Origin of the sequence: Shewanella sp. Scap07 (genome assembly GCF_013394145.1) — a bacterium.
Classification (GTDB): Bacteria; Pseudomonadota; Gammaproteobacteria; order Enterobacterales; family Shewanellaceae; genus Shewanella; species Shewanella waksmanii.
In genome coordinates this window covers 2,779,451-3,010,136 of record NZ_CP041329.1, presented here as the reverse complement: position 1 = coordinate 3,010,136, position 230,686 = coordinate 2,779,451, and the positions used below count along the sequence as shown (strand labels likewise).

At 45.4% G+C, this 230,686-nt stretch carries 196 protein-coding genes, 1 tRNA gene and 2 other annotated features (2 of these 199 cut by a window edge); of the genes, 108 read left to right on the top strand and 89 right to left on the bottom strand.

Going from position 1 to position 230,686, the window contains the following annotated elements; all coding sequences use genetic code 11:
• The 6 genes from FLM48_RS13140 to FLM48_RS13115 all read right to left on the bottom strand — a co-directional run.
• Window positions 1–77: the start of a YciI family protein gene (locus FLM48_RS13140; protein WP_179024935.1), read on the bottom strand. Its footprint begins 223 nt before the window's first position; only the first 77 of its 300 coding nucleotides appear in the window; the start codon lies at window positions 75–77; its stop codon lies off the left edge, out of view.
• Window positions 78–145: 68 nt separating this feature from the next.
• Complete coding sequence (locus tag FLM48_RS13135) at window positions 146–697, bottom strand: septation protein A (RefSeq protein ID WP_028773034.1); 552 nt, start codon at window positions 695–697, stop codon at window positions 146–148.
• 150 nt (window positions 698–847) lie between these two features.
• Entirely contained in the window at window positions 848–1,351 is a 504-nt protein-coding gene (locus FLM48_RS13130; RefSeq protein ID WP_179024934.1) for a CIA30 family protein, read from the bottom strand.
• A gap of 25 nt (window positions 1,352–1,376) precedes the next feature.
• Window positions 1,377–1,976, bottom strand: coding sequence for an HAD family hydrolase (locus FLM48_RS13125; protein ID WP_256870937.1), 600 nt, complete (start codon window positions 1,974–1,976; stop codon window positions 1,377–1,379).
• Window positions 1,977–2,047: 71 nt separating this feature from the next.
• On the bottom strand, window positions 2,048–2,296 hold the full coding sequence (locus FLM48_RS13120) for a DUF3081 family protein (RefSeq protein WP_179024932.1): 249 nt from the start codon (window positions 2,294–2,296) through the stop codon (window positions 2,048–2,050).
• 38 nt (window positions 2,297–2,334) lie between these two features.
• Window positions 2,335–2,628, bottom strand: a complete 294-nt coding sequence (locus tag FLM48_RS13115; RefSeq protein WP_028773032.1) for a DUF6482 family protein — start codon at window positions 2,626–2,628, stop codon at window positions 2,335–2,337.
• 273 nt (window positions 2,629–2,901) lie between these two features.
• On the opposite strand from FLM48_RS13115, the gene FLM48_RS13110 reads away from it, so the two are divergent.
• Window positions 2,902–4,968: a S9 family peptidase gene (locus FLM48_RS13110; protein WP_179024931.1), complete on the top strand. Its 2,067-nt coding sequence runs from the start codon at window positions 2,902–2,904 to the stop codon at window positions 4,966–4,968.
• A gap of 64 nt (window positions 4,969–5,032) precedes the next feature.
• Here FLM48_RS13110 and hypF read toward each other — a convergent pair whose 3' ends face one another.
• The 7 genes from hypF to FLM48_RS13075 form a co-directional block, all read right to left on the bottom strand.
• Entirely contained in the window at window positions 5,033–7,360 is a 2,328-nt protein-coding gene (gene hypF, locus FLM48_RS13105; RefSeq protein ID WP_179024930.1) for a carbamoyltransferase HypF, read from the bottom strand.
• Between the two features lie 211 nt (window positions 7,361–7,571).
• Window positions 7,572–8,375 (bottom strand): tryptophan synthase subunit alpha, encoded by an 804-nt coding sequence (gene trpA, locus FLM48_RS13100; protein ID WP_179024929.1) that lies wholly within the window; start codon window positions 8,373–8,375, stop codon window positions 7,572–7,574.
• Window positions 8,368–9,570, bottom strand: coding sequence for a tryptophan synthase subunit beta (gene trpB, locus FLM48_RS13095; protein WP_179024928.1), 1,203 nt, complete (start codon window positions 9,568–9,570; stop codon window positions 8,368–8,370). Before trpB ends, trpA begins: the two co-directional genes overlap by 8 nt.
• A gap of 75 nt (window positions 9,571–9,645) precedes the next feature.
• Window positions 9,646–11,103 carry a bifunctional indole-3-glycerol-phosphate synthase TrpC/phosphoribosylanthranilate isomerase TrpF gene (gene trpCF / locus FLM48_RS13090; protein ID WP_179024927.1) on the bottom strand — a complete coding sequence of 486 codons (1,458 nt, stop codon included), beginning with the start codon at window positions 11,101–11,103 and terminating at the stop codon, window positions 9,646–9,648.
• Complete coding sequence (gene trpD / locus FLM48_RS13085; protein ID WP_179024926.1) at window positions 11,103–12,134, bottom strand: anthranilate phosphoribosyltransferase; 1,032 nt, start codon at window positions 12,132–12,134, stop codon at window positions 11,103–11,105. Before trpD ends, trpCF begins: the two co-directional genes overlap by 1 nt.
• A complete protein-coding gene (locus FLM48_RS13080; RefSeq protein ID WP_179024925.1) occupies window positions 12,131–12,733 on the bottom strand; it encodes an aminodeoxychorismate/anthranilate synthase component II in 603 nt (200 codons plus the stop codon). The genes trpD and FLM48_RS13080 overlap by 4 nt, the downstream gene beginning before the upstream one ends.
• Window positions 12,730–14,286 carry an anthranilate synthase component 1 gene (locus FLM48_RS13075; RefSeq protein WP_179024924.1) on the bottom strand — a complete coding sequence of 519 codons (1,557 nt, stop codon included), beginning with the start codon at window positions 14,284–14,286 and terminating at the stop codon, window positions 12,730–12,732. The genes FLM48_RS13080 and FLM48_RS13075 overlap by 4 nt, the downstream gene beginning before the upstream one ends.
• Window positions 14,287–14,350: 64 nt before the next feature.
• Window positions 14,351–14,459, bottom strand: a sequence feature (Trp leader region).
• Window positions 14,460–14,689: 230 nt separating this feature from the next.
• Between FLM48_RS13075 and FLM48_RS13070 the strand changes: the two genes are divergently transcribed.
• The 7 genes from FLM48_RS13070 to FLM48_RS13040 all read left to right on the top strand — a co-directional run bounded on the left by FLM48_RS13070 (window position 14,690) and on the right by FLM48_RS13040 (window position 23,033).
• Window positions 14,690–15,583 (top strand): PHP domain-containing protein, encoded by an 894-nt coding sequence (locus FLM48_RS13070; RefSeq protein ID WP_179024923.1) that lies wholly within the window; start codon window positions 14,690–14,692, stop codon window positions 15,581–15,583.
• 23 nt (window positions 15,584–15,606) lie between these two features.
• A complete protein-coding gene (locus FLM48_RS13065; RefSeq protein ID WP_179024922.1) occupies window positions 15,607–16,227 on the top strand; it encodes an L-threonylcarbamoyladenylate synthase in 621 nt (206 codons plus the stop codon).
• A gap of 104 nt (window positions 16,228–16,331) precedes the next feature.
• Window positions 16,332–17,120, top strand: coding sequence for a ScpA family protein (locus FLM48_RS13060; protein ID WP_028773021.1), 789 nt, complete (start codon window positions 16,332–16,334; stop codon window positions 17,118–17,120).
• 72 nt (window positions 17,121–17,192) lie between these two features.
• A complete protein-coding gene (scpB, locus tag FLM48_RS13055) occupies window positions 17,193–17,765 on the top strand; it encodes an SMC-Scp complex subunit ScpB (RefSeq protein WP_372847483.1) in 573 nt (190 codons plus the stop codon).
• A complete protein-coding gene (rluB, locus tag FLM48_RS13050) occupies window positions 17,758–18,621 on the top strand; it encodes a 23S rRNA pseudouridine(2605) synthase RluB (RefSeq protein WP_028773020.1) in 864 nt (287 codons plus the stop codon). The genes scpB and rluB overlap by 8 nt, the downstream gene beginning before the upstream one ends.
• A gap of 166 nt (window positions 18,622–18,787) precedes the next feature.
• A complete protein-coding gene (locus FLM48_RS13045) occupies window positions 18,788–19,720 on the top strand; it encodes an exo-alpha-sialidase (protein ID WP_179024920.1) in 933 nt (310 codons plus the stop codon).
• Between the two features lie 688 nt (window positions 19,721–20,408).
• Window positions 20,409–23,033: a TonB-dependent siderophore receptor gene (locus FLM48_RS13040; RefSeq protein ID WP_028773018.1), complete on the top strand. Its 2,625-nt coding sequence runs from the start codon at window positions 20,409–20,411 to the stop codon at window positions 23,031–23,033.
• Window positions 23,034–23,331: 298 nt separating this feature from the next.
• Here FLM48_RS13040 and FLM48_RS13035 read toward each other — a convergent pair whose 3' ends face one another.
• Complete coding sequence (locus tag FLM48_RS13035; RefSeq protein WP_179024919.1) at window positions 23,332–23,685, bottom strand: TraR/DksA C4-type zinc finger protein; 354 nt, start codon at window positions 23,683–23,685, stop codon at window positions 23,332–23,334.
• Between the two features lie 159 nt (window positions 23,686–23,844).
• Complete coding sequence (gene dusC, locus FLM48_RS13030; RefSeq protein ID WP_179024918.1) at window positions 23,845–24,774, bottom strand: tRNA dihydrouridine(16) synthase DusC; 930 nt, start codon at window positions 24,772–24,774, stop codon at window positions 23,845–23,847.
• A gap of 316 nt (window positions 24,775–25,090) precedes the next feature.
• Here dusC and FLM48_RS13025 point away from each other — a divergent pair, with 316 nt between their 5' ends.
• The 13 genes from FLM48_RS13025 to FLM48_RS12965 all read left to right on the top strand — a co-directional run bounded on the left by FLM48_RS13025 (window position 25,091) and on the right by FLM48_RS12965 (window position 39,429).
• A complete protein-coding gene (locus FLM48_RS13025; RefSeq protein ID WP_028773015.1) occupies window positions 25,091–25,507 on the top strand; it encodes a hypothetical protein in 417 nt (138 codons plus the stop codon).
• A gap of 95 nt (window positions 25,508–25,602) precedes the next feature.
• The gene (locus FLM48_RS13020) at window positions 25,603–26,439 is read left to right on the top strand and encodes a DUF692 domain-containing protein (RefSeq protein ID WP_179024917.1); all 837 of its coding nucleotides are present in this window, start codon (window positions 25,603–25,605) and stop codon (window positions 26,437–26,439) included.
• The gene (locus FLM48_RS13015) at window positions 26,439–27,194 is read left to right on the top strand and encodes a DUF2063 domain-containing protein (RefSeq protein ID WP_179024916.1); all 756 of its coding nucleotides are present in this window, start codon (window positions 26,439–26,441) and stop codon (window positions 27,192–27,194) included. The genes FLM48_RS13020 and FLM48_RS13015 overlap by 1 nt, the downstream gene beginning before the upstream one ends.
• A gap of 327 nt (window positions 27,195–27,521) precedes the next feature.
• Complete coding sequence (locus tag FLM48_RS13010) at window positions 27,522–27,893, top strand: YbaN family protein (protein WP_179024915.1); 372 nt, start codon at window positions 27,522–27,524, stop codon at window positions 27,891–27,893.
• A 205-nt stretch (window positions 27,894–28,098) separates the two neighbouring features.
• On the top strand, window positions 28,099–28,650 hold the full coding sequence (apt, locus tag FLM48_RS13005; RefSeq protein ID WP_157577519.1) for an adenine phosphoribosyltransferase: 552 nt from the start codon (window positions 28,099–28,101) through the stop codon (window positions 28,648–28,650).
• Between the two features lie 213 nt (window positions 28,651–28,863).
• A complete protein-coding gene (gene dnaX / locus FLM48_RS13000; protein ID WP_179024914.1) occupies window positions 28,864–31,713 on the top strand; it encodes a DNA polymerase III subunit gamma/tau in 2,850 nt (949 codons plus the stop codon).
• Between the two features lie 109 nt (window positions 31,714–31,822).
• Window positions 31,823–32,152: a YbaB/EbfC family nucleoid-associated protein gene (locus tag FLM48_RS12995; protein WP_028773009.1), complete on the top strand. Its 330-nt coding sequence runs from the start codon at window positions 31,823–31,825 to the stop codon at window positions 32,150–32,152.
• Window positions 32,153–32,156: 4 nt separating this feature from the next.
• Complete coding sequence (gene recR / locus FLM48_RS12990; protein WP_179024913.1) at window positions 32,157–32,756, top strand: recombination mediator RecR; 600 nt, start codon at window positions 32,157–32,159, stop codon at window positions 32,754–32,756.
• Window positions 32,757–32,936: 180 nt separating this feature from the next.
• A complete protein-coding gene (htpG, locus tag FLM48_RS12985) occupies window positions 32,937–34,856 on the top strand; it encodes a molecular chaperone HtpG (protein ID WP_179024912.1) in 1,920 nt (639 codons plus the stop codon).
• Window positions 34,857–34,926: 70 nt separating this feature from the next.
• Window positions 34,927–35,769: a tetratricopeptide repeat protein gene (locus tag FLM48_RS12980; protein WP_179024911.1), complete on the top strand. Its 843-nt coding sequence runs from the start codon at window positions 34,927–34,929 to the stop codon at window positions 35,767–35,769.
• Between the two features lie 180 nt (window positions 35,770–35,949).
• Window positions 35,950–36,594, top strand: coding sequence for an adenylate kinase (gene adk, locus FLM48_RS12975; RefSeq protein ID WP_028773005.1), 645 nt, complete (start codon window positions 35,950–35,952; stop codon window positions 36,592–36,594).
• 372 nt (window positions 36,595–36,966) lie between these two features.
• Window positions 36,967–37,974, top strand: coding sequence for a ferrochelatase (gene hemH / locus FLM48_RS12970; protein WP_179024910.1), 1,008 nt, complete (start codon window positions 36,967–36,969; stop codon window positions 37,972–37,974).
• Between the two features lie 150 nt (window positions 37,975–38,124).
• On the top strand, window positions 38,125–39,429 hold the full coding sequence (locus FLM48_RS12965; protein ID WP_028773003.1) for an inosine/guanosine kinase: 1,305 nt from the start codon (window positions 38,125–38,127) through the stop codon (window positions 39,427–39,429).
• Between the two features lie 78 nt (window positions 39,430–39,507).
• On the opposite strand, the gene FLM48_RS12960 is transcribed toward FLM48_RS12965, so the two are convergent.
• Window positions 39,508–40,827 carry a dicarboxylate/amino acid:cation symporter gene (locus FLM48_RS12960; RefSeq protein WP_028773002.1) on the bottom strand — a complete coding sequence of 440 codons (1,320 nt, stop codon included), beginning with the start codon at window positions 40,825–40,827 and terminating at the stop codon, window positions 39,508–39,510.
• A 217-nt stretch (window positions 40,828–41,044) separates the two neighbouring features.
• Here FLM48_RS12960 and FLM48_RS12955 point away from each other — a divergent pair, with 217 nt between their 5' ends.
• Window positions 41,045–43,513, top strand: coding sequence for an Ig-like domain-containing protein (locus FLM48_RS12955; protein WP_179024909.1), 2,469 nt, complete (start codon window positions 41,045–41,047; stop codon window positions 43,511–43,513).
• A 178-nt stretch (window positions 43,514–43,691) separates the two neighbouring features.
• Here FLM48_RS12955 and astB read toward each other — a convergent pair whose 3' ends face one another.
• Window positions 43,692–45,029, bottom strand: coding sequence for an N-succinylarginine dihydrolase (astB, locus tag FLM48_RS12950; RefSeq protein WP_179024908.1), 1,338 nt, complete (start codon window positions 45,027–45,029; stop codon window positions 43,692–43,694).
• A gap of 349 nt (window positions 45,030–45,378) precedes the next feature.
• On the opposite strand from astB, the gene topA reads away from it, so the two are divergent.
• Entirely contained in the window at window positions 45,379–48,051 is a 2,673-nt protein-coding gene (topA, locus tag FLM48_RS12945; RefSeq protein WP_179024907.1) for a type I DNA topoisomerase, read from the top strand.
• 399 nt (window positions 48,052–48,450) lie between these two features.
• On the opposite strand, the gene FLM48_RS12940 is transcribed toward topA, so the two are convergent.
• Window positions 48,451–49,230 (bottom strand): hypothetical protein, encoded by a 780-nt coding sequence (locus FLM48_RS12940; RefSeq protein WP_028772458.1) that lies wholly within the window; start codon window positions 49,228–49,230, stop codon window positions 48,451–48,453.
• Window positions 49,231–49,467: 237 nt separating this feature from the next.
• Between FLM48_RS12940 and cysB the strand changes: the two genes are divergently transcribed.
• Window positions 49,468–50,442, top strand: coding sequence for an HTH-type transcriptional regulator CysB (cysB, locus tag FLM48_RS12935; protein WP_028772457.1), 975 nt, complete (start codon window positions 49,468–49,470; stop codon window positions 50,440–50,442).
• Between the two features lie 192 nt (window positions 50,443–50,634).
• On the opposite strand, the gene FLM48_RS12930 is transcribed toward cysB, so the two are convergent.
• A complete protein-coding gene (locus FLM48_RS12930) occupies window positions 50,635–52,011 on the bottom strand; it encodes an L-serine ammonia-lyase (protein WP_028772456.1) in 1,377 nt (458 codons plus the stop codon).
• A gap of 341 nt (window positions 52,012–52,352) precedes the next feature.
• On the opposite strand from FLM48_RS12930, the gene nagZ reads away from it, so the two are divergent.
• The 3 genes from nagZ (at window position 52,353) to FLM48_RS12915 (ending at window position 54,692) form a co-directional block, all read left to right on the top strand.
• Window positions 52,353–53,372, top strand: coding sequence for a beta-N-acetylhexosaminidase (gene nagZ / locus FLM48_RS12925; protein ID WP_179024906.1), 1,020 nt, complete (start codon window positions 52,353–52,355; stop codon window positions 53,370–53,372).
• A gap of 69 nt (window positions 53,373–53,441) precedes the next feature.
• Complete coding sequence (gene ycfP / locus FLM48_RS12920) at window positions 53,442–53,981, top strand: alpha/beta hydrolase YcfP (protein ID WP_179024905.1); 540 nt, start codon at window positions 53,442–53,444, stop codon at window positions 53,979–53,981.
• Between the two features lie 441 nt (window positions 53,982–54,422).
• Window positions 54,423–54,692 carry an acylphosphatase gene (locus FLM48_RS12915; RefSeq protein WP_179024904.1) on the top strand — a complete coding sequence of 90 codons (270 nt, stop codon included), beginning with the start codon at window positions 54,423–54,425 and terminating at the stop codon, window positions 54,690–54,692.
• On the opposite strand, the gene FLM48_RS12910 is transcribed toward FLM48_RS12915, so the two are convergent.
• The 3 genes from FLM48_RS12910 to FLM48_RS12900 all read right to left on the bottom strand — a co-directional run bounded on the left by FLM48_RS12910 (window position 54,685) and on the right by FLM48_RS12900 (window position 59,851).
• Complete coding sequence (locus tag FLM48_RS12910; RefSeq protein ID WP_245608399.1) at window positions 54,685–55,659, bottom strand: peptidoglycan binding protein CsiV; 975 nt, start codon at window positions 55,657–55,659, stop codon at window positions 54,685–54,687. The two genes, FLM48_RS12915 and FLM48_RS12910, sit on opposite strands and share 8 nt — an antisense overlap.
• A gap of 1 nt (window position 55,660) precedes the next feature.
• Window positions 55,661–59,134, bottom strand: coding sequence for a transcription-repair coupling factor (gene mfd / locus FLM48_RS12905; RefSeq protein ID WP_179024903.1), 3,474 nt, complete (start codon window positions 59,132–59,134; stop codon window positions 55,661–55,663).
• 147 nt (window positions 59,135–59,281) lie between these two features.
• A complete protein-coding gene (locus FLM48_RS12900; RefSeq protein WP_179024902.1) occupies window positions 59,282–59,851 on the bottom strand; it encodes a hypothetical protein in 570 nt (189 codons plus the stop codon).
• Window positions 59,852–59,950: 99 nt separating this feature from the next.
• Between FLM48_RS12900 and FLM48_RS12895 the strand changes: the two genes are divergently transcribed.
• From FLM48_RS12895 to lolE, 3 genes are read left to right on the top strand one after another with little or no spacing between them, the layout of a single operon-like run.
• Window positions 59,951–61,168 (top strand): lipoprotein-releasing ABC transporter permease subunit, encoded by a 1,218-nt coding sequence (locus tag FLM48_RS12895; RefSeq protein ID WP_179024901.1) that lies wholly within the window; start codon window positions 59,951–59,953, stop codon window positions 61,166–61,168.
• Window positions 61,168–61,875 (top strand): lipoprotein-releasing ABC transporter ATP-binding protein LolD, encoded by a 708-nt coding sequence (gene lolD, locus FLM48_RS12890; protein ID WP_028772449.1) that lies wholly within the window; start codon window positions 61,168–61,170, stop codon window positions 61,873–61,875. Before FLM48_RS12895 ends, lolD begins: the two co-directional genes overlap by 1 nt.
• Window positions 61,872–63,119 (top strand): lipoprotein-releasing ABC transporter permease subunit LolE, encoded by a 1,248-nt coding sequence (gene lolE, locus FLM48_RS12885; protein ID WP_179024900.1) that lies wholly within the window; start codon window positions 61,872–61,874, stop codon window positions 63,117–63,119. The genes lolD and lolE overlap by 4 nt, the downstream gene beginning before the upstream one ends.
• A 3-nt stretch (window positions 63,120–63,122) precedes the next feature.
• On the opposite strand, the gene FLM48_RS12880 is transcribed toward lolE, so the two are convergent.
• Complete coding sequence (locus tag FLM48_RS12880; RefSeq protein ID WP_179024899.1) at window positions 63,123–65,003, bottom strand: tetratricopeptide repeat-containing diguanylate cyclase; 1,881 nt, start codon at window positions 65,001–65,003, stop codon at window positions 63,123–63,125.
• Between the two features lie 247 nt (window positions 65,004–65,250).
• Window positions 65,251–65,754 (bottom strand): DUF2062 domain-containing protein, encoded by a 504-nt coding sequence (locus FLM48_RS12875; protein WP_179024898.1) that lies wholly within the window; start codon window positions 65,752–65,754, stop codon window positions 65,251–65,253.
• Here FLM48_RS12875 and FLM48_RS12870 point away from each other — a divergent pair.
• From FLM48_RS12870 to FLM48_RS12850, 5 genes are all read left to right on the top strand, one after another.
• Window positions 65,684–68,212: a DNA internalization-related competence protein ComEC/Rec2 gene (locus FLM48_RS12870; RefSeq protein ID WP_306294384.1), complete on the top strand. Its 2,529-nt coding sequence runs from the start codon at window positions 65,684–65,686 to the stop codon at window positions 68,210–68,212. The two genes, FLM48_RS12875 and FLM48_RS12870, sit on opposite strands and share 71 nt — an antisense overlap.
• 34 nt (window positions 68,213–68,246) lie before the next feature.
• Entirely contained in the window at window positions 68,247–70,064 is a 1,818-nt protein-coding gene (msbA, locus tag FLM48_RS12865) for a lipid A export permease/ATP-binding protein MsbA (protein WP_179024896.1), read from the top strand.
• Window positions 70,065–71,087 carry a tetraacyldisaccharide 4'-kinase gene (gene lpxK, locus FLM48_RS12860; RefSeq protein ID WP_179024895.1) on the top strand — a complete coding sequence of 341 codons (1,023 nt, stop codon included), beginning with the start codon at window positions 70,065–70,067 and terminating at the stop codon, window positions 71,085–71,087.
• Window positions 71,077–71,256, top strand: coding sequence for a Trm112 family protein (locus FLM48_RS12855; protein ID WP_179024894.1), 180 nt, complete (start codon window positions 71,077–71,079; stop codon window positions 71,254–71,256). The genes lpxK and FLM48_RS12855 overlap by 11 nt, the downstream gene beginning before the upstream one ends.
• 193 nt (window positions 71,257–71,449) lie before the next feature.
• Window positions 71,450–72,163 (top strand): serine/threonine protein phosphatase, encoded by a 714-nt coding sequence (locus FLM48_RS12850; protein WP_028772441.1) that lies wholly within the window; start codon window positions 71,450–71,452, stop codon window positions 72,161–72,163.
• 23 nt (window positions 72,164–72,186) lie between these two features.
• Here the strand turns inward: FLM48_RS12850 and FLM48_RS12845 are convergent, their stop codons facing one another.
• The 5 genes from FLM48_RS12845 to FLM48_RS12825 form a co-directional block, all read right to left on the bottom strand.
• A complete protein-coding gene (locus tag FLM48_RS12845) occupies window positions 72,187–73,065 on the bottom strand; it encodes an MBL fold metallo-hydrolase (protein WP_179024893.1) in 879 nt (292 codons plus the stop codon).
• 149 nt (window positions 73,066–73,214) lie between these two features.
• Window positions 73,215–76,280, bottom strand: coding sequence for an efflux RND transporter permease subunit (locus FLM48_RS12840; RefSeq protein ID WP_179024892.1), 3,066 nt, complete (start codon window positions 76,278–76,280; stop codon window positions 73,215–73,217).
• Window positions 76,277–79,531, bottom strand: a complete 3,255-nt coding sequence (locus FLM48_RS12835) for an efflux RND transporter permease subunit (RefSeq protein ID WP_179024891.1) — start codon at window positions 79,529–79,531, stop codon at window positions 76,277–76,279. Before FLM48_RS12835 ends, FLM48_RS12840 begins: the two co-directional genes overlap by 4 nt.
• Before the next feature lie 13 nt (window positions 79,532–79,544).
• Window positions 79,545–80,609, bottom strand: coding sequence for an efflux RND transporter periplasmic adaptor subunit (locus FLM48_RS12830; protein ID WP_179024890.1), 1,065 nt, complete (start codon window positions 80,607–80,609; stop codon window positions 79,545–79,547).
• A gap of 1,006 nt (window positions 80,610–81,615) precedes the next feature.
• Window positions 81,616–82,902, bottom strand: coding sequence for a citrate synthase (locus FLM48_RS12825; protein ID WP_028772436.1), 1,287 nt, complete (start codon window positions 82,900–82,902; stop codon window positions 81,616–81,618).
• A 412-nt stretch (window positions 82,903–83,314) separates the two neighbouring features.
• On the opposite strand from FLM48_RS12825, the gene sdhC reads away from it, so the two are divergent.
• The 8 genes from sdhC to sucD all read left to right on the top strand — a co-directional run bounded on the left by sdhC (window position 83,315) and on the right by sucD (window position 92,964).
• Window positions 83,315–83,710, top strand: a complete 396-nt coding sequence (gene sdhC / locus FLM48_RS12820) for a succinate dehydrogenase cytochrome b556 subunit (protein WP_028772435.1) — start codon at window positions 83,315–83,317, stop codon at window positions 83,708–83,710.
• On the top strand, window positions 83,704–84,051 hold the full coding sequence (gene sdhD / locus FLM48_RS12815; RefSeq protein ID WP_179024889.1) for a succinate dehydrogenase, hydrophobic membrane anchor protein: 348 nt from the start codon (window positions 83,704–83,706) through the stop codon (window positions 84,049–84,051). Before sdhC ends, sdhD begins: the two co-directional genes overlap by 7 nt.
• Window positions 84,052–85,818 carry a succinate dehydrogenase flavoprotein subunit gene (gene sdhA / locus FLM48_RS12810; RefSeq protein ID WP_028772433.1) on the top strand — a complete coding sequence of 589 codons (1,767 nt, stop codon included), beginning with the start codon at window positions 84,052–84,054 and terminating at the stop codon, window positions 85,816–85,818.
• Window positions 85,819–85,828: 10 nt separating this feature from the next.
• Window positions 85,829–86,536: a succinate dehydrogenase iron-sulfur subunit gene (locus FLM48_RS12805; RefSeq protein ID WP_028772432.1), complete on the top strand. Its 708-nt coding sequence runs from the start codon at window positions 85,829–85,831 to the stop codon at window positions 86,534–86,536.
• A 245-nt stretch (window positions 86,537–86,781) separates the two neighbouring features.
• Window positions 86,782–89,601, top strand: coding sequence for a 2-oxoglutarate dehydrogenase E1 component (gene sucA, locus FLM48_RS12800; RefSeq protein WP_028772431.1), 2,820 nt, complete (start codon window positions 86,782–86,784; stop codon window positions 89,599–89,601).
• Between the two features lie 32 nt (window positions 89,602–89,633).
• The gene (odhB, locus tag FLM48_RS12795) at window positions 89,634–90,824 is read left to right on the top strand and encodes a 2-oxoglutarate dehydrogenase complex dihydrolipoyllysine-residue succinyltransferase (RefSeq protein WP_179024888.1); all 1,191 of its coding nucleotides are present in this window, start codon (window positions 89,634–89,636) and stop codon (window positions 90,822–90,824) included.
• Between the two features lie 101 nt (window positions 90,825–90,925).
• Window positions 90,926–92,092 carry an ADP-forming succinate--CoA ligase subunit beta gene (gene sucC / locus FLM48_RS12790; protein WP_028772429.1) on the top strand — a complete coding sequence of 389 codons (1,167 nt, stop codon included), beginning with the start codon at window positions 90,926–90,928 and terminating at the stop codon, window positions 92,090–92,092.
• Window positions 92,092–92,964 (top strand): succinate--CoA ligase subunit alpha, encoded by an 873-nt coding sequence (gene sucD, locus FLM48_RS12785; RefSeq protein WP_028772428.1) that lies wholly within the window; start codon window positions 92,092–92,094, stop codon window positions 92,962–92,964. Before sucC ends, sucD begins: the two co-directional genes overlap by 1 nt.
• A gap of 58 nt (window positions 92,965–93,022) precedes the next feature.
• On the opposite strand, the gene FLM48_RS12780 is transcribed toward sucD, so the two are convergent.
• Entirely contained in the window at window positions 93,023–94,669 is a 1,647-nt protein-coding gene (locus tag FLM48_RS12780; RefSeq protein ID WP_179024887.1) for an FMN-binding glutamate synthase family protein, read from the bottom strand.
• A gap of 194 nt (window positions 94,670–94,863) precedes the next feature.
• Here FLM48_RS12780 and FLM48_RS12775 point away from each other — a divergent pair, with 194 nt between their 5' ends.
• Window positions 94,864–95,367 (top strand): GNAT family N-acetyltransferase, encoded by a 504-nt coding sequence (locus FLM48_RS12775; protein ID WP_028772426.1) that lies wholly within the window; start codon window positions 94,864–94,866, stop codon window positions 95,365–95,367.
• Between the two features lie 66 nt (window positions 95,368–95,433).
• Here FLM48_RS12775 and fur read toward each other — a convergent pair whose 3' ends face one another.
• Complete coding sequence (fur, locus tag FLM48_RS12770) at window positions 95,434–95,865, bottom strand: ferric iron uptake transcriptional regulator (RefSeq protein ID WP_028772425.1); 432 nt, start codon at window positions 95,863–95,865, stop codon at window positions 95,434–95,436.
• Between the two features lie 288 nt (window positions 95,866–96,153).
• Here fur and cobB point away from each other — a divergent pair, with 288 nt between their 5' ends.
• The 12 genes from cobB to FLM48_RS12710 all read left to right on the top strand — a co-directional run bounded on the left by cobB (window position 96,154) and on the right by FLM48_RS12710 (window position 108,599).
• Window positions 96,154–96,897, top strand: coding sequence for a Sir2 family NAD+-dependent deacetylase (cobB, locus tag FLM48_RS12765; protein ID WP_028772424.1), 744 nt, complete (start codon window positions 96,154–96,156; stop codon window positions 96,895–96,897).
• Window positions 96,898–97,383 (top strand): ATP-binding protein, encoded by a 486-nt coding sequence (locus FLM48_RS12760; RefSeq protein ID WP_179024886.1) that lies wholly within the window; start codon window positions 96,898–96,900, stop codon window positions 97,381–97,383. It begins immediately after the preceding gene.
• Between the two features lie 131 nt (window positions 97,384–97,514).
• Entirely contained in the window at window positions 97,515–98,186 is a 672-nt protein-coding gene (locus FLM48_RS12755) for a Type 1 glutamine amidotransferase-like domain-containing protein (RefSeq protein WP_179024885.1), read from the top strand.
• A 293-nt stretch (window positions 98,187–98,479) separates the two neighbouring features.
• Window positions 98,480–99,670 carry an acetyl-CoA C-acyltransferase gene (locus FLM48_RS12750; protein ID WP_179024884.1) on the top strand — a complete coding sequence of 397 codons (1,191 nt, stop codon included), beginning with the start codon at window positions 98,480–98,482 and terminating at the stop codon, window positions 99,668–99,670.
• A 149-nt stretch (window positions 99,671–99,819) separates the two neighbouring features.
• On the top strand, window positions 99,820–101,325 hold the full coding sequence (locus tag FLM48_RS12745; RefSeq protein ID WP_028772421.1) for a CoA-acylating methylmalonate-semialdehyde dehydrogenase: 1,506 nt from the start codon (window positions 99,820–99,822) through the stop codon (window positions 101,323–101,325).
• 118 nt (window positions 101,326–101,443) lie between these two features.
• Window positions 101,444–102,601 (top strand): acyl-CoA dehydrogenase family protein, encoded by a 1,158-nt coding sequence (locus FLM48_RS12740; RefSeq protein WP_179024883.1) that lies wholly within the window; start codon window positions 101,444–101,446, stop codon window positions 102,599–102,601.
• Between the two features lie 14 nt (window positions 102,602–102,615).
• On the top strand, window positions 102,616–103,389 hold the full coding sequence (locus FLM48_RS12735) for an enoyl-CoA hydratase (protein WP_028772419.1): 774 nt from the start codon (window positions 102,616–102,618) through the stop codon (window positions 103,387–103,389).
• Entirely contained in the window at window positions 103,374–104,513 is a 1,140-nt protein-coding gene (locus FLM48_RS12730) for an enoyl-CoA hydratase/isomerase family protein (protein ID WP_256870933.1), read from the top strand. The genes FLM48_RS12735 and FLM48_RS12730 overlap by 16 nt, the downstream gene beginning before the upstream one ends.
• Window positions 104,514–104,546: 33 nt before the next feature.
• Complete coding sequence (gene mmsB / locus FLM48_RS12725) at window positions 104,547–105,446, top strand: 3-hydroxyisobutyrate dehydrogenase (RefSeq protein WP_179024881.1); 900 nt, start codon at window positions 104,547–104,549, stop codon at window positions 105,444–105,446.
• 4 nt (window positions 105,447–105,450) lie between these two features.
• A complete protein-coding gene (locus FLM48_RS12720) occupies window positions 105,451–106,209 on the top strand; it encodes an SDR family oxidoreductase (protein ID WP_179024880.1) in 759 nt (252 codons plus the stop codon).
• A gap of 141 nt (window positions 106,210–106,350) precedes the next feature.
• Window positions 106,351–106,575 carry a hypothetical protein gene (locus tag FLM48_RS22775; protein ID WP_179024879.1) on the top strand — a complete coding sequence of 75 codons (225 nt, stop codon included), beginning with the start codon at window positions 106,351–106,353 and terminating at the stop codon, window positions 106,573–106,575.
• 5 nt (window positions 106,576–106,580) lie between these two features.
• On the top strand, window positions 106,581–108,599 hold the full coding sequence (locus FLM48_RS12710) for a prolyl oligopeptidase family serine peptidase (RefSeq protein WP_179024878.1): 2,019 nt from the start codon (window positions 106,581–106,583) through the stop codon (window positions 108,597–108,599).
• Between the two features lie 16 nt (window positions 108,600–108,615).
• Here the strand turns inward: FLM48_RS12710 and cueR are convergent, their stop codons facing one another.
• A complete protein-coding gene (cueR, locus tag FLM48_RS12705) occupies window positions 108,616–109,014 on the bottom strand; it encodes a Cu(I)-responsive transcriptional regulator (protein ID WP_028772413.1) in 399 nt (132 codons plus the stop codon).
• Window positions 109,015–109,124: 110 nt separating this feature from the next.
• Between cueR and FLM48_RS12700 the strand changes: the two genes are divergently transcribed.
• Together FLM48_RS12700 and FLM48_RS12695 are read left to right on the top strand one after the other, a co-directional pair.
• Window positions 109,125–111,356: a heavy metal translocating P-type ATPase gene (locus FLM48_RS12700; RefSeq protein ID WP_179024877.1), complete on the top strand. Its 2,232-nt coding sequence runs from the start codon at window positions 109,125–109,127 to the stop codon at window positions 111,354–111,356.
• A gap of 284 nt (window positions 111,357–111,640) precedes the next feature.
• Window positions 111,641–113,236, top strand: a complete 1,596-nt coding sequence (locus FLM48_RS12695; protein ID WP_084632477.1) for an ABC-F family ATPase — start codon at window positions 111,641–111,643, stop codon at window positions 113,234–113,236.
• 83 nt (window positions 113,237–113,319) lie between these two features.
• Here the strand turns inward: FLM48_RS12695 and FLM48_RS12690 are convergent, their stop codons facing one another.
• Window positions 113,320–113,910, bottom strand: a complete 591-nt coding sequence (locus FLM48_RS12690; protein ID WP_179024876.1) for a carboxymuconolactone decarboxylase family protein — start codon at window positions 113,908–113,910, stop codon at window positions 113,320–113,322.
• Window positions 113,911–114,020: 110 nt separating this feature from the next.
• Here FLM48_RS12690 and FLM48_RS12685 point away from each other — a divergent pair, with 110 nt between their 5' ends.
• Window positions 114,021–114,620, top strand: a complete 600-nt coding sequence (locus FLM48_RS12685; RefSeq protein WP_028772409.1) for a MarR family transcriptional regulator — start codon at window positions 114,021–114,023, stop codon at window positions 114,618–114,620.
• A 7-nt stretch (window positions 114,621–114,627) separates the two neighbouring features.
• On the opposite strand, the gene FLM48_RS12680 is transcribed toward FLM48_RS12685, so the two are convergent.
• Together FLM48_RS12680 and FLM48_RS12675 are read right to left on the bottom strand one after the other, a co-directional pair.
• A complete protein-coding gene (locus FLM48_RS12680; RefSeq protein WP_179024875.1) occupies window positions 114,628–115,257 on the bottom strand; it encodes a YceI family protein in 630 nt (209 codons plus the stop codon).
• A 61-nt stretch (window positions 115,258–115,318) separates the two neighbouring features.
• A complete protein-coding gene (locus tag FLM48_RS12675; protein ID WP_256870929.1) occupies window positions 115,319–116,545 on the bottom strand; it encodes a DUF418 domain-containing protein in 1,227 nt (408 codons plus the stop codon).
• Window positions 116,546–117,339: 794 nt separating this feature from the next.
• On the opposite strand from FLM48_RS12675, the gene FLM48_RS12670 reads away from it, so the two are divergent.
• The 3 genes from FLM48_RS12670 to FLM48_RS12660 all read left to right on the top strand — a co-directional run bounded on the left by FLM48_RS12670 (window position 117,340) and on the right by FLM48_RS12660 (window position 120,974).
• Entirely contained in the window at window positions 117,340–118,494 is a 1,155-nt protein-coding gene (locus FLM48_RS12670; RefSeq protein ID WP_372846858.1) for a DUF1624 domain-containing protein, read from the top strand.
• 401 nt (window positions 118,495–118,895) lie between these two features.
• Complete coding sequence (locus tag FLM48_RS12665; protein WP_179024874.1) at window positions 118,896–119,459, top strand: SCO family protein; 564 nt, start codon at window positions 118,896–118,898, stop codon at window positions 119,457–119,459.
• Window positions 119,460–119,468: 9 nt separating this feature from the next.
• Window positions 119,469–120,974 carry a methyl-accepting chemotaxis protein gene (locus FLM48_RS12660; RefSeq protein ID WP_256870928.1) on the top strand — a complete coding sequence of 502 codons (1,506 nt, stop codon included), beginning with the start codon at window positions 119,469–119,471 and terminating at the stop codon, window positions 120,972–120,974.
• Window positions 120,975–121,149: 175 nt separating this feature from the next.
• On the opposite strand, the gene FLM48_RS12655 is transcribed toward FLM48_RS12660, so the two are convergent.
• The 3 genes from FLM48_RS12655 to FLM48_RS12645 all read right to left on the bottom strand — a co-directional run bounded on the left by FLM48_RS12655 (window position 121,150) and on the right by FLM48_RS12645 (window position 123,527).
• Window positions 121,150–121,226, bottom strand: a tRNA-Pro gene (locus FLM48_RS12655).
• A 203-nt stretch (window positions 121,227–121,429) separates the two neighbouring features.
• On the bottom strand, window positions 121,430–123,208 hold the full coding sequence (locus FLM48_RS12650; RefSeq protein ID WP_179024873.1) for a DUF3413 domain-containing protein: 1,779 nt from the start codon (window positions 123,206–123,208) through the stop codon (window positions 121,430–121,432).
• Between the two features lie 103 nt (window positions 123,209–123,311).
• Complete coding sequence (locus FLM48_RS12645) at window positions 123,312–123,527, bottom strand: YejL family protein (protein ID WP_028772403.1); 216 nt, start codon at window positions 123,525–123,527, stop codon at window positions 123,312–123,314.
• A 254-nt stretch (window positions 123,528–123,781) separates the two neighbouring features.
• Between FLM48_RS12645 and yejK the strand changes: the two genes are divergently transcribed.
• The 3 genes from yejK to FLM48_RS12630 all read left to right on the top strand — a co-directional run bounded on the left by yejK (window position 123,782) and on the right by FLM48_RS12630 (window position 127,032).
• Window positions 123,782–124,813: a nucleoid-associated protein YejK gene (gene yejK / locus FLM48_RS12640; protein ID WP_028772402.1), complete on the top strand. Its 1,032-nt coding sequence runs from the start codon at window positions 123,782–123,784 to the stop codon at window positions 124,811–124,813.
• Between the two features lie 342 nt (window positions 124,814–125,155).
• Window positions 125,156–126,037 carry a 6-carboxytetrahydropterin synthase gene (locus FLM48_RS12635; RefSeq protein WP_179024872.1) on the top strand — a complete coding sequence of 294 codons (882 nt, stop codon included), beginning with the start codon at window positions 125,156–125,158 and terminating at the stop codon, window positions 126,035–126,037.
• A gap of 179 nt (window positions 126,038–126,216) precedes the next feature.
• Entirely contained in the window at window positions 126,217–127,032 is an 816-nt protein-coding gene (locus FLM48_RS12630) for a M23 family metallopeptidase (RefSeq protein ID WP_179026368.1), read from the top strand.
• A 130-nt stretch (window positions 127,033–127,162) separates the two neighbouring features.
• On the opposite strand, the gene FLM48_RS12625 is transcribed toward FLM48_RS12630, so the two are convergent.
• Together FLM48_RS12625 and FLM48_RS12620 are read right to left on the bottom strand one after the other, a co-directional pair.
• Window positions 127,163–128,539, bottom strand: a complete 1,377-nt coding sequence (locus FLM48_RS12625; RefSeq protein ID WP_372846854.1) for a M17 family metallopeptidase — start codon at window positions 128,537–128,539, stop codon at window positions 127,163–127,165.
• Between the two features lie 77 nt (window positions 128,540–128,616).
• Window positions 128,617–129,048: a hypothetical protein gene (locus tag FLM48_RS12620; protein ID WP_028772398.1), complete on the bottom strand. Its 432-nt coding sequence runs from the start codon at window positions 129,046–129,048 to the stop codon at window positions 128,617–128,619.
• A 263-nt stretch (window positions 129,049–129,311) separates the two neighbouring features.
• Here FLM48_RS12620 and FLM48_RS12615 point away from each other — a divergent pair, with 263 nt between their 5' ends.
• The 6 genes from FLM48_RS12615 (at window position 129,312) to FLM48_RS12590 (ending at window position 137,039) form a co-directional block, all read left to right on the top strand.
• Window positions 129,312–129,968 carry a GntR family transcriptional regulator gene (locus FLM48_RS12615; RefSeq protein ID WP_028772397.1) on the top strand — a complete coding sequence of 219 codons (657 nt, stop codon included), beginning with the start codon at window positions 129,312–129,314 and terminating at the stop codon, window positions 129,966–129,968.
• Window positions 129,969–129,998: 30 nt separating this feature from the next.
• Window positions 129,999–130,877 carry a methylisocitrate lyase gene (prpB, locus tag FLM48_RS12610; protein ID WP_028772396.1) on the top strand — a complete coding sequence of 293 codons (879 nt, stop codon included), beginning with the start codon at window positions 129,999–130,001 and terminating at the stop codon, window positions 130,875–130,877.
• A gap of 155 nt (window positions 130,878–131,032) precedes the next feature.
• Window positions 131,033–132,157 (top strand): 2-methylcitrate synthase, encoded by a 1,125-nt coding sequence (gene prpC / locus FLM48_RS12605; protein ID WP_179024871.1) that lies wholly within the window; start codon window positions 131,033–131,035, stop codon window positions 132,155–132,157.
• A 68-nt stretch (window positions 132,158–132,225) separates the two neighbouring features.
• Window positions 132,226–134,826: a Fe/S-dependent 2-methylisocitrate dehydratase AcnD gene (gene acnD, locus FLM48_RS12600; RefSeq protein ID WP_179024870.1), complete on the top strand. Its 2,601-nt coding sequence runs from the start codon at window positions 132,226–132,228 to the stop codon at window positions 134,824–134,826.
• Window positions 134,826–136,064 (top strand): 2-methylaconitate cis-trans isomerase PrpF, encoded by a 1,239-nt coding sequence (gene prpF, locus FLM48_RS12595; RefSeq protein WP_179024869.1) that lies wholly within the window; start codon window positions 134,826–134,828, stop codon window positions 136,062–136,064. Before acnD ends, prpF begins: the two co-directional genes overlap by 1 nt.
• 207 nt (window positions 136,065–136,271) lie before the next feature.
• On the top strand, window positions 136,272–137,039 hold the full coding sequence (locus tag FLM48_RS12590; protein ID WP_179024868.1) for an ABC transporter substrate-binding protein: 768 nt from the start codon (window positions 136,272–136,274) through the stop codon (window positions 137,037–137,039).
• Window positions 137,040–137,143: 104 nt separating this feature from the next.
• On the opposite strand, the gene FLM48_RS12585 is transcribed toward FLM48_RS12590, so the two are convergent.
• From FLM48_RS12585 to FLM48_RS12560, 6 genes are all read right to left on the bottom strand, one after another.
• Window positions 137,144–137,539 carry a phosphate ABC transporter substrate-binding protein gene (locus tag FLM48_RS12585; RefSeq protein ID WP_028772392.1) on the bottom strand — a complete coding sequence of 132 codons (396 nt, stop codon included), beginning with the start codon at window positions 137,537–137,539 and terminating at the stop codon, window positions 137,144–137,146.
• An 11-nt stretch (window positions 137,540–137,550) separates the two neighbouring features.
• The gene (locus FLM48_RS12580) at window positions 137,551–138,789 is read right to left on the bottom strand and encodes an outer membrane protein (protein ID WP_051484467.1); all 1,239 of its coding nucleotides are present in this window, start codon (window positions 138,787–138,789) and stop codon (window positions 137,551–137,553) included.
• 35 nt (window positions 138,790–138,824) lie between these two features.
• Window positions 138,825–140,441, bottom strand: coding sequence for a methyl-accepting chemotaxis protein (locus tag FLM48_RS12575; protein ID WP_028772390.1), 1,617 nt, complete (start codon window positions 140,439–140,441; stop codon window positions 138,825–138,827).
• A gap of 1,434 nt (window positions 140,442–141,875) precedes the next feature.
• Window positions 141,876–142,628, bottom strand: a complete 753-nt coding sequence (locus FLM48_RS12570; protein WP_179024867.1) for a viroplasmin family protein — start codon at window positions 142,626–142,628, stop codon at window positions 141,876–141,878.
• Window positions 142,629–142,680: 52 nt separating this feature from the next.
• The gene (locus FLM48_RS12565) at window positions 142,681–143,238 is read right to left on the bottom strand and encodes a DUF1415 domain-containing protein (RefSeq protein ID WP_179024866.1); all 558 of its coding nucleotides are present in this window, start codon (window positions 143,236–143,238) and stop codon (window positions 142,681–142,683) included.
• A 20-nt stretch (window positions 143,239–143,258) separates the two neighbouring features.
• Complete coding sequence (locus FLM48_RS12560) at window positions 143,259–143,855, bottom strand: LysE family translocator (RefSeq protein ID WP_179026366.1); 597 nt, start codon at window positions 143,853–143,855, stop codon at window positions 143,259–143,261.
• Between the two features lie 383 nt (window positions 143,856–144,238).
• Here FLM48_RS12560 and FLM48_RS12555 point away from each other — a divergent pair, with 383 nt between their 5' ends.
• Complete coding sequence (locus FLM48_RS12555) at window positions 144,239–147,214, top strand: M9 family metallopeptidase (RefSeq protein ID WP_179024865.1); 2,976 nt, start codon at window positions 144,239–144,241, stop codon at window positions 147,212–147,214.
• Window positions 147,215–147,370: 156 nt separating this feature from the next.
• Window positions 147,371–147,934 (top strand): DUF4136 domain-containing protein, encoded by a 564-nt coding sequence (locus tag FLM48_RS12550; RefSeq protein WP_179024864.1) that lies wholly within the window; start codon window positions 147,371–147,373, stop codon window positions 147,932–147,934.
• An 82-nt stretch (window positions 147,935–148,016) separates the two neighbouring features.
• On the opposite strand, the gene FLM48_RS12545 is transcribed toward FLM48_RS12550, so the two are convergent.
• Together FLM48_RS12545 and FLM48_RS12540 are read right to left on the bottom strand one after the other, a co-directional pair.
• The gene (locus FLM48_RS12545) at window positions 148,017–149,081 is read right to left on the bottom strand and encodes a 3-deoxy-7-phosphoheptulonate synthase (protein WP_179024863.1); all 1,065 of its coding nucleotides are present in this window, start codon (window positions 149,079–149,081) and stop codon (window positions 148,017–148,019) included.
• Window positions 149,082–149,248: 167 nt separating this feature from the next.
• Window positions 149,249–150,061: a pyruvate, water dikinase regulatory protein gene (locus tag FLM48_RS12540; protein WP_028772383.1), complete on the bottom strand. Its 813-nt coding sequence runs from the start codon at window positions 150,059–150,061 to the stop codon at window positions 149,249–149,251.
• Window positions 150,062–150,187: 126 nt separating this feature from the next.
• Between FLM48_RS12540 and ppsA the strand changes: the two genes are divergently transcribed.
• The 5 genes from ppsA (at window position 150,188) to FLM48_RS12515 (ending at window position 157,492) form a co-directional block, all read left to right on the top strand.
• Window positions 150,188–152,557, top strand: coding sequence for a phosphoenolpyruvate synthase (gene ppsA, locus FLM48_RS12535; RefSeq protein WP_028772382.1), 2,370 nt, complete (start codon window positions 150,188–150,190; stop codon window positions 152,555–152,557).
• 104 nt (window positions 152,558–152,661) lie between these two features.
• The gene (locus FLM48_RS12530; RefSeq protein ID WP_179024862.1) at window positions 152,662–155,715 is read left to right on the top strand and encodes an FAD-binding and (Fe-S)-binding domain-containing protein; all 3,054 of its coding nucleotides are present in this window, start codon (window positions 152,662–152,664) and stop codon (window positions 155,713–155,715) included.
• The gene (locus FLM48_RS12525; RefSeq protein ID WP_179024861.1) at window positions 155,705–156,166 is read left to right on the top strand and encodes a DUF1285 domain-containing protein; all 462 of its coding nucleotides are present in this window, start codon (window positions 155,705–155,707) and stop codon (window positions 156,164–156,166) included. The genes FLM48_RS12530 and FLM48_RS12525 overlap by 11 nt, the downstream gene beginning before the upstream one ends.
• A 106-nt stretch (window positions 156,167–156,272) precedes the next feature.
• Window positions 156,273–156,701, top strand: a complete 429-nt coding sequence (locus tag FLM48_RS12520) for a MarR family winged helix-turn-helix transcriptional regulator (protein ID WP_028772379.1) — start codon at window positions 156,273–156,275, stop codon at window positions 156,699–156,701.
• A gap of 386 nt (window positions 156,702–157,087) precedes the next feature.
• Entirely contained in the window at window positions 157,088–157,492 is a 405-nt protein-coding gene (locus FLM48_RS12515; RefSeq protein ID WP_037470622.1) for a PliI family lysozyme inhibitor of I-type lysozyme, read from the top strand.
• Between the two features lie 25 nt (window positions 157,493–157,517).
• Here the strand turns inward: FLM48_RS12515 and FLM48_RS12510 are convergent, their stop codons facing one another.
• Both FLM48_RS12510 and FLM48_RS12505 read right to left on the bottom strand, forming a co-directional pair.
• A complete protein-coding gene (locus FLM48_RS12510; RefSeq protein ID WP_028772377.1) occupies window positions 157,518–157,862 on the bottom strand; it encodes a hypothetical protein in 345 nt (114 codons plus the stop codon).
• Window positions 157,863–158,049: 187 nt separating this feature from the next.
• Window positions 158,050–159,081 carry a Glu/Leu/Phe/Val dehydrogenase gene (locus FLM48_RS12505; protein WP_028772376.1) on the bottom strand — a complete coding sequence of 344 codons (1,032 nt, stop codon included), beginning with the start codon at window positions 159,079–159,081 and terminating at the stop codon, window positions 158,050–158,052.
• A gap of 256 nt (window positions 159,082–159,337) precedes the next feature.
• Between FLM48_RS12505 and FLM48_RS12500 the strand changes: the two genes are divergently transcribed.
• Window positions 159,338–159,778, top strand: a complete 441-nt coding sequence (locus FLM48_RS12500; RefSeq protein ID WP_179024860.1) for a DUF4826 family protein — start codon at window positions 159,338–159,340, stop codon at window positions 159,776–159,778.
• 100 nt (window positions 159,779–159,878) lie between these two features.
• Here FLM48_RS12500 and FLM48_RS12495 read toward each other — a convergent pair whose 3' ends face one another.
• The 6 genes from FLM48_RS12495 to rluE form a co-directional block, all read right to left on the bottom strand.
• Window positions 159,879–161,009 carry a cupin domain-containing protein gene (locus tag FLM48_RS12495; protein ID WP_179024859.1) on the bottom strand — a complete coding sequence of 377 codons (1,131 nt, stop codon included), beginning with the start codon at window positions 161,007–161,009 and terminating at the stop codon, window positions 159,879–159,881.
• Window positions 161,010–161,082: 73 nt separating this feature from the next.
• Complete coding sequence (gene purB / locus FLM48_RS12490; RefSeq protein WP_028772373.1) at window positions 161,083–162,453, bottom strand: adenylosuccinate lyase; 1,371 nt, start codon at window positions 162,451–162,453, stop codon at window positions 161,083–161,085.
• A gap of 27 nt (window positions 162,454–162,480) precedes the next feature.
• Window positions 162,481–163,098, bottom strand: a complete 618-nt coding sequence (gene hflD / locus FLM48_RS12485) for a high frequency lysogenization protein HflD (RefSeq protein ID WP_028772372.1) — start codon at window positions 163,096–163,098, stop codon at window positions 162,481–162,483.
• Window positions 163,099–163,101: 3 nt separating this feature from the next.
• A complete protein-coding gene (gene mnmA / locus FLM48_RS12480) occupies window positions 163,102–164,217 on the bottom strand; it encodes a tRNA 2-thiouridine(34) synthase MnmA (protein WP_179024858.1) in 1,116 nt (371 codons plus the stop codon).
• A 135-nt stretch (window positions 164,218–164,352) separates the two neighbouring features.
• Window positions 164,353–164,805: an NUDIX hydrolase gene (locus tag FLM48_RS12475; protein ID WP_179024857.1), complete on the bottom strand. Its 453-nt coding sequence runs from the start codon at window positions 164,803–164,805 to the stop codon at window positions 164,353–164,355.
• A gap of 12 nt (window positions 164,806–164,817) precedes the next feature.
• Window positions 164,818–165,513 (bottom strand): 23S rRNA pseudouridine(2457) synthase RluE, encoded by a 696-nt coding sequence (gene rluE, locus FLM48_RS12470; protein WP_372847482.1) that lies wholly within the window; start codon window positions 165,511–165,513, stop codon window positions 164,818–164,820.
• Between the two features lie 300 nt (window positions 165,514–165,813).
• On the opposite strand from rluE, the gene FLM48_RS12465 reads away from it, so the two are divergent.
• Window positions 165,814–168,033: an NADP-dependent isocitrate dehydrogenase gene (locus FLM48_RS12465; protein ID WP_179024855.1), complete on the top strand. Its 2,220-nt coding sequence runs from the start codon at window positions 165,814–165,816 to the stop codon at window positions 168,031–168,033.
• Window positions 168,034–168,309: 276 nt separating this feature from the next.
• Here FLM48_RS12465 and cspD read toward each other — a convergent pair whose 3' ends face one another.
• Complete coding sequence (cspD, locus tag FLM48_RS12460; RefSeq protein WP_028772367.1) at window positions 168,310–168,516, bottom strand: cold shock domain-containing protein CspD; 207 nt, start codon at window positions 168,514–168,516, stop codon at window positions 168,310–168,312.
• A 247-nt stretch (window positions 168,517–168,763) separates the two neighbouring features.
• On the opposite strand from cspD, the gene clpS reads away from it, so the two are divergent.
• Window positions 168,764–169,072: an ATP-dependent Clp protease adapter ClpS gene (gene clpS, locus FLM48_RS12455; RefSeq protein ID WP_028772366.1), complete on the top strand. Its 309-nt coding sequence runs from the start codon at window positions 168,764–168,766 to the stop codon at window positions 169,070–169,072.
• Window positions 169,073–169,107: 35 nt separating this feature from the next.
• Window positions 169,108–171,366: an ATP-dependent Clp protease ATP-binding subunit ClpA gene (gene clpA, locus FLM48_RS12450; RefSeq protein WP_179024854.1), complete on the top strand. Its 2,259-nt coding sequence runs from the start codon at window positions 169,108–169,110 to the stop codon at window positions 171,364–171,366.
• A 387-nt stretch (window positions 171,367–171,753) separates the two neighbouring features.
• On the opposite strand, the gene infA is transcribed toward clpA, so the two are convergent.
• The 3 genes from infA to aat all read right to left on the bottom strand — a co-directional run bounded on the left by infA (window position 171,754) and on the right by aat (window position 173,832).
• A complete protein-coding gene (infA, locus tag FLM48_RS12445) occupies window positions 171,754–171,972 on the bottom strand; it encodes a translation initiation factor IF-1 (protein ID WP_011865366.1) in 219 nt (72 codons plus the stop codon).
• Between the two features lie 446 nt (window positions 171,973–172,418).
• Window positions 172,419–173,132, bottom strand: a complete 714-nt coding sequence (locus FLM48_RS12440) for an arginyltransferase (RefSeq protein ID WP_028772364.1) — start codon at window positions 173,130–173,132, stop codon at window positions 172,419–172,421.
• Window positions 173,122–173,832: a leucyl/phenylalanyl-tRNA--protein transferase gene (aat, locus tag FLM48_RS12435; protein ID WP_028772363.1), complete on the bottom strand. Its 711-nt coding sequence runs from the start codon at window positions 173,830–173,832 to the stop codon at window positions 173,122–173,124. The genes FLM48_RS12440 and aat overlap by 11 nt, the downstream gene beginning before the upstream one ends.
• Before the next feature lie 53 nt (window positions 173,833–173,885).
• Between aat and FLM48_RS12430 the strand changes: the two genes are divergently transcribed.
• On the top strand, window positions 173,886–174,359 hold the full coding sequence (locus tag FLM48_RS12430) for a glycine zipper 2TM domain-containing protein (RefSeq protein ID WP_028772362.1): 474 nt from the start codon (window positions 173,886–173,888) through the stop codon (window positions 174,357–174,359).
• Between the two features lie 67 nt (window positions 174,360–174,426).
• Here FLM48_RS12430 and pdxY read toward each other — a convergent pair whose 3' ends face one another.
• Window positions 174,427–175,314, bottom strand: a complete 888-nt coding sequence (gene pdxY / locus FLM48_RS12425; RefSeq protein WP_256870923.1) for a pyridoxal kinase PdxY — start codon at window positions 175,312–175,314, stop codon at window positions 174,427–174,429.
• Window positions 175,315–175,600: 286 nt separating this feature from the next.
• Complete coding sequence (locus tag FLM48_RS12420) at window positions 175,601–175,954, bottom strand: hypothetical protein (protein WP_179024853.1); 354 nt, start codon at window positions 175,952–175,954, stop codon at window positions 175,601–175,603.
• Between the two features lie 352 nt (window positions 175,955–176,306).
• On the opposite strand from FLM48_RS12420, the gene FLM48_RS12415 reads away from it, so the two are divergent.
• A complete protein-coding gene (locus FLM48_RS12415) occupies window positions 176,307–177,059 on the top strand; it encodes a Nif3-like dinuclear metal center hexameric protein (RefSeq protein ID WP_179024852.1) in 753 nt (250 codons plus the stop codon).
• A gap of 71 nt (window positions 177,060–177,130) precedes the next feature.
• Here the strand turns inward: FLM48_RS12415 and metG are convergent, their stop codons facing one another.
• A complete protein-coding gene (gene metG / locus FLM48_RS12410) occupies window positions 177,131–179,152 on the bottom strand; it encodes a methionine--tRNA ligase (protein WP_028774097.1) in 2,022 nt (673 codons plus the stop codon).
• A 160-nt stretch (window positions 179,153–179,312) separates the two neighbouring features.
• On the opposite strand from metG, the gene apbC reads away from it, so the two are divergent.
• The 8 genes from apbC to FLM48_RS12370 are packed head-to-tail and all read left to right on the top strand — an operon-like array spanning window position 179,313 to window position 185,683.
• Complete coding sequence (gene apbC / locus FLM48_RS12405; RefSeq protein ID WP_028774098.1) at window positions 179,313–180,428, top strand: iron-sulfur cluster carrier protein ApbC; 1,116 nt, start codon at window positions 179,313–179,315, stop codon at window positions 180,426–180,428.
• Between the two features lie 9 nt (window positions 180,429–180,437).
• Complete coding sequence (udk, locus tag FLM48_RS12400; protein WP_028774099.1) at window positions 180,438–181,076, top strand: uridine kinase; 639 nt, start codon at window positions 180,438–180,440, stop codon at window positions 181,074–181,076.
• A 48-nt stretch (window positions 181,077–181,124) separates the two neighbouring features.
• Window positions 181,125–181,949 carry an aminodeoxychorismate lyase gene (gene pabC, locus FLM48_RS12395; protein WP_256870922.1) on the top strand — a complete coding sequence of 275 codons (825 nt, stop codon included), beginning with the start codon at window positions 181,125–181,127 and terminating at the stop codon, window positions 181,947–181,949.
• Window positions 181,946–182,956, top strand: coding sequence for an endolytic transglycosylase MltG (gene mltG, locus FLM48_RS12390; RefSeq protein WP_179024851.1), 1,011 nt, complete (start codon window positions 181,946–181,948; stop codon window positions 182,954–182,956). The genes pabC and mltG overlap by 4 nt, the downstream gene beginning before the upstream one ends.
• Window positions 182,953–183,585 (top strand): dTMP kinase, encoded by a 633-nt coding sequence (tmk, locus tag FLM48_RS12385; protein WP_179024850.1) that lies wholly within the window; start codon window positions 182,953–182,955, stop codon window positions 183,583–183,585. Before mltG ends, tmk begins: the two co-directional genes overlap by 4 nt.
• Before the next feature lie 3 nt (window positions 183,586–183,588).
• Window positions 183,589–184,506, top strand: coding sequence for a DNA polymerase III subunit delta' (holB, locus tag FLM48_RS12380; RefSeq protein WP_179024849.1), 918 nt, complete (start codon window positions 183,589–183,591; stop codon window positions 184,504–184,506).
• 8 nt (window positions 184,507–184,514) lie between these two features.
• Window positions 184,515–184,841, top strand: coding sequence for a PilZ domain-containing protein (locus tag FLM48_RS12375; RefSeq protein ID WP_028774104.1), 327 nt, complete (start codon window positions 184,515–184,517; stop codon window positions 184,839–184,841).
• Between the two features lie 53 nt (window positions 184,842–184,894).
• Window positions 184,895–185,683 (top strand): TatD family hydrolase, encoded by a 789-nt coding sequence (locus FLM48_RS12370; protein WP_179024848.1) that lies wholly within the window; start codon window positions 184,895–184,897, stop codon window positions 185,681–185,683.
• A 283-nt stretch (window positions 185,684–185,966) separates the two neighbouring features.
• Here the strand turns inward: FLM48_RS12370 and rsmF are convergent, their stop codons facing one another.
• Window positions 185,967–187,382 (bottom strand): 16S rRNA (cytosine(1407)-C(5))-methyltransferase RsmF, encoded by a 1,416-nt coding sequence (rsmF, locus tag FLM48_RS12365; RefSeq protein ID WP_179024847.1) that lies wholly within the window; start codon window positions 187,380–187,382, stop codon window positions 185,967–185,969.
• A 92-nt stretch (window positions 187,383–187,474) separates the two neighbouring features.
• Between rsmF and FLM48_RS12360 the strand changes: the two genes are divergently transcribed.
• Window positions 187,475–188,701 (top strand): nucleoside recognition domain-containing protein, encoded by a 1,227-nt coding sequence (locus FLM48_RS12360; protein ID WP_179024846.1) that lies wholly within the window; start codon window positions 187,475–187,477, stop codon window positions 188,699–188,701.
• 95 nt (window positions 188,702–188,796) lie between these two features.
• On the opposite strand, the gene FLM48_RS12355 is transcribed toward FLM48_RS12360, so the two are convergent.
• Complete coding sequence (locus FLM48_RS12355; protein ID WP_256870921.1) at window positions 188,797–189,699, bottom strand: DUF481 domain-containing protein; 903 nt, start codon at window positions 189,697–189,699, stop codon at window positions 188,797–188,799.
• Between the two features lie 228 nt (window positions 189,700–189,927).
• Window positions 189,928–190,302: a diacylglycerol kinase gene (locus tag FLM48_RS12350; RefSeq protein ID WP_028774109.1), complete on the bottom strand. Its 375-nt coding sequence runs from the start codon at window positions 190,300–190,302 to the stop codon at window positions 189,928–189,930.
• Between the two features lie 128 nt (window positions 190,303–190,430).
• Here FLM48_RS12350 and FLM48_RS12345 point away from each other — a divergent pair, with 128 nt between their 5' ends.
• Window positions 190,431–191,330, top strand: a complete 900-nt coding sequence (locus FLM48_RS12345) for a DNA ligase (RefSeq protein ID WP_179024845.1) — start codon at window positions 190,431–190,433, stop codon at window positions 191,328–191,330.
• Between the two features lie 93 nt (window positions 191,331–191,423).
• Here FLM48_RS12345 and FLM48_RS12340 read toward each other — a convergent pair whose 3' ends face one another.
• The 7 genes from FLM48_RS12340 to FLM48_RS12310 form a co-directional block, all read right to left on the bottom strand.
• Complete coding sequence (locus FLM48_RS12340; RefSeq protein WP_179024844.1) at window positions 191,424–191,819, bottom strand: hypothetical protein; 396 nt, start codon at window positions 191,817–191,819, stop codon at window positions 191,424–191,426.
• 244 nt (window positions 191,820–192,063) lie between these two features.
• Window positions 192,064–194,127, bottom strand: coding sequence for a S9 family peptidase (locus tag FLM48_RS12335; RefSeq protein WP_179026362.1), 2,064 nt, complete (start codon window positions 194,125–194,127; stop codon window positions 192,064–192,066).
• 245 nt (window positions 194,128–194,372) lie between these two features.
• Entirely contained in the window at window positions 194,373–195,713 is a 1,341-nt protein-coding gene (locus FLM48_RS12330; RefSeq protein ID WP_179024843.1) for a PAS domain-containing sensor histidine kinase, read from the bottom strand.
• Between the two features lies 1 nt (window position 195,714).
• Window positions 195,715–197,085, bottom strand: a complete 1,371-nt coding sequence (locus FLM48_RS12325) for a sigma-54 dependent transcriptional regulator (RefSeq protein ID WP_179024842.1) — start codon at window positions 197,083–197,085, stop codon at window positions 195,715–195,717.
• A gap of 129 nt (window positions 197,086–197,214) precedes the next feature.
• Window positions 197,215–199,704: an ABC transporter permease gene (locus FLM48_RS12320; protein ID WP_179024841.1), complete on the bottom strand. Its 2,490-nt coding sequence runs from the start codon at window positions 199,702–199,704 to the stop codon at window positions 197,215–197,217.
• A 28-nt stretch (window positions 199,705–199,732) separates the two neighbouring features.
• Window positions 199,733–200,470, bottom strand: a complete 738-nt coding sequence (locus FLM48_RS12315; RefSeq protein WP_179024840.1) for an ABC transporter ATP-binding protein — start codon at window positions 200,468–200,470, stop codon at window positions 199,733–199,735.
• 9 nt (window positions 200,471–200,479) lie between these two features.
• Window positions 200,480–201,736, bottom strand: a complete 1,257-nt coding sequence (locus FLM48_RS12310; protein ID WP_179024839.1) for an efflux RND transporter periplasmic adaptor subunit — start codon at window positions 201,734–201,736, stop codon at window positions 200,480–200,482.
• A 428-nt stretch (window positions 201,737–202,164) separates the two neighbouring features.
• On the opposite strand from FLM48_RS12310, the gene FLM48_RS12305 reads away from it, so the two are divergent.
• Entirely contained in the window at window positions 202,165–202,626 is a 462-nt protein-coding gene (locus FLM48_RS12305) for a low molecular weight protein-tyrosine-phosphatase (RefSeq protein ID WP_179024838.1), read from the top strand.
• 26 nt (window positions 202,627–202,652) lie between these two features.
• Window positions 202,653–203,144 carry an HAD family hydrolase gene (locus tag FLM48_RS12300; protein ID WP_179024837.1) on the top strand — a complete coding sequence of 164 codons (492 nt, stop codon included), beginning with the start codon at window positions 202,653–202,655 and terminating at the stop codon, window positions 203,142–203,144.
• A gap of 48 nt (window positions 203,145–203,192) precedes the next feature.
• Here FLM48_RS12300 and ylqF read toward each other — a convergent pair whose 3' ends face one another.
• The 9 genes from ylqF to hisG all read right to left on the bottom strand — a co-directional run bounded on the left by ylqF (window position 203,193) and on the right by hisG (window position 211,418).
• On the bottom strand, window positions 203,193–204,131 hold the full coding sequence (gene ylqF, locus FLM48_RS12295; RefSeq protein WP_179024836.1) for a ribosome biogenesis GTPase YlqF: 939 nt from the start codon (window positions 204,129–204,131) through the stop codon (window positions 203,193–203,195).
• Window positions 204,132–204,262: 131 nt separating this feature from the next.
• Entirely contained in the window at window positions 204,263–204,880 is a 618-nt protein-coding gene (gene hisIE / locus FLM48_RS12290) for a bifunctional phosphoribosyl-AMP cyclohydrolase/phosphoribosyl-ATP diphosphatase HisIE (protein ID WP_179026361.1), read from the bottom strand.
• Between the two features lie 28 nt (window positions 204,881–204,908).
• Window positions 204,909–205,682: an imidazole glycerol phosphate synthase subunit HisF gene (gene hisF / locus FLM48_RS12285; RefSeq protein ID WP_179024835.1), complete on the bottom strand. Its 774-nt coding sequence runs from the start codon at window positions 205,680–205,682 to the stop codon at window positions 204,909–204,911.
• Window positions 205,664–206,401 carry a 1-(5-phosphoribosyl)-5-[(5-phosphoribosylamino)methylideneamino]imidazole-4-carboxamide isomerase gene (hisA, locus tag FLM48_RS12280; RefSeq protein WP_179024834.1) on the bottom strand — a complete coding sequence of 246 codons (738 nt, stop codon included), beginning with the start codon at window positions 206,399–206,401 and terminating at the stop codon, window positions 205,664–205,666. Before hisA ends, hisF begins: the two co-directional genes overlap by 19 nt.
• A complete protein-coding gene (gene hisH, locus FLM48_RS12275; RefSeq protein ID WP_179024833.1) occupies window positions 206,398–207,045 on the bottom strand; it encodes an imidazole glycerol phosphate synthase subunit HisH in 648 nt (215 codons plus the stop codon). The genes hisA and hisH overlap by 4 nt, the downstream gene beginning before the upstream one ends.
• The gene (gene hisB, locus FLM48_RS12270; protein WP_179024832.1) at window positions 207,042–208,109 is read right to left on the bottom strand and encodes a bifunctional histidinol-phosphatase/imidazoleglycerol-phosphate dehydratase HisB; all 1,068 of its coding nucleotides are present in this window, start codon (window positions 208,107–208,109) and stop codon (window positions 207,042–207,044) included. Before hisB ends, hisH begins: the two co-directional genes overlap by 4 nt.
• A gap of 46 nt (window positions 208,110–208,155) precedes the next feature.
• Entirely contained in the window at window positions 208,156–209,196 is a 1,041-nt protein-coding gene (gene hisC / locus FLM48_RS12265) for a histidinol-phosphate transaminase (protein WP_179024831.1), read from the bottom strand.
• 1 nt (window position 209,197) lies between these two features.
• Window positions 209,198–210,499, bottom strand: a complete 1,302-nt coding sequence (gene hisD / locus FLM48_RS12260; RefSeq protein ID WP_179026360.1) for a histidinol dehydrogenase — start codon at window positions 210,497–210,499, stop codon at window positions 209,198–209,200.
• A 19-nt stretch (window positions 210,500–210,518) separates the two neighbouring features.
• Window positions 210,519–211,418, bottom strand: coding sequence for an ATP phosphoribosyltransferase (gene hisG, locus FLM48_RS12255; RefSeq protein WP_028774128.1), 900 nt, complete (start codon window positions 211,416–211,418; stop codon window positions 210,519–210,521).
• 68 nt (window positions 211,419–211,486) lie between these two features.
• Window positions 211,487–211,606 (bottom strand) — a sequence feature (His leader region).
• A gap of 306 nt (window positions 211,607–211,912) precedes the next feature.
• On the opposite strand from hisG, the gene FLM48_RS12250 reads away from it, so the two are divergent.
• A complete protein-coding gene (locus FLM48_RS12250) occupies window positions 211,913–213,838 on the top strand; it encodes an ATP-dependent DNA helicase (protein ID WP_179024830.1) in 1,926 nt (641 codons plus the stop codon).
• 366 nt (window positions 213,839–214,204) lie between these two features.
• Here FLM48_RS12250 and FLM48_RS12245 read toward each other — a convergent pair whose 3' ends face one another.
• Window positions 214,205–215,548 (bottom strand): NAD(P)/FAD-dependent oxidoreductase, encoded by a 1,344-nt coding sequence (locus tag FLM48_RS12245; RefSeq protein WP_179024829.1) that lies wholly within the window; start codon window positions 215,546–215,548, stop codon window positions 214,205–214,207.
• A 371-nt stretch (window positions 215,549–215,919) separates the two neighbouring features.
• Between FLM48_RS12245 and tsaB the strand changes: the two genes are divergently transcribed.
• From tsaB to rnd, 7 genes are all read left to right on the top strand, one after another.
• Entirely contained in the window at window positions 215,920–216,639 is a 720-nt protein-coding gene (gene tsaB / locus FLM48_RS12240; RefSeq protein ID WP_179024828.1) for a tRNA (adenosine(37)-N6)-threonylcarbamoyltransferase complex dimerization subunit type 1 TsaB, read from the top strand.
• Window positions 216,640–216,822: 183 nt separating this feature from the next.
• Entirely contained in the window at window positions 216,823–217,170 is a 348-nt protein-coding gene (locus tag FLM48_RS12235) for a hypothetical protein (protein WP_037471363.1), read from the top strand.
• The gene (locus FLM48_RS12230) at window positions 217,163–217,885 is read left to right on the top strand and encodes a M50 family metallopeptidase (RefSeq protein ID WP_179024827.1); all 723 of its coding nucleotides are present in this window, start codon (window positions 217,163–217,165) and stop codon (window positions 217,883–217,885) included. Before FLM48_RS12235 ends, FLM48_RS12230 begins: the two co-directional genes overlap by 8 nt.
• A gap of 78 nt (window positions 217,886–217,963) precedes the next feature.
• The gene (locus tag FLM48_RS12225) at window positions 217,964–218,767 is read left to right on the top strand and encodes a class I SAM-dependent methyltransferase (RefSeq protein ID WP_179024826.1); all 804 of its coding nucleotides are present in this window, start codon (window positions 217,964–217,966) and stop codon (window positions 218,765–218,767) included.
• A gap of 28 nt (window positions 218,768–218,795) precedes the next feature.
• Window positions 218,796–219,665 (top strand): alpha/beta fold hydrolase, encoded by an 870-nt coding sequence (locus FLM48_RS12220; protein ID WP_179024825.1) that lies wholly within the window; start codon window positions 218,796–218,798, stop codon window positions 219,663–219,665.
• A gap of 193 nt (window positions 219,666–219,858) precedes the next feature.
• Entirely contained in the window at window positions 219,859–221,532 is a 1,674-nt protein-coding gene (gene fadD, locus FLM48_RS12215; RefSeq protein WP_179024824.1) for a long-chain-fatty-acid--CoA ligase FadD, read from the top strand.
• A gap of 92 nt (window positions 221,533–221,624) precedes the next feature.
• On the top strand, window positions 221,625–222,737 hold the full coding sequence (gene rnd, locus FLM48_RS12210) for a ribonuclease D (RefSeq protein WP_179024823.1): 1,113 nt from the start codon (window positions 221,625–221,627) through the stop codon (window positions 222,735–222,737).
• 63 nt (window positions 222,738–222,800) lie between these two features.
• On the opposite strand, the gene minE is transcribed toward rnd, so the two are convergent.
• The 3 genes from minE to minC are packed head-to-tail and all read right to left on the bottom strand — an operon-like array spanning window position 222,801 to window position 224,568.
• On the bottom strand, window positions 222,801–223,061 hold the full coding sequence (gene minE / locus FLM48_RS12205; protein WP_028774242.1) for a cell division topological specificity factor MinE: 261 nt from the start codon (window positions 223,059–223,061) through the stop codon (window positions 222,801–222,803).
• A gap of 2 nt (window positions 223,062–223,063) precedes the next feature.
• Window positions 223,064–223,873 (bottom strand): septum site-determining protein MinD, encoded by an 810-nt coding sequence (gene minD, locus FLM48_RS12200; RefSeq protein ID WP_028774241.1) that lies wholly within the window; start codon window positions 223,871–223,873, stop codon window positions 223,064–223,066.
• 29 nt (window positions 223,874–223,902) lie between these two features.
• On the bottom strand, window positions 223,903–224,568 hold the full coding sequence (gene minC / locus FLM48_RS12195; RefSeq protein ID WP_028774240.1) for a septum site-determining protein MinC: 666 nt from the start codon (window positions 224,566–224,568) through the stop codon (window positions 223,903–223,905).
• A gap of 136 nt (window positions 224,569–224,704) precedes the next feature.
• Between minC and FLM48_RS12190 the strand changes: the two genes are divergently transcribed.
• The 3 genes from FLM48_RS12190 to FLM48_RS12180 all read left to right on the top strand — a co-directional run bounded on the left by FLM48_RS12190 (window position 224,705) and on the right by FLM48_RS12180 (window position 226,500).
• The gene (locus FLM48_RS12190; protein ID WP_028774239.1) at window positions 224,705–224,986 is read left to right on the top strand and encodes a YcgL domain-containing protein; all 282 of its coding nucleotides are present in this window, start codon (window positions 224,705–224,707) and stop codon (window positions 224,984–224,986) included.
• A gap of 20 nt (window positions 224,987–225,006) precedes the next feature.
• Window positions 225,007–225,993: a lytic murein transglycosylase gene (locus FLM48_RS12185; RefSeq protein ID WP_028774238.1), complete on the top strand. Its 987-nt coding sequence runs from the start codon at window positions 225,007–225,009 to the stop codon at window positions 225,991–225,993.
• Between the two features lie 66 nt (window positions 225,994–226,059).
• Window positions 226,060–226,500, top strand: coding sequence for a YcgN family cysteine cluster protein (locus FLM48_RS12180; RefSeq protein ID WP_179024822.1), 441 nt, complete (start codon window positions 226,060–226,062; stop codon window positions 226,498–226,500).
• A 39-nt stretch (window positions 226,501–226,539) separates the two neighbouring features.
• Here the strand turns inward: FLM48_RS12180 and dsbB are convergent, their stop codons facing one another.
• Both dsbB and nhaB read right to left on the bottom strand, forming a co-directional pair.
• Window positions 226,540–227,052 (bottom strand): disulfide bond formation protein DsbB, encoded by a 513-nt coding sequence (dsbB, locus tag FLM48_RS12175; RefSeq protein WP_179024821.1) that lies wholly within the window; start codon window positions 227,050–227,052, stop codon window positions 226,540–226,542.
• Between the two features lie 103 nt (window positions 227,053–227,155).
• Window positions 227,156–228,748, bottom strand: a complete 1,593-nt coding sequence (gene nhaB / locus FLM48_RS12170; protein ID WP_179024820.1) for a sodium/proton antiporter NhaB — start codon at window positions 228,746–228,748, stop codon at window positions 227,156–227,158.
• Window positions 228,749–229,049: 301 nt separating this feature from the next.
• Between nhaB and fadR the strand changes: the two genes are divergently transcribed.
• Complete coding sequence (fadR, locus tag FLM48_RS12165) at window positions 229,050–229,796, top strand: fatty acid metabolism transcriptional regulator FadR (protein WP_051484661.1); 747 nt, start codon at window positions 229,050–229,052, stop codon at window positions 229,794–229,796.
• Window positions 229,797–229,888: 92 nt separating this feature from the next.
• Here fadR and FLM48_RS12160 read toward each other — a convergent pair whose 3' ends face one another.
• A protein-coding gene (locus tag FLM48_RS12160; protein WP_179024819.1) for a translocation/assembly module TamB domain-containing protein crosses the window boundary here: on the bottom strand, window positions 229,889–230,686 show its final stretch. It continues 3,231 nt past the right edge of the window; 798 of the gene's 4,029 nt are visible here — the last part of the coding sequence; its start codon lies beyond the right edge, outside the window; its stop codon occupies window positions 229,889–229,891.

Sequence of the window (230,686 nt, the reverse complement as noted above, 5' to 3'; positions counted from 1 at the left end):
GCAAGGTGAGCGGGGCGGGCGCTAAGGCGTTTTTCTAAACTGTTTTCAACATCCTGCGAAGCAATCATGTACCACATAATATGAGTTCCTTTTATGGGTAAAGGTAGAGGAGTAGCGGCGACAGGCTGGGTCGCCGCGAAACGATTTATTTGTTATTAAGTTCTTGCTTGTGTTCGTCGCTCATATTTTTAAATAGATAAACCACGGTGATCACGGTATTGATGAGCGTCAGCGCCGTTAAGCCGAATACTTTGAAGTTTACCCAGGTTTCCTGCGACAGGCTAAAGGCAACGTAGATATTAATTAAGCCACAGGCGACAAAGAACATTACCCAGTACCAAGTGACATGAGCCCAGATTTTGTCGGCGACGATAAGCTCTTTACCTAACATGCTTTTTAATATGGGTTTATTAATGAGCTGACTAACGGCAAGTGCGATAGCGAACAGTGCATAGACCACGGTCACCTTCCATTTTATGAAGGCATCATCGTGAAAGATCAAGGTCAACGTACCGAAGAATGTGACCATCACAAAGGTGATGATATGCATCTTTTCTATGGTTTTATAAAGGGCATAACAGATGATAAGTTGTAGCGCTGTTGCTACGATTAGCGCCCCACTAGCCACGTAAATATCAAAGAACTTGTAGACGGCAAAAAAGATAACTAAAGGTAAAAAATCGAGCAATTGTTTCATATAACTATCATGGATTATGCGAAGAAAAAGTGCCGTCGAGTGTAACACGCAGTGGGCATAGCACAAAGCCTTGCCAAGTGCTTATCCATTAACAAGCGTTAATTAAAGCTTGTCTTAAATGAGGCTTAATTTTTAGTGGTGATTTCGGGTTTAATCGGTGCCATCAAATCGGTTGTAGTTAAACTCAATATCACTGACGATAAGTTGAAAATCTTGAGCGCATTGGTTGGCGATAAGAAGCCCAATGTGGCTAATTTCAGTTAGGTCGGGCGCTGGTCTGTTTGGGTAGTCCTGACCGCGATAACTTTCAATAAAATCTTCAGCAACAAAATGCAGGGTTTGCCATTGGTTTACTGTGGTGGTGAAGTACGCTTTATAACTTTTGGGTTGATCCAATAATGAGGCGCAGGTTTGCAACCTGAATTGATACCTAAGGCCGTCACCGCGAACGCGCATGGTGATGGTTAGAGCGGCGTGGCTTGGATGCTCACTCAGAGTGACCGGGGCTTTAATCGATGCAAACCCACCATTGTTATCAATACTGACTGCGCCGCTAAATTGCAGCTGATGTTGGCTTTGTTCGACCTGACTGTTAGAGCATCCGCCCATTACAGTATCGTTAATGCGTTGCCATATACCGATATTTACCATCATTTTCCTTAACGTGGTTTAAAAAGCGTTATTGTGATTCTCGTTGACTGAGCGCAAATGTTGCGTGAAGGTGGCGCAGATTATCAAATTGAAAGTCGGCTTGAGCTTGGTAAGGCTTGTCAGTACCGAAAGTGAGCAAAATGGATTGCATGCCCGCATTATTGGCCGCCTGTACATCATAGAGATAGTCGCCAACATAAGCGATGTGATGCGGATTAATGTTCCAATCACGGCTGATAGACAGCAAGCTTTGCGGGTTGGGTTTGGGTAACCCATCTTCGCGAGTCACAATTTGACTTATGGGCAAGCGGCATTGATTGACTTTAACCGCAGCAGCTTGGCGACAATTTCGAGTGACTATTGCTGTTGGTATCTGCAGCTGCTGCAGAAATTGCAGTAATTTATGGGCGCCATGCAGTGCGGTCGCGGACTGCGCATCATGCATCTCATGGGCTAAAATGGTGTCATTGGCCGCCTGACGTTGACTGGCTGAAAGCGATGCCACATAGGTCAAAATATCTTGTTCGGCTGGGCAGCCTATCGCCTGCTTAATGATGGTGAAATTAAGCGATGAGCTTACTAAGGTGCCGTCTAAATCAAATATTATCGCTTTTATCGGGATTTTCACTGTGATCAATTATCCAAAGTTAACATGTAAAAGTCAGTGGTACGATTTAACTGTGTCCTTGTCCCAAGCCTTCAACCTAGCTGGCCTTTGACGCTGAGCTTATCAATCAGGCTCATAAAATCATTCAGTTGCTGCGGCTGCTGGTAGTCTATGTGGTATTTGCCATGAAATAACAGCGACAGGGTGACCCCACAGGCCTTTAGGTAGCATGTATAACCGTCAAAATCATGCCAAGCTTCAATATGCTGATAGCGATAGATGCCGTCGTTTTTCGTCCCCAGTTTAACCACTTGATTAAAGGCGTTGAGTGCTGACGTCATGTTTAGCTCGTTTTTCATCGCGACCTCGGCCATGTCGATTACAGTTTTAACCGCATCTTTGACTGACAGTGCTCTGTGGGGACGCCAATCATTTCATCGTAAGCGGTTTGCAAGGTAAACTCGGCTTCTTCAGCCCCTAAACTTTTTAGGAACTGTTTGGCCTGTTCAAACGACAAACATGTTTTATGCTGGTGTTGCGGCGCACTTAGCTGATAGAAATTACCCTGCTTATCTTCGCCGCCCACCAAATAATGAGTTGCATCTGCAGTATTAATAATAGCAGGGTATAAGTGGTTATCTTCAAACGCTTTAGCGAGTTGCTGTGGTTGCATAACTTGACCTGTTATTGATTGAAACTAATTAAACATACGCAGTGCCGAGCGCGGGGGATCACTTTGATTTAGTGGAGGGAATGCAATTTTTCAGCGAACAATACCCACAGCAAGTCGCAAATAACATTTCTATAACAAAGGTTTGCAAAAAGTAACCGTAGAGATGCCCAGGGTTAGGAAGTTGTTTACGTTTTAGTGAACTTGATTCTATAATGCGGCGTCAGATCAAGATAACAATAACAAAACACATACGGATTGGAGTCTACTTACATTATGAAGAGACAGTTTAACGCGGTTAAACAGGCCGTTGCGCTATCTATTGGTTTATTGAGCGTGTCAGCGGTTGCTAGCGAGCCTTTAACAGTAGAAGAAGTCATTGGTTTACAACAAGTTGCTCAAGCACAGGTGAGTCCTTCTGGCGATAATGTGGCTTTTACACGTTATGTGCCAAGAGCGCTATACAAAGAAGAAAATGGCCTACATTGGTCTGAATTACATATTGTTGATGATGCTGGCGTTGAACGTCCCTACATTACCGGTCAGGTTAATGTGAGCAACATTCAGTGGTCTGCAGACGGCTCTCTGGTCTATTTCTTAGCCAAAATGGGCGAAGATAAGCATACCGCACTGTATCAGATCCCTTTTAACGGTGGTCAGGCAAGCAAAACACTATCGCTAAAAGAGACCAGCGTTGCAGATTATGCATTGAGCAAAGATGGCAAGCAGATTGCCTTGATTGCAAAACCGGCTAAAGATAGCAGTGTTAAAGAGTTAAAAGAACTCGGTTTTATGGCTGAAGTTTATGAAGAAGGCCTAACTAACAAGCAATTGTTTGTTGTTGACCTTGCTGCAAGTGATAAGCCGCTAACACCGATCGCGTGGAACATTGCAGACTTTGTCTCTGACGTGCAATGGTCGGCCGACGGTGAGCAGTTATTGGTTAAGACGCAGCCAACAGCGCTGATTGATGATCAATACATGAAATCACAGTGGCATATCGTGAATGTGGCCAAGCAGCAAGTGACCACTTCGTTTGCAACTGAAGGCAAGTTAGGTGCGGCTGAGTTTTCTCATGACGGCAAATATGTAGCGATTTTAGGTGCTGAAGACAAACATGATCCTGCTACAGGGCGTTTGTATTTAGCTGAAACACAATCGGGGAAGATTGCTGAGTGGATCCCAAATCATATGGGTCATATCAGTGATATTGAGTGGAAAAACAACAAGAACGAGTTGTATTTTATCACCAATATCAACACTGATTCAGTGGTAGGCCTAATCAAGCCAGGTAGCGAAAAATACAAAGTTGTGGTTAAGCCGGGCAAATTTATCGCCTCGCAGTTGAGCATTTCTAACTCAGATAAAACTCTCGCTATTCGTGCTAACACAGATAAGCACCCCAACGAAGTGTACATGTTGCGTGGCAGCAAGCATAAAGCTTCACGCCTGAGTGACTCTAACCCATTCTTAGCGGACAAGCAATTTGCTAAGCAAGAGTCTATCTCGTTTAAAGCCAGTGACGGTGTTGAGATTGGTGGGGTGTTGATCTATCCATTGGATTACCAAAAAGGTCAGCGCTACCCATTAATCATGTCAGTGCACGGCGGACCTGAAAGTCATGATAAAGATGGCTGGTTAACCAACTATTCTCGTCCTGGGCAACTGGCTGCGGCACAAGGTTACGCGGTGTTCTATCCAAACTATCGCGGTAGCACAGGTAAAGGCGTTGATTACTCTAAGCTGGGTCAAAATGATTATGCCGGTAAAGAGTTTGATGATTTAGTTGAGTTTAAAGATCACCTGGTTGAAATGGGATTAGTTGATAGCGCTAAAGTCGGTATTACCGGTGGTTCTTACGGTGGTTACGCTTCAGCTTGGGCGGCAACTAAGCTCACTAAGCACTTTGCTGCGAGTGTCATGTTTGTCGGTGTGACCAATCAGCTGTCTAAATTTGGTACGACTGATATCTCTAACGAAATGCATTTAGTCCATGCTCGCTCTTACCCATGGGATAAGTGGCAGTGGTATTTAGAGCGCAGTCCAATTTACTGGGCGGGTCAGTCTGAAACGCCACTGCTTATCATGCATGGTAAAGACGATCCACGTGTTCACCCAGCGCAATCAATGGAGCTATATCGCTACATGAAAGTGCAGGGCAAAGAAGTGCGCTTAGTTTATTACCCAGGTGAAGGCCATGGTAACCGCAAAGCGCCAGCGCAATACGATTATCACCTACGTCTAATGCGTTGGATGGACAACTACCTGAAAAATGACGCTAAAACGATGCCTGATCATAAAATTGATCACAAGGCCAAGTTAGAAGCGGCTAAAGAAGCTTAATTATAACGGCTTGGTAAAGCTTGTTATTACCCCTAAAAACGCCTGAGCTTGCTCAGGCGTTTTTTTATCTATGATGAATGCCATACCAAATTTGTCCTAACGCGATACCGGCATCGTTAACTGGGATGAGTCCATTGCTGAGTAGCGTCAAATCCGCTTGCTGCAGTTTGGTTTGGGTATATTCAGTTAAATACCGGTTTTGAAATACTCCACCACATAGCACTACCGGCAATTGTGGATACTTCTTTGCTGTCGCCAGCACGGCATTACCAATTGCCTGCATAAAACCGGCGGCAATATTGTTGATAAGGCTCGCGGTGACAGCTTGCTGCTCAAGTTTGATTATAATTTGATGAAATAACTCATCAGCAAGCCACTGACCTTGCTGCTCAAGTAGCACAAAATCTACCGGTTTGTCAGCGTTATTGGCAGCGGCTTCTAGCAGCATGCCGGCTTGGCCTTCAAATTGGGTCACTGTGATTAACCCCAGTGCGCAAGCAACCGCATCAAACAGCCGCCCCATTGAACTAGTTTGTGGACAGGCACCGCCATTGCCCTGCGAAGATTGGTGCACTTTAGCTAAATTACCGATGAAGTTTGCCGAGTACTGCGATAAACAGCTGAGCTTATGACAGCGCGCAAGCACTTTTTCGCACTGGTGTTCTTCACTGTTACTGAGCATTAAGGCTAATACGATTCGACGCGGGTCTTTGATTGCTTGCTCGCCGCCAATGAGCCTAAAGGGCTTGAGGTGGCCGAGTCGCTGATAGTCATTGATATCGGTCAGTAACACTTCTGCGCCCCACAGTTGACCGTCATCCCCAAGACCGGTGCCATCAAAACTAAAGCCAAGAACTGGGCCGGTCAGTTGATGCATGGCCATCACGCTCAACACATGGGCAAAGTGATGCTGTACTGTGAGGCGCTGAATATCAGGCTGGCGTTGTTGCAGTGCTTTACTCCAGCGAGTGGGGGCATAATCAGGGTGTTTATCATGCACGATACAGCGCGGCTTAAGTTGGTACAGCCGCTTGAAAGTGGCGATGGTGTTATCAAAATAGGCTTCAGCTTCTAGGCTAAACAGATCGCCAATATGCGGGCTGACAAAAATATTATGATCGAAGGCAAACGCTAAAGTATTTTTTTGCTGTGCGCCGACGGCCAATAAAGTGTGTTCAACCGGTTTGTCGATAGCTAAAGACAACGGCGCATAGCCTCTAGCCAAGCGAATGACCTGGATTTGCCCGGCAATCACTTGCACCACACTGTCATCACAGGCGTTAATAATAGCTCTGTCGTGGTCGAGGATATAATCGATTACATGCCCGAGCTTGTCGACAATCTCTTTGCTGTCGATGATGACAGGCTCGCCACTAATATTGGCACTACTGGCGACGATAGGGCAATTTAGCGCGTCTATCAGTAGGTGATGTAATGGGGTATAAGGTAAGAATATGCCGAGCTTATCGATATCGGGCGCGACAGATCCACTAATGTGCAGCGATGCTTGTGGCTGCTTGCTCATTAATACTATCGGCCGCTCAAGGCTTTGCAAGCACTGCCATTCTTGTTCGTTGCCGCTGACTAAATCAGCAGCTGCTTGTTGATTAGCAACCATCACAGCGAGTGGTTTCGCCGGCCTATTTTTGCGTTGTCTTAACTGTTTTACGGCGCTGTCATTGCTGGCATCGCACACTAAATGAAAACCTCCTAAGCCTTTAATTGCGACTATTTTGCCTTGCTTTATCTGCCTAATACATTGACTGAGGGCATCTTGCTTTTCGGCTAAGGGTTGCCCTTGTGGATCGAGCAAACGCAATTGTGGCCCGCAAGCTGGGCAGCTTACAGGTTGAGCATGGTAGCGACGATCTAGCGGGTCGTTATAGCTACGCTGGCACTCAGGGCACAGTGAAAAATTGGCCATGGAGGTATGCGGCCTATCGTAGGGCAGTTTTTTGATAAGCGTGTATCTTGGGCCGCAGTTGGTGCAATTGGTAAACGGGTATTGAAAGTGACGGTTATTGAGCTCGGCCATTTCAGTTAGGCAATCATCACAACAGCTTTTATCAGTGGGCACCACTACCACGGCATCGGTTTGTGAGCGGGTGGTTGTTATCTCAAATTGCTGACAACCTTCAATTATGGCTAGTTCGATTTGTTCGAAACGGTCGATACGGGAAAGCGGTGGAGGAGAGTGTTGAAGCTTGGCAATAAAGCCTTCAACATCTGCTAGTTGGCCCTGTATTTCTATACTCACCCCTTGGCTGTGATTGAGCACAAACCCGCTAAGCTGGTGGTCTTGTGCATAGCGGTAGACAAGTGGTCGAAAACCGACTCCTTGTACTATGCCTGCAATCTTGAGTCGTCGGCGGATCGGTGACTGATTGTTCATCTCAAATGGCCTAATTTCCCTGTACATTGCCAAGTCATTATGCCAGTAAATCAATGTCCTCATAGTCGGTTAGATCAATAGAGAGTACGATCAATTGCGGTTGGGCACTAAGCAGCTATAGCGCTCATCGCTATGCACAGTAAAGCGCCAGCCATAAAAAATGCCTGAATAAATCAGGCATTTTAATGGGGCGGTAAATCCTAAGCTGTGGCTAGGTCGCCGCTTTCATGTTGCGAGTAAACTCTGCCAACGCTTCGAGCAAAGCAGGTTCATCTTTTTGATTAGCTTCAATAATCTTGACTACCGCAGAGCCTGAAATCGCCCCAGCTGCGCCGGCACTAATCGCCGTTTTGACTTGCTCAGGTTCAGCAATACCAAAACCAAGCAGCGGTGGTGGAGCATCAAATGTTTTGAGGCGCGCTAAAATATCACCAATAGGCATACCAGCTTTAGATTCCGTACCAGTGACTCCGGCCCGAGATAACAGGTAGGTGTAACCCTGTCCTTGCTCACTGACCTGTTTTAAGGTGTCACTGTCAGCATTGGGCGGTGCAATGAAGATAGGGTCTATATCGTGGGCTTTGGCCGCATCAATAAATGGCTGTGCTTCTTCAACGGGGACATCTGCAATCAGTACTGAGTCGACACCGGCCGCTTGCGCTTTGGCATAAAAGGCTTCAATGCCGTTGGCATAAACCAAGTTAGCGTATAGCAGCAAACCGATAGGTAGCTGCGGATATTTTTCTCTTACAGCGGCGAGCATTTCAAAGCACTGACTTGGGGTTGTGCCAGAAGCCAACGCACGCAGGTTAGCCCCTTGGATCACCGGACCATCTGCCAGTGGGTCTGAAAATGGAAATCCTAGCTCTAGCGCGTCGGCGCCATTAGCAACTAAGGTATCAATAATCTGTAATGATAGGCCTGGGTTTGGGTCGCCTAAGGTGACAAATGGCACAAATGCACCTCGATTTTGCTGCTTTAGCGCGGCAAAGGCAGCTTGGTAACGGTTACTCATTGCCACTCTCCTGTTGAGCTTTTTGCTCTAAAATATCTGAGACGGTAAAAATATCTTTATCGCCACGGCCCGATAAATTCACCACAAAAATGGTCTCTTCGGTTGCGGCTTCGGCCAATTTAAGTGCATAAGCAATGGCGTGGGAAGACTCAAGCGCGGGTATGATGCCTTCACTGCGAGCTAAAATTTGGAAAGCCTCAAGTGCTTCATCGTCGGTGGCTGACTCGTAGCTAGCACGGCCTGTCGCGGCCAAATGTGCATGTTGCGGCCCAACCGATGGGAAATCTAACCCGGCAGAGACTGAGTAAGACTCTTCAATTTGGCCTTCAGCATCTTGCATCAATGGCGCTTTCATACCGAAAAAGATCCCTGTTTTACCATGCTTTAATGGCGCGCCATGCATTGGCGTGTCTATGCCTAAACCGGCAGGTTCTACCCCAATGAGCTTGACATCGGCTTCGTCGATAAAGTCTGCAAACATACCAATTGCATTAGAGCCACCGCCAACACAGGCGATCACGGCATCGGGTAGACGGCCTTCAGCGGCGAGGATCTGGCGTTTAGTTTCTTCACCTATCATGCGCTGAAATTCACGTACTATGGTGGGGAATGGATGCGGCCCCGCGGCGGTACCAAGCAGGTAATGCGCTTTATCATAGCTGGCTGACCAGTCACGCATCGCTTCATTACACGCATCTTTTAGGGTTGATGAACCAGAGGTGACAGGAATGACTTCTGCCCCCATTAATTTCATACGAAATACGTTAGGTGATTGGCGCTCAACGTCTTTGGCTCCCATATACACTTTGCATTTTAAATCTAACAAGGCGCATGCGAGAGCCGTTGCTACGCCATGTTGTCCGGCACCGGTTTCCGCAATGATCTCTTTTTTACCCATACGCTTAGCAAGTAACGCTTGCCCCAATACTTGGTTAGTTTTGTGGGCGCCACCATGGAGCAGGTCTTCACGCTTAAGGTAGATTTTTACCAAAGGGTTAGGGCTAAGATTACGGGTAAGCGTCAACGCCGTGGGTCTACCGGCGTAATTGTTGAGCAAATCGGCAAATTCCGCTTTAAAGTCGGCATCGTTTTGGGCATCAACAAAAGCAGCTTCGAGCTGCTTAAGTGCAGGCATTAATATTTGCGGGACATACATACCGCCATATTCGCCAAAGTAGGGGTCAAGTTTGGTCATCTATTCGTTTCCTAATTTGAGCCGGTTGGATGGAGCAATTTGTCCTACCCAACTCATGCGCTCTGGTAATTTAAATCAATATTGTCGTAGTGCAGCAAATGCCGCTTTAATCTTGTCGCTATCTTTTATTCCCGGCTTTACTTCGAGGCCCGAGTTAAAATCGAGGCCAAAAAAGCCTTGTTTGCTAGCTTGTAGAGCATTATCTGCATTAAGGCCACCGGCTAGCATGGACAGCGCTTTATTAGGCAGTGACGCTTGCCAATCAAAACGGCTACCAGTGCCGCCAAATTGAACCTGGCCGCCTTGGCTTGTTTGGCTGTCATATAACAAGCGATCGACATTGTCTGGTACGGTTAACGTTGCGGTAGCACTGGCGTCAACCTCTACAGCGATGGCTTTCCAGATCTGGCATTGACTGCCTTGCTGAGCAAGTAGCTGTTTAAGTTGGCCGATGCTGTAGTCGCTTTCATTACCGTGTAATTGCACAGCGAATAGCTTGAGCGCTTTTGCAACTTGGGCAATTTTCTCCGGCGCTTCGTTAACAAATACACCCACAAAATGAAGTACTGCAGAGCCGCTGCGATGGCCATTAACTAATGCTAGTGCTTGTTCTTGGCTGATATAGCGTGGAGACTTTTTGGCAAAAATGAGTCCACCGTAAATCGCGCCAGCTTTTGCGGCCTGCTGTGCATCTTCTAGGCGGGTGAGGCCACACACTTTGTTATGACCCAAAGTCAGTGCGCGACAGGCTAAATCTAAGTCATCTTCAGCCATCAATGAACTGCCAACCAAAAAACCGTCTACCAGTGGGCTGAGCCGTTTTACCTGTGCTTGGTTATAAATACCGGATTCGCTGATCACCACCGTGTCGCTAGGGATAAGCGGTGCAAGTCGTTCAGTCGTGGCCAAGTCGGTACTCAAGTCACGAAGATTTCGGTTGTTGATGCCGATAATTTTTGCATCTAAAGCAATGGCTCGATGAAGTTCCTCTTCGTTACTGACTTCGGTCAAAATATCGAGTTGGTACTTAGCCGCTTTTTGTGCCAGTAATTGATATTGTTGGTCATCAAGTACAGAAAGCATAAGTAAGATGGCATCAGCTCCTTGGTGAGCGGCCAACCGCACTTGGTAGCAGTCGACAAAAAAATCTTTGCACAATATTGGCTGAGTCACACGCTGACGCACTTGAGGAATGTAGTCCATGTCGCCTTGGAAAAACTGCTCGTCGGTGAGCACAGAGATGCCCGCGGCATAGTTGACATAGACATCAGCGATAGCGGTCACATCAAAATCTGCTCGAATAAGCCCTTTGGATGGACTTGCTTTCTTGCATTCAAATATAAAGCCGGCATTGGGTGCCTTTAGCGCATCATACAGGCTTCTGTCTGACTGTTTAGGTTGTAAACTTGCTTCGCTAAAGCGCTGTTTCAATGCGGCAATATGCGCCGCTTTAGTATCAACAATTTTTGTGAGCACATTGGCTTCTTTAGTTGCACTGGTTTCTCTAACACAATTATCCACGTGATGCTCCATTATTGCTGACTAGCGCTAGCCAGTTGTTGTAATCGATTGAAACCTTCGCCATTGGCAATGGTCTGTAGTGCAAGTGCTGTGCCTGCTGCTGGAGAGTCTGCTACGCCGGCAATATACAGGGCACAACCGGCATTGACTGCCACTGCATTTTGGTGAGCAGCTTGACCTTTGCCTTGTAAAATATCGCGCGTAAACTGTGCGTTTTGCTCTGGGGTGCCGCCAGTTAAATCTTCCAGTGCCGCTCTGTCAACACCAAGCTGTTCTGGCGTAAGACTGTAATGAGTCAACTGACCATCTTTAAGTTCACACACACGCGTTTCACCGTGCACTGCCACTTCATCTAAGCCACTGCCATGGACCACCATCGCACGCTTTACATCCAAGGCTTTAAGCACATTTGCGATAGGTTCAACTAACGCTTCGCTATATACGCCAAGGACCATAAAGTCAGGGTGAGAGGGGTTAATTAACGGACCTAGGACATTAAATAAGGTTCGGGTTTTAAGCGCTTGGCGAACAGGAACCGCGTGACGAACACCACCGTGATAGTGAGGCGCGAACAAGAAACATAAACCAAACTTATCTAGACAGTCTCTTGCTAATTCCGGTGCCATGGTCAAATCGATGCCAAATTGCGCGAGCAGATCTGACGAGCCCGATTTGCTTGATACGCTGCGGTTGCCATGTTTAGCGACTCTTGCGCCACTGGCTGCTGCAACGAAGGCCGCAGTGGTTGAGATATTAATGGTGTTATGGCCGTCGCCGCCCGTGCCAACAATATCAACAATGCCTTGGGCTTGGGTATCGGCGTTGGGTGTAGGGAAGGGTTTAGCGGCTTCACGCAGTGCATCAGCTGCGCCTGATATTTCATCAATGGTTTCACCACGCATTTTCATAGCGATAAGCATGCCGGCCATCGTCACTTCACTCATCTCACCTTGCACAATCGTGGTGAATAGCTGTTTAGCTTGTTCTCGGCTTACGCTGTTACCGGCAAAGAGTTGTTCTAAAATTGCTTGTTGTTGGCTCATGAAAGGGGCTCCTTGCGTGTGTCATCAGTAAGATAAGCTAAGCTCTGGGTTAAAAGTTGGCTGCCTAGGGTGGTTAAAATTGATTCTGGATGGAACTGGAATCCAATCACTTTGTACTCACGGTGAGAGACGGCCATAGGCATAGATTCGGTTGTCGCGATGACCTCTAGGCACTGAGGCACTTGCGTTGCGACTAAACTGTGGTATCGAGCTACTGGCAGCGGCGAAGCTAATCCGGCAAACACGCCTTGACCATTATGGTGAGTGGCGCTGGCTTTACCATGTACCACGGTTTGGGCGCGCTCCACTTTGCCACCAAAATGTTCAACAATAGCTTGGTGACCGAGGCAAATCCCTAAGATAGGTGCCTTACCGGCAACCAATTTAAGCAGCGGCATAAGTGAGCCAGCTTCATGGGGAGCACCAGGCCCTGGGGAGAGTACCAGCGCAGCTGGCTCAACTTCATTGAGTAATTTGTCAGCAATAAACGCAGCATCAACGTCATTGCGGTAGATAACAACTTGATATCCAAGGCTGCGAAACTGATCGACTAAGTTGTAGGTAAATGAGTCGAAGTTATCGAGTAAATAGAGTTTCATAGCCCGCCTCCTAGTTTGATGGCCGAGATAACGGCTTGCGCTTTTTGGCGTGTTTCATCGGCTTCTGACTGCGGATCAGAGTCGTATACGACACCAGCACCCGCTTGAATATGGGCAATGCCTTGTTTGACAAATGCAGAGCGAATCACAATACAGGTGTCCATATCGCCTAGGCCGTTAAGATAACCGGCCGCGCCGCCATAACTGCCGCGTCTTGTTTGCTCGACGCCCCGGATAAGTTGTGCGGCGCTGACTTTCGGTGCCCCTGTTAATGTGCCCATGTTCATACAGGCTTGATATGCGTGTAAGGCGTCTAAATCGTCTCGTAACTGACCTGTAACGCGGCTCACCAAGTGCATGACATGTGAGTAGCGGTCAACTTTTAAAAGCTCAGGAATCTTACGGGTACCACTTTGACTAATACGCGCAACATCGTTACGCGCTAGGTCGACTAGCATTAGGTGCTCAGATAACTCTTTCTTGTCTAATCGTAGTTCTAATTCTATGCGACTATCTAGATCGGCATCGATTTGACCTTGGGCATTCTTACCGCGTTTGCGCGTGCCAGCAATGGGGTAAATTTCAACTTGATTAGTGTTGGTCTCATACTTAAGTGCGCTTTCCGGTGATGCACCGAACACGGTAAAGTCATCACCGCGGAAATAGAACATATAAGGGCTAGGGTTAGTTAACCTCAGCGCCCTGTATGCGCCTAAGGTGTTGGGGCAGGGTAAGCTAAAACTTCTAGACGGCACCACCTGAAATATATCGCCGGCACAAACATGCTCTTTCAAGGCATTAACATGCTGGCAGAAGGTTTCATCAGTCATGTTGACCTTGACTTCGGCCTCTACCGGTTGCAGTGCTAGCGGTGGAACCAGCTCAGTAATTTGGCGCTTGATGGTGACAACCCGCGAGGCCAGTTCATCCGCGTAAGCATCATTGCTATCTTGTGGCTGCGAAAAGCGGTGGGTGATGACTTTAGCCGTTTCGGCTTGACGGTCGACGGTAATTAAGGTTTCAGCAAGATAAAATAGGTAGTCTGGGCAGGTATTATCGCTTTGCGGCACAGGTGGTAACGGCTCGACGGTATCAATGAGATCGTAAGCCAGCACACCGCCCAAAAATAGATCTTCAAATTGTGGCTGTTCGCCGCAATCTATGTGCTTTATCAGTGCGCGGAGCCCATCAAGTGGGGACACCGATTTTAATCTGGCATCTTCATCGAGTTGCTCGGTCGATTTGTGTAGTCCGACATGCAGCACATTATCTTGTTGCTCTACGGTGGCATCATTGAAAAATTTGCCAATGGGTGACAACAAGGTTTGTCCGTTGCGGGTTAGCGCGGTGAAAGTCAGTTGGTAGCCACTGCAACGAATAGATAATGCGGCATCTGTTAAGATCAAACTGCGTATATTGTCTTTGCTTTCGATTTCAGCTGACTCTAACAGCATACTGTGGGCTTTATCTTGGGTCACCAATTGATAAAGGCTCAGCGGGTCGCTGGGGTAGTCAATCCGTTCTTTAACCGTTGTGACTTGAGCTAATGTCATCTATTTGTCTCGCTTCCAATGTTGGTATCGCAATCACGGGCAAAATGTAGGGTAAAATTCAGTTAACAAAAAGCCCGCATCAAGTGCGGGCTTATTGTTGAATCTTGTCTCTTTTACATGAGCACAGTTATTCACACCACCCGCTAAGTTGGGAAGTGCCACCACCAATTGATGTTGTTGAACTGTTTAGCCATTAATCTGTCGCTCGAATTAAAAGATAAAAGATAAAATCTGTTTGATGGCTATATAAAACATCAGCACAGAGGTGATGTCAATTGAATATTATTCTATTTAGGAACTAAATGGCCTAAAAGCAATTTTAGTGGTGAATTTGTAGCACATTATTAAGCCTTATGTAGTGCGAGCTAGTGTTTAAATTAACAAACTCAAGTAGAATAAGCCCATGATAGATGAATCGATAGTCGTGGACTTGCATAGTCACACGTCGGCCTCTGATGGCCAACTTTCTCCTGCTGATTTGGTCGCGCGTGCGCTGCATAAAGGTGTTGGCGTGTTAGCGATAACCGATCACGACACGACTGCTGGTCTTGCCGAGGCTCACCAATTTAATCAACAGCAGTCAAACCCGCTACAATTAATCGATGGTGTCGAGATTTCAACGCGCTGGCATAATTTCGATATTCATATTGTGGCGCTAAATGTCGCCCTTGATGATCAGCCTTTGCAGGATTTTCTCAGCAATCAACGCCAGCTTAGGCAAACTCGAGCCGAAGAAATTGGCGCTCGATTAGCCAAAGCCGGTATTGAAGGTGCTTATGAGGGGGCCAGCGCATTGGCTGATGGGGCAGCGTTAAGCCGTGGTCACTATGCGCGTTGGCTTGCCGACAACGGATACGCGGTTAATCCAGCATCGGTGTTTAAAAAATACTTAGCACGGGGCAAGACCGGCTATGTGCCCAACAATTGGTCTGATATGGCCACTGCTATCTCGTTTATCCATCAAGCAGGTGGTGTTGCAGTATTGGCACATCCAAGCGGGTACAAATTGTCAGCTAAATGGCTTAAGCGCTTAGTGCGTGAATTTGCCCAGTGCGGCGGTGATGCTATTGAAGTGATACTTGGGCAGCAAAGTATTGAAGATCGCAATAATCTGATTGCGTTAAGTAAGTTAAACGGCTTAACGGCTTCACTGGGCAGTGACTTTCATTTTCCCGGTAGTTGGATAGAGCTTGGTAAAAATATGTTTCGCCCCAAAGATGTACAGTGGGTGTGGCAAAGTGATGCTTGGCGAGCTCACGGTGCCGATATGGATAGCAATTTGGCATTGAGCCAATAATATAGTGTGGATGAGAACAAATAATGAGTCAGTTTTTTTACGTACATGAAGAAAATCCACAAACACGACTGATTGGACAAGCCGTGAATGTGCTTAAGCAAGGTGGCGTGATCGTGTACCCGACCGATTCGGGTTATGCCCTAGGTTGTAGGATAGGTGACAAAGATGCCATGTCGCGCATCACGCGTATTCGTCAAATAGACAATGATCATAACTTTTCGCTTATGTGTCGCGACCAGTCTGAGTTAGCCAATTATGCTCGGGTAGACAATCAAGCTTATCGGGCACTAAAGCATAATACGCCAGGGCCTTATACCTTTATTTTTAAAGCGACTAAAGAAGTCCCGAAGCGACTGCAAAATCCGAAGAAAAAAACCATTGGTATTCGTGTGCCTGATAATGTCATTGCATTGGCTTTGTTAGAAGCGCTCGATGAGCCATTAATGTCGACCAGTTTAATCTTACCGGGCGAAGAGTTCACCGAATCAGATCCAGAGCATATTCGCGATGTGTTAGAGCATCAAGTCGATGTGATTATTCATGGTGGTTATCTTGGTGAAAAGCCCACTACTGTCATCGATATGTCTGATGGTGATATCGAAGTAGTACGTGAAGGTGCGGGCGATATCACACCGTTTGTATAGTACTGTCTATTATTTTGCTAAACGGGTATAATCGCGCGTTTGGCGAAATCAAGCTAAGGTTTACCTTAGTATTAGGCCGGTGGTAATTCGATTAAGGTGGATACATGCAAGGGACTCAGCAACGTTTACCCTTGGCGGTAGTTAGAGGTGAGGCGGTAAAACAATTACCGGCTGATCTGTTTATTCCACCTGAAGCGCTTGAAGTGTTTCTTGAGTCATTTGAAGGGCCGCTAGATTTATTACTGTATTTGATCCGTAAGCAAAAGTTAGATGTTGTCGAGCTGGCAATCGCTCCTGTTACTGAGCAATATTTGGAATATATTGACTTACTGCATGGCGCTCGGGTTGAGCTTGCGGCGGACTATTTAGTCATGGCCGCAACATTAGCTGAGATTAAATCGCGGCTGTTACTGCCAAAGCAAGTTAATGATGAAGAAGATGAAGAAGACCCTCGGGCGCAGTTGATTAAGCAATTAAAAGCTTACGAAGTGATTAAACATGCGCAGCAGTCGCTTGATGAACTGCCAAGAATGGAGCGGGATTACTTTCAAGCTAAAGCTATGCCTGCGGCTGATATCAAGCCGACTGTGTTGCCACCCTCAGTGTCTTTAAGCGATATTGCGCTAGCCTTTTCGGCAGTGTTAAAGCGAGTGGAAGCCAACGAGCATCATCATGTACAGCGAGAAACCTTGTCGACGCGAGAGCGTATGGCGAAAATACTTGCTCTGCTAGAAGGTGAAGCGTTTTTGCCGTTTGAAAAGCTGTTTGATGTCTCAGAAGGCAAAGCGGGTGTTGTGGTGAGTTTTCTGGCATTGATGGAGTTGGTGAAAGAAACGCTGGTGGAGCTAGTGCAAAATGAGCCTTTTGCAACGATACATGTAAGAGCGTACTAATTGGCAAAGAATAAAGCATTACAGATTAATCCAGATCAGCTTAAACAGCTGATTGAGGCCAGCTTATTTGTCATGGCTAAAACAGTTTCGATTAAGCATTTAATGGAATCGGTTTTGGTACCCTTTGCGGTTTCACGGGTCAAAGTGAAACATGCGTTGGAGGAGCTGCAACATGACTATCAAGGCCGTGGTGTACAGTTAGTGAAAGTGGCGGGCGGTTATCGTTTTCAAACCGCGGCAGAGCTTAGTCCATATTTGCAGACGCTATGGCAAGAGAAGGCGCCAAAGTATTCACGGGCCACGTTAGAAACATTGGCAGTGATTGCCTATAGGCAGCCGGTAACCCGTGGCGATATTGAGTTTATACGTGGTGTGGCGGTAAGTAGCCATACTATTAAAAGCCTGGCAGACAGGCAGTGGGTTAAAATAGTAGGGCATAAAGATGTACCGGGACGCCCGGCACTGTATGCCACTACTAATGAATTTTTAGCCTATTTCGGCTTAGAGGCGTTAGCGGACTTACCACCGTTAACTGAACCTGAGTCATTAGAGGCATTGTTTTCGAAAACTGTTGTGGCGGAGTCGCCGCAGCACGATGAAGACGTGCCAAACCCTTTAGAAAAAGAGTCTATTACTAATGAGTGAAAAATTGCAGAAAGTCTTGGCCCGTGCAGGCCATGGCTCCCGTCGTGAGATGGAGGCATGGATTGCTGCAGGCCGAGTTAGTATTGACGGTGAAATTGCCAAGTTAGGTGATCGCGTCGAAGCCGATGCAAAAATTCGACTTGATGGCCGTGCAGTGTCAATTAAGTCTGAAGAAGACGTAGTGTGCCGAGTGATTGCCTACCACAAGCCTGAAGGCGAGATCTGTAGTCGCAAAGACCCAGAAGGTCGTCCGACGGTGTTTGACCGACTCCCTCGTACCCGCGATTCTCGTTGGGTTGCTGTTGGTCGTTTAGATATCAACACTTCCGGTTTATTACTATTTACCTCTGATGGTGAGTTGGCAAACCGATTGATGCACCCATCCCATGAAGTTGAACGTGAGTACGCTGTGCGTACATTTGGTGAGGTGACTGATGGTATTATTCAGCGTTTACGCACTGGCGTGACTTTGGAAGATGGCCCAGCCAGCTTTGATAAAGTTAAAGCTGCTGGTGGCGAAGGCATGAACAAGTGGTGGCATGTCGCGCTAGCTGAAGGCCGTAACCGTGAAGTTCGTCGTCTGTGGGAGTCGCAAGAGGTACAGGTCAGCCGTTTGATCCGTATTCGTTACGGTATGATTGAGTTACCTAAGTCTCTGCCTCGTGGCGGCTGGGTCGAATTACCCATAGAGCAAGTCAATTACCTTCGTAATTTGGCAGGATTGCCGGATGAAAATCGCACTTTGTTGGGAACCGATAAACACAGTGTGGCACGCTCGAAAGTGAAAAGTGCCAAAATCCGCCGCGCTGTTCGTAAGCATAAGACATCTTCTGCTAAACCTAGGCAGCGTAGTTAACTTGCTACCACAAGTTAGGTTACTAGTTAGAATCAATTCAAAGGCCGCATAAACAGCGGCCTTTTTCATGCTTGTAAATTGAATTCAAGCGGTGTTTCAGTTTCTAAGTCAGTGCCATTTAGGTTAGGCTAATAGTTAACTAGACGATATAAATATTAGGTGTGTCATGCAGTTGATAAGTGTCAGTAAAATTTGGGATGCCGCTGAGCACAATGCTTTTACCGATTTGGTTCGTTTTAACGGTGATTTGTACACCATATTTAGGGAAGGAGAAGCTCACGTTTGTGCCAATGGTTCATTACGTTTGTTACGTTCTGTTGATGAGGGGGACTCTTGGCAATCGGTTCATCAGTTTAGTGTCGATGAGCGCGATCTTCGTGATGGTAAGTTACTTGAATTTCAAGGACAGCTTCTCGCATTTGGTGCCGGCCCAATTCGCGAGCCTGAACCTCAACCTTTAAAGTCTTTTGTCTGGCACAGTGATGACGGTGAAACGTGGAGCGCGGCAAAACATATCGCCGCTGAAGGTGAATGGCTGTGGCGTGTTAGTCAATACCAACAAAGTCTATATGGTGTCGCTTATCATCCTCATCCTGATACCGTTTATGTAGCGTTATATCAAAGTGATAACGGCATGGATTACCACAAAGTTATTAGTCACCTTAATCAGCAAGGCTATGTCAACGAGTCGGGGTTATCATTTGTCCAAGGGGTAGATTCACCGGCTACTGCGTATTGTTTATTACGTCGAGATCCTGTTTGGTCCAACGAGCAAGATGCATTGTTAGGCGTATCGACAGCACCATTTACCGATTGGCAGTGGCAAACGTTAGATAAGCGAATTGGTGGCCCAGTCAGTTTTGTCCATGATGCTAAACTTTATGCTGTTGTACGCTTGTATGACGGCGAAGTACGCACCTCGGTGGTTCATATTGATACGCAAGCGCATCAAATAAATGAACTGCTAACACTGCCTTCTGGCGGTGATACAAGCTACGCTGGCGTCGTACTACAAGGCAGCGAACTTCTCATCAGTTACTACTCTTCACACGAAGGTCAGTCGGCGATCTATTTTGCCAGAGTAGCCCTAGCTAACTAAAGCTGCTTGTAGTGATTGGGTAAAAGAAGTTCACATTTACCCTTTCTTTATACTTGCTCTAGCGCTTCCTCTACAGTTTCATACCAGTTGTCACTATTCCCAATTTCTCCCAGAAAATGAATCTTTCGGTTGTGGTGCTTTACCCCCTTTGTTAAAAGCGAAACCATTACCGACCCTTCTAAATAATGAAAACCTCCTAGGTGAAATATATAGCTCTTAGTGATTTGAATGAAAAATAGCCGATTATGTTACCGGTATGCACAAAATTGTAGTTATTAAAATTTTAAATTAAGTGCGCAGTTATAAGTTGTGTTTGTTTTTTGTTTTTATAATGTTTATGTTTTATTAATCTGTGCATTTTTATTAACTTTTAATTATCATGTGTATTATTATGTATCTCATGTTTTCTTAGTGGGCCTCTTGTTTGTTCATGCTGTCTTTGTGTTTACTATTATGTTGTTTTTTAATGTTTTTTATTGATTTTTAACTGTGAATTGCAAGCGGTTTAAATATGTATATGTATCAATTGTTTTCAATTAAGTTGTTTGGTTGTGAATCCAATTGACTTATTTTTGTTATTTTTGCAGTATTTTTAACGAAGTGATTAACTTCTAACAACATAATAAGATAACAAATATCATCTGCTCGATAATTATTAATATTTACTCGAGTGGAGAAGGGAGAAAATATGAACTCTTTGACCTTAACGGCGAAGGCTGTACGCGTAGGATTACTTGCCGCAGCAACAACAAGCGTTGCCTTTAGCGGAGTTGCGTTTGCTGAAGAGCAGGAAGAAGGTGCTACCGTTGAACGAATTCAGGTAACTGGTTCACGCATTAAAAGAACTGATTTAGAAGGCTCTTCACCAGTAACGACAATTACATCTGCAGACATTGAAAAAACTGGCGAAATGTCAGTTGCTGACGTATTACGCCGTAGTAACTTGAACACATTTGGTTCATTTGCAGAGTCATCAGGTAGTACTTGGCAGAGTCAGGCCAACATTTCATTGCGTGGTGCTGGTGCTGACCGCACATTGGTTTTGTTGAACGGTAAACGTATGCCAGGTTCACCTACTATGGGTGGTACTGCGGTAAACTTGAATACTATTCCTACAGCTGCAATTGAACGTATTGAAGTACTGACTGATGGTGCCTCAGCCGTATACGGTTCTGATGCTGTTGCGGGTGTTGTTAACATCATTACTAAAAAGAACTATGAAGGTTTAGAGGTTTCAGCAACAGGTACTAACCCTGAGCAAGCAGGCGGTGAAGAGTGGAAAGCTCACGTCGTTGGCGGAACTTCAAGTGATAAAGGCAGCATGACTTTCTCATTTGAGCATCAGAATCGTGAGATTATTTATCAACGTGACCGTTGGTTCTCAAGCTCTACGAATGTTCTAGCAGATAAGTACTCAGATACAACAGGTGTTTCTGCTTACGCTCGTAACTTCTTAGATATGAGCACCTTCCAATTCAAGCCAATGGATGCGTGTAACAACGACAAAATGGTTGGTGGTGGTCATGTTTATGATTACGGCGACGGTGACTTTATTTGTGGTTATGACTACACCTCTGAAGCAGCGGATCACGCAGCGCGTAGCTACACTGCTGGTTACGTGAATGCTGACTATGAGCTTTCTGATGAAATTCGTTTTGAAGGGCAAGGCCTATTTAGTCGTAACGAAACATTTGGTCGTTATGCTCCTGCAGCCGGTTGGTTTAATGTTGATGCTGGACAGATTGATGTCCAAAACTACGATGAAAATGGTAACTACATTGATACCACTAAAAATGCCAATGCCGGCCGTGTTTACTATCGTTTTACTGACGTAGGTACACGTGACTCTACCACTATCGATTACAGCACTGATATTCAGGTTGGCTTAGTTGGTGACCATGAAAACTTCGGCTGGGACGCGACTTATCACTATAACCTAGCAGAAAACAGCAACTATGGTACTGGCTACGTTCACAGACCTACTGTTGAAAATTTAGTTAAAAGCGGTGACTTTAACTTTGGCCCAGAAGGGAATAGTGATGCAGTGGTTGCTGCTATTTCTCATGATACTCTTGCTCAAGATATCATGGAGTTCCAAACAGTTAACGCAGGTATTAACTTTGAAGCACTAGACCTTCCAGGTGGCCTAGCTGGTTGGTATTTTGGTGCTGAATACATGGACTACAAGTACACTTCAAAAGTAGACGCAGAATCGGCTGCTGGTGAAGTGATAGGTTCTTCGGGTAATGGCTCTGGTGGTGACCGTCAAGTTGCAGCAGTATTTGGTGAAGCGATTCTACCGATTACTGATAAGCTAGAATTAAACTTGGCATTACGTTTCGATGATTACTCAGATTTTGGTAACGCAACAACACCTAAGGTCGCGGCGCGCTATCAGCTTCTTGAAGATTTAGTACTTCGTGGTTCTTGGGGACAAGGCTTCCGTGCTCCAGCATTGTCTGATTTATATGCTGCAGACTCTTTCAGTGCTGACTTTGCAACCGATTATCACTATTGTGACTTACAAGGTACTGCGCCTGCTGATTGTAGCTCTGCACAGTATGACGTAACTCGTACTGCTAACGAGAACTTAGAAGCTGAAACTTCAGATTTCTATAACTTTGGTGCAATTTGGAATATTACCGATGGGTTGAGTACGAAAGTAGAGTACTACAACTTATCAATTCAAGATGTGATCACATTCGTTTCGCTAGATTCGCTGCTAAGAGAAGAAGCTGAAGTTGGCTACGGTAACTTGAGCCGCGGTGAGATTATTCGTGCAGGCGATAGCCCAGACGGTAAGATCTTGGAAGCGACCACACCACTAGTAAATGGTAATGGTTTCGATACATCTGGTATTGATTTCAACATCACTTACACCGGTCTGGAAACAGCAATTGGTGACTTCGGTACAACGTTTGATTTGACCTATGTACTGACTTATGAAGATGAAGAGTACTTCGATGGTCCTGTTAACAACATGGTTGGCCGCAACGGTTTACCTGACTATCGTTTCACTTGGGTGCTAGATTGGAACTATGGTGATCACAGCGCATCACTATTGACTCAGCACATTGCTGGTCAAGCTGAAACTATCGACCCAACAACATACGAAGAAGTAGGTAGCCTACCATCGCAAACAACTTTCGATGTTAGCTACAACTACAACACTTCATGGAATGGTAAGATTTCAGTCGGTGTACGTAACTTAACTAACGAAGATCCAGTATTGGATTCTAACTTAGCTTACGATGATTCGCTGTATAACCTTTACGGTCGTACTTACACTGCATCTTATACACAAAAATTCTAAACTCGTTTAGATACTAAAAAACCTCCCATTGGGAGGTTTTTTTATGCCAGTAAATTAAACTTGTTACAATATGACCTGCGGCAGAACATGTTCATTTGTAGCCGTTTAATAACACTCTAGCGAGCACTACTTTATTTTGAGCGGCCACAAATCCAATGACCTATGTTTGGCAAGTAGCGTACCCAAAAATGAATCTGTTTTGATTTACGGTAGACTATGAGCCGTTTTGAAGCGAATGTAGCGTTAATTTTGGTGAAGCAATGAAGTGACCAAATTAAAGCTGTCAGTCGCATGAGGGCTAGTGAGTTAAACGCAGCTCTTGGCGATGTTGATGATAAAACTCCGCGCTACAGGCCGCACAACGTTGCTCAAGAGGGTCTTGTTGCAACCGATGTGATTCTATCTCGGATTCGCAATCGGCACATAGCCCATACATGCCGATATCTAGCTGGCAATAGGCGGCGTCCAGTTTAGTCAACTGGATAAATAATGAGTCATCACAGCGTTTTAACTGAGTGAGCATTTCGATGAGTTCACTGATAGTAGCGCTAGATGCGAGGCTGCCGAGTTGACTAATTTGCTGTCTCTCCAAGTCAGCTCTCAGATCAGCTTCTACTTCCGACAATACCTGTCTGACTGAGTTATTATTCACGTGTCTTTGCCTAATTACTGATAGTGGTTATCCAGTGTAAACAGGTGATGAATATCAGCTATGATTGAGATCAAATCTGTGTGACATTTTGTCTTGTTAGATCAAATAGTCACAGAGATCTGACCTGTATGGCGGAATTAATGCGTATTGTTAATGCTCTTATGCTTGGTTAAGCAGCGACAAAATGTCTTTGGTTTGCTTGAGTACTCTTAGTTCAACAAACAACTGTTCACCTTCTGGATAGTGGCGGGCGATGAACTTTAGCCATTGCTTGATTCGGGCGGGATAATACTTCTCTTTATCACTGACAATTTCAAACTCTGAATATTGTAGTAGTAATTGTTTGACTTGCTGCCAAGCTAAAGGCACTTGCTGCGCCTTAACAACGTGGGCTAGGTTAGGGACGGTCAAGGCACCGCGGCCTAACATCACATCATCGCAGCCACTTATGGCTTGGCAATTCAGATAGTCTTCACGACTCCATATTTCGCCATTAGCGATGACCGGGATAGTAATCGCGTCTTTAATCTGCTTGATATATTGCCAGTGAGCAGGCGGCCGATAGCCTTCCTCTTTGGTTCGCGCATGAACGGTCAGTTCTGTCGCGCCCGCAGCTTCAATGGCCTGAGCAATTTCAACACAACGACTTTTATCATCCCAGCCTAGGCGGATTTTTGCTGACACAGGTTTACTGCTATCCACAGCTTTGCGTACCGCATTGACGACTTGGTAGATGGTATCAGGTTGTTTGAGCAGGGCGGCGCCGCCATTACTTTTATTGACCATTGGCGCCGGACAGCCGAAGTTGATGTCAACGCCTCGCGAACCGAGTTCAACTGCTCTTACTGCATTTTCTGCCATCCACTGTGGGTGCTGGCCGAGCAATTGCAGCCTGACCGGTGTTCCAGCAGAAGTTCGACACTGATTTTTAAGTTCACTACATAGGCGGTAAAACACCTTTTCCGGCAGCAATTGGTCAACAATACGGATAAATTCACTGATCACCAGATCGTAACCACCTACCTGAGTAAGTAGAGAACGCATTGGGGCATCAGCGACCCCCTCCATTGGAGCAAGAATGACACGCATGGTGATTATTATCCAAAGTACGCCTAAGCTCGTCCGCGAGTATTTGCGAGTTTCGCCGGCAGGTTAAATTAAGGCGCGCTATTTTACTTGAACTGACCGTGATAAACAAAGCGCCAATTTTACCTTGTTCAACAATCGCTTCCTAACAGCTTTTATTGAGTAATAATTTGCAAGATCTCACAATTTGAGCCATAAATGTGAACGATGAGTAATTTTTTTGAAATAAAGTTGTTTGCTCTCAGGTCTTATTATCCGAGCCAGCAAAAAATTGGTGTTGGCAAACATATACATGTAGAAATTATTGAAGGAATATATTATGAAATTAGTTAAAAATACTGCTGTAGCTGTTGCCTTGGGTACTGTTGTTGCTGGTTCGGCTTATGCAGGTCAAGCACAGGCAAATCCATTTGGATATAGTGAATTACAAGCTGGCTACCAAATCGTTGATGGTGAAGGTAAATGCGGCGAAGGCAAATGCGGCGGCGAGAAAAAAGGTAAAGAAGGTAAGTGCGGCGAAGGTAAGTGTGGTGGCGATAAGAAAGCCAAAGAAGGTAAATGCGGCGAAGGTAAGTGTGGCGGCGACATGAAAGCCAAAGAAGGTAAGTGTGGTGAAGGCAAGTGTGGCGGCGACAAAAAAGCTAAAGAAGGTAAGTGCGGCGAAGGTAAATGCGGTGGCGATAAGAAAGCCAAAGAAGGTAAATGTGGTGAAGGTAAATGTGGTGGTAGCCACTAATCGTCGACACGATTATATAAGTTAGTCTACCCTCGTTGTAGGGACTTAATAGGCCAGATTTCTGGCCTATTTCATTATTCTCTAGGGGAGTTGTGATGAACCAACAAGCTTCAGTCGGACTCGGTTTACGCCGAGAAATGTTAGATGAGTTTTGTCAGTCCGTTCCGCAGCAAATTGATTTTCTCGAAGTGGCACCAGAAAACTGGATGACCTTTGGTGGCAAATTTGGACGTCAGTTTAGGCAGTTGACCGAGCAACATCAGTTCTTTTGTCATGGCTTATCATTATCTATAGGTGCCAGCGCACCGCTGGATATCGCTTTTGTAAAACAAATTAAAGGCTTTTTAGACACTCACGGTATTGAGATCTACTCTGAGCACTTAAGTTATTGCTCCGGTGAGGGGCACCTGTATGATTTGATGCCCATTCCGTTTACGGGTGAAGCGGTAAAACATGTGGCAAGTCGAGTAAAGCAGGTTGAAGATATTCTAGAGCGGCCACTGATTCTAGAGAACGTGTCCTTTTATGCACAGCCAGGTAGCGAAATGAGTGAATGTGAGTTTGTGAATGCCGTTTTAGCTGAAGCAGACTGCCAACTATTACTCGATGTCAATAACATCTATGTTAATTCAATTAATCAACAGTATGACCCACTCGCATTTCTAAAAGCGATGCCGACTGAGCGTATCCGTTACTTACATATTGCTGGGCATTACCAAGAGGATGTCGATCTAATGGTCGACACCCATGGCGCAGATATTATTGACCCGGTGTGGTCGCTGCTACAGCAATGCTATGAAATTCACGGTGTATTTCCAACTCTGTTAGAGCGTGATTTCAATATCCCTGAAACGGCAGTTTTGCTAGAAGAGATAAATAAGATCCATCAGTATCAGCAGCACGTTTTACCGAGTGTACCAAGGAGCGCATAGTGGCATTTTCTGAAATACAGCGCTCATTTATAGACTATATTCGCGACCCAAGTCGCCCCTTGCCTGAAGGGACCGACGAGCGCCGAATGTCGGTGTATCGAGAGTTATTCTTTAATAACGTTAATGGCTTTGTTAGCAATGCATTCCCGGTGCTGTGCTCTTTATACAGTGAGCAAGCATGGCGGAAGATAGTGCAGCAATTTTTTGTGAGCCATGACTGTCAAACCCCTTTGTTCATCGAGATTGCCCAAGAGTTCCTGCTATTTTTACAGCATGAATACCAAGCTGATGATAATGATCCAGACTTTATGCTGGAGTTGGCCCACTATGAATGGTTAGAGCTCAATGTCGCTACCGAACGAGATAATCCACTACATGTGATGATAACTGACCAAGCGATTGATTGCGGGCAATTGGTGTTGTCTGACAGTGCCCAAATTGCGCAGTATCATTATGAAGTCCATCGAATAAGCCCAGAATACCAACCTTGCTCACCACAGGCCCAGCCGAGCTTTTTTTGTGTTTATCGAGATACGGAAGAAGAGGTGTGCTTTTTACAGCTAAATCCGCTCAGTGCACAAGTGCTCGCATACTTAGCTGAACATCAAGGTGTGAGCTATCAGCAGTTAGTGGAGTGGTTAACAGCAACCTTTGTTGAGATGGATCCGCAAATATTGGCCCAAGGCAGTATGCAGATGTTGCAGGACATGGCAGGTAAAGGGATCGTTAGAATGACTAAATTCAGTCAAGGTTAATACTTAAGGGCTAAAATTTGTTTGCTTAAGAGGCTATCTATCTGTGACGTTCATCACTATAATGGCGCCAAAAATTGATCTAGATCAATAAAACAACGCCAACAAACAGTGAGGAAAGCATGAGCCAGCCGTTTAAAGACCCATTTAATGCCGTTTATTTTATTGGATTTTTATTAGTCTTATTGCTACCAACATTACCCGCAAGCCTGTCGTGGTTGAAGCATGCAGGTGTGCTTTAGTCACAGTAATGATAAGCATTCCTGTTTTAGCGGATGCAATTAGGTATACTAACCACTCTTTTATGAGTGGTTTTTTATTGGAAAATAGATGGTATTAAAACGCGGTTTTTTTCTGATTGTCGGACTATGCGCCTTAGTATTGGGGCTCATCGGTATTGTCGTGCCACTATTACCCACCGTTCCGTTTATTTTGCTTGCTGCCTATAGCTTTGCTCGTTCAAGCCAACGATTACACAATTGGTTGATGACCCATCCTTGGTTTGCTGAAGCACTGAGAGATTGGGATAGCAAACGAGCCATTCGCAAAGGATTAAAACGTAAAGCATATATTGCAAGCACCATCAGCTTTGCCATCAGTATTGCCATCGTTCCTTTGCTATGGGTTAAAGTAATGTTGGTGTGCTTTTGTACCGCGCTACTGCTTTATTTGCGGCAAATTCCAGAATTGGAAGATGAATAATACTGCTGCTCAGCCGCGTTAAAATGTGCCACACAGCCTAAGCTTATTGAATTGCAAAAATGTGATCTGCCATAGCAATCTATGTTGTGGATCTCGGCATCGATTGTTGCAACTGCATCTAAAGCGGCTTAAGCTTAGCCGAAAATTCTAATCTAGTGGCCTGTTTTTGGCCTGCCCGATTTTATTCGGGATGACTCAAAAGATGATAGCAATGAACACAGATAAACTTGCGTTGATTAAGCAAAGCATTAAAACCATTCCAGATTATCCAAAGCCAGGCATCTTGTTTAGAGATGTTACCAGCTTAATGGAACAACCTGAGGCCTATCAGGCAACGATTGCTTTATTAGTTGAACACTATAAAGATTTTGGTTTTACCAAAGTGGTGGGCACTGAGGCGCGTGGATTTTTGTTTGGTGCGCCATTAGCGTTGGAGTTAGGTCTTGGTTTTGTGCCCGTACGTAAACCTGGCAAGTTACCACGCAACACGATCAGCGAAAGCTATGAGTTAGAGTATGGCCATGACATGCTTGAAATTCATACCGATGCAATAACCGCTGAAGATAAAGTACTTGTGGTTGATGATCTGTTGGCAACAGGTGGCACAATCGAAGCAACTGTGAAGTTGATTCGTCAATTAGGTGGTGAAGTGAGTCATGCGGCGTTCGTTATTTCGCTGCCCGACCTTGGCGGTGAAACAAAGTTAGCAGCGATGGGACTTGAGCTGGTTAAACTGGTTGAGTTTGAAGGCGAATAAGCCGCTTTTTACTTGCCATAAAGCTAACTGAACGCCAATGATACTGTTTGTTATCGTTGGCGTTTTTGTTTTCAACGCCTTGCAAAGCTACTTTTCAGTCAGTTAGCTCGATGAAGTCTGTGCTTGCTAGCGACTTTAGCATTAGCATGGTATTGTGCTTCAGTTAGGGAGTGTATCCCGCTATCTCATTTTCATGACACGTTGGGGAGTTCCATGTCATATCAGGTGTTAGCCAGAAAATGGCGCCCTGCCACTTTTGAACAAATGGTCGGTCAATCACATGTTTTACATGCGCTAACCAATGCGTTGACCCAAAACCGCTTGCATCATGCTTATCTATTTTCAGGCACACGCGGCGTGGGCAAGACCAGTTTAGCTCGGCTATTTGCGAAAGGACTCAATTGCGAACAAGGTGTCACAGCAACCCCGTGCGGTACCTGTTCCAGCTGTATCGAGATTGCCGAAGGTCGCTTTGTTGATTTGATTGAAGTGGATGCAGCTTCTCGCACTAAAGTTGACGATACGCGTGAACTACTTGATAACGTACAGTATCGACCCAGCCGTGGTCGTTTCAAGGTTTATTTGATTGACGAAGTGCATATGCTATCGCGTAGCAGTTTTAATGCATTACTGAAAACCTTGGAAGAACCGCCTGAGCATGTCAAATTTCTGTTAGCGACGACAGATCCCCAGCGCCTGCCCGTCACGGTATTATCACGCTGTTTGCAGTTTAATTTAAAAAGCCTGACTCAAGAACAGATCAGCCAACAATTGACCCATATCCTTGAGCAAGAGCAAGTGGATCATGAAGAAGCGGCGATTAATTTGCTGGCAAAAGCTGCCAACGGCAGTATGCGTGATGCCTTGAGTTTAACCGACCAATCGATAGCTTTTGGTGCCGGCCATATTAAACTTGCCTTAGTGCAAACTATGCTAGGGACAATCGATGAAGGCTATGTTATTGCATTGCTTGATGGGTTAACTCAGGGCGATATTGGCCAATTGATGACCTTAGTTAATCAGGTACTAACAATGGGCGCCCAGCCAGAAGAGGTGCTACGAGGTTTACTTGAGTTATTGCATCAAATTACTTTGACCCAATTTGCACCTGCTGCGGCCCAGTCGTCTGCTTACGCGCAGCAGATCAGCCATTTCTCAGAGCAACTTAATCCTGAGCAAGTACAGTTATATTACCAGCTACTTTTAAATGGCCGTCGTGACTTACCCCATGCAGCAGATCCTAAATCTGGTTTGGAAATGGCACTATTAAGGGCGGTAGCATTTGTACCTGAAAAACCCGTCAAGCGCTGGCTCGCTGAGCCCCATGATCTAAAGCCGCTACCTAGTGTGGTTGATGATAGTAAACCAGCCCTAAGTGAGCAGAAAGTTGTTAACGCGAAACCAGCAAATAGCCAAGAGCAAACATCGAGCCATACGAGCAAAGATGGTCCAGGGGAAGCTGCAAGTCCAGTAGCCAAAGCCGAGCAGATTATAGAAGCTGAGCCAGCAGGTGGTGTCGAAAGCGATGATGCCGAAAACGCGGCATTATTGAGCGAGCAAGCACTGATATTGAGCCAAGCGCAAAGCCAAATGCATAGCGGCCAAGTACAAGAGAGCGAAACAACATCAGCGCAGCGTGAAGACGTGAGTTTGGCGTCTGGTGCAACAGCAATACCCTCGTCAACGCCCACGTCTGCCTCTAAATCAAGCTCAACACCGACTGAACAGGTTTCTGCTAGCAACAATCGAGATGTTACAGGTTCAGAGCTAAAACCCGCGGTTACTCCAGAACCCGTCGCTGATCAGAGTTTTAGCGGCGATGAGCAAATACCGCTAGAACAGTACGCGATGCAATCAGGCGCGATGGATGATGATTCTCAAGACGGTTATTTTGTCGATGAGCCATCGCAACCTTTGTTTGATGCTCCGACGGCGACGAATAACAGCCTTGAGCCAGTTAACAGCCTTGAGCCGGGTAGCAGCCCTGAGCCAATTAACAGCCCTGAGTCTAAAAACAGCTCTGAGCAAAGTCCTGCGCCAGCTGAACCATTTGATGATCCGCTTGATGCCGTGCTTGCTGCGCGTCAATCCTTGCTCACTGACCTAGATGCAGAGCCTGCTAAGGAGAGTGACACAAAAAAGCCTTTAAGTGATAAAAAGGCCTTTGTGCCACCCACACGAAAACCCGCTGAAAGTCCTCAGTCAGCGAGTGAAGATGAAAGTAGCGATAAGCGCTTTGGCGCAGATAGTGCTCGCTCGGATAAGCCACAGGCAGAAGCCGCTGATGAAGATGAGGGCGTGTCGGCTACGCACGCCACTTCAAGTGAGGATAGGCCACCTTGGGAGCCAAACCCGCAAGCAGGTAACCTTGATATTCAAGCACAAGCTGCCGCTTTATCTGCGCCACCGACAAGCGAAGCAGGCACTGCGAATAGCGAGCCATCAACGCAGCAAGTTCAAGCGCAAGACCGACCCAGCCAGGGGATAGCGCTTGATAACAGCCTTGAGCCAGCGAACAGCCACGATCTCATTGAAAGCCATCAACGCAGCGAAAGCGCTGTGCCCGCGGTGTTACCACCGTTAGGAGAAAATCAGGTAACTGGACATGACACTGATTTAAAATGGTATCGATTGATGTCTGTCTTGGATGTTGGCGGCCGGGTGAGGCAGTTGGCGGTCAATTCAGTATGTCCACAGTTTAGCTCGCCGCTGGCTTTGCTGCTTAAGCCAAATCAAAAACATTTAGCCGCGCCGATAGCTATAGAGCAACTGCAACAAGCGCTGGCTAATGCGTTGGGTGAGCAATATGAGATTCAGATTGATGTGGGTGTAGATTCAAATCGTGAAACACCTTTGGAAATCAGGCAACGATTCCATAAAGAACTGCTCGCGCAGGCAGATTATAGTCTGCAAAGTGATGAGCATATTCAATGGTTGCATCAGTTTATGCAAATAGAGCTTGAACCCGATAGCATCAGCTATGCTCCTGAGTTGATGACTAGTAAGGGCGAGAGTATTGAGTTGATCAGTAGTTCGAACTTTTCTCGGTTGCCAGAGTCATAGCTAATTCACAGTACTAGCAAATTATTTGAGTTTATCAACCAGCTTTAATTGCTTATTAATGCTAATTGAGTAAGATTAGCCAGATTTTATTATTGATAGAGAGATCGATATGTTTGGAAAAGGCGGTATGGGCAACCTGATGAAGCAGGCCCAGATGATGCAAGACAAGATGGCCCAAGTGCAAGAAGAGATTGCACGTATGGAAGTCACCGGTGAAGCAGGTGCAGGTCTTGTTAAAGTGACCATGACAGGCTCTCACAGTGTACGCAAAGTCGATATCGACGAAAGCCTACTTGAAGATGACAAAGAGATGCTAGAAGACTTGATAGCAGCAGCATGTAATGATGCGGCACGTCGTGTTGAAGAGAATCAAAAAGAGAAAATGGCTGAAGTGACCGGTGGCATGCAATTACCACCTGGTATGAAGATGCCTTTCTAACGCCATGAAATTTAGCCCGCTTGTTGATGAGCTGATTCAATCGTTGCGTTGCCTACCGGGTGTGGGTCCTAAATCTGCACAGCGGATGGCTTTTCAGCTTTTAGAACGTGATAGAAAGCCTGGCAAACAGCTTGCTGAAGCATTGTCGAGTGCGATGAGCGAAGTGGGTCATTGCGATGACTGCCGCACATTTACCGAAGAAGATCTTTGTCCTATCTGTGCCAATCATAAGCGCACAGAGTCAGGTGTGATTTGTGTGGTAGAAACCCCTGCCGATGTATTAGCCATCGAAGCAGGAGGGCATTTTTCAGGCAGATACTTTGTATTACTCGGCCATCTATCACCATTAGATGGTGTCGGACCTGATGAGTTAGGTCTGGCGTTATTGGCCAAGCAGATTGCGTCAGGCAAAGTCACTGAGTTGATCTTAGCAACCAATCCAACGGTAGAAGGTGATGCAACGGCACATTATATTGCAGATATGGCAAAAAGCGCTGAGATTAGCGTTAGTCGTATCGCACACGGTGTTCCCGTTGGCGGTGAGCTCGAGTATGTCGACAGCACCACATTAGCATTATCATTTAATGGTCGGTTACCGTTGTAACTAGATCTGCCACGACAAAGTTGGTTAAAAAGCCCAGATAATCGCTTATCTGGGCTTTTTTTGTGCAAAAACACCAAAGGTGCACTTTTTTCCTTGAAAAGCAAAAAACCAACCCCATCTCTAGTGCCATAGAGATGCTAATTGCATCGACGTGTTTAGTGAAATTAGAAGGAATAATCGATGTCACAACAAGAAACTCATGGCTTTCAAACCGAGGTCAAACAATTACTGAATTTGATGATCCACTCTTTGTATTCAAACAAAGAGATTTTCTTGCGTGAATTGGTATCAAATGCCGCTGATGCGGCAGACAAACTTCGTTATGAAGCGCTGACAAATGATGCTTTGTATGAGGGCGATGGTGAGCTACGCGTTCGCATCAGTGCCGACAAAGAGCAAGGCACTGTCACTATCGAAGACAACGGCATTGGTATGACTCGTGATGGTGTGATTGAACACTTAGGTACGATTGCTAAGTCTGGTACTGCCGAATTTTTCAAAAACCTTTCAGGTGATGAGTCTAAAGATTCACAACTGATTGGTCAGTTTGGTGTGGGTTTTTATTCTGCATTCATCGTTGCTGATCAAGTCACGGTAGAAACACGTGCTGCTGGCCATGGAGCCGATGAAGCGGTGAAGTGGGAGTCAGCAGGCGAAGGTGACTTCACCGTTGATACCATCAGTAAAGCAAGCCGTGGAACCAAGATCACTTTGCACCTACGCGAAGATGAAAAAGAGTTTGCTGATGATTTCCGTCTACGTTCAATTATTACTAAGTACTCTGATCATATTTCAGTCCCTGTAGAGATGTGGCAAGAGGGCACGCCTGCACAAGAGGCGACTGAAGAAGGTGGCGAAGCGATTGCGGCGACTGAAGGTCAGTGGCAAGCAATGAACAAGGCAACAGCGCTTTGGACACGTAACAAAAGCGATGTGACCAAAGAAGAGTATCAAGAGTTTTATAAGCACATCTCTCATGACTTTACTGACCCACTGCTTTGGAGCCATAACCGCGTAGAAGGTAAACAGGAATACACTAGCTTGCTCTATATCCCAGCGAAAGCACCTTGGGATATGTGGAACCGCGACCGTAAACATGGTTTGAAATTATTCGTACAACGTGTGTTTGTTATGGATGATGCTGAGCAGTTTATGCCGAGCTATTTACGTTTTGTTCAAGGTCTTATTGATTCAAACGATTTACCACTTAACGTGTCACGTGAAATCTTACAAGATAACAAGGTGACCACAGCACTGCGCACCGCAGTTACCAAGCGTGTGCTAGGTATGTTAGAGAAGCTTGCTAAGAACGATGCAGAGAAATATCAGACGTTTTGGGCTGAGTTTGGTCAAGTACTGAAAGAAGGCCCTGCTGAAGATTTCGCTAACAAAGAGCGTGTTGCTGGATTACTGCGCTTTGCCTCTACAGAAGGCAATGGTGCAGAGCCAACGGTAAGTTTAGCTGACTATGTGTCGCGCATGAAAGAAGGTCAGACTAAGATTTACTTCATTGTTGCTGATAGCCACGAAGCGGCAGCAAACAGTCCTCATCTTGAATTACTGCGCAAGAAAGGCATTGAAGTATTATTGATGTCTGAGCGCATCGATGAGTGGTTGATTAATCACCTTACTGAATTTGACGGCAAGCAATTGCACTCAGTAACTCGCGGTGATTTGCAACTAGGCGACCTTGAAGATGCGGCAGATAAAGAAGCACAAGAGAAGTTGCAAACAGAATCAGAAGGATTAATCACTCGAGTGAAAGATGTTCTCGGTGATAAAGTGGCCGATGTTAAGGTGACTTCACGACTAACCGATACCCCAGCGTGTGTTGTGGCCGGTGAGGGCGAGATGTCTAGCCAAATGATTAAGCTGATGCAAGCGGCTGGTCAAGAAGTACCGGAAACAAAACCAACATTTGAAATTAACCCTGAGCACCCATTGGTAGCGCGTCTAGACAACGAGCAAGATGAGCAACTATTCGGTCAGTGGGCTGAGTTGTTGTTACAGCAAGCTCAGTTATCAGAAAAAGGCAGCTTATCTGACCCATCAGCGTTCATTAAGTTGATGAATCAGATGTTGATGGCGAACTTGAAGTAATCAACAATCGTTAATTAACAAAGGCAGTGTAAACTGCCTTTGCTTTTTTTGATTAAATGCAAGGATGGTTATGCAACCTGTACTCGATCTCACTAAAGAGAATATTCAGCAAGTCGTCGATGCGTCAATGCAACAGATCATTGTGTTGAACTTCTGGAGTGAGCAAAGTCCTGAAAGCGTCACATTGCTCAATACGCTCACAGCGATGGCTCAACAATCAGGCCGTTTCGTATTGGCGAAGGTCAATTGCGATACGGAGATGGAAATCGCCAACTATTTCCAGATCCAAAGTTTACCCACCACTATGGTGCTAAGTGAAGGCAAGCCTATTGATGGTTTTGCCGGATTACAGGAAGCGCCACAGATAGAACAACTACTTGAAAAACACCTACCTGCACAATGGCAATTGGATCTGCAGCAAGCTAAGCAACTGCTAGCAGAGCAGCAGTTTGACCAAGCTTTGCCTTTGTTAAAGCAAGCATACAGTGAATCCACTGCTGCTGAAGTGGCGTTACCCTATGTTGATGCGTTGCTCAGTAAAGGCGATCTCGTGTTAGCGCAAAGTCTACTAGACGGCATCGGCTTAGCAGACCAAGATAGCTACTTCCAAAGTTTGAAGGCGAAATTAAGCCTAGCCCTTGATGCGGCAGACACGCCAGAAATTAGGAATTTGCAACAGCAACTAGCTACTGACTCAAGCAATATGGAGTTGGTACTTAAGCTTGCTACTGCGTTGCACCAAGCCAATCGCAATGACGAAGCACTTGAAAGCTTGTTTGCAGTATTGCAAAAAGATATGAGTGCGTTAGACGGCAACATTAAGCAGTTATTCCTCGATATTTTAACTGCCATGGGCCAAGGCGATTCGCTAGCGAATCAATACCGTAGAAAGTTATATACGTTATTGTATTAACCGCTGCCTTCAGCAATTGTTTTTTGATGAGGTTAGTGAACTGCCTCTCTAACAATTGTCGAGTAGAAATACAAGCAAAGGGGCAAAGTTAAACTCATTAACGCCCCTTCAAAATAGCGGCTATTTATGCGAAAATCGCCGCCCAATGATAAAAACTATGCGAAATAAGAGGACTCTCAGATGCGCATTATGCTATTAGGTGCCCCAGGTGCCGGTAAAGGTACCCAGGCACAGTTCATCATGGAAAAATATGGTGTTCCACAAATCTCTACAGGTGATATGTTACGTGCTGCTGTTAAAGCCGGAACGCCACTTGGCTTAGAAGCCAAAAAAGTGATGGATGCAGGTCAGTTAGTTTCTGATGAGCTTATTATCGGCCTAGTAAAAGAGCGTATTGCCCAAGATGATTGTGCAAAAGGTTTCTTATTAGACGGTTTCCCGCGTACGATCCCGCAAGCCGATGCGATGGCAAATAGCGGTATTGATATTGACCACGTGGTGGAAATCGATGTACCAGATGAAGAAATCGTTAAGCGCATGAGTGGTCGCCGTGTTCACCCTGGCTCAGGACGTGTTTATCATATTGTTTTCAACCAACCAAAAGTTGAAGGCAAAGATGATGTTACCGGTGAAGATCTTGCAATCCGTCCAGATGATGAAGAAGAAACTGTGCGTAAACGCCTTGGCATTTACCACGAGCAAACTAAGCCATTGGTTGAATATTATGGCAACCTAGCGTCGCAAGATAAGCTGGTTTATAGCAAATTTGATGGCACTAAAAGTGTTGCCGATGTGAGTGCTGAAATCGTAACAGCTTTAAGCTAATCACGCTTATTAGTTTCTCTATATGAGCTAGCTCTCATATTTCAAAAAAGCCCACATTTGTGGGCTTTTTTATTGCCTAACTCGATGGTAGCCTTACATTTTCCTTACATATAACTCAAAAAATACAAACAGGTGTACATCGCGCCACTGGCCGGTGAATATCCGAGGTGATCACATAGGTTTTGTAAACTATCAGTGCAATTAGTAAAGGTTGGGAAAACCACTGAATTAGCACTGAGGCGAGAGCAAGCAAAAGGAGTTGGTAAGGCGCGGGTAAATTGATTTCTATCCGCAGTGCGAGGGATAAATTTGCAAAGCGTATGTTGATGGCCATTAACATCTTTTGAGTATCGCCTTATTAAGAGAGCTAACTTGAGCATACAGTCTGAGAAAATTGGGGTTCTACTCGTTAATCTGGGAACACCAGATAGTCCAACCACTGCCGATGTCAGGCGCTTTTTACAGCAGTTTTTGAGTGACCCTCGTGTTGTAGACGTTAATCCGTTGATTTGGAAACCGATCCTCAACGGTATTATTCTTAATACTCGCCCCAAAAAGGTCGCTAAACTCTACGAGAGTATTTGGTGGGAGCAGGGATCGCCGCTGATGGTCGTCAGTGAGCGACAACAGCAAAAGTTACAAAGCATGTTGCAAGCCGCTGGGCTGAATATGCCGGTAGAATTAGGCATGAGTTACGGGAATCCGTCTTTACAATCTGGGTTGGCGCAGCTTAAAGCACGCGGTGCAGAAAAGATAATCGTCCTGCCACTTTATCCACAGTACTCCTGCTCAACGGTTGCCCCCGTGTTTGATGCAATTACTCGTCAGTATCAGCAACAACGCGACTACCCAGAAACTCGCTTTAATAAACAGTATTTTGATCATCCAACCTACATTGAGGCATTGGCTCAGTCGGTGCAAAGTCATTGGCAGCAATATGGCCAAGCTGATTGCTTGCTTATGTCATTCCATGGCGTGCCTAAGCGTTATGTGACAGAGGGCGATCCTTACCAACAACAATGTCAGTCTACTGCAGAATTATTAGCACAACGTCTTGGCTTAACAAATCAGCAATGGCGCATCTGCTTCCAGTCGCAATTTGGTAAAGAAGAATGGTTAACACCATACACCGATGAGATGTTAGCTGATTTGCCTAAACAAGGTATCAAGTCGGTGGACATTATGTGCCCAGCATTTGCTGCTGATTGTTTAGAAACCTTAGAAGAAATCGCCACTGAAGGTAAACAGGAGTTTATCGAAGCCGGTGGTGAAAACTATCGTTTTATCGACTGCTTGAATGACAATGATGCTCATATTCAAATGATGGCTGAATTAGTCAAGCAACAAGCCGCGGGTTGGCTAAGTGAACAAACACTATAAATCGCTGTTCATTGCACTAAACTATGCTAGGATCTGCCGCCATTTTGTTTAATGATGGCGGCATTGCCTGAAGTGCCATGCATACTAGCGCGGGGAATATAGTATGCTACTTTTAGAAGATCGCAAGGATGCCAATATTGAGAATCTGTTATGAAGTTTCCTGGACAGCGAAAGTCTAAACACTATTTTCCAGTCAAAAACAAAGATCCGCTGCTGGCACAATTGACCCAGCAGCCGCAGCACGTCTCGACCCATATTAGTGGTATCGATCAAACATTGGTTGATATTGAAGCCAAAGTTGGCGATGAGCTATTACAACGTTATGGCTTACCTAAAGGTAACTCAACCTTAATTGATGACGACAAGGCGCACCAGTTATATAACGAGCTGAAAGATAACCGCTTAGTCAGTGATGAGTTCGCTGGTGGGACTATCGGTAACACCGTTCATAACTATTCTATTTTGGCCGATGATCGCTCGGTATTGTTTGGGGTCATGAGTAATAATATTGCTGTGGGGAGTTATGCCTACCGATACCTTTGCAATACATCCTCTAAAGTCGATCTTAACTTCTTGCAGCCGGTAGATGGCCCAATTGGGCGTTGCTTTACGCTGATTTCTGAATGTGGCGAGCGTACTTTTGCAATCAGCAAAGGTTCAATGGATAAGCTGACGCCAGCCTATATCGACGAAAAGATAGTTAAAACCTCTTCAGCTTTAGTATTGACCGCTTATTTAATGCGAGCTAGTGGAGGCGATCAGATCACAGCGGCGGCACTAAAAGCCATAGAATATGCTAAAGCGGCCGATGTGCCAGTGGTGTTGACACTGGGTACTCGCTTCTTAATTGAGGAAGATCCGCAGTGGTGGCGTGACTTCATTAAGGACAATGTTTCGATATTAGCGATGAATGAAGATGAAGGTGAAGCGCTAACAGGCTTTAAGGACCCACTGAGCGCCAGTGAGGCGGCTTTAGAGTGGTGTGACATGGTGTTGACTACCGCAGGGCCTCTTGGCTTGTATACGGCTGGTTACACCGATGACAGCGAAAAGCGCGAAACAAGTCATGCATTACTGCCTGGTGCTATTCCTGAATTTAACCGCTATGAGTTTTCACGTCCTAAGCGTCGCCGTGATTGTGATGAACCTATAAAGGTATATGCGCATATTTCACCTTATATGGGCGGGCCGGAAAAAATTCGTAATACCAATGGAGCCGGTGATGGTGCTTTATCTGCGCTACTGCATGATTTGGCATCCAACGATTATCATCGCTCTAATGTGCCTGGTTCAAGTAAACATAAGAACGATGGCTTGTGTTACAGCTCGTTTTCACAAATCTGTAAATATGCAAACCGCGTAGCATTTGAAGTATTGGCTCAACATAGTCCACGATTATCTCGGGGTTTACCTGAGCGTGAAGATAGTCTAGAAGAGTCCTATTGGGAGCGCTAAACTAGAGTTTGCTCTACATAATAAAAAAGGCGCCCTTAGGCGCCTTTTTTGATCTGCTAAATACTCACTTATGGGTTATTAGCTTTTTAGCTCAGCGTTAACTTGTTCAGTAAAGCTGCCCGCAGTTTTCCCTGCTTGAGTATCATTGAAGGTTGTGTCATCAAACGCACCTTCAGATTTAGCTATCACAACAGTAGCAACAGAGTCTCCGGTAACGTTAACCGCAGTACGTACCATATCAAGTAGGCGGTCAACACCCATAATCAGTGCAATACCTTCTACAGGCAGTCCTACTTGGTTCAGTACCATAGCTAACATGATAAGTCCGACACCTGGAACACCGGCTGTACCAATTGAGGCAAGCGTAGCGGTAACGACAACCATGGCATAATCGGTGATGGTCAAATCAATGCCAAATACCTGAGCAATGAATACTGTCGCCACACCTTGCATAATCGCCGTACCATCCATGTTGATGGTGGCACCTAAAGGCAAAGTGAATGACGCCACTTTGTTGTCCACGCCTAAACGGTGCTCAGCGGTTTCAATGGTAACGGGTAAGGTTGCGTTTGAGCTTGCGGTACTAAATGCAAATAGTTGCACATCACGCATCTTACGAATGAAGATAAATGGATTAAGCCCAGAAAATAGCTTCAATAGTGATGGGTAAACCACAAACGCATGTATCAGCAACACGCCCAGAACCACTAAGAAGTACTTCAGTACGCTACCGAATGTTTCAACACCTAGAGTCAGTGCGAGCTTCGCCATTAGTGCGAAAATACCATAAGGCGCCAGTGACATAACTAAGGTGACAACACGCATAATCACTTCGTTTAAGTCGCTAAATAGCGCTGCAACACGCTTACCTCTTTCACCAATGTGGGAAATGGCAAAACCAAAGATCACTGCAAAGATAATAATTTGCAGCATGTTACCTTCGGTCATCGCTTGAATTGGGTTGCGAGGAACTAAATTAATGAGTACTTCGGCTAAACCAGGCGCTTCCTTGGCGCTAAATTCAATGTGCTCTGAGGCCAGTGATGCATTACCGGGATGAATCAACAGTGCAACAAGAATTGCCATCGATAGTGCGATAGCGGTGGTGAATAAGTAAAACGCTATCGTTTTACCCCCTAAGCGCCCTAATTTTGATGGGTCGCTTAACGAGCAGGTTCCGCACACCAAAGAGATAAATACCAAGGGGACAACCAACATCTGCAAACTAGAGATAAAGATCGAGCCGATGACATTAAACAACCCTTCGGTTATGTACTCTTCAACGAACGTGCTACCTGGCAGCAGGTTTCTCAGCAACAGGCCAAATATAATACCGGTAGCCATACCGATAAGTATTTTACCCGTGAGGCCGAGTTTTTTAGATTGAGTTAAAGCCATTTTGCTTCCTGTATAATTATTATGCTTTCAATTTGCGCATTAAAGCCTAGCAAGAAAAGTTAGCAGAAGAAACGGGCAAATAGTTAAAGTTTTTGGTGATTTTGCCGAATTAAATGCAATGAGTTATGGAAAAGTTATAGGAAAATTGTGTAATGTTGACCTATAAGTAATAAACAGATGTTATAAATTTATAATCTGAGTAACAGGGAGTCTGACAATGCAGTCAGCGTTTAAAGTTTTTGTCTCATTTTTACTGTCCTTTTTTATAGTTGCGTGTAGTGGAGGGGGGGATATATCAGATTCGGGCGGTGGCACAGATCCTGCTCCAGAAGTTACCATTTCAGTTAATTTGTCTATCGATAATTCCCAAATATCAGTTGCCGAGCCTGGCGTGATAACCGCAACCGTTGTCGATTCCAATGGTGACCCGGTTGATACTCTCGTATCGTTTTCACTAAATAATGCCGACTACGGTACGTTCGATCCCATTACTGGCGATGTTCCTACTAACTCTGATGGAGTAGCAACCATTAAGGTGAACACCGCAGAAATCAATACGGGTGCAACGGTTACGGCAACCACGAGTACCGGTGAGAGCAGCTCAGTCAATCTGATTATGGTTGGCGATGGCGGCGAGGCTGGAGGTGGTGCACAAGTTTCTGTGGTGTTGACGGACCCAAGTGGCAACCCTATTCAAAGTATCAGTACGTTATCGCCAGGAAAGCTCACCGCTACGGTGACGGGCATTAGTAGTGCGGTGATTGTCACCTTTGACAGTGAAATTGGTGATCTACCGATTAAAACTGCGGTCACCGATAGCGAAGGTAAAGCCACAGTAGATATTTACGCTGGTAGTTCATTAGGCGCAGGTGAGGTCACTGCCTCGCTGACAACCAATGAAGTTGGCAAAACTATCGTGGTCGTTGGCGCGACCAATGTGGTGATGGGTAGTGGTGACCCACTACAAGAAGGCGTGGCTGAAGTCAGCACGGATGTGTTATCCGCTGGTGGTACTGCAACTATTTCAGTGTTGATTCAAGACGATCAAGGCAATGCCTTTACAGAGCCTGTTGACGTGAACTTCTCATCGACTTGTGCTACCAAAAGTCCTGCTCAAGCAGAAATTAGCTCTCCGATTTCTTCAAGTAATGGGGTTGCGACTTCAACTTATCTTGCCCAAGGCTGTGTTGGTGAAGATCAAATAAATGTCACCGCTAATGCGGGTGGTATTGCGTTATCGGCAGTGGGTATCATTAATGTATTGCAAGCTGATGTGGGCAGTATTGTATTTGTATCCGCAGAGCCTGAGAATATTGGCATACTAGGCACCGGCGGTATCGAAGCATCAACAATTAAATTTAGAGTGTTGGACAAAAACAGTAACCCGGTGAGTAATCAAAATGTACTGTTCTCGCTTAATACAGATGTAGGTGGGGTTGATTTTAGTCCTAAATCTGCGACGACTAATAGTGATGGTATTGTACAGACCGTGGTGACTACCGGTACCGTTGCGACTTCCTTAAGAGTTACAGCGACTGTAGATGATGGCTCGGTACCAGCGATAGCCAGTCAGTCGAAACAGCTTATTGTGTCAACCGGTATTCCAGATCAAGACAGTTTCTCCTTATCTGCTGCAGTATTAAATGCAGAAGGCTGGGATATTGATGGTACTGAGGTAGTGGTGACCGCGCGTATGGCGGATGCATTTAATAACCCTGTACCAGACGGAACAACAGTATCTTTTACTACTGAAGGCGGTTCTATTGAAGATGCTTGCCAGACGGTGAAAGGGGCTTGTTCGGTTAAATGGACATCACAATTACCACGACCAGAAGGGAATACTTTGCTATCCGGTGATGGGTCGCAGACTCGTAATCCAGAATCAGGGTTAACTTATGATGCAACACTTGGTGTTTACGGCAACTTTTACGACCAGAAGTACGGTGGCCGGGCAACGATAACCGCTACGGCGATCGGCGAGGAAAGCTTTCCAGACCTTAATGGTAATGGTCGCTTTGATGCTGATGAAATGAATGAATTTATTAACGGTACCGATGTTACAGGTCAAGCTTTTGATCTAGATGATGCTTTTAATGACTATAACGAAGATACTGTGTTTAATCCTCAACCTGCTAACCAATTACCTGGGCAAATAGGTGGTGAACTTGAAGAGTTAATTGACTTTAATTTTAATCAAATATTCGATCAAAAAGACGGTCTGTACAATGGTGTGCTATGTTCAGACCCTGTGCACGCAGGTTGTGCTGATGGGGTAAGTAATTCTAAGTCAATTTATGTACGCCGTAGTCTTGTCATGGTGATGTCTGGAAGTGCCGCTTTCGCCACTGATTTAGCCGACATTGTAATTGATGATGCTCGCGGTGAAGGTAATCATCAGAGTATTCAGATTGTCGGCAAAGGTGCAGCTACGGCTTGGTTTACAATATCTGATTTACATAATCAGCAGATGCCAGCAGGTTCGATTGTTCGCTTTACCGCCAGTGCTGGCTCTGTAGTAAGTTCAAGTGAAATAGTTTGGCCTAGTACTAACTATAACGGTGGGCGAGATTTTGCCGTAACAGTTAAGGGTGAGGATGAACCTAATTCAGGCGTCTTACTTGTTGAAGTTGAAACACCAAGCGGGGTGAAAACCCAAGTAGTATCGATAGGTATTACTATCTTGTAGTTTGGATGATATTTAGAAAACTTAAAAAAGGTGCTGAGGCACCTTTTTTTATAACTAGCGTCGAGTTTGCTGATGACTTATTGGTTATGTACCATTTTATGGTCATTAAAAAAGCCACCTCAATTGAGGTGGCTTTTTAGTCGGTATTTAGTTAAAACAAACTGCTTTCAACGCGCGATTACTTCTGGAACTGATACACACTTCCAAGTTTCATAATTTGCGTGAGTTCATCAAGTGCAGTCCGAGACTCGATAATAAGCTGAGGATCGGCTAGGTCTGCAACAGCGAGTTCATCACGATAATGCTTGTCGACCCAAGTATTTAGTTTGCTGAACAACTCATCATTCATCAGCGTATGAGGGTTTACCGCAGCCACCTCAGCTTCATTCATTGCCACTCTTAAGCGCAAACAGGCAGGGCCACCGCCATTTTGCATGCTTTGTTTTACATCAAAGTAGTGGACATGCTTAATTGGCGTACCTAATGTCACTACTTCATTGAGATAGGCAAACACTGCTGGGTTTTCTTGGCAATCTGTAGGCGCAATAATCGCCATTTCACCGTTTGGCAGGGTAACAACCTGGGTATTGAATAGGTAACTTCGCACCGCATCATCAATCGATACCTTAGCGGTTGGGACTTCAATAAAGTGCAGGTCACTGCCATTGAACTTTTGACGGATTTCATCAAGCTTCTGTTGGGTATGTAAAAATGCTTGTTCATGATAGAACAATACATTTTGGTTACCGACAGCAATCACATCGTTGTGGAACACGCCTTGATCAATCACATCGGGATTTTGCTGCATGAATACACAGCTTTCATCATCGAGTTGGTGCAATCTTGCGACCGCTTGAGAGGCTTCTAATGTTTGCCTTGCTGGGAACTTGGTCGGCTTAGGTGCGTTTGGATCGGTAACACTTTGACCGTAGACAAACAACTCAACACCTGATTGGCCATACTGTGGGCAAAGGCGAGTATGGTTGGCCGCCCCTTCATCACCAAAGCTTGGGTGTTCTGGCAAATGAGCGTGGTGATTAAAGTAGCGATTGTTGTCAAATGTCGCCGCTAAAATGTTGCCCGTGGTTATAGGTTCTATACTACGGTGTAGTTTGTCGACTAAATTTGCTGGGGTGAAATGGATTTTACCGTCTTGGGTATCAGCGCTAGGAGAGACAGTTGCCGCATTTGCGGTCCACATGCTTGATGCGCTGCAGCACGCTCTAAGTAAAGCAGGGGCTTGCTCAGCCGCTTTTTGTAAAACTTGTGCATCTGTACCGGAAAATCCAATTCGACGCAGTGTATGTAAGTCTGGGCGCTCTTGAGGGGCAAGTACACCCTGAACTAAACCAAGATCGGCTAGCGCTTTAGCCTTTTTGAGTCCTTGTTTGGCGGCTGACTTCGGGCTCGATGTCGCCGCAGCATTGTTTAACGAGGCAACATTACCAAATGACAAGCCGGCATAATTGTGGGTAGGACCAACGAGTCCGTCAAAATTCGCTTCAAAATGCTTCATGAAAGTTCCTTTCAGTAGGGGCGCAAACCAGATTTTTTAATGCTTTGTGTGTTTTTGTTTGCGATATTTGCGCTCAGTATACTTGAGCGCGCGGGGTTAACAAGGTAGGGGAAAAAGTGTGTTTTTGTGATTTTTGCATCGAAATGCATAACTATTACTTGCTAGATAGCGAATAATGAAATATTAGTTTTTAATTACGCAATATTATTTTTCACATTTTTTTCAAAAATGGTTAAAAAGTGGCTCACCAACGCAAATAATATAGGGATTAGCTTGAAAGTATCGAGACAACCCTCTATATATGGAGCCAATTTACAGATTTTTGAGACTTTTTGGCGCAGAACACTATATGGGTAAATCGCTAGTTATTGTCGAATCACCGGCCAAAGCCAAGACTATTAATAAATATCTCGGCAAAGATTACATTGTTAAATCAAGTGTAGGACACATACGTGACCTGCCAACATCATCGAGCAGCGATTCAAAAGTGGCGACTAAAACGCCCGCTGAAGTGCGCAAGATGTCGCCTGAAGAAAAAGCCGTCTATAAAAGTGCTAAGGCTAAACAAGCGCTTGTGGCTCGGATGGGTGTCGACCCCGAAAAAGGATGGAAAGCGAAATACCAAACTTTGCCTGGCAAAGAGAAAGTGGTTAAAGAACTCCAAACACTTGCAGCGTCAGCCGACCATATCTTTCTCGCAACCGATTTGGATAGAGAGGGAGAGGCGATTGCATGGCACTTGCAAGAAGTGATTGGAGGAGATGCTTCACGTTATCAGCGTGTGGTGTTCAACGAAATTACTAAGTCTGCAATTCAAGATGCCTTTAGTCACCCAGCAACCTTAGATACCAATATGGTTAATGCTCAGCAAGCGCGTCGTTTTCTCGACCGTGTTGTGGGCTTTATGGTATCGCCATTGTTGTGGAAAAAAGTGGCTCGAGGATTATCAGCTGGCCGGGTTCAATCGGTAGCGACACGTCTAGTGGTTGAGCGCGAAGGTGAAATTAAGGCTTTTGTACCAGAAGAGTTTTGGGACATCCATGCTGATCTGAACACCTTAAGCAATGCCGCTATTAAGATGGAAGTGACTAAGTTTAAGGGCGATGCCTTTAAGCCGGTTAACGAAACACAGGCGCTTGCTGCCGTTGAGCAACTAAAGCAATCAAGCTACGTTGTTGCCGCGCGTGAAGACAGAGCGACGTCAAGTAAACCATCAGCGCCTTATATCACCTCAACACTGCAGCAAGCGGCAAGTACCCGCTTAGGCTACGGTGTTAAAAAGACCATGATGATGGCGCAACGTCTCTATGAGGCGGGTCATATTACCTATATGCGTACCGATTCGACCAATCTAAGCCAAGAGGCATTAGATAGCGTTCGCGATATGATTGGCAATGAGTTTGGTGATAAGTATTTACCTGAGAAGCCTAATCGCTATGGTAGCAAAGAGGGCGCTCAAGAGGCGCACGAAGCCATTCGACCTTCAGATGTAAAAGTACAAGCTGCTAGCCTAAAAGATATGGAGCGTGACGCACAGCGCCTATATGAATTGATTTGGCGTCAGTTTGTTGCTTGTCAGATGATGCCGGCAAAATACGATGCAACGCGTTTAACGGTGACTGCGGGTGACTATGAGCTTAAAGCAACCGGCCGCACGTTAAAATTTGATGGTTGGACACGTGTCCAAACCGCGATTAAAAAGAAAAATGACGAAGAAAGCACCCTACCTTATGTCGCGCAGGGTGATGCACTTGAGCTGGAAACGTTAACACCTAAGCAGCACTTTACTAAGCCGCCTGCACGTTTCAGTGAAGCTTCGCTGGTTAAAGAGCTTGAAAAGCGTGGGATTGGTCGACCATCAACTTACGCGACTATTATTTCAACCATTCAAGATCGGGGTTATGTAAAAGTGGAAAATCGCCGCTTTTATGCCGAAAAGATGGGTGAGATTGTCAGTGAAAGTTTAGTCGGTAGCTTTGAAGAGTTGATGAGTTACGATTTTACTGCAGATATGGAGCAGACATTAGATGATGTTGCTCAAGGTAAATTGCAGTGGAAAAAAGTACTAGACGGCTTCTACGGTGATTTGACTCAGCAGCTTGAAAAAGCAGAGTTACCACCGGAAGAGGGGGGAATGCGTCCTAACGAGATGATTCTCACCGATATTAAATGCCCAACTTGTGAACGGCCAATGGGTATCCGTACCGGCACGACAGGGGTATTCCTAGGTTGTTCCGGTTATGCTTTACCGCCAAAAGAGCGCTGTAAAACCACCATGAATCTGACACCTGGTGAAGAGGCGATCAGTGAAAATAGTGAAGATGCTGAAACCGATGCATTGCGGGCTAAACACCGCTGTGGCATTTGCGGTACGGCGATGGACAGCTATTTAATTGACGAAGCGCGTAAACTCCATGTTTGTGGTAATAATCCGGTGTGTCCTGGTTATGAAGTCGAAGCGGGTCAGTTCAAAATTAAGGGCTATGAAGGGCCGATTTTAGAATGTGATCGTTGCGGCAACGATATGGAGCTGAAAAACGGCCGCTTTGGTAAGTATTTCGGCTGTACCAATAGCGAGTGTAAGAACACCCGTAAGTTGCTCAAAAACGGTGAAGCTGCGCCACCAAAAGAAGATCCTATCCACCTACCAGAGCTTAAGTGTACTAAGTCTGATGGTTACTTCGTGTTACGTGATGGCGCTGCCGGTATCTTTATGGCGGCAAGTACATTCCCTAAATCACGAGAAACACGCGCGCCATTGGTAGAGGAGCTGGTGAAGTATCGCGAGCTGTTATGGCCTAAGTATCAGTATTTAGCTGATGCACCTGTTACTGATGAAGAAGGTAATAAGGCCTCTGTGCGCTTTAGCCGTAAGACGAAGGAGCAATACGTTGCTACTGATGTCGATGGTAAAGCAACCGGTTGGACATCTAAGTTTATCGATGGCAAGTGGGTCAGCGAAGCCAAAGCTAAGGCTAAGCCTAAAGCGAAAGCCAAACCAAAGGCGAAAGCGAAAAAGTAGCCTAGTTCTATAGTAAAAGTAATACTTAAAAGCCCTGATGATATATCAGGGCTTTTTTATGTTTAGCTTAAAATAGTGCACAACTGAGATTATGGCATTGTGTAGATGAGCATAGAATATTGATGGAGTAGGCTCTGATGGCTGCTATATCAAAAGACTTTTTGCAAGGTTGAATAGCCTTGCTAGCGGCAGTTGCGACTGGTAACGCAAAGATTCAAGCCTAACCTAGCATCAGGCAGTGTTGTACGATTCAAGTAGCAAGCCATATTTGTACAGCGTTAACACTGCAGCTGCTATGTGCCTAGGTTTAACATCGAGTGCTTAAATGGTGCAGGAAAGTGAGAGGTCGACTAGCGACCTCGACTAGCGTGAGACTTTAATAGTCAGAATTTGAAAAGGTTACCACTTCTTCTTTGGCTGGAACAATACATCGATATCATCTTCATCGCCCTGCTTAACTTTGGGCGCATTAGGCGCATTTTGTTTTTGAGCGCCCATGATTTCGTCGAGCATATTTTTCGCTTCATCGACTTTTTTAGCGATAAAAGGATCGTTGGGGGTTTGCGCCTTAATAGCATGTAAAGTGGCCAGCGCTTTGGTGACCATCTGTTTAGAAGAGCCGTATTGCTTCATAAAGCAAGCTGTGCGGGCACGGGACAACATTGAATCAACATTGATACGCAATTGCAGGCTGTCAATGCGGTTCTCTTCTTGGGCAAAAATGGCGGGCTCCACTTTTCCTTTATTATGCTCAGCACGCAAAATGGCTTTAAGTTTCTTTAAAACCTGCACCAACACTAAGATCTGTTTGTCATTGTCCGGCAGTCTAAAGCTTTCGATGGGAGGGGCAGATTTTGCGTTTTGCTGTAAGTTGTCAATTTGGCCCTGCAAATCAACCAAACGGCGCTCATAATCACCCGCTTGATTGGGTGATAATGAGCCGGCAATTTTTAATGCCTCTTGTACACGGCGATATAACACCAATATGGTTTGGGGCGAACAGGGGAACATACCAGTATTTGATAAGACATTTTCAGTCTCATCAATAATGGCCCGTTGTCGGGCTAACTCTGTTCTGCGCTCAGCTTCTGCACGCTCTTTTTGCTGCTGAATAACATTAATACCAATGACCAGCAAAAGTAACGCACCGATAAGGATAAGAACCAAGGTGAATATCATAGGTCTACCATTTTTTATGCAATTCTGTTAATGCTACTATAAATCAACACTCTAGCATAGTTATCTTAGACTAGCTTTGTGGCTTGTGTCGTGTGAAATCTCAATCGTCTGTGCTATATTCCAGTTTGATTTAATTCTTTGGTTGTACTATAACTAATAATTATACTTAATTGAGCGCTTTGGGTGGCTAAATTAGCTCCGTCCAAGGCCAATTTCGGTGAGGCGAAAGGATCGAAAATGAAACTGCAGCAACTTAGATATATTGCCGAGGTGGTGAACCATAACCTTAATGTTTCTGCCACCGCAGAAAACCTTTATACCTCGCAACCTGGGATCAGTAAACAGGTTAGAATGCTAGAAGATGAGCTTGGGATTCAAATTTTTGGTCGCAGCGGTAAACACTTAACCCATGTTACCCCAGCGGGTCAGCAAGTGATTAGTATCGCCAACGATATTCTCGGTAAAGTTGAGAGTATTAAGAAAGTCGCTGAAGAGTATACCAAGCCGGATCAAGGTGAACTCAATATTGCTACCACCGATACTCAAGCACGTTATGCATTGCCGAATATTATTCGTAGCTTTATTGACCGTTATCCAAAAGTTAACTTGCATATGCATCAAGGCACGCCTTCTCAAATCAGTGAGCTTGCTGCGCGAGGCGACGCCGATTTTGCGATAGCAACGGAGGGCATGCACCTTTATTCCGACTTGATAATGTTGCCATGCTATCACTGGAATCGCTCAATTGTGGTGACTAAAGATCATCCTTTGGCGGGTCGCAGTAATATTAGCATTGAAGATCTTGGCCGATTCCCCTTAGTGACCTATGTTTTTGGTTTCGATAGAGAGTCAGAAATTGAAAAGTCTTTTAAAGCCGCTGGTATTGACCCAAGAGTGGTATTTACCGCAACCAGTGCCGATGTACTCAAAACCTATGTGCGTCTTGGCTTAGGTGTGGGCGTGATTGCTTCTATGGCTATTGACCCGGTGATTGACCGTGATTTAGTTGCGATTGATGCAAGTCACCTGTTTGGCTATAGCACCACCAAAATTGGCTTTAGAAAAGGCAATTTCCTACGCACCTATATGTACGACTTTATCGAGCATTTTGCTCCGCATTTAACCAAAGACGTGGTTGAGAAAGCCGTAGCTCTGCGCGATGCACAACTGATTGAGAATATGTTTAAAGATATCAAGCTGCCGGTAAGATAATCGGTTAGCGTTATCGTCACCCAAGACTTTTTCACTCAAGGCTTTTTTCACCCAAGACTTTTTTCACTCAGCGCTATCGTCGCTCAATGACTAAAGCTTACAAAAAAAACCAACAAGTTTGACTTGTTGGTTTTTTATTTGTCTAGCCTACCAATCTTGGACGCGACTTCCCCCGATGGCAGGGTGGGGTCATTAGCACTCTACAATATTTACCGCCAAACCGCCTTTAGCGGTTTCCTTGTATTTACTGCGCATATCTTTACCGGTATCCATCATGGTTTTTATCACTTTATCAAGTGAAACCTTATGGTTACCATCCCCTCTAAGGGCCATACGTGAAGCATTGATGGCCTTTACTGCCCCCATGGCGTTACGCTCAATACAAGGGACTTGCACTAAGCCACCCACTGGGTCGCAAGTCAGGCCAAGATTATGCTCCATACCAATTTCAGCAGCATTCTCAACATGCTCAACCGTGCCACCCATTATCTCTGTTAATGCCGCGGCGGCCATTGAACAAGCCACACCGACTTCGCCTTGGCAGCCAACCTCTGCACCTGAAATAGAGGCATTCTTTTTATATAAGATACCAATAGCGGCAGCTGTCAGCAGATAGCGGCAGCAAATATCGATATCGACCTTTTGAACAAACATGTCGTAGTAGCATAATACCGCGGGAATAATTCCCGCAGCACCATTGGTTGGTGCGGTTACTACTCGGTCACCAGCGGCGTTTTGCTCATTAACTGATAAGGCAAATAAATCGACCCAGTCCATCGCCATAAGTGGATCGACACTATGCTTGCCTTCCGCTTTTAAGCGGCGATACATTGCGGGTGCACGGCGACGTAATTTGAGTCCACCTGGTAAAATACCTTCTTTTTGATAGCCACGTTCGACACAGTTCTTCATTGTTTGCCAAATGTGCCATAACTGTTGTTTAACATCGTCTTCTGAGGCAATGCTAAGCTCATTTTCCATCATTAATGAAGAGATACTTAATCCATTTTCTGTGCAGCAATCTAGCAATTCTTTGGCGCTATTAAAATCATGGGGCGCTGAGATGATAGGAGCCGCAGGCGAGGCATCTTGTGCGGTGATCTCATCTTCATCGAGAATAAATCCGCCACCTACTGAGTAATAGGTACGTTGGTATATACATTCGCCTTTGCTGTATGCGTACAACGTCATTGCGTTAGCGTGAGCAGGTAGACTTTTACGGCGGTGGTAGGTAATGCCATTCTCTTTTGTAAACAACACGGTTTTACCGCAAGCCATAGTTAACGTTTGTTGTTGTTCTACTTGAGTAAGGATTTGGTCAATATTATCTGTGTTAACGGTTTCGGGCGCTTCACCCATTAGGCCCAAAATCACCGCTTTACCGGTGCCGTGGCCTTTACCTGTTTGACCCAGTGAGCCAAAAAGTTCCGAACGCAATTCATCTGTGGCGTCAATATGACCATGTTCAGATAGGTCGTTGATAAAAATATTGCCAGCTTTCATTGGCCCAACGGTATGGGAGCTCGATGGCCCGATACCGATCTTGAACATGTCAAATACACTAATCATGATAAAACCCTGCTTGTTTCTTTTGTTATATTTGTTTCTGCTGCTTCAATTCTAGGCCAATACGTGAATTTATGTGCGTCATACACCGTATTCTCGGGCTGTTATGTTAGTCTTGTCATAGTCGAATTGCAGCTAGCATTCAGTATCCCATAGTTTGTCGCAATTGATGGCATTAGATTTTTTCAATGACGTTTATCAGATTAGAAATATTAATACTTTGTTATCATGTTTATTATGAATGAGTGATAAGTTAATCTTTATTAATTAATGTCTTATAGTTTTAGTTTTGTACTATAACTTTGTTTTCAGTTTTTCAATGGTTAGCTTTGTTTGGGGGTTGTGTGAGTTATTTAATGATGGATTTGCTGGGGACTGAAGCCTCAGAGCTGGAGCTTAGTCAATTACAGCACCCTATGGTGGGTGGATTAATCCTGTTTAGCCGAAATTATCAAGATAGGCAGCAACTGTGTAAGCTCATAGATTCAGTCAGGGAGGTTGCGCCAAATATTCTGATAGCTGTTGACCATGAAGGTGGCCGCGTACAGCGATTTCGGCAGGATTTCACCGCCATTCCTGCTATGGGAGACATACTGCCCGCAGCACAGGGGAACATTGCATTAGCCAGTGAATGGTGTGTCGAACTCGGTTATCTTATGGCGATAGAGCTGTTAAGTTGCGATATTGATTTAAGCTTTGCCCCGGTGCTAGATGTCAATGGGATAAGTGAAGTGATTGGGCGCAGAGCGTTTAGTCAAGATCCCGCAGAAGTGACCAAACTGGCCGATCGTTTTATAGAAGGAATGAACCAAGCCGGAATGGCAGCTGTCGGTAAACATTTTCCCGGTCATGGCAGTGTTCAAGCAGACTCCCATGTGGCTAAGCCCGTTGACTCGCGTACCAAAGCGGAGATTGAGGCACTTGATATGCAGCCATTTAAAACGTTAATGGCGCAGTCGCGATTGCAAGGTGTTATGCCTGCGCATGTTATTTATGATCAAGTTGATCCTAACCCGGCAGGATTTTCCGAATATTGGTTACAAACGGTATTACGTCAGCAATTAGCTTTTGATGGGGTGATTTTTTCAGATGATCTGGGCATGAAGGGTGCAGGGGTTGTAGGTGGCTATCAACAGCGAGCACAAGCTGCGCTGAATGCGGGTTGCAATATGATTTTATTGTGTAATGACAGTCAAGGTATTTGCGAGCTGCTCAATGAGTTTACATGGCCTGAACCCGTACCTGAGAATATGGCCGCGAGGTTGTGCAGCGATAAAGCCCAAACCGCCACCGCACTTGCCAATGAGCAACGATGGTTAGATGCAAAAAAACTTGCAGAAACAATCCAAGCGCTTAAAGTGTGATCTATTAGGCTATGACTTTAGAGAAAGCTTAGCTACCGTTATTGATACTTTGGTAAAGCAGGTATAACAATGATTCTGTATTTACACGGCTTTGATGCCACCAGTCCTGGCAACCACGATAAGATGCGCCAATTGCAGTTTGTCGATGATGACGTAAGATTGGTGAGTTACAGTACCTTACATCCTCGGCACGATATGCAATATCTACTGAATGAGGTTAGTAAGCAGCTTAAGTTAACAGATGATGACAAACCCTTGATTGTCGGTGTGGGCTTAGGTGCCTATTGGGCTGAACGAATAGGTTTCTTAAATCAGTTGCCTACCGTAATGATTAATCCTAATTTAAATCCTGAAGATAATATGCAGGGTAAGATTGACCGGCCTGAAGAATATGCAGACATTGCCAATAAATGTGTTAGTCAGTTTAGGCAAAAAAATCGTGACAACGTGCTATGTATTCTCGCCAGAAACGATCAGGTTAATGACAATCAACTTGTAGCCAATTTGTTGGACCCTTATTACCAAATTATTTGGGATGAAGAGCAGGACCATAAGTTTGCTTCTCTAGCGCAACATTTACCGCAAATCAAATCTTTTAAGAACTGCTAGTTTTTCTACAAATATGAGCATTTAAGTTGTTGTATTAAATGCTCTATCTGTACATCTCTCTTAAACACCTCTATAGATTATTCCCCTATCAAGTCGCACTTTAGTAGTGATCAGGATCACGTAAGAAGATAAAATCAGGGTTTATGTCTAAATGCTATTTAAATGTTGCGATATCCAGTGTAAAGTAGCGCCGTAAATTAGTCGTGATACATCATGATACATTTATCCAGATTATCCGTTTTCTTACCAGTTTGCGTATGTCGCCCGATGCAGCTAACACGTTTTGGTTAGCTGTTTTTTTTTGAGTGATATAACCCGTCAAAATCTACTGATGACCCAAGTTAATGCCATGATTAAGTTGCTGCTTTCCTGATAAGGCTGCTACTTTTTATAGGGTTAGGCTGTGTGATTTCAATTTTGGGTTAGAAAAGGGAAGCGTTGATGCAAAGATTACGGGTGACTGTTACAGGTAAAGTACAGGGCGTATTTTTTAGACGTTACACCTTAGACAAAGCCAATGAACTCGGCTTAACCGGTTATGTGAGCAATCTAACCAGTGGCGAGGTTGAGGTGTTGATGCAAGGTGGTGAAATTGCGGCTCAAGCATTGCTTGATTGGCTAGCACAAGGCTCGCCGATGGCTAGGGTTGATTCTGTCTATGTGGAGCAAGACGAGGCAGAGGAAATCTACCTCGATTTTAGTATTATTTAGCTAACGGTATAATTCGCTCACCATCCACTTCTTCTAGCTCATCTGGCTGGACCATTTTACGGATCTGTAATACTAGCCCCATATTAGGATGGTCAAAATAATGAATCTGTTCACTACGTAAGCGTCGATTTTGCGTTAAAGGCAATGCAAACAGGAAAGGAGTGGCTTGTAGGCTTTCCTCTTGTTCGATATTCGACTCAGCCAATGTTGCGGCCTCCAGTGTGGGAAGCGCTTTTTTCATGCCTTCCTGGCGCAACGCCAACTGAGTTTCCACATACAGGTAGTGGTCTAAATAAATATTCATCAGACCATCGAGTTGCCATACTGGCGTGATCTCCGGTTCATCAAACTGTGAGATGAGGAAATCAAAACTGGGAATATCAAATGTCGTGGTGGGCACAATTGGATAGCCATTTGCCTCATACGCTTCAGAAAAGTCCTTACCGGCATAGAGCCTAATGGGCTTGGTTTGGTGGCGAGGCAGCATGGATTGCTGCCAAGTCATATGCAGTAAGCTCTGGTTACCAGGCTCACGGGACAGTTTACTGACTATCTCTGCAAATTGATTTTGTTGTTCTGACAATAAAACCGTGGTGCCGCCACTTGTCGCATATTGTAGCGCGTGACTTGCGACTAAGGGACCGACGTGAGTTGGGTGGGTGAGAGTGGTGGTGGTTAATTGATTATTACACTCATCGGGGGTATTCAACCAATCCTGCGCCGAGCAGCCTGACAAACCAGCGCTCGCAGCGGAGATATCGGTATAGATTTCTGGTGTGATCATATCAATCGCATTGTTGGTTGAAACCAACGCGACCTCTTCGGGTGCCTGTTCAATACTTTGACTTTGGCGCTCAAATAGATAAATTTCAACTTCAAACCAACGCTCTTCTTGGGCACTGACCTGCAAACTAGCCAGTATGGATAGGCTCAAGCCTAGCTTGATGAACCAACAAGGTTTAAACACATTACTCTCCAATGCGGTGTTGTGATAGTTGCGACAACAACAGTTTGATCAATTCTAATCTATCTTTCGCTGTTTCGGCTGGCATGATAAATCTTAACTTACTTGGTCCATCCATACGATAGTTTTGTGGTTGGCTTTGTAATAAGTTGATGATAAACACCGGATCTACTTTGTGGTTATCGTTAAACTCAATACTGCCACCCTTAGCATGCATCTCAATTTTACTTACCCCTAGCGCCGTAGCCTGATGTTTAAACAGCGACAATGCTAATAAGTGCTTGGTGGCATCCGGTAGCAGGCCAAAACGATCGATCAATTCGACTTTTAACTCATCAAGGGCGTTTTCGGTATCACAATTAGCAATGCGTTTATACAGGGATAAACGCATATTAACGTCGCTGACGTAGTCTTCGGGCAGCAGCGCGGGTATGCGTAATTCAATCTCACATTGGCCTTTTAGCATGTGGTCAAGTGATGGCTCTTTGCCTTCTTTGAGTGATTTAACCGCGTCTTCAAGCATTTCCATATAAAGCGTAAAGCCGACTTTTGAAATGTGGCCACTTTGCTCGTCACCAAGTAATTCTCCGGCGCCACGAATTTCAAGATCTTGTGTCGCCAACATAAAGCCGGCGCCTAGATCTTCCAGCGCACCAATAGCTTCTAAGCGTTTGCGTGCATCTTTGGTCATACGTTTAGGGTGAGGTGTCATCAAGTAGGCATAGGCTTGGTGGTGTGAGCGCCCGACACGACCACGCAATTGGTGTAACTGCGCTAGACCAAAATTATCAGCACGTTCGATAACAATGGTATTTGCGGTGGGAACATCAATACCCGTTTCAATGATTGTGGTACACACTAGTACATTGTATTTTTGATGGTAAAAGTCAGACATGACTTTTTCCAAGTCGCGCTCGCGCATCTGGCCGTGGGCGGTTATCACTCTGGCCTCTGGCAGCAAGGCTTCAATTTCTCGTGCTCGGCGCTCTATCGACTCTACGGAATTATGCAAGAAGTACACTTGGCCACCGCGTAAAATCTCTCGCAGTAATGCCTCTCTGACTGTGGCGTCGTCATATTCACGAACAAAAGTTTTCACTGCTAAACGTTTTGCCGGCGGGGTAGCGATAATCGATAAATCGCGCATGCCCGACATGGCCATATTCAAGGTGCGAGGTATCGGTGTGGCCGTTAAGGTTAAAATATCGACATTGGCCCGTAATGCCTTAATTTTCTCTTTTTGGCGTACGCCAAAGCGGTGCTCTTCATCAATGATGAGTAGACCTAAATTTTCAAATTTAGCATCGGACTGCAGAAGCTTGTGAGTACCCACCACAATATCAACTTTACCTTCTTCAAGCTGCTTCATGACTGCCGTTTGCTCTTTGGCAGTTTTAAACCGCGACATGACCTCAATTTTTATCGGCCAATCTGCAAATCGGTCATTAAAGTTTTCATAGTGTTGTTGAGCCAGCAAAGTTGTTGGTACTAAGATTGCGACTTGCTTGCCATCGTTAACTGCGACAAACGCGGCACGCATGGCAACTTCTGTTTTACCAAAGCCAACATCGCCACACACGAGTCTATCCATCGCAATGGGAGAGCACATATCGGTGAGCACGGCATCAATGGCGGTTTCTTGATCTACGGTTTCTTCAAATGGGAAGCTATTGGCAAACTGAGCGTATTCTTGCTGTTCCATACGGCAAGCATCGCCTGGTCTTGCTTGTCTTCTGGCGTACACATCAAGTAGCTCAGCGGCAACATCGCGAATTTTCTCCACTGCCTTGCGTTTCGCTTTAGCCCATGTTTCATTGCCAAGCTTGTTGAGTTTGGCTTCTTCGTCGGGGCCGACACTGTAACGACTGATTAAGTGCAGTGAGGCGACGGGTACATAGAGTTTGTCGCCCCCGGCGTATTCGAGCTTTAAATATTCAGCAACAATGCCACCGGTATCCAGGGTTTCTAAACCTTGATAGCAAGCCACACCATGATCTAAATGCACAATAGGCTGACCGACCTTGAGTTCTGCTAAATCTTTGACAAGTGCATCACTGCTGATTTGACGCTGCTTTTCTCTGCGGCGAGTCTGCGAAATTCGTTGGCCGAATAGTTCGGTTTCGCAAATGAGAGAGATATCACGCTTAGCACTGAGTGTTAATATGGCCCCTTGTGCCAATGGTGACACAATTAAACCGTATTGATCTTTTGCGGCGATGTAATCGTCAAAATGATCATGTAACGTCGGTTTAATATCGATTTTAGCCAGTAATTCTAATAAGGCTTCACGGCGCCCTTCAGATTCGGCGCTAAATAAAATAGCGGTATTACTATTGGCGTAATCTTGCAGTGCGGTTAACGGTTGCTTTAATTTGTGATTAGAGCTGACATCAGGCAGGGCGCGGACATTTGCTGCATGGGCCGTGCCGGTATAGCTATCGCCTTTAAACAACATGCGCGGTAGGGTTTTAAACTGTTCAAAAACTTGCTCGGTCAACAAATACAGCATCTGTGGTGCCAGCAAAGGGCGCAGAGGGTCGACTCGGCGGTTCTCAAAGCGCTGTTGCACCTCTTTTAAGTGGTGTTTACTTGCCTGCTCAATATCGCCGATAGTGATTAGCTGAGTCACGCTAGGCAAGTAATCAAATAAGGTGGCTGTATCGTCAAAAAACAGTGGCAGGTAATTCTCAATCCCTGCGGGTAAAATATGCCGACTGACCATTTGGTAGACAGATTCAGGCTCTTTAACTACGACATCAAACTGTCGACGGTATCGTTGTCTAAAGCCTTCTATCGCAGCATCGTCGGTAGGAAACTCTTTTGCTGGCAATAGGCGAATACTATTGATGGCCCCTTGTGAGCGCTGGGTTTCCGGATCAAAATGGCGAATTGATTCGACCTCATCATCAAACAACTCGATTCGATAGGGTTTATTTGAGCCCATTGGGAAAATATCAATGATTGAGCCACGGACAGCAAACTCGCCATGCTCATAAACTTGCTCAACCTTATGATAGCCAGTATCTACCAGTTGCTGGCGAACTTGCTCTAATTGGTAAGTGTCACCTTGTTTCAGCAGCAACACATTACCTGTTAAAAAGGACTGTGGTGGCAGTCGCACCATCAATGTGGCAATGGGGACAATTAATACGCTGTGACTCTCCAGCGGTATTTTAGACAGTGTCTCTAGTCGTTGAGACACCAAATCCTGATGGGGAGAAAAGTTGTCATAGGGCAGTGTTTCTCTATCAGGGAACAGCAGAACGGCCACATCGCTGCCTTTTAATAGGTAGCTCAATTCGATTTCGAGTTGTAGCGCGCTGGGCGTGTCGTGGGTAACGACTAAGGTGACCCCTTGGTATTTCTTGGCAATATTGGCCAAGGATATCGCTTGAGAAGCACCCTGAAGCTGACTTAACGTTGTCGCTGTTTTAGCACTTTTTACTGCTGGAGGAGTCAGTACTGAGAACGGTTTCATGTAGACGGACACACTGCCTAAAGACGAATAATGTGCCCGATATTGTAGTGACTTGTGCACGCTAGTGCCAGTTTATCTCTGTGTTAATCAAGATTTTGCTGACAAAACCGCCAACCCAACCTAGCGCCTCGGCGATGAGGTGTTAGTTTAAGACTGGTGGTTGCGTTGTTTTCGCTGCCGCAGTTGTTTTTGCTGCACGCTTAAGCTGGCTTTTACCAATTGCTCAACGTCGGCTTCAATGATTTGGCTAAAGGATAGGTCAATGCGGTAGAGGCCATCATCTTGCTCGGTAATGGTATCAACGTGGGCGATGCATAAAATGGACACCAGTTCTTCGCGAATGTGCAACGTGACTTTATAGTGTTGTTTGTCGATAACCGTGGGGCTAACTAATCGCAATCCACTGCCACCGAAACTGACACCTTTATAGCATTCACCTTGTTGCTGCTGTTGCTCAATAACGTGCTGTAATACCAAATCAATTTTCTTTGATTGCAGCTTTAAGTAGTCAACAACAGACTTAGCTTCATCATCCAGATGGCGCAGCTGCACCAAGCAACTTGCTTCAAGAGCTTTTACTTGGCTAATGAGCTGCAGCCCAACGGGTAGCATTGCCATCAATTCACTTTCTGTTGCCAAGGGGAGGTCTGTAGGCCAAGGCTCGAGATAGGCATTAAAGGTATGATCAACATTAAAATAGGCGTTAGTGTCGCTCAAAAAGGATTGCCTCTTGTATTTTTATAGCTATTACCCCTATTATCGTGCGCATCTTAATGATTTATCAAGGCTCGATTACGAAAGAGTCGACGGCAATACATGAATTTATCCCTTTCAGCTCATATAGGCTTTCGATATTGGCGGGCACGCAAAGCTAATGCGTTCGCGTCATTTATTACGTTTTTCTCCGTATCAGGCATTTTACTCGGGGTCGCAGCGCTGATTATTGTTAGTTCTGTGATGAATGGCTTAGAAGGGCAGTTAAAGCAACGTATTTTGGGTGCTGTGCCACAATTAACGGTTACCAGTGAACAGGCGCTTGTCGATTGGCAGGCTGCCAGTCAACCGTCTTTGCAAATGAGCGATGTGGTTAACATTACTCCCAGTATTGGCACCCAAGCGATGTTGCAAGCGCCTAAAAGCTTGAGCGCAGCACAAATTTATGGCATTTACCCCGAATTTGAGCCACAAAACACCAATACGAGAAATGATTTTTCAGCGCTAGAGGCGGGCAAATACCGCATTATTCTGGGCTATGAACTGGCGCGCAGACTCGATTTAACCGTTGGCGAAAAAGTACGTGTGCTCAGTGGTGACGGTGTGGTTTATTCGCCGTTGGGTCCAGTGCCTAGCCAACGAAAGTTTACCGTGGCGGGTGTATTTGAAACCGGCTCGCAAGTTGATGCGGGACTGGCTTATGTACACTTTGAAGACGCACAACGATTGATGCGCCAATCCAGTGGCAATATTCACCAACTGCGTTACTACTTGTCAGACCCCTTTAAAGCTGCATCACTTAAATCGGCTATTGAGCAAAGCTATCAGCATCAAGGACTGCAGGTGAGCATTACCGACTGGCGTGATAGTTACGGCCACTTGTTTGCGGCGGTTAAAATGGAAAAGAACATGATGTCGCTGATGCTTAGCCTGATCATTGCAGTAGCGGCATTTAATATCGTCTCTGCTCTGGTTATGATGGTGACAGACAAGACGACCGATGTGGCGGTACTCAAGACGCAAGGGCTGACAACCGGCACCGTGATGGGTATTTTTATGATCCAAGGTTCACTTAATGCGATTCTGGGCTTAATTGCCGGTTTGATCATCGGTATTTTTGTCACATTAAACTTGAATGGCATTTTAAGTGTGTTGGGCGTATCGGTGCTGGGCGCCGGTACCAGTTTGCCGGTCGAGATCGGTATCAATCAAATTTCCGGTATTATTGTTGGCACGTTAGTGATCACCTTTTTAGCCACGGTATACCCAGCGCTGCGAGCAGCAAATGTTCAACCCGCTACAGCATTGAGATATGAATAGTGAATAATCAACAAACGCCCGCCGTATTACTTGAAGTGAACCAAGTTAGTAAGCACTTTAAAGAGGGCAATATCGACACCCAGGTGTTGCATGACGTTAACCTTGAAATTGTTGCCGGAGAACTGGTGGCAATTATTGGCTCTTCGGGTTCAGGTAAGAGTACGTTGCTGCATATTATGGGCACACTAGATAAACCTAGCAGCGGCCAAGTAAAAATGCTGGGCCAAGACCTTTATCAGTTAACGACCGCGAAACAGGCGAGCGTGCGCAATCAAGACTTAGGGTTTATCTATCAATTTCACCATCTGTTGCCTGAATTTACCGCGCTAGAAAATGTGGCTATGCCAGGGTTAATCGAAGGTCGCAACCGCACTGAGGTTGAACAACAGGCGACCGAATTACTGACCCGAGTGGGTCTAAGCCATCGTTTACAGCATACACCTGCAGAGATGTCTGGCGGTGAGCGCCAGCGTACCGCGATAGCACGGGCGTTGATCAATCAACCTAAGCTCGTACTTGCGGATGAGCCTACGGGTAATCTAGATGCGGCTAGTGGTGATGCGGTGTATGACTTAATTCGTGAGTTGGGTGAACAATTGGGAACCGCCTTTGTTATCGTGACTCATGACCCCCAACTTGCCAATAGAATGGATCGACAGCTGACCATGAAAGATGGTGTACTCAATGCACTTGAGGCGCCAGCATGAAGCCATTGTTATCGCTTTGGGTGGGCTGGCGTTTTTATCGTGCCCGGCAATCTAATCGGTTTATTAGCTTTATCTCGTTTGCTTCAACCGCGGGTATTGCACTCGGTGTAGCAGTGCTTATCGTGGTGTTATCGGCTATGAATGGCTTTGAAGATGAGCTTGAACATCGTTTGTTAGGCGTGGTTTCTCACGGTGAGCTAACCGGAGTGAATGAGCCATTGCAAAACTGGCCAGCGGTTGCCAGTGATGCCAATAAAATTGTCGGCATTACAGCAAGTGCACCATTTGTTCGCATTCAAGGTTTGATCCAAAAGCCGGGTGGTTTTCAAGGGTTGTCGGTGGTGGGAGTACTACCGGAATATGAAGCGCAAGTATCTAATATTGCAGATTTTATGTCTGACAGTGCTTGGCAAAGCTTAGCCACTAATAGTAATAATATTGTGCTAGGTAAAGGACTTGCGGATTCCTTATCACTGCAAGTGGGCGATACGTTAAGTTTATATATGCCGGAAATGGGCGCCAAGACCAGTCGTTTAGGGGCGGCCAAGAGCCATCGTTTTACCGTTGCCGGTGTATTCCAAATAGGCGGTGAGCTGGATATGGCCACGGCGTATATACCCATGCAGTATGGCGCGCAAGTGTTAGGGTTAGGCGACGGGGTGTCGGGTTTACGGATTAAAGTTGCTGATCTTTTTCAAGCGCCGCAATTAATTAGAGACTTAGGCTACAGTCAGCATCAATATGTCTATCTTAGTGACTGGACTCGTACTCAAGGGCATTTATATCAAGATATTCAATTGGTGCGCACGATAATGTATCTGGTGCTAGCGCTGGTGATTGCTGTAGCTTGTTTCAATATCGTATCAACACTGGTGATGGCGGTCAGAGATAAGCAGTCTGAAATTGCCATATTACTGACGATGGGCATGGGCCGAGTCGCAGTGATGGGGATATTCATTGTGCAAGGGGCATTAAATGGCGTACTAGGCTGTCTATTAGGTGCGGGGTTGGGTGTGCTGGTGGCAAGTAATTTGAGTCAAATCGCGTTGTTTATCGAGCAATTATTTGCGGTTAAATTTCTGTCTACCGATGTGTATTTTATTGATTTTCTTCCCTCGAAACTAATGATGCAAGATGTGGGACTTGTGGTGAGTTTGGCATTTGCCATGAGTTTAATTGCCACGCTCTATCCAGCCTGGAAAGCCAGTCAAACCCCGCCAGCACGTGCATTGGCAGGGCGCTAACCGCTACAAGGGGGTGTCAGTGTCGGCGACAATGACACAATTACGGCCTTTGTGCTTGGCTTTATACAGGGCGCTGTCAGCCTGATTGATTAACAGAGGTAGGCTATTGCTTGCCTCGGTTAATGTACTCACACCAATACTGACGGTGAATGTAATCGCTTGTTGTTTTAATTGCACCGGTTGGTCTGCAATGGCATGTAGAAGTGATTGCGCCAGTGTCCTTGCCTGTTGTTGGTCAACATTGGGCAGTATAACCAAAAACTCTTCACCACCTATCCTACCCACAGTGCTGTATTTTTGCGTGTTGCACACTTGCTTGGCTCGAGTTGCGGCCGCTTTAATCACTTTATCACCCACATCGTGGCCGTAGGTATCATTAATGCGTTTGAAATGGTCGATATCGAAAATCAGTAAGGACAAGGGTCGCTGTCGTTTAATCGATCGCATCAGTGCTTTCTCGCCCGCTTCCATAGTAAACCGGCGATTAGCAATGCCGGTTAAGTAGTCCGTTTGGGCACTGTGCTTAAAAAAGCGCCGAGATTGGAATAAGAACACGGTGAGAGCCACCAACACTAAACTCATTAAGCCAAATAATGCCGTAGTCAGTTGCGAGATATGCTGTTTATCTTTTTCAGTATTCAATCGTAGTTGATTGATTGATAATTTATTTTCCAACAGCAAATTTTCGAATTCGGCAAGCTGCGCTGCGTGATCTAATGCGCTATAGACCACTTGGTTATCAATTTTGGCTGAGAATAGACGTTTTTCTAAATCGTATAGCTCATAGAGGGAGATCACCGCGGTTTGCGGGTCGTTATTATTTAACGCAATGATGCTATTAGCGATGAGTTTGTGTTGCTCCGTCTGGCCACTAAACTCGGGATGAGTTAAATAATGCTGCGCCATTTGCGCAGCTTTGCCGGTTTGCTTAGCTCTTACGTAGGCAATACCGAGTGTGATATAGCTTGCTGCAATAAAGTATCGCTCTTGGGTAAGCGCTTGCTTAGCGATGGCTTGTTCAAGGTACTCAATGGCTAATTGAAAGTCGCCTTGGGCTAGCGCGTTGCGGCCTGCGTTGTAAAGGGCAAAAAATTCAAAATCGGCAAATTGGGGAGACTGCTCCGCCATGGTAAACATTTGCTCTACATGTTGATTGGTCTTACTCCACTGGCCTAATTCGATGGCTTCACCTGTTAGCGAGTGCAGCATATTAAACATATCTTGGCGGTCGTCGACTTCTTGCCACAAGTCATAGGCTTTGTGTAAATTATCGTAGGCACGACTATGTAAACCGTTGCGGCGATAGAGTAAGCCTGTGGCATTAAATATCATTGCTTGTCGATTTGGGGTTAACTGACTTGCCTGCGCCAGTTTCATGGCTTTTTCTAGTCTCTGAATCCCTAAAGAAAAGTTACCCATACGATCAAAGCAAAATGCTGTTTGGGTTAAGGTTTGTGCGAGCAAATCAGCATTGTCTAGTTGCTGGGCATAACTCAAAGCTTGCTCGCGATCTGGACAGAACTGTTGAGGATCATTGGTGAGTTGATAAGTTGCATAAGAGCGTCCAGAGTGACTTTTAACTAATTCTTCAGTCGGTGGCAACAGACCTAAAATATCAATAGCTTTATTATAATAATCAATGGCTTTTTGCATCTGATTGCTCTGGTCATATTCAAACGCCAACCAGAAAAAGTATCGACCTTGATCTGCTTGTGGCCAGGCTGTCATCTTGTCACTTGCTTGGTGTAATAGAGTAATTTTTTCATCACTGCTGAGCGTACTTAATTGCTGCTCTAGTTCGTTAATATCGCCTTGAAAACCGGCCACAGAACAAGCAAAAAAGGGCAGTAAAAATAGACTAATTATACTGAGGCGTTTAAGCAAGATGACTCCAGAATTCAATGTTATCGTGAGCATTCACATGCGCTAGCAATGCCGAGTAAAGCGAGCAACACCTGTAATCATTATGTTGCAAAGCTTATCACATGTTAGCCAGCCTCGCCGCTAATAGGACGGAGGATTAACCATTGAATTTTGCGGACAGAAAGTGGATTTGTTTGATGAGTTTCATAAAGCCAGCGATTTATGCTTAATGCCGTGTGAGCCACCGCGATGACTTATTGAATTGTGGCTAATTGCGTGCGCGCCATTTAAACAGTATCGAGTACTTCCACAGGTTATGGATAGTGAAGTAGCCGATCACCGCAAAAATAACACCAAGTACTAAGCAGCCGACGATAAATGGTGGGCCAATGGTAGAGATAGAGGCCTCTATCCATTGCCAACTGGCCTCAAATGCAAACGCTTGTGGTGGATGATTGAGTATTTTCGCCCCCAGCATATAAGCGGCGTAAAACATAAACGGCATAGTGATTGGGTTTGTGATCCAAACGAGGGCCACAGCGACGGGTAAATTGCAGTTGAACATTATTGCCAATGCCGCGGCAAGCACCATTTGAAAAGGCATCGGGATCCAAGCAACAAATAGTCCAACAGCAAATGCTTTGGGAGCAGAACGGCGATTCAACGACCAGAGGTTAGGCTTATGTAACAGCTTGCCAAACATGCGCAGATGTTTATGGTTCTGCAATGTTTCTGGTTTTGGCATGAATCTTTCGATGAATTTTTTTGGCATAGCGTCGGATTACAGTCTTAACTTATCTGTTATGAATCGATTTATGTTCGGCTACGTGATAGCCAGTATTTCTTCACTTTTATGGCCAAATCTATTATCTAACTTATGGGCAATGCTTACCTTGTTGATGGCCGTGGTGGTCATCAAAAGGGCACCCATACTTTCTGGTTGTCTGTTTTCCTTGGGCTGGCTAAGTCTATTTTTTACTCAAATGTTAACTCTACCGTCAACCTCTACTAATGGTGAGATTGTCGTGAGGGCGGAAATCATATCACTAGTTAATCAAAACAGCGACTGGATTAGTATGGATATTCGCCTGTTAGATGCAAAAATTTTGCAACATCCTTCACAAAAAATGCGGGTTTCATGGCAAAAGCCCGACAAGATACAAGTCGGTGAGCAATGGCAGTTTACTCTCAAACCTAAATCAATTACTTCGGTATTGAATCAAGGCGGGTTTAATAGTCAGCGCTACTTTCTCAATCGTCATATTGTTGCTAAAGGTCGAATCATCGCCGCGCACAAACTCGGTGAATCTAGCTCGTTACGCCAAGAGTTGCTTGCCTTTGCCCAACCTATATTGAGGACGTTGTCACAAGGCGATTTAATTCAGGCACTGCAATTTGGCGATAAATCCGCTATAGGTAGCGAGCGTTGGCAAGCGCTGCGTTTATCGGGCACCGGCCACTTGGTATCAATTTCAGGTTTGCATTTGACCGTGGTGGCCATGTGGAGCTTTGGCTTGTGCTTTTTGATACTCAAATACCTAAGTATAAGCCATGGCATGAGAAATTGGTTTATCGCCACTGTTGTCATGGTACTGGCTTGCATCGGATATGCTGCGTTGTCGGGCTTTGCTCTGCCTACGACTCGGGCGCTGATTATGTTACTGGTGCTCACGATACTTGGCATCATCAAGCGTTATAGTCAGCCCTATGAGCGCTTACTTTGGGCACTGTTTCTGGTGTTACTGGTGGATCCCGCCAGTCTGCTCGGTGCTGGATTTTGGTTATCTTTTGCAGCGATTAGCATAATATTTTCGATGTACTACTTATTACCAGCAAGCCGTGATGCTGGCCAATTAACCTCATTAAATCCCAGTGATAAAAAACCGCACCATTGGCGTGCAAGGCTCACCGACGCAGCAAAACGTTTATGGGCGATTCAGTGGCGCTTAACTGTCTTAATGAGCGTGCTACAAGGCATTTTATTTGGTGGTGTCGCGCCCTATAGCTTGCTGGTTAATTTACTCTTAGTGCCTTATTTTAGTTTAGTTATCATTCCGGCTTGTTTCGCTCTATTAGCCATGACTTTAGTCGTTTTTAGCGGGTCTAACTTTATAAGCGGTTTGGCTAATGGTGAGCAGGGTTTTGCAATGCCCGATTTGGCAAGTCCAGTTGAAGTATCCTTTAGCGCCACTGAGAATGCAGTTTATTGGCCGGCCAGAGTTATTGATGTGCTTCTCGTGCCAGTTGATTATCTTTATCAACAATTATTAGCGTTACCCGGTGCGTGGTGGAGCATATCTGAAGTGCAAAGTGCGGCGCTCATTTTTTGTTTAGTTGGCGTCATTGTCCTTTTTGTTGTCAAAACTTGGCGCTGGCGAACCTTAGCACTGGCGCTACAGCTCCCTTTAGCAGTAAGCCTATTGATGCCCGTAGTGCCCACTGATAAAAGCGATTGGCAACTGCACATGCTTGATGTGGGCCAAGGGCTAAGCTTAGTGGTGCAATCAGGAAACCGGGCGATTGTGTATGACACTGGCGCGGCTTTCGGGCAGTTCAGCTATGCTGAGCGCAGCCTGTTGCCTTTTTTGGCGGCTCGCGGCATAAGTGAGGTTGATTATCTCATTGTCAGCCATGATGATAATGATCATGCCGGTGGAGTAGAGCAGGTTTATGCGCGCTATCCAGATTTACATTTGATTAGCGACAGTCATGCTAACCGTGACGGTAAAGCAAATCATTGTCGACCCAGTAAGCTGAGCTGGCAACAACTCTCATTGCAGTTTTTGCTGCCAATTGAAAACCGTGCAGGCAATAATGGTTCATGTGTGTTGCTGCTTTCTGATGGCCAGTACACGGTATTGTTTACCGGCGATATTGAGGCCAGTAGTGAGCGGCAATTAATGAAACGCTATCCACATTTAACAGCAGATGTGTTGATTGTTCCTCACCACGGTAGCTTAACCTCATCAACCCCTGAATTTGTTAACCAGATCTCACCACTACTTGCTTTGGTACCAGCGGGTTATCAAAATCGCTATGGTTTGCCAAAAACTGCCGTCATGGAACGCTATCATGACGTCGATTCGTTGAGCTATGTTGCCGGAGAACAAGGGCAGGTTAGCGTAAAATTTACTCACTTAGGTATGCAAGTGAAGGCATATCGCTCAGATTTTGCGCCATTTTGGTATAACAGCCTGTTTGAGTTTGGTGAGAATAAGATTAGCGAGTAGAATGTTACCTTTGTTCTTAAGTATAGATTATTAAATGACGACATCTTCTCAAAGTGAAGTTCGCGTAGTATTTCTGCGACTGTTAACTTATTTTGTGCCATTAAAAGGGGTGCTATGTTTGTCGGTATTCGGCTTGATTCTTTATGGACTTGTCGATGCAACATTTATTTATTCAATTAAGCCTTTTATCGATCAAGGTTTCGCCAGCAATATTCCTGATTCAGCGACTGGTGCAGTCAGTGCAGTAGATCTAGGAATGGGCGCGGGCTTTGATTCCGACAACGATGTGTTGCGCATGGCACCATTTGTGGTGGTAGGCTTGTTTACGCTGCGTGGCCTCGCTAACTTCCTGTCTACCTACGGTATTTCCTATATCAGTGCCAGAATGATCATGGATATGCGTCAGCAAGTGTTTGAGCATTATCTACGTTTACCGGTTAGCTACATCGATTCAGAAAGCAGCGGTAATCTGATTTCACGGGTGACTTACGATACCGAACAGATAGCCAGAGCATCTGGAAGCGCGCTGATTACTATTGTGCGCGACGGTATTACCGTTATTGGTATGCTTGGGGTGATGTTTTATAACTCATGGAAATTGTCGCTGTGCATTTTGATTGTTGGGCCGTTAATCGGTTTAGTTATCGCGGTAGTGAGTCGCAAGTTCCGTAAGGTGTCCAAGCAAATTCAAGCGGCGATGGGTGGCGTAACGTCAGTCACTGAGCAGATGATTAAAGGCCATAAAAATGTGCTGGTGTTTGGTGGTCAAGATACCGAATCTAAGCGCTTTGCTAAGGTCAATGATGACAATCGCTCGCGTACGATGAAACTGGCACTTGCGCAGTCAATCAGTCAGCCGTTAGTGATGGTCATTGGCTCATTTGCGTTGGCGTTTGTGTTATACGCCTCTAGCTTAGACAGCATGAAAGCGGATTTAACCGCAGGTACGTTTGCCACGATTCTGGCGGCAATGTTAGCTATGTTACAACCAATTAAGAGTCTGACTCGCGTTAACGCTGAGTTTCAGCGCGGTATCGCGGCATGTACCACGATTTTTGAGCTATTAGATGTACCTGCGGAAACCGATAAAGGTACCTTTGAAACCGAGCGCGTCAATGGCCACTTAAGCTTCAAACAGGTCGATTTTAGATACAATAATCAAGAGGGCTTAGCATTAGACGGTGTCGATTTCAGTGTCAAACCTGGCGAAACATTAGCGTTAGTAGGGCGCTCAGGTTCGGGTAAATCGACCATTGCGAGCCTTATCACACGCTTTTATTCTGATTTAGAGTCGGGTGATATCACGTTAGATGATGTCAGTTTACGAGACTATAAATTAGCATCACTTCGAAGCCAAGTTGCTTTAGTGTCGCAGCAAGTGACGCTAATTAATGACACCATTGCCGCCAATATTGCCTATGCCTACCCAGGTGTAGTAAGCCAAGAGCAGATAGAGCACGCAGCGCAGTTAGCCAATGCGATGGAGTTTATTGAACAATTACCTGAAGGGTTGCAAACCCAAGTGGGTGAAAATGGCGTGATGTTATCAGGCGGCCAACGTCAACGCATTGCCATTGCCCGGGCGATATTAAGAGATGCACCGTTACTGGTGTTAGATGAAGCAACATCGGCTCTGGATACTGAATCTGAAAAAGCCATTCAAGGCGGTTTGGATAATCTTCGCCAGAACCGTACATCAATTGTGATTGCGCACCGATTATCGACGATTGAGAATGCTGATCAGATTTTGGTGGTTGACCAAGGTAAGATTATTGAGCGCGGTACCCACGATAGTTTGCTGGCTAAGCAAGGTGTGTACTACAACCTATATCAGATGCAGTTCGGTAGTTAGATGCAGGCGTTTGTCAATCGGTTGTGGTATGGAAAACACACGGCAGGCACCCGATTATTGTGGCTATTGTTGCTGCCACTGTCGGGCTTGTTTGCCATAATTACCGCGGTAAGGCGGGGCTTGTTTACCTATAAGATCAAACAAACCACTCGTGTTGATGCACCTGTCATTGTGGTAGGCAATATCACAGTCGGCGGCAGTGGCAAATCGCCTACGGTTGTCTATCTTATTAATCTGCTCCGTCAGCATGGACTCAAACCCGGTGTGATTAGTCGTGGTTATGGCGTGAGCTTTGAAGGTGTGCGGCATGTAACGCCACAATCCAAAGCACAACAGGTGGGTGATGAGCCATTAATGATTGTAAGCCGGACGTCGGTACCTATGGTGATTGGTGCAAGTCGGGTTGCCGCTGCGCAAGCACTAGTTAATGAATACGATATCGATGTGGTTATCAGTGACGATGGTTTACAACATTATGCTTTAGCGCGAGATATTGAACTGGTATTGATAGATGGACAGCGGCAACTAGGCAATCGGTGTTTAATTCCTGCCGGTCCGTTGCGTGAAGGTGCATGGCGCTTACAACACGTGGATTTTGTGATCAACAATGGCATAGCCACCACAGTAGGCGAAACCATGAGCTTAGTGACCGAAGCCATTAGGCCAGTTAACCCTATGTATCAAGGGGCAACGCCAGCGCTTAGTGATGATTGGCATGCCATCGCCGCTATTGGCAATCCGCAGCGATTTTTTGACACCCTATCTCAGGCTGGATTTAACACTCGAAAACAACATGGTTTTGATGATCATCAAATGTTGACTGCCGCAGACATTGAAGCGATTAGCGATAATGGCTTAGTCATCATGACCGAAAAAGATGCGGTTAAATGTCGCGATTTTGCAAAAGATAACTGGTGGTATTTGCCGGTAAGTGCCAAGCTATCCACCGAATTTGAAACAGCGTTGATGGCCAAGATTCACCATCAACTAGCGCATAAAAAAGGAAACCCGAATGGCGTTTGATAAAAAATTGCTGGATATTATTGCCTGCCCAGTATGTAAGGGTAAGTTAGAATACAATAAAGAAAAACAACAGCTTATTTGTAAAGTTGACCGCTTAGCTTATGCGATAAACGATGGTATTCCTGTACTATTAGAAAACAAAGCTGAGCCACTGCAATCTGAAGCGTAATTCAGATTGACGGCAAATACATCGAGCTGGTGAGCTTTACAATAGTGCAAGCTCATCGGCCCGTATATCAGTTTGTTAACCTGCATAGAATCGGTTATTTTCACGCCGTTAAGCCCTCCTGCCATACCGATAACATTGCATTTCCCTTGGTAAATGCGCATAATTCAGCGCTATTTTATCAGGGAGTCGATGCGTGAAGAGTCAATCATTAGCTGATGTTATTGAGCAGCAATTGCTTGAACATGCTGGCGAACGTATTGTGAGTTTTGAGCACCAAGGTAAGCGTTATTGGCTGAAACAGGCCGAGAAACTCACCGGAGCAATGCGTTTTTTGAAGCAACAACCTGATATAGCATTGCATAAAGAGATTGCCACTTTGCAATCTTTAGCGGCAAAAGGCGCAGCAGTGCCTCAACTCGTCAGTCACGGCAGCCATTATTTGGTGGTTGCTGATGTGGGCCGCACAGTCACCCAATGGGCATACGATCCGAAAACGCCTAAAGTGCAATTACAACAAGTGGTTGTCGATTCTGCCATTGCCCTCGCTGAACTTCATCAATTGGGTTTGGCCCATGGCCGGCCTGCACTAAGAGATATTAGCTGGCAGGATGGGCAAGTGGCATTTATCGATTTTGAAGCCAACCAAAGCCAGCAAGATATCCACGACCAACAGGTGCGCGACTTGCTTGTTTATATCCACAGTTTATATCGCTATATTGGCGAACATGAGGATATTGTTGACGCGGCTATTGAAGCGTATCGACAAGCGCAAGGCGAGACTATCTGGCAGGCAGCGCGTGTTAAAATGAAAGCATGGCAGTGGGCGAATTGGATAGTGGCACCGCTTAAAAACATCGGCGGTAAAGATTTACGCCCTATATATTGGCTACTTAAACACTTTAAGTAACCAATACTAGGCGGGTGGGATGATTATTGTGGCGACAGTCCTTTGTGTAGCGTTGCTATCCAACGCTCTTCAGAGATAAAGCGCCAGCCCCAATCTTTCCACTGCTCAGGCATGCCTTTCGCTTGAATATCTTCCAGCGAGCCACCATTAGCAAGTTGACTTTCCATCCAGTTAATTGATGCATCTAACATGTGTTTGAAGCGAATGAGATCATCGCGCGTCGCCAGTGAACCGTGTCCAGGTATCACCACAGTATCGGCATCGATTTTACGAATCACTTTGGCCACATTGTCTCGGTAACCTTTAACCGAACCCCCGGCATCAAGATCGACATAGGGGAAACGATCTTTAAAAAACAGATCACCCATATGAACAATATTCTCTTTTTGCCATAAAACAATGCTATCGCCATCAGTGTGTCCAGCACCAGCATGCATAAGCGTTAACACATCGCCATTGGCGTGAATCGAAGTGTCTGTAGAGTAAGTGATTGTTGGCAAACCCACATCTTTATAGGATGGGTTAGCGCTGAGACGCTTCAGCACGTTGTTGTGAGCGAAAATCGTCCCCGTTTGGCCGAAGGTATTGTTACCACCAGTATGATCGCCATGATAGTGGGTATTGATGATGTACTTAGGTAATCCTGGTTGGATATCAGCTAATGCCGCTGAAATCTTACCAGCCAAAGGCGCAAATTGATTGTCGATAATAATGATGCCATCGGGGCCCACTGAGACCCCGATATTGCCACCTGCACCAGTGAACATGTAGGCGTTGTCTGATAGCTTAGTCGCTTTGATTTCCACATCGGCATACTTATCTTTTGTCGCGTGACTGTAAAAAGCAGTGCTGGCCAACGTCATTGCTGCTATTGCCCAAATCTTTGTTTTTATGGTTATCATTGAATTGGTTCCGTTAACATTTTCCTAACGCTTAACTTAACTGCATTTATTCGTGGCTGCAAATAATTAGCATTTCTAATGTTTCAGGCATTAAAAAAGCGGCATTTAGCCGCTTTTTTGTGGTGCAGAATTAAGGTTATGTTTGTGGCTTAGTTATGTACCCAAGGTAACAAACGTCTTGATGTCGCATCAGCTTGCGATAGCTTCATGCCTGCTCGATGACGCATACGGTACAGGCCTTGATAACACAGCGGCACCAAATACAAACTCGTTAACGTAGAGAAGGTCAGTCCGCCAATAATAGCGATCGCCATAGGTGAATATGACGGACCACCGCCACCAATTTGAGTGTCGCCCATTGCGAGTGGTACAAGACCTAATACTGTGGTGCCCACTGTCATCAACACAGGACGCAACCGAGTGACACATACTTGATGTACCGCTTGGGTTAACTCCGCCAAATCCGGCGTCTTCTGGTTGATTTGGTCCACTAAAACAATGCCATTATTGACCACTATCCCCATCAAGATCAGTATGCCTATCATCGCCATGACCGACATTGGCGTGGCGGTAACTAGCAGCGCCCAAAATACTCCGGTGATAGAGAACAAGATTGAGGTAATAATAGCAGTAGGCAATAACAGTGACTCAAACAGGGCTGCCATAACGATGTAAATCATTGCAATGGCCAGCAGCATATTGGTCACCATGATGGCTTGGTCTTCATCTTGACGCTGGAAACCACCGCGCAGTGAATAGTCATACCCTGGTGGGAAGTCAATCGCGTCCATCACTAGGCTTATTTGCTTTTGTGCTTCTTCGGTCGTGATTTCGTCCAAGTTAGCCCCAATAGATAATGCCGTTTGACGATCATAGTGTCGTATGGTGTCAAATCTAGGCTGAATTGCGACAGTCGCTAGGCTTTCTAAGGTATAGACTCGATTTTCTAGTCGCACTATGGGCAGTTGCTTTAAACGTTCCAGCGAATCACGCCATTGACGGTCATAAGCAAGCTCAATTCGTAGCTCGCCGCTGGGATCATGTCTAAATGAGCGTAATTGACTGCCTCGTAATGCCATTGAGATAGCTGACGCCACTTCATTGAGTTTTAAGTCAAGCCTGGCTGCCATTTGACGGTCAATTTGAATCACCACCTCTTGCTGAGCACCGTTAAGCTCAGAGCGCACATCAGCGAGCCCTTCAATATCACTTAAAAGTGGCAGCACTTGCTCGCTCAAGCTGATAAGTTCAGCAGTTGAGCGACCCGTTAAGGTGACCCGAATACCGTTGTTTTCGCTGCCCCAACCAAACTGCGGTTTAGCGATTGCAAACTTAGGAAATCCCTCACGAATGGTGCGTTTGAGCTCATTGATGTTGACATCGGTATCCTCATGCAAAATTAACGTCGACTGTCCTCGGTCTGGAGAGTAAAAGCTATATACCGATTCAATGTGAAACGCTTCTTGATTTGCGTAGAGGTAATCTTCCATGCGATTAATCATCGCTTCGGTGACCTCTAGGCTATGACGTCCCTCAACTTGATAGTTAATAAACAAGCGGTTATTGCTGGCACCATCTTGCTGGTCCTGCTGGACCATACTTAAGGGCAGGGCGGTCGATACCAACATTAAAATGGCAATCACTCCAGAGATTTTAGGATGGGTAAGCACCCAGTTGAGCGATTGCTGATAGTAATGTTGCAATTTGCCCGTGTGGTTTTGCTTATCTAAGTCAAAATCCATCCGGCTTAGCATCAACGGGATTAAGGTTTTAGCCACCAGCAGGGAGGCGGCCAGAGAAATACAGATAGAAATGGCCACGTGTTCTAGGAAGATGGTCATTTCAACTTTAACACCAAAGATATTGGGCAAAAACACGATAGCGGTTGTGAGCGTGCCGGCTAATACCGCTAATGCGACTTTGTTAACCCCTTTTAGCACTGCGCTTTGGCTGTCGGCAAGAGATTGCTTATCGACGTTTTGTTGCTGTTTTTGCTGCAGTACGCTCTCACACACCACCACAGCATTATCAATCAACATACCCACGGCAAGCAGCAAGCCCATCATTGAAAGAATGTTGAGACTATAGCCAAGTAGGTACATGGCGGCCAGCGTCATGCCAATTGCAATTGGCACTGAAGATACCACCACTAAGGTCATTTTTAGGTTGCGAATGAACAAGTACAAAACCGCAATGGACAACAGGGCACCGATTAATCCTGCGGTGAGCAGATCGGTCAAAGAAGACTTAACCCCGTAAGCTTGATCTTCCATGACATACAATTTAATGCCATTAAACTGCTTGTCTTCTTTCGCAGCTTCAATCACTTTTAGTACGCGCTCTGACACATCGACCAGATTGGCACCTGATTCTTTAAACACATCCAAACCCACGGCGTAGTTTTGATCTAAATGACGACCTTCAAAACGCTCTGGCAGGGCAAAATTAACACTGGCGATATCGCCTAAGCGAATGCCAGGCGCGAGCACCACTTGAGCTATCTGATCTAAATCGAGGAATTCGCCTTTAGGAGAGACTTGCAATACTTGATTGGCAGACCGCAGTGAGCCAGCACTAATCACAAAGTTCTCTTGGCCTAAACGGCGCTGCAGGGTTTGCACGCTAATGCCGCTTGCACTGAGCTTGTCTGCATTAATCCTGATTTCTATCTGCTTTTGTTCAACACCGTACAGCGCAACTTGCGAGACCCCTTCAACGCGCTCTAATGGTTGCTTTAACTGCTTATCGAGCAGGTCAAAGGCGCCGGATAGTTCACGCTCGCTGGATATTCGAATGGTGAGCACGGGCATATCGGCAGTTGAGAACTGACGAATGAACACTCGCTCAACATCTTTCGGTAGCAAGTGGCGCACCGCATCGATTTTCTCCCGCGCTTCTAAGCTTTTAGTGGCGACATTTTGTCCCCACTTCATGCGCAATTCAATCTCGGCGCCATTTTGTGAAGAACGGCTGCGTAGCTCATCAATGCCGCCCATGGTTGCTAACGATTCTTCCAACACATTAGTGATATCTCGTTCAACTTCTGCAGGCGTTGAGCCTGAATAGGGCACTTCAATGAATACCTGCGGAATATCAATACCAGGGAACATCTCCAATGGCAGTAGACGACTCGATGCCATGCCAAACAGCAAGATGGCAACAAAAAACATGCTTGTGGTGACCGGTCGCTTTAAAGCTTGACGGGTTATATTCATGCTAACGCCTCCTTGCTAGTCGATGCTGGCTGAGGGTCGGTGTCGAATTGTTTGCGATCAAACAGCGCGTAAAGCACAGGAATCACCACCAGTGTTAACAAGGTTGCCAAGGTGAGACCGAAAATTACGGTAATTGCCATGGGGGCGCGCACTTCGCTACCATCTCCTAGACCCAGCGCCATAGGCGCCAAGCCCAACGCTGTGGTCATGGTGGTCATAATAATCGGACGTAAGCGCGACTTAGCCGCTTGTTCTACCGCGAGCAGTTTCTCAACCCCTTGCTGGCGCAATTGGTTAATACGATCGACAAGCACAATGGCATTGTTGACCACAATCCCCGCCAGCATGATAAGACCGATGAACACCACCACGCTCAAATGGGTTTGGGTGATATACAGCCCTAAAATACTGCCACCTACAGCCATCGGCACCGCAATCAAAATCAATAGTGGATGTAGCAGTGACTCAAATTGGCTAGCCATCACTAAGTAAACCAGAAATACGGCTAACACTAGGGCTATTTGTAGTGACTGGAATGAATGTTCCATCTCTTCATTTTGACCACCAAATCGTACCTGAATAGAGCTAGGTATCGTTTGCATATTAAGGATTTGACGCGCCTCTTTAACCGCCTCATTGAGATCGCCATAGGCAAGATTGGCCGACACAATAGCTACACGCTGCTGGCTAATGCGGTTAATGGCAGATGGGCCTAGGTCGAGCGAAATATTAGCCACGGCGCTTAGTGGAATAGGCTGGCTGCTATTGGGGTTAATGATCATCGAATCTATGTCGCTTATTTGATCGCGCTCTTGTACTTCGCTGCGCACCAAAATATCGATTTTACGATCCCTAACCGTATATTGACTGGCAATTGTGCCACCAATTCGCTGCGCGATACGGTTAGCAACGGTCGGTGCATCCATGCCTAACGCTGCAAGTCTGGCATGGTCAAACTGAATGCTGAGTTCTGGCTGACCATCACGCAAACTGGTATTGATGTCTGCAAAGCGCTCTGAATCAGACAGGGCATTCACCAAATCGTCAGCCGTTTGCTTCAGTAAAGGTAGATCGTAACCAGTCACTTCAATTTCAAGCGGTGTTTTGAAGCTAAATAACTCTGGGTGCTGAATTTTGGCTTCTAGCTCAGGTATACGCATCGCGGTAGTACGTAATACTTCAGTAACAGCGTTAAAGGCTTGATGATCTGCCAGTACAACCTGTAAGCGACCCCAGTTTTCACCACCGCGCGAGGTATCAGAGGTCATTAGTCCACCGCTACCCGCTTGGCTGTATGCGTGCTTAACATCTTCCCGGTCTTTGATGGACAAGGCTAAGGTTTGCAATACGCGGTCAGTTTCGCTGACTTGGGTACCTGGCGGCAGTAACACTTCCATGTAAAACTCACCTTGGTTCATCGGTGGAATAAGCTCCATACCAAGACGCGGCACTAAGCTGCCCGCACCAGCCGTGATGGCTACTGCAATCGCTATCGTGGTGACTTTGTGACGTAAAGCTTGGCTAAGTAGGCCGTGATATAGTTTTTCTAATAGCTGGTAACTCCAGTTAAATGCCGCGGTAATTGGGCGCATGATCATACCCGCAGCCCAAGCTATGGTTCGGCCAATCATCAAACCCACTGTGAGTAATAACGACGGGAGATAGCTAAACAATACGATAAACGGGAAAGAAAACACTGTGGCACTGTAATGTTTAATCTTGGCCATTTTGCCAACCGGCTTCGGTTTTGGCTCAGGTTTAATTAGCTGTGGTAGTGCCTTAAAGCCTTCTCTGGAGGCCAACATAGGTATGGTGGTTAATGCGACAAATAGTGATGCTAAAAGTGCAAAGGTGACCGTCAAGGCTTGGTCTGAAAACAACGCACCGGCGACACCATCGACAAAAACTAACGGAATGAATACCGCTAAGGTCGTCAATGTTGACGCGAAAATAGCGCCAGCCACTTCTTTGGTACCCGTGACCGCTGCTTCTAGCTTGCTCATGCCTGCTTTTTTACAGCGGTCGATATTTTCCAGCACCACAATGGCATTATCAACCAACAGACCCACTGCGAGTGCGATACCGCCCAGTGACATGATATTTAAACTGATACCAGCAAAATACATCATGTTGAAAGTGGCGATAACAGAAAACGGAATCGAAATCGAGATGATCAGCGTTGGAATAATATCTCGCAAGAATAGATAGATAACTAACATAGCCAGTAAGCTACCGATCAATGCGGCTGAGGTGACCTCTTTTACAGCACTTTCAATAAATTCCGATTGGTCATAAATGACTTCAAGTTGCGCTTTTTCGCTTTTGGCATTGAGATTAGCCAGTTCTGCGGTGACTTTGCGGGCTACTGCGACCGTATTAGCATCACCTTCTTTATAGATGGCTAGCTCAATCGACTCTTGCGAGCCAATACGGGTAATATCATTGCGCTCTTTATGGGCGTCAGTGATGGTAGCAACCTCGAATAAGCGCACTAAGGTTTGATCATCACGATAGATGATGATTTGTCCTAACTCATCTAAAGAGTTGAATTGATTGAGTGTCCTAACTAAGTACTCTCTATCACCCTGAACAACTTTACCCGCTGACAGGTTAATATTTTCTTCTGCAATACGATTGCGGATGTTTTCTGCGTTTAGGTTGAGTTGACTCAGCTTGTTTTGATTGAGCTGAATATGAACTTCCTGCTCTAGACCACCGGATAGACGAACGGCGGCCACGCCAGTGAGCGATTCAAGATTGCGCTTTAACTCTTCCTCTGCATAGGTTCGCATCTGTTTTAATTCAGCGCTAGAAGCATCAGGTACTGACAAAGCTAAACGTACAATCGGGTCAAGATTAGGATTAAAGCGTAATAGTAGGGGCTTTTTTACATCCAAAGGGAGTTCGATGGTGTCGAGTTTTTCTCGTACATCAAGGCTGGCCATGTCCATTTCAGTGCCCCATTCAAACTCAAGCACAACATCTGACATACCAGAGCGGGAAATGGAGCTAATTTTACGCAAGCCTTTGACGATACCGACCGCTTCCTCTATTGGCTTTGACACCAATTGTTCAACCTCAACGGGCGCAGCACCGATGTATTGAGTACGGATAGTAATGGTTGGATAGCTGAGATCGGGCAGTAGCTTAACTGCCAGACGGCTAAAGCCAACCATACCGAATAAAATGATGGCTAACATAAACATCCACACCGAAATGGGACGTTTCACAGATGTGTTTATGATTGACATTAGCGACTCCCTGCTATTGTTTAGCTGTAGCGATTTGGCTGCCGCCAATCACCTCAACTAACGATTGATCCTTCAAGTTTTGCTGACCGCGAACCACTATTTGTTCACCAGCGCTAATACCTGATACCACTTCAACCGTTTCTGCTTCACGGTAACCTAAGGTTACTTCGCGTCTGGCGGCGTTTTCGCCCTCTACGACATACAGTGCGTATTGGTTATCTTGGTTAATAACCGCATTGTACGGCACGGTGATCACATCGCTGTGGGTGTCATAGCGCAGCTCGACTCGGGTGAACATACCCGCTTTTAATTTTGCTTGCTCATTGGGTACAGAAAGCGTGACCTTAAAGGTGCCGCTGTTCGCATCTACTACTGGGCTGACACGCAGCACTTTAGCGTGAACCACCTGATCGGTATGCTTGTTGGCAAAAAGCTGCGCGTCTTGTCCAAGGCGCAAGCTAGAAAGTTGTGCTTCGGGTAGATGAACAATGCCGTAGAGCTCATCTTGATTAACAACATAAAATAGTTGCTCAAACTCTTTGGCCATATTGCCCGCTTTAACAAACCGAGTCGCCACGACGCCATCGATTGGGGAGCGCACCATACTTTCTTCAACATGTAGTGCTGCTAAATCGCGTTTGGCAATTGCCGCTTGTAGGTTGTATTCAAGTTTGGCCATGCTGTCGGCACTGATAAACTCTTTGTTGCTCATTTTTTTCAAGCGATTTAATTCTTGCTCGATGATTTCAACTTCTGCTTGCGAGCGTGCTAAATCATATTTCTGACGTTTAGCATCAATAACCGCTAATAATTGTCCTTTGCTAACTCGATCGCCTTCTTCAACATTAAGGTTTTCAATTAAACCGGCGATACGAGTCACAACGTGTGCTTCTTGTGGGGCTTCTAAGGTGGCGGTGGTGCTATAGAAAGATGAAACATCACCTTGTATGACGGTAGTGGTTTCTACTGGGATAGCGTATTTCTCTTCCTCTTTAACCTGTTCTTCATTACCACAAGCGCTTAATACAGAGATGAGCAGAAGGGGGAGAGCGATTTTAAATTTAGCCGCAGTGTCCATGTGATCTTACCTTAATTATATTAGTCCAGTGACTAGAGATAAGCATGATGCGTGCCATGTTTTTAAAGTTAACTTTTACAAGGGTTTAGGTGTTTATACCAACATTGGTAATGTTAATTTTTCACTAAATGTAGTGAAAATGTATAAATTGTGAGGATTTTAACAATGTAAACTCAACGCGATGGGTTGCGGATAAAATGAACCCACTGCACGGTTAAAATGTGGCATCAGTCGAGTAGCGTAATATCGCTATAATTAGCCACTAATACCAATCAGTATAAACATTTAGTCACTCAGCGAGAATTTAGCGGTTCTGAGGTAAGGTCCTTAAATGCTCCTGCATTAATGACATTCACCACATCCATGTGGCTTGCAACGAGTGAAGAGCATAGTTATTCTACGGTTAAGCTCGTTAACACAGCATCAGAATCGCTAAAACTCGCCATTCTGGCGCGTTTTTGGCTGCCTACTTCTGCGTTGAATAATTTCACAAGGGAACAACCATTGTTTCAATCATTCGCCTTGAATTAGTTTGCCCAAAGCGCGCTGAGTAGATCAAATTCTTATACTGATTGGTATAACTAGTACAATCGGCATCGCTAATGATTGTCTGCCTGCAAATGCCAATCAGCGAAGAGAGCAGCGTAAAACATTGCAACTGTGTCGCTGTTGATCAGCATGACTTATTGAGATTTATGCGCGAGCATGAAAAACAGGCAGAGTTTGGGTGATATTTGAGCATTTAGTCTAAAGCGGCAACACTAATGGTAAAAATTATTTACCTTTTAGTTGTACGTTTCATCTCATGTTTTAACCGCACGAGCCATAGCATGAGTTATCGTAACAATTTTTAGCATGGCACTAAACTGCGATTAGCGAACTGGCCGATAGCCAAACTGTTCACTATCGACATATTGATGGCGTTTAACTGCCAATAAAAAAGGCACCCGAGGGTGCCTTTATGTCGACTCAATAGCTTGGCTACTCAGCCGTTATAAGCAATTAATTAGCGCTTATCTAGTGGTACAAAACTGCGGTCGTCAGCACCAGTGTATAGCTGGCGTGGACGGCTAATTTTGTGACCAGGTTGGTCTAGCATTTCTTTCCAGTGTGCAATCCAGCCGACAGTACGAGCTAGTGCAAATAGCACTGTGAACATACTGGTTGGAATGCCAATCGCTTTCATGATGATGCCTGAGTAGAAGTCGACGTTTGGATAAAGTTTCTTAGACACAAAGTACTCATCTTCAAGTGCAATGCGCTCAAGTTCCATCGCCACATCTAGCAGTGGATCATTCACTTTGAGCTCACTCAGTACTTCATGACACGTTTCACGCATCACTTTAGCACGAGGGTCGAAGTTCTTATAAACACGGTGTCCAAAGCCCATTAGACGGAATGGATCTTCTTTATCTTTTGCACGTGCAATGAACTCAGGAATACGATCGACACTGCCAATCTCTTCAAGCATGTTCAAACAAGCTTCGTTAGCACCACCGTGAGCAGGGCCCCATAGTGACGCGATACCCGCTGCAATACATGCAAATGGGTTAGCACCAGAAGAACCTGATAAACGTACGGTAGAAGTTGATGCGTTTTGTTCGTGATCAGCATGCAAGATGAAGATACGATCCATTGCGCGCTCAACGATTGGATTGACTTTGTACTCTTCACAAGGCACAGCAAACATCATGCTTAGGAAGTTACCCGCGTAGCTTAAGTCGTTACGTGGATAAACAAATGGCTGGCCAATTGAGTACTTGTAGCACATGGCTGCAATAGTCGGCATTTTAGACACTAAGCGGAATGCTGCAATTTCGCGGTGACGCTCATCATTAACATCTAGCGAGTCTTGATAGAACGCTGAAAGTGCACCAGTCACACCACATAGCATGGCCATTGGGTGAGCGTCACGGCGGAAACCTTTGAAGAAGGTTGCTAGCTGTTCGTTCACCATAGTGTGAGTTTTTACGGTGTGTACGAACTCGTCGTACTGTGCCTTGTTTGGCAACTCTCCGTAAAGCAGTAGATAACAAAGATCTAAGTAATCAGATTCAACAGCTAGTTCACCGATAGGGTAACCGCGGTGGGTAAGAATACCTTGGGCGCCATCAATGTAGGTGATTGCAGATTCGCAAGAAGCTGTCGCTAAAAATCCTGGGTCAAAGGTAAAGTGACCTTTGCTACCGAGTTTACTGATGTCAATGACATCAAATCCTGCCGTTCCCTTTTTGATAGGCAGATCAATCGAGTCGTTCCCTGGCAGTTCCAATTTGGCTATATTATCAGCCATACCCCGTTCTCCTTACTTCATTCTTATGTGAGTGCGGCTTATCAAACGCCCATACTTTACAGTGAATCTAGATCACATTTCAATTTAAATAACCGTTTAAATTCCTTAGACCATGGTCTTAAATTGACCAAACCCCTTGCCAGAACAGCATGTTGGCAGATTTTTTTACCAAAAAAACAAAATTTGCATAATGTGATGTTTGTATTTGACATTTGCCGGGCGTATACTTGCTTCGGCTCTTAGGAGCTACAAACATTTCAATTCAGTTACCACTTTTTTACATGCTGAATTAGTCGTTTCTTAATTGATTAACTGTTTGTTTAAACTTTTCTTTTGTGGCGAGTTTGTATATTAGCCAAACTGATGTGCAAATTTTGAACAAAAGAGGTTCAAATAACAAAAATAATGCTCAATGGAGCAGAGTGAGCAGAACGTGAAAAAGCAAAGACCTGTCCATTTAGATCTGCAGACCATTCGCTTTCCAGCGACTGCGATTGCGTCAATTCTTCACCGTATATCCGGTGTCATCATGCTGTTTGCCGTCGGCATTCTTATCTGGTTGTTGAGTGAATCACTCGCATCAGCAGAGAGTTTCGCAGGCATTCAATCCCTGTTCGATAATGTCATCGTTAAGTTCATTGTCTGGGCAATTCTTACCGCGCTTGGTTATCACCTTGTAGTTGGCTTACGCCATCTTGCGATGGATGCTGGCTTCTGGGAAGAACTTGAGTCAGGAAATGCTTCAGCGAAGGTCGCATTTGTTATTGCGGCAGCACTATCTATCATTGCGGGGGTTTGGGTATGGTAACAAATGCAGCCAGTCTTGGACGCAGTGGTGTTCATGATTTTATTCTTATACGCGCTAGTGCTGTAATCTTAACCCTCTACACCATTTTCTTAGTGGGTTTTATCGCAACTAGTTCTCCTCTCACCTATGACGCTTGGCACGGTTTATTCAGCACGCTGCCTATGAAAGTGTTTACACTACTCGCATTGGTTGCGATTCTAGTTCACGCTTGGATCGGTATCTGGCAAGTGCTAACAGATTACGTTAAGCCGCTAGCCCTTCGTGGTGTACTCCAGTTTGTTTTCGTCGTTACCGCTTTTGCTTACCTAGCAGCGGGCATTACAATTGTGTGGGGTGTCTAAGTGAGTATTCCAGTACGCGAATTTGATGCAGTAGTTATTGGTGCTGGTGGCGCCGGTATGCGTGCCGCATTACAGATTTCAAAAGAAGGTAAAAGCTGCGCGCTTTTATCAAAAGTTTTCCCAACTCGTTCGCACACAGTATCTGCGCAGGGTGGTATCACCGTTGCGTTAGGTAACGCGCACGAAGATCACTGGGAACAACACATGTACGATACCGTTAAAGGCTCTGATTTTATTGGTGACCAAGAAGCGATTGAGTTCATGTGTAAAACAGGACCTGAAGCGATTATCGAACTTGAGCAAATGGGTTTACCTTTCTCTCGTTTTGAAAACGGTAAAATTTATCAGCGTCCTTTCGGTGGTCAGTCAAAGAATTTTGGTGGCGAGCAAGCTGCACGTACTGCAGCGGCAGCGGACCGTACCGGTCACGCACTGCTTCATTGCTTGTACCAACAAAACGTAAAGCACAAAACAGAGGTTTTCTCTGAGTGGTATGCGTTAGACCTAGTTAAGAACGAAGACGGTGCCATTGTTGGTTGTACTGCCATCGAAATTGAAACCGGTGAAATCGTTTATTTCAAAGCTAAAGCCACTATCTTAGCAACAGGCGGTGCAGGACGTATCTATGCGTCAACGACCAATGCTCACATTAACACCGGTGACGGCGTGGGTATGGCAATGCGCGCGGGTGTACAAATGCAAGATATGGAAATGTGGCAGTTCCACCCAACCGGTATTGCCGGTGCAGGTGTGCTGGTCACTGAAGGTTGTCGTGGTGAGGGTGGATATCTACTCAATAAAGACGGCGAGCGTTTCATGGAGCGTTATGCACCTAATGCCAAAGACTTAGCTTCTCGTGACGTCGTTGCTCGTTCAATGATGACAGAGATCCGTGAAGGCCGTGGTTTAGATGGCCCATTAGGTCCTCACTGTTTACTTAAACTGGATCACTTAGGTAAAGAAACACTAGAAGCACGTCTTCCAGGTGTTTGTGAACTATCACGTACCTTTGCGCATATTGATCCAGCTGATGGCCCAATTCCTGTACTACCAACGTGTCATTACATGATGGGTGGTCTACCTGCTAAAGTGAGTGGACAAGTTGTTCGCCAAAACGCAGATGGCGGCGAAGAAGATGTTGTTGGCTTATTTGCTGTTGGTGAGATTGCCTGCGTATCAGTGCACGGTGCGAACCGCCTAGGTGGTAACTCACTGCTCGATTTAGTGGTATTTGGTCGTGCAGCAGGTCAGCATTTAGGCAAAGCCCTTGATGCGACGGCAACACCAAAAGATGCAACTGATGCTGATATTGCACAGTCTTTAGCGCGACTTAACCGTTGGGAAAGCAACAAAGACGGTGAAGACCCAGCACAAATTCGTAAAGATTTGCAACTTTGTATGCAGCTTAACTTCTCGGTATTCCGCAGTGGCGATGCAATGGCAGAAGGTCTAAAAGAGCTTAAAGCGATTCGTGATCGATTAGCTAATGCCAAGCTATCAGACAACTCAACTGAGTTTAATACTCAACGTATTGAATGCTTAGAGTTAGATAACTTAATGGCGACGGCTATCGCGACAGCATACGCAGCGAACTTCCGTACAGAAAGTCGCGGTGCGCATTCTCGTGAAGATTATCTTGAGCGTGATGATGATAACTGGTTGTGTCACAGCCTGTTTGACCCAGCGACTGAAGAGATGTCACGCCGAGCGGTGAACATGGAGCCTAAGCTTCGTGAAGCATTCCCACCGAAGAAGCGTACCTACTAAGGAATTTGAGATGAATTTGAAGATAGCAGTTTATCGCTATAATCCTGATGTAGACACAAAGCCTTACATGAAGGATTATACGTTGGAAGTTGCCGAAGGTACCGATATGATGGTGCTGGACGTGCTGATGTTGCTTAAAGAGCAAGATCCAACTTTGGCATTCCGTCGCTCATGCCGTGAAGGTGTTTGTGGTAGTGATGGTGTCAACATGAATGGTAAAAATGGTTTGGCTTGTATTACGCCAATTTCGACCTTCAAGGGCAAGAAGCTTGAAGTACGTCCATTGCCAGGCATGCCAGTTGTACGTGACTTGATTGTAGATTTAACTCAGTTCTACAAACAGTATGAGAAGATTAAGCCGTATTTGATTAACGATGATAAAACACCTGCGCGTGAACATCTGCAATCGCCTGAAGAACGTGCACACTTAGATGGTTTGTATGAGTGTATTATGTGCGCATGTTGTTCTACAGCTTGTCCATCATTCTGGTGGAACCCAGATAAGTTTATTGGACCAAGTGGTTTATTGCATGCATATCGATTCCTAATCGATAGCCGCGATACCGCTACAGAAGAGCGCTTATCTGAGCTTGATGATGCCTACAGCGTATTCCGTTGTCACGGTATCATGAACTGTGTGGATGTCTGTCCTAAAGGACTAAATCCAACCAAAGCAATTGGACATATTAAGTCTATGTTGCTTAAGAGAGCAGTATAAATGCAGCATCCCGGGCTAATTTTAATAATCATATAGCTCGTGCTGAGTCACTTCTCTAATTGGGGAAGTGGCTCTTTTGTGTAATGGAACTACAATAATGCCGTGACTCTGGATAGAAGAGTGTCGTATTGGTAATCAATATGCTTCTCTCGGGCGGCAAATATTTTGCAATACAGGGCGCAGCCCGACTATTGCATTTTGAAGACTTTGGCTAAACACGTGTATAAAGTTTGAAAGGAATAGAAATGCACCAAGGCATCATGAAAGCCTGGCTCGAATCGTCTCACCTAAGTGGTGCGAATTCGACCTATGTAGAAGAGATGTATGAAGCCTATCAAGAGGACCCTCAGTCAGTTTCACAAGACTGGCAGGTGGTATTTGATAACCTCCCTTATGCTAACGGTGCGTCAAAAGAAGTACCGGAAGCTGCCCACTCCAAAGTACGAGACTATTTTCGTAGTCTAGCTCTTGAAGGCCGTCAAAAGGGTTCTGCCCGCGTGACGGATCCTGAAGTTGATGCTAAACAAGTTAAAGTCCTACAGATGATTAACGCCCACCGTTTCCGTGGTCACCAGAATGCGAATCTGGATCCACTAGGTTTATGGAATCGTGAGCCGGTATCAGAATTGGACCCAGCCTTCCATGGGTTAACTGACGAAGATATGGAGCGTGAATTCAATACAGGTTCATTTGCACATGGTGGTGAAACCATGCAGCTACGTGATCTTGTTAAAGCACTTAAGGCCACATATTGTGGCTCGATTGGTGCGGAATACATGCACATTACCGATACCGAAGAGAAACGTTGGATTCAACAACGTTTGGAGCCGTCCTTAGGTAGAGCTAATTACGATAAACCCATTAAAACCCGCATTTTAGAAGGACTCAATGCAGCTGAAGGTATGGAAAAATACCTTGGTGCTAAGTTCCCCGGTGCTAAGCGTTTCTCACTTGAAGGTGGTGATGCGTTGGTACCAATGATGCGTGAGATTATCTATCGCGGTGGCCAAGCGGGTACCAAAGAGATGGTCGTCGGTATGGCTCACCGTGGTCGTCTTAACTTGCTGATCAACATTTTAGGTAAAAAGCCTCAAGAGTTGTTCGACGAGTTTGCTGGCAAACACAATGACGCGCTCGGTTCTGGTGATGTGAAATATCACCAAGGTTTCTCATCCGATTTTGAAACGCCAGGTGGCAATGTTCATCTAGCGCTAGCCTTTAACCCATCGCATCTTGAAATCGTTAACCCCGTGGTTATGGGCTCTGTTCGTGCTCGTCTAGATCGCCGCGGTTGTGATACCGGTTTACAGGTAATGCCAATTACCATTCATGGTGATAGTGCGATTACCGGTCAAGGTATTGTGCAAGAGACATTTAACATGTCTCAAACGCGCGCATTTAAAGTCGGCGGCAGTATTCGCATCGTGGTTAACAACCAAGTTGGTTTTACCACTAACTTAACCGAAGACGTACGTTCAACAGAGTACTGTACTGATATCGCGAAAATGGTTCAGGCACCTATCTTCCATGTTAATTCTGATGATCCTGAAGCTGTGGCATTTGTTGCTCAGCTAGCTGTTGATTATCGTAATGAATTTAAACGTGATGTTGTGATTGATTTGGTTTGTTATCGCCGTCATGGCCATAACGAAGCTGATGAGCCTAGCGCTACTCAGCCGCTAATGTATGCCAAAATCAAAAAACACCCAACGCCACGTAAGATTTATGCTGATCGCCTGATTGCAGAATCAACGCTGGCAGCAGATGAAGTCACCTCCATGATTAACGATTATCGTGATGCATTAGATCACGGGGATTGTGTGGTCAGAGAGTGGCGCCCAATGACACTGCATTCTGTCGATTGGTCACCCTATATCAATAAAGAGTGGGATGACGGCTACAATGCGCAGATGCCAATGGCACGTTTACAAAATCTTGCTAACAAGATTAGTGATGTACCAGAAGGGCATAAACTGCAATCTCGTGTCGCTAAAATCTACAAAGACCGCGTTTTGATGGCCAATGGTGAAAAACTATTGGACTGGGGTTTCGCAGAAACCTTAGCTTATGCTTCTATCCTTGAAGACAACAAACGCGTGCGTATTACTGGCCAAGACTCTGGAAGGGGCACATTCTTCCACCGTCATGCGGTACTACACAATCAAAATGACGCGACAGCCTATCTACCACTGCGCCACATTGCTGATGAGCAAGGACCGATTGATATCTCTGATTCAGTCTTGTCTGAAGCGTCGGTATTGGCATTCGAATATGGTTATGCGACTGCTGAACCTAGTGGCTTAACAATTTGGGAAGCGCAATTTGGTGACTTCGCGAACTGTGCCCAAGTGGTGATTGACCAGTTCTTATCAAGTGGTGAGCAAAAGTGGGGCCGCTTGTGTGGTCTAACCATGTTGTTACCCCATGGCTATGAAGGGCAGGGTCCTGAGCACTCGAGCGCACGTTTAGAGCGCTTCTTACAGTTGTGTGCAAACCACAATATGCAAGTCTGTGTGCCGTCAACTCCGGCTCAGGTATATCACATGTTACGTCGTCAGGTCGTGCGCCCAATGCGTCGTCCACTTGTCGTCATGTCACCTAAGTCTTTGCTGCGTCATCCACTTGCGGTATCGAGTTTAGAAGAGCTCGCCGAAGGTACATTCCAAAACGTGATTGCTGAAACCGATGATATCGATACCAGCAAAGTTGATCGCGTGGTGTTCTGTAGCGGTAAGGTTTACTTCGAATTGCTTGAAAAACGTCGCAAAGAGAAAGCGGACAACGTTGCATTAGTTAGAGTAGAGCAGCTGTATCCATTCCCCCATGAGGATATGGAAAAAGTGCTTGCTGACTACCAACACGTAAACGATTTCGTTTGGTGTCAAGAAGAGCCACAAAACCAGGGTGCATGGTACTGTAGCCAGCATCATTTCTGGACGGCGATTCCAAATGGCGCAACCTTAACTTATGCCGGTCGTGAAGCCTCTGCGGCACCTGCATGTGGTTATCCAGCGTTGCACGCCAAGCAGCAAGAAGCATTGATTAATAGCGCATTAAAACTGTAGTAATAGACAATTTATAAAAAGGATAGTGATCCATGAGTATCGAAATCAAGGTACCCGTACTGCCAGAATCAGTTGCTGATGCAACAATTGCCACATGGCACGTTCAAGCTGGCGAACAAGTTTCACGTGATCAAAACCTAGTTGATATCGAAACAGATAAAGTGGTTTTAGAAGTGGTTGCACCAGAAGATGGTTCAATTACTGAGTTTCTAGCCGAAGAAGGCGATACCGTGCTTGCAGAAGCCGTGATTGCTAAGTTTGTTGCTGGCGCTGTAGCAGGTCAAGAAGTGACTAAAGCTGAAGCAGAAGCGGCAAGCCCAGCTGCTGAAGCCACTGACGAATCTAACGATGCGCTAAGCCCATCTGTACGCCGCCTGATTGCCGAGCACAATGTTGATGCCGCGCAAATCAAAGGTACTGGTGTAGGTGGACGAATCACTAAAGAAGACGTTGAAGCTTTCGTTAAAGCCGCGCCTGCAGCTGCCGCCAAAGCAGCACCTGCAGCCGTTGAGCCATTAGCTGAGCGTAGCCAAAAACGTGTCCCTATGACACGTCTACGTAAAACAATTGCTAACCGTCTGCTTGAAGCTAAAAACTCAACAGCGATGCTGACCACTTTTAACGAAGTGAACATGAAACCTATCATGGACATTCGTAAGCAGTATCAAGAAGTGTTTGAAAAGCGTCATGGCATCCGTTTAGGTTTCATGTCTTTCTATGTCAAAGCCGTGACTGAAGCACTAAAACGTTACCCTGAAGTGAATGCATCAATTGATGGTGATGATCTTGTTTATCATAACTATTTTGACGTAAGCATTGCCGTTTCAACACCGCGTGGTCTAGTGACTCCTGTACTGCGTGATACCGACACGATGAGCCTGGCTGACATTGAGCGTAACGTACGTGAATTAGCACTTAAAGGCCGTGACGGTAAACTGACTGTTGACGACATGACTGGCGGTAACTTCACAGTGACTAACGGTGGTGTATTTGGCTCACTTATGTCGACGCCAATTTTGAACCTGCCACAAAGTGCGATTTTAGGCATGCATGCTATTAAAGATCGCCCAATGGCAGTGAATGGTCAGGTTGAAATCCTGCCTATGATGTACCTAGCACTCTCTTATGACCACCGTATTATCGATGGTCGTGAGTCTGTTGGCTTCTTGGTTGCTATTAAAGACTTCCTAGAAGACCCGACTCGTCTACTACTCGACCTGTAAGACGATGTTGTTTGGATGCTCATCATTGGGTGAGCATCACCCCTCGCTACTGACTCAAATGAGTTGGTTGGATTTGATAAGAAGTATACGGATAGATCATCATGAATTTGCATGAGTATCAGGCAAAAGCCCTATTTGCCGAATATGGTTTACCAGTGTCAGAAGGTTTTGCATGTGATACAGCTCAAGAAGCTGTTGAAGCGGCAGGCCGTATTGGCGGAGATATGTGGGTTGTTAAGTGTCAAGTACACGCAGGCGGCCGTGGTAAAGCAGGTGGCGTAAAAGTTACCGGCGATAAAGAAGAGATCAGAGCCTTTGCAGAAAACTGGTTAGGCAAAAATCTTGTCACCTATCAAACAGACGAAAAAGGTCAGCCAGTTGCTAAAATTCTGGTAGAAAGCTGCACCGATATCGCCAATGAACTCTATCTAGGTGCGGTTGTAGACCGTGCAACTCGTCGCGTAGTGTTTATGGCGTCGACTGAAGGTGGTGTTGAAATTGAAACTGTGGCTGAAGAAACGCCAGAGTTAATCCACAAAGCTATCATCGATCCACTAGCGGGTCCACAGCCATATCAGGCACGTGACCTAGGCTTCAAGTTGGGCCTAAACCCAACTCAAATGAAGCAGTTCACTAAGGTCTTTATGGGCTTAGCGACAATGTTTGAAGATCATGATTTTGCACTACTTGAAATCAACCCACTGGTTATTACCGACGAAGGTAATATCCATTGTCTTGATGGCAAAATCGGTATCGACGGCAACGCGTTGTTCCGTCAACCAAAAATTCGCGACATGCACGATCCGTCTCAAGACGATGCACGTGAAGCGCACGCAGCGAAATTTGAACTTAACTATGTAGCACTTGACGGCAACGTTGGCTGCATGGTGAACGGTGCCGGCCTAGCAATGGGTACAATGGACATCGTTAATCTACATGGTGGCAAGCCAGCTAACTTCCTTGATGTGGGCGGTGGAGCAACTAAAGAGCGTGTAGCAGAAGCATTCAAGATCATCCTATCTGATTCAAACGTGAAAGCGGTTCTTGTGAACATCTTTGGCGGAATCGTACGTTGTGACATGATTGCTGAAGGTATCATCGGCGCAGTTAAAGAAGTGGGCGTTGAAGTCCCAGTTGTTGTGCGTCTAGAAGGTACCAATGCTGATTTAGGTCGTGAAGTGCTAGCTAACTCTGATCTAGATATTATCGCTGCTACAAGTCTAACTGACGCGGCTGAGCAAGTAGTTAAAGCTGCGGAGGGCAAATAATGTCTGTATTAATTAACAAAGATACCAAAGTTATCTGTCAAGGTTTCACTGGTGGTCAAGGTACATTCCACTCTGAGCAAGCTATCGCATACGGTACGCAAATGGTCGGTGGTGTATCACCAGGAAAAGGCGGTCAGGTTCACCTAGGTCTTCCAGTATTTAACACAGTTAAAGATGCGGTAGCTGAAACAGGTGCAACAGCATCAGTTATCTACGTACCAGCTCCTTTCTGTAAAGATGCTATCTTGGAAGCTATAGACGGTGGCATCGAGCTGATCGTTTGTATTACCGAAGGTATCCCAACACTAGACATGCTTCAGGTTAAAGTTAAGCTTGAAGAAACTGGTGTGCGTATGATCGGTCCAAACTGCCCAGGTGTTATCACTCCAGGCGAATGTAAAATTGGTATTATGCCAGGTCACATTCATAAGCCAGGTAAAGTTGGTATTGTTTCACGCTCAGGTACCTTGACGTACGAAGCGGTTAAGCAAACCACTGACGAAGGTTTTGGTCAGTCTACTTGTGTTGGTATTGGTGGCGACCCAATCCCAGGCACTAACTTCATCGACGTATTGGAAATGTTCCAAAACGATCCACAAACTGAAGCGATCGTAATGATTGGTGAAATTGGTGGTACTGCTGAAGAAGAAGCGGCTGAATATATCAAAGCTAACGTAACTAAGCCTGTTGTTTCTTACATTGCTGGTGTGACTGCACCAGAAGGTAAGCGTATGGGCCATGCCGGCGCAATTATCGCTGGCGGTAAAGGTACTGCTGAAGATAAATTTGCAGCGCTAGAAGCGGCGGGCGTAAGCACTGTTCGCTCACTTGCTGATATCGGTAAAGCACTACGTACTAAAACTGGCTGGTAATTAGCCGCTAGTTTAACGTAGAAAAAAGGCGCCATTGAGGCGCCTTTTTTATGTGTCACTAGTTTTGATGCTGTGAGAATTCAGCAGGTTTTAATACGTAAGTATCTTCACAATAAAACTGTTCGCTTGAGCAACTGTCCCACCATGTCAACCAAGCCGGATCGCTGATATTGCCTTCAAGCAATGCGTTGGCTTGAAGCGGCTGAATTAAACTGCTTGAAGATATCAGTAAACCGTATGGAGAGCGGCGTTTAATCATTTGCGCTGTGAGTTTAGCGGGATCGTCAAGCCCCATGCTGCCCACCAATTCGTAGAAGCTTTTTAACGTATTACTATGAAAGTTCTTTACTCGCATACCTTTGTCTTCAACATCTACGGCTTTCGAGCGAGCAGGATCTTGAGTGGCAATGCCTGTGGGACAAAGATTGGTGTTGCAATGCCTTGACTGAATACACCCCAAGGCTAACATCATGGTGCGCGCGGCATTGACTACATCAGCACCAGCGGCAATTTTACTTAAGATATCAAAGCTAGAGGCAGTTTTACCTGAGGCGATGATACGAATGTTGTCTCTCAGCCCGCAACCAACCAGCACATTATGGACAAAGTAAACACCTTCTAAACACACCATGCCTAATCGGTTGGTGAATTCAACTGGGGCCGCGCCCGTACCGCCTTCTGCGCCATCCACGGTGATAAAATCCGGCAGGATATTGGTGGCCAACATGGCTTTACAAATTGCCATAAATTCAGCCGGATTACCGACACACAGCTTGAAGCCGATTGGCTTGCCACCACTGAGCTCACGCAGAGTACTAACGAAATTAAGTAGATCTTTAGGCGTGGTGCATTCTGGGTTTACCGCAGGTGATACGCAGTCTCTATCGCGGCGAATATGGCGTATTGTTGCAATCTCTTCGGTTATTTTGGCTTTTGGTAGTACACCACCGTGACCAGGTTTCGCCCCTTGGCTGAGCTTAATCTCAATCATTTTGATTTCAGGTCGAGTGGCCATTGCCGCAAAACGTTCAGGGTGAAAGTTACCGTCATCATCGCGGCAGCCAAATAGCCCTGAGCCGATTTGCCAAACAATATCGCCGCCGTGCTTTAAATGATAAGGGCTGGCGCTACCTTCGCCGGTATTGTGATAACAACCCGCAAGTTTGGCGCCTAGATTGAGGGCTTCAATGGCATTGGCACTTAACGAGCCATAGCTCATCGCCGAAATATTGAGATAAGAAGCTTGGTAGACTTGCTGACATTGTGGTCCGCCAATGGATACACGTTTAGCTTCTGGGCGGATGGTCTGGGGTGCAAGCGAGTGCCACAGACTCAAGTAATTCTCTTCTAGTAGGTCTCGCTGCGTACCAAAAGCAATAGTATCGCGTACGTTTTTAGCTCGCTGATACACCAGCGAGCGTTGTTCACGATTAAAAGGACGCTCTTCTGTGTCATTCGCTATAAAATACTGCTGTATTTCAACACGGTAGGATTCGAGGAAGTAGCGAATATAGGCAACCACAGGATAGAGGCGGTTTAAGGTATGCGGGCTGTGCTTGATATCGTAGTAACCAATAATGGAATAGCCTACGCTAAAGCACAACGCTAACGCACTAATCGTGCCACCCATAGTGCTATACCAGTAAAGTGCTAGCGCATTACCTAAAGTCGCAATCAGCCAAAACACTTTTTGCATAATTGTCATAGAACCTCCTTGTGGCAACCGTACAATGTTTGTGCAGTTTATGATTGTTGATTATATTGCTAATCATGGTTTTGTCTGTAGTTATTTGAAAATAATTGCAAAGCTCTTTTTTTTCGCTCAGAGTAATATGCTTATATTCGTCGCTATTACAGCGAGCGAGATTGTTCATTTCATCAATAGCCGCGGGGGGCAGTATGCAGATAGCTGAAACAGAAAGGTTGATTATTCGGCAGTTTACCGAAGATGATATACCGGCTTTGTATGATATGAATCGTGATCCCAAAATCCTCACTTATATTCCTACGCCAGCAATGACTGACATTCGCCAGGCGCGGGTGTTATTTAATGAAGTGCTATTGCCAGACTATGCGTCGAGAGGTTATACCCGCTGGGCAGTTGAGCATAAAGCCGATAAGCGAGTGATTGGCTTTTGTGGTCCTAAGTTTATTGAAGAGTTTAATGAAGTCGAGCTAGGTTATCGTTATTTCCCTAAATATTGGGGCCAAGGTATTGGGGTCGAAGCGGCCAATGCAGCGCTCGATCAATTTGGCCGTTTTGGTATTACTCAAACCATCGCACTGATTTTAAATGGCAACGATGCGTCTGAAAAAGTCGCCCAGAAAGTGGGGATGCATTTTAGAGAAAATTCAACGTTTATGGGTCATGGGGTTAAAGTGTATTTTAAACAGTTAAGTTAAAATCACTGGATAACCAATACAAAAAAACCAGCATAATGCTGGTTTTTTTATCAACTCTAATGTGTATTAAGCGTCGCCGTGGTCGCACTCGTCATTAGTGCACACACCATAAAGGTATAAGCTGTGGTTAGTCAGCTTAATGTTATGTTTCATGGCGATTTCATCTTGACGAGTTTCGATAACGTCATCAGAAAACTCAATCACTTTACCGCATGATAAACACACCAAGTGATCGTGATGCTGGCTGGTTGATAATTCAAATACGGCTTTACCACTTTCGAAGTGGTGGCGGGTAACAATACCGGCATCATCAAATTGGTTAAGTACGCGATAGACCGTCGCTAGGCCAATTTCTTCACCAATGTCCAATAACTTCTTATACAGATCTTCTGCGCTGATGTGTTGGTTCTCGGGTCCTTGCATCAGTTCTAGGATCTTGACTCGTGGTAGGGTAACTTTCAGTCCCGCTTTTTTTAGCGCTTGATTTCCATCTGTCATTACGAATCTCTTGATTGCAGAACCATTAGCACAGCCAATTACGGTTCATGGTGTGAATATTGTAACCCATTATAGGGGCACAAATTAAAAACTTAAACCTTTGATCTGCCTTTATAGATGCTTAGCAAATAAATTAGTCAATTAGTAGGGTAAACCTGCGATAAATGCTGCAATTTAAGCATACATTTTGTAGTGTTATTTATACTAACGCCCAATAGCAGCTTAATTTGTGATAGGGCATGCTCTACAGTGTGACTAGAAATAACAATAACCTAAAAAGGAAAGCTGATGTATCGACAAATCGTAGTGCTTACCGGCGCCGGCATTTCGGCAGAGTCTGGTTTACGAACTTTTCGCTCTCAAGATGGCTTATGGGAAGAGCATTTAATTGAAGATGTCGCCACACCTGAAGGTTATGCTCGCGATCCTCAACTGGTGGAGCGCTTTTACAATGAGCGCTGGCGTCAGTTACACAGTGGCGATGTTGAACCTAACTTAGCTCATGTCGCGTTAGCTAAATTGGAAAAAGAGTTCCAAGGCGAGTTATTGATTGTCACGCAAAATATTGATGATTTGCACGAACGTGCCGGTTCGCGTCGACTGCTGCATATGCACGGTGAATTGTCTAAAGGTCGCTGCCCGCGTTCTCGTCAAACTTTTTTACTGCGTGATCCATTAGGTGAAGATCACACGTGTACTTGCTGTATCCCAGCGCAGCGCCTACGACCCCATGTGGTGTGGTTTGGTGAAATGCCCATTGGCCTAGACAGAGTGCAACACGCGTTAGATCATTGTGACCTCTTTATCGCCATTGGTACCTCTGGCAGTGTTTATCCTGCCGCAGGTTTTGTTGATACGGCTAATCATCATGGGGCACAAACCGTTGAGGTCAATATTGTTGCACCAGATAATGACAGTCAGTTCCAATATCATCTTCAGGGTAAAGCCAGTAGCCTAGTGCCGCATTTGGTTGAGCGTATCTTGAACGATGAGGTGATAAGCGATCAATATGAAACAGAACTCACTGCATAGATGAGCCCGACTTCAAAGGATACTGACACTCGTGCTGTTGCTGCGCCGGTTGCCATTATTATGCGTGGCCTGCCGGGCAGTGGTAAAAGTCACTGGGTTGAGCAATTTATTCAATCGCAATCCATTGAGCAAGCGCTGGCGATACGCCAGCGTGGCTACTTCTCAACCGATAAGTGGTTTTATCAGAAAGGACAATATCGCTTTCAAGCGCATAAATTGGCTGAATATCATCAAAAAAACCTTAGTGGGTTTATACAAGCCTTAGCAAACAAAGAGCCTGTTGTTATCTGCGACAATACCAATTTAGCGCTGTGGGAATTTATGGCATACGAAATTGCCGCTAAAGCATTAGGCTATCAAGTGCGTATTGTTTTAGTGGGCGATCCGCTTGATTCCAGCCACCAACAACTCTGTGCTGAGCGCAATCAACATCAAGTCCCTTTAGCGCAGATTAAAAAAATGGCGTTAAATTTTCAGCCAAGCTAAAGCCGTAGGCTTTTATGATTGGCCATCCCAAGTGTTGACTGTTTTTGGCAAAAATTGCCTGTAGACGGTTTACTTAACCTCTTAGAATCGCTTAAGTTATCAATGGGGCGCTAATTTAACAGGAAGCAAAAATGGCAAGTCATCAACAGTTGGGCAAATTAATATTACTCAGTGCCCTTGATAGCCCAAATGTCGCCATCGCCTTACAACAACATATGCGCTTTTCGACTTCGGCACCTAATGTGGGCTATCTAGCCTCTGGCCACGAAGCTCAGCGCCAATACTTCAGTGCAACCCAACAAGTGTATGCATCTTTCGGGGCGCAGATGGATACCTATTGCGAACTTACCCAAGACTACAGTGCACAAGCTTTTAGTGACTTACTTAACTGCGACATGATTCATTTGGCAGGCGGTGACACATTTGGCTTTCTGCAAGGTGTAATACAAAGGCAGGTTAGCGAACAACTGGTGCAGTATTATCTGCAAGGGGGCAGTTTTATTGGCTTAAGTGCGGGGGCAATGTTGTTAACTGATACTATTGCAACTGCGCCGCTCTGTGGCGACAACAATGCCGTTGGTCTTAAGGACCTATCGGGTCTTGGCTTATACCCTAATCTGTACGTTCCCCATGTGACAGACCCACAAGCGTTAGTCCCTAAGCTACAACAATTTGCTGATGATCACGTAGACCAATTGCACAGCGATACCGTAGTACTTGCCAGTGATAATGACGTGATTGTTTACAGCCATGGACAACAGCAAGTTTATGGTCAGCCGCTATTTTGGTCATTAAATGACTAGTTTTAGCTTTGATGCTGCTAGAGTATTTCATTGCTAATTAGCGTATTATCAATAGTTTGCGTATTAATTTAAGCCTACTTACTCGTTACCATACCTAGGTGTGACTGCTGACATCAGGCAGCCATTGCTCGGGTGTAAATTCAACATGACAACCACACAGTGATTATCTTTTACTAATTGCAAAACAATACTTGCTTTACGTTCGCGTAAACGTCAGAGTGCTATTATTTGATGCAGATCACATTCATACATGTGCTGCCTAACGAATAAATTCTGTCAGTTTGGAGTGAATCATGACAAGCGAAAATCGAGATCAAGATATTGTAATTGTAGCGGCGAAACGTACACCTATGGGTGGCTTTCAAGGTGCATTGTCAAGTGTCGCTTCTCCAGTGTTAGCATCTACCGCAGTACAAGCCGTGATGCATGACACAGGTGTCAATGGCGCCGATGTCGATGAGCTGTTAATGGGTTGCGTATTGCCTGCAGGGCTTGGTCAAGCGCCTGCACGTCAAGCAGCGTTAGGCGCAGAACTGCCGTTGTCAGTAGGCGCAACTACGGTGAATAAAGTCTGTGGTTCAGGCATGAAAACAGTGATGCTTGCACATGATCTAATTAAGGCTGACAGTGCGCAAATTGTGCTTGCCGGTGGAATGGAAAATATGAGTCAAGCTCCGTACTTGCTCGATAAAGCCCGCGGTGGCATGCGCATGGGGCACGGCAAAGTGCTCGATCATATGTTTCTTGACGGCCTAGAAGATGCGTACACCGGCGGCGCCATGGGAACGTTTGCACAGAAAACCGCAGATGATTTCAATTTAACTCGTGAGCAAATGGATCAATTTGCACTTAACTCATTACAAAAAGCCAATAGCGCCATTGAAACTGGTGCATTCGATGCAGAAATCGCACCTGTGACAGTCAGCTCACGTCGCGGTGATACCGTGGTCGACACTGATGAGCAACCGGGTAATGCACGTCCTGACAAAATTCCGAGTTTACGACCTGCTTTCGCTAAAGATGGCACGATCACAGCTGCCAACTCAAGCTCCATCTCTGATGGCGCTGCAGTATTGATGTTAATGCGTCGCGACGAAGCGGCTAAACGTGGGCTCGCGGTTATGGCGACGATCAAAGGTCATGCTACTCATGCTCAAGAGCCTTCAATGTTCACTACCGCTCCTGTGGGCGCCATGAACAAGTTATTAGCAAAAGTGGCTTGGCAAACACAAGATGTGGATCTATTCGAAATTAACGAAGCTTTTGCCATGGTCACCATGTTGGCAATCTCTGAGCTTGGATTGGATGAAGATAAAGTCAACATCTATGGCGGCGCCTGTGCATTGGGTCATCCAATTGGCTGCTCTGGCGCACGTGTTTTAGTCACCCTTATTCATGCACTTAAGGCCAAAGGCCTCAGCCGTGGTGTCGCCTCTCTTTGTATTGGTGGTGGCGAAGCAACCGCGATGGCAATCGAAGTTTAAAAAGTTAAGCCCACAATAACACTTTGTGGGCCTATTTTTTGCGCAATATTAGCGACAGCAATAAGCCGTAACTCATCAATAAAATAATAAAGCGGCATCAACAAGCACTAATACTGATGGATAGTCAGTGTTAGTAAAAAGGAAGCAACATGACGACTCAAGTTAAACATTACATCGATGGTGAATTTGTCACCGGTCAAGGTAACAAGCAGATCACAGTCACCAATCCGGCCGACAATCAGCCTATTGCCCAAATTAATGCTGCAACTGTTGCTGAAGTTGAGCAAGCCGTAGCCAGTGCGAAGCAGGCTTTCGCAAGTTGGAAAGAAGTGGCGGTATCCGAACGTGCCCGAGTCATGTTTCGCTACCAGCATCTACTTAAAGCTCATCATGATGAAATTGCGACCATTTTAGCAAAAGAAACCGGTAAAACTTTTGAAGATGCTAAGGGTGATGTTTGGCGTGGAATTGAGGTGGCGGAGCACGCGTGTAATATCGCTACGCTATTAATGGGTGAAACCGTCGAGAACGTTGCTCGTGGAATTGATACCTACAGCTACACGCAGCCATTAGGTGTTTGCGCGGGGATCACCCCATTTAATTTCCCTGCGATGATTCCGTTATGGATGTTCCCTTTGGCCATTGCCTGCGGTAACACCTTTGTGCTTAAACCATCAGAGCAAGATCCAATGACGCCGCAACGTTTGGTTGAATTGTTCGAAGAAGCGGGCGCGCCAAAAGGTGTGCTGCAACTGGTGCATGGTGATAAAGAAGCGGTCGATACCTTACTCTCTCATCGTGATATCAAAGCTATCTCATTTGTTGGCTCTGTGGGCGTCGGTCAGTACATCTATAAAACGGCTACCGACAACTTAAAGCGTTGCCAAGCATTTGCCGGTGCTAAGAATCACTGTGTGATCATGCCAGATGCTGACAAACAGCAAGTGATAAATAACTTAGTGGGTGCATCTGTGGGGGCTGCGGGTCAGCGTTGTATGGCCTTGTCTGTGGCGGTGTTTGTTGGCGAAGCGAAAGCATGGATCCCTGAACTAAAAGAGGCGCTAGCTAAAGTCAAACCAGGACTGTGGGACGATGCGCAGGCGGGTTACGGTCCGTTAATTAGTCCTGCCGCTAAAGCTCGGGTATTGGCTTTAATTGAAGAAGGTAAACAGCAAGGGGCAAACTGCTTACTGGATGGCTCAGATTATACCGTGGCAGGCCATGAGGAAGGTAACTGGATTGGCCCCACTATGTTCAGTGGCGTGACTACCGATATGAGTATCTATCAGCAAGAGATTTTTGGTCCGGTGCTGTGCACCATGGAAACAGACAGCCTTGAAGAAGCCATTGAGATTGTCAATAACAGTCCGTATGGCAACGGCACCTCAATTTTCACTGCTAGCGGCGCTGCTGCACGTAAATACCAACATGAAATTGAAGTGGGCCAGGTCGGTATTAATGTGCCGATCCCTGTGCCACTGCCTTTCTTCTCGTTCACTGGTTGGAAGGGAAGTTTTTATGGCGACCAACATGCCTATGGCAAGCAGGCTGTGCGCTTTTACACCGAAACAAAAACCATTACCTCACGTTGGTTTGAGTCACAAATTGGTGATGCAGAGCAAACAGCACCGAATATGACCATTGCCTTAAAATAACCATTAAACCTAGACAATTGGGGCCGACTCAACCTCGGCCCGTATTCACAAGCAACAGCACCACAAACTAAATAAAGGCTGACAAAAGCCTACTAAAGGTGCAATAGGAGTTCGCGGTATGGATTTCAACCTCAATGAAGATCAACGTCAATTTGCCGAGCTAGCCGCTCAGTTTGCCACCGATGAGTTAGCCCCGTTTGCAGCCCAATGGGATGAGCAACACCACTTTCCTAAAGACGTGATTCAAAAAGCTGGTGAGCTGGGTTTCTGCTCGCTGTACTCACCAGAGTCTGAAGGCGGCATGGGCCTATCTCGCCTTGATGCGTCTATCATTTTTGAGCAACTTGCTATGGGTTGTACTGCCACCACAGCGATGTTAACTATCCATAACATGGCAACTTGGATGGTCACCAGCTTTGGCAGCGAGACACTGCGTGGCCAGTGGTCTGAAGATCTCACCAGCGGCGCAAAGCTCGCTTCATACTGTTTAACTGAAGCTGGCGCCGGCAGTGATGCAGCATCACTGAAAACTAAAGCCGTGCGCGATGGTGATGATTACCTTATTTCTGGCGCGAAAATGTTTATCTCTGGTGCCGGTGATACCGAAATGCTCGTGGTGATGTGCCGTACGGGTGAAGCAGGCCCTAAAGGCATTTCAGCCATTGCGGTACCTGCTGATAGTGCCGGTATTAGTTACGGTAAAGCAGAAGATAAAATGGGCTGGAATGCGCAGCCAACCCGCGAGATCACCTTTGAAAATGTTCGCGTCCCCGTGAGTAACCTGTTGGGTGAAGAGGGGCAAGGCTTTACCTTTGCCATGAAAGGGTTAGATGGTGGCCGCATTAATATTGCCACCTGTTCAATCGGTACCGCCCAAGCGGCGCTTGAACGCGCGACTCAGTATATGAATGAGCGCAAACAGTTTGGCAAACCGATTGCGGCATTCCAAGCATTGCAATTCAAACTCGCCGATATGGCAACTGAATTGGTTGCGGCAAGGCAGATGGTGCGTTTAGCCGCCTTTAAATTGGATGAGCAAGACCCAGAAGCAACCGCATATTGTGCGATGGCCAAGCGATTTGCAACTGATGTCGGTTTTAGTGTTTGTGATAATGCGCTGCAACTACATGGTGGTTATGGTTACATACGTGAATATCCACTAGAGCGTCACTTTAGAGATGTACGTGTGCACCAGATTTTAGAAGGCACTAATGAGATCATGCGTCTGATTATCGCCCGTCGTTTACTGGATGAAACAGCCAGCCAAATTCTATAACAGGGAGTCGTCAAATGAATGGATTGTTAGAGCAACGTATTGGACACACTGCGGTCATTACTATGAGCAATCCGCCAGCTAATACGTGGACGGCGGAATCATTACAGGCATTAAAGCAGCGTGTTGAACAGCTCAATGACGATGCTGACGTTTACGCACTAGTGTTAACGGGTGAAGGCGAAAAGTTCTTCTCTGCTGGTGCCGATTTGAAACTGTTTGCTGATGGCGACAAAGGTAACGCAGCATCAATGGCAAAGTATTTTGGCGAGGCTTTTGAAGCGTTGTCAGCTTTTCGTGGTGTGTCGATTGCCGCGATTAATGGGTATGCCATGGGTGGCGGATTAGAGGTTGCATTAGCTTGTGATATCCGACTGTGCGAAACCCAGGCAGTGATGGCCTTGCCTGAAGCTACCGTCGGTTTACTACCTTGTGCAGGTGGCACCCAAAACCTCACTGCGCTGGTCGGTGAAGGCTGGACGAAACGGATGATTTTGTGCGGCGAGCGCATTAAGTCACAACAAGCGCTACAAATTGGCTTAGTTGAAGAGGTAGTGGCAACAGCAACGGCACTTGATAGCGCTATTGCACTGGCGGAGAAAGTGGCTAATCAAAGCCCATCGAGTGTGACTGTATGTAAGCAACTTATCCAAGCGGGTCGCCAAATGCCACGCCAACAAGCCTTACCACTTGAACGAGAGCTATTTGTTGGTTTATTCGATACCCTAGATCAAAAAGAGGGTGTGAATGCCTTTTTAGAAAAGCGTCAAGCAAAATGGAAGAACTGCTAATGAAACCTGCCACCAATGATGTGATTTTTCAAACCTTAGGTACCATTTCAGGCCAACAGATCGGCGTAGTGACTCTCAATATCGAGAAAGCGCTTAACGCATTGAACCTGGATATGGTGCAAGCGATGTTAGCCCAGCTAACTCAATGGCAAAGTGATGACAATATCGCTATGGTCGTGCTTGATGGCAGCGGTGAAAAAGCCTTCTGTGCTGGTGGTGATGTAAGAGCCTTATATCAGGCATCTATCGACACGCCGGGGGAGGTCACCGAGGCGGCACAAACCTTTTTTGAGCAAGAGTACCGATTAGATTACTTGCTGCATACCTATGATAAACCCGTATTAGTTTGGGCCGATGGTATCGTCATGGGCGGTGGCGTCGGACTGATGGCCGGTGCGAGTCATCGCGTGGTGACAGAGCATTCACGGATTGCCATGCCAGAGGTAACAATAGGATTATATCCTGATGTGGGCGGCAGTTATTTCCTCAATACCATGCCGGGTAAATCAGGGCTGTTTTTAGGGTTAACCGCGTACAACATGTCTGGCAGTGACGCCTATTATGTTGGGCTAGGTAATCACTATCTCAATCGTGATGATAAACATGCGCTATTGGAAGCACTCAGTAGCATCGACTGGGTGGCGTCTGCTGAGAGTAATCACCAAAAGCTGGATCAATTGTTGGAAGCCATAACTGGACGTTGTCAAATCCCGATGGCCGACAGTGTATTAGCACTGCACCAGCAAGAGATTGATGCGCTAATGGCCGGTTCTGTGGCTGAAATTGCCGCTAGATTTGCAGACCTCAGTACTGATGAAAAATGGCTATCACGTGCTGTAGCGACCTTTAAAGCGGGCAGCCCAATAAGTCAGGCGTTGATTTATGCCCAGGCCAACTTGACTGAGATGAGTCTGGCTGAGGCATTCCAGTTTGAGTTGGGATTGAGCGTACAATGTTGTGCCATTGGCGATTTTGCTGAAGGCGTACGCGCGTTATTGATTGATAAAGACCGTAATCCGCAGTGGTTATTTCCCCAAGTCGAGCGTATTGAACCGAGTGTGTTAAGCCAACTACTTGCTTCGCCATGGGATGAGCAAACTCACCCGTTAGCTGACTTAGCTTAAAGCTGGCCCAAAGCCAACAAAGGAGACAACAACATGACAACAGTAGCTTTCATTGGATTGGGCAATATGGGCGGCCCCATGGCGCTTAATTTGCTTAAAGCCGGCAAAACGGTAAAAGTGTTTGATTTGGTCCCAGAAGCGATGAATCAACTGGCACAGCAAGGTGCATTAACCGCCAGCAGTGCTTGCGGCGCAGCTGCGGGTGCCGATGTCGTGGTAACCATGTTGCCGGCAGGCAAACATGTGCGTGGGCTGTACATGGGAGATACTGATAATAAGGGGATTATTGATGTCGTCGCTAACGATACCCTGCTTATCGACTGCTCAACCATTGATGCCGATAGCGCAAAAACAGTGGCACAGGCTGCCAGTGATAAAGGGCTAGATTTCATTGATGCGCCAGTATCTGGTGGGACTGCGGGCGCAGCAGCGGGCACATTAACCTTTATTTGCGGTGGCAGCGATAATGCTTATGAGCGTGCCCACGGGGTATTGTCAGATATGGGAGCCAATATTTTTCATGCTGGTGGCCCGGGTGCGGGGCAGGTGGCAAAGATCTGCAATAATATGTTGTTGTCAGTATTGATGGTGGCCACCAGTGAATCTATTCAGATGGGCATGGACCACGGATTAGATCCCAGCGTGTTATCTGAAATCATGAAGGTCAGTAGTGGTGGTAATTGGACGCTAAATAAATATAATCCTTGTCCAGATGTAATGGAAAATGTGCCTTCATCGAATGATTATCAGGGCGGATTTATGGTTGATTTGATGGTCAAAGACTTAGGACTATCTCAGGAAGCCGCATTGCAATCTCAGTCTAGTACGCCAATGGGGGCATTAGCGCGCAGTTTATATGTTAATCACGCGCGCCAAGGCAATGGCAAACGAGATTTCTCAAGTATTTTTGAACAGTTTAATAAAAAAGGGTAAGCAGATGGATGTAAAAGATAAAGTCGTTGTCATAACAGGCGGTGCTGGTGGACTCGGCTTTGCCATGGCGCGTGAATTTGCTGCTCAAGGGGCGAAACTGGCTTTGATTGATGTTGATCAAGACAAGTTAGAACGCGCTTGTGCTGATATTGGTGACTCGACGGAAGTGCAAGGCTACGCTTTTGATATTACTGATGAAGAAGATGTGGTTGCTGGTTTTAAATTTATTTTGGAAGACTTTGGTCAAGTCAACGTATTGGTGAACAACGCCGGTATTTTATACGATGGCATGTTAGTTAAAGCCAAAGAAGGCAAAGTGACTGACCGTATGTCGTTTGAGCAGTTCCAAGCGGTGATCAATGTCAACCTAACCGGTTCATTCTTGTGTGGCCGTGAAGCAGCAGCTGCGATGATTGAGTCGGATCAAGCTGGGGTGATTGTGAATATTTCAAGCTTAGCGAAAGCGGGTAATATTGGTCAGACTAACTACTCAGCGTCTAAAGCTGGTGTTGCCGCCATGTCTGTGGGTTGGGCCAAAGAGCTTGCCCGCTATAATATTCGCAGTGCCGCAGTTGCACCGGGTGTGATTGAAACAGAAATGACTGCTGCTATGAAGCCTGAAGCGCTAGCACGTTTAGAGAAAATGGTGCCAGTGGGTCGATTAGGTCAAGCAGAAGAGATAGCATCAACCGTGCGTTTTATTGTTGAAAACGACTATGTTAATGGTCGCGTGTTTGAAATTGATGGCGGTATCCGCATCTAATCTCGACCTAGAAGCGTTAAAAAGCGGGCATAAGCCCGCTTTTTTGTTTTTGGCTGTGGCACAATGAACCTTGATTTAACAAATGCCAATAAATAAGTGATAATTATCACAATAAAGACATATTTGAAGGTAAGTAATACGATGGCGTGGTTTGATCGCATAACCAAAACAATGATGTTGGTTGTGGGGGTTATGGGGTTAGTAGTGATATATGGTGGCTTCTTCTATCTGTTGTTTAGCGGCAGAAACGTGGCCGCGATTAACTGGCTGTTCTTGTTGTGCCCCTGGGCCTGTATCTATTTTGGATTGACCCCCAAACAACAATCTGATGTGCATGCATGGTTTAAACGCAAGTGGACAAGGTGAATTAAATGAGTTTTTGCAGGTATGCGGTGATCTTGCTAATTGCTTTGCTCGGTCTAACGGCTTGCGAACCTCATTCTGATGAGTTTGAAATTGACGCCCACAGCGGCTTAAAAGTGGCCAGTTATGGCAGTTGGCCTTCGCCTATCAATGCAAGCGATGTCTATGACTTAGCCGATGAGTTTGGTGAATTACAGAGCATTGATGATGCGCTGTACTTTGTACAATCAGATGCTCAGTTTGGTGGTGGTTATGGTATTTATCGCCTCAGTGAGGCGGGTATCACCAATGTGGTTGACGCTCAGTTTAATGTTCAATCTACGGTACATGAGCACGGTGGCTCGCCATTTGTGGGTATTGGTAATACCTTATTTGCTTCTAAAGCCGACGATCAGCGCCTCTACCGCATTGCCCCAAATCAGCCGCCTTTTCCTCTTACGCCTTTGGGAACCCGGCACGCGGATTGTGTTGGTGTTGATAAAGGCACCCAATTAATTTGTATTCGTGAAGATCACCGCGATCCCAATGACGTCATCGCTACCATTGAAGCGATTAACCTCAATTTTGCCGATGAAGGCACCACACTGGTAAGCGGCGGGGATTTTTACTCTTCACTGCGCATTTCGCCCAATGGTAAAAAACTCGTCTGGCTTAGCTGGCAGCAACCTAATATGCCTTGGGATAACACCACACTGTGGATGGCTGACGTTGATGCCAAAGGGGGCGTCAATAACATTCGTCAGCTTGCCACACAACACCAAGGTGCGATATCTCAGCCAATGTTCAGCCCGCAAAATGAGCTCTACTTTGTGGCTGATTTTGATAACTGGTGGAATATTTATCATTTAAGTGACAATGGCGAGCTGAAGCAAATTTTAGATATGGATGCCGAATTTGCCGTGCCTGATTGGCAGTTTGGCAATCATAATTACGCCTTCGAGTCTGCCAACGCCATCATTGCCAGTTACGTCACTCAGGGCCGTGCTGAACTGATCCGTATTTTCCTTGATACAGGGATCACTGAATCGATTGCCGTTGATTTTGGCGAGATATCTCAAGTGGTCAGTGCGGCCGGAGAGGTGATGTTTGTTGGCCACAAAGTGACGCCAGAGCAGGGGATTTACCGCGTCAATGGTCCAGGGATTGAGCTAATTTATACTCCTGAATTACCCATGCTTGATCCACGTTTTGTTTCCCGTGCGCAACATGTTGATTTTAGAACCGGCGAGGGCAGTCAAGCCTATGGTTATTTTTATCCGCCAGTAAACCCCAATTTTGTCGCCCCCAATGATACGCGTCCTCCATTGCTGGTGCTGTTACATGATGGCCCCACTAAACGCGCCAGTTTACGCTTTCGCCGCGATATTCAATTCTGGACAAGCCGTGGCTTTGCAGTGATGGATCTTAATTATCGTGGCAGTTCAGGGTTTGGTCGCGCTTATCGCGAAAGCTTGTATGGTCAGTGGGGCATTGCCGATGTTGAAGACACGGTGAGAGTGGCTGGCCATTTAGTCAACAAAGGTTGGGTTGACGGTACTCAACTGGCAATACGCGGCAGCGGAGCGGGTGGCTATACGGTGTTGTCGGCATTGGCTTTTTATAACACTTTTAAAGCGGGCGTGGCGTATTCGGCCATTAGTGATTTAGAGGCGTTAAGTCAGCGAACGACCAAGTTTGAAAAGGGTTACCTTGCCCAATTGATTGGCCATGACATTAAGACCGCTGAAGCGTATCGCGAGCGCTCGCCAATGTCGCACCTCTCACAGGTACAAGAGCCACTACTGCAGATCCAAGGATCAAATGACCCTCTTGCCCCGGCCGTGCGTGCTGATGCAATTTATCAGTCATTGAAGCAACGTGGCGTACCGACCGCGCTGATCACTTATCAAAATGAAGGTCATGGATTAAAGCAGCCCAAGCATAAGGTCGAAGCATTGCGGGCTGAATTATCTTTTTATGGTCAGGTTTTTGGTTTTAAACCGGCAGGTAAAGGCATTGAGCTGAAAATAGATAATTTGGACGACTGACACGTTTTGCAATTATCTATTTAACCCCATTATCTTGTTTAAGGCCCGCGAGTATCGCACAGTCGGGCTGCTCGCCACCTTGGCAGTCTTCAATCAATCGTGCTAGTTGGCCACGTAAGTCTTGCAATTGGCTTATTCGGTTGTCGATATCATCAAGGTGATGTGCGGCAAGGGCTTTAACATCAGCGGCTTTACGGTGGTGATTATTCTGCAAATCGAGTAGGGCTTTGCAATCCTCTAAGGTAAACCCGAGTGCGCGGCTTTGTTGGATGAAGCTCAGCGCCTCAATAGACTGCGGACTATACTCTCGATAGCCATTGTCTCCTCGTTGGCCGACAACAAGACCAATATCATGGTAATAGCGGATTGTTTTGACAGACAGTCCGACCCGTTTTGCCACTTCGCCTATCTTCATCGCGACTCCTGTTTAGCAGATTTAATATTTTTTCAAATTTGGCTTTGACTCTCCCCTTATGGGAGACATTACCCTTAGTTGTATCAAGACACAAATTAGGATGTAGGCTAATGACTAATCTAATTTTATATGTACCTAAAATGAGTTGTGCAAGCTGCGTAGCAAAAATTGAAAACGCGTTTAACCAAGCAAGCACAGCGCACAAAGCGATAAAAGCCACTGTTAACTTGGCAGACAAGCAGGTGATAGTTGCGGGCAATATGGCCGCCAACGATGCAATGGCCCTGATTGCTAGCGTTGGGTACGACAGTGAGCCAGTTATCGATGCCGCGGCTGCAGTGCAGCAAAAAAACAGTGATGAGCATAAAGAGTATCGAGTGCGCTTATTACAGGCCATTGTGGGCTTAGGCCTAGGTATACCCTTGATGTTGTGGGGCTTGTTGGGTGGTGAGGTGAGCGTCAATAACTCGCAGCAGCAAATGGCTTGGGGTGTGGTTGGTGCCGTCAGCTTACTGATCATGCTGCTGACAGGGCGTCACTTTTATCAGGGAATGTGGCGAGCCATTAAAGCTAAGAGTGCCAATATGGATACCCTCATCGCCCTAGGTACTAGCGCCGCTTGGATATACTCGATGATGGTGGTTATCGCACCGCAATGGTTCCCAGCCGATACGCGCCATGTCTATTTTGAGGCCAGCGTCATGATACTGGGGTTAATTAATTTAGGCCATGCGTTGGAGCTGCGTGCCCGCGGTAAAACCAGTCAAGCAGTACAACGCTTGCTTGGGCTGCAGGTGACCACCGCCATCAGACTGACCGATGACGGTGATGAGCAAGTACAGATTTCTGAGCTGCAAGTCGGTGACATTTTACGCCTACGGCCTGGAGATAGAGTGGCACTTGATGGTGAAGTGCTATCAGGGCAGAGCTTAATCAATGAGTCGATGCTTACCGGCGAGCCGATTGCAGTCAACAAGGCCATTGGTGATACAGTCAATGCCGGCACAGTGAATGGCAACGGTGTGTTGACCTACCGCGCGACGGCGGGGGCGCAAGATACTAAGTTAGCGAAGATTATTCAGTTGGTGCAGCAGGCACAAACATCGAAAATGCCCATCGGTCGCTTAACGGATAAAATTTCCGCCTATTTTGTCCCCGCAGTGGTCGTGATTGCGCTAATTGCATCTCTGCTTTGGTATTTAACCGGGCCAGCACCGGCGTTATCTCACGCACTGGTGGTGTTAACGAGTGTGTTAATTATCGCTTGTCCGTGTGCGCTGGGCTTAGCCACACCGCTGTCGATTATGGTGTCAGTTGGCCGAGCCGCACAAATGGGGGTGTTGGTACGTAATGGCGAAGCGTTGCAAACCGCTAGTAAGGTCACCACTGTGGTACTAGATAAAACCGGTACCTTGACGATGGGGGCGCCCAAAGTTACTGAGTTGGTAATGTTGCAGCAGCTTGATGAATTAGATTTATTGAGCGATATCGCCAGCTTAGAGCAACATTCACAGCACCCATTAGCTGATGCCATTATTGACAAAGCCAAGGCGGAAGGTGTTGCACTTATCGAACCGCAATCTTTCACTAATGTGGTTGGTAAAGGCATTATCGGTACCGTGAATGACAGCCAGTACAGTATCGGCAATGCCAGTTTGATGCAGCAAGTGGGCGTTACCAATTTAGCGGACGTGCATCAGCGAGCTGAGCAGTTTGCGTTGTTAGCGCAAACACCAGTGTTTGTGGCTCGCGAGTTGCAGCTTATTGCCATTATCGCCATTGCAGATCCAATCAAACCAGATGCCAAGCAGGCGGTGCAAAAGATGCATCAAGCCGGACTCAACGTCATATTGCTAAGTGGCGATAATCAGCAAACCGCAGAAGCTGTGGCAAAGCAATTGGCCATCACCTCAGTGTTAGCTGAGGTATTGCCAGAAGATAAGCAAATGCATGTTAAACAGCTGCAGCAGCAAGGCGAAATTGTGGCGATGGTGGGCGATGGTATTAATGATGCTCCCGCACTTATGAGCGCTGATGTTGGCATTGCGATGGGCAGCGGCACAGAAGTGGCCATAGAAAGTGCTGATTTTACCTTGCTGTCATCGCGTCTAATGGTCATTGCAGAGACACTGTTGTTGGCCAAAGCCAGCATGCGCAATATCAAGCAAAATCTATTTGGTGCGTTTATTTACAACACCTTAGGTATTCCCGTTGCTGCGGGGTTGCTGTTTCCGTTTACCGGGATGCTACTCAGTCCGGTGGTAGCCGGTGCGGCGATGGCGCTGTCTTCGCTTACCGTGGTGAGCAATGCCAACCGCCTAAGAAGCGTGAAGCTAGGCTAAAAAACGATCACGGCTAATGGCTTAAATGTGTCATTAGCCGCGGCGGATTTATGGAGATAATTATCTTGCTAAGATTCAGTGAATTGTCGGCTAAAGCGACTATTGTCAGTTGATAAATTAACCTGAAATGCTATAGTGTCGCGCTTATTTTTGAGGGTTTGATGCGATAGCGCGTCAACCATCGACTAGTCTTAGGGTGTTGGCTTAACACTTAGCCGCCTATTACTAGTTTTTGTTTTATCTATGATTAACTTAATCATATAACCAAGAGCGAAATTTTCACATTGATTACTACAGCTAACATTACCATGCAGTTTGGCTCTAAGCCGCTGTTTGAGAACATTTCAGTTAAATTTGGCGGCGGTAACCGTTACGGTCTTATCGGCGCAAACGGCTGCGGTAAGTCTACCTTTATGAAAATCTTGGGTGGCGAATTAGAACCGACTTCAGGCAACGTGTCATTGGATGTCAATGAGCGCCTAGGTAAGTTGAGCCAGAACCAGTTTGGCTATGAAGAGTACAACGTGGTTGATACCGTCATCATGGGCCACACTGAACTTTGGAAAGTGAAACAAGAGCGTGACCGCATTTATTCTTTGCCAGAAATGAGCGAAGAGGACGGCATTAAAGTGGCTGAGCTGGAAATGGAATTTGCCGAGATGGACGGGTACACCGCAGAATCTCGTGCCGGTGAACTGCTATTAGGTGTCGGTATTCCCCTAGAGCAACATTTCGGGCTAATGAGCGAGATTGCCCCAGGCTTTAAACTCCGAGTGCTGCTTGCGCAGGCGCTATTTAGTGATCCAGATGTGTTACTGCTGGATGAGCCTACCAACAACTTGGACATCGATACCATTCGTTGGCTACAAGAGATGTTGAATCAGCGTAACAGCACCATGATCATCATCTCGCACGATAGATATTTCTTAAACTCTGTGTGTACCCACATGGCAGATTTAGACTATGGTGAACTGCGTGTTTATCCTGGCAACTATGACGAGTACATGATGGCTGCTACACAGGCCAGAGAACGTCTGTTGTCAGACAATGCCAAGAAAAAAGCACAGATTGCCGAGCTGCAGGGCTTTGTGGCGCGATTCTCTGCTAACGCATCTAAAGCTAAGCAAGCGACTTCTCGTGCTAAGCAAATTGACAAGATCAAACTTGATGAAGTTAAAGCATCTAGCCGCGTCAATCCGTTCATTCGTTTTGAGCAAGAGAAGAAATTGTTCCGTAATGCGCTGGTTGTTGAAGAGCTCACTAAAGGCTTCGATGAAGGCCCGCTGTTTAGCAATTTCAATATGATTGCTGAAGTTGGTGAGCGAATCGCGGTATTGGGTGAAAACGGTGTGGGTAAAACTACCATGCTACGTACCCTAATCCATGATTTGGCCCAAGATAGCGGTACGATTCAGTGGTCAGAGAACTCATCTATTGGTTACTACGCTCAGGATCATGAAGCAGACTTTGCCAATGATATGACCTTGTTCGACTGGATGAGTCAGTGGCGTAAACCTGAAGATGACGATCAATCGGTACGGGGTTACCTAGGCCGTATGCTGTTTAGTTCAGACGACATTAAAAAGTCGGTCAAAGTGCTATCTGGTGGTGAAAAAGGCCGTATGTTATTTGGTAAGTTGATCATGCAAAAGCCGAATATTTTGGTGATGGATGAACCGACTAACCACTTAGATATGGAATCGATTGAATCATTAAACAACGCGTTAGAGATGTACGAAGGCACATTGATTTTCGTCAGTCATGACCGCGCGTTTGTATCTTCATTAGCAACACGAGTCATTGAAATCTCAGATAAAGGTGTCAATGACTTTAAAGGCAGTTATGAAGAGTTCCTTAAAAGTAAAGGTGTTGAAGAGTAACCTTCAACAACTGCTGTTAAGATAGACAAAACCGAACCCTAAATTTGATTTAGGGTTCGGTTTTTTTATGGTGTAAATTACGCTTATTGGTGCTTACTGACTTGCCAGCCGTTGTGTTTAAGATGCGCTTCACCTGCGCTAATTGCTCCCTCTTCGAGTGTGGTTGCCATCGAGTCGTTCCAACGATTTAGATAACCAAACAGTGAGATCACCCCGAGAATTTCTACAATCTCGCCTTCATCCCAGTATTCGTTCATTGCTTGGCTAATGCTGGCATCCACAGCATTAGGGACGCTAGATGCAGCAAGAGCAAACTCAAATGCGGCTTTTTCAGCAGAGGTAAACAGATCGCTCTGCCTAAATTGCCAAATATTGTTCAGTCTGCCATCACTGCCGCCGTACCGTTTAGCGGCAAGGATTGTGTGTGCTTCGCAGTAGCGACAACCGGTATTGGCGCTGGTGATATAACCGATTAAGCGTTTAAGCTCAGCGGTCACTCGGCCATGATTTTCCATAACGGCCTTATTGAGGTTGATAAACGAGCGGGCAATGGCAGGGCGGATCTGCATTGTCAGGACACTGTTAGGGCAAAACCCTAAAGTTTCGTTAAAAAACTTCGCCAGCTCAGCGACTTCTGCATTTGCATCTTGAGTTAGGGGGTTAACTAGCGCCATAATATTCCTCAATGTTGTTTAAGTTATGTTGCATATGCAACATAACTTAGCGCAATGTTCAGGGTGTTGTCTAATTATTCAGCGTAAAAAGCATTCCACAGGGAACAAGTATGACCACTAATCAGCGTCAAGGCGCGTTTCAATTAGCTATCAATGATGAGGAACTGTTTGATTTATATCAGCATATTCCTTATAGAGTGGCCATAACCAGTAATCTACTGGCAATTGATCGAGATGCTAAAATTGGTCAGCAGACGCAGTTACAAACACGCGAGATAAGGGTGTTACTCAATGTTGGCAGTTACGGTCCCATTAATGCGGCCGATGTTGCGTATCAGTCTCGGCTGGATCCATACTCAGTTAATCGCGCCATCAACAGCTTATTGCAAGCTGGATATATCGAAGCGGCATCCAGTGCAGATAAACAGCGCAGTAAACCCGTTCAAATAACTGCGGCGGGGCAGTTGATATATGACAAAGTTGTACTGCATATGCAGCAACGACAAACCCAGTTGATGCAGGGGATCACAGCACAGGAACAAGCGCAGTTGCTGCAGCTGTTAGAAAAGTTAGAGCTCAATGCCGAGCAGATGTTGGCAAACCATGTACAGCAGGCGCAGTTGCAAGGGCAAACGGTTACTCGGGATCAAAAAGAGTTGCTGCGTTGGCAACAGCGAACCGAGAAAATGCTAACTGACACTGATGGGTAAGCCGGCTTTAGTCGCGATTTTTCAAAAATTCAGCATAGATTTCAATGGTGACTTCATCACCCACCATAGGGACATAACTGCCCATATCAAAATCAGAACGCTTGATGGTGCCAGTGGCGCTAAAACCTAAGGTGTATTTACCTGTCATCCAATTATCTGCTCCACCGTGAAAGGTGGCGTTAAAGCTAACAGGCTTGCTGATCCCACGAAAGGTCAATTGGCCATTAAAACTAAATTGACTGGCTGTTATAGGGGTCACGCTGTCACTGACAAATACCGCTTGTGGATATTGATTAACATTAAGCCAATTGCCGCCGCGTAAAGTCTCTTCTAGTTTAGCGTTATTGATATCAATGGAGCTCATATCTACCACGGCCGACAACTTAGCTTGGGCCATGTTTTGGGGGGTAAAATCTAAACTGGCGTCAAATTGATTGAATCGACCGACATAAGTCGACAAGCCTAAATGGCCTATTTTAAACAATAATCGACCATGATTTGGGTCGAGCTGATACTCACCTTGCTGCAGCTCAGGCAACTGTGGCTCAACATCCGGTGTCACCCAGCTGATACAAGCCGTTAAACATAGGCTTAGCATGATAAAAATTGGGGGTTTGATAACACGCCTTGTATTCATCTATGTTTGCTCAATTTTGTTTGTTTATTTGTTAATCCAGGTAAAACCCGCGATGCTAGGCTCATGTAGTGGATTTGCCTTGCAGCTTGGTTTTCTGGCTGAGCCTACGTAACAAGTACTCTAAAGGTCCTTGTTTGAAGTAGTTAAAATACACGCAGGCGAAGCCAATTTGTACCAAGGTATATATCACAGCAACTAGCATGTAATGCCAACGATTAAAGCTTAGCTGCCAGTCAGGCATCCAATGACGAAATAGCATAATGCCTACTATTGATTGAAGAATATATAAGCTTAGCGATAACTTACCGACTTGCTGCAGCCATGTTAGGTAATGGTGCCGGTTTTGGCATAGTTTTATGAGCACATGTATATAAATCAGTGCCATAGGAATCGCCCCTAACATCATAAATAGGTTAGCTAATTCTTGTAATACGGCAGATGAGCTAAAACCAAGTAGGGTATCTATCAGCGCTAACAGGCAAGATAGTATCAACATCAAAAGCAACTGGCTGGTGGAAAATCCGTTGACGAAGTGGCCACGTTTATACAAGGCAATGCCGATCAGCATCAGTGCGCCGTTGTACCACAGCAGGGTAAGTGGAATGACTAATGCCATGTAAGCCATCATGACTGCTTGGGCTTGCAGTTGATCGCTATATGACCCCGTCCAAATGGTTAGCTGCTCTAAAAATAGTTCAGAGCCGCGGTAATAGCCATCAGATTCTATCGTAATGGAGACTAGAGCGATGACGGCAAAAGCAATCACAATAAACAGAGTGGCTTTGCGGAACAATTGCTCAGGTTGATAATCGATATAACAAAGCGCCAGCAGTCCGCAAAGGCCGTAAGTTAACAAAATATCACCAGAAAAAATCAGTAGGCCATGCGCCAAGCCAAACACGATTAACCAGCGCAGTCTGCTCTTTACTTGTGCTATGGAGCGTCGCTCATCCAGTTCAATTCGTTGGCATTGGATATAAAGGCCGACCCCAAAAAGTAGGCTAAATAAACTGATAAACCGTCCTTCGACCAAAAAGTTACTTAGTACTTCGACAATCACATCGCTTGCAATTTGTGGCTGATGCGGCGCGTAGCCATAGAAATTATTGCCCATGAAATAGATATTCATGAAAAAGATGCCTAACAAGGCAAAACCACGAATTGCATCTAGATTGGCTGAGCGCTGGGTAGGATCTTGTGCGTGAGGTTCGGTCGCTAAGCTTGTCGTAGGGCGAGTGGTTGGTAAAGGTGCTTGGGGTGGCTTGGTTAATCCTGTGGGGTTAGTCATTCGTTGTCCATAACAAAGGTTCTGAAAATTCAATTTATTAACGCTATCAAGGTATTACAGATTAGATTTTATTACTAGAGCCAATGAGCTAACTTCATGTTGCCAGCGCAGCGTATTTGGCCGCTATTAAACGTTGCAGAACATGGCTGAGGCATTGAGTTAATTATCAGCCGCTTGCCAAGGGGCTGGCATGTTCCTTAACACCATTAGCTGCGGTTTTTGCTAGTTCCACAATTACATTTTTAGTTTGATTAACCTATACTCGTGGCCTTTGTTTAAGCGGGCTCACAATAGGTGAGCAAAATAGGTGAGCAGTGGTGACGAGGTTAGCGCGATATCGACGGAGCATATCATTGTGGTTGTTGGCCATAATGGTGTTTGTTTCAGTTGTGTCTGCTGCCCATAGCATTACTCATGTTGCGCAGCATAGTAGTGATTCATTAGTCACCTGCACGTTATGTGTTCACAAATATCAACAGCAGTTAGGCTTATCCTATCAGCCACTGCAGTTGATTAGCGTAAACTCTTTTACGGTTTATCTCAGCCCAAGTCATCATTTATTTAATGATGTTTACACCACCTTTTACCTTAGTCGGGCGCCGCCGGTTAGCTGCTGAAACGTTTATATTTAACGTTATCTTTCCAATTTGAGCCTATTTTTCACCGCATGTTGTTCGGCTATCAAGTCAATGACATTGGGGAGTAGGCATAGGCTTGCCAGCTGCTTTTTGCAACCATAAGACGGGTGCGCTGGCATAGCTTTCAGTAGTATATTGACCAAGAGATTATAATTAATGAATGCTATGAGCCCTTCGGTGCTTAAAAAGCGTATTGATAGTATCGATATCATGCGCGGAATCGTCATGTTGATCATGTTGTTAGATCACGTGAGAGAGCGATTTTTCTATCATCAGCAAGTGAGCGATCCTATGACGCTCGATACAACCAGTACCGAGCTGTTTGTTAGTCGGCTTGCTGCGCATTTTTGCGCGCCGGTGTTTGTGTTTTTAACCGGGGTATCAGCTTGGTTATATAGTCACCCTCTGCATGGCGCCCCGCGTTCGGCGCGAAGTTTCCTAATCAAACGTGGCCTGTTTTTAATTGCCTTAGAATGCACTGTGATTACATTCCAGTGGATGGGGAATTATCAGATGATTTGGTTGCAAGTTATTTGGGCGATCGGTGTCAGCATGTTGGCGTTAGCTGCACTCATTTCGTTGCCAAGAACTTGGTTGGCGGCAATCGGCATTGCTATTGTGTTTGGCCATAATCTGCTGACTCCCATTACTTTTGCACCTGATGAATGGGGCTACACCCTATGGGCGATACTGCATGAACGTGGCAATATTCTGCCCAATGATCTTATCGGCATTCGCGCCAGTTATCCGGTTTTACCTTGGATAGGTGTGATTTTATTGGGTTATGTGTTGGGGCCCATTTACAGCGCCAGTTTTGATGATAAACAGCGCCACCGATGGTTAATCGGCTTAGGGTTATTGTGTTTTGTGTTGTTTGCCATATTACGCGGGCTGAACATCTATGGTGAAACCTTAGATTGGCAACAGGGCGAAAGTTTATCGATGACAATTAAATCGATATTCAACTTAACTAAATACCCGCCATCATTAGCCTTTTTACTGTTTACTCTTGGCGGAATGCTACTGTGCTTAAGAGCGTTAGAGTCGGTTAAACCGCAAACTGGAAAAGTATTGTCGACTTTCGGCTCAGCGCCGATGTTCTTTTATATTGTCCACCTTTATCTGCTACTCGTCTTGTATCAACTAGCGCTAAATTTATGCGGTCCTAACTATGGAGAGCTCTATGCCTTCAGCAGTATGAGCTACGTTTGGTTGATGACCATAGTGTTGGCAGTGTTGCTGTATTTTCCTACAAAGCGCTTTAGTCAGTACAAGCACCAAAGCAAACAAGCCTGGATAAAGTACTTATAGCACTTGGCAGTAGCTCTTAACACTAGCTCTTAACACTAGCTCTTAACATTAGCTCTTGGAGATGATGCTGTTGTTACTACCTGGGCATTTGTCGCTGGCACTATGGCGCGTAGCTATAGCAGCAGTAACGCTAACGATTGCTGGTTAATACATTTAGCAACTAGCTATAATTTATCGGCAATAGGCATTTATTGATAAAAAGGGGCGAATATCATTTTGCCCCTTTTTCTTACTCTTAAGTTGCTATTGGGTGAACTTGACTGCGTACTGTTTTAGGCTGTGGATTGCTGCCAATTGTCTATACTGGTTTTAATCAGGGTAATATGTAGAGTAAGACGCGGTTGTTTAAGTCAAAAATGCAATTTATTGCAGCTTCAGTGATAATTTTTACGGCTGTTATTTTGGCCCCCGTACTCATGTGGGCTAGCCAATGGCTCGTTTCTGACGAGTCAACTGCACAATATGGTATCAATGGTGAGTTTTTAGCGCCGCTGGCGTTTGAATGGCAAGACAGCCAGTTAAACCATCGCTCGTTTCCCTTTACTCAACCCACTTATACTTATCTGTTCGCCGGATTCTTAAGCTGCTCTGAAATTTGTCCTATTCGTATCAAACAGTTGCATCAGCTTGAGTCTGTAATTGCTGAAGATGATGATCTAAAAACGCTGGCGGTGACATTCTTATTTATCACTATTGATCCAAACAATGACACGCCAGAAATTCGCCAGCAGGTCATTGATGCGCAGTCTCCCCGTTTCATTAGTGCTGAGCTGGATGAAACAACACTTTATCGCTTGTCATCACACCTTACCGAAAACTTTTCATCGTTCAGTACTACCCGCAATCACATTGGTAAGCTATTTTTAATTAAGCCAAATGGAACCATTGGCCGTATTTACTCCGCTGAAAAGTTATCGACCGACAAGATGTTAGCCGAATTGAAGCACTTAATTATCTCCAATTAAGGAGCTGTAATGAGCCAAAATGCATCGGACAAGATTCAACTGCAAAATGACGCCTATATTTACAAAATTTTACTCGCTCAAGCGCCGATTTTGATCATCAGTGGCCTGCTAGGTGCAGGGATGTTGACCTTCACTGTTATTGCCGCCATTGCGTTAGTGGTACTGGTACAAATTGCCTACAGTGTGCTTAAAGGGACATCGCTTTTTGGTATTGTGGCCGCTGTGCTAATGATGACGGTATCAGCCCTGTTAGTGCAATCGCAAATGGGCATGATTGAGATGCATTTTCATATATTTGCCTCCATGGCTTTGTTTCTTATTTATCAGCGTTGGCAGCCACTGGTTGCAGCTCTGTTAACTGTAGCTATTCATCATGTGCTGTTTACTTATATTCAGTTATCATCTGGCAGTATGTTTGGCACGGCCATCATGATTTTTGCGGGGGAATGTTCTTGGAGTATTATGCTGATCCACGCGGTTTTTGCTGCTGCAGAAACGGCTATTTTAGTACGAATTGCCCACTTCATGCGTAAAAACTCATCGGCGAACTTACGTATTGCCAATGCCATTGAATCGATATCTGCTAATCGCGACTTAACTGTGCGCTTAGCCCCCGCAGACACAGAGGCCGAACAAGCATTTAACTTAATGCTGGAAGAGCTTAATCAACTGTTTACCGATTACAGTGAGATTGCCAAAAATATGTCTACAACGGCCAATGAGCTAATATCACTCAGCGAATTAACCCAGGAAGCCGTTCACAGTCAGCATAATCAAGCCCATGCGATTTCAGACACCACTCAGCAAGTGATCAACAATTTTCATCAAGTGACAGACAACAGTAAACAATCGGCAGAGCAGGCCAAAAGTGCCGCTGATGCGAGCACTCAAGATCGGCAGCGAGCTTTGACCATTATGCAAGACATGCAATTGCTGGAAACCAACACCAGTCAAGTGACAGAGTCACTCACAGAGTTGACCCATGATGTCTCTGCCATTACGACCTTATTGCAGGCAATACGCAGTATTTCAGAGCAAACTAATCTGTTAGCACTTAATGCTGCGATAGAAGCTGCAAGGGCGGGCGAAAGTGGCCGTGGGTTTGCGGTTGTGGCGGATGAAGTACGTACGCTGGCGCAGCGTACCAGTCAATCTACTGATGAGATAGAAACGGTATTATCGCGGCTTAATCAAAGTATGATAAAAACTGTGGAGTCGATGGATGAAGGTAAACAAAGAACGAGCGACAATGTAGAGCATACTAACAGCATCGCATCTGGACTGGGCGAGCGTGCTGAGCAAATCACACAAGTGGCGAATTTAAGCCGAGATGTCGCCGATGAAACCCTGCAACAGGGCGAACAACTCTCTAATATCGGCAATGAAATTGTTAGTAATGCGGAAACTGCCACCTTGCTGTCTGAGCAAATACAAAAATTAGCCCAAGGCGTGAACCAGATGCAATGTATTACCGACGAGTACCAAACCAAAGCCGCGTTTTATCATATAGGCTAGTGCTGAGTTTGAACTTTAAAGTACTGAGTTTTGCCAGCTGTGTTTTAGCTACTAGCGTTTACACGCAATCGTTGTGTGAACACCAATATCTCTCCCATATTAGGCTATGTATCTGATAAGTTAATAAATAACTGACACAAAAAAGCCAGCAATAAGCTGGCTTTTTTGAAGAATGTGGTCGGTATGAGAGGATTCGAACCTCCGACCCCTGACACCCCATGACAGTGCGCTACCGGGCTGCGCTACATACCGAATTTTTATCGCATCCATTTGGTTTTACATTGGGGTCCAAACAGATGAGGCAGCACTTTAGCAAGTCATTTACCGTTGCGCAAGTGCTTGTGGCTTGACAGTTAACTGACTGGCTAGTTTGTAATCGTCACGGGTTAAAAGCGCTTTGTTGAAGCAAATGTGTGATTCAGCAAAGCGTTAACGATATGACCAAAGCTGTCTGGCTAGTTATTGTATAACCGTCGCCCTTCACGCATCACCTGAATTAATTCTGGCGCGCCAATTTTCTTTTTCAGACGTTTATCGTAATCACGGTTATAAATACGATACTTACCATGACGGTCGATCACCGTAATTTCATTTTGTTGGTAGATGGCAAACTGGCGGTTGTTACCGACATAAGTCCAAGTCTCACTATTAGGGCTTAAGATACTACGTCCGGCACTGTACTCCCTTGCAGGGTTGGTGCAGTTCATCAACTGAGTCATGATAGCGGGCACGATGCCATAGTGGCTGGTGCGGTAGTTCACATCTTTTGCTTTGTCATAACCAGGCCAGTTAACGATTAGCGGCACTTGTACGTTTGCCGGTGAATAGTTTGAGCGTGATTCGGCATGATTACTACTAAACAGTTTGCCGTTGACTCCGGTGATGATCACTAGCGTATTTGCGGGCACATCCGCCAGCATGGCTTCAATTTGGCCGTCAATAAAGTTGAGTGACTGACGATACTGATTAAACAAGACTTTTTGAGCCGGACGTAATGGGCTGTTTGGACGCACAGTTTCAATGCCTAAAAAGCCCACCGGCGTGTCAAAGTTTTCTGGTGATTTTAAGTTCACCATTGCAAACCACGGTGCCGTTTGTTGATGTTGCCACTGGTTGAAATGTTGCACAGAGATGATGTCTGTCTCTGCCATGCTTTCGTTATCTTGGCTAATTTGGGCGCTGAAGTCGTTAAATATGGCAGCGGGGCGGGGATCAGTTTGTGGGCCAAATAGCGCTAGCTGGTATCCTTGCTGCTTGAGCTTTTGGGTAAAAATGGGCGAGGTATAATTTAAATCTTCGGCATTGATGTAACTGCCTTGCATGGCATATAGCAAGGAAAACATGCCACTGTCGAAGGTGTTGCCGCCACTTAAATGCTCATTAAAACGTTGGTTTTGTTGCCCATACTGATACAAAAACGGCATGGTTTGCGCATCGAGCATATCGGCTCTAAAACTCTCTACCGTGATAAACAGCATGTTCGGCTGCTCAGTCACGCTGCATTGAAGTGCGGCTTTAGGGTAGCTCAAAGTCGGTTGCGGCAGCACAGAGTTGTTGCTGGCAATGCGTTCAACGCCTTGGCTTTCCATAAAGGTCTTAGCCGTTGCTGGATAAGATAACGGATAGGTGTCGTCAAAGCGGGTGATTTCATGGACTTCTGCAGCATCAGCCCAAATGTGAATTAAATGACTGCTAACAAAACAGATCCCGATAAACGCGACGACTTTATTGCCGCAGTTGACCTTCTGTATTTTGTCTATGCGTTTCCAAAGAAAATTAGCCGCAGTGAGTTCAAGAATTAAAATACCAATCGGGGTGACGATATAAGACGTGCCTTGTAATAAGGCATTAAGATCTTCCCAAGCAATATCAAATACAAACGGACTTAAATGCAGTCCGTAGTCGTCATAAATGACGGTATCGTACAGTAAGATACACAAACTCAAGGTGGCGACGACGGCCGCGTACCCGCGTAGGATTTTAGAATAAGGTAGTAACAAGGTGACTGGAAATATCATCACCAAGTAAACGATAAAGGCCAGAAAGCTAAAGTGACCTATGGTGCTGAGGGTTAAATAACCCCAACCTAGCCATGTATCTGGTGTGCCTACGCTATCAAGAAATCGCACCCCGACAATCATTGCCAAAAAACCATTGAAAAGGGCGAACCAGTGCCCCCAACTCACTAAGCGTGATACTCGATCACGTCCTAACTCTTTTTTCCGCTCAATCATAGGGTTCCGCTAATCTTGATGTTTTTATGCGTATTAATGTCTACTGTACGCGAGTAATGCATAGCTGGCAAAGTAATCACCTAGGGTTTACTTTGCCAACCGATTAACTTTTTACCGACTGCGCCAGTGCTTTAGCAAATTGCTCGGCTACCGCTTGGCGCGCTTCAGCAGGGACTTTACGTTCTAGTAGGTCGGTGACGCAGTTACCTAATACCATCAAGCTTAAATCTGTTGGTGCATCATGTTTTGCTAAAACGGCTAGCAGTTCAGCAATGATGGTTTCGACTTGAGTGTTAGAATATTTTGATTGAATAGCCATAATTTTAAACAGTGTTCACTGGTAATACGAAATAACTGGCTATGATAGCGTATTTTAGGGGGCTATGCCGTATGTTTTTATCGGATATGGCTAGGATTATTAGCGAATAACCTAAGATAGATTTATCACTTATCTCTGGTATGATATCGGCCAAAGATTGAATCATCGATGACTTACGCTTGTCGATGGATATTACCCGAATTTGTTATTTTTTATTGGCTATATAATAGCCACAGTTATCGTAGTCGAGGCTTATGAGTATCAACGTTGAACAAGCAATTATTCATGCTATCTCTCAAGATGGTGAAGGACAACTAAGTTGCCGATTGCGTCCACAACCGCTGTTAAACAGCCAAGCGGTTGAGGCCATGCTCGATGAGTTGCACCAAACCTATACCACTAAAGCAGGTAAAGGCTTTGGTCACTTTGGTACCCATGGCGAAGACGGTGAAGCTAACCCTAAATTTAAGGAAGCACTGACTGAGTATCGCGCTGGTGAACTCGGTTTTGTTGAGTTTTCCAGTATTGCCGGTAAATTGCTGCAAGAAGAGCTGGCAAAATATGATTTCAGCCAAGGCGGGTTCCTGCTGCTGTCTTGCTACACCTATATGACCAGTGACTATCTGTTTGTGTCGCTACTTAACGCGAAGTCGTCCATGACCGTATTGGATGATATGGAGCTGTCACAAAACACCCACTTAGATTTGAATAACGTGCAACTTGCTGCGCGTATCGATTTAACTGAGTGGCAAGCCGATGAAGAGTCGAAAAAGTATATCTCTTTTGTACGTGGTCGTGCGGGCCGTAAAGTTGCCGATTTCTTTTTAGATTTTATGGGCTGCGTTGAAGGCGTTAACACTAAAGTTCAAAACAAGCAGTTGATGAACGCAGTAGAAGACTTTGTTGCCAGTAGTGAACTGACTAAAGACGAGCGTCAGCAAGCGCGGGAAAAAGTGTTCGACTATTGTACCGAGCGCTGTGAAGTCGGTGCTGATATTGAGCTAAAAGATCTCGCAGATGAGCTCGCTGATTCTGGCATGGACTCTTTTTATGATTTTGCCCAAGGCGGCGATTATGAATTAGAAGATGAGTTTCCTGGCGATAAGCCCACATTACGTCAGCTGAAAAAGTTCTCTGGCACTGGCGGTGGCGTAACCCTGAGTTTTGACGGTGCCCATTTAGGTGAGCGGGTCATTTATGACCCTATTTCAGATTCGATTTTGATTAAGGGCGTACCCGCCAATTTAAAAGATCAGTTAGACCGTCGCCTAAAGGGTGGCCAATAAGCCGAGCAGATGTTGTAGCGTAACAGCGGCATCGATGATTAAAGGCGCTCAAAAGAGCGCCTTTTTTAATTGGTATTGCTTAACAAGTATTCAGTCAGTAGCAGTTTGATAAGCGGTAACTTGGTGGGATTAACAGCATGATTGTGAATATCTTGCCTCAGCAGTTAATCTTTGGCATTTTCATAGGTATACTTTGGCTGTTATTTTGACCCTACTTCGGCACAGGGCGTTCATCATGTCAGCATCACAGCATGAAGGCTCGCGAAGTATCGACATAAAGCCCTTGGCATGTTGCTTGTGGGCGGTATTTAAGGTGGACTGTTTTTCTGCCTAGGAGAAAAGATGCAACTGTTTGTTAGAGATTTAACGGTAATAGATTTTTCTTACCTTTGTCCCATTCGTGGCATGGTAGGCGAAAGCTGGATTGTGGATGTGCTGCTTGATGGTGGCCTAGACGATCAGAATATGGTGTTGGACTTTTCTAAAGTTAAGCGCACCATTAAAGACACGATTGATGATGTTGCCGATCATCGTCTGCTCATTCCGACTGCTTGCGCTGAAGTGCGCTGGCAGCAACAGGGCGATCGTGTATGGATGGATTTTAATAGCCTTAAAGGCAGCATGCACTTAGCTTGTCCGTCACAAGCATTTGCGTTAATCCCAACTGAAATTATCGATTTCGATAGTGTGAATGCCTTTCTACAAAAGGCGTTAAAGGAAGTGTTACCCGATAATGTAGAAGGTATCGCGTTGACCTTACGCAACGAGATCCACGATGCGCCGTTTTATCATTACTCCCATGGCCTGAAAAAGCATAACGGCAATTGTCAACGCATAGCCCACGGCCATCGTAGTCCGATTAACATTTTTGAAAACGGTATTTCGGCGCCCAAGTTAGATGAATACTGGGCTAAACGTTGGCAAGACATTTACTTAGGTACTGCAGAGGATGTGGTCGCGGTTGATGAGCTTACTTTGTCACCCCAAAGCACAGCCAATGACGATAGCCACTATGGTTTCCGCTATAGCGCACCTCAAGGTGACTTTCAGCTAGCAATGCCTAAGAAGCGCTGTGAAATCATTCCCCTTGACACCACAGTAGAACTACTGGCCGATTTTATTGCCACTAGCTTGGTTGAAATGGCCCCAGAGCATGAATATAAAGTGATTGCCTATGAGGGTATTGGCAAAGGTGCGATAGCGGTTAAAGGGGCGCAAGCATAACTGCGCTTAGTTGTTCGCGATGGGCTAAGCGCCCATCGTCAGCTTCGCCAAATGATGATGTAAGTGATGATGTGTTAGCCGTTTGATTTCTCTTGTTTTGTAACCTGTTATTTATAGTCGCTAAAAAGAAGGACACCGCTTTGCGCTTATCAATTTCGTCACAAAAAATAACTCAGCGAATGGGTCAGGCACTGCTTGCAGGCCTATTGGGGGTAGTCAGTACAGCCAGTGTTGCCCAAGTGCAACTGCATGGCAAAATGGAGCAGGGCGCGTTAATTCGCGGGGAAACTCTGCCTGGCACTCAAATCCGTTTAAACGATACCGATATTGATGTGAGCCCAGAAGGTAAATTTGTATTTGGTTTCGAACGTCAAGCGCCTTTGTCGCAACAACTGACCTTAGTGTATCCCGATGGGCTTACTCAGATTAAGCCGCTAACGCTCACTGAGAAAGAGTATAAAATTGATCGGGTCAATGGCATTGCTAAAAAAATCATGAAGCCTGATCCTAAAGCCCAAGCCCGCTCAGCGAAAGACAGCAAACAAGTTAAAGCCGCACGCAATACCTTTTCAGATCAAAACGCATTTAGTCAGGACTTTATTTGGCCTTTAACTGGGCGAATATCTGGCGTGTATGGCAGCCAACGCGTGTACAATGGCAAACCGGGTAACCCGCACTATGGCGTTGATGTTGCTGCCAAAACGGGGACCGTCGTGGTCGCACCGCAAGATGGGGTGATTACCTTAGCGGTAGCAGATATGTTTTACTCTGGTGGGACTATTATTCTCGACCACGGCTATGGCGTCAGTTCAAGCTTTTTGCATTTGAGTAAGCTATACGTTGAGCCAGGTCAGCAGATCAAACAAGGCGAGCCAATTGCGGAAGTGGGCGCTACTGGTCGCGCGACCGGGCCGCACCTCGATTGGCGCATTAACTGGTATCAGATGCGACTTGATCCCGTTACCATAGTGCCAGATATGGCGTCTGTTCGTTAAACATGGGTCTTTAATAGGCAGGTGTTTGCGCTGAAATCGCTAAAAAGCAATTTGTCGTGATAAAAAACGCAGGCCATGGCCTGCGTTTTTTGTTGTGCGTCTATTGTTGTGCGTCTGAGCTTGTTAGATATTACTTGGCATAGCGGTTTTGCAAGTAGTCAAATACCGCTCGAATGCCGAAAGCTTCGCCGCCAACTGGACGCCCTGGTAATTTGCGATTATTCCACGCCATCACATCAAAGTGGCTCCAGCTAATATCGCTATCGACAAAGGCTTCTAAATACAATGCCGCAGTGATTGCGCCGCCAAAGGGCGTTTTACCACAGTTGGCAATATCGGCTATGTCACTGCCAGTGAGTTCAAGGTACGGCTTATGTAAAGGCATACGCCACACAGGATCTTGTACATTCAAGCCTGATGCGGTAATGCCTGCAGCGACCTCATCATCGTTGCTGAAAAAGCCCGGTAACTCGGTGCCTAACGCGATACGCATTGCACCGGTTAATGTGGCGAAGTCAATCATCAGCTCAGGCTTATCATTGTTGGCTTCCGCTAGGGCATCACATAATACTAAACGGCCTTCAGCGTCAGTGTTGTCAATTTCAACGGTGAGTCCTTTACGGGTCTTAATCACATCGCCTGGGCGGAACGCGTTAGCGGATACGGCGTTTTCAACCGCAGGTACCAGTACGCGTAAACGGATAGGTAAGTTTGATGCCATAATTTGATGGGCTAGGCCAATCACATGGGCCGCGCCGCCCATGTCCTTTTTCATTAAACGCATGCCTGCACCCGGTTTGAGATCCAGTCCACCAGAATCGAAACACACCCCTTTACCCACCAAGGTGACTTTAGGCGCATTTTCATCACCCCAAGTCAGATCAATTAGTCGTGGCTGGTTAGCACTGGCTCGGCCCACCATATGAATGGTTGGGTAGTTTTGCTCTAGCAGTTCATCGCCGACTATTTGGCTGATTTGTGCGCCAAATTCTGCAGCGAGTGCAGTCATGGTGTCGCCTAAATGTTGCGGCATCATATCGGCGGCAGGGGTGTTAACTAAGTCGCGCACTATAGTGACAGACCGTACCAGCTTGTGACATTCGCTGACCAATGCCGAATCATTAATAATCAGACTCGGGTAGGTTTTGTTGTTTGGCTTGTAACGGTCAAACTGATATGCACCTAGCCCCCAGCTAAACGCCGCCATTTTTAACTGTTCTTTATCGCCTTGCAGAAGGTACTCACCGGCTGGCAATTGGTTGACTAGCTCACCGCATAACCAATAAGACTGAGTGTCGTTGCTAACTAAAATCACTTGGCTGATTGCACCGTCTGCGCTAGGGATAACGCTGTGGCCCTGGCCGCTAAATCGAGTGTTCGTTAGCCAATTTTTTACTTGCTCAGGCTGCTCGGCAAGCCAAGTGTCATATTGATCACTTGCCATTATTAGCAACGGGATCCCTTCGCTGCCTTGCATAATCAGATTGGTTATTTTAGAGCTGGTCATTGCGCGCTTCACTTATAGGTAATACAAAAGTTAACGGCTAGATTAGCAGGGGAATTGGTAGGGGGTAAAGCCAGTGACTATTTAGTGATGTCTTTTTCGCCACTGGACAGTCCAGCACGCTTAATCTTTTGCTTGTGACGATTGAGTTGTGCTTTCCGTTGCGCCAAATTATTAAATGAACTGGGCAAAATATCGACTTTGACGAGTTTGCCGAGTTTGACGACCACAGGAATGGTAATGGGCGCGAAAGGCAGTACCGCAAACACACCTAAACCAAGCCCTTTCACTAAGTCTGCTAACTGCTTATTGGCCAAAGACAGTTCTTCTTTACTGGCTTGATTGCGGGTATAGCGCTTATAAGTCACCAACATATCTTTGGTTTCTTGTTTCTCCTGCGATAACGCATCTTTAAGCACTAACATGTCTCGTTTTAGGCGTAGCCAAAAACGACGCTGGCTAATACGAAGCACGCGCACAGGGGCTTTATGAAGGTGACGGTAGATTTTCATTGCGCGGATTGTGCCATAGCTTGGCACGAACACCTATCTTTTGATCCCCCCATGGCGCGTGTTATGCGACTAATGTCTATGATTGGTTAAGTTGTGTACAATTTTTATGCAAGTGTGCATTGCACGGGCGTTAGCAAGCACTTAAGCAGCGACTAAAACAGTAAAAGACTAACTTTGTCGACAATATGCGGGTTTTTGGCTTGACGTTAACGTCATATTTACCTACATTGTCGACAATTAGTTAATTTTGTGAGCCAGATCAAATGAGCTTCTTTTCTGAGCAGCCGGTTACAGCGGCCGATAAAACCTTCATTCAACTTAGGCAAGATATCGTTGAAGGAGAGATTGCTGCAGGCACTAAACTCAGTGAAGCTGAATTGTCGACAAAGTATCAAGTTAGCCGTGCCGTTATCCGCGAAGCCATTAATCGATTAGAGTCTTGCCGTATCGTTGAGCGCAAAGCCAATGTGGGTGCACGGGTGGCATCGTTAACCACTGAAGGACTGATAGAGCTATACCAAGTCAGAGAAGCCTTAGAAGGCATGGCGGCGCGCTTGGCGGCAAAAAACATGTCAGATTCCGAAATCGCCGATCTTAATGCACTGCTCAACCACCATTTTGATAAAGTCAGAAGCGGTGAGTCTTATTATCAAGAAGCGGGTGATGTAGATTTTCACTATCGCATCATTATCGGAAGTAAAAACAAACATCTTATCAATATGTTAACTAATGGCATTTATCATCTTGTACGTATGTACCGAGTGCAATTGGGGATGGCGGGGCCACGTGTCACCACCGCCTTTGATGAGCATCGACACATTGTGCAAGCCATCAGTAATCGCGATGAAGAATTAGCCGAGATGCTAATGCGTCGCCATATTCTTTATTCAAAAAATAATATCGAAAAAAAATTAGCCTAAATCCTTACCAAATCATAAGAGAGCAACACTATGAGCGCAGGAAAGAAGTTTCGCCAAGCACTAGCTGATAACCAACCTTTACAAATCGTCGGTACGATTAATGCCTATTCGGCCATGATGGCCAAGCAGATAGGTCATCAAGCCATTTACCTATCAGGTGGTGGTGTTGCAAATGCCTCTTATGGATTGCCCGACTTAGGTATGACTTCGCTCAATGATGTGATTGTGGATGTGCAGCGGATCACCGCGGCTTGTGATTTGCCATTAATGGTTGATATCGACACCGGTTGGGGCGGGGCATTTAACATTGCTAAAACCATTCGTGATATGGAAAAGGCCGGCGCAGCAGCGGTACATATGGAAGATCAGGTAGCGCAAAAGCGTTGTGGTCATCGTCCCAACAAAGAGATTGTTTCTTGCGAAGAGATGGTTGATCGCATTAAAGCAGCGGTTGATGCCCGCACCGATCCAGACTTTTTCATTATGGCGCGTACCGACTCCTTTGCACAGGAAGGTTTAGAGGCGGCAATTGAGCGTGCTAAAGCGTACGTTGCAGCGGGTGCTGATGGCATTTTTGCTGAAGCGGTGAAAACTGAAGCCCATTACCGCGCCTTTAGCGAAGCCTTAGATGTACCGATTTTGGCCAATATTACTGAGTTTGGTCAAACCGAACTGTGGAACAAGCAGCAACTGGGTGAGTGGGGATGCGCGATGGTGTTGTATCCATTAAGTGCCTTTAGAGCCATGAATAAAGCTGCCGAGCTAGTCTATAGCACTATTTTGGCCGATGGAGACCAAAAAGCGGTCACCGATAAAATGCAAACTCGTATGGAGCTATACGATTACCTGGGTTACCACGACTATGAGCAGAAGCTCGATGCTTTGTTCAGCGAAGGTAAGAATAAATAAATCATTAGCGAAACAAACAAGCCCTACTGCGGTGTAGTTAACTCCTATGCCGCGTAAATAAATGCAACACAGCAACAAAATAAGATGACCCAAGCAGGCGGATGTGATGGATAGCACCGCAGTTTAGTGGTTACAAATAGATTGAGGAGAGCGTCATGGTTGATAAAAAATTAGGTGGAGCAGGTCTACGTGGTCAAAGTGCTGGTGAAACAGCCTTGTGTACGGTTGGAAAATCAGGCAGCGGATTAACTTATTGTGGTTACGATGTGTCTGATTTAGCAGACAATGCTACTTTTGAAGAGGTGGCCTACTTGCTGTTCAATGGGGAACTGCCAACTGAAGACCAACTCGCCACGTATAAAGCGCAGTTAAAGGATATGCGAGATTTACCACAAGCACTGAAAGAAGTGTTACAGCGCATTCCTCAAGATGCACACCCTATGGATGTGATGCGTACTGGTTGTTCTTTCTTAGGCAACCTAGAGCCTGAAAACGATTTTTCAGAGCAAAATCAAGCTGCCAACCGCTTGCTAGCCGCATTTCCCGCCATCATGTGCTACTGGTATAAGTACTCACACGAAGGGATTGAAATTGACTGTGTGAGCGATGAAGACTCACTAGGTGGGCATTTCTTACGTTTGCTAAATGGTACGACTCCTTCAGAGCAGCATCGCCGCGTGATGGATGTGTCATTGATCCTCTATGCTGAGCATGAGTTTAATGCCTCGACGTTCACCGCCCGTGTGTGTGCCTCAACGTTATCTGACATGTTCTCATGTATTACCGGTGCTATTGGTACGTTGCGTGGACCATTACATGGCGGCGCTAACGAAGCGGCTATGGATATGATTCAAAAATTCACTTCACCGGCCGATGCCAAAGAGCAAATGGCGGGAATGTTAGCCCGTAAAGAAAAAATCATGGGCTTTGGTCATGCGATTTACCGTACCTCAGATCCCCGTAATGTGATCATCAAAGCCTGGTCTGAGAAGTTGGCGCAGGAGCATGGTGATACCAGTCTGTACGATATTTCTGTGGCTTGTGAAGAGTTTATGTGGGATACCAAAAAGCTATTTTGTAATGCCGACTTTTTCCATGCCTCGGCTTACCATTTCATGGGTATTCCAACCAAATTATTTACGCCAATTTTCGTCTGTTCACGTTTGACGGGTTGGGCTGCGCACGTCATGGAGCAGCGTAGCAATAACCGTATTATCCGCCCAAGTGCTGATTACACGGGGAGCGAGCCGCGTAAAGTCACGCCGATTGCTACACGCTAACCCTGCTTTTCGATGCCATAGCCGCGCTTGCTATGGCATCAAAAATAGCCTTACCAGTGGAACTGCATATGAACAGTCAATATAGAAAGCCCTTGGCCGGTACAGCGTTGGATTATTTTGATACCCAAGCAGCTGTAGATGCCATTAAACCGGGTGCTTACGCCGGTTTACCTTATACCTCCCGAGTCCTTGCTGAAAATTTAGTGCGTCGCTGTGACCCTGATAAACTGAGTGCATCTTTAAGCCAGATTATTGAGCGTAAACGTGAGCTCGATTTCCCGTGGTTTCCCGCTCGAGTCGTTTGCCATGACATTTTGGGACAAACCGCGCTGGTTGATTTAGCCGGCTTACGGGACGCTATTGCCGCTAAAGGTGGCGATCCATCTAAAGTGAATCCTGTAGTACCTACTCAGCTGATTGTCGATCACTCACTGGCCGTTGAGCATGCTGGCTTTGAGCCTGATGCGTTTGAGAAAAACCGCGCTATTGAAGACCGCCGTAATGAAGATCGCTTTCACTTTATTAATTGGACCAAAACGGCCTTTGAAAACATCGATGTGATCCCCCCAGGCAACGGTATCATGCATCAGATTAACCTTGAGAAAATGTCCCCTGTGGTGCACGACCGCGACGGCGTGGCTTTTCCTGATACCTTAGTGGGAACCGACAGCCATACGCCACATGTGGATGCACTCGGTGTGATTGCTATCGGGGTAGGTGGGTTGGAAGCAGAAAGCGTTATGTTAGGCCGCGCTTCCTATATGCGCTTGCCGGATATCATAGGTGTTGAGCTGGTGGGGCAGCGTCAAGAAGGCATTACCGCTACAGATATCGTATTGGCGATTACTGAGTTTTTACGCGAACAACGAGTTGTCTCTTCCTATCTAGAATTCTTTGGTGAAGGTGCACGAGCATTAACTTTGGGCGACCGCGCCACAATTTCAAATATGACCCCAGAATTTGGTGCTACTGCGGCCATGTTCTATATCGATGAAAAAACCATCGACTATTTGAAACTCACAGGCCGTGATGACAAACAAGTCGCGCTAGTAGAAACCTATGCTAAACAAGCTGGCTTGTGGGCTGATGCGCTAGATAGTGCGCAGTATGAGCGGGTGTTGCAGTTTGATTTATCGGCTGTGGGTCGCAATATTGCTGGGCCGTCAAATCCGCACAAACGGGTTTCGACTCAAGACTTAGCGAAAGCGGGCATTAGTGGTGAAGTTGAAAATGAGCCAGGATTGATGCCAGATGGTGCGTGTATCATTGCTGCTATCACTAGCTGTACTAACACCAGTAACCCGCGCAATGTGATTGCCGCCGGCCTATTAGCCCGCAATGCCAATGCGAAAGGGTTAACGCGAAAGCCATGGGTGAAAACATCCTTAGCACCTGGCTCTAAAGCGGTGCAATTGTACCTAGAAGAAGCCAACTTATTACCCGAACTGGAGCAGCTAGGCTTTGGCATAGTCGCTTTTGCTTGTACCACGTGTAACGGCATGAGTGGTGCACTCGACCCAGTGATTCAACAAGAAGTGATCGATCGCGATCTCTACGCCACTGCCGTGTTGTCGGGCAACCGTAATTTTGATGGCCGCATTCATCCGTATGCTAAGCAAGCCTTTTTAGCTTCGCCGCCTTTGGTGGTTGCGTATGCGATTGCCGGTACCGTGCGTTTTGATATTGAGCAAGATGTGTTGGGCCATGACAGTCAGGGTGAACCCGTAACACTTAAAGATATTTGGCCGTCAGATGCAGAAATTGATGCGGTGATCGCGTCCAGCGTTAAGCCGGATCATTTCCGCCAAGTATATGAACCCATGTTTGATCTTAAAGTCGACTACGGTGAAGCAGAAAATCGTACTGAGCCTTTGTATGACTGGCGTCCCCAAAGTACTTACATTCGTCGTCCTCCTTATTGGGAAGGCGCCTTAGCTGGCGAGCGAACAATGAAGGGCATGCGTCCGCTTGCGGTACTTGGGGATAACATTACGACCGATCACTTGTCGCCATCAAATGCCATTATGCTCGACAGTGCAGCAGGGGCCTACTTAGACAAAATGGGTTTACCTGAGGCAGATTTTAACTCTTACGCCACCCATCGAGGTGACCATTTAACTGCGCAACGTGCCACGTTTGCAAACCCTAAACTGTTTAATGAAATGGTGCAGGAAAATGGCCAAGTGAAACAAGGTTCACTCGCCCGTATTGAGCCAGAAGGTCAGGTTTCACGGATGTGGGAAGCGATTGAAACTTATATGGAACGTAAACAACCGTTGATCATTATCGCCGGTGCTGATTACGGTCAAGGTTCGAGTCGCGATTGGGCTGCTAAAGGTGTACGCCTCGCCGGTGTGGAAGTGATTGTCGCAGAGGGTTTCGAGCGTATTCACCGCACTAACTTAGTGGGCATGGGAGTGCTACCACTTGAGTTTATCAATGGCCAAAATCGCCATACGTTCCAAATTGATGGTAGTGAAACCTATGATGTTGTGGGTGAACGCACACCAGGGGCACAATTAACCGTGGTAATGACCAGGCGCAGTGGTGAACAGCTCAGCTTTGCAGTGAAATGTCGATTAGATACTGAAGAGGAGCTGTCGATATATGAAGCTGGTGGTGTACTGCAACGTTTTGCCCAAGATTTCCTTGAGCAAGGAGATTGCTAATGACTCAAAAGGCAAAGTTTGCAGGGCAAATTCGCGTCCCCGCGACTTATATGCGAGGCGGAACCAGTAAAGGGGTGTTTTTCTCTTTAACGGATCTGCCCAGCGCCGCACAAGTTGCTGGTGCCGCGCGTGATGAGTTGTTGTTACGTGTGATTGGCAGTCCAGACCCATACGGTAAGCAGACCGATGGGATGGGGGGCGCAACATCTAGCACCAGTAAAACAGTGATTGTAGCCGCAAGTAACCGTGCCGATCATGATGTTGATTATCTATTTGGTCAGGTCGCCATAGACAAAGCGTTTGTTGATTGGAGTGGTAATTGCGGCAATCTATCCGCAGCCGTAGGCGCGTTTGCGGTCCACGCTGGCTTAATTGATGCCGACAAAATGATTGATAACGGCATTTTGTCGGTACGGATTTGGCAAGCTAACATCAATAAAACCATTATTGCTCATGTACCCATTACCGATGGACAAGTACAGGAAACCGGAGATTTTGAGCTTGATGGTGTTACCTTTGCAGCTGCAGAAATCGGCGTTGACTTCAATAACCCCGCTGCAATGCCTGCAGCAGGTGAGATGAGTAAACTGTTTCCAACCGGACAAGTGGTCGACACCCTTGAGTTACCAGAGGCGGTGTTTAAGGGCGGGTTACTTAAGGCGACTATGATTGATGCGGGCATCCCGACTATTTTTGTCAATGCTGAGGATATCGGCTATCGCGGTGATGAGCTGCAAGATGATATTAATAATGACTCCCAAGCGTTGGCAATGTTTGAAACGTTGCGGGCTATTGGTGCGGTAAAAATGGGATTGATTAAAGATATCAGTGAGGCAGCGGGTCGCCAGCATACACCCAAAATTGCATTTGTGGCTCCAGCATCAACTTATCAAGCGTCTAGCGGTAAGAAGGTAAAGGCGGACACGATTGATTTTAATGTGCGGGCGCTATCTATGGGTAAGCTTCATCATGCCATGATGGGCACTGCTGCGGTAGCCATTGGCACGGCAGCGGCCGTACCAGGTACCTTAGTTAACTTAGCTGCAAGTGCTAACGCTGAGCAGCAGCAATCGCCTGTAGCAATAGATAGCATTAACTTTGGCCACCCTTCAGGTAGCTTAAAAGTGGGAGCTAAAACGAGCTTGACCGAAAGAGGATGGGTGGTGACACAAGCCTCTATGAGTCGCAGTGCACGTATATTGATGGAAGGTTGGGTGAGAGTGCCTTTTAGTCATTAGCAGACGTTGCTTACTGTTAAAAACGCCAGTTGTGCTGAACCATGACTGGCGTTTTTTTGTGCGGAAACCTTTAATTTGAAGTTGACGTTAATTAATGTAAATTAGTGATGGCTTATACTGATTGGTATTATATTAATAATACGGCTAAAACTTGCTTCTTAGCTAATCCCAATTAACTTTAATAGAGGGCAATAAGGAGAGTGGCATTTGAAGTGGTTGGGGGTGTGGTTAATATTGCTATGCTACAGCGAGTATGGGTATTCATCCAATACCCAGCGCCAACCTGTGTCACTGTATACCTATCACTATATGCCGCCCTATGTAGTCGACTCACAAAAACAAATTGGTTTGTTTTATGATGTGGCGCGTTTTTTTAATCAACATCAGCAACAATATCATTTCCAAGTCTCTTATATTCCACGTAAACGGTTAAATTATCAATTAGCTCAACATGAATTTGATGGGGTGGTGATCGGTGTTAATCCTGTGTGGTTTCAAGATCGTGAAAAACAAAAATATTTGTGGACTGGCGCGTTAATGCAAGACCAAGATGAATTTCTATCGCATCGAAGTCAGCGGTTCGAATATGTCGATAAAGCGTCCCTTTATGATAAGCAAGTCGGCGGCATTAGTGGTTTTCGTTATCATACCGTCGATAAGCTGGTGGCCGAGGGGCTAGTAAATCGCATCGATACCTCTAATGAATCACGGCTGCTAAAAATGCTACTTAAACGGCGCTTTGACTGCGCCATTGTGTCGCGTGCAACGACCATCTATTACCAGACGTTATTGAACACCAATCAAGAGTTGCACTTTTCGGCAAAACCCCATGATAGATACACAAGGCACCTGCTCATGCCTAAACAGATGAAGGATGTGCTGCAAGTGGTAGAACCCTTAATTTTGCAGCTATTGCAATCGCCACAATGGCAACAACAGATGCTGCTATATCAGACTCAGCTAGATCCACAATAGTGCCTCATGGGTATCGAGACTCACCTTGCTTTACTGACTGATGACATAAAAAAAGCCACTTGCTAATAACAAGTGGCTTTGATGTTTTTAAGACAGGATAACGATTACGGCTTTAAAATAACTTTAACGCTGTCATCAAGATCGGCTTCGTCAATATAACCGATTGCGTTGGGATTACTGGCAATGGTCGATTTCATCGCAGAGGCACTATTGACCGTTGCAGGTGGGTTACCTTTACCGGTAAATACCTGTTTAGACCAGAACGCTTTAAGCTGCGCATCTGATTTTTTAGTGACTTTGCTGTGGAACTCGCTGCGGGTGGCATTGCCTTCATCAAGCTCATATACCACAGCTGACGATGAACCTTTACCGAGAAACATCTTTTTGGCATCTGATGCCGAAATGTCTGCTGCTCCTGGCGCACCGATAACGACAACGGCTGCTTGAGCCGATACGACTGCACTTAAGCTAAGCGCGATGACGGATAATAACTTGTTCATGGCTGCGCTCCTTAAAATACGACGTCAAATTTAACAGTGTAGACAGTCACATCGTCGTACTCACGCAACACATTTGTCTGGAATCCACCTGAAGTGTCACCAAAGTCGGTTGCGTAAGTTACATCAAACTTCACCGCCAAGTTGTCTAGTGCATCCCAACGCAGACCGGCACTGTACGATGTGCGTTGGCCGTTGAAAAGTGCAGCAAGGATCGCGCTATTTTCATCGACTACGACTCTTTCATCGTCATCTTGTGTTTCATAGTAAGCGGCCGTGACATAGGGAGTAAATGCGTTAATGCGGTAACCTAACGTGATGTAACCTGCATCTGAGTCTGAGTATTGACCTGCAACTTCTGCGCGTGTCCATTCGGCGACTGCCAAAAATTGGCCATTGTCGTAGCTGGCACCAACACCAGCAAATGTGGCTTTTTCGCTATCAAGATCTAAGATGCGCACGTTAACGTTCACATCAACTGGTAGGCCCGTGGTCGGATCGGCCATTGTGATTGTGGTAGGGCGTGTCACTGGGCCATCTAGGCTCGCTTGGCCGTATACTGCCCGTAAAGTCCAGATTTCATCTGTCCAACTTACGTTGGCACCGATAATATTGCTGATGTCGATGCCAGCTTCCTCAGATTCACCACCAAAAGCTTGCATAGTTAAGGTTGAATCGTCGAAGTCAATGTCATAACTGATATCGCCACCGGTGTACGTTGTGAAAGGTACCGTGCCGTAGACTTCCTCTGGTGGACGTGCAAACGGTTGGGCGTAACCGACATCTAAGTAATCTGAGTACATAAATAATGGTACGCGTAACTTACCACCACGTACTTGAACACCGCCGTCAAAACGATGAGAAACATACGCCCACTCAGCCTCGACGTCCCAGTCATTTTCGCCTTTCATCATCAGCTGCATGACCGCTTGGGTTTGTGGTGTGATGGCAAACGTAGCTTGGAAGCCCATTTTACTCTCTTCGCTAAAATCAGCAGAGGTGCTGCTACCCAGATAGCCTGAGTTGTTGTCAGCTGAAACATAGGCGCCGCTCATGAAGCCATTGAACTTGAAGCGATCAGCTAAACTGGCGGTTTGTTGTTGCTGCAAGTCTTTGACTTGCTGTTCTAGTTTAGCGATTTTTTCATCGGTATTTTGCTCGTCAGCTGCAAAAGCTTGAGCTGGTACCAATGCCACTGAAACCGCCATGGCTAGGCTTTTCAACGCAAAGTTGAAGTTGATTTTGTCGTTCATCTCTATATATCCCCGATACGGTTATTATTTTTCAGTTACACTTTAAATTGATCAGTAATCGCACCAAGCTGATTACTCACGCCTTCGATGTCATAACTGATCCCACCTAATTCGTCGGTGGTGATTTTTACTTTCTGTGCATTGTTTTCAATTTCAGCAACATACTGCTGAATCAAAACAGAGGTATTGTGTTGCTCTTCAGTGGCAGCGGCTATCTGTTCGTTAACCACTACAATTGCGCTGACTTTGTCGGTGATGCTAATGAGTGCATCGCCTGCAAGTGAGGTGCTTTGTACCCCTTCGTCAGCGGTTTCAATGCCACGCTGCATCGCTTCAACCGCTTGTGTTGAAGTTGAGCGTAGCTCTTGTAAGACTTGCTGGATCTCTTCGGTTGAGGTTTGTGTGCGTGAGGCGAGAGTTCGAACCTCATCGGCGACCACAGCAAAGCCGCGGCCTTGCTCACCGGCACGTGCTGCTTCAATGGCGGCATTGAGTGCCAATAGGTTAGTTTGTTCAGCAATACCGCGAATAGTATCTAAGATGTCGTTAACGTTGTTGGTAAAGGCATCAAGCTGATTAACCACAACAGCAGTGGTTTTCACCTCTTCCGATAAGCGATTAATGGTTGAAATTGCATTGGCAACAACATCTTGGCCACGTTGAGCTTCTTGATTAGCATTCTCAGCTTCCGAAGCCGCATTGGTTGCATATTCAGCAATGTGTTCAACACTGACAAACATTTCACGCATAGCATTGGAAATTTGTTCCACCGATTGGTTTTGCTCAGCCACGGTTATTTCACTGTTTTTACAGCTTGTCAGTAAGGTGTTTGATACTTGTCCTAAGCTCTCGGTGGTTTTTTGAGTGTCAGCAATAGAGGATTGCAGTTTGCCCACAAATTGGTTAAACCAGTGCACAAGGGTACTAATTTCATCTTTGCCATCGTACTCAATTCGCGAGCGTAGATCGCCTTCTCCTTCAGAGATATTTTGCAACGAATCACTGACACTCCTAATGGTGACAATGATTGAGCGATTGACCAGTAATCCGACGATAACAAGCAATATTGATGCAATAATGCCAATGGTTAACATCGAAATTGAAGCACTGTCTGAGCTGTCGAGGGTTTGCTGGATGGACTGAGCAAACTGTTCTGAAAAATTGAGCTGTTTCTGATGAAACTGTCCTAACAGCTTTTCATAACGTGCAGCATTGTCCGCCGCCTGATTTTTGATGCGATTAAAGTCGACATCGTCTTTAAGAAACTCGGCTACCAGGCTCTTAGCATTGTTGTGATAAACGCCAAGTTCATTGCGCATAAATTGGGCATCGTTGGCTTCTTCCGGCAACAATCGGGCTATGTCGTTGAGGTTAGTAGTAATTTGGCCAACCATTTTTTCGACGGTGATCAGCGCATCTTCTTCACCGGTGGTGACCGCAGATTGAATATTCTGATCCAGCTGAATCATCAACCCTTCATTAACTGTTGCCAGTTTTAGTACAGGAAACAGTTGCGAGTTGACACGGTTGAGTCGTTCAGCGTTTTCCTGAACACTATTATTGTTGATCACCAATGAGCAAATGAATGACAAAATAGCTACTAGCGTGAGTAAGGCTATTCGGTGTTTGATTTTAATGCGATTTAATTTCATATATTTAAGCCCTAAGCTTCTCACGTGTTCAAATATTCAAACTATGAATAGAATTAGCAGGTAGTGCGGCTATCACGTTAGCCAAAACGTTTAACATTAATTATCAATGGTTTACTATTTTTGTAGCCGTTTTTTAACTGAAAGCCGAAGCTAACGAGTAGATTACCTAGCTATATAGTTACTAGTATATAAGTCCCTTTTAGGCAAAAATTTTGCTATAAAAATTGTTGACTTACGGCCAAAGCAAAGCTTGATAATTAACTGGATATTCTGTTAGAGAATTGCGACTGGGGGGAGTGATTTAAGTGAACTTTTCCATGTTGAACATATTGACTGCACGATGACATCAGTCAAGTCTAGACTTCCATGCACTGATATCACCTCAGTACGGTTTACTAACAGCTCTTGTATTTAATCTATGCTCAACTTAACTCTTATACTTTCTTTGTTGCTCTACATATATTTGTATACCGCTAGCTCAAGGTATATTTGCTAAAATAATAGATGTAATTTATTTGCCACTAATCACTCCGGCACATTTAAACAACATTTTTGATATTTATCAATACAAATGTTGAGCTGTTTAACAAGTTGAATCTACTGTTTGGTCGAAAAGCATACAGGCGCCATGGTGGTGCTGATGCAATCGGTTTCTTTTGTGTTTTTGTGGTTATTTTGTTTGGTTTGTTGTGTTAATTTTTTAATGGAATGTATATTTTTTGATTGTTTAGATTGCTATCCTATTTATTCGTTACCCTAACGATTAAAATTATTTAATTGGGCTGTTTGTATAATATTTATCCGCTATGTATTGCGGTCTATATTAATACCTGAGGGTTATCCGACCTTTCCTTAACCGATTACTAACCTTCGATGTAACCCAAAGCACTTGTACAAGCCATAGTGATGCTCATCGCTATTGCTGTAGGTGAAAATATTGCTAAATGGCATTTTAACCATTAAATCTACAAGTTTTTTTGGGTTTTAGTTATGATAGGTGCTGTTATTGTTGGGTTTTACGATAGCTAATTATGATTAAAACCTTATGCCATAGTGAAGTACCGCTAATGCGCTTGTTGTGAGTACGGCAGAACAATAATAAATCCTATTCTGGGGCGACTAATGTTTTTAAGGTATTTGGCAATGAAGCTAGGAAATATAGTTCATACCTATTTGTGTATACAGTTGATTGGCAGGTGGGATTTGATCGAAAAAAGCCAGTTTGTATCATGTCGAACTTTCGTTGATTAACAGTAAATATATTTAGAGTGAATGAGTTATACCGAGGTATAGAATATAGTTCTTAGAATATAGGCAGGATGTTGATTAGTTCGTATCGCTAAAGGTTTGTGATTAAAACACTAAGAAAACCTTATTATAACGCTAGCGCTGACTAACAACGCTAGCGTTAACAAAATAGGCTAATGTTGACGACTAGCCTGTTCTTAGTGCGAGTATTGCGTCAACATCGATAGGGTCTGGGTAACGCGTAAAAGCAGAATCTTTCACATCGATAGCATAAATAGACATGCGATCCGCGAGCTCATTACCTTCAATGCCAATATGGGCAGCTACATGGCTAATTGTGACTTGTTCCTTAATTTCATCATATAGCGCGTGAGCTTGCTGAATGATGGTTAAGTTTTTAATATCCCCCGCAGTCTTGCGCTTCCAACCTTTGGCTTTCCATGAATATGCCCAATTAGTGATGCAATTGAGAGAGTACTGAGAGTCACTGTGAATATGCACTTGGAGATCTAGCGCGATATACTTCTTCGCTAATAGAAGCGCTTGATAGAGTGCATTAAGTTCCGCACTGTTGTTAGTACCATCCGGGTGATAAAGCCCATACCAAAGCTGGTCTAACTGACCTGTTTTGTATACGGCAATGCCCGAGCCCGCTTCTCCAGGATTAGGTTCGCAGCCGCCATCGGTATAGATATCGATATCAGAGTTAGGTTTAGCAGCCAATAACTTGGCTTGGGTATCGGTTTTTGATGCCGCTTTTGTGGATGTGGCCTTTTGGGTAGCTGGGCGGTGCTTAAAGGCCGCTTCAGCTTCTTCACGGCTTTTAAATGATTTGTAGCGCGCACCGGCAAAACCGTCGACTTGTGCTTTTGCTGTGGGCCAATCGGTAAAAATTCCGGTTTGACGTCCCGCCCAAATTACGTAGTATTTTGTCGCCATTATTATTCCATTAGGTTAACTAATTTATTGCTCAACCAAATTGATTATATGTTTATTGACTCTTATGTGCGCAAGACTGAAGCAGGTTTGCAAAAAACTCACTGCCTTTACGATTGGCAAAAGCAATATTGCGTTCAGGTATCGATTCTGGGTCGTCATAGTCAGCTAAGGCCTGTTCCATACTCGCCTCTCTAATGATATGAATTGTTGGAAAAGGAGAGCGGTTGGTATAGTTGGCAGCGCTATTTTGTGGCTCGCCATCAAAGCAGTAATCAGGATGAAAGCTTGCCAGCTGGTAAGTGCCTTCATAGCCTTGTTCGATAAGTAAGTCGGTTGCGATATCGACCAAGTCTAAGTATTGATAAAAGCCTTCAAACCCTCGCGGTATAATAAATAAGCTAGTCTCTATTTGAGGATTTTCATCAAGCGTTTGGCAAGCCTTGATAAAGGCGGTCAAGACTTCGGCCAGTGCTTGCTCGTCAACGACTTGGTAGCAAATGCTATTACGCAACACTTCTTGGCGGGCAAAAGGGCATATGTTGTATTTCATGATGACCTTTTCTACCCAGTTTCTTGTTTGTTGCGCCGGGCTTAGTTCAACAGTATCCATGGACAATCTTTTTAAGTACGTTATTGGGGAGCAATCATAGGTATGATAGAGGCAACAAGCAAGAGCGCCATACTGATGTTAAAAACCCGTTGTTGACGTTGATTTTTTAAGAGCCTTTTTAAGGCAACGCCAAAACCTAGCCATACCAAAGCACAGGGTAGGGCAACCGCAAGAAAAATACTGGCAATACTCACCACTTGTGGCACCAGAGGTTGCTCGATTGAGGTAAAGGTGGCAACGGCGCCAATCGCCATAATCCAACCCTTTGGATTCACCCATTGAAACGCTGCTGCTTGAATAAAGGTCAACGGATTAGCTTTCGCAACCCCTTCCATTTTGCTGCTACTGTTGGCGATTAGCCAAGCTAAGTATAGCAAGTAGCCAATGCCAACATACTTAATTACCGTATGCAAAATAGGGTATTGGTTAAATAGTGTTGTTAATCCTAGGCCAATGGCCAATACCATTACTGGAAATCCCAAACAGATCCCGCACAAATGTGGTAGTGAACGCTGCACACCAAAATTCACCCCTGATGTCATCAGCATGATGTTGTTTGGACCTGGGGTGATACCCGATGAAAATGCAAAGAGTGCAACTGCAATAATAAATTCCATGCCTGCCGTAATGTCGTTGTAGCCGTACAGCTGCATATAGTCGCTAACCTAAGCGGGATAAGCCAGAGATTTTTTGGTATCAAGGTTATTTAGTCCCAAGGTCGTTAAATATGTTGTTTAAGTTAACTGACTGATCTTGTAGCGCTATCAATCGTCCATTTGCAATTGACTGCTGTGATGGTGAAATTTTGTCTCCGATTGAATGTTGCATATTGCATACAATATTTGTTATAAATAATTTCGTAACAAAAAATTAACTTTTTGTTCTCAAAAAATAACAAATACCGTTTGAGATATTTCCGCAGAGAAATAATCAAGCATCAGATATGAGTAACATTGCTGCAGGGCGAAGGCCCTGCTGACTTTTTGATTGGAGAATCAGCATGAAAAATCCACCTCAACACCTGCTTAGCACTCGCGGTAAGTTTCGCGCTTCGCTGCTGGCTTTAGCCTGTTCAGCCGCGTTAATTCCCGCTTCAGGTGCTCTAGCAAACAGTTTACAACACGGCAAGGATGCTGTGACTCCAGTTGTAGTAAAGCCAGTGATCACAACATCATTGGTTGACCGTCAACCCGGTCAGCATGCAACGACTCGAGTTAATGAGCATCATTTATCTAGCCTAAAACAAGCTGATAAAGCCGATCGCGCTAAGGTTACTGCGCCTCTAGGTATGCTTGGCAACGCTGGACCAGAAGCGGAAGCCGATCCATGTAATGGTTACGATCAGTTCAATAATCTAACGGGTGCGGCATTGTATGATTTTGTTCGCAGCGCAGATTTTGCCTGTATTTCAGAACTGTATTCAAATAATGACGCTACGGCTGTTGCCGCTTACCAGCCACAAAATGTCATTGATGTTGCTAATTTTGCTAAAGCACAGGCTGCCAGCTATGACAGTAGCACGGGCAGTGAAATGCTTAACCTGATCTATTTCCTCCGCGGTGCGTTTTATATTGAGTATTACAACGATGCATTGACATACGCCAATAGCCAGCCAGCAGATGCACTACGTGATCTACTGATAGCTTATACCGCCAATCCAGTGTTTAACGATACCAGTGAGATGCAAGGTAACACTCTTCAAGAGTTCTTTATTGCTTGGGATAGTGCTGACAGCATCTATGAGTCAGTCGGGGCAATCACCCAATATCTTGATGGCTTTAATGCTGAGCATTTAGCCGTGCCAGCTCATCGTACAGCGATGACCAAAGCGCTAACGACCTTGTATTATGGGCAGTGGGAAAGCCGTTACACCCAAGCGGCGATGGAGTTTGGTGAGTTAAGAGCCGCGTTATTAAACGTAGCCACCTCTGATTACATTATTAATTCTGCCTATGATTGGGAGTCGACGGACGCTTTCCACGAATATGGTCGATTCTACGTATATCAAGCTGATGGAAATCTGCCAGCGAGTTTGAAAACAGAGTTGAACACTGGCACACAAACCTACATGAATAAGTTTGAGCGCCTATCTAAACAGTGGGCTGATGCAGCTGGATACTTAGACTATTACAACCCTGGCGAGTGTGAGCAGTTTGGTATTTGTAATTGGGAACAGGAATTAGAAGATACTGTTCTATCGATTCATTATAACTGTAGCGACACGATTAATATTCGTGCTCAACAGATGTCCAATGCTGAGTTACAGCAATCGTGCGATCTCATGGGTGAAGAAGAAGTGTTGTTTCACGACGTTTTGGCGACAGGGTATCAGCCAGTCGCAGACGACAACAATACCAACCTAGAAGTTAATATTTTTGATAGTTACGATGACTATGACCAATATGCAGGTACGATTTTTGGCATTAGCACTGATAACGGCGGGATGTATCTAGAAGGGACGCCATCACAAGTGGGTAATCAGGCGCGCTTTATTGCCCATGAAGCAACGTGGACCGAAGATATTTTGGTATGGAATTTACGTCACGAATATGTGCATTACCTCGATGGTCGTTTCAATCAATATGGCGCATTTAACTACTTTGACATTGATACGGGTAAATCGGTGTGGTGGTCTGAAGGCTTAGCAGAATACATCTCTCAACAAAATCGCAATGATGATGCCGTGACCCTTGCACGTACTCAAGAGTTTAGTCTCAGTGAAATTTTATCCAACACCTATAACAGCGGTACCGATCGGGTTTATCGTTGGGGCTATCTAGCCGTTAGATTCCTGTTTGAACAGCATAGATCAGATGTTGATGAGCTATTGGTTCTGGCTCGCGGCGGTGATGCAGCAGGATGGCTTGCCTATATAGACAACGATATCGGCACTCAATATGACGCAGAATGGAACACCTGGTTAACGACCGTTACGAGTAACGATACGCCACTTAGTGGTGGGGTTGTCACGCCGGTGGATAGCGATGGCGATGGTGTGGTTGATAGTGAAGATGCGTTCCCGTTTGATCCTAGTGAAACCAAAGACTCAGATGGTGATGGCGTAGGTGATAATGCCGATGCTTTCCCTAATGATGCGAGCGAAACCGTAGACAGTGACGGTGATGGTTATGGTGATAATAGTGATGCATTCCCAAGTGACCCGAACGAGTGGGCCGACGAAAACGGCAATGGTATTGGTGACAATGCTGATGCCGATAATGGCGGTGGCGATCCGGTAGCACACTGCGGAACGGCGACAATCAGTAGCGGTAATTTGATTCAAGATACCACTGCATGTGTCGCGGGAACCGCAAGAAACTCATATTATACCTATGTTGATAGTGACAACACCCAGCTATACATCTCGACCAGTGGTGGTAACGGTGATGTTGATTTGTACTTTAATCAAAATACCTGGGCGAGCTCCACAAGTTACACAGCATTGTCTGCGACTTCGGGCAATGAAGAGTTAATCAGTGTTGTGGCCAACCGTGGCTGGGTATACATCTCTACTGTCGCCAGTGTTGCTTTCGATGGTGTTAGCTTAACGGTCAGCGAGTCGGCACCAACCAATGGTGGAGGAGATAATGGCGGCGGTGACAATGGTGGTGGAGACAATGGCGGAGTCAGCAATGTTGATGATGCTTGTGCTACTCAAGCACCATACAGCTACGGCGGGCTCAATTTTGGTGAGGCAGTATGTATCGCCGATGATCATTCAAGCTACTACTTCTATGTGCCAGCAGGAACAGCGAGTATCCAAATAGATACCGATCATGGTAGCGGCAACGTTGATATTTACGCCAATGGTTCAACCTGGGCAAGTGCATCAGCTTATGATGCAAAGTCTGAAAATGCCGGTAATGCTGAGTCAATCACAGTAAACTCGCCAGCAGTAGGTTGGTACTATGTCAGTGCTGATGGCGCGCCAAGCAGCCAAGGAGCAAGCTTAGTGGTCAACATCACTGCGCAATAATTGTAATCAGTAGGCACTATTGTTAAACAAAAGCATCGACCTTAGGTCGGTGCTTTTTTGTTTTGATTACAAATGAGTCAGCTTAGGTTAACCTAGTCACTGATATATTGAATTCATCCACCAAGGGATCTCATCAAATAAGGAAACAGACTGATTATGATGAAGAAATGTATAGCTGCGGCTATCTTGATGTTGACGGTTGGTTGTGCCACACAAGAAAGTGTTAGCAACCCTTTGTCTCGCACTACGATGGTCACCAGTGGTGATATCAGTTTAGTACCACAGCAAAAAAATACCTATGCTTGGCATCCATCTGTCGATAACGTGATGGCTGATGAGCGTATTGATCAGGTGGCAGTAAAGGCACATATGCAACAAGCCATCAATGAGGTGATGAGCCAAAAAGGTTACCAGTTGGTGTCATTATCATCGTCACCTGCCATGTTGATTGGCTACGGGCTTGCCCTTGAAGCGGAAATGAGTGACGCCGAAATAATGAAAAGAGCCGGTTTAGTTCCCGGTTTGTCGACCCAAAATGTCGATCATGATAAATATGAAAAAGGCTCAGTGCTAATTGCTGTGTTTAACCCCCATCAAATCCAGCCTATATGGCGAGTGTTAGCGCAAGGTTTTACTGATTTCGAGCAAAGCGGTGAGCAACGCCAAGCGCGGTTTGATCAGCTGTTAGGTAAAATGATGCAGCCGATCCCCCATAGCTAATAACGTTAGCGAGGCATAAAAAAGCCAGTCCTATTGGGACTGGCTTTTTATTTTTGAATTACTAGCTGACTTAAATGTTGGGCTATTTGCTCAGTTTATTAATGCGTACACGCGACGCTTTAGCCAGATCGCGAATAAGCTGCTCTGAATCTTGCCAGTGCAAACAGGCATCGGTGATGCTCTTACCATAGCAAAGCGGCTCGCCAGCAACGACTTTTTGATTGCCTTCTTCAATAAAGCTTTCTGCCATAATACCGGCAATGGCAGTGGAGCCTTTCTCGATCTGCGCCATGACATCTTTTGCCACATTAAGCTGTTGTTTATGCTGCTTTTGGCTATTGCCATGACTGAAGTCAACCACCATGCGATGTGACACACCAACTTGATCGAGTTTATCGGCAGCTGCTTGTACATCGGCTTCATGGTAGTTTGGCTGTTTGCCACCACGAAGAATAATGTGGCCATAGGGGTTACCACTGGTGCGGTATACCGCCATGGCACCGTCTTTGTCTGGCGAATAGAAAATGTGTGGCTCTTTTGCCGCGCGCACAGCATCGACAGCGATATTAATATTGCCATCGGTACCGTTTTTAAACCCAACTGGGCAAGAGAGTGCAGATGCCATTTCTCGGTGAATTTGACTTTCGGTGGTGCGAGCGCCAACCGCTCCCCAAGTAATCAAATCTGCAATATATTGACCGTTCACCATATCGAGAAACTCAGTCGCAATCGGTAACTTAAGCTCGGTTATCTGTTGCAGTAGTTCACGGGCTAAACGTAGACCTTTGTTGGCATTAAAGCTGCCATCAAGATCGGGATCTGAAATCAAGCCTTTCCAGCCTACTGTCGTGCGCGGCTTTTCGAAATATACCCGCATTAAGATACATAAATCATCTTTTAGCTCAGCGTGGAGCTTAGCTAAGCGCTTGGCATAATCGATAGCGCCTTCGGTATCGTGGATTGAACATGGGCCGATAATGACAAGTAGACGCTTGTCTTCACCAGTTAATATGGCTTCAACTTCACGTCGCTGCTGTACTAAGTAGTCTGCAGCGTCTTGGGTCAGCGGATATTCTGCGGCCAACTTTGCAGGTGAAATGGCTTTGCAAAGCAGGGTGGTACGGAGTTCGTCTGTTTTAATGGTCATTCATTCTACCGAGCGTTCGTATGGGCATATTGCCGTATTACCTCGGATTATAACCAATAGCGCGCTGTAGCACAGCGCTTAAAACAGCTATTTTGTAGCAAATTTTAAGCAACTGTGCCTTTTAGTGTACAAAAATGCCAAAAAGTCGACTTCAGTACACTTAAGAATTAGAACATGTGACGCTCTAATCCGGTTACATCGAGTATTTTAGTGGCAATCTCTTCCACTGAATGATTAGTGGTGTTTACAAAGGGGATACGCTCGCGTTTGTACATCATCTCTACTTCTTTGACTTCTATACGGCACTGTCGCAGTGATGAGTAACGACTGTTCTCCATGCGACTTTGGCGGATCTCATGTAGGCGTACAGGATCGATAGTTAGACCAAATAGTTTTTGCTTATTCCGTTTTAATGCTTCGGGTAATTTAAGGTTATCCATGTCATCTTCGATGAAAGGATAGTTTGCTGCTTTTATACCAAATTGCATTGAAAGGTAGAGGCTGCTTGGCGTTTTGCCGCAGCGCGATACGCCCAACAACACCAGATCGGCTTTATCTATATGTTTGAGTGTCTGGCCATCGTCATTATCCATGGCAAAATTAATGGCGTCGATTCGTGCTTCGTAACTGTCATTGGCTTTACCGTGGGTGCGATGAAGCACTGGAGCGGCGGTGACACCCAGTTGTTTTTCCAGTGGCGCGACAAAAGTGTTCAAAAAATCGTGATCTAGGCCTTCACTGCTGTAAATAATGTCCCGGATCTCAGGTTTGACAATAGAATGGAAAACCAAAGGTCGCTCACCTGTTGTAATAAAACTATCATTTATTTGCGCTTTAACTTGTTCAGCTCGTTGTGTGGTCTCAACGAACGGAATTGTAAGTGATTCAAATTCAACTGGAAATTGTGAAAGAACGGCATGGCCAAACACTTCAGCTGTGATCGCGGTCCCATCTGAGATATAAAAGACTTTACGTAACATTTTGACCTCTTGTAGTAATAAAATTACAAATAAAATTATAGATTTACGCTTGTTGCGATGGAGTGTAAAATGCCGCTGCCCTCATGTGAAGGGGCCACACTGAAATAAACTTGCGGAGATAGAACTGTGCAGCAATATGTACTCTGGTATCAAGAATTAGGCATGGGTGACGTCAACAAGGTAGGCGGTAAGAATGCCTCTCTTGGGGAGATGATCAGCAATCTAGCTAATGCAGGTGTTCAAGTGCCTGGTGGCTTTGCGACCACCTCTTTTGCGTTCAACGAATTTCTTGAACAAAGCGGACTGAACCAGAAGATATACGATATTCTAGAATCTCTAGATGTAGATGACGTGAACGCACTCGCTACAGCCGGTGCACAGATAAGACAGTGGGTTATCGATACCCCATTCCACCCTGAATTCGAGCAGGTTGTACGTGATTCGTATGACCAGCTTTCATCTGAAACAAAAGACGCTTCATTTGCGGTTCGCTCTTCAGCGACTGCAGAAGATATGCCTGATGCTTCATTTGCTGGTCAACAAGAAACATTCTTGAATGTGAAAGGTTATGACGCAGTACTTGTGGCTATCAAGCACGTGTTTGCTTCACTTTTCAACGACCGTGCTATCTCTTATCGCGTGCACCAAGGTTACGACCATAAAGGCGTAGCGTTATCTGCTGGTGTACAGCGCATGGTTCGTTCTGATACTGCTGCTTCTGGTGTTATGTTCACCATGGACACAGAATCAGGTAACAACGACGTGGTATTTATCACATCATCATTTGGTCTAGGTGAAATGGTTGTTCAAGGCGCCGTAAACCCAGACGAGTTCTATGTGCATAAGCCTAGCTTAACCGCCGGTCACAAGGCTGTTGTTCGCCGTAATATCGGTAGCAAGCTTATCCAGATGGTTTACTCCGATGATACTAGCCACGGCAAGCAAGTTAAGATTGAAGACGTACCCGCTGACAACCGTCGCCAGTTCTCTATTAACGATGCTGAAGTGCAAGAACTTGCTAAGCAAGCCATGATCATTGAAAAGCACTACGGTCGTCCAATGGACATCGAATGGGCTAAAGATGGTAACGACGGTAAGCTTTATATTGTGCAAGCCCGTCCAGAGACGGTACGTTCACGCGAAGATGTTCAGCTGATTGAACGTTACAACCTTAAGACTAAAGGTGAGGTTGTGAGTGAAGGCCGTGCTATTGGTCATAAGATTGGTAGCGGTGTGGCTAAGGTACTTGCATCAATTGATGATATGGACCAAATCAAAGAAGGTGATGTACTGGTAACAGACATGACCGACCCTGATTGGGAACCAATCATGAAGCGTGCCAGTGCGATTGTTACCAACCGTGGTGGCCGTACTTGTCACGCAGCCATCATTGCCCGTGAACTTGGCGTTCCAGCAGTTGTGGGTTGTGGTGATGTCACCGACCGTATCCAAAATGGTCAACAAGTGACTGTATCTTGTGCCGAAGGTGACACTGGTTTCATTTATGACGGTATTCAAGAGTTTGAAGTGATGTCTTCACGTGTCGACTCTATGCCTGATCTGCCAATGAAGATTATGATGAACGTGGGTAACCCTGATCGTGCATTCGACTTTGCCCGTCTACCTAATGAAGGTGTTGGTCTAGCTCGTCTTGAGTTCATCATTAACCGCATGATCGGTATTCACCCTAAAGCATTGCTTGAGTTCAATCAGCAAGATGCGGCGCTTCAGCAAGAAATCCATGAGATGATTGCTGGCTACGAATCACCGGTTGAATACTATGTGGCACGTTTGGTTGAAGGTATTGCAACTATTGCTTCTGCTTTCCATCCAAAGAAAGTGATTGTGCGTATGTCTGACTTTAAGTCAAACGAATATGCCAACCTAGTGGGTGGTGAGCACTACGAACCAGAAGAAGAGAACCCAATGCTTGGTTTCCGCGGTGCGAGCCGTTATATCTCTGAATCGTTCCGTGATTGTTTCGCGCTAGAATGTGAAGCAATTAAGCGTGTACGTAACGAGATGGGTCTAACCAATGTTGAGATTATGATTCCGTTCGTACGTACTTTAGGCGAAGCTGAGCAGGTGATTGAACTGCTGAAAGAGCAAGGCCTAGAGCGCGGCAAAGATGGCTTGCGCGTTATTATGATGTGCGAATTACCATCAAATGCACTACTTGCTGAACAGTTCTTAGAGCACTTTGACGGCTTCTCAATTGGTTCAAACGACTTAACTCAGCTGACATTAGGTCTTGACCGTGACTCAGGCATTATCAGTCATCTATTTGATGAGCGTAATGAAGCAGTTAAAGTATTGCTAGCCATGGCTATTAAAGCTGCAAAAGACAAAGGTGCCTATGTGGGTATCTGTGGCCAAGGCCCATCAGATCACGCCGATTTTGCGGCTTGGTTAGTGGAGCAAGGTATTGATACTGTGTCACTTAACCCTGATACCGTAATCGACACTTGGTTATACCTAGGTAAAGAACACGGTTAATTATTCTTTAAAAAGAATAAGCTAATCTCAAAAAAGCCGCTTTTTAGCGGCTTTTTTTTGTTTATAATGGCGTTATAAATCCAATAACGACATTAGACACCAACATGCTCCCTAAGCTATCGCATCAACAAACACTCGAGCCAACTTATCTACAATTTTTAGACGCGTTGGCCAGCAGTCAGTTTACTGGTGATATTGATAAGCGCTATAGCGCACGGCTTGCCCAAGCGACAGATAACTCTGTTTATCAATTTCTTCCCCAAGCGGTGGTTTACCCGAAAACCCAGGCCGATGTGCGACTTGTGATGAAAATGGCTTCGCAGCCCGATTTTAAATCGGTGGTGTTTAGCGCGCGCGGTGGCGGCACTGGTACCAACGGCCAATCACTGACCCACGGTATCATTTTGGACATGTCACGCTACATGAACCGAGTGATTGAGATTAACCCGCAGGAGCGCTGGGTTAAAGTCGAGGCTGGGGTAGTCAAAGATGCGTTAAATGATGCCTTGCGTCCTCATGGTTTCTTTTTCAGTCCCGATTTATCGACCTCTAATCGCGCAACGCTAGGCGGTATGATTAATACCGACGCCTCGGGTGCGGGGTCGTTAGTTTATGGCAAGACATCCGATCATGTATTAGCACTCACCAGTGTATTGCACGATGGCTCATTGCTAGAAACCGATACGGTTACCCGTGAGCAGTTACAAGAGCAACTTGAACAACAGCCAACGGGCATTGCCGCTAAATTGCAGCAAACCATATCGGCATTGACCTTAGCACAGCGCGATGAGATTGAAGCAAGGTTTCCTAAACTGAACCGTTTCTTGACCGGCTACGATCTTAAAAATGTATGGGATGAGTCGCTACAGCAATTTAACTTATCGCGCATTATTGCCGGCTCAGAAGGCACATTGGCGGTGATCACCGAAGCCAAATTAGATATTACGCCACTGCCGACAACCCGGATGATGGTCAATATCAAATATGACTCATTTGAATCTGCGCTTCGTCATGCACCTGATTTAGTGAAAGCCAATGCAACCGTCGTTGAAACGATAGACTCCAAAGTGTTGAATTTGGCGCAGCAAGACATTATTTGGCACTCAGTGTCAGATTTAATTAAAGCGGTACCCGGTGGTGTTATTGATGGTCTTAATATGGTGGAGTTTGCCGGTGAGACCGATGATGTAGAGTCTCGCGTTGCCAAACTATCGGCCATGTTAGATAAGCAGTTAGCTGGCGGTGAAGCTGGTTTGCTGGGCTATCAAGTTACTGCTGACAAGAGCAGTATTAATACCATTTATGCGATGCGTAAAAAAGCGGTGGGCTTGTTGGGTGCGACTAAAGGAAAACGTAAGCCGTTAGCTTTTGCCGAAGATACCGCTGTGCCGCCAGAAAAGTTAGCCGATTTTATTATGGAGTTTCGTGCGCTGCTCGATAGTCATAAATTGCAGTACGGTATGTTTGGGCATGTGGACGCTGGTGTACTTCATGTTAGACCCGCATTGGATATGTGCGATCCGCAAGATGAGCGTTTGCTGAAAACCGTGTCTGATCAAGTGGCAGCGCTGACCTTAAAATACGGTGGTTTGATGTGGGGCGAGCACGGTAAAGGTGTTCGCGGCGAATATGGGCCAGCAGTATTTGGTGACACGCTTTACCAAAGTCTTAGACAGGTAAAAACCTTGTTTGACCCCCATAATAAACTTAATCCGGGCAAACTAGTTGCACCAATTGATGCTGGTGAATTGCAATACAATGTTGATAGCACCAAGCGTGGTGCATTCGATCGCCAAATTCCGGTTAACACCCGTGATGCTTTTCCCGATGTAATGAACTGTAATGGAAATGGCTTATGCTTTAATTACAGTGTGTACTCGCCTATGTGTCCGTCGTTTAAGGTGACGGGCGATCGTATTCACTCGCCAAAAGGGCGAGCTGGATTGATGCGTGAATGGCTGCGACTATTGGAAGCTGAAAATGTGGATGTTGAAGCGTTAGCCAAAGCCAAACCTTTAGGGTGGTTACAGCGCACTCAGAACACCTTAAAGAAAGATCGCGAATATGATTATTCCCACGAAGTGATGGATTCGCTAAAAGGTTGTCTAGCCTGTAAAGCGTGTAGTGCTCAATGTCCGGTTAAAGTTGATGTGCCTAAGTTTAGAGCGCAATTTTTCAATATCTATTATCAGCGTTATCTGCGCCCGGCAAAAGATTATCTGGTGGCCGGCATTGAAGATGCGCTGCCGTATATGGCAATGATGCCTAGAGCGACAAATTTAGCGTCTCAAAATCCGATAAGCCAATGGGTGATTAAGAAATCATTGGGTTATGTTGACTCACCCGCATTGTCGGTACCGACACTAAAACAGCGCTTAGATGGCCACGCCTGTCGAGGCTATGATTTAGATGCACTAAAAGCGATACCGCAGCAAGACCGAGAGCAATATGTGCTTGTGGTGCAAGATCCATTTAATAGTTTTTATGAATCAGCCACGGTTTATCACTTTATTAAGTTGATAGAAAAACTGGGTTACAAGCCTGTGCTATTACCGTTTAAACCTAACGGTAAGCCTATTCATATTAAAGGTTTCTTAGATAAATTTGCCAAAACCGCTAAGTCGAGTGCGGATTTCTTGAATCAAGTATTCGCGCTTAATATGCCGATGGTTGGCGTAGATCCGGCGATGGTGCTGTGTTATCGCGATGAATATCAAGAAGTGCTGGGCAGTGACCGCGGTGACTTTAATGTGCAATTGGCTAACGAATGGTTGTTATCGGCGATAGCGAACCTTCCCGCTACAGCCACAGGCGATGAGCAACAAGCTGAGTTTACTTGGTTTAGTCATTGTACCGAGTCGACCGCTAAGCCAAAAACAGCTAGCGAATGGCAACAGATATTCAGTCATTTTGGTGCTAAATTAAATACAGTTAGTTTGGGTTGCTGTGGCATGGCTGGCACCTATGGCCATGAAGCTGACAATATTGAACGCTCGCAAACCCTGTACCAGATGTCATGGGATGACACCATTAAATCGCTGCCGCAAGATAAGATTTTGGTCTCTGGTTATTCGTGCCGTAGCCAAGTGAAGCGTTTTGGTGGGTTTAAACCTAAACATCCGGTTGAGGCATTATTAGGTTTAGTTGATGGCCGATAGCAAAGAACTGGCATCTGCACTTGAGCAGCTAACTCAGTCGGTGGAACTGTGTGATGAGCAAGTGCGATTTCAAATTGATCGGCAAGGGCAGTGGTATTATCAACACTCGCCGTTGCCGGATAAGTTTGCCTGTTTGTTTGCAACGATTTTAGTCAATCATGCCGAGGGTGATGGCCATTGCCTACAAACACCGGTTGAGCGCTGTTTGGTCGATGTTGAGCAATATCCATTTATCATCGTTGATTATGAGTTGGATGATACGGGGCGGGTCACAGTGACGAGTTCGGTCAAGCGTCAATGGCAGCTCGAAAGTATGAAACAGTTTGTTGTTAGCGATAGTGAAATAAAATTAATCTTGCCTGGTGATCTTTACGCCAAACTTTCTCGTAGTTGTTATTATCGATTTATTGAACAATTTCTGTTAGTTGATGATGAGTCGTGCAGCAAGTGAAGCTAAATTAGCTTCACTTGAATACAATTTGTTACCTCAACGGCTAGTTTCTTACTGTTCAAGTGGTAGTATTAATACAAGGTGCGAGTTCATTTGGAGGTAAGCATTGAAACAATATGAAAGCTTAGGCTATCTGGTTTCGCATTTGAATAATGAACTTCAAGATGCTTTAGACCAACGCCTTAAACGCTACCAATTAGACATCAAGTTATGGCCCGTGCTATTTAGTTTATGGCAGGAAGAAGGCGTGACCCAAACAGAGTTATCAAAACGCTGTGATGTTGCCAACTACACCATGACCCGCTTGCTTGATCAACTGCAACAGCAGCAGTTAATTACCCGCCATCAAGAAGCGGAAAATCGGCGTGCATTTAAAATTTATCTAACCGACAATGGCAAAGCACTCGAACAAGATCTGATCCGAGAAGCGGAGAGAGTTAACGAGCGCTATTTGTCGGTGCTTGATGATGACGAGCGCGGTGCTTTTATGCATATCCTAAACAAGATCCAACGCAGTGATGGCAACGCGTCATAGTTGCGCATGTTCATTCTGCTGTTAGTTAAAACTGCCATCAAACGATCTGATCTGCGCCTAGTCAGTTAAATTATTACAGTCTTAATTTGATTGCTTAAGTCACAAGTATAATACCAATCAGTATAAGAATTTGATCTACTCAGCGCGCTTTGGGTAAACTAATTCAAGGCGAATGATTGAAACAATGGTTGTTCCCTTGCGAAATTATTCAACGCAGAAGTAGGCAGCCTAAAACGCGCCAGAATGGCGAGTTTTAGCGATTCTGATGCTGTGTTAACGAGCTTAACCGTAGAATAACTATGTTCTTCACTCGTTGCCTTGCCTCAGAATCGCTAAACTCTCGCTGAGTGACTAAATGTTTATACTGATTGGTATAAGAGATTGCTATGTTGAAAAAATTGCTCATTTTGTTGTCAAGCATGAGCTTGGCTGCCTGCTCAGTTAATGTTAATCGTGCGACACCACCAGTAGACGTGCCAGTTCCTGAGGCATCGGGTGTTTATGCCAAAGCCATCCCGTTAGCCAATGGACAAACAGTAGTGGTGACAGAAGGGCGGTTAGAGCCACGCTCTATTGGCAGTATGACAGTGAAATTATACCGCGATATTGTCGTTGGTGACTTTGTTGAGGCGATCAGTTTTAGCCGCGATGGCACCATCATTAAGGCGGTGCTGATAGAAAATGGTGAAGATAAGCAAAAACTGGCTATCACAACAGCAACAGCCGGCAGTGGTAACTATCAAATGAGTCAACTTGTGTGTATTGAAGCTAATACACTCAAAGCTTGCTAGCTTAGCGATGGGGCCTGATGGCGTGTTAACTCACCAATACCAAGGCTAATGCTGCGATTGAGCTAAACAACACCATACCTTGCATGGCATGTTGACTGGCTAAGAGGTTATCTTTGCCCTGTTTAAGGCTAGTCACTAGGTTATTTTTCTTAAAAATGCGGCAGACTAACTGTTCTGTGCTTGGGTCTATAAGTAATTGAAATTTACAGGATGTTCCATTGTCTAGTTGAAAGTGGTGTTCACTGTTTTTACTAAAGTTAAGCTTCTTAGACACCATTTTACCATTAACAAACACACGCTCTAATCCATTCCAATTGCTGGCTTGTAGTTCGATAAAGTCTTGATTGAGATCGTACTTAAAACTCACCATACTGACTTCCTGTTTGTGCGTGACGAGTGACTAATTCAAGCAGAGGAATATGACATTTTCCAGTACGGTTTGATGAAAAAACTGTGTCTAAATACTATCTGTTTGCTGGCAAAGGAAAAATAAATTTTGCGATAAAAAAAGCCAAAACGAGACCGTTTTGGCTTTAAAATTTTAGCTTAATTGGATTTTATTTTGCAGATTCAATGATCTGTTTAGCTAATTCGTCAGCCACATCTGCAGTCGTGCGATTTTGCTCATCAGATTGGGTGAAGATACGTAACAAGGTGTTATAAATTTCTTCCACTTTTTTGGTTGACGCATCCACATCGTAGTCTTTTTCAAACGACACATTGATGATACCGCCAGCATTAATCACATAATCTGGCGCGTATAGGATACCCAGTTCTTTTAGCTTCTCACCATGGCGCGCTTCAGCAAGTTGGTTGTTGGCACAACCGGCAACAATTGTCGCTTTAAGTAGCGGAATGGTAGTGTCATTAATGGTTGCACCTAAGGCGCACGGGGCGTATACGTCTACTTCCTGATGATAAATATCTTGCGGTGCGACAACGGTTGCGCCAAATTCTGTTGCCACCTTATCTAACGATGACTGGTGAATGTCAGTAACGATTAACTCAGCGCCTTCCTCGTGCAGGTGACGGCATAAGTAGTAACCTACATGACCAACGCCCTGAACTGAAATTTTAAGGCCTTTAAGGCTGTCTACGCCGCGCTGGTGTTTAACCGCAGCCTTAATGCCTAAATACGTTCCTAAAGCCGTAAAGGGTGATGGGTCACCGCTTTGTCCTTCAAGCCCTGCCATGTAGGGGGTTTCTTGATGGGCAATCATAATATCGCTGGTTGACACTCCTACATCTTCTGCAGAATAGTATTTGCCACCTAGCGTATGGATACAGCGACCAAAAGCGCGAAATAGGGCTTCTCGGTCAGTGGTTTTAGGATCAGCAATAATCACCGACTTACCGCCGCCCATGGCGAGGCCTGCCAGGGCGTTTTTGTATGTCATACCGCGAGAGAGTCTAAGCACATCGTTAAGTGCTTCATCATCAGAGTCGTAATTCCACATTCTGCAACCACCGACCGCAGGACCTAAATTGGTGTTATGGATTGCGATAATGGCTTTTAAACCACTGTCTTTATCTTGGCAAAAGACAACCTGTTCATGGTCGTCAAAAGAGATATGATTGAATACTGCCACGTACTTTTTCTCCACTGTGGGAATTTAATCGCCAAAGGGCTTAAGTAGCCAGTTCTGGCGGCTTGTTATATTTATTGCAGAACGATAGCATTTAGCGATACTCTCAACAAAGTAAAGATTTGGATTAAATGTGATCCGCGTGGCAATTTTGGTTTCCACTTTACGTTAACGTAAAGTTGATTGTTGTTTTATTCACCAATTTGCGCTAGCGAACAGCATATCCAAGCGGTTTATAACAATAAGATTAGGAAGAAGTATGGCGGAGCAAGCAGTCGAACTCACCCCAGAAGAAGCACAACAACAAGAGGAACTGCGCCAGCAGTGGATTAAAGAACATTACCAGAAGGCCAATCGCTTTTTAGCTGAAAAAGGGGTGATTCCAAGTAATGTGTTGGTCGATGAATGTCGCTATTTAGCCCCCTATGTGGCGGTTTGGAAAATTGAGTCTAAACAACCAAGCAAAAATACTTACTGGGTAATGTCAGGTGATCTACCGTCAGACTATGTCGATGTCAAAGTGGCGGGCACTGCTCGAGAAGCTTTACGTCACTTTTCAATGATGTGGCAAATGAAAGCGGAAAACCTAGTTCAGTCTGGTGCAACTCAAGATCCGACTCAAGCTAAATTTGCTGAGCTTTTAGTTTCTCGTGCTGAAAGTTTATACAAAATTCAGAGCGATGATAAACTTTGGGGCTAAGGCCATTTGAACGATGAGCTAGTTAACCATTAAAAAAGGCACCTCAAGGTGCCTTTTTAGTCTGATAATTACTCTGAAGTATCCCTAAGCGGATTTTTACTTATTCAGCTAGGTACATATGACCTGAGTTGATCAACTCAACAATCAGTGTGACAAACTCTGGCTCGGCAAGCAGCGTAGATGTTTGCGCTTGGCTTAAGTGAATATTGTCACTGAGTAGCGTTGCCAAAGGTTGCAGGTGTGCCGGCAGAGTATGGCTTTGACCATCAATAAATAGTCGATTTAATGGATCTGCTTCTAGCTGAATAATCTTTAAACCACCCACTCGACATAGCTGCGCGCCGTGGCCGATATCTTCAATTAACATCTCACTGGTGTAGGGCTCATCCGCTGGGCACAAATCTAATTCAAAACGGTTTTGACTGAGCAGCTGGCCCAATATCGGTTGCATGGTGGTCTCATTAGCAATGAGCTCCGCTAACATGGCCTGTAAGCCTTGTTGTTGCGCCGTTGATACACAGCTAGGTGAAGTGGGCTCACCGTTGGACGTGAAGCGTTTTAAGCCGGTATTTTGATCAATTAGTTGGTCGGCTAAACTACTAAAAAGCTCTTGCTGGCTAGGGGCACGAAAACCAATAGAGTAGCTCAACGCAGTACTGAGAGTTTTGGCGCAATGGGGGAAGCCTGGTGGTATGTAAAGCATGTCACCTTTCTCTAAGGTGACTTCTAGCATCGGGTCAAAATCATCAATCAGAGCAGTATGGGTGTCGCCATTGCGGGGACGGTAGTGACCGATATCACCCACTTTCCAGCGGCGAGAGCCACTGCCTTGCAGCAAAAACACATCATAGTTATCTATATGCGGGCCCACGCCACCACCGGGTGTGGCGAACGACACCATAAGATCATCAAAACGCCAATCTGGAATGAAACGAAAGGCTTCAACCAGCGCAATAGAGTCAGGAAACCAGTGGTTTACTGCTTGAACTAACAACTGCCAATCTTGCTCACCGTAGGCGCTGTAATCCTCTATAGGACCGGGTATGATCTGCCATTGGTTTTGTTCAGTAAGGATGACACGCGACGCCACTTCTTCTTCGCAAGCGAGACCTGCCAGTTCTTCTGCGCTGATTGGATCGTGAAAATCTTTAAAAGCCTGTTTAATCACGACGGGCTTTTTTTGCCAATAGTTCGTTAAGAAATCCGCGATATCGAAATTGACTTGGTACATGGATAAGGCTCCGTAGGCGCAATAAAAAAGCGGTAGAAAAACTACCGCTTTGTCAGCAAAATAATCGCTTCGATTACTTTAGCTCATCAACCAATGCTTCAGCACGGCCAATGTAGTTTGCAGGTGTCATTTTTTTCAGTTCAACTTTAACATCTGCAGGTAACTCTAAGTTATCGATAAAGATAGCTAATTGCTCGCCATCGATACGTTTACCACGAGTGAGCTCTTTGAGTTTCTCATATGGCTTCTCAATGCCGTAACGACGCATAACGGTTTGTACTGGCTCAGCCAATACTTCCCAGTTTTGGTCCAGTTCAGCACGTAGATGCTCTTCATTAACTTGTAGCTTACCAATACCTTTTAATGTTGCTTGGTAGGCGATTAATGAGTGCGCCATACCCACACCAAGGTTACGTAATACAGTTGAATCGGTAAGATCACGTTGCCATCTTGATACTGGAAGCTTAGCGGCAAGGTGCTGCATTAACGCGTTAGCAATACCTAAGTTACCTTCTGAGTTTTCAAAATCGATTGGGTTAACTTTGTGTGGCATGGTTGATGAACCAATTTCACCCGCAACGGTTTTTTGTTTGAAGTGACCCAGTGCGATATAACCCCATACGTCACGATCAAAGTCGATCAGTACCGTGTTAAAGCGGGCTACAGCATCAAATAGTTCGGCAATATAGTCATGCGGTTCGATTTGAGTGGTGTAAGGGTTCCAGTTTAGACCCAGGCTAGTAACAAAACGTTGTGATAGCGTGTGCCAATCTACTTCAGGGTAGGCTGAAAGGTGAGCGTTGTAGTTACCTACAGCACCATTAATTTTACCCATGATTTCAACGCTGTTGATCTGCTTAAGCTGACGCTCAAGACGGACTGCAACGTTAGCCATCTCTTTACCTAAGGTTGATGGTGAAGCAGGCTGACCGTGGGTGCGTGACATCAAAGGTACACTGCGGTATTCAGTGGCTAGCGCTTTGATTGCATCAACGATTTGTTGGCAATATGGCACTAACACTTGCTCGCGAGCTTCAAGCAGCATCAAACCGTGAGATAGGTTGTTGATATCTTCAGAAGTACAAGCAAAGTGAACAAACTCATCAATGGCGACAAGTTCGGCATTGTCAGCAATTTTTTCTTTAATGAAGTACTCAACCGCTTTTACATCGTGGTTGGTGGTCGCTTCAATGGTTTTTACTCGCTGTGCGTCTGCTTCGCTAAAGTTGTCTTTGATTTGATCAAGCAAAGCTAGCGCGGTTTCGCTAAAGGGTGGAACTTCTTCAATCTCTGGGCAGCTAGATAACAGCTTTAACCAGTTAATTTCGACTTGAACACGGTATTTTGTCAGGCCGTACTCGCTGAAAATCTCTCTAAGAGAGGCGGTTTTACTACCATAACGACCGTCTACGGGAGAGATAGCAGTTAGTGCGGAAAGTTCCATTAGAAGCTCCTTAATGAACTTGGCTTATTATAGGGTAAGACTTTTTTTAGCTATATCGACTATTGTTTTTCTTGCGAAGACAAGGTGTCTACGTTTGCCTCCGAGTTGGCGCCACAATACTGCGCTGCGCATGGCAGACAGCAATAACGCCCGGATCTTTTGTTGAACTTGAGGTTGTTTTAGAAACTCTGGATTGCCAGAGATTTGGATTTTTGGCCCTAGATTGCTGATGATATCGCTATAGATACCAGCAAAATTGGCGACAACCTGTTCATCGGTAATTTCAAAATGGTGCAGCTGACGATCAACTTGGTTAATCCGTTCAGCCAGCATGCCCATGGCGTTTGATGCGCGCGCTAACTTGCGCTCTAACGCTAAAATGCCCACTAAGTAACGGGTGACCTCAACGTCTTTTGATTTGTCATCGCCCAGTTGATTCACGATCATTTGGTAGCCTTTATTTAAGGCGACTTTATCGGCATAGACATCGGTGGTGTTATCAGGATTTGTGACGAGTATGCTTGAGAGTGCCGCGGCTAACTGGTCGGTATCAGTTCGGCCGTGGCGAGCAACATATTGTACTTGGGCGATGGCTTGTAAAATACCAGCAAACGCCATGGTGCGGTCAAAAATCGGATCGCTCACAGATTATTCTCTTATTAGGCTGTCAATAATGCCGCCACCGAGGCAGACATCGTTATCATAAAATACGGCAGACTGACCAGGTGTTACTGCTGCAACGGGCTCATCGAACAACACCTTAATACGATCAGGTCCTTCAATGGTTAAGGTACATGCCACATCGCGCTGACGATAGCGGGTTTTAACGGTAATTTTTGCCCCAGTTGCTGGCCCGGCGCGATCGACCCAGTGCAGTTGGTCAGCAAAAAAGCCAACCGACATTAAGCGTGGATGTTGACCACCTTGGCCTACAACCAACACATTGCGGTCAAGATCTTTATCGACCACGTACCAAGGATCATCGTTGCTGTTTTTCATGCCACCAATGCCTAAGCCTTTGCGTTGGCCCAGCGTGTGATACATCAACCCTTGGTGTTCGCCGATAACTTCACCTTCAGCGGTTTCAATTTTGCCCGGTTGTGCCGGCAAGAATGTGCTGAGGAAATCGGTGAACTTGCGCTCGCCAATAAAGCAGATACCCGTGCTGTCTTTTTTATCGTGGGTAATTAAGCCCGTCTCTTTAGCAATATCGCGAACTTCACTTTTTTGCAGTTCGCCAACAGGGAATAACGAGCGGGCAATCTGCTCATGGCTAAGTGTATATAAGAAGTAGCTTTGGTCTTTATTGTTGTCTACACCGCGTAACATTTGGCTTTGGCCTGTGTCATCGCTGCGGCGGACATAGTGGCCCATGGCAATATAGTCGGCGTCGAGAATATCGTCAGCAAAGTCTAGAAACGCTTTGAATTTAATCTCTTTGTTACACATGATATCTGGGTTAGGTGTTCTGCCTGCTTTATATTCAGCGAGGAAGTACTCAAAGACGTTGTCCCAGTATTCCGAAGCAAAATTGACCGTGTGTAAGGTAATGCCCAATTTGTCACATACCGCTTGTGCATCTTTTAGATCTTCAGCTGCTGCACAGTATTCGTCGGTATCATCTTCTTCCCAATTTTTCATGAATAGGCCTTCAACTTGATAGCCTTGTTTCATCAATAAATATGCAGATACAGAAGAGTCCACACCGCCAGACATGCCGACGATGACTTTTTTACCGTTTGGATTGGGTTCGATTAATGCCATAGATCCTAAAAACCGTTTAATTCTTTACAGCGAAATCATGACCGCTTGAGCCTACCGGCCCGAGAGCAAGTTAAGATTTCAGTTTGCCGCATTTAGCGGGGGCATATTCTATCATGCATTATCACGCGGGGCTAACTACAGAAAGCGCGAATTGAGAAGCGTCAGCGGAAAGTGTTTTCCATTTTGATGATCTGTTATCGATTGCATGACTAACGGACTGCGTAATTTATCGGCCCGCTGGTTAATTTCCGCCGCACTGAGCCACAAAGTGCGGTTAATTGCGGTGTCGATAGGTGCCGATGCTAATGGCTCATTTAGCTCAACAACAAAGGTGTAGCGCACAAAGGCTAAGCTGTCATTGGCGCTGAATTGATAAATGGCCAGCAAGTGATCAGGGCTTAGTGTTAATCCGGTCTCTTCCAAACATTCGCGCACACAGGCATCGATAATAGATTCATTGGCTTCAAGGTGACCAGCAGGTTGGTTATAGCGCAGTTGGCCATCAATGATCTCTTCGACCATTAAATAGCGCCCTTGGCAGTGAACGACACAAGCAACGGTAGTATTAGGTTTATAGCGCTCTGTCATCTTGCCTCCTATTTATTGCGCTAACACGCGATATTCGCCGTTGTCTAGATTATCTAGGCTCCATTGGCCTATTTTATAACGAATCAATCTGAGGGTCGGGTAACCCACATGGGCAGTCATCCGCCTTACTTGACGATTTCGCCCTTCACAAATCTCAATCGACAACCAAGTGGTCGCAATATTCTTGCGCTCTCTAATGGGGGGATTCCGTGGCCAAACCGCAGGCTCGTGTATCACATTGACTTTGGCGGGCAGGGTGGGGCCATCTTTTAAGGTCACGCCTACTCTTAGCTGTTCAAGAGCTTCGGCTGTCGGTTCACCTTCGACCTGCACCCAATAAGTTTTGAAAGTTTTCTTTTTTGGCTGAGTAATCTTGGCTTGCAACTGACCGTCATTAGTCAACAGCAGTAGACCTTCACTGTCCCTGTCCAGTCGGCCAGCGGCATAGACATCTTTGACCGGTATGTAGTCTTTTAGGGTTTGCCTGCCTTGCTCATCGGTAAATTGGCACAGCACATCAAATGGCTTATTGAATAATACGATAACCGGATTGTCACTGCGCGGCTTGGTACTGGCGCGACTAGGTTTGCCACGTCGCTGCGGCGCAGCCATACTCTGGCTAGCGGCAGGTCTTTGCTTGTTTCGCCACGATGTTTTGCGGCCGTTTTGACCTTTGGGTTTGGAACAATTTGATGCAGTCAAGGCAATTAAGTTCTGGCATAGTGAGGATTGATTCGACTATTGTACTTGGCATTCGCCATTAGTGGAATTTGAATATTACTGTGGATCATTTATGATGTTCGCCATAAAAATGTGATCTAAAGCAAGTTATTAACCCATTTTGATATGTACAACGCGCGTAGTAATGCGTTTGCTGGCCCATCAATACACCAGTTCTCATCGTTACTCGCCAAAAAAAGGGCGTAGACCCTCATCGAAACTTTATAAGAATTAGAAGATTTTTATTAATTATTAACGCTTTATTTTATAAAACACGTAGGACACAAAATGAACGATAAGCCAACGATTATCTATACGGAAACTGACGAAGCCCCCGCGCTAGCAACACTTTCTTTTTTACCGATTATTCAAAAGTTTACCCAAGCAGCAGGCGTAAGTGTTGAAACACGCGACATTTCACTTTCTGGCCGTGTAATTGCCAACTTTCCAGAGAGTTTAACTGCTGAGCAGCGTATATCAGATGCATTGGCTGAACTCGGTGAGCTAGCTAAGCAGCCTCAAGCTAACATCATCAAACTGCCTAACATCAGCGCCTCTATTCCGCAGCTCAAAGCTTGTATCAGTGAGCTACAAGCTAAAGGTTACGATCTGCCTAACTATCCTGATGAGCCAAAGAATGCTCAGGAAGAAGAGGTTAAGTCTCGTTACGACAAAATTAAAGGTAGCGCAGTAAACCCAGTATTGCGTGAAGGTAACTCTGACCGTCGTGCACCAGGTTCAGTTAAGAACTATGCCAAGAAAAATCCACACTCAATGGGTGCCTGGAGCAGCGAGTCTAAATCACACGTTGCCCATATGGATGGCGGTGACTTTTATGGTAGCGAGCAATCATTGACTCTTGCTGCTGATACTCAAGTTGATATCGTACTTAAGCAGGCCGATGGCCAACAAACTACGCTCAAATCTGGTTTAGCGCTGCTTGCAGGTGAGGTTGTTGATGCCGCTGTGATGAGCAACAAAGCATTAGTAGCCTATTTAGAGCGCGAAATTGCTGCAGCGAAAGAAGAAGATGTATTGCTGTCACTGCACCTTAAAGCGACCATGATGAAAGTGTCTGACCCCATTTTATTTGGTCATGCAGTTAAAGTTTACTACAAGTCGCTTTTTGCTAAGCACGGCGAGCTATTTGAGCAATTAGGTGTTGATGTTAACAATGGTTTTGGTGATGTCTATGCCAAACTAGCCAATGTTGATGCTGCTAAGCGCGCGGAAATTGAAGCCGATATCGCTGCAATTTATGCCGAGCGTCCAGAACTTGCCATGGTCGATTCAGACAAAGGCATCACTAACTTACATGTACCAAGCGATGTGATCATTGATGCATCTATGCCAGCGGCTATTCGCTCTTCTGGTCAAATGTGGGGACCTGATGGCAAGCTTAAAGATACTAAAGCCTTGATCCCTGATCGTAGTTACGCTGGTGTCTATCAAGAAACCATTAGCTTCTGTAAAGCTAATGGTGCATTTGACCCAACCACAATGGGTAGCGTACCAAACGTTGGTCTGATGGCGCAAAAAGCGGAAGAGTACGGTAGCCACGACAAAACCTTTGAAGTTGCGGCTAACGGTAGCATTGAAGTGATTGACGCTGCAGGTAACGTATTACTATCGCATAGCGTTGAGCAGGGTGACATTTGGAGAATGTGCCAAGTTAAAGATGCACCTATCCGCGATTGGGTTAAATTAGCGGTTAACCGTTCACGCCTGTCGAATACACCTGCGGTATTTTGGCTAGATGCAAATCGTGCTCACGATGCGCAACTGATTGCTAAAGTAAATACTTACCTAAAAGATCATGATACTGACGGCCTTGAGCTGCATATCATGTCGCCTGTCGACGCGACTAAGTTCTCGCTAGCGCGCATTAAAGAAGGCAAAGATACTATCTCAGTAACAGGTAACGTACTTCGTGATTATCTAACTGACTTATTCCCAATCTTAGAACTTGGCACTAGTGCTAAAATGCTGTCAATTGTCCCGCTAATGAATGGTGGTGGTTTATTTGAAACCGGTGCTGGTGGTAGTGCACCTAAGCATGTTCAGCAGGTTGAGAAAGAAGGTCATTTACGTTGGGATTCATTGGGTGAGTTTTTAGCATTAGCGGCTTCGCTAGAGCATTTAAGCCAAACTAATAATAACCCACGTGCCCAAGTGTTAGCTGATTCGCTTGATAGCGCGATTGGTAAGTTCTTAGACGAGAACCGTTCACCTTCACGCCGTGTAGGTGAGCTTGACAACCGTGGTAGCCATTTTTATCTAGCACAGTTCTGGGCTGAAGCCTTAGCTGCGCAAGATGCTGATGCTGACTTAAAAGCCCAGTTTGCAGGATTAGCTTCATCGTTAATTGAGAATGAAGCTAAAATCGTTGCCGAGCTAAATGGCGCGCAAGGCCCAGCGGTTGACCTAGGCGGTTATTTCCGACTAGATGCAGCTAAAGCCTCAATGGCAATGCGCCCAAGTGCGACATTGAACAGCTTGTTTAGCTAATACATACGTTATGATGGTAAAAGGGAGCTAAGGCTCCCTTTTTTATTTTTAAGCTTGCTTGCGGTGTAATATCAATCAGCACAAATTTGCTTATTCAAATGTGTAACTGAAATTGGATAAGGTATATTTAACCGTGTTGACTGAAGAGGGCTTAGGCTATTTTCGATATTAGGTTAATAGCATGTTGATAATGGAAGTGGATATATAGTGGTGATAATTATCTTGCAGACATAAAAAAGGCAGGGTAATGTCCCTGCCTTTTTATGATCGCGCCGACTATTTTGTGGGCGATATTGCTGAAGCGTGCATCCCTTTTGGACCTTGTTCTACTTCAAATTGAACCGGTTGGCCTGCTTTTAGAGTTCGATAGCCTTCCATTTCAATGGTAGAATAGTGTGCAAAAACATCCTCACCACCAGCATCAGGGCAGATAAACCCAAAACCTTTGGCGTTGTTGAACCATTTAACAGTTCCGTTTGCCATACTTCCACTTCCTTCTGTTGTTTACTTACCAGTAAGATAGTAAAACTTATAATGACGGGAAATATTCACCGTCTATTGAACAGAATGAAAGCAGTACAAGAATAAGTCAAGACTTAGTTAACAAAAAAGCAACAATTAAACAAAAAAGTTGTATCAATTGCACTTTTAGATGTAGACATAAAGGGTAATTGTTAGTTGTAATGGCTAACAGTTGGAATAAGCCAAAACTAGAGGCTAATATTTAACAATGGGTAAAGCAGGAAATATTGAACATGTTGAAGAACGAGTTGAAGCAGAAGTCACTCCGCCTTCCATGTACAAAGTCATTTTGAATAATGACGATTACACCCCGATGGATTTTGTCATTGAGGTTTTACAAATGTTTTTCAAGAAGAATGAGCAAGAAGCGACCAACATCATGCTTGCCATTCATCATCAAGGCAAAGGGATTTGCGGTGTTTTTCCTTTTGGAATCGCAGAAACTAAAGTTGCGCAGGTAAATCAATTTGCCAGACAAAACCAACATCCGTTACTGTGTTCATTAGAGAAAGCCTAAATTTGTGAGTTTTGTAGTTCATTTAGGGGGTGCTTATGCTAAACAAAGATCTTGAGGTCACCTTGAATCTGGCATTTCAACAAGCCAGAGACGCGCGTCATGAATATATGACAGTAGAGCATCTATTGTTGGCGTTAATCGATAACCCAGCTGCGCAAGAAGCCTTGGTAGCTTGCGGCGCCAATTTAGATAAGTTGCGCGAAGAAGTCTCCAGTTTTATTCAACAAACAACCCCAATTATTTCCGATCCAGAAGATGACCGCGAAACTCAGCCGACGCTGGGGTTTCAACGAGTACTACAGCGCGCCGTTTTTCATGTGCAATCGTCTGGGCGCAACGAAGTGACTGGCGCGAACGTGCTGGTTGCCATTTTTAGCGAGCAAGAATCACAAGCGGTCTATTTATTGCGCAATGGTGAAATCACACGATTAGACGTGGTGAATTATATCTCCCACGGGGTGGGCAAAGATGAAATCGATTCGCCATCAGAGCAAGAGCAAATAGAGGACCAAAGCGAGGCGCAAGAGGAAAAGAGCAAGTTATCCCAATTTACCGCCAACCTTAATGAAGAAGCTAAGGCCGGTAATATTGACCCTTTGATCGGCCGAGCTGATGAAATTGAGCGTTCGATTCAAATTCTATGTCGTCGCCGTAAGAATAACCCTTTACTGGTGGGGGAGGCTGGTGTTGGTAAAACCGCTATAGCTGAAGGGCTAGCGTACCGCATTGTCAATGAAGAAGTACCAGAAGTGATGCTAGAGGCGACTGTATACTCATTGGATTTAGGCGCACTGCTAGCTGGCACTAAATATCGTGGTGATTTTGAGAAACGTTTTAAGGCGTTACTTAAAGAGCTTAAAAATGATGAGCATGCCATTTTATTTATTGATGAAATTCATACCATCATTGGCGCTGGTGCCGCATCAGGCGGGGTGATGGATGCATCTAACCTATTAAAGCCGCTACTATCTAGTGGTAACTTACGCTGCATGGGCTCGACGACTTTCCAAGAATACCAAAGTATTTTTGAAAAAGACCGCGCCTTAGCACGCCGGTTCCAAAAAATAGACATCAATGAACCTTCGGTTGCAGAAACCACTAAGATCCTGCAAGGGCTGAAGTCTAAATACGAAGAGCACCATAGCGTGCGATATACACAAGCGGCGTTAAGCACTGCAGCGAGACTGTCCGATAAGCATATTAACGACCGTCACCTGCCTGACAAAGCTATTGATGTGATAGATGAAGCTGGGGCGCGTATGGCGATGCAACCGCAAAGCCGCCGCAAGAAAACCATTGGCCAGCTAGAAATTGAAGCCATTATTGCCAAAATAGCGCGAATTCCTGAGAAGTCAGTGTCGGCTACCGACAAAGATATGCTTAAGAATCTTGAGCGCAATCTGAAGATGGTGGTATTTGGTCAAGATCAGGCGATTGAAGCGCTAAGCTCCGCTATTCGGTTATCAAGAAGTGGCTTAGGGGTCGATAAAAAACCCGTAGGTAGCTTTTTGTTCGCTGGACCGACAGGTGTGGGTAAAACCGAGGTGACTAATCAATTGTCATCATGCCTAGGGCTTAATTTAGTGCGCTTTGACATGTCGGAGTATATGGAAAGCCATACTGTTTCAAGGCTGATTGGTGCACCGCCAGGTTATGTGGGATACGATCAAGGTGGCTTGTTAACTGACGCCGTAATTAAGCATCCACATTGTGTGGTATTGCTTGATGAAATTGAGAAAGCCCACCCTGATGTGTACAACTTGCTATTGCAGGTGATGGATCACGGTACCTTGACTGACAATAATGGCCGCAAAGCTGATTTTAGAAACGTGACGTTAGTGATGACCACTAACGCCGGTGTGCAAGAAACCGTGCGTAAATCAATTGGCTTTAAACAGCAAGATCACAGTCAAGATGCTCTGTCTGAGATCAACAAGGTGTTCTCTCCAGAGTTCAGAAATAGACTCGACGAGATCATTTGGTTTAATCATCTTGATATGACAGTCATTGCTAAAGTAGTTGATAAGTTCTTAGTAGAGCTTCAGGCGCAGCTGGACGATAAATCAGTAACTTTAGAGGTTAGTGATGAAGCACGGACGTTATTAGCTGAGAAAGGCTATGACAAGGCCATGGGGGCACGCCCAATGGCGAGAGTCGTGACTGAGCTGATTAAGCGCCCATTAGCCGATGAGATTTTGTTCGGCAACCTTGAAAAAGGTGGCGTAGCCCATGTCGATGCTAACGGCGATGAGATTGTGATTGAAACTCACAGCCAGGAAAAGGTCACCAGCTAAAAACTGATTTAATACCAATCAGTATAAACATTTAGTCACTCAGCGAGAGTTTAGTGGTTCTGAGGCAAGGCAACGAGTGAAGAGCATAGTTATTCTATGGTTAAGCTCGTTAACACAGCATCAGAATCGCTAAAACTCGCCATTCTGGCGCGTTTTTGGCTACCTACTTCTGCGTTGAATAACCTCACAAGGGAGCAACCATTGTTTCAGTTATTCGCCTTGAATTAGTTTGCCAAAAGCGCGCTGAGTAGATCAAATTCTTATACTGATTGGTATACCTTAGCTATGAAAAAACCGCTTCTAGTAAGCGGTTTTTTATTTTTTGTTGAGATCAGGCATAAAAAAACCAGCGAACAGCTGGTTTTTAATAATACGTCGTTAGCTAACTTAGCGTGAACGGAAGACGATGCGCCCTTTGCTCAGATCATAAGGGGTCAGCTGAACTGTGACCTTATCACCCGTTAGAATACGGATGTAGTTTTTACGCATTTTACCAGAGATATGGGCAATTACTACGTGTCCATTCTCAAGCTCAACTCGAAACATTGTATTTGGCAAGGTTTCAAGAATAGTGCCTTGCATCTCAATGTTGTCTTCTTTCGCCATTAATCAGTTATCCTGTTAGCCTTCAAATATTAAAAACGGGCGTATCATGCCGCAAAATCAAGCCGCTGTAAAGCTCAGGTTAAGTTTCGCAGCTAAAACTTAGCGTTTAAGCGATGATTATACCAATCAGTATAAACATTTAGTCACTCAGCGAGAGTTTAGCGGTTCTGAGGCAAGGTCATTAAATGCTCCTGCATTAATGACATTCACCACATCCATGTGGTTTGCAACGAGTGAAGAGCATAGTTATTCTACGGTTAAGCTCGTTAACACAGCATCAGAATCGCTAAAACTCGCCATTCTGGCGCGTTTTAGGCTGCCTACTTCTGCATTGAATAACCTCACAAGGGAGCAACCATTGTTTCAGTACTCACTTTGAATTAGCCGGCCTTGAATTAGTTTGCCAAAAGCGCGCTGAGTAGATCAAATTCTTATACTGATTGGTATTACTTGTCTATTTCACTTTGCAACCATCCCTGTTGGGTTAAAACCTGGTAGGGGTGAAAATTGCGTTTGTAGTTCATTTTGCGAGATTCATCGATCTGGTAACCTAAATAGATAAACGATTTGCGCATCAGTTTCGCCAGTTGTAACTGAATCAAAATCATCATATTGCCTAATGATCGTTTATGTTGCTCAGGGGCAAAAAAACTATAGATTGCCGACAGCGAGTTAGGCAGTACATCGGTGACAGCGACGCCAATCAGTTCATCTTCATGCAATATTTCTATCAGGATTGGCGAGGTCCATTTCGCTTTCACAAATTGTTGGTATTGTTCCGGTGTAGCTGGGTACATTGGTCCGTCTTTGTGGCGCTCGTTTACATAGCGCTCATACAAAGCGTATTGCGCAGGTGTGTGGGCATCGGCTATACGCCAGCTTAGGTCGCGATTATTGCGCATGGTACGTTTTTGACGCCGAGAAGGCACAAACTGCTCAACAGGAATACGAATCGGCAAGCAGGCATTGCATTGAGGGCATTGTGGTTTATATATCGTGCCGCCACTGCGCCTAAAGCCGAGCGCCAGTAGATGCTCAAACAAATTATCGTTCAGATGATCTTCTTGTAGTACTAGCAGTTGTTCTTGCTTGCTAGGCAGATAACTACAGGCGAAAGTACCAGTCATACCAAGTTGTATGGTTTGTGACTTAGAGGTCAAGGAATATCTCCTTGGGATGCCAGACATCATCGGCGACGCGATTATCACGAAAACGTTTTAATAGAGAAATGAAATCACTGCGTTTTAATGCTTTCGCCCCCAAAGACTCTAAATGCGGGTTCACAACTTGTGCATCAATCAGTTTAAATTGATTGGCCAATAAATATTGATGCAACATCATCATGGCGGCTTTTGAGGCATTGGTTTGTCGATGAAACATAGATTCACCACAAAACACTTGGCCAATGGCTATTCCATATAAGCCACCAATCAACTCTTTTTCATGCCACACCTCTAGTGAATGGGCTTGGCGTTGTTGGTGTAATAGACCGTAGGCAGTGGCAATGTCGGCCGTTATCCAAGTGCCATCTTGATCAGGCCTTGGCGCTGCGCACCCTTTGACGACATCATCAAAGGCATGGTTAATGGTAAAGCGCCAAGCTTGTTTACGGACAAATTTGCGTAAACTCTTGCTGATGTGCAAACTGCCAGGCACAAATACGGCACGTGGATCCGGTGACCACCACAAGATAGGGTCATCGGCATTAAACCAAGGAAATATTCCATTGTAATAGGCGCTTAACAGCCTGTCTGGGTGTAAATCTCCGCCAATGGCCAGCAACCCATTTGGATCCCTGAGGGCTTGCTCAGGTGAGGGGAAGGGGGCGAGGTCATTATTTAAATAAGACAGAGAGTTCACTTTTGAGTAAAATTCCTTGTAGGGCCTACTAATAAGTTAGCGGAAAAATAGCGATGTTGAAACCTCAAGTACATGCACTTGCTTATGTTTGGTTAATTTTTGGCTGTATCTTTAACGTATCGGCCAATTATGATCGTAATACTGCACAGCCAGTGCAAAAAGTCGAATATGGCACAGTTGAGTCGGTACGCAATATTACCGAAAGCCAGCTGGTTGAAGACCGTAATCAGGGCTGGCGCACCTTTGGTGGCGCATTAATTGGTGGCGTTATTGGTCATCAGTTTGGTGGCGGTAGCGGCCAAGATGTGGCGACCGTGTTAGGTGCCATATTGGGTGGCGGAATAGGCCATCGCTCAGGTCAAAGCTATTACCAACAAATACAATTGGTAGAGTTGATGATCCGCTATGAAGATGATGAGCGAGTGATGGTGATCCAAGACAAAGACCCCGGCATGATATTTAATGCCGGAGATGAGGTCAGAGTGGTGTATCTAGCCAGCGGCGTACGGGTTGATATGGCGATGTAAGCCACAAAGTTGTCTTGCTACTTGCTACTTGCTAGTGATTTAGTCAGCTAAGGCACAGCACAACAGGTTACAAACGTTCAGCGCGATAGTTTGCCGTTGGCGATACCAATTGTTGCTGTGCGGCGATGGTTTGTAATTCCCATTGTTGTCGTTTTTGCGTCTCAGTTAATACTCCATAGCTGGCGTTGGTTGCGTGTTCAAATGCCGCAACGGTATCTTGGCCTTGAATTAACGCCGCAGTGAAAAGGGCGGTAATGAGATCTCCCACTCCAACGGGTTGTTTGTCAAAGGTAAGCTGAGGGCGTTGGATGAGGTAGTGTCCCTCCTGCGTGGCTAGCATCATTGTAAAATGTGTATCTGATACACTGTGTAAGTGCTTCACCAGCACGACTTTAGGGCCCAAAGACAAGGCTTTATCACACGCTTTTCGAGCATCTTCTAAGTTATTAATGGCCATTTTAGTAAATTGAGCCAGCTCAAATTGATTCGGTACAATCACATCGGCGATGGGCATCACATGCTTTATCAGCGCATCTGTTATCCCATCAGCTAAAATACACCCTTTTTGTGGATCGCCCATAACTGGGTCGCACACATAGATGGCATCACTGTTGTGTTGCTTAGTCTTGGTAACGGTGTTGATAATGGCCTGGCATTGTTCAGCACTGCCTTGGTAGCCGCTTATCACCGCCTGGCAGTGGCGCAGTTGGTCGATATTGATCAGGCCATTGACGAGATCATCGATATCGCTGGCAGCAAAAGCTCGCCCAGTCCATCCTTGAGCGTATTGAGTGTGGTTAGAGAATTGCACCGTGTGTATCGGCCACACTTCTATTCCCATGCGCTGCAGCGGAAATATTGCCGAGCTGTTGCCTGCGTGACCAAATACCACATGAGATTGAATAGAGATGATGCCTTTCATTGCGCGTATTACCTTACGTTGATTCAGTTGCACGATAGTGAGCCGACAGTTAGCCAACTTGAGTGCGGATGATAATAGTATGCGGCCCGGATACAAATAATACCAATCACATATTGGCGGCGTTGTTGGCAAACTGTGAGCTTGGTTTCACTATCGGTAATGCCGCTCTGGTGCTTTGCTACCGCGATTTTTGATTGCAGGGGGAAAGCAAATAAAAGTGACAGTTTATTCTGATATTTGAACGCTGTTAGCTATTTGGAGGGTTATTTGGCAAAAAAAAGGAGCCATCTGGCTCCTTAATATTTTCTGTTGCTAATGATTAAAAGCCACGTGGCAATTGGCCTTTACCTGCCAACTTTTCACGCCATAGCTCTTTAGGTGTTTTGCCACCAGATTTGTTAGCTGCAGCTTTTTTTGCCGCTGGCTTTTTGGCTGCTGGTTGTTTTGCAGCGCTCTTTTTGGCTGCAGGTGCTTTAGCTGGTTCAGCTTTAGCCGCTGGTGCTTCACCACCCATTTCTGCAAGCATAGTTTCAAGTTCGCTAAAACGTAGCGACTTACCGCCATCGATTTTGTACCAGCTACCTTTTTGCTCAATCGCAACAGCCTTTCCTTCTTGCTTAGAAAGGGCTGACTCCAGTGCGCTGATCACTTCTTCTTTGGTCAGTTTTGACATAGTAATAACCTGTTTATTTATAATGTTTACTTGAAGGTTTGGCCTAATTTTATAGCGCAAAGCACTAAAATGTCCAATTTTCACTAACATTCAATGCATTTCAGTGACATGAGACGCTGAAATTTGCATTTATGAGACCCACTACTTGCAGGATTTTTACTCTGTGCAAAGCGCTGTTATTCTAAGTGATTCACCCGCGGCGCTTTATTGCTCGTGCTAGGTTAATTATTCAATACACTGTTATATACTGGCAGTGAGTTCGCTAGCCAATTGGTCTGTGTCCGGTCCAACATCAGTGCTGGTCGCGAGCAATTAAAGGGTTAAAGCAAGTATTGTTAGCTGAGGAAAGTAAATGAAACGTACAGAATTAACCGCATACCTCAATGAGTATTTACAGGTAGGGTTATACAAGGACTATGCGCCAAACGGCTTACAAGTTGAAGGCAGCAATGACATAACCACTATTGTGACCGGTGTTACCGCCTGTCAGGCATTGATAGCGCGAGCGGTTGAGCTTAATGCCGATGCATTGCTAGTGCATCATGGTTTCTTTTGGAAAGGCGAGCCGGAGGTATTAACCGGCATGAAGTATCGACGTATTAAAGCGTTAATGGACAATAATATTAATCTATTAGGCTATCACTTACCCGTCGATGGGCATCCAGAAATCGGCAATAACGCCGAACTGGGGCGTAAAATGGGCATGACTAATGCGGCATCAATAGAAGGGGTTGCGCAAGGTTTAGTATGGCAAGGCGAGTTAGTGACGCCAGAATCCCCCGAGGCATTTGCAGGACGTCTGCATCATGCCCTAGGCCGCATGCCTGTTTATTTTGGTGCTGAGGTCGAACAGATCAAGCGAGTGGCGTGGTGTACAGGTGGCGCACAAGACTATATTGATATCGCGGTTAATGCTGGCGCAGATGCGTTTATTAGTGGAGAAATGTCGGAGCGCACCTACCACAGTGCAGTAGAGCAGGGAATTCAGTATTTTAGTGCAGGGCATCATGCGACCGAACGCTATGGGATTAAAGCATTGGGTGAGCATTTAGCGACTCAATTTGGCTTAACTCATCATTTTGTTGATATTGATAACCCAGTTTAATGAGGTATTGATTTAAAAAAGGCCGCTGATTAGCGGCCTTTTTACAAAGATTAGCACGATATTTTGCTGGCTTACTTAACCCGCATACCAGGTTGCGCGCCTTCATGTGGCTCAAGGATCCATAGGTCTTTTTTGCCTGGGCCCGCTGCTAGTACCATGCCTTCAGATACGCCAAAACGCATTTTACGTGGTGCCAGGTTAGCGACCATGACAGTGAGTTTACCTTCAAGATCTTCAGGGGCGTAAGCTGACTTAATACCGGCAAAAACTTGCTTAGTTTCACCGCCTAAGTCTAGCTGTAACTTCAACAGCTTGTTGGCTTCAGGTACATGCTCTGCTTTGGCGATACGGGCAATGCGCAAGTCTAACTTGGCAAAGTCATCGAAGCTGATTTCATCGCTAATCGGGTCTTCATCAAGTTGACTTTTTGGTGCTTCAGCCACTTGTAAGTTCTCCGTTGAGGCAGCAATGATTGCTTCGATATTTTTCATATCGACACGCTGCATCAGGGCTTTAAATTTGGCAATCTCATGGCCTGCAAGGTCCATGTCTAGATTGTCCCACGTTAGCGTCAGTTGCAAGAAAGACTCGACGTCGCTGGCAAGCTTTGGTAACACTGGCTTTAAGTAAGTTACCAAAATGCGGAACAAGTTAAGTGCATTACTGCACACTTGATGCGCTTGTGCTTGTTGATCTTCTTGCTTGATTAACTGCCATGGTGCAGCGTCTGCGACGTAAGCGTTGGCAATATCTGCCAATGCCATAATTTCGCGCATCGCTTTACCAAATTCTCGGTTTTCGTATAGATCGGCGATCTCATCTTGTTTAGCTAAGAAACTATTTGTGAGGCTCATATCCTCAATCGCAGCTAATTTGCCTTCAAAGCGTTTACTGATGAAACCTGCAGTACGAGAAGCAAGGTTAACCAGTTTGCCAACAAGGTCTGAGTTTACCCGTTGCGCAAAGTCTTCTAGGTTTAAATCGAGATCATCAATTTTACTGCTCAATTTAGCGGCGTAGTAATAACGCAGGTATTCAGGATCTAAATTGTCTAAATAAGTCCGCGCCTTAATAAAGGTGCCTTTAGACTTAGACATTTTAGCGCCGTTTACGGTGACATAACCGTGGGCATACACGCTGTTAGGCTTACGGTAACCGGCACCTTCCAACATGGCTGGCCAGAACAGGCTGTGGAAGTAAACAATATCTTTGCCGATGAAGTGGTAAACTTCTGCGGTTGAATCTTGGGCCCAAAATTCATCAAAGTTTAAATCGTCACGTTTGTCACAAAGATTTTTAAATGAACCCATGTAGCCAATTGGCGCATCGAGCCATACGTAAAAGAATTTACCCGGCGCATCTGGGATTTCAAATCCAAAGTAAGGGGCATCACGGGTGATGTCCCACTGCTGTAGCCCTTGCTCAAACCATTCGCCGAGCTTGTTGGCCATTTCGGTTTGCAATGAACCAGAGGTAGTCCACGCTTTTAACATCTCTTCAAATGCGGGCAGGTCGAAGAAGAAGTGCTCAGTGTCTTTCATCACTGGGGTGGCGCCCGACACAGCAGATTTTGGGTTTATCAAATCTGTTGGGCTATAGGTTGCACCGCAGCTGTCGCAGTTATCGCCATATTGGTCTTCAGACTTACACTTAGGGCAAGTGCCTTTAACAAAACGGTCTGGTAAAAACATCGACTTTTCAGGGTCAAATAGCTGAGAAATGGTTTTGGTTTTGATATACCCATTGTCTCTAAGCTTGATATACACATCGCTGGCAAGTTCACGGTTCTCATCACTGTGAGTACTGTGGAAGTTATCAAACTGGATGTTAAAATCAGCAAAATCTTGCTCGTGCTCTTTTTGTACTTGAGCAATCATCTCTTCTGGCGCAATACCTAATTGCTGCGCCTTAAGCATGATAGGCGTGCCGTGTGCATCATCTGCACAGATATAGTGACACTCGTGGCCACGTAGCTTTTGAAAACGAGCCCAAATATCAGTTTGGATGTATTCCAGCATATGACCCAGATGAATGGGGCCATTGGCATATGGAAGCGCGCTGGTAACGAGGATTTTACGTTGTGAAGTTGCCATCTTATCTCTAAATCAGTAGGTGCCCAATATTAATGGCATAGATACTAACCGATCAAAGGCTAACTTTCATTAAAAGCTGATGCAATTGCGCTAAATCTACACGAATATTCAGCAGAAATTCTGGTACACTTAGCCAAATTATTTTTAGGGGGTAGCCGTTTTGTCTTCAGCGTCTCAGAATTATCGTCTCAGTGACGATCTTCTCGGCCCAGTGTTGGCCATTTTAGATGATTTCCAAGATCCATATTTAGCACAGGGCCTTGTCAGTGCCGGTTTAGTTACTAAGCTGGATATTGAAGGAACTCGATTGCAACTAGGTTTGTGCTACCCGTACCCTTGTCAGAGTCAGTACCGCGACACCGTCATGGCCGTCACCAAAAAACTGGCTACATTAGCTGCCATCGAAGAAGTTGAGTGTGAAATCGACTTTCAAGTTGCTGCGGTTTCAGCCATTGAGAGTGTTGAGCCTTTACCTAACATCAAGCAAGTTATCGCCGTTGCCTCGGGTAAAGGTGGCGTAGGTAAATCGACGACTTCAGTAAACCTTGCGTTGGCGTTAGCCAGTGAAGGCGCGCGAGTGGGTATTCTTGATGCGGATATTTATGGGCCATCGATCCCGATCATGCTTGGGGTAACCGATTTTAAGCCGGTATCACCTGATGGCAAAATGATGACAGCGGCAACGGCGCACGGCATCACCGCACAGTCGATAGGCTTTATGCTAAACGACGAAGAAGCGGCAGTATGGCGAGGTCCAATGGCTGCGGGGGCACTGGCACAGCTCATTAATGAAACCAGCTGGCCTGAGCTTGATTATTTAGTCATTGATATGCCACCGGGAACGGGTGATATTCAGTTAACCTTGTCGCAAAAAGTCCCGGTAAGTGGCGCGGTGGTGGTGACTACGCCACAAGATATCGCTCTCGCTGACGCGAAGAAGGGCGTCAATATGTTCCAAAAGGTTCATATTCCAGTACTCGGCATTGTCGAAAACATGAGCTTCCATCAATGCAGTGAATGTGGTCACAAAGAGCACCCGTTTGGCAGCCAAGGTGGAGCTAAAATGGCTGAGCGCTATAATGTACCTTTATTGGGCGAACTGCCCCTGCAATTAAACATTCGTGAAGATGTTGATAAAGGGGCACCAACTGTGGTGTCAGATAGTGACAGTCATGTGGCTAATATCTATCGTGATATTGCACGTAAAGTGGGTGCACAATTGGCACTCGTTCAGACTCAGCCTGCTGTGTCTATTTCCATTTCAGATGAAGAGTAAAGGTAAGTCTTGATGAGTTCTCAATGTGTCATTATTGGTATTGCGGGTGCATCTGCATCTGGTAAGAGTTTGATTGCTAAAACCATTTATGAGGAGCTGTGCCGTGATTTAGGTACTGACCAAATAGGTGTTATAGCGGAAGATGCTTACTATAAAGATCAAACTCATTTATCAATGGAAGACAGAGTTCAAACCAACTATGACCATCCAAAAGCGTTGGACCATGAGTTACTAGCGCAACATTTGAGTGCGTTAAAACAGGGCCAAGCGGTTGATATTCCAAAATATGATTATTCAGTACATAATCGAGTTGACGAATGTGTGCCAATGACACCTAAAAAAGTCATTATTTTGGAAGGCATTTTGTTGCTGACAGACCCTGAACTACGCGATTTAATGGATGCTAGCGTGTTTATGGATACGCCGTTAGATATCTGCTTTATGCGTCGTTTAAGCCGTGATGTTGCAGAGCGTGGTCGCACCATGGAGTCAGTGATGCAGCAGTACACTGAAACCGTGAGACCGATGTTCTTACAGTTTATCGAACCTTCAAAGCAGTACGCTGATATTATCGTTCCTCGGGGCGGTAAAAATCGCATTGCGACCGACATATTGAAAACTCGAATTCAACACTTACTGGCTAAATAGCGCGATAGATAAGGGTTGAGCTTAAATGGATAAGGATGGCTAATTTACGTGCTTTGGGTTAATCGTCAATTGGATGGCAAGGTCACGGCTACGGACAGAGGGCTTGCCTATGGCGATGGTGTGTTTGCAACAATGCGCTATACCCAAGCTGGGCCACTCCTGTTTGAGCTTCACCTTGCGCGTTTACAACAAAGTTGTCAGCGACTTGGCATAGATTGGCAAGCTGATGAGCAATTTCGTACCTTTCTCAAAACCATTTGTCGTGAAGCTTTCCTGCAAAACGGTCTCGATGGCTGCGTTAAAGTGCTATTGAGCCGCGGCTCTGGCGGCAGGGGATACCAGGCCCCCGCTGTTGCTAACATCACCGAAGTGGTGTCGCTGCATGCAATCCCTCTGCACTATGCTGATTGGCAAGCTCAGGGAATTAACCTTGGGCTGAGCAACATAGCCTTAGCACGGCAACCTCGTTTAGCGGGGATGAAGCACCTTAATCGTCTTGAGCAGGTATTAATTCGTGAACAAACTTTAGCGGCAAACTGCGATGATGTTGTCGTATGTGACAGTGAAGGTTGGGTGATAGAGACCGCGGTGGCTAATCTGTTTATGGTTAAAGCGGGTCGAGTTTATACACCACGATTGGCCTTTGCCGGCGTCGCTGGCGTGATGCGCCAGCAGTTACTCAATGAGCTAGCCCAGCTTGGCTGGTCTGTTTCAATATGTGATATTAATTTGGCGATGTTAATGCAAGCTGATAATGTCTTTATGACCAATAGCTTATTTGGCATTGTTGATATCAATAGTGTTAATCAGCAAGTTTTTGTTCATGCTCCATTTACTCAAACTCTACGTAGTGCTCTGAATTTATCATTATGAAAAAAACGCTCGTTACTCTAGCAGGTTTGCTATTTACGCTTCTTACCGTTGCGCTTGTTGGCCTATATTATGTGCATCAAAATGTGCAGAGTTTTAGTCATACGGCTTTTACCATTACCGAACCGCAAACCCTTGAGCTTAAACGCGGCACTTCGTTTAACCAGTTACTTAATGAGTTGCAAAAAAGGCAGCTTATTACTGAAACATGGCCTGCTAAAGTGCTTATCAGATTACAGCCAGATGTAGCCAATATTCGGTCAGGCTACTATGACATTCTGCCCGGTGATACGTTCATTGAATTGATACAACGCCTTAATCAAGGTAAAGAAAAAGTGTTTAGTATCACTTTAATAGAAGGTCAAAACATCAAAGAGTGGCAAGCGGTCTTAGCATCCAGTAGCCATACCAAAGATAATATCGACAATGTGTTTAATGCAGTTTTAGTTAAACATGGCGATGAATCGGGGTTGCCAGAAGGTAAATTTTATCCAGATACCTATCACTATCATGCTGGCGCAACGCTCGAGAGTATTGTTGAGCAAAGTTATCTAAAAATGCAGCAACAATTAGAGCAAATATGGCAAGCACGGGATGAGTCTATTCCACTGTCGACGCCTTATGAGTTGTTGATCATGGCGTCAATCATAGAAAAAGAGACTGGCAAAGCCAGTGAGCGCCCTTGGATATCGGCTGTATTTACTAATCGATTACGAAAGGGGATGCGTCTACAAACTGACCCGACGGTGATCTATGGGATGGGTGATCGTTACCAAGGTAATATTACGCGCAAAGATTTGCGTGAACACACGCCTTTTAATACTTATCGAATTAACGGGCTAACACCGACACCGATTGCCGCACCAAGCGGGGCGTCACTGCACGCCGCGGCTAACCCAGCAGATGTGGACTACTTCTACTTTGTCTCCAAAAATGACGGTAGTCATGTGTTTTCAAGAACCTTGGCTGAACATAATCGCGCCGTGAATAAATATCAGAGAAATCGATGAATAACCAAAACAACGCCAAATTTATTGTTATTGAAGGATTAGAAGGTGCTGGTAAATCTAGCGCTATTGCTTTAGTGAAGGACTTTATTGAAAAACATACTGGTGCAGTTCCGGTTTGTACTCGCGAGCCTGGTGGCACTCCGCTGGCTGAAAAAATGCGAGACTTGGTTAAAGTGGCTGATGAGACTGATCCCCTGTGTGATAAAGCGGAATGCTTACTGATTTATGCGGCAAGAGCTCAGTTAATTGCCAACGTGATTCAACCGGCGCTGGAACAAGGGCAGTGGGTATTGGGCGATAGGCACAACTTGTCATCGCTTGCTTACCAAGGGGGCGGCCGAGGTTTATTAGATGTGGTTAACTCCCTGAGTGAAATTACCTTAGGCCAATTTAAACCGGATTTAACCTTGTATCTTGATATTGAGCCTAAGCTGGGGTTAACCCGCGCGGCAGACCGGGGCGCTCTTGATCGGATAGAGCAGCAGGATGTCAGCTTTTTTGAGCGTGCTCGCAGTACGTATCTATCATTAGCAGATCAAGACGACAGCATTAAAGTGGTTGATGCAAGCCAAACAATGGCTGCGGTTCACAAAGATATTATTGCTGTCTTGCAGAGCCAAGGCTGGTAGTTGATGAATCGCTTTCCTTGGCTGGATGCCATCAGTGAGCATTGTTTTAGCCAGCTGGTCAATCAAACTTTAGGCCATGCCTACGTTGTTGATCTGCACCCAGGCTATGGTGCCAACGAATTTATTCAAGCTTTTGCCGCTGCAGCGCTGTGTTTATCACCCAATGTTCAAGGTGCATGCGGTCAATGCAAGTCTTGCTTGTTGATGAATGCTGGCAATCACCCAGATTTTTACCAAGTTGCCCCCGATGGCAATCAAATCAAAGTCGATCAGATCCGTAGTTTGTGCCAAGACCTCGTCTCGACTGCACAACAAGGCGGGCGCCGTGTCGCGGTGATTAATTACAGTGAGAAAATGAATCAAGCTGCGGCTAATGCACTGCTAAAAACCTTAGAAGAGCCAGGAGAGGGCACGCTGCTCATCCTGCAAAGCTCACAGCCTGCGCATCTGCTGGCGACTATCACTAGCCGTTGCCAACGGCTACACATTACCTTGCCCGATGCGGCTCAAATTAATGCTTGGTTGCAGCAACAGTATCAAATAAACCAAGACGCCACTTGGTGCCTGCCCGTTGTCGGCGGCCCACTTGATTTGGCACAAGCCCTACAAGAAGGGCGTTATCAAAGCCTACTGCAATTGCGCAAAGATTGGATTGAGAGTTTGTCGTCTGGGCACCTGTGTGCTAATTTAATGAGTATTGATGAAAAGCAAGTTTCTGATGCACATAAAGTTTTATATCTTGTGTTAAGACAGAAATTGCTTAAAACGCCAAATATTGATGCACTATTAGCAGCAAATATCGTCGAGTTATCTACCTTGGTGATGAAGACCTGCCATGAGTTATCATTAATGCCCAATATCAATGCGTTAGGATTATTTCAAAACTACTTAGCACGCTATAACCAACTGACGGGAAGCTAATTAATCATATGGTCGATTTGGTCGTAAATTTTGACACCTTGCATCAGTTGTATCGTGCATATATGCCATTTATACAACCTGCAGGGCTGTTTATTGCTACATCAGAGAGCCATTATTTAGGGCAAGAGTTGACCATTGCCTATCAATTGCCCGGTAGCACCACAAAGCAGGAATTTAAAGGCGCAGTTGTTTGGATCAACCCGCTTGGCGCATCTGGCGGTCGACCAGCGGGGATCGGGGTCAAAATTTTGTCTGATGCAGACACCCACAAACACCATATCGAGAATTTATTGTCTCGCGAGCTCGCCTCAGGGGATTTGACCTGCACAATGTAGCTCTGTATTCTTGCCGTCTTTATTGTGTATTTGCTAATTAGAGTAACTCCCCCGTGCTTATCGACTCCCATTGCCATTTAGATAGACTTAAATCTGCCCCTGACCATGCTAGTTTGGTTGATATCATCAATCAGGCCAAAGCACGGGATATTAGTCACTTTTTGTGTGTTAACGTTCGCCAGAAGGGCTTTCGTGAAATGCAGCAAAAAATGGCTGAGTTCGATGAGATTTTTCTGTCGGCTGGAGTTCATCCCCTTGATGTGCAAGAAGGCTTAGATACTGCTGAGTTACATGAATATATTGCCGATCCCAAAGTGGTCGCCATTGGTGAAACAGGGCTGGATTATTTTTACGCTAATGAAACTAAAGTGCTGCAACAACAATGTTTTGAGCAACAGATCGCGTTAGCAGTAGACGTCAATAAGCCGCTGATTGTGCATACCCGTGATGCCAGAGAAGATACTATCGCTTTTTTGAAGCAAGGCAATGCCGATAAGGTCGGCGGTGTTTTGCACTGCTTTACTGAAAACTGGGAAATGGCAAAAGCCGCAATAGATTTAGGTTTTTATATCTCAGTATCAGGAATCGTGACCTTCAAGAATGCCAGTGAATTGCGAACTGTGATTCGAAAAGTGCCTAAAGATCGTTTATTAGTTGAAACGGACTCACCTTATCTTGCGCCAGTGCCGCATCGTGGCAAAGAGAATCAACCTGCTTTTGTAAGAGATGTTGCTGAATTTGTGGCAGAACTGCGTGGTGAAAAGTTCGATGAGTTAGCTCACAACACCACAGAAAACTTCTTTAATCTTTTCAAAGAAGCGGCGGTATTGGCTGGACGCTAGTCAGTTTGATTAACAAGAGCTGCGAGCCTGTGTGGCGGCTTATACTGATTGGTATTATAGGTGTGAGTTTAAAGCAGACAAAAAAAGACCCAAAACTATTCCAATTGTTCTGGGTCTAGGGGAATGGCTCCTCTCGGAGCCGTGCGCTACTGTTGAGAACCTCATTAGGTTTGTCTCTGCAACAAAGTGTAGATGATAAATTAGATTTCGCTCAAATATTAACCAATGCTTGCTCGCCGATTTGTAACAAAATATGTACGGTGTGCAGATAGTCCGCTATCGCTTAAGCCGACTTAATCACTTTGTCTTTTACCAGTTCCCGTGGCAGGCTATTTTTTAGCTTATTTCCTAAGTGTTTAGCTAAACCTAACGGGGCGCCTAAATAACTGACAACCTTCTCACCTTGGGGCTTGGTTTTCTCGGCCAAAGTAATATCGCGCCCCATCAGGTATTGCAATGCTTGGTCCTCATCAAGAGCTAGCATGTGTGTTTTAGGTGTCAGTGCAATAAGTGCCTCGTGGCGCGGTTTAAAGCCTTTTTTAATCTTGTCTGCCAACTTAATACCAATACGTTGGTAGCGCATTTTGCCAATTAAAGGCTCCATCTGACGAGGGAATAACCAAAACTCGTCATCGCGTACCATTAAGTTATTGTCTTGAAAGTTGATACCGAAAGTTTGCTGCAGGTACTCTTCAAGCTCGGCGGTTTGTTTGCGGTTGGCTGGGGTAAAAGGAAACACTTTCTGCGCTTTAGGCTGCGGCTGGTCGCGCACGACGCTGGCGGTTTTAGTCAACTTGGCGACAAAGAAGCCTTCGCTATCGAAAATTTGCGGCCACACATGTAAGAAGCCTTCATCAGTGGAGGCTTTGTCGGCACCCGTGAAAAGCTCAGCCAACGAGTCAAAGCGCACAGCATCTGGGTAGCACTGCTGAATATGTGCCATGATTGCTTGGTTTTCTTTGCGATTAAGGGTGCAGGTTGAATACACCAAGCTACCACCGGGTTTTAGGGCCAAAAAAGCCGACTTAATCAAATCTTTTTGAGTTGCGGCAATGGCATCTATCTCGCTTTCATCCCAATGTTTAAGTGCATCAGGGTCTTTGCGGACTGTACCTTCGCCACTGCAAGGTGCATCTAGCAGAATATGGTCAAAAGTTTCATATTGGTATTCACCAAATACTCGAGCATCAAAGTGGGTGAGGGCGCAGTTGCTAACGCCCATGCGCAATATATTGGCATGCAATACCTTAACACGGCTAGCGGAGTACTCGTTTGCTACCAGTATACCGTCGTTATCCATCATAGCCGCAAGTTGAGTCGTTTTAGAGCCCGGTGCTGAAGCCATATCTAACAGGGTTAAAGGCTGCGACACTTTGTGTGGAAACAGCGCAGTAGGTGGTAGCATCGAACTGGCTTCTTGAATGTAAAATAGCCCCTGAATGTGTTCTATGGTATTGCCTATTTGAATGCTCGGGTCAACGGTGATCCAATAGCCATCTTGGCACCACGGGATTGCTTCAAATTGCCACCCTTTAGGCGCTAGGTGAGCGATTAAATCGGCACTGCTAATTTTCAGTGTATTGACTCTGATCGAAGGGCGTAATGGTTTACCACAATAGTCGATAAAATCGTCCATCGATAAATTAGCTGGAATATCTTTGGCAATACTATTGATAAAATTTTGATTTAGTTGAACCATATTGACTAACTACAAGAAATATTGGCAAAAGTATATCATAGACATCGTCATATCCATGCCATCAACCACAACGCACTTAACAAGGAGTGTCGGTGTTAAATAGAGTTTGGTTAGTTTTCTTTGTCACTTCGCTGTTAGCCATTGCGGTTTCCTTGCTCAATGGTAATAGCCAAGTGTTGTCTGAGTCTGTCAATGCGCTGTTTAGTAGCAGTAAGCTAGCGGCAGAGATTGCACTGGGTCTTGTTGGTGTGCTGTCTCTATGGATGGGATTGATGCGCGTTGGCGAGAAAGCCGGAGTCGTCGCGGTTTTTGCAAAACTGTTTGAGCCGTTATTAAGTAAGTTGATGCCTGAAGTACCTCATGGCCATAAGGCGTACGGCAGTGTCACCATGAACTTAACGGCGAACATGTTAGGGCTGGATAACGCCGCAACACCACTTGGGTTGAAGGCTATGCAGGATTTACAGGAGCTCAACCCTGTTAAGCATGTCGCCACCAATGCCCAAATCTTATTTTTGGTACTTAATACTTCCTCTGTGACTTTAGTGCCTGTGACAGTATTTTTATACCGAGCGCAACAGGGCGCAGCCGCCCCGGCTGAAGTCTTTTTGCCTATTTTATTGGCAACATTAGCCTCAACCATTGCTGGCGTCACTGTTGTGGCTATTTATCAGCGTATCTCGTTGCTCAATGCGGTGGTGATTGGTTATGGCGCTGCGATCTTAGCAAGCTTAAGTGCTTTGATGTTTTACTTGGGTACCCTGAGTGTCACTGCAATAGGTGAAGTGTCGACCCTATTAGGTAATGGTGTACTACTGACGCTAATTTTCAGTTTTATTCTGGTTGCGGGTTTGAAAAAAGTGGCGGTGTACGATGAGTTTATTGAAGGGGCTAAACAAGGTTTTGCACAATCAATCAAACTCATTCCCTATCTATTAGCCATGCTGATAGCCATTGCCTTATTACGTGCATCAGGAGCACTAGACTACCTACTTTACGTAGTTGCCAGTTTAGTTCAGTTGTTGGGGGGAGATACTCGCTTTGTTGATGCATTGCCCACGGCAATGATGAAGCCTTTTAGTGGCTCTGGCGCCAGGGCAATGATGCTAGAAACCATGGATCATTACGGGGTGGACTCTTTTGCTGGGCGGCTAGCTGCCATTTTTCAAGGCAGCACAGAGACGACCTTTTATGTGTTAGCAGTGTATTTCGGTGCGGTGGGAATAAGAAATGGCCGCCATGCTTTGGTATGTGGTTTGACTGCCGATTTTGCCGGCATCATTGCCGCTATTGCCGTTTGTTACCATTTTTATGGCTAACAACTAATTTTTATGACTAACAACTAAGTGACTTGAAAATAGCTCACAAAAAAAGCCATCGTTTAGCGATGGCTTTTTAATAGATTTAACACGAATTAGAAGTGGTAGCTGACTGACAACATGGGGCCAATGAAACTGTAATAGAGGTTGTAGCTGGCAACATTCAAATCGGTATTTCTTAATTTTTGGTCGTAATCTACATCGACTTCATAATAGTTAAATGCGGCAGTCATATGCCAGTTTTCGGTAATTTCCGCTTCGACACCGGCGCGGATATCAATGAGTCCCCCTTCTAGGTCGTCCAGTTTGACGTAAAAGTATTGTGCATGGGCGGTAAAACGAAAACGGTCAGCAAATTCGTAATCACCGTATAAGCCGATATCAGGTAACGGCGCGGTGACCTTAGTGTCAACGGTTTTAGGTACGGGGACCGTTGGACAATCAGCGGTTGCAGTAGTGACTTGGCAAGCACCAATTTGACCTTCGAATCCTGTTTTAATAAACATGGCGTGCAAACCAATGGAAAAACCGAGATTGTAGTTATTACCTTGGTAAAAATTGTAGCCGTAGCCAATGCGAGCGATATCTATATTGAGGGTGGTATCGATTTTACTGCCAGCTTTGAAGTCATATAAGGTGCCGTCGAGTTCAACTTGAAAGGGCTTAGTGAGTTGGGTAACTTCAGCGCTACGATGCAGCTGTTTCCAATCCATATAGAGAATGTGCTGATCATTAAAATGATAAAACAGTTCAAAAAACGGCAGGAATTGCGACTCTTCTAGTTTAAGATCTTCTTCAAAATCGATTTGAAAGTCTCTACCAAGGAGTGGGTCGGTGACATCCATACTGGAATTGGAATTAGAATAAAAGCCACCGACTCGAATGATGGTTTTACTTTTCTTTTCGGCAAGTGTTGGCTCGACAACCGTCGTCTCATTCTCAGCCGCACAGGGGGCTGCTAACAGGCACAACGCGAGTATAGACCATTTCTTCAACACCAATGTTACTCCATAATAATTATTATTTTTATATAAGCTATTGATAAGTATTAGATAGGTCCATCTATCGAGTAACAATGATAACAGAGTATGTCCAAATGTGAATGATTTGTATCAAAAAATGTGAGGTTATTTTATACAAAATAATAAAAATGGCAGCGTTGTCACAGAGTGATGCAAAATTTTCTGCTGAATCACGGTGTATTGCTAGCGCTTAATAGGCGTTATTTACGAGGTTAGTAGCGGAATGATCACCATTAACCATGTTATTCCACATAGCATTAAACTAAGAAAAACTGCCGCTGATGCGACATCTTTTGCTTGGCCGCTTAATGGATGAATTTCATCACCAACTCGGTCAACAACAGCTTCGATAGCGGAGTTGAGTAACTCAACAATGAGCACCAAAAATACGCTGCCTATAAGCAAAATTCGTTCGCTGGTGTCAATATTGAGTAGCAGGGCAATAGGCAACATGATGGCGGCTAGCAGTACCTCTTGTCGAAAAGCGGCTTCACTGCTCCAGGCTTGTTTCAATCCTTGCACAGAAAACCCGGTTGCTCTAATGACACGCTTCAATCCATGATTATTTTTTGGCTTCATCCTGACTCTCTTTTTCAGCTATAGTTGCTTAACGGCAATGTACTGGCAACGGATAGCCAGCAGTGGATTGCACTGTAAGCGATTTTCTATCTATGTGCTAGTGCACTAAGCTCAAGGAGGAGCGAAATATGCGACAACTAATGACTGTTGCTAAAGTGGTGGCTCTTGGGGCTAGCTTGTCTATCCTGACAAGCCTAACGTCTAGTATTGCAGCCAAGCAACTGGCGGCACAATTTGATGCTGCCCAAGTCAGGGAGTTCACCGGTACGGTTGCTGATAGCATCGTGCTCAGTGAGTATTTGGTGAGCGAAAAATATGATGGCGTGCGTGCACACTGGGACGGTCAGTACTTAAGAACACGAGCCGGCCATATCATTCATGTCCCTATCGATATCAGTAAAACATTTCCATCAACATCATTTGAAGCTGAGTTGTGGTTGGGCTACGGCAAGTTTGAAGTGGCATCAGCTTTGGCTCGGCGCGACGTTAGTGACGTAGCGTTGTGGCAACAAGCCAAGCTACTCGTTTTTGATAGCCCAGCTGATGGCACTAATTTCACCGGGCGAGTAAAGTGGATGGAAAAACAACTCAGTATGCAATCCGCGTATATTCAGGTGGTAAAGCAGCAACAATTACATAACTGGCAGCAAGTTACTGACAAGTTCAATCAAGTGTTAAATGCGGGTGGTGAAGGCTTGATGTTACATCACTCCCGTGCAACCTACTGGCTTAACAACAAAACCGATTTAATCAAAATCAAACCCTTTTATGATACCGAGGCCCGAGTGGTTGGCCATAATATGGGCTATGGTGGGGACCCCTTGTTGCTCAAGTCATTGCAGTTAGCGTTACCATCAGGGGTGCAGTTCCGTTTAGCGACAGGCTTTAGTATCAAGCAACGCTCCAATCCGCCAGCAATAGGCGCGCGAGTGACGTTTAAATTCTATGGTTGGACAAACGGTGGTGTGCCAAGACATGCGAGCTTTTTAAGGGTTAGAGAACCGGCTAATAGCAAACGTTCTCACTGAAAAAGCCGCCTAGGGCTCAATAATACCAATAACGCTGCTTGGCAGACTTTACGGTTATCGCGCAGAGCTTAGCGCTTAGCCCACACACAATGACTAAATGGAAAACTGTTTGTCGTATCCGGCAATGGCCAGTACCACATCCGCCATCACTTTGGTGGCGTCACGATCTTTTGCTGCGACACAAGTTTGGATCATGTACTCGCCAACGTCCTTATCGTCAATTAGTTGGGTCATGGCTGCGAACCGGTTAATTAGCTTATTGCCTGTATCATTTCCGTAGGTGTGGTTGATTAACGCCTTGGCAGACTGGTTGACCTTCGAGCTAAGCTCGCTGGTATCTGGGACATCGCTGACCATTAACATCAGGAGAATATCGCAGTTAATGGTCAAGTTGTCGTCGATAGCTTGTGGGTTAGCAACGGCTAGGTTGCAATTAAGCAATAGACATAGCCCGGTAAACAGCGCCATAAACAGTTGACACTTTTTCATATCGCCGCCTTAAGTTGCTGTAGATTAATATGGTGCAAGTTTAGCGGCCATTGTTGCTACAGCCGAGTTAGTTTCTATAGGCTTTTTTAATAGGTGAGCACAGATTGAAGGCGAGGGAAAATGAAGCCGTAAGAGTTTAGCTGCTAAAAAGTGAAATGGCTAAATATGCTAGTAACTAGCAAGCATTTTATCAGCCATCTAATGATGAATTAATCGGTCATTAGATGGCTGACCATTGGTTTAGTTAGTCTTGATATTGCTCAAACCACCACAAAATATGGGCGACTTTAGACATCAAGTTACTCGGGCGTTTATAGATGCCATGGGGAGCGTCAGGGATCCTCACCATAGCGGTATCGATATTTCGTAGTTTGAGTGCCTGATAGAACTGTTCGGTTTCTGCCATTGGCGTGCGTAAATCGGCTTCACCTGTCAATAGCATTGTTGGTGTGCTGACATTGCCGACGTAACTAATAGGAGAAAGCTTCATATAGTGCTCAGTGTCTTCCCATGGCATTTTGTCAAACCAATTTTTTATCACAAATGGATAGATATCGGTGGTCAATGCAAAGCTAAACCAGTTAATCACCGGCTTGGCGACCACAGCGGCTTTAAATCTGTCGGTGTGACCGATAATCCAGGCTGTTAACACTCCACCGCCTGAGCCACCTGTAACGAACAGGGCTTGTTCATCAATGGCATCGCGGGCGATAACACCATCAACCACAGACATTAGGTCATCATAGTCTTGGCTTGGATAGTTGTTGTAGATAGTTTGTGCAAACTCTTTACCATAACTGTCACTGCCGCGAGGGTTGGCATAAACCACGACATAGCCGCTGGCAGCCATCAATTGTATTTCAGCAGCAAAGTGCGGGCCGTAGTTGGTGACGGGGCCGCCGTGAATTTCTAGAATGAGCGGAAATGTTTTGCCTGTCTTAATTGCTTCGTTGTAACCCGGAGGGTAGGCCACCCAAGCTTGGATATCACGGCCATCCGCCGATGATTTGACCGTGATCTCTTTTACTTCAGCCAGCTGTTTATGTGCCAACGCATCATGGTTTAGGTTGGTAAGTTGTTCAGCTTTACCTTTGCGAACAATACTAATGTCAGCCGGTCGCTGTGGGTCAGAATAGGTAAAGGCAATAGTGCCGTTGTCTGCAACGTCAAACTGCGCTGCGGTATACGGTCGGCCAAACGCTAAGCCGCCTAAATCTTTGGCAACTATTTTACGTTTACCTTTAAGCGGTTGGTAGGCGACAAATGCTTGTCCGTGGTCATGGTAACTAAAATAAACCCCTTTACCATTGTCAGCCCATTTTATTTGATTGACAGAGCGGTCTAAGTCGGCGGTCAATGAGCGTTTATCACTGCCATCTATGTTCATGATAAACACTTCAGCATTTTCATAATTTTTATAATTCTGCGGCGAACTCACATAGGCGATATGCTTGCCAGAACCCGATATGGCGGGGTTGTTGTCTCGACCATCACGCTCGGTAAGTTGTTGCTGGGCTAAAGTGGTGATATTGAGCTTATAAATATTGGAATCATTACGGGCTAAATCACTGTCTGGTCGTTTGTTGGCAACAAAAATCAGATGCTTACCATCTTTGCTCCAGGCTAACGGCCCAGAGTGATTGATAGCTTCATGGGTAAGCTGTCTAGCGGCGCCGCCATTAGCCGACATCACAAATATTTGGTTATAACCGGGATTGGTAAAGCCTGCACCGTCAAATCGATAATACATTTCATCAATATAGACAGCTGGTTTGGCCCATTTTGCTTGGCTAGGTTTGCCGGGTAGGTTGACCACTGATTTACGCTTACCTTCAACAAAACGCGTAAATGCCAACTGCTTACCGTCTGGCGACCAACTTAAATTACTTGGTGCATGACTAAAGTGAGTAAGCTGTGCTTGTGCATCAGCATTAAGCCATTTCATGTGGATCTGAGGACTACCGCTAGCGGTGGAAATATACGCCAACATATTGTTGTCAGGTGATAAAGTCGGTGCATAATCGACATGTTGACCGTTGGTCACAGGGGTGAGCTGTTTGTGTTTATTCACCTTCCAGATATTACTGAGTTTCTTATCAGTCATAATATCCATGTAGTTACGCATGAAGTACACTTCATCGCCATCGGCATTGATCTCAAGTCCCGATGCATACTCAAGACTAAATACATCTTCTAATTGCAATACTGACTGCTTTTCAACGACTGCATCAATAGTCGGTTCTTTAGCAAGTGCATTGGCAGCAAGAAGCGGCGATAATAGCAGAGCCAGATAGACGCCTTTATTCATCATGTTTCCTTTACATTGTTTTGTTTTTAGTGGCGAAGGGTAACTAACGCGCAAGTCGTCAATAACCAACAGGGCTTACCAAGCTAGCATACCCCATCAAAACCTCAATATAGTGGAACATTGATTTACAATTTTGTGCATAGTAAACAGCTGCCTATCCGTGAGAATAAGTTTGAATGGCCGTGGTCGCTGTCAAGTGAAAGTCAGTCCGGTAGCGGGCACTTAGGGCTTAACTAAAACGCCTGTTAGGATTGGTTAGTTGGAAAATAGATGTTGGCTTGAGCGCCGATACCATTGTCATTGTTACGTATATCTAAATCGCCACCATTGTTGACCACCAACTGCCTACTTAAGACCAATCCGATGCCGGTGCCCTTTTCTTTGGTGGTATAAAAAGGCACAAAAATATTGTCCATATTGCTAATTCCGCAGCCGCTGTCGATAACTTGAATCTCAATAGCACTGCTGTGTCGATGCAGACAAATGATCACTTTGCCGTCGGGGAGGGAGGCCATAGACTCGCGCGCATTTTTAATTAAATTGACCAACACTTGTTTTAGCTGCACCTCATCGGCATAAATATCGATGGGGCCATTGGCGGTTCTAAGCTGGATGTTGTCGAATAAAGGTGTGATTGACTGCACTAACTTTTCTAAATTAAACAGCGTTTTTTCTGGTGGTGGCACCTTGGCGAGTTGTTGGTAACTTTGGATAAACTCATTGAGAGAGTTAGCCCTTTCTTGTATGACACCGAGACCATTTTGCAGATCGCTATTAAGCTCAGAGGGTAAGTTGGCACAATTAGCTTCGGTAAAGCGCGTTAAAGTTGCACTAATAGAAGCAATAGGTGCCAAGGAGTTATTAATTTCATGACTGAGCACTCTAAGCAGCCGCTGCCAAGCTAACCTTTCTTCTTCGCGTAATAGGTTTTGTATATCAGTAATGAATATGAGTTGCTGTTTTATACCGTTTTCAAAGTACTCATCTCGGTGCAAATAAATCTTCTTTTTATGCTCTTTGAGGTCAAACTCTAAGACTTGTTTATTGTGTTCCGGTGTCGTGGCAGGTATGCCCAACTCCCTGATCGGCCAGCCTTTCATTCGTTCAACACGACGATTAAACAGTTTTTCTGCGGCAGGGTTCATTAAGGTCACATTGTCGCGACTGTCTGTGGCGATAATCGCCACATCGATCTGATTGATCACTTTATTGAGCAAGATGTGCTTTTCTTTGGTTATTAGGCTTTGTTGGGCAAAGGTGTTGGCTAATGTATTGATGAGCTGACTTAACTCGTTGATTACGCCACATGATGAAGACTCTTTTGCGCGCATAGAGTAGTCTTCACATGTTAAGGCTTCTACAACACTAGTTAAGGTTCTAACTTTATTAACAACGATTTTCTTTAAATAAAATGCGAAATAAAACAGCCAGATGAAACTGATACTAGCGGCATAAAGCACTGAATTGTCATCTAAGTGCACTAGCTGTACGCTGGATGTGATAAGTAAAATGGGGACTAATCCAGCAGCAAGGGTTATTAATAAAAGCCGATTTTCAAAAGAGCCAAGCTCACGCATTGATTTCATATTAGCCCAAATTGTATTTTTCAAGACGTCGATAATAGGCGCTGCGGCTTAAGCCTAAGGACGCGGCGGTCTCAATGGCATTATGATCGTTGAGACTGAGCCGCCTGTTGATAATGTGCTTTTCAATAGATGCTAGACATTGGCTGTCAAAATCAAACTCAGCGGCGGCGCTTTCAGTCACTGCTAAACCTAAATCTTGTACCCTTATTACATTGCTGGGGCTTAAGAATATGGCTCTTTCAATCATATGGCTAAGCTCTCGAATATTCCCAGGCCAGCTATAGGCCTTCATGGCGCTACAGGCTAAGTCGTCGATTCTTTTAAGGGCAACCCCATATTTTTTTGACGACTTTTTCAGGAAGTATCTCGCCAGCGGCATGATGTCGTCGATGCGTGCTCTTAAAGGTGGTATGGCTATTTCTGCAGTGTTGAGTCGGTACAACAAGTCTTGCCTAAATTGCCCTTGAGTGATCAGTTCACTGAGCGAAGCATTGGTGGCCGAAATAAGGCGAACGTCGGCTTGAATTGTTTTAGAACTGCCCACTTTTTCAAATTGTTGGTCTTCTAAAACTCGGAGTAATTTTCTTTGTTGTGAAAGTGGTACATTGCCAATTTCATCTAAAAACAGGGTGCCAGATTGGGCGAGTTCGAAGCGGCCGATACGGCTATCTTGGGCGTCAGTAAAGGCACCTTTTACATGGCCAAACATTTCGCTTTCAAATAGATTTTCAGGGATAGCCCCCATATTGACCGCAACAAAGGGGTGCTTGCTGCGGTTAGAGCATTGATGCAAGTGGTCAGCTAGCATACTTTTGCCGGTACCATTTTCACCGGTAAATAGAATGTTCATTTCACTGCGGGCAAAAAGCTCAATTTGCGCCAGTACTTTTTGCATCGCGCCTGATTCTGCAATCAGCCCGTCACTGGTTACAGACAATTGTTTTCTTAAGAGCGTGTTTTGTTGTGTCAGTTTCTGTGTTTGTTTTACGCTAGTGCCAAGCCGTATTTGCGACTGTAACACACTGAGTAAACGGTCATTATCCCATGGCTTTTGAATAAAATCTCCAGCACCGAGCTTCATGGCTTCCACTGCGATATTGACACAGCTAAAGCCTGTCATGACCACAACGGGCACAAGTTCATCAATGGAGCGAATGGCACGAATAAGGGCTAACCCTTCGGCTCCGGACGTGGTGTCTTGGTGGTAATTTAGATCGATTAAAGCCAAAGAGTAATCTTTTTGCTTTAATGCGCTAAGCAGTTCGGCAGGTGAAGTGACGGTTGTTATGTCATAGTTTTCAGACTTTAAAAGTAAATTTAACGCAGTCAGAACATTGATATCGTCATCAGCGATAATGATTGAATGTTTCATTTAGTCCTATACAGCTCCCTTGAATAGCAACCAATTTAATCGATGTAGTTCCAGTGATTTTTACCACGAGTATGTAAAAATCACCGGGAAACTTATCGATTGAGTTAAATACAGCATCGATCTGAGGCGTTAGTCTTGATGTAAAGCAACACTGGGCTCAAGCCTTACCGCTTTTTGAGTTGGGATAAAAGTCGCCAACAGTACCATGATTGCAATCAAGAGTGGCACCCCAATTAACCCTATGATTACACTTACATTATCTAATATCATTGCATCTGTCATTAAGTTTACTATCCAAAGGGATAAACCCACCCCCATACTGAGCCCAACTGAAAGCTGAATTAATGCCTTGCCCATAAATAAATTAATCACTTTTGAATCTGTGGCACCTAGTGCTTTTCTCACGCCAATCTCTTGTGTTCTCTGGGTGACGGAGTTTGCAGCAACGGCGTAAATACCGCTAGCAGCCAGCGCCAAGGCGACGATACCGCAAAACAGAAATATCTTACTTACCGCAGATACCAACAACATAGGTTGTTGAATTAGGTTTTGATAGCTTTGTATATGGTAGGCACCGACGTTAATGTCTACCGCATTGATGGTGTCGAGCAAAGTTTTTCTAGCTTGGTGCTCAGTGCCTAGGTAGTGCACCGCGATGTTCATTTGGGTTCTACCATCCCGGTCGATTGGCCGATACATCGTATAGCGCGCACTTGAAGTCTGCATGGTAGAGCCGTGAAAGGTGTCCGATACCACACCGATAATAGTTTGCCATTCACGATGACCTGTTGACCATACTCGTCTGATCTGACTGCCAATAGCATTGCCATCTGCAAAGTAATCTTTGGCGATGGAGGCATTAATAATCACATTACCCATATCAGTTTCCGTGTCTCTATGGTCAAAATTGCGGCCTTCAATCAAAGTCATGCCCACTGCACGCCAGGCATCTCGGGTGACACTTTCAGTGTTGGCTTTGGGGTTTTCATTGTAGACATCAGCAGCACGTCCTTGAATTTCGAAGTAACTGCTGCCTTCACCCGTACCAGGTAAACTACTCATAAAAGATACGGCCTCGATATGAGGTTGAGCTTCGAGTTGATCTTTCAGTTGGTAATAAAAATCTGTGCGCTTTTTCCGGTCTTCAACAACCGTTTCGCTGCGTTCAGGGTAACTCTCTAAGGGCAGCTCTAATCTAGCGGTTAATCGACCTTGCGTCTCCACGCCATAATCGGCCATCCCCGCTGAGTAGCTGCTAAATAGCAAAATCGTGGCAATGACGAGTACCACACAAGATAGCAATATTTCAGAAACCACCAGTGCGTTGCTGGCTCTGGCAGCACTTCTTCCCAGCGCACCACGGGTGCCATCTCTTAGTACGGCATTAAAATCACCACTTAGCGCGCGCCAAGCGGGAATGAGTCCGGTAACTAAAATCATCACGACCACAGTGAGGATAAGTACCCATAGGCCGTCACTACCGAGTGTCAGGTGCCACCAAAAAGGTTTGGCATTGTTGACCGCAAACATCGTTGATAGGTAATCATTACTGATACTTAATCCCCAATGGGTAAATACCACTGCGAGTAATGAGCCAAGCGTGCAAATGAATACACTCTCCCACAACATTTGTAGCACTAGTCGTTTTCTTGGTACGCCTAGCGCCACGCGTATGGCGATCTCTTTAAAGCGTTCATTGACTCGACTGAGCAACAAATTGCCGATATTGATACAGGCGAGGATCAGGATTAGCAACACCACCATCAACATAGACATAAACACATTATAATATTGGGTGATATCAGTATTGGCTTGCTTAAAGGGCAGTGCTCGCATATAGCGACCATCGCTGGTTGCGCGCCAAGCCATATTTTGTGGCAGATTAGCGACAATTCTCTGGTTTAGCGTAATGAGTTCGTTGTTAAACTGCTTGAGATTAGCCTTGGGTTTTAATCTTGCATAAGCAAACATTTGTGTGCGGACTCTGTCGGTCGGCTGAATATTCATCTGCGGCTGAGGAAGCCAGACTTGTGAGCTGCTAGGAAAAGCAAACCCTGCCGGCATAACACCGACTACTCTGGTGGGCAGGGAATCAACTCTGATCATACTGCCCACTATGTTTTCATTGGCCGAAAAGTAGTCTTGCCAAACTGTTTGGCTTAATACCACCACGGGCTCAGCACCTTCAAAGTGGTCCTCAGGCCTAAAACCACGGCCTAATATTGGTTGGACGCCAGCAAATTCAAAAATGTTCCACTCGGTTAATGTGGCATTGTATTTCTTAGTGCTACTGCTTTGCTCAATGTCACCAATTAAGGTCGTGCCTTCTTGGTAAATGCCGAGACTGTCTATGTACTGTGATTCGTTCCTGAGCTGATAGAGATCAAGTGGGTCTATACCGGTCCGGTAGCCATGGTTTTCATTGAAGGCGGCTTCTATCGAAATGATTTGTTGCTCACCATTAAGGTAAAGCGGCTTAAATACCAAGTTGGTCAATAACGAATAGCAATAGAGGGTCAAGCTAAGGCCCACAGCAACAATCAGTATGGAATTGACGGTAAATATTGGCTTTTTCATCAGCAAGCGTATCGCGTACTTAATATCGATCCCTAAAGACATAAATCTTCCTTAATTATTTTTATTGTCACTAAATTGCGATTGCAGAGAAGTCGCCACTGTTTTGTTGATGCTTTTTGGTTAGCTGATCAGCAACAATTTTGCCGTCGTACACTTCTATCACGCGCTCAGCACGATCCGCCGAACGAGGATCATGGGTGACCATGCATATCGTTGCACCTTCTTCGTGAAGCTGGTCGAGCATCGTCATCACTGCATGGGCATTCTTGGAGTCCAAGTTTCCTGTCGGCTCATCGGCTAAGATTAGCGAGGGTTTACCGGCAATTGCTCTTGCAACGGCAACCCGCTGTTGTTGCCCTCCCGATAGCTGGGAAGGGAAGTGGTTAGCTCTATGTGCCATATCGACTTTCTCTAGTGATTCGCGCACCATCTTGGCTATTTCTTGTTTACTGATATCGCCGCGATAAGTTAACGGCAGTTCGACATTCTCAGCTACGGTTAAATCGCTGATTAGATTAAATGACTGAAAAATAAACCCTATCTCTTTATTGCGTATCTGAGCCCGTTCATCTCTGCTTAAGTCTGATGCGTCGTGACTGGCCAGCAGGTAAGTGCCGGCAGAGGAGTTATCAAGTAAGCCCAAGAGTGACAACAATGTTGATTTACCGCAGCCAGACGGACCGGTGATTGACACGTATTCGCCTTTATCGATTCTTAAGTTGATGTTGCTGAGCGCTTGAGTTTCAATTTCATCAGTGACAAATGTTTTATTAATGTTTGTCAGCTCTACTAACCGTTGATTGTTCATAATATCTTCCTAATTGATTTTGATTTGATTATGTTGATTCCACGAAGAAGCATCCGAAACGATGATGCTTTCACCCAATTTGAGCCCCGATTGAACCTGAATATAGCGACTCGACATCCGCCCAAACTTGATACTTCTTTTGTAGGCATAATCTCCTTCTTCATTGATTAAATAGATGTCACTCTGGCTGTAGCCTTTAATAAACATCGGACGCTGCACGTATAGTGTGTCACTAATACGGTCAATTTCTACGACTCCCTCAACGGTGAGATCTGGCCTTACCTCAATGGGAAGTTCTCCTTCTAAGGCGACATCAATTTGAACAGAGCTGTTGATCACCGCAGGGTCAATTCTTTGCACTGTGCCACTGATTAAACTGTTGCGTGTATCTATGGTGACGCGTTGGCCCACCACCACCTCTTTGACTTTTTTTTCAGGTATTCGCAGCTCTGCAAGGTACTTATCATCACGGGCAAGCTTGGCTAAATTGGTGCCGGCATTCACTTGCTGTCCTAGTTCCATTGGCATTTCTTGCACAATACTGTCCATGCTGGCTGTGACATTTAGCGCATCCACTTGGGTTTTCACTCGGTGTAAGATGCGTTTCATTCTGTTTATGCGCGCTTGATAGGCGAGACGTTGAGCGACTAGATTTTCCTTTCTCTTGTTGAGTCTTTGAGTCTCAAGTTGCCAACGTTTTTTGAATTGGTCGACATCAATTTTAATTTCTTCATGAGCAATTTTTGAAACAGCAATAATGCCTTGCTCGAGCAACTGGTTGTGGGCATTTAAGGTGAGTAAAGCCCGCTCATAATTGAGTTTTTCATTCACAACCGCTGCTTGTTGGTCCAGTAATTCAGACTCCATAGCGACTTGTAGCGCTTGAGTTTCTGCTTCTAACTCCTCTAGCTCCCATTTGGTTTCTTCCAGTTGTTGCTCTAGTAGGGGATTGCTAAGTACTAGTAAAAGGTCGCCTGTTTTTACCCGTGCGCCAGCTTTAATTAGAATTTGTTCAACCCGCCCTTCAACATGGGTGGCAATCCAGCGAATATCTTTGGGGACTAATAGGCCTGTACCTCGCACAGTAACCAGCATTTCGCCTCTTTGGACTTGGTCTGTCAGTAGCGTGTCTCTGCTTACCACATGCGATGCTTCGCTACGGGTAAGCAGTAATCCACAGATAAGCGCAGTGGTAGCGATGCCGCCTATAAGCCAGCGCGTGCGCTGCGTAGTCGATCCCTTTTTTGTTGCACGAGTAATGTCCATAGTTATCTCTTAGCTTTAACTTACCTAATCGTTTAGTAGTTAGCAGTTTATGTGCCAACAATTAAAGCTGTTTTTATTCAGTATGTTACCTGTTCTTCAAATATAGTCTTAGCTTGAATATCTCGATTCTGGGACGGATTATCGCAATCAAAATCCCAGTTTTGGGACGGCCATAGGTCATAGGTAGTGGGTTATAGGCAGTCACTGTCGTTTGTTGATCTTGTGCTGTAATAACGAGACGGATTAACAGTGTGAACTTTATTTAAAGTTGTGATAGCTTTCTTTGAGTAACGCCTTGTAGTTACTACATGATCTTTAGGCGTTTGTGGTTAATAGAAGCATCATTGTGAATGCTGAACATCGACGATGTAGGTTGCGATTACTATTCACTTTTTCGTTCACTAAACCTTAATTAGGATATTGATATCATGGAAGTCTCATCAGTTTTATTCGTCTGTATGGGCAATATTTGTCGTTCACCTACTGCAGAAGCTGTAATGCGAGCAAAGGCGGCGGAGCGGGGTTTGGATATTGTGATTGATTCGGCAGGCACTATCGCGCATCACCAAGGTGAAGCGCCGGACCCTCGCTCTATGCAGGCTGGCAAAAAGCGCGGCTTGAGTTTTGACGGTATGCAAGCGCGTCAAGTGGTACCCGATGATTTTGAGCGATTTGATTTGATTCTTGCTGCTGATAGACAAAACTTGCAAGACCTACAACGCCGTTGCCCTAGTGCACTACAGCATAAATTAGCCTTGATCTTGTCGTTCTCTGATAGTGATTACACTGAGGTGCCCGATCCCTATTATGGGGCGGGTGATGGCTTTGAGTTAGTGCTGGATTTGCTTGAAGAGAGCTGTGATAAGTTGCTTGATAGAATCGCCAAATGATATGACTTGATGGGAACAGGGATTTGATGAAACCGGTGATATTATTTGATTGGGGCGATACCTTGATGGTTGATGATCCCCAGGCTGTTGGCAAAATGTGTGATTGGCCAAGGGTTGAGGCGGTAAATTGTGCCCATCAAACTTTGCAAACTTTGTCGCGCACCCATCGAATTTTGGTGGCAACCAATGCCCAAGACTCTGCAGTGGACGAGATTGCTGCGGCATTTAAGCGGGTAAATTTGGATACTTATATTGATGGTTATTTCTGTTATCAGAATTTAGGTATTGGCAAAGGTAGTCGCGTGTTTTTTGATAGGATTCTTGCGCAGCTGAATATGCCAGCCAATCAGGTTTCTATGGTCGGAGATAATCTCGATAACGATATTTTACCTGCCGTGGAGGCGGGGCTAAACACTTATTGGCTCAATACTGATGATCATCGAGTATGCCCGGCATCAACTGCGAGGGTACATTGTTTGTCAGCACTGATAACGATTGTCGCGCCCAGCACCGAGTAATAAATTTGCCAGTAAAACTATTACTGGCAAATCTAGTCATTCATAGCGTTACTTATGGCGTTTACCGGCGCGTTTTAGTGCTTCTTTCTCTTTACGTGCTTTCTGTTTGGCTTCTTTTTCTTCGATGAGTTTTGCGACTTCGACTTTCTCAACTTCTGCCATAGCAGGTGTTTCAAGCGACAGTAAGCCCATTTTTCCTGAGCGGAATTCATGCAGCACTAACTCTGATGCTTTGTGCAGATCGATACGGCCACCTGGGCGCATAGCACCACGTTTACGACCGATTGCCTCAAGTAGTTCAATGTCAGTATCGGGCAAGCTGTCGAGTTGATAGCGCTCAGCTATTGCTTGTGGGTACGCTGCTAAAAAATACTCAGCGGCAAACATGGCCACATCTTCATAGTCCATGGCGGTATCTTTAATTGCACCGGTTATGGCTAGGCGATAGCTGCTTTTCTCGTTGTCCACTTTAGGCCACAAAATGCCGGGTGTATCGGATAACACAATGCCGTTTCTGAGGTTAATGCGCTGCTGGGTTTTCGTCACAGCAGGCTCGTTGCCGGTTTTTGCGATAGTGCGGCCGGCTAGGGTGTTGATTATGGTGGACTTACCGACGTTAGGGATCCCCATGATCATGGTGCGAATATCTTTTTCAATTTTGTCGCGACTTGGGACAAACTTACGGCATAAATCGGGAATTTTCTTCACTTGGCCAGCTTGTAAAGTGGTGATGGCCATGGCTTTAACGCCTTGTTCTTGCTCTAGGTATTCAATCCATTGCTGGGTGACTAGCGGATCTGCTAAATCTGACTTATTGAGCAATTTGATACAGGGCTTGTCGCCACGTAGTGAAGATACCATGGGGTTTTCACTGCTATAGGGAATACGCGCATCGAGCACCTCAATCACCAGATCGACTTGAGGCATGACCTCTGCGATCTCTTTTTGCGCTTTGTGCATGTGTCCCGGATACCATTGAATTGCCATGATGTTTTACCTGTTATTTCATAATGGCTGCGATTTTAACGTGAATTGCAGCAAAAGCATAAAAAAAAGCGCCATTGGGCGCTTTTGATTGGGTAGTTGCACAAATGCTAACCAGTAGATTAGCCTGCAAGTTACTGCTTAGCTTGATGTCGCTGCAATAGATTGGCGTGAATATCTGCCAATGACAGTTGCTGGTCTTCTAGTAGCACTAGCAAGTGATAAATTAGATCCGATGCTTCATCGATTAGCTCTGGCTTGTCATGGGTAGCCGCGGCCAGTGCGGTTTCTAAGCCTTCTTCTCCCACTTTTTGGGCGATGCGCTTGGTGCCGCGATCAAACAGATGGGCGGTATAACTCGACTTAGGATCTTGGCCCTTGCGCGAGGCAATGAGATGGGCGAGATTATCGATAAATGGATGTGCTTCTCCATCGGGCCAGCAACTTTCACGTTCTAGGTGACAAGTTGGCCCATTGGGGAGCACTTGCACCAATAGGCTGTCATTGTCACAATCTGCATCGATAGCGACCAATTTTAGCGTGTTGCCTGAGGTTTCCCCTTTGGTCCACAAACGTTGTTTACTGCGACTGTAAAAGGTCACGGTTTGGGTATCAAGGGTTTTAGCCAATGCGGCTTTGTCCATATAGCCAAGCATTAATACCTTACCGCTGAGGTGGTTTTGAACAACAGCAGGTAATAAACCCTCTTGCTTATCCCAGTCGAGTTGTTCAAATTGCGCCATTGTTTTCATTTTATTCACTGTCATTAGCCTTAAAATATTAGGTTCGCACCGCGACACCGCGGGTGGTCAGGTATTGTTTTAGCTCATTGATGTCGATAATGCCTTTGTGAAATACACTTGCGGCAAGGGCCGCGTCGACATTGGCTTCAAGAAACACATCTGCAAAGTGGGCCATGGTGCCAGCACCACCAGAGGCAATCAGCGGCACATCGGCAATAGCGCGAACCATAGAAAGTTGCTTAAGATCGTAACCTTGACGCACCCCGTCTTGGTTCATGACATTCAGCACAATTTCACCGCAACCACGCTTTTGCACTTCCTCAACCCAGTCTTGGGTATACCACTGAGTATCTTTGGTGGCGGCTTCATCACCGGTGAATTGCTTCACTTTATAGCTGTCACTGTCGGCATCATAATAGGAGTCGATTCCAATCACGATACATTGACGGCCAAATTCGTCTTGTAAGCGGTCAATCAAGCTAGGATCTGATAGCGCAGGGGAGTTAACTGAGATTTTATCGGCACCAAAGGCGAGTTTTTCCCGTGCTTGCGCTAGCGTTTTAATGCCGCCTGCCACGCAAAAGGGGATATCAATTTTCTCAGCAACGCGGCTCACCCAGCTCTTATCAACCACACGATCATGAGCGCTGGCAGTGATATCGTAAAAAACTAACTCGTCTGCACCTTCAACAGCGTAGCGTTCAGCTAATGGAACAATATCACCAACAATTTCATGGTTACGAAACTGTACGCCCTTAACAACCTTGCCTTCACGGACATCAAGACAGGGAACTATGCGTTTGGCCAGCATGTCATCGCCTCCGCTACCGTGAAGTTTTCGATAAGCAATGCCTTACCGACGATAATGCCATTGGCGCCACTGTCACGCACCGCTGCAACATCTTCAAGGCTTGCAATCCCGCCCGACGCCTGCCACTGAATATCAGGGTAGTTTGAGGCAATCTCCTGATAAAGTTGGGTATTACTGCCTTTTAAAGTACCGTCACGACTAATATCCGTTACTAAAGCATGCTTAAGACCATAGGGCTTAAATGCTTCAACAAGCGACTCTAACGTTTTACCGCCGCCAGATTGCCAGCCCGATACCGCTACGATTTTTTCACCTTGGTCATTAATATTGACATCCAAAGCTAAGCAGATGGCATCGCTGCCATATTTCTTAAACCAAGACTGCACTAAAGCGGTTTCTTTAACCGCTAACGAGCCAATGACTACCCGTTTCACACCTATTTCTAATAGCTCGGCGACCTGTTGTTCGCTGCGAATACCACCACCAACTTGAATATTAGCCTCTAGGCCATTGACCAATTCGCCAATCAATTTAATTTGGCGTTTGGCGGGATCTTTCGCGCCGGTAAGGTCAACAATGTGCAACCATGTTGCCCCTTGGTTTTCGTAACTTTGTAGCTGTGCAAGTGGGCTATATTCGAAAGTGGTCTGTTGGTTATAGTCACCTTGATAGAGGCGAACCACCTGGCCGTCAATCAGATCTATTGCTGGAATAATCATGCTTGCGCCTCCGTTAATGGCGCTTGAGTGACGCCCATTTTTAAAAAGTTAGTCAAAATCTGTGCGCCGACTTGGGCACTTTTTTCAGGATGGAATTGCACGCCCATAAAGTTGTCTTTAGCAATGGCGGCGCTAAAGGTTTCGCCATATTCACAGCTGGCAATGGTGTGTGCGCCTAATGGCGCACGGTAGCTATGGACAAAATACACGTAGCTGCCGGGCTCAATGCCAGTAAACAATGGGTGGTTGCTTGGCATGATTTGATTCCATCCCATGTGCGGCAACGGCAATTGCTGACTATCGAGCTGTTCAATTTGGGTGTCAATCAAGCCAAGGCATTGGCAGTCTTGCACCGCATTGCCGCGCTCTTGGGATTGCTTAGTGAGCATCTGCATGCCTAAGCAAACCCCAAGCACAGGCTGGGTCAATTGACTTAATGTGGCGACAAGTTGTTTGCTATTGAGTGCTGCCATAGCAGCTTTGGCTGTTCCCACCCCAGGCAGCACCACCCTTGTGGCACTGGCTATTGTTTGTAGATCGTCAGTCACCACTACGCTGGCACCGAGACGTTCAAACGCATAGCGCACTGAGTTTAAGTTGGCGCAGCCGGTGTCGACAATAACGGTTATATCAGCTTGGCTCATAACACACCTTTACTTGATGGTAATGCATCACCCTCAATGGTGACGGCTTGGCGTAAAGTTCGACCCATGACCTTGAACAAACTCTCTACTTTGTGGTGGTCGTTGTCACCTTGGGTTGATAAGTGCAAGGTACAGCGCAAGCCATCGGCGAGTGAGCGGAAAAAGTGCGGCACCATCTCTGTTGCCATTTCACCGACCATTTCGCGAGAGAAATCCGCGTCGAACTTGATGAAAGGGCGACCAGATAGGTCCAGTAGGCAATGAGCACTTGCTTCATCCATCGGGATTGAGAAGCCAAAACGTGCAATGCCTCGTTTGTCACCTAAAGCTTGGCGAATAGCATCACCGATAGCTAGGGCAGTATCTTCAACACTGTGGTGATCGTCTATTTCTAAATCACCATCAACAGTGACATCCATTTTGAAATTTCCGTGGGTGGCAATTTGGTCTAGCATGTGATCAAAAAAGCCAATCCCGGTATTAATGACACTCTTGTTGCTGCTATCTAGGTCTACATTGACCCGAATATCCGTCTCTTTGGTGGTTCTGATGACACTGGCTTGGCGATTACTGCTTAGTAGCTTGTCGCAAATCTGCATCCAGTCGAGTTCAGTTCGGCTGTATTGTAATCCTTGAACCCCCATGGCATCCGCTAGGCCTAAATCGGTTTCGCGATCGCCAATGACTGCAGATTGAGTGAAATCAACCAAGCCTTCAGTAAGGTAGCGTTTGACTAACCCCAGTTTAGGTTTACGACAGCTACAGTTCTCGTCATCAAAATGGGGGCAGATGAGCACTTCATCAAATTGAATACCTTGGCTGTTAAGGATCTGCATCATCATGTTCTGTGGTGCGTCAAAATCATCCTTTGGGAACGAAGGAGTCCCTAAACCATCTTGATTACTCACCATCACTAAACGGTAACCTGCAGCTTGTAATTTCAGTAGCGCCGGTACCACGTTAGGTTCAAATACCAGTTTAGCTAGGCTATCAACCTGCTTGTCGATAGCGGGCTCTTCAATGATGGTGCCGTCGCGATCTATAAATAGGATTTTCTGTTTCATCTGTTCTACCTTCAATTTTGTTATTAATTTTGCTGCGCTGGCGTGATCACTGAAATAACTGGATTAATGTTTGGGTTTGCTGCTCATCACTAAAGCTAAAACGGATCCAATTGGTGAGTCTGGCATCGTTATAGGTTCGCGCTACCACACCTGCGGTGATTAATTGCTGTTTTACCGCGGCGATATTGGCAAACTTTGCGAGTACGAAATTGCCGTTTGCCGGTAATACTTCAGCGCCATAATTACGCAGTGCCTGAGCCAATGCTTCTCCGTTGCCTTTAAGTTGACTGACCTGAGTTTGCATTTGGTCAATGCCTTGGCGGCTTAGGGCTGCCGTTGCTAAATCGGCTACGGGCTTGGGAACCGGGTAGGGGGCGATGACGCGCATTACAAGGTCAACAATATCAATATTGGCCAGCATAAACCCACAACGGGCGCCCGCTAAAGCAAACGCTTTCGATAAGGTACGTAACACCACCACGTTATCGTATTGGTTGACCAGCGATGCGGCGCTGTATTGTGGGCAAAATTCAATATAGGCTTCATCGACAATCACTATCGCATTAGGCAATTGTTTAACGACTGACTCAATGGTTTCAAGTGCTATTACCGTCCCTGTTGGGTTATTTGGATTGCAGATGAACACGAGCTTGGCGTCAGCCACTTGGCTGTCAATATTGGCCGGTAATTGATAGTTGTCATCTAATGCCAAGGCATTTACGCCCACATTATAGGTTTGCGCGCTAATGGCGTACATGCCATAGGTCGGGCCAAAACACGCGATACTATCTTGTCCGGGTATGCAAAACGTGCGGATCAGCAGTTCAATGGCTTCATCAGCACCGCGACTAGTCACAATAGACTGGCTATCAACGCCGCTGTAATCGCTGTAAGCCTGAATCAACTGTGGCGGTTGACACTCAGGGTAACGGTTTAGCTGTGCGACGTCGCTATTGTTGAAAGGCGATTCATTGGCATTGATCCAAATCTCGCCTTCACCACCGATGCGCCGAGCTGACTGATATGGAGTTAGGTTCAAAAGCTCTGGCCGCGCCAGTTTAGCAGCCAATGAGGTTACAGCTGTCATATTAACCTTCCTTCTCTGACATGGCTTCTAGGCGAACCGCGATGGCATTTTTGTGAGCATCAAGTTGTTCAGCATTGGCCAATGTCATGACACTTTGGCTCAACGTCATCAACCCTTGCGGCGTTAGCTCTTGCACGGTATAGCGGCGACTAAAATCAGCTAGTGACAAGCTAGATACCGCACGGCTGTATCCATAGGTGGGTAATACGTGATTGGTACCACTGGCATAGTCACCCACAGATTCAGGCGTATAGGCCCCTAAAAATACTGAACCGGCAGCTCGAACCTGACTGAGCAGTGCGCGTGGATTTTGGGTCTGAATAATTAAATGTTCTGGCCCGTAACGATTAGAGACAGATACCGCTTGTTCGATATTATCGACAATAATTGTACGGCTAGCACTGAGTGCATCGCGGGCGATATCTTGTCGTGGCAAGGCAGTTAATTGTATTGCCAGTTCGGCGTCAACAGCGTCAGCAAGGCCTTGGCTGTCGGTGACTAATATCACTTGAGAATCACTACCGTGTTCAGCTTGAGATAGTAGATCGGCGGCAACAAAACGTGCATTGGCCTGACCATCGGCGATAACGAGTACCTCAGATGGGCCAGCCGGCATATCGATACTCACCACGCAGCGACTGTCCTGCGAGACGATGCGCTTAGCTTCGGTCACGTAGCGGTTACCAGGGCCAAAAATTTTGTCTACGCTAGGTACGGTTTGTGTCCCGAGTGCTAAGGCGGCAATAGCTTGCGCTCCACCAACCTGATAGATTTCGCTTATACCACAGGCATTGGCCGCATAGATGATGGCATCGTTTATCGGCGGCGGGCTGACTAACACCCGTTGCTGACAACCAGCTATTTTAGCCGGCAGTGCCAACATGAGCACAGTTGAGATTAGTGGCGCAGTGCCTCCAGGAATATACAAACCGACTTTTTCAATCGCCTCACTTCTTAGCTCACAGCGCACACCGCTTTGGGTTTGCACATCGATTGCTTGAAAGGCTTGGGCATTGTGAAAGGCTTCAATGTTAGCCATGGCCTGGGCAATAGACTGCTTTATTTCAATACTGACTCGATCGCAGGCTTCATTAATGGCCGTCGCCGATAGGGCAATATCCTGCAGCTCAACCCCATCAAACTGACTTGAAAAAGCACGCAGTGCGCTATCACCTTGCTCAGCCACAGCATTGATAATGTTTTGCACATTGGCTTCTAATCCACTGTCACCAATAAGCGGTGAACGTGACAAGGCTTGAGCTTGTTGTGCATCAGTGAGTGATGACCAATTTAATTGATTGATAGTTGTATCAGCCATGGTGTTATCCCATCATTTTCTCAATTGGCATTACTAGAATTGAGCTCGCACCCAGTTGAGTGAGTTCTTCCATCGTATCCCAGAACAGATCTTCGGTGCTGACTGCGTGGATGGCGACACGATTGGAATCATCGTTAAGTGGTAACACCGTTGGGTTTTCGGCACCTGGTAGTAGGGCAACAATTTGCTCTAAGGTGTCGGTTGGCGCGTGCAGTAGGATGTATTTACTCTCTTTTGCACGGACAACACCGTTAATACGTGACAAGATTTTATTGATAAGCGCTTGTTTATCATCGCTTTGCTGCTGAACAGATTGAATGATACAAGCTGTTGAGCGGTAAATCACTTCAGTTTCATATAGTCCGTTCGCCTCTAAGGTCGCGCCAGTTGAAACTAAATCGCAGATTCCATCAGCTAAACCAGCACGGGGGGCAACTTCGACTGAGCCTTTTAGCATACAGTCGCGGTAAGTAATGCCTTTTTCTTGCATATAGCGGCGAAGCAAGTTGGGATATGAGGTGGCAATGCGTAGTCCTTCTAATGAACTGGCATCTTGATAGCTAAATTCATTCGGTACAGCGAGTGATAGACGGCAGGCGCCAAAATCTAAATCACGAAGTTTGACGCATTCAGCCGGCTTACCTAAAGTTTGACGCTCAATTTGTTCCTCTTCGAGAACGTTCTCGCCAATAATACCTAGGTCAACCACACCGTCCATGACTAGGCCTGGAATATCATCATCGCGTACACGCAGCAGGTCAATTGGCATGTTGTCAGAGTGGGCAATTAATCGTTGTTCGTTAACATTGAATTTTACGCCGCAGCTTTTCAGTAGTTTTTGCGATTCTTTAGAAAGGCGACCTGATTTTTGGATTGCGATACGTAATCTATTTGACTCTGACATGGTTATTTCCTTAACTTTGATTCAATAAACTTAAATATTTTTCTTTAAAAACAATTCTTTAAGCCGAAAACTAAAAAACCCCTGGAATTCCTTCCAGGGGTTTTTGATATTCTTGAATCAACCGCCGGAAGGAAATAGTCCTTCGGCAGTGAGCTTCCGAAGGCTACCGCATATGATGGTGATGATGGATAGTGTTCAAAAGCTTTTGCATAATTCGTTATCTCAATAAAATTCGTTTGGCGCAATTTGTGCGCGATTGACATTTAAATTAATCAACTTGCGGTTTGATTGCAAGCCCTAATTTGGCTGGATGAATAAACTTCATCAAAATGTCATGCTTGTTCTAATAACAAAACAATAAAACAACTCGATATTGGGCCATGAAATTAGTGATAATCCGATGGAGAATACTAATGAGCAGTTGTAGATATGCTGATTGTTGGCATAATGCAGTCACTAAAGCCGCTAACATTAAATGATTACTACCCAGCATTGTGACGACCCGCCTAACTAAAGAAGTGCATCGCGTATTTGCCGATAACGGTGTGATTGCTACTCAAGTCAAAGATTATAGTCCTAGACCGCAACAGGTCGAGATGGCTGTCAGTGTCAGCGAACATTTAGTGAGTAAAAAAACCTTGGTAGTCGAAGCGGGTACTGGGGTAGGTAAGACTTATGCCTATTTGATCCCCGCATTGCTAAGTGGCCAGCAAGTGATTGTCAGTACCGGGAGTAAGAACTTACAAGAGCAGTTGTTCTACAAAGATTTACCCGCATTACTCGATATGCTCGATATCGATCCTAAAATCGCCTTGTTGAAAGGTCGTAATAACTATCTCTGTCAACACCATATGGCGGAGCAAGTGCAAGGCGCCACTTCAATGGACAGCCAAGTACTTGATGACTTACTGCGCATTAATCATTGGGCCGGACAAAGTTTAGACGGTGATATCGGGGGCTTAACGTCAGTCTCAGAGCAATCACCCGCGCTGCCCTATGTGGTTAGTAGCAAAGATAATTGCTTAGGTAAGCGCTGTGAATATTACGATGATTGCTTTACCCGCAAAGCGCGGGTCCGCGCCATGGATGCAAAAATAATTGTTGTTAATCACCATCTGTTTTTTGCTGACCGAATCCTTAAAGAAACCGGCTTCGCAGAATTGCTGCCCGATAGCGATGCGGTCATTTTTGATGAAGCTCATCTCTTACCTGATATCGCCGTGACTTACTTTGGTCAACAGTTAAACCTAGGAACTTTAGCTAAGGCTTTGGCGCAGATGGAAAAACTCTACCGTCAACAACTGGCGGATTCACCACAAATCGGCATTTTGAGCAGTCGATGTTTAACCTTACTGCTTGAGTGGCAAGATAAGCTCTACGATAGCGCCCAGAATGATTGGCGCCAGCTGATCGGCAATAAACAATTGATGCAAGCGGCGTGGCAACTGCTCGAAGAACTGACCGCACTGGCAAAGGTGTTACTGGGCTATGTCGGCCGCTTAGAACAGCTCGACGATATTATTGAAAAATGGCAAGGCCTCGTTGATAAGCTGAACGTTTATTTTCAATGTGATAATAGCAATGCTGCCTACAGTATCGATTTCAGTGATGGCTATGCAACGTTACGTATTTCACCCATTGATGTGGCTAAAGAATGCCGTGAGTTGTTTAACGATAAGGTGAGTTGGATTTTTACCTCAGCAACCTTACAAATCGATCGTGATTTAAGCTTGTTTCAACAAGCATTGGGGTTAAAAAACTGCCGTAGTTTGCTGCTTGATAGCCCCTTTGACTACCCAAAGCAAGCGCTGTTTTGTGTCCCCCGTCATCTAGGCCGGGTGAGTCAGCAAGCTCATGCTGCCAACCAACTTGTTGAGGTCGCAATCGCAGCAATTAATGCTGCGCAAGGGCGTACTTTTATTTTGTTTACTAGCCACAGCATGATGAACCGCGTGGCGCAGTTGCTTAACGGCAGGGTTAACTATCCGCTGTTAGTACAAGGCCAGGCTAGCAAGCAGGTCCTGCTGAAGAAGTACCGCCAGCTCGGTAATGGGGTATTACTGGGAACAGGCGCTTTTTGGGAAGGCGTTGATGTACGCGGCAAACTGCTTAGTTGCGTCATAATTGACAAATTACCCTTTATGTCGCCGGATGATAATTTGTATAAAGCTAGGGCAGAAGGGGTCAGTCGCAAGGGCAAAGATCCGTTCAATGAACTGTCTTTACCACAAGCGGTGATCTCATTGAATCAGGGTGTCGGTCGTCTTATCCGCGACGAGAAAGATCGCGGGGTATTAATCTTGTGCGATAACCGCATTGTTAATCGCCCCTATGGCCAAGCATTCCTTAATAGCTTGCCGCCTATGTCGCGTACGCGAAATCTGGATAAGGCATTAACTTTTCTTAAGACAATCAGCTAGCTGTTATACCAATCAGCATAAAGATGTGATCGCTCAGCGAGAGTTTAGCGCTTTTGAGACAAGGTCATTAAATGCTCCTCGGTAACTGTTCCTGCGTCACTCTACCTCCTATATCCCTATAGTCGTGCATTAATGACATTCACCACATCCATGTGGCTTGCAACGAATGAAGGGCATAGTTACTCTATGTTCAAGTTCGTTTACACAGTATCAGAAGCGCTAAAACTCGCCCTTTGGGAGATTTTTTGGCTGCCTACTTCTTCGTTGAATAACTTCACAATAGAACCACTATTACTTAAGTTATTCGTCTCGAATTAGTTTGCCAGAAATAGCTCTGAGTAGATCACTTTCTTATGCAGATTGGTATTAATGCAGTTTCATACGCGGACGCACCACACGCATCATCTTTTCAGTGAGCCACAATCCAAAGGTTTTTAAGCTGCCATGGATGGATTTTTGATGCATGCGGTACAGCGAGATATACATAAATCGGGCAATTTTACCTTCAACGAACATACTGTTTTTAGTGAGATTACCCATAAGGCTGCCAACGGTGCTAAAGCGTGATAGGTTCACAAGTGACCCATAATCGACGTATTGATAGTCTTGTAATGGCTGCTGATTAAAGAAGTTAACCAGATTAGTTTCAACACATTGTGCCATTTGATGCGCAGACTGTGCCCGCGGCGGCACTAGCTTGCCATCAGCTTGCTCACAAGCACAGCAATCGCCAATAACAAAAATGTCATCGTGAGTGCTGCTTTGTAAGGTAGGTTTAACCACTATTTGGTGGTTGCGATTAAGTTCAAAACCGGCAAGGTTAGCAATAAAGTCAGGTGCCTTAACCCCGGCCGCCCATAGCATTAAGTTCGCTTGAATCAGCTCACCTTTGTCGGTAACAAACCCTTGGCTGGTTGCCTCTGCAATACGGGTGTTTTCCCTCACATTAACGCCGAGTTTCGACAGTTCTTGACGTGCTGAAGCACTAATGCGCTCTGGCAAAGCGGGTAAAATTCTGGGGCCGGCTTCTATCAAATCGATGCTGAGTTTGTCCGCGGTCATTTTACTTAGGCCATAAACTTTAAGCATCTCTGTGACATGGTAAAGCTCTGCAGATAACTCAACGCCTGTAGCACCCGCACCCACAATGGCAATGTTGAGCTGGTTTTGTTGACCGCCAGTTGTAGCATTGTGTTGTTCATGGGCTTGATGAACGCGAGTAAAACTGTCGAGTAAATGGTCATGAAAACGATTGGCTTGCTCGTGTGAGTCTAAGAAGAAACAGTGATCTTTTACCCCCGGAGTGCCAAAATCGTTACTGACACTGCCCACTGCGATAACTAATTTATCGAATGATAATTGCCGCTGCGGTAGCAAGGTTTTGCCTTTGGCATCAGTGATCGCTGCTAGCGTTATCTGCTTGGCGTTACAATCGAGTTGCTCAAACGTACCGAGTTGAAAATGATAGCCATGTTTTACGGCGTGGGCCGAGTATACGACACCATCGAGATCCGCATCTAACGAGCCGGTTGCAACTTCATGCAGCAGGGGTTTCCATATATGGGTTCGGTTCTTATCAACAAGGATAATTTCAGCTTGTTGGCTGCGGCCGAGTTTGTGGCCCAGTTGGGTTGCCAAGCCAAGTCCGCCTGCGCCGCCTCCCACAATAACGATTCTAGGTAAGGCTGACGAAGATGATGGTATTGGCATATGAACTCCCGACTGCGTTGTTGACTACAGAGAATTTGCGCCATGCGCTTTGATTTGGCGCAAGTTTAACGCGATAGTGAGACCTGCGATTGTGATCTGTGTCGCGTATTTGCTATTTGGTGTCTTGGCGATCACTCATGCAAAGCGTAGTCGCGCTAGCGCATACAAAAGTTTAGGTATTTGCCGGTGGTAATGCTTTAGGCCAAGACAGTTTTGCTGTTTAAATAGCCAGTTATCCTAGCTAGGGATTGAAAATAGCGGCTGGGCATTAGTGCAATGGTAATTTTTAGGTATAATTAGCGCTTGCGCAGTTGGGCCGGGTTCAGCACGTGGCTCTAGCTTAAAATTATTGATAAAAACTGAGAAAATACATGCTTGAAGATCTATTGGCAGACGCAACTCACTGTATCTTGGCACTTGATACCTGCACTGAGTCCTGCTCGGTTGCACTTTATTACCAAGGCAAAGTCTTTGCAGAGCAAGCTGATGCGCCTCGGGAGCACAGTCAGCGGTTGTTGCCAATGGTAAACAATGTATTGTCGCAGGCATCAATAACCTTAGCCGAAGTTGATTTTATTGCCTATGGTCGTGGTCCAGGGAGCTTTACTGGTATCCGTATTTGCACCTCGATGACCCAAGGGTTGGCGTTAGGCCAAGATATCGAGGTTGTAGGGATATCCACCCTGCAAGCAATGGCGCAAGCGGCCATTAGCGAGGAGGGCGCTCAGCATGTACTGACCGCTATTGATGCGCGTATGGGCGAAGTGTATTGGGCAGAATTCACTAACGTTGAAGGTCGTGCAGAACGGGTTGGTGAAGAGCATGTCTGCCTACCCGAAGCGGTGAGCTATCAAGTGGATACTGATAGTCAGGTTGTTTTGTGCGGCACAGGCTTTGAAGCTTATCCGCAATTAGCAGCCCTATTTTCAGCTGCTACAATCAGTGAGATAGCGAAATTTCCAGAGGCAAAGTTTATGTTACCGCTTGCTGAGCAAGCCCATAAACAAGGTTTAGCAACCGATGTTGATGGTCTAGCTCCGGTATATCTGCGTGACACTGTGACGTGGAAAAAATTACCCGGTCGCGAATAAAATAGGGTAGTCTTTAATCTACCGAGTGGCTTAAAATGCGCGCTCACAATAATTAACGATAGCTATAATGTGGCTTGTTTAGGCAAAGTGGCTAAGTCGGCAGGTGATAGATGTACTTGCTATGGTTAAGTTGTAAAATCCAATAATATTGTTTCGAGTGGTAAAGGTTTAAGAGTTAACGAGATGATCACACCAATACAATCGCCAGTTCAAGGACCCACGGTTTCGCGTATTCAAAACGCGAGCTCGGCGCCGGCTATTGATAGTTTGACTCAAGTCGTGACGGGTAATGATTACATTGAGCCACTCGAAAAACAGTCTCAGCAAAGTAAAACCTTAGATTATGAAAGCGCGCCTAAGCCGCAACAAGAGCTGGTGGCCCATGATATGGCGGCTAAGCAGCAAGCTCAGCTTGAGTATGATCAGAACGCTAATACACATCAGGGGGCCATCGGCGCCTACTTAACCAATCAACATGCTGAGCAACGAGACGCTATTTCTCAAATGGTAGGTATCGACACCTATGCCTAACGGTCCAATGGACTCGGCTAGGATTTCAAGCGACAGCGCGCATTTTGCTATGCCGAGCAAAAGCCGATTTTTCCTCGAGTTATTGTTAGCGATTATTGTTATTCGCATCCCATTTATAAGCGTGCCTTTTAAATGGCTAGAAAGTTATTTTCACGAGTTATCTCATGGTATAGCGACGGTGTTGACTGCCGGTAGCGTGAGCCATATCCAGTTGTTTCCAAATGGCGCGGGTCTTTGTTATAGCCAAGGTGGCTGGCCGATTATTATCGCCTTTTGTGGCTATTTTGGTGCGGCTTTATGGGGATACTTGATATACAACTTGGCAACTTGGCAGCGGGCGATTCGGGTCAGTTTTGCCTGCTTAGCAGCATTAGTTGCGTTGACCATTTTGCTTTGGGCACGGGATCTGCTGACGATTGTTATCTTGTCATCACTGGTATTACTGCTATTGCTGCCGCTTAAATTGTCCCATGTCAGCCTGCTAGCGGCTACGCTGCGAGTTGTGGCGATGATGATTATGCTCAATGCTTTGGCCAGTCCCTTAGTGTTATTGGGCTTGAGTGGCCGGGGCGATGCGGTAGCGCTTGCACAGATGACCTGGATTCCCGCATGGATTTGGGTTGCCATCTGGTTGGCGTTTTCATTATGGATGTTGTACTTGTGCTGGCAGCGAGTATTACGTCATGCGGCCAAGTCAAAATCAACAAAATTGTAAACTAGTGTTTGTTTTGTTGAATATTTATCGCAACTGCTGTTAGGTTAACCCTGATTCAATTACTCAGGAATACTAATAATGAAAAAACGTACCTTAGTATCAGCATTATTGGCTGGCATGTTGTTAAGCCCGCTTGCCAGTGCTGGTGATTTAGATAGCGCACTTAACAATGAACTACGTACCCCAGCCAACGCTGAGCGTGATGATTCCCGTCACCCCAAACAAACTCTACACTTTTTTGGTGTAAAACCTAACCATACTGTGATTGAACTGTGGCCCGGTGGTCGCTGGTATGCTGAAATCCTTGCCCCGTATCTCGCAAAAGAAGGTCATTACATTGGTGCAAACTTTGATGCCAATCCTCCCAAGGATGTGAAATCTCCAGGTTACAAAATTCGTCTTGGCAAAGCCCTTGAGGAGTGGATCACTACCAACAAAACACAATTGGGTCACGCCAGTAGTTTCCCGTTTGAACCGCCTCGTTTATCTTCTTTAGGAGAAGATAACAGTGCTGATGTGGTGCTGACTTTTAGAAACCTGCATAACTGGGCAATGCAAGATCAACTGCAAACGGTGTTCGATTCTGCTTATAGTGTGCTTAAACCCGGCGGCATTTTTGGTGTTGTTGAACACAGATCTAACCCCGGAATGGATCCTAAATCTGGCTATATGAGCCAAGAGCAAACCATTGAAATGGCGCGCAAGGCTGGCTTCGATTTAGTGGCGAGCTCAGAGATCAACGCCAACCCTAAAGACACTAAAGATTATCCGAAAGGCGTGTGGACCTTACCGCCAAGGTTAGCTATGGGTGATCAAGATAAGCAAAAATATGTCGCGATAGGTGAGAGTGATCGCATGACGCTCAAATTTATTAAAAAGTAAGTCAATTTTCACTGACAGTAGAGGATTTATGTGGCAGTCTTGCCCCGCAAAAAATGAGGTAGTGATTGCGCTGCCTCATATCGAGCTCACAGGTAAAGTGTGGGGAGCAGACGATAAGCCTCTGCTGTTAGCGTTACATGGTTGGTTAGACAATGCCAATAGCTTTGAGCCATTGGCACAATATCTTAGCCAGCACTACCAGGTTTTAGCCATTGATTGGCCAGGACATGGTGGTTCGCAGCATCGTCCTGGTGGCTATGCGTTGCATTGGGTCGACTATTTGTTTGACCTCGATGCCTTGATTGAGCATATAACAGCAACACGACCGCTTCATGCGGTGATAGGCCATTCTTTAGGTGGGTTGATTGCCTCAGCCTATACCGCCAGTTTCCCCGAACGAGTAAGACAATTAGTGTTAATTGAAGCGCTAATTCCGTTAAGTGAGCCCGAAACCAATGCACGGCAGCGCTTGATTAAGAGTGTGCTTCAGCATCGGCAACGCCCTGGGAGTCCAGCCAAAGCCATCTGTATTGACGCTGCGGTAAAAGCCAGAGTTAAGCTAACTGGATTAGCTGAACCTTGGAGCCGGTTGATACTATCGCGCAACCTAACTATTGCTGATGATCTGGCCTACTGGCGTAGCGATCCTCGGCTTAAGCTTGATTCGCCCATGCGCCTTGGGCCGTTGCACGTTGAAGGTTTAATGAATCCTCATCAATGTCCGACTATGCTGATTGTAGGTGATAAAGGTTTTCGGCCAATGACTCGACATCAACAGGATGTTCAGCATTGGTTTACCAATCTAACTCAGGTTGAATTGCCAGGCGATCACCATCTGCACATGGGCAATGCCGTTGATGTAGCACAACATATATTGGCCTGTTTAATGCCAGAATAGCGATTTGCAGATAGATAGAAATTGGGACTAGGATTTTTACTCTATTTGTGTGATGATGATCAAAATTAAAACGCCCGTATGATTTTTTGAGGCGTTACTAACAATAATTAAATCAGTGATTTTAGTTTGTTTTTTCAAACTTTTAGGCCAAAGACGCCTATAGCCACTGTTTGTGGGGATTCAGGAGATACTCGTGGAACAACTTTGGATTAACCATTTACCAGAAGATGTGCCGGCTGAAATCGACGCTGAGCAATATAGCTCTTTAGTTGATTTATTTGAAAGCTCTGTGAGCAAATACGCTGACCAACCTGCGTTTGTCAATATGGGCGCAACGTTGACCTATCGTAAGCTTGAAGAGCGTAGCCGTGCGTTTGCTGCCTATTTGCAAAACGAGCTTAAACTGCAAAAGGGTGACCGTGTCGCCATTATGATGCCTAACTTGCTGCAGTATCCTATCGCGTTATTCGGTATTTTACGTGCCGGCATGGTGGTGGTGAATGTTAACCCGCTGTATACCCCTAGAGAGTTAAAACATCAGCTTAACGATTCCGGAGCTAAAGCCATTGTAGTGGTGTCAAACTTTGCTCACACACTCGAAGAAGTGGTTGATCAAACGCCAGTAGAGAGCGTTATTCTTACCGGCTTGGGCGATTTGCTCAGTGCACCAAAACGCACATTGGTTAATTTTGTTGTTAAATACATCAAAAAGATGGTGCCTAAATATCACCTACCGCAAGCGATTTCTATGCGCCGAGCGTTATCGAAAGGCCGCCGTATGCAGTATGTGAAGCCGGTACTGACTAATGATGACTTATCATTTTTGCAGTACACAGGTGGCACCACAGGCGTGTCGAAAGGGGCAATGCTTACCCACGGCAATATTGTCAGTAATCTGCTGCAAGCTGACGCTGCTTATTCTCCGCTATTGATTGATGGTAAAGAGTTCGTGGTAACGGCTCTGCCGCTCTACCATATTTTTGCGTTGACCGTGAATTGCTTGTTGTTCTTGCACAAAGGGGCGAACAATCTACTTATCACCAACCCAAGAGATATTCCTGCATTTGTATCGGAACTGCGCAAACATCCGTTCACTGCGCTAACTGGGGTGAATACGCTATTTAATGCACTGGTCAATTCAGAAGAGTTTACCAATTTAGATTTTAGCGATCTGAAACTGTCAATTGGTGGTGGTATGGCAGTGCAACGGGCTGTAGCTGACAAGTGGCAGTCGATTACCCAAACTCGCTTATTAGAAGGCTACGGTTTGACCGAAGCTTCACCGCTTGTGACATGTTGTCCCTATAACCTCGATGGCTACAATGGCTCTATCGGTTTCCCTGTGGCGAATACTGATATGCAAGTGCGTGACGATGATGGCAAGGTGCTGGCACAAGGCGAAACAGGCGAGCTGTATGCAAAAGGCCCGCAAGTGATGAAAGGCTATTGGCAACGACCTGAAGAAACAGGTAAAGTAATTGATAAAGACGGATATCTTGCTACTGGTGATATCGGTTATATGGACGAACAAGGCTTCTTTTTTATTGTCGATCGTAAAAAAGATATGATCTTGGTCAGTGGCTTTAATGTGTTCCCTAACGAAGTAGAAGAAGTGGTCGCACTGCATCCTAAGGTGGTTGAAGTGGCGGCAGTTGGGGTTCCCCATGAGGCGTCAGGCGAATTAGTTAAAGTATTTGTGGTCGCCGCTGATAGATCTTTGACCGAAGAGCAAGTGATTAGCCATTGTCGCGATCATTTGACGGGATATAAAGTTCCGAAACTGGTAGAATTTAGGGACGAGTTGCCAAAAACCAACGTAGGTAAAATTCTACGTCGTGAATTACGTGATGAGGCTAAATCAGCGTAAATCATACAGGTTGATTGATTTTACCTAAATCGATAAAAGCCGGCTTGCTAAGCTGGCTTTTTTTATGGCGTTTGGGATTAAGGGAGAAGAGTTTGTTAACGTTTGACTATATCGAAGATGATGCCAGCTTAGCCAAGTTGGTTGAGCAATATCAAAGCGCCAAGTTGTTAGTGTTAGACACGGAGTTTGTGCGTACCCGCACTTACTATGCACGCCTTGGATTAATCCAAGTATATGATGGTCAAACATTGGCTTTGATTGATCCGGTTGCCGTTACTGACTTAAGTGATTTTTGGGCACTATTAGCGGATAAAAACAGACTTACGGTTTTGCATTCATGCAGTGAAGACCTAGAGGTGATTGCCCGTTATGGACAATGCCAACCCGCGCAGCTTTTTGATAGCCAGATAGCGGCATCACTATGTGGTATGGGCCATGGTTTAGGTTACGCTAAACTGGTGGAGCAGTGTTTACAAGTGAGCCTTGATAAAGGCGAATCACGCACTGACTGGATCAAACGTCCTCTAACCCAAGCGCAGCTTAACTATGCCGCAAACGATGTTTATTATTTATACAACTTACTCCCGCAATTGCAGCAAAAGCTCGCGCAAATGAATAGGACTGAGTGGCTGCTTGAGGAAAGTGAGCGCATGACACAAGGGCGTTTAAGTTTGCCTGATCCTGAAAGCGCTTACCTAAAAGTGAAGAATGCTTTTCAGTTAAGCCCGCGGCAATTAGCCTATTTAAAAGTTTTGGCCAGTTGGCGTTTAGAGCGAGCTTTAGAAAAAGATTTAGCCTTGGGATTTGTGTTAAAAGATCATGCGATGATTGGTTTGGCAAAAAAGCAGCCAAAGCAAGCGAGCGACATTTATAAAATGGTGGAACTGACAGAGCAAGAAAAGCGCATCAATGCCAAGGCAATTATTGCGGTCATGGCCAAAGCAGATTTGGATAATCCTCCTAAACCGATTGATGTTATTGCACTAAAGCCTGGTTATAAGTCCGCATTTAAAGCGTTAAAGAATTGCCTGGTTGCCTTGGCTGAGCAACATGAAGTTGCCATTGAACTGCTGGGCTCAAAACGTCATATTCACGAGTATTTACAGTGGCGTTGGCAAGGGCAGGCAGCGCAAAACATGCCATTACTACTCACGGGCTGGCGTGCGGCAATCGTCGCGGATGCGTTAGCAGGTATCGAGGTATAATACCTAAGCGGATGGACAACAAAAAAGCCAATGACATGTCATTGGCTTTTTTTATGATGAACGTTACGGCTTTTCCGGCAGCGTGACGTTTAATTCCAATACCGATAGATGGTCATCTTTTTGATCTAACTGCACCGATACTTGGTCATTTTCTACCTGTACATATTTACGGATCACTTCCAAGATTTCTTGCTTCATAGCAGGAAAGTAATCTGGCGCGTCACGCTCACCACGTTGATGCGCCACAATGATCTGTAGACGTTCTTTTGCTGTGGCCGCAGTACTAGGTTTCTTCTTAGTTTTAAAATAATCGAGTAAAGACATAATTAGCTACCAAATATCCGTTTTAGGAATCCTTTTTTCTCCTCAGTGACGAAGCGCAAAGGCAGTTCCTCACCCGTTAGTCGTGCAACCGCATCACTGTACGCTTGTCCTGCATCACTTTCTTGATCGATAATCACAGGGACACCTGAGTTAGATGCTTTCAAAACCGCTTGTGACTCAGGGATCACACCAATCAGCGGAATGGCCAAAATTTCTTCCACATCGGCAACGCTTAGCATTTCACCTGTGGTTACGCGGGCAGGGGAGTATCGCGTTAATAATAAATACTCTTTAACCGGCTCAAGTCCTTCTTCTGCACGCTTTGATTTACTCTGTAGCATGCCCAAGATTCGGTCTGAATCTCGCACTGAGCTGACTTCTGGGTTGGTGGTAACAATGGCGATGTCAGCAAAATAAAGAGACATCATAGCGCCTGTTTCAATACCCGCTGGCGAATCACAAATGATGTATTCAAAATCTTTTGCTAGGTCCTGTAAAACCTTACCAACACCTTCTTTAGTTAATGCGTCTTTGTCGCGTGTTTGCGAAGCGGGCAAAACAAAAAGTTTGTCACAACGTTTGTCTTTGATCAAAGCTTGGTTTAGGTTGGCTTCGCCGTTGATGACATTGACAAAGTCATACACAACGCGACGCTCACAGCCCATAATAAGGTCCAGGTTACGTAAGCCAATATCGAAATCTACCACGACGGTCTTATGACCTTTAAGTGCTAAACCTGTTGCAATCGCTGCACTCGACGTGGTTTTACCTACGCCACCTTTTCCTGATGTGACAACAATAATTTGTGCCATGATGTTGTTTATCCTTTTTAATACGAGTTTTAAAGTGCCAGTGGCTCGACGCTTAACGATTCGCCTTCAAGCCTAATGCAACCACTTTGTGTTGTACTATGTTCGTTTAAGTTCTCTGTTAACCAATATTGCCCGGCGATAGACACCAACTCAGCATCTAAAGATTTGGCAATGATAACGGCATTTCTATCACCCGCAGCGCCTGCCATGGCTTTGCCTCTTAGACTACCATATATGTGGATGCTGCCATCAGCAATGACTTCAGCACCATTGCCTACAGCACCAACGACGATAAGGTCGCCATTTTTTGCATAGATCTGCTGTCCTGAGCGGACATTTTGCTTAACAATTTTGGTGGTCTTAGGTAATTGCGGTTGGTTATCGGCTTGCTTGCCGGACTTGATAATGGCTAAACCCAGTGTTTTAGCTTGGGCAGCAATGGCTGATGGCGCGGCGGTAATGCCGACAATCACCAATTGTCTGGAGACCAACAGATCTTTAAGTCCAGCAAGACTATATTCACCATCGGTTATTGCACTTAGGTTAACAACTAAAGGCGCCCCAAGAAAAAACTGCGGTGCGATAGCCAGTTTGCTATCAAGTTCTTGTGCGACTTTATCTAAATCTTGGTGCTTAATATGAAGCACTGAAAGTGTAAATGATGAGCCTTTTAACTCTAGGCTGGATGTCTGCATTCCTGTATTTGCTCTTGTTATAATAAACAGCGTAAAAACGAAGCTATCGTTGTTAGCATTATAATAATCCTGAGTAGCCATGTTATAGTGTGGGCAATTAGCTGGCAAGTTGAATAGTTTGGAAATTGAGTTAGATATGATCTGTGCTGTATACAAGAGTCGCCGTAAGTTAGACACTTATCTTTTTGTAGAGAAACGTAATCAATTCGAACGAGTACCAGAACCTCTAATGGAGATGTTTGGTGCACCTGAATTGGTGATGATGTTACCACTTGAAAAGCGAAGTCATTTAGCGTTTGCAGATATCAACAAAGTAAAAGTTGAACTTGAAGAGAAGGGGTATTATCTTCAATTACCACCACCTAAAGTGAATCTGCTGGAAGAGTTTAAAATTGCCAACGGAATTAGCACTGATTAATAGCGTTAAGAGGAGCGACTATGCCTAACAAGTTTCATACTATTTGCATGGTCGCCACTTTGAGTTTGTGTACGTTGTCCAGTTACGCTAATGGTGAGCAATTTACCGATTACTTAACGCAATTACAGCAACAAGCGCTAGACAATGGCGTGAGCAAACCACTGTTAGAGAATCACTTCAGCAAAATTAAACGATTTCATCGTGCTGGGCCTAGCAACGAGCCGACAACAACCAACCCAAAAGATTTAGAAACTTACCTTCCCCTTGCCGTGCCAGAATCGATGGTGCAACAGGCGCGGGCACTCTATAAGATTCATTTAGATGAGCTCACTGAAATTGGTCAGCGTTATCAGGTGCAGCCGCGCTTTATTGTGGCACTTTGGGGCATCAACAGTCAGTTCGGTCAACAAAGTAGTAGCTTACCGGCCTTAAGTGTATTGGCAACGCGCGCCTATAACGCGTCAGCCTCATCATCGATTGAGCAGCAAGTGTTTGATGGCTTTAATGCCATTGCTAAGTTTGATTTGCCCTACAATCAATTGCAAAGTAACAGTGAAGGTTTACTTGGTGCGACGGGCTTTACTACCACCCAATTGCTTCAGTACGGCCAAGATGGCAATCAAGATGGGCGCGTAGATATATGGCAATCAGATGCCGATGTTTTCGCATCCTTAGCGTATTTCCTGCAGCAGCAAGGGTGGAAAGAAGCAGAAACTTGGGGCCGACAGGTCAAAGCACCTACGGATATTGATACTGATAAGACAGGTTTGGCTAATTTGGCCAGCTTTGATGAATGGCAACAGCTTGGTGTCAGACGTTTTGATGGCAGTGACTTACCTAAGCGCAATGACATGCAGATCAGTTTAATTATGCCCGATGGTACTACAGGCCGGCACTATTTGGTTTATGACAACTATCGGGCGTTGTTAAAGTGGCATAACGATGATTACTTTGCTTTAGCGGTAGCTTACTTGTCGGAGCGTATCAAATATCCAGCAATAAAATGACCCCTTACTTAGCAAACTGGTGTAAAATAGCGCCCTTCAATTCTTTGCAGTAGAAACATTGTTAGTATGGCGTTTTGGGAACAAAAATCATTAGATCAACTTACCACCGTTGAGTGGGAGCAACTTTGTGACGGTTGCGGTAAATGTTGCTTAAACAAGCTTATTGATGATGAAACCGAAGAGCTGTACTACACTAACGCCGCTTGTAAGCTATTAGATAGTCAGTCATGCAGTTGCGTGCACTATCTGCAACGCTTCGATTTTGTTCCTACCTGCACCAAAGTCACTATCGATAATATTGCGGAGCTAACTTGGCTGCCAGATAGCTGTGCCTATCGACGCCTTTATATGGGGCGTAAACTGCCTTCATGGCACCCTTTGATTGCGGGTAATGCTGATCAGATGCATGCCAAAGGGATGTCAGTGCAAAACAAAGTTGTTAGCGAAACCAAAGTCAGAGAAATAGAAGACCATATTGTGTTATGGCCTTTACGAGACTGCGAATAGCACCAATGGTTTAATATCACTGGTGCTAGATATGAGCAATTACTTAGCAGTTTTAGCCAATGCCGGAATGATAAATACCAGCAGTGCCAGCAGGTAAACACTGAAGGCAAGGATCATCCATTGTCCCATGGTGACGCCAAACATTTCCCACGGGATATCTGAACACATACCCGCTGGCATAAAGACCGACGGCAACCATTCATGTAATGGCATCCAGCTTGGAAATTCTGGTAAGAAAGAACAAGTTGAGAAAGGGGACGGATTGGTTTGCATATCAACTAAATCAACCGCAACTTTTAATCCCCAGCCGGCACTCGCACCCCAGGCCAGCACCGCAATAAAGCGTGCGAAACGATTACTATGACCAATAACTCCGATGAGTCCCGCTGCTAATATGCCCATTAATGCTACACGTTGATAAATGCACATTACACAGGGGTCAAGTAGCATCACGTATTGAAAGAATAAAGCACAAGCTTCTAGACCTAACGCACTAAGAAATAAAATGAGCCAAGCTGTGCGAGATTGGGCAAATCGGGTTAAAGCACTCAAAAGTCAAAACTCCTTGATGAAAAAAAGCGCCCCTACCTAGGGGCGCTTTTTATGACTGTATAAAACCTTGAAAGTTCAGTCAATGCTGATATGTAACCATTAATTAATGGCCGCCACTCATCGTTTGTACTGCTTCGGCTGCACTATGGTGTAATAGCATGTGCGAGTCGTAGAACGATTGAGTCATATCCACTAAGAAACCACTTTCAATCGCCACCACGCCGACAATAGAAAGCACTATTGTATAGGGTAGTGCCATCCAAACCATTCGACCGTATGACAGTCTAATTAACGGTGCAATCGCCGAGGTTAATAGGAATAGGAACGCCGCTTGACCGTTTGGTGTAGCCACAGACGGTAAGTTAGTACCGGTATTAATCGCAACAGCAAGCAGGTCAAACTGGTCACGGCTAATCTGGCCATCAAGTAGGGCTGCTTTCACCTCATTGATATATACCGTGCCCACAAACACGTTGTCACTCACCATAGATAACAGCCCGTTAGCAATGTAGAAAATCACTAATTGAGTATTACCTTCGTAGCTCAGTGCCCAATGGATAACCGGCGCAAACAGATGTTGATCAATGATCACGCCAACAATGGCGAAAAACACGGCTAGTAGTGCGGTAAATGGCAATGCTTCTTCAAATGCTTTACCAAGTGCATGCTCATTGGTGACACCATTAAATGCGGTGGTGAGAATGATCACTGACAAACCAATTAGGCCTACAGAGGCTAGGTGGAATGCAAGACCAATAATCAACCAAATACCGACCAATGCCTGAACCACTAACTTCATTTTGTCATGTTTAGTGCGGCGGGCATCTTCATGGGCTGAGTAGTCCGATAAGATCTTGTGTACCGCGTCAGGTAGTTGTTGACCATAGCCAAACCAGCCCATTTTCTCAACGAGGAAACAGGTGCTAATACCGGCGATAAATACCGGGATAGTAACGGGTGACATGCGAAGCGCAAATTCTGCAAATTGCCAGTTGGCTTGGGCAGCAATGATCAGGTTTTGTGGCTCACCAACCATAGTACAAACACCACCAAGGGCGGTACCCACGCCGGCATGCATCAATAGGTTACGTAGGAAACCGCGGAAAGCTTCTAACTCTTCTTCACACAGTTGTTGGCCACTTTGGCCATCTGAAGTGTGGTCGTGGTCATCGGCAAAGTTTTTACCCGATGCGACTTTGTGATAGATAGAATAAAAGCCCACCGCAACGGCGATAATGACAGCGATAACCGTTAATGCATCTAAGAATGCCGATAAGAAGGCCGATGCCACACAGAACATTAATGATACGACAACTTTAGAGCGTACTTTTGTGATCATCTTAGTGAATACAAACAGCAGCAACTGCTTCATAAAGTAGATGCCGGCTACCATAAAGATCAATAGCAGTAATACTTCGAGGTTAGCTTCTATCTCATGCAGAACTTGACTGGGGGAGGTCATGCCAATGATGACAGCTTCAATAGCAAGTAAACCACCGGGTTGCAGCGGATAGCATTTCAGCGCCATTGCTAAAGTAAAAATGAACTCAACTACTAACAACCAACCCGCAATAAATGGGTTAATGTAGAAAATAATTGGGTTTAGTACTAGAAAGCTCAAAATTGCGATTTTGAACCACTTAGGAGAATTTCCTAAGAAGTTATCAATAAACGCCTGACTCATGGTCACAGGCATGGCACCCTCTCAAAATATAATATTATTTTAACAAGTGATTTACATATCACTGGCTTGATCGGCTTAAGTTTATCTTAATGATTGGGAGAGTTTAATAGCTATATTCACTCTAACGCTCAAAATTGCAGCATATTTAGCAATTTTTAAGATAAAATTAATGTTTAGCGGTGTATTCTTACCAGTTTGCAACGTCTAAACATTGATCTCAGGCAGTAATCTTGTAGATAAGGTTTCCATTTCGCCACGCTCTGGTATGATCAGTTCTTAAAATAACTCGAATTAAATCTGGAAAAGTGGCCTGATGACAACTGCCCCAAAATCACCAGCAATGCCAAAAGATAAAGATATCATTGAAGCAAAAGGCCCTGCGAGCTTTGCTGAGAAGTACATTGTGCGTTCTATTTGGGAAGAAAAATTCCCTCCTGGATCAATTCTTCCTGCAGAACGCGAATTATCAGAATTAATCGGCGTAACACGTACAACATTGCGCGAAGTGCTGCAGCGTCTTGCGCGTGATGGTTGGTTGACGATTCAGCACGGTAAACCCACTCGTGTGAATGACATTTGGGAAACTTCAGGACTTAATGTGTTGGAAACCATCGCCGATTTGAATCCTGATGGCGAACCTGTGTTACTTGAACAGCTTTTATCTGCTCGTACCAACATTAGCGCCATCTATTTTAAAGGTGCGGTGCGCCATAATCCTGATAAGGTATTAGAGGCATTAGCACAAATTGATGGTTTAAATGACGACCCTAAAGCTTATGTCGAATTTGATTATCACTTGCACCACACATTAGCTTATAACTCAGGTAACCCACTGTATGTGCTTATCCTGAACGGCTTTAAGGGCCTATATAGCCGAGTCGGTGAAGAATACTTCGCCATTGATAAAGCCAGAGAGCTGGCATTAGACTTCTATCAGGCGTTGGCAGCGTTAGCGCAAAAAGGTAATCACCATGACATTCCGTCTTTGATGCGCAGTTATGGCATTAATAGCGGTAAGGTATGGCAGCGCTACAGAAACAGTCTAAAAGCGGCGAATTAAGTCATTGCTGTAAAGTAAAAAGCGCTGTCTACACAGCGCTTTTTTTGTACCAGTTTTTAGTGACTAAGCTACTATCTGTAACGTAGCCAAATTTAATCGATATCGAAGTTATAGTAGACATCCAATGTTTGTTCTACGTTACCCGAGACCGTTTCTAAATAGAGCTGTGATAGCAGGTAATAACGTACGGTCATCTCATAACCTGTGTTAAATACGCCTATGCCATATTTGACCATTAAGTTTTCGCCGATATAGCCACTAATGGCAACTTTACCATCATCGTTTGCATCTAACTGCACGTTAGAAAAGCCTATTTTTTCAATGATTCCTGTGGCGTTACTGCCGACATTATTCACGGCGCCATTACCAAACTGATTACCTAAGGTAAGCGCAACACTCATCATTAGGGCGTTATTTTGCCCTTCACTGTTGTTGCCCATGCCGGTGCCTTTGAGGATATAGGATAATATCTCGGCTTGCTCTTTGGCTGGAGTTGAAAATAGCGTCACAATGGGTTGTCTTGGCGTACCTGTGATACGTACACCTGCAACCACATCTTCATCTTTGACTTCCCTTAATGCCTCAATATTGAGGTTGGGTAATTCCATCGGACCGATAAACTGCACTTCGCCTGCGCTAATTTCTAGTGTTTGCCCCATAAATTTGTAGTTGCCATTCACCACTTTGATATCGCCATAGATGAGTGGCGGGCGCGCCGGTTCTTGGCGAAAATCTAAGGTACCCACTAATTTTCCACGCAGGCCCATACCTTGAATATTAAGTTGATCACCCACGTTAACTTTCACATCGGTAGAAATGGCATAGGGTGACTGTGTCTGTTGCTGCTGGGCAATGCTGTCGTTAAACACAACGTCACTTGATTCTGCGAC

Coding starts and splice junctions, on each gene's coding strand:
- FLM48_RS13135 (WP_028773034.1), bottom strand. CDS start 697: ATGAAACAATTGCTCGATTTTTTACCTTTAGTTATCTTTTTTGCCGTC.
- FLM48_RS13130 (WP_179024934.1), bottom strand. CDS start 1,351: ATGATGGTAAATATCGGTATATGGCAACGCATTAACGATACTGTAATG.
- FLM48_RS13120 (WP_179024932.1), bottom strand. CDS start 2,296: ATGACGTCAGCACTCAACGCCTTTAATCAAGTGGTTAAACTGGGGACG.
- FLM48_RS13115 (WP_028773032.1), bottom strand. CDS start 2,628: ATGCAACCACAGCAACTCGCTAAAGCGTTTGAAGATAACCACTTATAC.
- FLM48_RS13110 (WP_179024931.1), top strand. CDS start 2,902: ATGAAGAGACAGTTTAACGCGGTTAAACAGGCCGTTGCGCTATCTATT.
- hypF (WP_179024930.1), bottom strand. CDS start 7,360: ATGAACAATCAGTCACCGATCCGCCGACGACTCAAGATTGCAGGCATA.
- trpA (WP_179024929.1), bottom strand. CDS start 8,375: ATGAGTAACCGTTACCAAGCTGCCTTTGCCGCGCTAAAGCAGCAAAAT.
- trpB (WP_179024928.1), bottom strand. CDS start 9,570: ATGACCAAACTTGACCCCTACTTTGGCGAATATGGCGGTATGTATGTC.
- trpCF (WP_179024927.1), bottom strand. CDS start 11,103: ATGGAGCATCACGTGGATAATTGTGTTAGAGAAACCAGTGCAACTAAA.
- trpD (WP_179024926.1), bottom strand. CDS start 12,134: ATGAGCCAACAACAAGCAATTTTAGAACAACTCTTTGCCGGTAACAGC.
- FLM48_RS13080 (WP_179024925.1), bottom strand. CDS start 12,733: ATGAAACTCTATTTACTCGATAACTTCGACTCATTTACCTACAACTTA.
- FLM48_RS13075 (WP_179024924.1), bottom strand. CDS start 14,286: ATGACATTAGCTCAAGTCACAACGGTTAAAGAACGGATTGACTACCCC.
- FLM48_RS13070 (WP_179024923.1), top strand. CDS start 14,690: ATGATAGATGAATCGATAGTCGTGGACTTGCATAGTCACACGTCGGCC.
- FLM48_RS13065 (WP_179024922.1), top strand. CDS start 15,607: ATGAGTCAGTTTTTTTACGTACATGAAGAAAATCCACAAACACGACTG.
- FLM48_RS13060 (WP_028773021.1), top strand. CDS start 16,332: ATGCAAGGGACTCAGCAACGTTTACCCTTGGCGGTAGTTAGAGGTGAG.
- scpB (WP_372847483.1), top strand. CDS start 17,193: ATGGCTAAAACAGTTTCGATTAAGCATTTAATGGAATCGGTTTTGGTA.
- rluB (WP_028773020.1), top strand. CDS start 17,758: ATGAGTGAAAAATTGCAGAAAGTCTTGGCCCGTGCAGGCCATGGCTCC.
- FLM48_RS13045 (WP_179024920.1), top strand. CDS start 18,788: ATGCAGTTGATAAGTGTCAGTAAAATTTGGGATGCCGCTGAGCACAAT.
- FLM48_RS13040 (WP_028773018.1), top strand. CDS start 20,409: ATGAACTCTTTGACCTTAACGGCGAAGGCTGTACGCGTAGGATTACTT.
- dusC (WP_179024918.1), bottom strand. CDS start 24,774: ATGCGTGTCATTCTTGCTCCAATGGAGGGGGTCGCTGATGCCCCAATG.
- FLM48_RS13025 (WP_028773015.1), top strand. CDS start 25,091: ATGAAATTAGTTAAAAATACTGCTGTAGCTGTTGCCTTGGGTACTGTT.
- FLM48_RS13020 (WP_179024917.1), top strand. CDS start 25,603: ATGAACCAACAAGCTTCAGTCGGACTCGGTTTACGCCGAGAAATGTTA.
- FLM48_RS13010 (WP_179024915.1), top strand. CDS start 27,522: ATGGTATTAAAACGCGGTTTTTTTCTGATTGTCGGACTATGCGCCTTA.
- dnaX (WP_179024914.1), top strand. CDS start 28,864: ATGTCATATCAGGTGTTAGCCAGAAAATGGCGCCCTGCCACTTTTGAA.
- FLM48_RS12995 (WP_028773009.1), top strand. CDS start 31,823: ATGTTTGGAAAAGGCGGTATGGGCAACCTGATGAAGCAGGCCCAGATG.
- recR (WP_179024913.1), top strand. CDS start 32,157: ATGAAATTTAGCCCGCTTGTTGATGAGCTGATTCAATCGTTGCGTTGC.
- htpG (WP_179024912.1), top strand. CDS start 32,937: ATGTCACAACAAGAAACTCATGGCTTTCAAACCGAGGTCAAACAATTA.
- FLM48_RS12980 (WP_179024911.1), top strand. CDS start 34,927: ATGCAACCTGTACTCGATCTCACTAAAGAGAATATTCAGCAAGTCGTC.
- adk (WP_028773005.1), top strand. CDS start 35,950: ATGCGCATTATGCTATTAGGTGCCCCAGGTGCCGGTAAAGGTACCCAG.
- FLM48_RS12965 (WP_028773003.1), top strand. CDS start 38,125: ATGAAGTTTCCTGGACAGCGAAAGTCTAAACACTATTTTCCAGTCAAA.
- FLM48_RS12960 (WP_028773002.1), bottom strand. CDS start 40,827: ATGGCTTTAACTCAATCTAAAAAACTCGGCCTCACGGGTAAAATACTT.
- FLM48_RS12955 (WP_179024909.1), top strand. CDS start 41,045: ATGCAGTCAGCGTTTAAAGTTTTTGTCTCATTTTTACTGTCCTTTTTT.
- astB (WP_179024908.1), bottom strand. CDS start 45,029: ATGAAGCATTTTGAAGCGAATTTTGACGGACTCGTTGGTCCTACCCAC.
- topA (WP_179024907.1), top strand. CDS start 45,379: ATGGGTAAATCGCTAGTTATTGTCGAATCACCGGCCAAAGCCAAGACT.
- FLM48_RS12940 (WP_028772458.1), bottom strand. CDS start 49,230: ATGATATTCACCTTGGTTCTTATCCTTATCGGTGCGTTACTTTTGCTG.
- cysB (WP_028772457.1), top strand. CDS start 49,468: ATGAAACTGCAGCAACTTAGATATATTGCCGAGGTGGTGAACCATAAC.
- FLM48_RS12930 (WP_028772456.1), bottom strand. CDS start 52,011: ATGATTAGTGTATTTGACATGTTCAAGATCGGTATCGGGCCATCGAGC.
- ycfP (WP_179024905.1), top strand. CDS start 53,442: ATGATTCTGTATTTACACGGCTTTGATGCCACCAGTCCTGGCAACCAC.
- FLM48_RS12915 (WP_179024904.1), top strand. CDS start 54,423: ATGCAAAGATTACGGGTGACTGTTACAGGTAAAGTACAGGGCGTATTT.
- mfd (WP_179024903.1), bottom strand. CDS start 59,134: ATGAAACCGTTCTCAGTACTGACTCCTCCAGCAGTAAAAAGTGCTAAA.
- FLM48_RS12895 (WP_179024901.1), top strand. CDS start 59,951: ATGAATTTATCCCTTTCAGCTCATATAGGCTTTCGATATTGGCGGGCA.
- lolE (WP_179024900.1), top strand. CDS start 61,872: ATGAAGCCATTGTTATCGCTTTGGGTGGGCTGGCGTTTTTATCGTGCC.
- FLM48_RS12870 (WP_306294384.1), top strand. CDS start 65,684: ATGCGCAGATGTTTATGGTTCTGCAATGTTTCTGGTTTTGGCATGAAT.
- FLM48_RS12875 (WP_179024898.1), bottom strand. CDS start 65,754: ATGCCAAAAAAATTCATCGAAAGATTCATGCCAAAACCAGAAACATTG.
- msbA (WP_179024896.1), top strand. CDS start 68,247: ATGACGACATCTTCTCAAAGTGAAGTTCGCGTAGTATTTCTGCGACTG.
- lpxK (WP_179024895.1), top strand. CDS start 70,065: ATGCAGGCGTTTGTCAATCGGTTGTGGTATGGAAAACACACGGCAGGC.
- FLM48_RS12855 (WP_179024894.1), top strand. CDS start 71,077: ATGGCGTTTGATAAAAAATTGCTGGATATTATTGCCTGCCCAGTATGT.
- FLM48_RS12845 (WP_179024893.1), bottom strand. CDS start 73,065: ATGATAACCATAAAAACAAAGATTTGGGCAATAGCAGCAATGACGTTG.
- FLM48_RS12840 (WP_179024892.1), bottom strand. CDS start 76,280: ATGAATATAACCCGTCAAGCTTTAAAGCGACCGGTCACCACAAGCATG.
- FLM48_RS12835 (WP_179024891.1), bottom strand. CDS start 79,531: ATGTCAATCATAAACACATCTGTGAAACGTCCCATTTCGGTGTGGATG.
- FLM48_RS12830 (WP_179024890.1), bottom strand. CDS start 80,609: ATGGACACTGCGGCTAAATTTAAAATCGCTCTCCCCCTTCTGCTCATC.
- FLM48_RS12825 (WP_028772436.1), bottom strand. CDS start 82,902: ATGGCTGATAATATAGCCAAATTGGAACTGCCAGGGAACGACTCGATT.
- sdhC (WP_028772435.1), top strand. CDS start 83,315: ATGGAGCAGAGTGAGCAGAACGTGAAAAAGCAAAGACCTGTCCATTTA.
- sdhD (WP_179024889.1), top strand. CDS start 83,704: ATGGTAACAAATGCAGCCAGTCTTGGACGCAGTGGTGTTCATGATTTT.
- FLM48_RS12805 (WP_028772432.1), top strand. CDS start 85,829: ATGAATTTGAAGATAGCAGTTTATCGCTATAATCCTGATGTAGACACA.
- sucA (WP_028772431.1), top strand. CDS start 86,782: ATGCACCAAGGCATCATGAAAGCCTGGCTCGAATCGTCTCACCTAAGT.
- odhB (WP_179024888.1), top strand. CDS start 89,634: ATGAGTATCGAAATCAAGGTACCCGTACTGCCAGAATCAGTTGCTGAT.
- sucC (WP_028772429.1), top strand. CDS start 90,926: ATGAATTTGCATGAGTATCAGGCAAAAGCCCTATTTGCCGAATATGGT.
- sucD (WP_028772428.1), top strand. CDS start 92,092: ATGTCTGTATTAATTAACAAAGATACCAAAGTTATCTGTCAAGGTTTC.
- FLM48_RS12780 (WP_179024887.1), bottom strand. CDS start 94,669: ATGACAATTATGCAAAAAGTGTTTTGGCTGATTGCGACTTTAGGTAAT.
- FLM48_RS12775 (WP_028772426.1), top strand. CDS start 94,864: ATGCAGATAGCTGAAACAGAAAGGTTGATTATTCGGCAGTTTACCGAA.
- fur (WP_028772425.1), bottom strand. CDS start 95,865: ATGACAGATGGAAATCAAGCGCTAAAAAAAGCGGGACTGAAAGTTACC.
- cobB (WP_028772424.1), top strand. CDS start 96,154: ATGTATCGACAAATCGTAGTGCTTACCGGCGCCGGCATTTCGGCAGAG.
- FLM48_RS12760 (WP_179024886.1), top strand. CDS start 96,898: ATGAGCCCGACTTCAAAGGATACTGACACTCGTGCTGTTGCTGCGCCG.
- FLM48_RS12755 (WP_179024885.1), top strand. CDS start 97,515: ATGGCAAGTCATCAACAGTTGGGCAAATTAATATTACTCAGTGCCCTT.
- FLM48_RS12750 (WP_179024884.1), top strand. CDS start 98,480: ATGACAAGCGAAAATCGAGATCAAGATATTGTAATTGTAGCGGCGAAA.
- FLM48_RS12745 (WP_028772421.1), top strand. CDS start 99,820: ATGACGACTCAAGTTAAACATTACATCGATGGTGAATTTGTCACCGGT.
- FLM48_RS12740 (WP_179024883.1), top strand. CDS start 101,444: ATGGATTTCAACCTCAATGAAGATCAACGTCAATTTGCCGAGCTAGCC.
- FLM48_RS12735 (WP_028772419.1), top strand. CDS start 102,616: ATGAATGGATTGTTAGAGCAACGTATTGGACACACTGCGGTCATTACT.
- FLM48_RS12730 (WP_256870933.1), top strand. CDS start 103,374: ATGGAAGAACTGCTAATGAAACCTGCCACCAATGATGTGATTTTTCAA.
- mmsB (WP_179024881.1), top strand. CDS start 104,547: ATGACAACAGTAGCTTTCATTGGATTGGGCAATATGGGCGGCCCCATG.
- FLM48_RS12720 (WP_179024880.1), top strand. CDS start 105,451: ATGGATGTAAAAGATAAAGTCGTTGTCATAACAGGCGGTGCTGGTGGA.
- FLM48_RS22775 (WP_179024879.1), top strand. CDS start 106,351: ATGGCGTGGTTTGATCGCATAACCAAAACAATGATGTTGGTTGTGGGG.
- FLM48_RS12710 (WP_179024878.1), top strand. CDS start 106,581: ATGAGTTTTTGCAGGTATGCGGTGATCTTGCTAATTGCTTTGCTCGGT.
- cueR (WP_028772413.1), bottom strand. CDS start 109,014: ATGAAGATAGGCGAAGTGGCAAAACGGGTCGGACTGTCTGTCAAAACA.
- FLM48_RS12700 (WP_179024877.1), top strand. CDS start 109,125: ATGACTAATCTAATTTTATATGTACCTAAAATGAGTTGTGCAAGCTGC.
- FLM48_RS12690 (WP_179024876.1), bottom strand. CDS start 113,910: ATGGCGCTAGTTAACCCCCTAACTCAAGATGCAAATGCAGAAGTCGCT.
- FLM48_RS12685 (WP_028772409.1), top strand. CDS start 114,021: ATGACCACTAATCAGCGTCAAGGCGCGTTTCAATTAGCTATCAATGAT.
- FLM48_RS12680 (WP_179024875.1), bottom strand. CDS start 115,257: ATGAATACAAGGCGTGTTATCAAACCCCCAATTTTTATCATGCTAAGC.
- FLM48_RS12675 (WP_256870929.1), bottom strand. CDS start 116,545: ATGACTAACCCCACAGGATTAACCAAGCCACCCCAAGCACCTTTACCA.
- FLM48_RS12670 (WP_372846858.1), top strand. CDS start 117,340: ATGAATGCTATGAGCCCTTCGGTGCTTAAAAAGCGTATTGATAGTATC.
- FLM48_RS12660 (WP_256870928.1), top strand. CDS start 119,469: ATGAGCCAAAATGCATCGGACAAGATTCAACTGCAAAATGACGCCTAT.
- FLM48_RS12650 (WP_179024873.1), bottom strand. CDS start 123,208: ATGATTGAGCGGAAAAAAGAGTTAGGACGTGATCGAGTATCACGCTTA.
- FLM48_RS12645 (WP_028772403.1), bottom strand. CDS start 123,527: ATGGCTATTCAATCAAAATATTCTAACACTCAAGTCGAAACCATCATT.
- yejK (WP_028772402.1), top strand. CDS start 123,782: ATGAGTATCAACGTTGAACAAGCAATTATTCATGCTATCTCTCAAGAT.
- FLM48_RS12635 (WP_179024872.1), top strand. CDS start 125,156: ATGCAACTGTTTGTTAGAGATTTAACGGTAATAGATTTTTCTTACCTT.
- FLM48_RS12630 (WP_179026368.1), top strand. CDS start 126,217: ATGGGTCAGGCACTGCTTGCAGGCCTATTGGGGGTAGTCAGTACAGCC.
- FLM48_RS12625 (WP_372846854.1), bottom strand. CDS start 128,539: ATGACCAGCTCTAAAATAACCAATCTGATTATGCAAGGCAGCGAAGGG.
- FLM48_RS12620 (WP_028772398.1), bottom strand. CDS start 129,048: ATGAAAATCTACCGTCACCTTCATAAAGCCCCTGTGCGCGTGCTTCGT.
- FLM48_RS12615 (WP_028772397.1), top strand. CDS start 129,312: ATGAGCTTCTTTTCTGAGCAGCCGGTTACAGCGGCCGATAAAACCTTC.
- prpB (WP_028772396.1), top strand. CDS start 129,999: ATGAGCGCAGGAAAGAAGTTTCGCCAAGCACTAGCTGATAACCAACCT.
- prpC (WP_179024871.1), top strand. CDS start 131,033: ATGGTTGATAAAAAATTAGGTGGAGCAGGTCTACGTGGTCAAAGTGCT.
- acnD (WP_179024870.1), top strand. CDS start 132,226: ATGAACAGTCAATATAGAAAGCCCTTGGCCGGTACAGCGTTGGATTAT.
- prpF (WP_179024869.1), top strand. CDS start 134,826: ATGACTCAAAAGGCAAAGTTTGCAGGGCAAATTCGCGTCCCCGCGACT.
- FLM48_RS12585 (WP_028772392.1), bottom strand. CDS start 137,539: ATGAACAAGTTATTATCCGTCATCGCGCTTAGCTTAAGTGCAGTCGTA.
- FLM48_RS12580 (WP_051484467.1), bottom strand. CDS start 138,789: ATGAACGACAAAATCAACTTCAACTTTGCGTTGAAAAGCCTAGCCATG.
- FLM48_RS12575 (WP_028772390.1), bottom strand. CDS start 140,441: ATGAAATTAAATCGCATTAAAATCAAACACCGAATAGCCTTACTCACG.
- FLM48_RS12570 (WP_179024867.1), bottom strand. CDS start 142,628: ATGGCGACAAAATACTACGTAATTTGGGCGGGACGTCAAACCGGAATT.
- FLM48_RS12565 (WP_179024866.1), bottom strand. CDS start 143,238: ATGGATACTGTTGAACTAAGCCCGGCGCAACAAACAAGAAACTGGGTA.
- FLM48_RS12560 (WP_179026366.1), bottom strand. CDS start 143,855: ATGGAATTTATTATTGCAGTTGCACTCTTTGCATTTTCATCGGGTATC.
- FLM48_RS12555 (WP_179024865.1), top strand. CDS start 144,239: ATGAAAAATCCACCTCAACACCTGCTTAGCACTCGCGGTAAGTTTCGC.
- FLM48_RS12550 (WP_179024864.1), top strand. CDS start 147,371: ATGATGAAGAAATGTATAGCTGCGGCTATCTTGATGTTGACGGTTGGT.
- FLM48_RS12545 (WP_179024863.1), bottom strand. CDS start 149,081: ATGACCATTAAAACAGACGAACTCCGTACCACCCTGCTTTGCAAAGCC.
- FLM48_RS12540 (WP_028772383.1), bottom strand. CDS start 150,061: ATGTTACGTAAAGTCTTTTATATCTCAGATGGGACCGCGATCACAGCT.
- FLM48_RS12530 (WP_179024862.1), top strand. CDS start 152,662: ATGCTCCCTAAGCTATCGCATCAACAAACACTCGAGCCAACTTATCTA.
- FLM48_RS12525 (WP_179024861.1), top strand. CDS start 155,705: ATGGCCGATAGCAAAGAACTGGCATCTGCACTTGAGCAGCTAACTCAG.
- FLM48_RS12515 (WP_037470622.1), top strand. CDS start 157,088: ATGTTGAAAAAATTGCTCATTTTGTTGTCAAGCATGAGCTTGGCTGCC.
- FLM48_RS12510 (WP_028772377.1), bottom strand. CDS start 157,862: ATGGTGAGTTTTAAGTACGATCTCAATCAAGACTTTATCGAACTACAA.
- FLM48_RS12500 (WP_179024860.1), top strand. CDS start 159,338: ATGGCGGAGCAAGCAGTCGAACTCACCCCAGAAGAAGCACAACAACAA.
- FLM48_RS12495 (WP_179024859.1), bottom strand. CDS start 161,009: ATGTACCAAGTCAATTTCGATATCGCGGATTTCTTAACGAACTATTGG.
- purB (WP_028772373.1), bottom strand. CDS start 162,453: ATGGAACTTTCCGCACTAACTGCTATCTCTCCCGTAGACGGTCGTTAT.
- mnmA (WP_179024858.1), bottom strand. CDS start 164,217: ATGGCATTAATCGAACCCAATCCAAACGGTAAAAAAGTCATCGTCGGC.
- FLM48_RS12475 (WP_179024857.1), bottom strand. CDS start 164,805: ATGACAGAGCGCTATAAACCTAATACTACCGTTGCTTGTGTCGTTCAC.
- FLM48_RS12465 (WP_179024855.1), top strand. CDS start 165,814: ATGAACGATAAGCCAACGATTATCTATACGGAAACTGACGAAGCCCCC.
- cspD (WP_028772367.1), bottom strand. CDS start 168,516: ATGGCAAACGGAACTGTTAAATGGTTCAACAACGCCAAAGGTTTTGGG.
- clpS (WP_028772366.1), top strand. CDS start 168,764: ATGGGTAAAGCAGGAAATATTGAACATGTTGAAGAACGAGTTGAAGCA.
- clpA (WP_179024854.1), top strand. CDS start 169,108: ATGCTAAACAAAGATCTTGAGGTCACCTTGAATCTGGCATTTCAACAA.
- infA (WP_011865366.1), bottom strand. CDS start 171,972: ATGGCGAAAGAAGACAACATTGAGATGCAAGGCACTATTCTTGAAACC.
- FLM48_RS12430 (WP_028772362.1), top strand. CDS start 173,886: ATGTTGAAACCTCAAGTACATGCACTTGCTTATGTTTGGTTAATTTTT.
- FLM48_RS12420 (WP_179024853.1), bottom strand. CDS start 175,954: ATGTCAAAACTGACCAAAGAAGAAGTGATCAGCGCACTGGAGTCAGCC.
- FLM48_RS12415 (WP_179024852.1), top strand. CDS start 176,307: ATGAAACGTACAGAATTAACCGCATACCTCAATGAGTATTTACAGGTA.
- metG (WP_028774097.1), bottom strand. CDS start 179,152: ATGGCAACTTCACAACGTAAAATCCTCGTTACCAGCGCGCTTCCATAT.
- mltG (WP_179024851.1), top strand. CDS start 181,946: ATGAAAAAAACGCTCGTTACTCTAGCAGGTTTGCTATTTACGCTTCTT.
- tmk (WP_179024850.1), top strand. CDS start 182,953: ATGAATAACCAAAACAACGCCAAATTTATTGTTATTGAAGGATTAGAA.
- holB (WP_179024849.1), top strand. CDS start 183,589: ATGAATCGCTTTCCTTGGCTGGATGCCATCAGTGAGCATTGTTTTAGC.
- FLM48_RS12375 (WP_028774104.1), top strand. CDS start 184,515: ATGGTCGATTTGGTCGTAAATTTTGACACCTTGCATCAGTTGTATCGT.
- rsmF (WP_179024847.1), bottom strand. CDS start 187,382: ATGGTTCAACTAAATCAAAATTTTATCAATAGTATTGCCAAAGATATT.
- FLM48_RS12350 (WP_028774109.1), bottom strand. CDS start 190,302: ATGAAGCCAAAAAATAATCATGGATTGAAGCGTGTCATTAGAGCAACC.
- FLM48_RS12345 (WP_179024845.1), top strand. CDS start 190,431: ATGCGACAACTAATGACTGTTGCTAAAGTGGTGGCTCTTGGGGCTAGC.
- FLM48_RS12340 (WP_179024844.1), bottom strand. CDS start 191,819: ATGAAAAAGTGTCAACTGTTTATGGCGCTGTTTACCGGGCTATGTCTA.
- FLM48_RS12335 (WP_179026362.1), bottom strand. CDS start 194,127: ATGAATAAAGGCGTCTATCTGGCTCTGCTATTATCGCCGCTTCTTGCT.
- FLM48_RS12330 (WP_179024843.1), bottom strand. CDS start 195,713: ATGAAATCAATGCGTGAGCTTGGCTCTTTTGAAAATCGGCTTTTATTA.
- FLM48_RS12325 (WP_179024842.1), bottom strand. CDS start 197,085: ATGAAACATTCAATCATTATCGCTGATGACGATATCAATGTTCTGACT.
- FLM48_RS12320 (WP_179024841.1), bottom strand. CDS start 199,704: ATGTCTTTAGGGATCGATATTAAGTACGCGATACGCTTGCTGATGAAA.
- FLM48_RS12315 (WP_179024840.1), bottom strand. CDS start 200,470: ATGAACAATCAACGGTTAGTAGAGCTGACAAACATTAATAAAACATTT.
- FLM48_RS12310 (WP_179024839.1), bottom strand. CDS start 201,736: ATGGACATTACTCGTGCAACAAAAAAGGGATCGACTACGCAGCGCACG.
- FLM48_RS12305 (WP_179024838.1), top strand. CDS start 202,165: ATGGAAGTCTCATCAGTTTTATTCGTCTGTATGGGCAATATTTGTCGT.
- FLM48_RS12300 (WP_179024837.1), top strand. CDS start 202,653: ATGAAACCGGTGATATTATTTGATTGGGGCGATACCTTGATGGTTGAT.
- ylqF (WP_179024836.1), bottom strand. CDS start 204,131: ATGGCAATTCAATGGTATCCGGGACACATGCACAAAGCGCAAAAAGAG.
- hisIE (WP_179026361.1), bottom strand. CDS start 204,880: ATGAAAACAATGGCGCAATTTGAACAACTCGACTGGGATAAGCAAGAG.
- hisF (WP_179024835.1), bottom strand. CDS start 205,682: ATGCTGGCCAAACGCATAGTTCCCTGTCTTGATGTCCGTGAAGGCAAG.
- hisA (WP_179024834.1), bottom strand. CDS start 206,401: ATGATTATTCCAGCAATAGATCTGATTGACGGCCAGGTGGTTCGCCTC.
- hisH (WP_179024833.1), bottom strand. CDS start 207,045: ATGAGCCAAGCTGATATAACCGTTATTGTCGACACCGGCTGCGCCAAC.
- hisB (WP_179024832.1), bottom strand. CDS start 208,109: ATGAAACAGAAAATCCTATTTATAGATCGCGACGGCACCATCATTGAA.
- hisC (WP_179024831.1), bottom strand. CDS start 209,196: ATGACAGCTGTAACCTCATTGGCTGCTAAACTGGCGCGGCCAGAGCTT.
- hisG (WP_028774128.1), bottom strand. CDS start 211,418: ATGTCAGAGTCAAATAGATTACGTATCGCAATCCAAAAATCAGGTCGC.
- FLM48_RS12245 (WP_179024829.1), bottom strand. CDS start 215,548: ATGCCAATACCATCATCTTCGTCAGCCTTACCTAGAATCGTTATTGTG.
- tsaB (WP_179024828.1), top strand. CDS start 215,920: ATGCTTGAAGATCTATTGGCAGACGCAACTCACTGTATCTTGGCACTT.
- FLM48_RS12235 (WP_037471363.1), top strand. CDS start 216,823: ATGATCACACCAATACAATCGCCAGTTCAAGGACCCACGGTTTCGCGT.
- FLM48_RS12230 (WP_179024827.1), top strand. CDS start 217,163: ATGCCTAACGGTCCAATGGACTCGGCTAGGATTTCAAGCGACAGCGCG.
- FLM48_RS12225 (WP_179024826.1), top strand. CDS start 217,964: ATGAAAAAACGTACCTTAGTATCAGCATTATTGGCTGGCATGTTGTTA.
- FLM48_RS12220 (WP_179024825.1), top strand. CDS start 218,796: ATGTGGCAGTCTTGCCCCGCAAAAAATGAGGTAGTGATTGCGCTGCCT.
- minE (WP_028774242.1), bottom strand. CDS start 223,061: ATGTCTTTACTCGATTATTTTAAAACTAAGAAGAAACCTAGTACTGCG.
- minD (WP_028774241.1), bottom strand. CDS start 223,873: ATGGCACAAATTATTGTTGTCACATCAGGAAAAGGTGGCGTAGGTAAA.
- minC (WP_028774240.1), bottom strand. CDS start 224,568: ATGCAGACATCCAGCCTAGAGTTAAAAGGCTCATCATTTACACTTTCA.
- FLM48_RS12190 (WP_028774239.1), top strand. CDS start 224,705: ATGATCTGTGCTGTATACAAGAGTCGCCGTAAGTTAGACACTTATCTT.
- FLM48_RS12185 (WP_028774238.1), top strand. CDS start 225,007: ATGCCTAACAAGTTTCATACTATTTGCATGGTCGCCACTTTGAGTTTG.
- FLM48_RS12180 (WP_179024822.1), top strand. CDS start 226,060: ATGGCGTTTTGGGAACAAAAATCATTAGATCAACTTACCACCGTTGAG.
- nhaB (WP_179024820.1), bottom strand. CDS start 228,748: ATGCCTGTGACCATGAGTCAGGCGTTTATTGATAACTTCTTAGGAAAT.
- fadR (WP_051484661.1), top strand. CDS start 229,050: ATGACAACTGCCCCAAAATCACCAGCAATGCCAAAAGATAAAGATATC.